This is a genomic window from Vagococcus teuberi, assembly GCF_001870205.1.
In the GTDB taxonomy this organism is placed as follows: domain Bacteria; phylum Bacillota; class Bacilli; order Lactobacillales; family Vagococcaceae; genus Vagococcus; species Vagococcus teuberi.
Genome location: NZ_CP017267.1, coordinates 631021 through 861706, shown reverse-complemented (window position 1 = coordinate 861706; position 230686 = coordinate 631021). Strand labels below are relative to the sequence as shown.

Sequence of the window (230686 nt, the reverse complement as noted above, 5' to 3'; positions counted from 1 at the left end):
ACCAATACCCAATTTCACCAATCGCTAAAATGATGACAGCTTTTTTGATGTTACTTGCATCTGCACTATCTTTTTTCTCAGACCAAACTGTCATTCTTGCACCAAGTATAATCAATACAAGTGCTAGAGCACCAATTAATTTATCTGTCATAGTTGGCCAATTTCCAAGATGTGCTACTCCCCATAATGACGCAACAATTAATTGAAATGCTGTTGTAATTGGCATAGCTCTTGAAGAACCTACTAATTCAAATGATTTAAACGTCAAAATTTGAGCGCTCGCCCAACCAATTCCCGATAAAATACTTAACGTTAAATCCATCCCACTTGGAAACGTTAATCCATTAGCAAAAAATAAAATAATTGCAAAAATCAATGTTCCAATTGTTGATCCAACGATTTGGTTAACTGGTTTGCCGCCAATTTTTGATGCGATTGTTGGGTATAATCCCCAACCTAATAATGGTCCTAACCCTATTAATAAAGCTGTCATTTTTATAAAATCCCCCTGGTAAATTTTCTAACTAAAACGTTACGCCACTTTCCAATAAAATATTCGCATACGGTGTCATTTCACCTGTACGGATAAACGCATGTGTATCATTTAATTTTTGTTTCATGTCACTATGTGGAATAAACTCTATTGGCGTGTTGGTAAAACGTTCTTCAATACTCGCCAAAATAGTAGGATTCGCTTCTTTTATTTCTTCAGCTAAATAAATCTTTTGTACTTCTAATTCTTCCAAAACGTTATCTAGCACATCTAAAAAACTTGGCACGCCATTTGTCACAGCTAAATCAATTTTTTCTGTTTCAAACGGAACTGGCATCCCCGCGTCCCCAATACTTAATAAATCAAAATGACCCATTTTTGAGATAACTCTTGAGATATCACTGTTTATAACTGCTGATTTTTTCATTAATATGTCTCCTTTATTTCATGTTCAAACGGAATACTTGGTTGAGCGCCGTATCGTTGAACTGTTAGTGATGATGCTTTATTACCATAATCAATTGCTTCTTCAATATTAGAAAAATCTTGTTTTAGTTTGCTTGCCAGTGCTCCAATAAATGTATCTCCTGCGGCAGTTGTGTCGACCGCTTTCACTTTATATGCTGAAACAAAACCTGATTGTTCTTTGTAGTCATAATAAGCACCACGACTACCAAGTGTGATAATCACCATCTCGATACCTAAATCATGTAGGGCTTCTGCTGCTTTTTTTATCGACTCATCATCAGTCAACTCAATACCTGTAATTAATTCTGTTTCTGTTTCATTTGGAATAATAACATCTGTTAAGGCTAGTAACTCACTCGAAATGTTTTTTACAGCTGGTGCTGGATTTAAAATTGTTTTAACGTTTGAATTTTTAGCCAATTTAAATGCTTCGATTGTCCCTGTGGTAGCACTTTCAAACTGTGCAATTAAAAAATCACTCGATTCAATCACAGATTGACAACTGCTTGCTAATTCATTTGTTACGTGATTATTGGCTCCAGCATAAATCATAATGCTATTTTCACCAGACTCATCAACCGTAATAAATGCTTGCCCTGTTGACTCATTATCAATCGTTTTGACATGTGCCACATCAATTTCTTCTCCTTCTAATAACTCTAGCATCACGTTTCCAGCTGCATCATTTCCCACTGCTCCAATGAATGACGTTTTTGCTCCAGAGCGTTTACTTGCGACACCTTGGTTGGCACCTTTACCGCCACCTGCAGTAAAATGTTCTATTGCATGAATCGTTTCTCCCGGTTTAGCCATTTCTTTAACTCGTAATGTCGTATCTAGATTAATACTTCCAATAATCGTTACATGATTCATCACACGTTCCTCCAATTCATTTTAATTAAAACGTTTTAGTAAAACGTTTTAATTTTCCTTTCGAAAAAAATATAGCACACTTTGAAATAGTTTTCAAGGGCGTGCTACAGATAATCGTTCAATTAATGTGACTGGTAAAATTAATTCTGTTTCGTCTTTATCCGGATGGTTGATGCGATCAATTAATAAATCAGCCGTTTTTTGTCCTAATTCAAAAATTGGCTGTGATACAGTTGTCAGTGGTGGATACACATATTCACTCATCTCTATATTATCGTACCCTACTACACTGTAATCATCTGGAACTTTTTTTCCAACTTCACTAAGACCAGCATACACGCCAAACGCTATTTCATCATTTGCTGCAAAAATAGCCGTCGCGTTTGTATTTAAAATAGTTCTGACCATCTCTTTCCCACTTTGTTTCGATAATTCAGTTGGCAATACTTCAACTTGACCATTAAAATTGTCCGTAAAACCAACCAAACGTTTTAAAATATTAGGACTCATATCTTTGGGAAATAATGCAACAGCTTGTTTATGTTTTGTATCATTCAATAAAGTTGCAACAAGTTCACCACCACGATAATCATCTGTTCTAACAGAATCAAATGTCTGAGTTGTAACTTGTTGATCTAGTTCTATGATAGGGATTTTTTGCAACAGCTCTTGATTGAGTACTTCTGTAATTGAAATACCAGAACTAGCCAAAATCACCCCATCAACGCCTCGGTGGTTAAGTGCTTCAATCGCTTTTTTTCCTTTAGTAAGATTCATGTCAACATTACAAAGAATTGTCATAAATCCAGAACTAAAAAGCACGTCTTCAATCCCCTTAACAAGGGTCGCAAAAAAAGGATTAGTAATATCTGGAACAATAATCCCTATCGTCAAACTTTTTTTCATGACCATTCGACGAGCAAAATAATCAGGTGCATAGCCTAATTCTTCTTGTGCTTGCAATACTTTTTTTACCGTATCTGGATGAAATTGATGTTTTTTACCATTTAAAATCTGGGAAACAGTGGTGATAGATACCCCCGATTGTTTCGCAACATCTTTAATCGTTACTTTTTTATTTGTCATATCGTTCTTCCTTCGTTCTTCATAGTAAAACAATTCTATTGCCTTTATAACCTCTTACATGATACCCTATATAGTATTAAGACTTAAGGAGACTATTTATGGGATGCCAATGTAAAAAGAGTTTACCATCTAAAATTCTTATTGGCCTGTCTTTAATCATCATGACACTTTTTAACGATACATCATATAGTTCGATTGCGTTTAAAATCGGTGGTACTATACAAGTTGTTGGTATCGTTTGGTTTCTTACTATTTATTTTTTTAATAGACAAAAAAGCTGTCAAATCAAGGACAAGTCATAAGCGTTTATCAATCATGTGATAACGCTTTTTTATTTTACATATCTCATAATAGCACAAGTGACACTATCTTTTAAAATAATCTTCAAATGTAATGGCATACTTCATTGTTTCAACAAGTGGTTTATCTTTAAAATTGAAATAATAATCTGTACCTATTTTCTTCATTCCAATTTTTTGCATCACTTTACCTGAATTGAGATTATCTTTATGATGAGTCGCATAAACTACTTTTAAATCGAGTTCTTCAAAAGATAGTTGAAGTAATCTCTCAGCTACTTCTGGCACAATTCCTTGGCCCCAATATTTCTTAGACAGTGCATAACCAATCGTTGCACAGTCTTTATCAATGGACATAAAATCAATCGTCCCCATTAGTTTGTTTGTCTCTTTTAATTCAATACCCCACTTGGTAAGTTGTTCTGGGATAAAAATTTGCTCAATGACAGTGTATGTTTCTTCTTTTGACTGATGTGCTCTGAATTTTGTATAACGACTTACTTCTTTCATCGAACAATAGTCATACATATCATCGACATCATCTAACGTAATCTTTCGTAATAAGCAACGTGACGTTTCCATCACACTATGTGCTTTTAATACCATCTCTTGTGATATTTCCATTTGTATCACCTCATTCTATTTTTTAGCAAGATAAGTCAAAAAATTTAGTTTCGCCTATGATACACTTTATGTGTCAAAGGAGGTTGGTTTAATGAATTATTCTAACTATGTTTCTAAAGCAATTACTTATATACAACAACATATTGACGAAGAAATAAGTCTAGATAAAATATCAGAGTACGTTGGTTATTCAAACTATCATTTTCATAGATTATTTAAGAAAGAAACTGGCTATTCACTTTACGACTATATTAAACAACAAAGATTAATAAAAGCCTCTCTTCTCTTAAAGCACTCTGAACTAAGTATATTAGATATTTCTACTCTTTCCTTTTTTAACTCTCAAGAAGCTTTCACTCGAGCATTTAAAAATAAATTTCAAATACCACCGAAAAAGTTCCGAATGTTACACAAAAATATCATGAATAAAGGAGACCACCTAATGACTAATCAAAAATCTACTATTCCCGGATGGTTTAAATCAGGATCGGCAAGTAATAAATACGGTATGGCTATTGATACTAATATTACACATATATCTAACCAATCAGCAAAACTATTTTCCATTTGTGATGACTTTCATGACGAAGAATTTGGGACAATCATGCAACAATTCAAAGCGGAAAAGTTTAAAGGAAAACGTGTGAAATTCTCAGCTTTTTTAAAAACCGAATTATCCAATGGGTCCAGTGGTTTATGGGTTCGGATTGATTCAAAATATTATGACATGCTTGCATTTGATAATATGAAAGATAGATTAATTACTGAAAATACAGATTGGAATTTTTATTCATGTATTTTAGACGTTCCATTACAAGCAGATGTGATCAACATCGGTATTCTATTACTTGGTCAAGGAACCATATGGATCAATTCATGTCAATTTCAAGAAGTACCAAATACAGAAAAAGTGACAGAGCTTTCTCCTAGTCACTTTGTTCCAGATACACCAGAACACTTAGATTTTTCCTAAGTGTTCTTCTTTGTTTTTATCAGATATTTTGATAAATCGAGTATGTTATTTTTTTGATTTTTTGATATTGTCACATCTTTTCTAACACCGTAAGTTACTGCTTCATACTCACGAGTTAACTCACTAAATGTCACACTAATTTTAGGCATTTCTCCAGAAACTTTCTCAGCAAAAGAATTCAGGGTTTCGCTATTTTCACGTGGTAATGTTCCTTCTATCTGTTTTGGTAGCAAGCATCACGTCTGTTTTGACAGTTTCCTTCTTGCTCGTTCACCAATAATTATCAAGCTTAACACTGATTGTTTCAACGTGAGCCTGTGTGAGACAATATATAGAAAGAGATACTGCAAATCATCTGATAATACAAAATTTCGCCCATTGATTAAGGTAAAAGCTTTCACACTTTTGATGAAATCTTGAACTAACACCTAACTCTATAGCTGGATATTGTCTCGTTGCTTCAACTAATCCCAACACATATGATGCAATGGAATCAGTAATGACAACATTAGAAGCCATTTCTTTTAAAATGGCAATGTCATTCAAATCAATCACATATTCTACGTCAATTAACGACCTACCTGACCCCATAATAAGTGATAGTTCATCATTAACACTTGGATACCCTATCTGTAATTTAATCATAAATCGGTCTAACTGAGCTTAGTGTTTTAACTAACATTGTTTTACCAGTACCTGGTACCTCTTCAAATAAGACATGACAACCTGATAATAAACAAGTTCCTATTAGTTTAACAACATCATCTTTTTCTAAAACAACTTTTTTACTTCATTTATCACTAAATTTATTTTTTCAACAGATTCTTGTATCAGATACTCCACTTTTGATTCGTTACTATTAATATAGTACATTTTATAGAAGAATAAGTCATTTTTACAAAGACTATATAGAGTTTTTATTGAAATAAAAAAGAGGTGATGCTTAGTTCACCTCTTGAGTCTTTAAATATATGAAATTAATTTTTCAACATTTTCTTCTGACGTCCCCCAACTTGTAACAAATCTTATAACCATATGGAGGTCATCATATTTTTCCCATGTTGCAAACGAAATATTCTCTTTTAACTCTTTAACTTGTTCGTTTGTCATAATGACAAATTGTTGATTCGTTGGTGAATCAAAGTATAACTCATAGCCTTTATCTAAGAAAGCTCGTTTAATTTTTTGTGACATGTCGACTGCATGCTTACTAATGTCAAAATAAAGGTTATCTGTAAATAACGTTAAAAACTGAACCCCTAGTAACCTTCCTTTAGCGAGTAAAGCGCCATGTTGTTTGACGATTGAAACAAATTGTCTAGGCTCATTGTTTTTAGTAAATACAACAGCTTCCCCACATAGAGCACCGATTTTTGTTCCGCCAATATAAAACACATCAGAAAAATGTGCAATATCTTTAATTGTCACATCTGCCTCATCACTAACCAAGCCATAACCAAGTCTAGCGCCATCAATAAATAATGGCAAATTATTTTCATGACAAACTCTCGATAATTCTTCTAACTCATCATATGAATAAATTGTCCCGTACTCAGTCGGAAATGAAATATAAACCATACCAGGCGTCACCATGTGTTCTTTGGTTTCATCTTGGTTAAATAAATCCAAATAATCTTTAACTGATTGAACTGAAATTTTTCCGTTTTCAGATGGTAAGGTTAATACCTTATGACCACTATACTCGATGGCTCCAGCCTCACGAACATTGATATGTCCAGTTTCTGGTGCCAGCACTCCTTCAAACTTATCTAAAACAGAATCAATCACAACTTGATTTGTTTGAGTTCCACCAACTAAAAAACGAATGGAAGCATCTGGACACTCAATTAATTCTTTTATTTTTTCGATTGCTTCTTTGGAATAGGAATCAGAGCCGTAACCAAATTCCTGCTCCATATTTGTTTCGATAAGCCGATTTAAAACTTTTTCATGAGCACCTTCAAGGTAGTCATTTGCAAATGATATCATCCAAATACCTCCATTTCTTATTTTTCAAACAATTTAATCAGTTTTATTCTTCATCGTACGTTTATATTTCTTTTTAAACAAAAAAACATGACTTTAATTAATCTTTTAGTTTTAAAAAGTAAACATTCACAAAAAAACTCATTAAATATTACTTGTATATTAATTTATTTATTGCATTAAGTCAAATGATTTTCATAAATAATTCTGAAAAATATGAACGAATTCTGAGAAAATAATATAAAATATCTATCATTTATATAAAATATGTATAATAAAAGAATATTTAAGGAGTTTTATAGTTTACTTAATTAAAAATATATGGTAAATAAATTTTAGTTCATTATAACGTTATATAATATAGTGATATTATTAAAGGAGATACACGCATGATCAATTCAAGAAAATCTTCAAAGAAAATGGCCTACCTTGCGACAGCCATTGCAACAAATATATTACTAGGTTCTATTAACACGTTCTCTGGTGTACCTTTTTTATTTTTAGATTCAATTGGTACAATTTTTATTTCATCACATTTTAAATTAAAATATGGTTTACTGACAGCTATTGGGACACACTTTTTACTATCTGTCATTCATGGCCCACTTGCACTTCCCTTTATGCTAGTCGGTCTATCAATTGCCGTTGTCTCCCATTTTTTTAAATCATTTATGCATTCATACAAAAAAGCCATTTTGGCAGGTATCATAATTGCCCTGATTGGCGCATTTTTTAGTGCACCAGTTCGAATTGTGCTTTATAGTGGATTCAAAGGAATTCAAAAATCGGCAAGTGACTTAGTTTTTATTTTATTAAATCACAAAGAATTAGGAGAAATTAATCGAAGTAAAAGAGGCTACTATCAACTAACTGAATTTAAAGAACGGTCGTACATGAATGATTATGAGTTGTTTATGATTTTCAAAATATTATTTGCTAGTAGAGGGTTCCACAAACATGACTTAGAAAAGATTTATCATAAATTATTTACAAGTGTGGATGACAAACCAATTATGGATAAATTACTGGCTAATGAGCGTTTCTACTACGATGGTGTACCAAAAACAGATATCTATCCTTCTTTAAAACGATTAGTTCAAGCCATGCTAAATCAACAAATGGTCGAATTCACCTATACAAAAAATGGTGAAACAAAAGTTTTTAAACGGCAACCTATTGATATTTATTTCTCTGATTTATACTTTTTTATGATTTCAGCAAAGCACACTGTCAAAGATGATACAGACTTTAATGAATTAAATAAGTTTCGAATTAACAACATGAAAAAAATTAAAGTACTTAATGAACGGCAATCACTTGATTATACAAATCGTTTTCAAGGTGGTGTTTTGAGAAATCAAACGGCTCTACCTTTTTTGGCGAGCCTATTACATTGATTATTGATTTTTATTATGACCCTGTTTATGTATTGGATCGTTTCCCAAATTCCATTATAAAACAGATTAATAAAGATGGCAGTCATCGCATAGAAATCCCTGCAAACAACGGATACGGTGTCAAAATGTGGTTACTAGAACAAGGGTCTCATGTCAAAGTCATCTCACCAAAATACATGCAACAATACCTTGTAGATAACATGAAAAAAACACTATCATACTATGATATTAATCTAAATGAATAAAGACGAACCTATTTTATCAATAGATTCGTCTTTTTTTTATCGGCTTAATTTATTCCAAACAGTTAGCATGTCTTTCATTCCTTTTACGTTGTGAACTCTTACAATCTCTACTCCTTTTTCCAATGAGAAAAGAGAAGCTGCTACTGTTCCAAAATCTCGTTCTTTTGGTTTATCTTCATTAATTAAGTGGGCGATTGTCCGCTTTCTAGATACCCCGTAAAGTAATGGATAATCCTCATAACGACATTTTTCTGGGTAAGATAAAATGAGTTCATTATCTTCCATTGATTTATGAAATCCAATCCCTGGATCAAAACAAATGTTTTCTTTTGGAATATCATGCGCTTGGCATTGTTCAATTTTTTCTTGATAAAACTGAGCTAAGTCATCAAAAATGGATACCCCTTCTTGTCGCGTGCGTGAATGCATGATAATGACTGGCACATTATAGAATGCCACCACTTCTGCCATACCATCCATATCCATTCCTTTAATATCATTAACAATATTTGCTCCAGCTTCGATTGCTGCTTTTGCCACTTCAGGAAAATAAGTGTCTATTGAAATAGGAATATCACTAAAATCTCGTATTGCTTCAATGACTGGTATAACTCGCGTCATCTCTTGATTTGCAGCAATTTTGACATATCCTGGTCTTGTTGATTGACCGCCGATATCAATAATATCCACGCCATCAGCAATCATCTCTTTGGCATGAGTAATGGCTAAATTGACATCACTAAAATCACCACCATCTGAAAAAGAATCTGGTGTCACATTTAATATGCCCATAATTGGTTTATCTTTAAACATGTTAACGCCTCCGTATTAATTCATTAAACGCCTGATTTCTTGGACTAAGTTCATCACGTTGCTCCATACTAAGTAACGAAAGAGTCTGAGCGTATCCGGTTGGAATTAAAATCGAATCAAACCCATATCCGCCACCTTCACAAATGGTCTTTGATACCCGTCCTGTTAATACTTTTTCGACAATGACTGGTTTATCTTCAAGGTTATATAAAACTAAACTAGCGTGCAATTTAAATCGTCTGTCACTCTCGTGTTCTAATAAATCCAATAATTGCTCGTTCATTTGCCTATCTGTTAATCCCTTTTCAAAAAAACGTGATGTATGAATCCCCAACTTATCAGGAAACGCACACAATTCTAATCCCCCATCATCTCCTATGACAGGTTTTTGAATGATCCTCGCAATCTCCTTAGCCTTAATCAACGCATTTTCTACATAGGTTTTACCATTTTCCACGACATCAATTGGTTCACTATATGTTGTATAGGATTCTATCGTTTCACTTGGAAATGCCAATTGTAATTCGCGTATTTTATTTTTATTATTACTAGCTAAAATTAACTGCATGACTAATCTAACGCTCGTAAAAAGTCGTTTTTAACATCCTTATCTTCTTTAAAAACACCTTGATAATGGAATGTTTTCGTCACACTACCGCGAGCTTTTACGCCACGCATTGCCATACACATGTGTTCTGCTTCAATCGATACGGCAACGCCTTTTGTTTTAACTTTTTCATTGATTAAATTGGCAATTTGTATTGTTAAATCTTCTTGAACATTTGGTCGTTTCGCACAAAATTCAACCATTCGAGCCACTTTACTTAGACCCAATACTTTATGATCACTTGGAATATAGGCAACGTGTGCTTTTCCAAAGAATGGCAACAAGTGATGTTCACACATTGAATAAAACTCAATATCTTTAACCAAGACCATGTCGTCTTCATTTAAACTTGGAAAGACTTTGTAGTTTGTAAATTCTTTTTCTTGAACTGAAGAAAACACCTCTGCATACATTTTCGCTACACGTTTTGGTGTTTCTTTTAATCCATCGCGATCAACATCTTCTCCAATCGCTGTCAAAATCGTCTTCACTGCTTCTTCAATCTGCAATTGCTTTTCTTGTTCCATCCTAATCCCAACTTTCATTTGTCTGTCTGACCTCATCAGCATTTCCTGATAACTCAATCCATTCATCAAGTGATTTTCCTTTAAGCATTACTTTAGTGTAAACATCTTTTAAAGGAATCAACACAAAAGAGCGTTTCGTGATTTCTTTATGTGGAATGATTAAATCAGGTGTATCAATTTCTAACTCTCCCATTAACACAATGTCAATATCTATTGTCCTTGGTCCCCATCTCACCAATCGTTCTCTATCTAAACTCGCTTCGATGTCATTCACCGTTTTTAATAACTCATGTGGAGATAATGTTGTCTCAATTTTTATCACTGCATTTAAATAATCATCCTGTGGCACATCACCATACGGATCTGTTTCATATATATCTGACTTACTTAAAACACTAATCTCACTATGTTGATTCAACTGTTCCACTGCTTGTTTTAGATAATGACGTGAATCCCCCATATTACTTCCAAGTGCCAAATAGGTTTCCATATTAATAATCTCTTTCCATTTCTATTTCGACATTATCAAAAAAACCGGCAATTGGGACATGATATTTTCTCGTTCTAACTAGAGCTTGTTCAAGCATATCACCATATTTTTCACCTAATATATCTAGCACATAATAAGTAACAGCTTCTATCAAATCAAATGATTTAGATTCCAAAGCTGTTTTGACATCTGTATACACATCAGCATAGCTAATAGTTTGATGTAAATCATCTGTTTTACCTGCTTCTTCTAGCGGTAATGTCAACTCTATATCTAATTCTAGTTTTTGTCCTAGTACTTTTTCTTCCCCCATTACACCGTTATAAGTATAAACTAGCATGTTATTAATTCTAACTTTTCCCATAATGATCTCCTTACAAATATAGTATTGGCACTCCTTAGTGCTATTATACATAAAACTGTCAAAAAAGAGTCATTTTTGGTATAAAACCATAAAAAAACCTTATCTAAAAGAATCATTCCTTCTAGATAAGGTAAAACGATTATTTCGATAAATCTAATTGCAACATGTAATCATCAATTATCGCAGACAAATCAGAAATAGATTGTTCACTATATGAACTGTCATATCCACTTGTCATGATGGTGATAAAGTACGGTTGGTTTTTATCTTTCACTAAGGCAATGTCATTACTAACTGTATACATTGGCATCCAACCTGTTTTATGTGCCACATCAACACCAGGTAAACCAACATCTACTCCATCATCAAATGTGCTATTTTGTATCCAATCGTAAAGTAGCTTCATATTTTTATTAGAATCTTTTTCTTCGTACACATATTCCATGGCTTTAGTTAGAATTCGTGGCGTTGAAAACACACGGTTATTTGGTGATTGAGGATCTAGTTTTGCTAAAAATTGAACAAAATTTGGTTCTCCTATGTCATTCAACAGCATTAAATAAGCCACGTTATCACTGTATCTGATAACTAATTCAGCCAACTGTTTAATCGTATATTGTGTGCCGATTGGTTCAAATTGAATAATCCCAGTGCCATCAATTTTAAAATTCGCTGTATAAGTTAACTTTGTATTTAAGTCCACTTTTCCTTCATCAGCTAACGTCATCAAGTAGGCAATAAATGGTAACTTAATACTGCTAGCTGTTCGTCTCACTTTATCTCCATCATAACTATAAGAATAATCATGATTGACTGTTTCAAGATATATGCTAACATCGCCACCATTTTGAGCTAAAAAATTGTCGATGGCTTGGTCAAGATGTTTAGTTAAAGCTTTTGGTTTTAACTTTTTGACTCTTTTCTTTTCACGCTTGTCAATATACTCACTACGATGCGATAAATATTTTGCTTCAATAAACCCTTTAGGTGGGTCACTTACTATTTCGACCCAATCAGCGTCACCTTTAACTGGTTTGACATTTACGACTGTCCCTTTTGGCAATTTATCTTCACTAACTTGTTGTGTGGTTAAATCTGTCAAAGGATAAATATGGTCTGATACAACCTGTTCTTCATCAAATATGCTTTTCTTTTCTTTGTTACTTGCCTCTTTTGCTTCGTTTGTTTTAATTGAAATTGTCTTTTCATCACTTGATTTGCTTACTACTACTGTTTTTTTAGATGCATTGACACCGTTAACTAACTTTACTGAAAACTCTGTAACGATCCCTAACACGACTAACATCCCCGCTAAAATAACAATCCTTTTTTTCAATCAATACTCTCCCAACTATTTATATAATAATATCCACTCAATCATGATAGCACATTCATTTTCTATTTATCTAATTTCTATTAAAAATAAATCATCTATTTATAAAGATAACGCATTCAGATGTTTTTTCTTTCAGTTTTTATGATAAAAAAACAACTACTTATCTAAATAAATAGCTGGTTTATTCTTTTATTTTTTTATGACTAAATCAATTGCTTCTTTGATTTTTTCATCACGGTCTTCTTGAGTGATTGATTCTTCTTCAATACAATCAATCAAGTTTTCAGCCACGACGACGCCAATTGCTCTATCAATACTTGAGCGGATAGCAGATAATTGGACCACAATATCACGACAACTTTTGTCCTCATCTAACATTTTAAGAACTCCCCTAATTTGTCCCTCCGAACGCTTCAAACGATTACTAACTTTTCTTTTTGTGTCTTCCATTGTGACCACTCCTTATTATTTATGAAATTCCATTAATCGCCTTATATAGTAGATATGATCCATCCAAGTTTTTCACATCATAACCCATTTGTGCAAGCATACGTTGCGCAACATAACTTCTTTGTCCACTTTGACAGCTTAAAATGATTTCTTTATCTTTTGGTAATTCATTTGCACGTTGACGAATCTCATTTAGTGGTAGATTAATAAACCCTTCAATCGTTCCTTGTTCAAACTCTTCAGGTGTTCGTACATCAACTAATACTGCTCCATTTTCGTTGGCCTGTTCTAATTCAGATAATTGGATATTTTCGGCTAAACCTTCGATAATGTTTAACGCAGCATAACCAACCATATTCACAATATCTTTTGCTGAGCCAAATGGTGGTGCATAAGTTAATTCTAATTCCGGTAAATCTTCAACAGTCAATCCACCTTTAATTGCAGTAGCTAACACATCAATCCGTTTATCAGCACCGTCTTTACCTACAGCCTGTGCACCATAGATTTTACCTGTTGTTGGGTTAAATATCAACTTTAAGAAAATCATGCTAGCTCCAGGATAGTACCCTGCGTGGTTTTTTCCATCTACATGAACCACATGATAGTCATAGCCTAAATCTTTTACTTGTTTTTCTGTTAAACCTGTTGAAGCAATCGTTTGTTCAAACACTCGAACTATCGCTGTTCCGATACTTCCTTTATTTTTACGTGGCATACCAGCAATCACGTCAGCTACTTGACGACCTTGACGATTGGCTGGAGAAGCAAGTGCGATCATGGTATCTTCATCATTTATTTGATTTTTTACAATGATGGCATCACCTACTGCATAGATATCTTTAACACTTGTTTCATAAGAATCATCAACTAAGATACCCCCACGCATACCCAATTCAATACCAGCAGATTCAGCTAGTCCATTTTCAGGACGAACCCCAACAGACATTAAAACTAAATCAGTCTCTATTTTTTCACCAGTGTTCAATACAAGTGTTTGACCGTTATTTTCCATTGCCACAACACCTTGGCTAGTCAACACGTTCACACCTTTAGCACGTAACTCGTTCGTGATAAAAGATGCCATTTCAGCATCAACTGTTGGTAAAACATGTGGTGCCATCTCGATAAGCGTCACTTCTAACCCACGATGAACTAAATTTTCTGCCATCTCTAATCCAATAAATCCTGCCCCAATAACCACAGCTTTTTTAGGTTTGTGATTGTCTAAATAGGTCATCACGTTGTCAACATCAGGAACATTTCTTAATGTAAATAAATTTGTCGCATCATTAATGCCATCTAAAGGTGGAATAAATGGTTTTGATCCTGGTGATAGAACTAATTTGTCATAGCTCATTACTTCTGTTTGACCGCTATGTGATAATGTCACTTCTTTTTTACCCGCGTCAATAGAAATCACTTCTGTTTCAACTTTTACATCCAAATTAAATCTAGCTTTTAATTTTTCAGGTGTTTGAATCAATAAGTCATCACGATTGCTGATTTCACCTGATACATAATAAGGTAACCCACAGTTCGCAAATGATACATATGGTCCTTTTTCAATAATCACGATGTCCATCTCTTCATCTAAACGTCTTAATCTTGTTGCCGCAGACATCCCACCTGCAACGCCACCTACGATAATTGTTCTCATAATTATTTATACCCCACTTTCAATGTTCCATTCCACATCATCATGCCACCTTCAATGTTATAAGCATCAACATTTTGACTAACTAAATACTGTGTTGCACGTTTACTTCTTGGTCCTGAAGCACATACAACATAAACTTCTTTTCCTTTTGGTTTATAGGATTGTATTTTATCTAGAGGAACATTTTTTGCTTTTGGTATATGACCTTGCGCAAATTCTTCCGGACTTCTCACATCTATTAATTCAATCGGTTTTTTCAACTTTTCTTGTAATTCTTGTGCTGTAATGCTCGGTACTTTTTTAAATAAAAACATAGATACCTCCTAGAGTTTTGTGTCTTACAAACCAAATATACCCCCTACCCTATAAAAAAGAAAGTACTTTGCTCATTTTTTTAATGTATTTTTTACCTATTTCGACTCTTAATGGGTTTAAAAATCACTTTTATCTGATAAAATAGAGAAAGATTAGTAAGTTTGAAAAGAGAGGTAGTTACATATGTCGACTTTCGACAAAAAAACAACAGAACAACACTACTACGAAACACAAGTTAGTGAAGAAGAATATTTAAAATGGTACAAAAAACAACATTTCCCTACACAAGATATGCCATCTGTTACCGTGGACAATGTTTTATTTTGTTATAACAAAGAACAAGATGCACTAAAAGTATTGCTAATAAAACGTAATACACATCCTTTTAAAGACTCATGGGCTTTACCTGGTGGATTTGTTACACCAGGAGAAGCAACTGCTGATAGTTGCATTAGAGAAACGAAAGAAGAAACAAACGTTGAAATAACTCGGGAACATGTAGAACAACTCCATACATTTAGCACACCTGGACGTGACCCTCGTGGTTGGGTTATTACAGTTAGTTACTTAGCGTTTATTGGAGAGGAACCGTTAGATGCAGGAGATGAAGCGGCACAAGCATCATGGTTTGATTTAACACGTGAAGGAGAGTTACTACAACTAACCAATCATTCAGATGCGACGATTTGTTTAAATCTTACAACTGGTGAGTCAATTGGTGACGATTCTCTAGCGTTTGACCACGCCAAAATTATTATTAAAGCCTTTAACCGTGTGTGCAATAAAATGTATCACGAGCCACAAGTCTTGCGTGTTTTGGGAAATGATTTTACAATAAGTGAAGCAAGAAAAGTTTATGCCAAATTTCTAGGTGTGAATTTTAAAGATATCGACCATTCAAACTACAAAAAAGCGATGCTCCCTTATTTTAATGAAATTGGTGAGCGTGCAACCGGTGTTGGCCGACCATCGAAAATTTATGAACTAAAATCTTAAGTCATGACTGGGGGAAAATCTTATGGAAAAAATTGTCTCATCAACTGATGGAAGCCATATTTTTTACAAAGTTTTAGGCAAAGGGACACCCATGTTCTTCATCCATGGAAATAGTGGCTCACACCAAGCTTTTCAAAAACAAGTTGATGTCTTTCAAAAGGATCATTTACTTATTTTGATGGATACAAGAGATCATGGCCACTCAACAAATCAAAGTGAACAACTTGATTTTCAAGCCATTTTTGATGATGTACTAGCCATTTTGGATAATGAGAAAATTGAACAAACCATTATGGTAGGATTTAGCGATGGTGCAAACATTGCCCTATCATTTGCCAATTATTACCCAGAACGTGTGTCAAAAATGGTATTAATTTCCCCTAATATTCGTTTTGACCAATTAAAAAAAAGCAAGCAACTTCTCTATAAATCATTGCATGTCGTTAGTGAACAGTTACTAAGATTAAAAAAAGGGTCTAGGGTATTACGTCTAGCCATGAAAAACCTCCCTCTCACATCAAACTATCGTGAGAAGTTAAAAATGCCGATTTTATTTATTTTTGGTGATCGAGATATCATTGACCTAAAAAAAGTCATCCCTTTTATTGATTCCTTAAAACAAGCGAAGTTAATCGTATTAAATAAAACCGGCCACTCGATTTTAAGAACTCGTCCCCTAATAGTGAACAAAGAAATTGAATCTTTTATATAGAAAAAGCGATACGCATTGACACGTATCGCTTCTTTTTATTGATTTTTATATGCTTCTTCAATTAGTTGAGCAGATTCTTCAATTGAACGATTTTCAACATCGATGACAATCGCACCTAATGATTCGTACAATTCGTGTGCAAAATTTAACTCTTCTTTGATTCTATCCAGTGCCACATAAGATGAGCTACCATTTAGTCCAAGTGAGTCTAAACGCGATTGTCTCACACGCATGATGTACTCTGGACTAGCTGTTAAACCTATCACTGGCACATTATTCAACTGGAATAATTCTTTTGGAATTGGTACTTCTGGTATCAATGGTAAGTTTGCGACTTTGACCGAACGATTGGCTAAATACATGCTTAGGGGTGTTTTTGATGTACGTGAAATACCCAAAATCACTAAGTCTGCCTTTCTAAACCCTTTTGGATCTTTTCCATCATCATATCTCACGGCAAATTCAATGGCTTCAATTCGTTTGAAATACTCCCGATCCATTAAATAAAGTGAGCCACTCTCATGAGTTGGTTCCATATGGGTTCTGTGTGACACTTTTGTCATTAATTCTGTCATGTAATCAACATATTCAAGTCCTGTACTTTTAGCAAAATCGGCACAGACTTTATTTAATTCACTATCAACTAGTGTTGTCACCACAATCGCTTTTTCATTTAGGGCATCAGCTAATATTTGCATTAACACTTCTTTTGAATCCACAAAGGGAAACTTTTTAATGTCATAGTTTTCAAGTTTTGGAAACTGTGCTAATACGGCATTTATAATACGTTGAGCTGTTTCTCCAATTGAATCTGATATAACAAATAGTTGTAGTTGTTTAAATTTACTCTCTCTAAAGTTGTTCATGTTTTAGTTCTCTCCCTAACTTAATAAAGTGCTGTACCACTTTGGTTTTTGATAATTTACCAACGACTTGATTGGTTTCTCGACTTAATACGGGTAGTGAATCAATTTCATGGGCGCTCAATAAACTACCTGCCTCTAAAATGGTCATATCCGGGTAAGTAACCACGAGATTAGGCATACGAGTCATAATAATCGCAATCGCTAAATCTAAATCTTGATTATTTAACAAGCTTCGTAATAAATCTTTTCGTGATACTAAACCGATTAAGTCCTTTGATTCTTCATCAATGACATAAAGTGACCCACAATCATACATAAATAGGGATGTGGTAGCATCTTTAATTGTTGTATGAGGATAGATAATGACAGGATTTGACATGACCTCCTCCACTTGAACATCAAATAAATGTTCCTGTAATAATGGATCAAATGGTAATCCTGAATAGATATAGCCTACTTTTGGTCTGGCATCAAGAATACCAGTCATCGTTAAAACAGCTAAATCACTTCTTAATGTTGGTTTAGTTAATCCTAATTGTTCTGCGATTTTATCTCCACTAATCGGCTCATTCGTTTTGACAATCTCGATTATCTTTTTTTGTCGCTCGCTTAGTTCCACAAAGACACCTCTTTTATTCGTTATTAGACGCACGACGGATGGTACTTTGAGCTGCTGCAATATAAGCAATCGGAATTCTGTATGGTGAACATGATACATAATCTAAGTTAATGTCATCAAAGAATTCGATTGACGTTGGGTCACCACCTAATTCCCCACAAACACCAATTTTTATATTTGGTGTTGTTGAACGACCCATTTCAACGGCTGTCTTAATTAATTCTCCCACACCATCTTTATCAATTGTTTGGAATGGATCAACTGGTAACACGCCTTTTGAAACGTATTCATTAATATATTTTGCTGCATCATCTCTTGAAAAACCAAACGTCATTTGCGTTAAGTCATTTGTTCCAAAACTAAAGAAATCCGCAGTTGTAGCAAGTTGGTCGGCAATTAAACAGGCTCTAGGTAGCTCAATCATTGTCCCAATGCGGTAAAAGACATGAATATCTTCTTCTTCCATCAAAGCATCTAGATACAATTCAATTTTTTCTTTTAGTTCACTTAACTCTTTTGTTGTTCCTACTAATGGTATCATAATTTCAGGTGTTACGTCTAAACCAGTTTCGCGTTTCATCTCAATGGCACTTCGAATAATCGCTTCACCTTGCATAATATAAAGTTCAGGATATGTCATACCCAAACGACACCCACGATGTCCAAGCATTGGGTTCACTTCATGTAGTTCTTTCAAACGACGTTCAATTTCATTTTTGCTAACATTCATCTCTTGAGCTAAATGAATGATGTCTTCTTCTTTTGTTGGCATGAATTCATGCAATGGTGGGTCTAGTAAACGAATCACACCTGGTAACTCATTTAACGTTGAAAAGATTTCTTTAAAATCTTCCATTTGATAATCTAAGATAACTTTTAATGCTTTTTCACGTTCAATATAGCTATTTGATAAAATGAAACGTCTCATTTGAATCAAACGTTCTGCACCAAAAAACATATGTTCTGTACGAATTAATCCGATACCATCTGCACCAAAGTACAGTCCTGTTTTGATATCATTTACTGTTTCAGCATTCATTCTTACATCAAGACGAGCATGTTTTTTCGCCCAAGCCATAATCGTATCAAAATAATGAGAGGTTCCTGTTACTTCAACTTCTAATTCACCTAGGTAAATAACACCATTAGATCCATCAACTGAAATCACATCACCTTCATTTAATTGACCACCTAGATACACCACGCGTTTTAAAAAGTCATCAATTTCTAACTCACTACATCCAGCGACACAACATGTTCCCATACCACGAGCGACAACTGCCGCGTGAGATGTCATACCGCCACGACTTGTTACAATCGCCTCACTCGCTACCATTCCCTCGATATCCTCAGGAGACGTTTCTTGTCGCATTAGAATAACTTTTTCACCTTGTGCTGCCCATTCTTTAGCTCTTGCTGCATCAAAACAAACTTTCCCAACAGCCGAGCCAGGACTTGCTGGTAACCCAACGTCAGATACTTTTACTGCTTCTTCTAAGGCTACTTTTGAAAACTCTGGATGAAGTAAATGACTAATCATATCAGGATTTAATATCAGTAAAGCATCTTCTTCTTGAATTAATCCTTCTTCGACCAAATCAACGGCAATTTTCACACTTGCTTGTGCTGTTCGTTTTCCATTTCGTGTTTGTAAAATATACAATTTCCCTTTTTCCACAGTAAACTCGATATCTTGCATGTCACGATAATGTTGTTCTAACAAATGTGCTAGACGAGCAAATTCCTCATAAACTTCAGGTAGATCATTTTTCAATTTTTCGATTGGTTCTGGCGTACGAATTCCTGCTACAACATCTTCACCTTGTGCATTGATTAAGTACTCACCAAATAATTTATTTTCACCAGTCGCTGGATTTCTTGTAAAGGCAACACCTGTTCCACTGGTATCTCCACTATTTCCAAAGACCATTAATTGAATATTAACAGCTGTTCCAATATCATCTGGAATATGGTTTAACTCGCGATAAATATGAGCTCTCTCATTGTTCCAAGAATGAAATACTGCTTCAATCGCTAAATGTAGTTGTTCTTTCGCAGATTGCGGAAACGGTTTCTTTTTTATTTCCAAAATAATACGTTTAAATTCAGTTACAATTTGTTTTAAATTTTCACCTGTCAACTCACTATCTAGTTTAACGCCGTGTTTTTGTTTGTAAAATGTTAAATAGTTTTCAAAATACTGCATATCAATCCCAAAGACAACGTTTCCAAACATTTGTAACAAACGTCGGTAACAATCGTAAGCAAATGCTTCGTCCTCTGTTAATGAAGCAAGTTGTTCTACTGTTTCATCATTTAACCCCAAGTTTAAAATCGTATCCATCATACCCGGCATTGAGAATTTTGCTCCACTACGAACAGAAACAAGCAATAAATCATTATCACCTTCAAATGATTTATTGGTTTTCTTTTCTAATAAACTCAAATGTTCATCTATTTCTTTTTTTAATTCATCTGATAATTCTTTTGTTGTATTTAAAAACGACATACATGCTTCGGTCGTAATAGTAAACCCTGGTGGAACTGGCAAGCCTAAGCGTGTCATCTCTGCCAAGTTTGCTCCTTTACCACCTAATAGGTTTTTCATATCTGCATTACCTTCATCAAATTGATATACTTGTTTTAACACACTAATTCCTCCAATTAACTTTAATTAGTACCTGTTAATGATTATATAATACGTCATATATAAATTCAATAGGCAATTAATAGGTTTTATTAGAATGTTCATTCACAAATTAATGCAAAACTACTTTAAAAAATTTCTGAAATAAGTTACGATATATTTTCAAGGAGGAGTCAATATGGTACAAACTTTACAAAAAAAGATGGGGACACGCTTTAGTGATACCTTATTTATTGTCATTGGAACACTTTTTGTCGCATTTGGTTTCAATGCTTTTTTATTGCCCAATCGAATCGTTTCTGGAGGAATCAATGGATTAACCATTATTTTATACGAGACACTTCATTTAACACCCAGTATTGTGTTATTTTCAGTTAACTTTGTGTTGCTGACACTATCTTTCTTTTTATTAGGGAAAGAAGTTTTTTTCAAAAGTATTTTAGGTAGTTTTCTTGTGCCATTATTTGTGTCATTACTACACGGTGTGGCTCTAAGTTCTATTGAGCCTATTTTAGCTGCTATTTTTGGTGGGATTACAGTTGGTCTTGGGGTAGGTTTAGTCTTTTTAGGAAAAGGCTCAACTGGAGGAACAGCCTTAATTGCATTGATTGTCCAAAAATACATTCCAATTAAATTAGGAATTATTTTAGGAATTTGTGATGGATTAGTTATTCTAAGTGCCCTTTTTGTGTTTGATGTGCAGGCGGTTTTGTTTGCTCTTATTGCATTGTATTTAACTAGTCGTATGGTTGATACCGTTCAAGTTGGTCCTGAATCATCTAAAAATGTCATGATTATTTCTAATAACTATAAAAAAATTCGAGAACAGATTATTTCTGATTTAGACTTAGGGGCTACTCTTATTTCTATTGAAGGTGGCTTAAATCTTGAAGAGAAGAAAATGATTATGGTCGTTATTCAGGAAAATCAATTTATCGCACTAAAACAAGCAATACTAGATATCGACGAAGAAGCATTTGTCGTGGTTACAAGTGCTCATGAGGTTGTTGGTAAAGGATTTACTGCTTATAGATAACAAAAAAGCAAGCGTTAGATTAACTCTAACACTTGCTTTTTAATTATTGTCATCTAGAATGTTTAAACGAATTCTCTTAGAATGATCCGTACGAACACTGTAAACAATTGTACGAATTGCTTTCGCCACACGACCTTGTTTTCCAATGATACGACCGATATCTTCTGAAGCTACTTTTAAATTGTACTCCATAAATTCCTCAGATTCTTCTACATCTAGGCGAACTAAATCGGGTTGACTAACTAACGGACGGACAATGGTTAATACCAAATCTTTTACATCAGTCATTCATAAGCCCACCTTATTTTTTAGTATATTTAGCTTCGTGATGTTTTTTCATGATTCCTTCACGAGATAAAATGTTACGTACTGTATCAGAAGGTTGAGCTCCTTTTGATAACCAGTCTAAGATTAAGTCTTCTTCAACTTTTACTTGAGCTGGCTCTGTTAATGGGTTGTAAGTTCCCACTACTTCGATGTAACGTCCATCACGAGGTGAACGAGAATCTGCTACTACCATACGATAAAAAGGTTTCTTTTTAGAACCCATACGTTTTAAACGAATTTTAACTGCCATTATTAAGGCACCTCCAAAAATTTTTGATTTGTTTTAATCACAAAGATTAGTTTATCAGTTTTAAAGGGTCTTGTAAAGTGTTTTTTCTTTACAGGTTAATCTTTTTTATTTAACCCAAATTTTATATCGTAGGCTTCCTTTAAAGAGAGCCTTGAAACCGTCACACTACTCATTTTTTCTAAAGGTAGATTAAGGAATAATTCTTTCTCATCACCATTATCTAATGGTAGTAAAAATAATCCTTCCGCTAATAATTGACCTCTTTCTATGATGTCTTCTGATAAAAAACGACAATCAGCTTCATTTATTTTTAGATACCTTGTTTGGTCTTTGGTTCCAATTTTCCGGTCGAAAAATAATTCTAATTGACCATTTGATAGAAAGAAAATACGATCTGCATACTGCTCCAAGTTATCCAACAGATGAGACGCTATAATGATTAATTTTCCTTCGTCTCTTTTTTTCGCCATAATGGTTGAAATAAGTGTCACGTTTGTTGGATCTAGTCCATTCATTACTTCATCCATTAGCATAATTTTCGTATCAGCTGCTATTTGCATAGCAAAACATAGTCTTTGTCTCATACCTAATGAATAGTTACCGACTAAATCATTAATATAATGTGCCATATTTAGCTCATTAATTAACTCTTTAACTGGAATTTTAGATTTCCAAATCTTTTTATACATCATTAAATGCTCTAAACCAGTTTTATGATTATACAAATCTTGCTGGTCTGGCATCATACTTATTTTTTTATACAATTTGATTTGCTTTCTAGCTGATTTGTAAGTTCCTTTTTTATCAATGATTAGTTGACCTTTTTGTGGTGTTTCATAATTCATTAACACATTTAACAAGGTACTTTTCCCTGTTCCATTAGGTGCTACTAATCCCACAATTTCGCCCGCATGAAAGTCTTCAGTAATATCCTTTAAAACTGGTTTATTTTTGTATGAAAAACTAATATTCTCTAATTTAATCATAGACTTCTCCTTATAGTTGACGTTTTTTTACGGTACTTAATTTAAGTAATAGAATCAACAACAACACTGTCACTCCAACGACAAGGTATCCTCGATTTGTCGTAAGGTACGGGGTGGACCAAAAGAAGCCTTGGTATCCTGACACTATATCACCACTATATAAGTAACTTGTTGGTGAATAGTAAAGTGCGTAGATGTCTCCTAATCCATGTCGTTGATAAAACAGACTGGAAAATGTTATTAATATTATGACGACCAGATTGATAAAATCTTGTTTTAGCCAAAAAGAAATTAAAAACGTGAACAATACAATGGCTAAACAACTTAATCCCATCAAACCTAAACTCTTCGCTAAAAACAAACCAATTGTCTCGCTAGAAAAAGTTGAATTCAAATTAGACACGGCATCAATTGGAAAGATACTGTAACTTGATGGTAAACTTAATGAACCAAATCCTTGGCGTAATCCTATCCAAATAAACCCGATACTAAGAGGAATTATCATTAAAAAGAGTCCGATAAACGTTATGATCAATTTAGCGATTAGTCGTTTAAATACACTCAAGGGGTAGCCATTTACTAAACTCTTATGCTGACGATCTTTACTAATCATATCTACCGAAAATAATATAGCTAACAAACAAAAAAGGACTGGTAAAATCCGGTGCATTAGACGAGAAATCACTTGCCAAGCTGTCTCTTCATTTAACTGATTTAACGATAACTTACTCGTTTGTTTAGCGTACTGTGCCATTTTTGGCCCCATACTTCTATTACCATAAAAATTTTCAAACTCCGCGAAATCATTACCATATGTGTAATACAATGGGTTTATAATACTACCACCTTCATACCATTCAGCAGTTGCTTTCGCATATATTTTGAAGTCTTGTTTTTTTAGAGCCTCATATCTTTTTTCTTCAATTGGCAATACCATACGAAATGATTCAACAGCACTTAAAGTGTCTGGGTGTGTCTCTCCTTCAAGATTCACTGTTTCTAAAAAATGCTTTTTATCTAGGTAGTTTGCTTCTATTTTTTTTAAATTCGTTGTTTCATAAATCTTAAAGTTGGGTTCAACTTTTATCACAAAAAATAAGGAAAGAAACCCTACAATCAAGTATAAGACGATATTTTTTTTATTATGAAAAAAATCTTGCCCTTCTTGTTTCAAATAATTAATCATTGCGTCTTCCTCCCCTACTTAATTTTAGTTGGATAAAAAAGATAACGATTAACACCACAATACTACCAAGTAAATACATCACACCTTGATTAATTGAAACGTATGAAGTGCCTTCAATAATTAAAGATGGGGAAAGAACTGTTGCTAATTTAAGTTGGGTTGGAAATAACCAAATAAAGGCATAGGTCATACACTCAATAATCACCGTGACATAACTATTTTTTGTGATATTATTTAAAACTGAACTGATTAAAAATGATAGCATAAACACTAAATAGCCAAATAAAATATAATAGCAAATTTTCTTAACCACTGTTGTGATAACAAACTTATTTTGGTAAACGACTTCAATCAAGCTTAAATCACCAAATCCACTTCCACTAATACTTTGTAAAATAGCTAAATAACCAATAGTTAAAACAAGCAATCCCCCTAGTATCAAACTCTTTTTAATAAAATTACGTACCAATCGTTGGGTTAAACTTCGAGGTTGTCCTTTCAACAGGCTCTCATGTTCTTTTTCATCTACGATTAATCTTGCATTAACTACTGATATCAATGGAAACCATGCTACACCTAGTATCGTTAATAAAGAGATAATTAACCTACCAAACGTCAATGATTCCAACGGTAAGGTCTTTCCTGATTCTTTTAGCGCCTTGTAATACGTTTCATCTCTTTGTACCTGCTCTTTAGATAACTGAAGGGAGGTAATATCGGAAAAACCATCCAACTGCCTAGCTTGTTCACGAATATCAGTCAATTCAATGGTTGTGTCGATGTAATTTTGTTCATCTTCAAATAATAATGCGTTAAACTGTCTTGCTATCACTGATGTTTGTTGTAATAAATTTTGATACAGCGTTCCCCCTTCATCACTTGGCACATTTCGATAATCTAGAAGGGCAACCGTGATTTGAAGTGTTTCAGCTTGATTTAATTCTTTCAGACGATAACTATTTTTCTGCTGAGAAATCATAAAAATTCCTGTCATCACTAGAAAAAACAGTATTGCATATACAACACGTTGTTTTTTACTCATTTTACACCTCAACTTCCTCATAATTATTTCATTTATTTTTAATTATATCACAATACTAAACAAAAAAAGCCTCACATAAAATGAGACTTTTTATCATTTTGTCGTGTTATTCAATTTTTGCTGTTTTTTTTTCTAATTCTAGCCAAGCTTCAATCACTTCTAAATCTTCTTGACTAAACGATTTTTCTTGCAATAATTCTTCTATGATATCGTCTGTTTTTTGATAAGGTGATTTTTTTGAATGGCTGATAGCACGTGTCAAACTACTTGTAAAAGCAGAAATAATACCGACACCAAGGACCATCAAAATCCCACCAATCAATCGTCCCAAACCTGTTTGAATGACAATATCACCATACCCAACCGTTGTAACAGTCTGCATTTCCCACCAAATCAAATCTTCATAATTACTTATATTAGGCTCCATCCACAATAATGGAAGGGGTAAAAAGATGAAAATAATTAAAAAGATATTAAACAGTTTTCCTGTCCCAGTTTCTCGTAACTTGAAAAAAACTGGGAGGAAATATCGTTGACCTAAAGACGTAATCTGGATACTTTGCATAATGATTGGAAAAAACTTAACCAAACGAAATCCATGATGAAACGGAATAATCGCAATAAAATCCAAAAAGTGATGTCTCAGATAGTTTTTTCTATTTTCCGTTTTCCATAGACTATAAAAACTATCTAGCGCAAATATTGCTAAAATAATCATATTAATCATCTCTTTGTATGGCATATTAATCACATTCACAACCAATGAGACGATAATTAAAATAAACATAGTAAACAAATAAGCTTTTTTTATTCGCTGTTGTGTCATCTTCTTCTCCGTGTATTCCTATCAAACTTCTACACTCGTCTGCATATTTTTCTTAGCGGTTGCTAACATCAAACGAATACGATTTAATTGATTGACTACTGATACGCCAGGGTCGTAATCAATTGCTGCGATATTAGCTCCAGGATATTGATGGCGTAATTCTTTGATTACCCCTTTACCGACCACATGATTGGGTAAACAGCCGAATGGTTGCATACACACAATATTATTGACACCTGTTTTAAGTAGATCAATCATCTCACCCGTCAAGAACCAACCTTCTCCTGTATGATTTCCAATTGATAAGACTTTACTAGCGTCTTCTGCTAATTGCTTAATAGAATGAATGCCTGTAAAACGTTGCGAATTGTTTAATGCTTTAGACATTGGTTTCTCTATTTTTTCAATCAATTTTATAGCAAATTCGGCATATGTTTTATTTTTCTTCGGCATACCAAGGTTTTCATATTTCCATATTTGATTATACAAGGAATAATTCATAAACCCAATCAAATCTGGGACAACAACTTCTGCCCCTTCTTCTTCAAGTAAGCGCACAATATCGTTATTTGCTGTTGGAGAGTATTTAACAAAAATTTCTCCAACTATTCCTACTTTAGGTTTGTTCGTTTCATGTAGTGGTATCGTATCGAAATCTGTGATAATTTGTTTCATGTTTTTATTAAACAATGTCAAAGAACCATTTCGAACATTTTTTTCTACTTTTTTAAGCCATGCTTGATGTAGGACATCTATTTCACCTTTATTCATTTCATATGGACGTGTGCGATAAACCAGTCGCTCAAACAAATCACCATATAAAACAGCCACTGCAATACGTTTTAGCATAGGTAACGTAAACTTAAATCCTGGGTTGGACTCTACTCCTTTATTGCCAAGTGACATTGAAACAACAGGGACTTGGCCAAATCCAGCTTCTTTTAAGGCTTTTCTAAGAAGTGGAATGTAGTTTGTCGCACGACACCCACCACCTGTTTGAGTCATCATAACGCTGACATTATCTAGATCGTACTCATCACTTTGCAAGGCCTCAACAAGTTGCCCAATAGAGATAATCGCTGGATAACATGCATCATTATTGACAAATTTCAATCCCACGTTAACGGCTTCTTTATCCATCATTGGTAAGCAGACAACATTGTATCCTGATGATTCGAGTGCAATATCAAACAATCCACTTTGATGAATTGGACTTAACATGGGTAATAACAGCGTATGTTTTTTGCGCATTTCTTTAGTAAAGACGATTCTTTCTGGCTCTTCAAATTGAATGTTTGGTTGATAATTGTTTTTCTCACGCTCTTTCATTGCTGCTTTCAGTGAACGAATACGGATACGAATCGCACCTAAATTTAATCCCTCATCAATCTTCAAAACAGTAAATATCTTGCCATACTTATCTAGAATTTCTTCCACTTGATCTGTTGTCACGGCGTCAATTCCACAACCAAACGAATTTAGTTGCACCATTTCTAAATGTTTATTCTTTCCAACTACTTTAGCTGCTGCATACAAACGAGAATGATACACCCACTGATTCACCACTCGTAAGTTATCCATCTCTTCCAAGTGAGAAATACTATCTTCTGTTAAGACATGGAACCCTTCTTGAGTAATAATTTGTGAGATACCATGATTGATTTCTGGATCAATATGATAAGGTCTTCCAGCTAAAACAATTCCTTTTTCACCTTCTAATGTCAACATACGTAGTGTTTCTTCACCTTTCACTCGGATATCTTCTTTGAACTTTTCTAGCTCATCATAACCGTGCATTAACGCATTTTTAACTTCTTCAGGTGTGACATAAAAGTCTTTAAAACATTCATAAAGCACAATAGCCACAGAATCAGGATCAGCTAGATTAAGAAACGGATTACGATAATCAATTTTTTCTTCTCTTATGTCATCCATATTATTACGTAAAACATCTGGATAGCTCTGTACAATTGGACAATTAAAATGATTATCCGCTGATTTTTCCTCTTGCCTTTCGAAAATGACACCAGGATAGAAGATTAATGGTACACCATCATCAATTAATGACTGAACATGACCATGTGAAATTTTAGCTGGATAACACACTGTGTCACTAGGAATCGTTTCAATTCCTTTTTCATACACCTCTTTGTTTGAACGAGGTGACAATTTCACCCTGAATCCTAATTCAGTGAAAAATGTATGCCACAACGGGTAATTTTCATACATATTTAAAACACGAGGTAATCCTACTTCACCACGAGTCACTTCTTTTTTACGTAATGGTTTGTATTTAAACAAACGTTTGTATTTATAATCAACTAAATTTTCTTTTTTATCTTCTTTTTTGACTTTAATTCTGGCACCACGTTCACAACGATTTCCCGTAATAAATTGACGGCCATCTGAAAATAAGGTCACAGTTAACATACAGTGGTTTTCACATAAACCGCAGTCCATGCGATCTTTTTTGACAGATAAGTCATCCAATTCTTCAAGTGACAAAATAGTTGATTCATCACCTAATTCATAATCTTCTAAAGCAATCAAAGATGCACCAAACGCACCCATAAGACCAGCAATAGATGGTCTCACAACTTCTCGTCCAACGAGTTGTTCAAACGCTCGTAGTACAGATTCATTGTAGAAAGTCCCACCTTGGCAGACGATTTTTTTTCCTAATTCTTCTGGTCTTCGTACTTTAATTACTTTGTATAATGCATTTTTCACGACCGAATAAGATAATCCTGCAGAGATTTCCCCTACAGAAGCTCCTTCTTTTTGAACTTGTTTCACTTTCGAATTCATAAATACGGTACATTTTGAACCTAAATCTACTGGATGACTCGCTTTTAGTGCCATGTCTGCAAAATCTTCAACACCATAACTAAGAGATTTTGCAAATGATTCAATAAAAGAACCACAGCCTGAAGAACATGCTTCATTTAGTTGGATAGATGATAATACACCGTCTTTTATTGTCATAGCCTTCATATCTTGTCCACCAATGTCTAAGATAAAATCTACACCAGGATTAAAATAGTTAGCAGACTTATAGTGAGCTACTGTTTCGACCTCACCAATATCAATTTTTAAAGCATGTTTAATTAGTTTTTCACCATAACCAGTTATCGCAGATTTAGCAATAAAGGCTTTTTCTGGCAATTGTTTATATACGTCTTTAATAATCCGAATGATTGTTTCTAAAGGCTCTCCTTCATTATTGCCATAATAGGAATAAAGTAGGTTCCCCTCATCATCAATCAATGTTAATTTTGTTGTAGTCGAACCTGCATCAATTCCTAAAAAGACTGCTCCTTCATGTGTCGCTAAATCTTTCTTCTGAACTGAGGCTTTATTATGTCGTTCTCTAAATTGGTTTAATTCTTCAGGCGTTTGAAATAATGGCTCTAAACGATCAGAAGTCGATAATTCTGACATGTCCTCTGTTTCTAACAAGTGAATTAAATCACTTAATACATTATCCTTAGCCCCTTCAGAATCAAGTGCTGCACCCATTGCCACAAATAATTGTGGATTATCCGGGAAAATGATATCCTCATCTTTAATAGCTAATGTTTCGATAAATCGTTGACGTAATTCTGACATAAAGTATAAAGGACCACCTAAAAAGGCAATTTTTCCTTTAATTTTTCGTCCAGAAGCTAACCCTGCGATTGTTTGGTTAACAACAGCTTGAAAAATACTTGCTGCAATATCTTCTTTTGCTGCCCCTTCATTAATCAATGGTTGCACATCTGTTTTGGCAAACACCCCACATCTTGAAGCTATTGGATAGATGGTATGATAGTTTTTTGCCAGCTCATTGACACCATTAGCATCAGTTTTTAAAAGAGTAGCCATCTGATCGATAAATGCCCCAGTACCCCCAGCACAACTTCCGTTCATTCGCTGTTCCATCGCACCATCAAAAAAAGTAATTTTGGCATCTTCTCCACCTAATTCAATCGCCACATCAGTTTCTGGAATCACTTCCTCTACTGTTTTGGTACAAGCAATGACTTCTTGAATGAAATCAATTTTTAATAAATCAGCAAGCCCAATCCCCCCTGAACCTGTAATATTCATTGTGAGTTCTTGGTCACCGATAGCATCTTTTGCTTCTTTTAGTATTTTAATTGCAGCAGTTTTTACATCGGAATAGTGACGCTCATACTTGGAAAATAAAACGTCATTCTCTTCATTTATCACGACTAATTTTACAGTGGTTGATCCCACATCAATTCCTGAACGTAATGTCATCCATTTTTCCTACTTTCTTTATCTGTTCGCTATAGCCATTTTCAAAACATTTTCATAGATACCAGTTTAAATCAAAAGTCGTAAAAAATCTAGCAAAGACTAGGTAATTATTAAATAATGGCTGTACACTAAATCGTGTTGATAGATTAAATTCTGTCAATGCGATTTTTTGTTTTAGGCATAGAAAAAGGGGCATTCTTATTGGTAAAATTCAGTCGTCTATAACTAACATTACAAAGGAGAATACCCCTATGGATAATAATACAAGAAAACTACTCAATTTAACCGATGATTCTCTTATTTTTAATAAGGATTGGCTGTCTCGCGAAGCGAGAAACAACCGCTCAGTTAACATGATGACAGGAAAATTAGTGAATAAAGATAAGCAATGCCAGAAATGTGGATGTTATCAATCCGTTAAAAACGGAACGTATCAAACCATTAGTCAATTGCCTGAAGTTAAACGTTGCCCAACTTATCTGAAACTTCACAGAGAACGTTACCTTTGTAGAAACTATGGCTCAACTTTCAGTGCTTCTACTTCTCTAGTAGATGACTATTGTCACATTTCTAAACAGCTTAAATACCAAATTGCTTTTGACTTAAAAGAGAATCAATCACGTAAAAGAATCACAGAATGCCACAGTGTCTCTGAAAATACTGTTAAACGTGTGTTAGTATCATTTACGAATAACCAGCAACCAACTTTTAACTTCTTGCCTAGGGCTCTTTGTATAGATGAGTTTAGCTCTACTTCTGATTGTCATGCTGGAATGAGCTTTATTTGTGCTGATGCGGCATCTAAAAAAATAATCGATATCTTACCTGATACAAGATTGCATAAATTGGTTTCTTACTTTATGAAGTATTCCAGAAAATCACGTTTAAAAGTAAGATTTTTGGTCATGGACATGAATGCAAGTTACGGTCAACTATTAAAAACAGTCTTTCCAAACGCCGAAATCGTTACAGATCGATTTCATATCATTCAACATATTAACCGCTCTTTCAACACCTTAAGAATAAAAGAAATGAATCAGCTAAAACGCCACAATCACAGTATCGAAGATTAAAGCGTTATTGGAAACTCCTTTTAAAGGACAGTTCTGAATTAAACTATAAACACTTTTATTATCATCCTTTATTCAAGAGAAATATGTCATCTACCGAATTGGTAGATGAGTTACTTTCTTATAGTTCTCTATTAACAAAAGCGTATCATTTTATCCAAAAATTGAAGTATGCTTATAGAACCAACGATTATGTCTTATTTTTAGAGTGATGTTCAAAGATACCTGTTGAATTACCAAAGTATTTTAAAGACAAATTCAAGATATTTGGTAAGTTCTCCCAAGGAGTCATGAATGCCTTTAAATACTCCTATTCAAATGGTTTCTTAGAAGGCATTAATAATAAAATTAAAGTAATTAAACGTGTTGCCTATGGCTATCGAAACTTTCTACTATTCAAATGACGTATCTTTTTGATTCAAAATCAAGTTTTTCAAGTTAAATAAAAAAGCGAGAGAATTTCTTCCCTCACTCCAATTAATTCTATTTCATTTTTAAGAATTTTTATTAATATTACTGTTCATTGACACGATTTGACATAGATCCTAAATAATTTTTCACAAATAAAAAGCATACAGTGAATTAACACTATATGCTTTGACTTCTATATTAATAGCGATCCATATGTTTATTGATAACAATCGAGTTTATCATCGATAAGAGTAGCGATATAAAAATCGCTGCTCCTAAACTAGAGAAAGCAAAATTTTGTTCACCGACTATGACTGAGGTCAACTTTAACATCATCCCATTAATCACGAAACTGAACAAGCCAAACGTGATTAAAGTAATCGGTAATGACAAAATATGAAGAATCGGCTTCACTAAAAAGTTCAATGCCGATAACACAATACTTGCCACAATTGCTATTACAAAACTATTCACGTAAAACATTGATGGAAATAACACTGATAATGATATAAACGCCAATGTATTAATAATCAGACGTTGAAAATATGTCACTAAAAGTCACTCCAGTCATCTTCTTCTACTTTTTGTGCTTCCTTACGAGGTCGTTTTGCTCTTCCTCTTTTTGATGATTCATCATATGGATAATCGTATCCTTCGTATGGTGAGCGTGTTTGACGCGGTTTATTTGATGCTGGGACGATTAAAGCTAAAATAATATACAACACGATTGGAGAACCAAATGTAAACATTGATAAAATCACATAGATGATTCTGACTAATGTTGGATCGATATTGAAATATTCTGCGATTCCAGCCAAAGTTCCGGTTAATACAATATTATTATTTGATTTAGTCAATTTTCTATTCATTCTTAATCACTCCATCTATTAGTCATTATCTTTTAAGTAAATACTTCCTGTTGTTGTATTTAAAGATAATTGAATCATTTCTTCTTCTTCACGAACAAACTCAACCATTTGATTCATTCGCTCTTTTTTCTCTTTCAAGATATCAATGTCTTCCAAACGATTTTTAATTGAGCCAAAGTTTGTTTGACAATCTGCTTGAATACCTGCTTGTTTGGCAAGGGAGACTTTAATATCACCATTTACCACAGTTGCTTTGATTTTTTTAGGTTTTAAATCAGTCGATGTCACTTTGATTGTACCATTAATTAATGACACACTTGTGTGTTCAATAGATGCTTTACTCACCACTTCACCATTAACTGTTTGAGCAATAAAATCAACAATCTCACTATTTTCTACTTTAATGTCACCATTTACACCTTCAACTTCTAACATAGTTGCTTTGACGTCAGATGCTTTAATTTTACCATTAGTTGATTTTAAGAACACATCACCTAATAACATATCTTCTATTTTAATATCACCATTTAACATTTTTACTGATACATGGTCAAATAGGTGTTTTGGTAAATAAAATTCTAATTCACAATTTAATCGTTTGTTTGGAATTTGGAATGAAATATTCTCTTCATCTACTACGATTTCACTGCGTTCGATAAATGCTTCAAATGGCGTGTTATTATTTAATTTACCATAGAACTTAACATTCGCAATAACTTTTACATCTGACTGGTCCCATGTTTTAAACTTAACTTTACCATTTGCTACTTTTACATCAATTAAGGTTGCCGTGCTATTTGGATATAAAAACTCATGTGTGAATGAATGTGAGCTAACTCCTGGTACTTTAATATTCACGTCTTTCCATTCAACATTATCTGATACGGTTGAACTAACAACATCCACTGTTTTTTTCAAGAATTCACCAAAGTATTTTCCTACTTCTTCTACTTTGCCTGTTGCCTGATTTATTTTTTCGTTTGTTTGCTCCTTCCACTCTTTTGGAATATCAAAACCTAAAATAGATTCTGTTTCTTGTGTATCATGTCGTTCTTTTTTAATAGATTTTAATTCTTCATTTAACTCAGCTTTTTCAGCAGTTAACTGAACGTCAGTTTCTTTTAAATAGGCTAAATCTTTTTTTAGTTGTTCACGTTCTGCTTCTTTTTCAGCTGTTAATGTTTCCAAATCTTCCATTGTATCAAACACCATTAATTGTTCTTCAATTTCTCGAATGTCTTGTCTTAATCCTTGAATTTTAACAGTTAACTCATCATATTCAACTGATTTTCTATTTTCTTCTTCTGCTAATCTCTCTAATATTTTTTCTAATGCTTCGCTATCGTTATAAGTCATTTCTTTTTTCTCATCAACTGTTGTGTGTTTAACTTGTTTGGCTTCAGCATCAATTAATTTTTCATCTTTTTCAGTCGCAATGTTTTCTAATAAAACAAGCCCCTCTTCTGTTGTTAAAATACCTTTTTTAACTAAGTCTAATATTCTTTCACGTTCGTTCATCGTATATCCTCCTCTTAACATCTCTATCTATACATTTCTAACCTACACTCATATTATGTCTCATTTTTATATAAATGTCATAGGACTTGAGATTGATTTATGACTGTATATGAAGACTTATTCCATTATCATCCTAAGAAAAACCACCAGTGAAAACTGGCTGTTTTTCTTATGCATCACATTTACTCTCGAAACCTAAAATGGTTACTTATTTCTTTTTATTTTTCTCTCCTGTGAACGGATTATATTTTTCAAATAATGTAAGCTGATCTGCTACATAATCTTTTTGAATTTGATTTCTTATGTATTTTTCAATTTGCTTTTTATTTCTTCCAACCGTATCTACATCATAACCTCGATACCAAAATTTTCTGTTTCCATAACGATCTTTTAGCTCTGCATGTCTATCAAAAATCATTAAACTACTTTTTCCTTTAAATAACCTATAAAACCGGAAACACTAAGTTTAGGTGGAATGCTTACTAACATATATAGATGGTCCTTACAACCATTAGCTTCTATGATTTCAACACCTTTTCTTTCGCATAAATCGCGCAATATTTCTTCAACACTTTTCTTATATTTTCCATAGATTATTTAGCGTCTATATTTCGGTGCAAAAACGATGTGATACTTACATTTCCATGTTGTGTGTGATAAACTTTAATTGTCCTTTTTCATAAGGAACCTCCTTGTGATTTGATAGTTTGTGGTCGGGAAACCAAGTCTATTTTATCATTTTAGGAGGATTTTTTAATACCACGCTGGAGGCTCTTTAGAACTACCCGCATAGCCGGTGGTTTTCAATACATATAAAAAATAAAAACCTTAAAATCAACTTTAAGGTTTTTTATCTAACGGTTATTAAAATGAAAGGATTGAAGAAGGATCAATAAATCCACTCCATAACCCTGAACTGATACCAAAATGCAAATGGGCACCAGTAGAATTACCAGTTGAGCCAACTGTTCCAATTGTTTCACCAGCTTGAACCACTGATCCAACGCTTGTTCTAATATTTGTCATATGCATGTAGTAAGTAAATAAACCATTATCATGTAAAATAATTACGTGGTTACCAGCACTTGGATGATAGCTTGCTTCAACAACTTTACCTGCTCTAGATGCTAAAATAGGTGTGCCAGCACCAATTGCTAAATCAATTCCATCATGGTGACTACCTGAATAACCAGTCGGATCAGGTCTTGATCCAAACCTACTAGTAACAGTATATCCACCAGCTAACGGTAAAGCAAAACCACCCTGACTTGGCAAAGACACCACTTCATTTGGTTTCTCATCTGACTGATTATTATTACTTTGTCCGATGGCACTAGATGGTTTTGATGGTGAAATGCTATCTTGTGCTTCTAATTGTTTTTCTTCAGCTTCTTTTTGTTCTTTTTTACGTTGCTCTTCTAGCTCTTTCTTAGCCGCTTCTTTTTTTTCAGAAAGTTCTTTTAAGCGTTTTTTATTCTCTTCGGCAATACGTTCTGCTTCTTCTTTTTGTGATTGTAATGCAGATTTATTACCAGATTCTTTTGATAATTCTTTCAGAATCGTTTCTGCTAGAGCAACCTGTGTTGCTTTATTTTGTTCTAATGTTTCTTGTTTTGTTTTTAGTTCTTCAGCTGTTTTGTTAACTTCATCAACCTTTTTACTCAAAGTTGCCTTTTTCTTATCAAGGGCTACTTGATCCTTTTTTTGTGCTTCCATTACATCCTTATTAGCAGAAACTAACTTAGTATAAGCCACAGTACGACTCAACGCATCTGATATTGATTCAGAATCTAACACAATATTCATTAAATCTTGGTCTTCCTGATTTATTTGTGCTGATCTTGCTTGATTTTCAATTTGTTTGTTACGTTTTTCGATGATTACTTTTAACTCATCAATTTCTTTTGTTAATTCATTAATCTCTTTTTCTAATAATGCTTTTTCCGATAAAATCTTATCTATATCTGAATCGATTTTACTAATTGTAGCATTCAATTCTTCTAACGATTTATCTGATTCATTTTTCTTTGATGTTAAGTCATCTATTTTTTTTTGCGCATTTTCTATTTTTTTATCAACAGTCTCAGCTTTAATAACTGCTGGGCAGACAAATCCAGATAGTGTTGTGGTTAATAAGGTTACGGCAATGGCTTTTTTAAATCTCATCTATCTTTTAACTCCGATTCTATCTTTATTTATACTATAAACTATAACATAGTTTATTCATACTTTTGTTACAAAAAAATTACATTTTTTTAGGTAACTGTCATTTTCTTGAGATTTACTGTCATATAATAAAATATCATAAAAAAACCGTTATAAAATAACGATTTTTTATGATGTTAATTGTGTTTTCGCTTGGTCAATTTGTTGTAAAACTTGCATAAACCCTGTCCCACCATAACTATTGCGTCTTTCGACTGCCGTTTTAGATTGTAATACGTCATAAATATCATCTTCTATCAAGTCAGATAATTCTTTATAACGGGACAATGGAACGTCTTGTAAAAAGTTTCCTGATTGCGTACATTCTAAGACAAGAGAGCCTACAATTTCGTGTGCTTTTCTAAAAGGAATCCCTTTAGTGGCCAGATAATCAGCTAGTTCAGTCGCATTTGAAAAATCTTTTTCTGTTGAATACAACATTCTTTCTTCGTTTACTGTCATACTTTCTAGCATGCCTGCCAAAATATCAATCGACACCGAAATTGTTTCCACCGTATCAAACATACCTTCTTTATCTTCTTGTAAATCTTTATTATATGCTAAAGGAAGTGACTTCATCACTGTTAAAAGTGAAAACAGATTACCATAAACTCTACCTGTTTTACCACGGATTAACTCTGCCATATCAGGATTTTTTTTCTGCGGCATAATAGAAGACCCTGTAGAAAAGGTATCTGATAACGTAATATATTGACATTCATTTGAACACCATGATACAAGTTCCTCACAAATTCGAGACATGTGCATCATTAGTAAGCTCGCATTCGTTAAAAACTCTACAATAAAATCACGATCAGATACAGCGTCTAACGAATTGGTATAAATTGCTTCAAAGCCCATTAACTCAGCAGTCAATTCTCTATCAATTGGGAAGGTTGTCCCTGCTAGAGCTGCAGCACCTAATGGCGAAATATCAGTATGTGAAATATTAAATTCAAAACGCTCACTGTCACGAGTAAACATACTATAATATGCCATAAAGTAGTGACCTAAAGAAATCGGTTGGGCATGTTGCAAATGCGTATAACCTGGCATGATCGTTTTAACGTGTTTCTCAGCAAGAGCCACTAAGACATGGCGTAAATGACTTAGTCTCTCAATAATATCACCTAAATGATATTTTAGGTAAAGATGCATGTCAGTTGCAACTTGATCATTTCGTGAACGAGCAGTGTGCAACTTTCCCGCAACTGCCCCTACTTTTTGAGTTAACAATACTTCGATATTCATATGAATGTCTTCATTCGTCACATCAAACACAAGTTTTCCTTCATGGTACTCTGCTAATAACTCTTCTAAACCTTTAACTAATGTTTCAGCTTCTACTAAATCAATGATGCCAGTTTGCCCAAGCATTTTAGCATGTGCAATTGACCCTTTAATATCGAACTCTGCCATTTTTTGGTCAAATGTGATAGATGCACCAAACTCTTCAACCCAACTCTCTAAACTTTGTTCAAATCTACCGCCCCATAGTTTTTCATTTTTCATTGAATTACTCCTTTGGGTCATTGACTTCGGCATTAACTTTTGTTGGTAAGCCCCATAATTTGATAAAACCAATGGCAGCATCTTGATCAAATGTATCTGCACTTGTATAAGTTGCTAAGTTTTCATCATATAATGAGTTTGGTGATTTTCTTGCGACAACTGTGGCATTGCCTTTATATAATTTCACTTTGGCTGTTCCGTTCACCACTTTTTGCGTTTCTTTAATATACGCCAAAATTGCTTGAGTGGCTGGATTAAACCATAAAGCATTGTAAATTAAGTTTGATAGTTCATTTTCTAAGATTGGTTTAAAGTGAGATACTTCGCGAACCAATGTTAAATCTTCAATTTCTTTGTGAGCAGTTAATAATGTAATAGCTCCTGGGCACTCATATATTTCACGAGATTTAATACCAACTAAACGATTTTCTACATGGTCAATTCGTCCAACACCATGTTTACCTGCCAATACATTTAATTCTTGAATTAACTCTGCTAAGCTATATTTTTTCCCATTGATACTTACTGGTACACCTTGTTCGAACGTAATGTCTACATACTCAGGTGTGTCTGGTGCATTCTCTGGAGAAACAGTTAAAGCATATGCTTCTTCTGGTGCTTCATTCCAAGGATTTTCTAATACACCACACTCATTCGCACGTCCCCATAAGTTTTGATCAACAGAATAAGGATTGTCTAAATCAGCTGGAACTGGCACACCATTTTCTTTTGCATAATTAATTTCTTCTTCACGAGACCATTTCCATTCACGAACTGGAGCAATCACTTTAAGTTTGGGATCAAGCGAGGCAATTGCGACTTCAAAACGAACCTGGTCATTTCCTTTTCCTGTACAACCATGAGCAATCACTGTTGCATCAACTTGATGAGCTAATTCAACTAATTTTTTTGAAATTAACGGACGACTTAAGGCTGAAACCAATGGGTATTTTTGTTCGTAGTAAGCATGTGCTTGTAAAGCTGGTAAAACAAACTCCGTCGCAAACTCTTCACGAACATCAATCACATATGATTCAATAGCACCAACTGTCAACGCTTTTTCTTTAATAAAATCTAAATCTTTCCCTTCACCTACATCTAAACACACTGCTACTACATCATAATCTTTTTTTAACCAACTAATCGCAACAGATGTATCTAATCCACCAGAATAGGCTAAAACTACTTTTTCTTTTGTCATATTACCTTCCTCCATTTACACTATTTAAATTATGTTCAATATTATCCGTTTTAAAACGTAAAGTCAACATATTTATTCATAAATAAATACAAAAATTAATATTTACCCGTTTAAAGCCTATTTTAATGAATATTACTTTGATTTAAATGCATAAAAAAATCCATTAAGATACTTATTAGATATCTTAATGGATTTTTTTTATTCATCTTCGTGCATCGTTGCAGCTAATTCGGAAATTTTTCCAGTTCGTAAGTAGATGATCCACTCACAAATATTACATACATAGTCACCAATTCTCTCTAAATAACCAGCAACTTGTAAATAATCAGCACCAACAATAACCGTTTCGGTATCTTGTTCCATTGCTTTAATTGAATGACGATAAATTGACTTGAAGTAATCATTCGTCACACGATCACTTTGTGCTATGGTAATAGCTTTATCACTGTCAGTATGAATATATGCATCTAAAACTGAGCTCACCATCCCCATAACGTGTGTCGCCATGTCAGAAATCTCATCTTCGATAGACAGAACACGTTTTGTTCCCTTTAGACGAATCGTTGCCTTAGCAATCGATACAGCATGGTCTCCCATTCTTTCTAGGTCAGAACTTGCTTTCATAATAGTCACAATTCGTCTTAAGTCCGTCGTAACAGGTTGTTGCAGAGCAATCATCTCAAAACTTTTCTTTTCTAATCCTAATTCTTGTGCATTAATTTCACTATCAGCTTCAATTACTTCTTTAGCTAATGATTTATCATGATCAATAAATGCACGAACAGAGTTACTGATTGCGACGTTTACATCATTACCCATTTTTTCAAATTTATCATGTAGGTTTTGTAAATCTTCTTCAAATTGACTTCTAAGCATCTCTTCATCTCCTTTATAATCTGTTTTACACGTACCTTAACCGAATTTACCGGTAATATAATCTTCTGTTTCTTTTTCGCTTGGATTTAAGAATATTTTTTTTGTTTTATCGTATTCTATTAAGTCACCATTTAAAAAGAAAGCTGTTTTATCAGAAATACGTGATGCTTGCTGCATGTTATGTGTCACCATAATCATTGTATAATCATTCTTTAATTCTAACAGCATATTTTCTATTTTACCACTAGAAACCGGATCAAGAGCACTAGTTGGCTCATCCAGTAAAATCACTTCAGGCTGAACAGCTAGTACACGTGCAATACACACTCGTTGTTGTTGTCCTCCTGATAAAGAAAGAGCACTCTTATTTAATTTATCCTTTACATCGTCCCATACAGCTGCAGCTTTTAAACTTTCTTCCACTATTCGATCTAATTCTTCTTTTGTATGCTTTCCTTCTAAACGCAATCCGTAAATAACATTTTCATAAATACTAAATGGAAATGGATTAGGTTGTTGGAATACCATTCCTATTTGTTTTCTTAATGTCACAATATCCGTTTTTGGACTATAGATATCACTATCTTTATAAGTCACTTTTCCTGTAATTGTAACAGACGGGATTAAGTCGTTCATACGGTTTAACGTTCTTAAAAATGTAGACTTTCCACAACCAGATGGACCAATTAATGCCGTAATGCCACCTTGATCAAAGTCCATTGTAATTCCCTTTAAAGCCTCATTCTTCCCATAATATAAATGCAAATCGTTTGATTCTATTATTGACATAACGTTCCTCCTTAACCAAAGTGACCTGAAACATAATCTTCAGTAGCTTGTATTTTTGGTCGCGTAAAGATTTTTTTCGTTTGATCATATTCTAATACTTTTCCCATATAAAAGAACGCAGTATAGTCACTAATACGAGATGCTTGTTGCATATTATGCGTAACAATGACAATCGTATAGTCTTCTTTTAAGTTAATCAATGTCTCTTCTACTTTACTAGTAGAAATAGGATCTAGTGCACTAGCGGGCTCATCTAATAGCAAAATATCTGGTTTCATGGCAATCGCACGTGCAATACACAATCTCTGCTGTTGTCCTCCTGATAAAGCTAACGCACTTTTATGCAAATTATCTTTTACTTGATCCCACAGTGCTGCCTGTTTCAAACTTGTCTCTACGACTTCATCCAATATTTTTTTATCTTTTTGTCCGTGTCGTTTTAAGGCAAAGGTAATATTTTCATAAATGGACTTACTGAAAGGATTAGGTCTTTGAAAAACCATCCCGATATGTTTTCTCATCTCATAAACATCTACTCTCGATGAATTGATATCGGTATTTTTATAAATAATATCACCTGTTACTTTCGTTCCATCTATTTGATCATTCATACGATTTAAAGAACGCAAATATGTTGATTTACCACAACCTGAAGGGCCAATAAGTGAGGTGATTTTATTTTTTTCGAATTGTAATGATACTCCTTTTATAGCTTCATTTGTACCATACCAAACATGTATATCTTTTGTTTCTAATGCAATATCTTGCTCATTCTCATTCAGTTTTATAATATGCGTATCATCAGTGTTATAAGTTTTCATCTAAATCCCCAATCTAAGCTGATGTAATTTTTTTGTGCAATTTTTTACCTAAGAAGCGTGCTAGAAAGTTAAATAATAAAACAGCGATAATTAAAACAGCAGAAGCTCCTGCTGATACTTGAGGCCCATCTGGCATATTTCCCTCACTATTAATCTTCCAAATATGGACCGCTAATGTTTCTGCTTGTCTAAAGATATTTAATGGACTAGAAATACTTAATGGATTCCAATTTGTAAAGTCTAATGCCGGTGCACTTTGTCCTGCTGTGTAAATTAATGCAGCGGCTTCACCAAAGATACGACCTGCTCCTAAAATGACCCCTGTTAAAATACCTGGTAATGCTTCTGGAATCACCACACGTGTAACAGTTTCCCAACGAGATAAACCAAGAGCTAATCCAGCTTCTCTTTGTGTATAGTGAACGGCTTTTAAAGACTCTTCTACGTTTCTTGTTAAAAGTGGTAAATTGAAAAATGTTAATGCTAACGCTCCTGAAATAATTGAAAAACCTAAGCCAGCTTGAATAACAAAAATCAAGAAACCAAACAAACCAACAACAACTGAAGGAAGCGAACTTAGTACCTCAATGGCTGTACGGATGGCGTTGGTAAAAAAGTTTTTCTTGGCGTACTCTGATAAATAAATACCAGCTCCTAATGAGATAGGAATACTAATTAACATTGTAATGATTAATAAATAGAACGAGTTAAACAACTGAATACCTATTCCACCACCTGCTTGAAAGCTTTTAGAAGGTGTTGTTAAAAAACTCCAGCTGATATGGGGTAAACCACGACCTAAAATGTACAAAATTAAGCTAGCTAAGATTAATGTAATAACACCAGCAATAGCGTATAACACACCTGTTGCGATTTTATCTGCTTTTTTAGCATTCATTATTTCATTTCTCCTTTTTTACCAATTAGTCGCGTTACAATATTAAAAAATAGAGACATTAATAACAATAGTAAAGCTAATGACCAAAGTGCATTATTTTCCAGTGTTCCCATAACAGTATTACCAATTCCCATAGTTAATACACTTGTAAGAGTTGATGCTGGTGTGATTAAATTATGCGGCATAAGTGACGCATTACCAATAACCATTTGAATCGCTAATGCTTCACCAAATGCTCGTGCCATACCAAATACAACTGCTGTTAAAATCCCCGGCACCGCTGCTCTTAATACAACTTTATAAATTGTTTGCCAACGCGTTGCTCCTAAGGCTAATGACGCTTCTCGATAATGTCGAGGGACTGCTCTTAGGGCATCTACTGTCATAGAGGTTACAGTTGGTAAAATCATAACAAATAAAACAAACGTACCAGCTAAAATACCAAAACCAGATCCACCAAACACACCACGAACAGCTGGTACTACAACTGATAAGCCGATAAAACCATAAACAACTGATGGAATACCAACTAATAACTCAATAACTGGTTGCAATACTTTTGTTCCAAGTTTAGGCGATATCTCCGTCATAAAAACTGCTGCTCCTATGGCAAAAGGCGTTGCAATAATCGCTGATAAAAGAGTGACGATAAATGATCCTGCAATCATTGGTAATGCTCCTACCAATGGCTTACCAGATTCACTCACTGATCCTGGATTCCATTCCTTTCCAAAAAGGAAATCAAAGACATTTACTTTGTCTTTAAAGAACGTTGCCAATCCTTTACTTGCGACAAAATAAAATATTGCGACAACGACAACAACAATAAATAAAATGGCGATAAAACTAATCGTCTTGCCAAATTGTTCCAACTTTGCTTTTTTCGATTTTTTTAGCAACTTGCTTTGAATATCTTCCAAAAATTTATCCTCCTATGAAACAACAATTTTTATTTGGAAATTTTTTGAATATTACCTTCAACATCGCGTTCCACTTGCATCTGTGAAACGGGTATATAACCTAGTTTAGGGACAATATTCTCTTGCACTTCATCTGACAACATATACTCTAGAAAATCTTTTGTTAAGCCTTCAGGTTCACCTTTTGTATACATATGTTCATAAGACCAGATAGTCCATTTATTGTCTTTAACATTGTCTTCAGTTGGTTTAACCCCATCAATATTTAATGTTGCAACATCTTTTGTTACATAAGAAAACGCCACATAACTAATTGCACCTGGTGTTGTGCTGACGATTTGACGAACCATTCCAGTTGAATCTTGTTCTTGAGATCCTTTTGGCTGTTTTCCGTCTAATACCCATTGTTCAAATGTGTGACGACTACCACTTCCTGCAGCACGATTAATCAAAACGACATCTTGATCTTTTCCGCCAACTTCCTTCCAATTTGTAATTTCACCTGTAAATATTTTTCTTAAATTTTCCATTGTAATATCTGAGACGCCAACTTCTTTATTGACAATTGGTGTTAATCCAACAATAGCAACTTTATGGTCAACTAATAGTTTACTGTCAATACCTTCTTTTTCTTCTGCAAATAAATCTGAATCTCCTATTTGTACGGCTCCGGCTTGAACTTGACTTAGCCCAGTTCCACTACCACCACCTTGTACATTAATAAATTTACCTAAATGATTACTACTATATTGTTCACCAGCAGCCTCAACAAGTGGTTGCATGGCAGATGATCCAACAGCATTTATCGATTCTCCATTATCAACTGCTCCACATCCAGTAACAGTCAGTATAAATCCAACTGATGCGATCATTTTTAACACTCTTTTCACGAATGTCCCCCCTAAATTTTTACAAAAAATTTACATATTGAAATAGTTCCTGACTTATCTCATGATAAACATATAATTTAGTAACATAAATTGCAAGTCTTTTTACATTTAATTTACAATGTAAACGCTTTAGAAAAATTATATTAAAAACAAACAAAAAACTCTCATAAAATAACGAAAAACGATAGAAAATATTCTACCGTTTTTGACATATTTATCCAAAAAATCAACATTCCATAATTTCTTTTAAATAATAGCCTGTATAGCTTTCTTCTACTTTAATAATATCCTCAGGTGTTCCAGTTGCAATGATCGTGCCACCGCCCTCTCCACCTTCTGGCCCTAAATCAATGACGTAGTCTGCTGTTTTTATGACGTCTAGATTATGTTCAATAACAAGGACTGTATTGCCACTATCTACTAAACGATTCAATACTTCTAGAAGTCGACTAATATCTTCTGTATGAAGACCTGTTGTTGGTTCATCTAATATATAGAAATTTTTACCTGACGAGCGTTTATGTAACTCACTTGCTAACTTCATACGTTGCGCTTCCCCACCAGATAGGGTAGTTGCTGATTGACCTAGTTTGACATAACCAAGTCCGACATCAACAATCGTTTGAAGTTTTCGATGAATTTTAGGAATTGCTTGGAAAAATTCCACGGCATCTTCCACTGTCATTTCTAAAATCTCAGCAATGTTTTTTCCTTTATATCGAACTTCTAGTGTTTCAGAATTATAGCGTTGTCCATGACACACTTCACATGGTACATAAACATCTGGTAAGAAATGCATTTCGATTTTGATGATTCCATCACCTCGACATGCTTCACATCTTCCGCCTTTCACATTAAAACTGAAACGACCTTTTTTATAACCACGTGTTTTAGCTTCATTTGTTTTAGCAAATAAATCACGTATATCATCAAACACACTCGTATAAGTTGCTGGATTACTTCTTGGTGTTCGTCCAATCGGACTTTGGTCAATATCAATGATTTTTTCAATCGATTCATAGCCTGTAATCTTATCAAACTTACCAGGTTTAGCTGAATTACGATTAATTTTTTGAGCCAGAGCTTTCTTTAAAATCGTATTAACCAATGTACTCTTTCCAGAACCAGACACACCAGTAACCGCGACAAATTTCCCCATTGGAAACTCAACAGATAGATTTTTCAAGTTATTTTCTTTTGCTCCAGTAATTTTTACACTTTCTCCATTACCTTTACGACGTTCTTTCGGCACGTCAATTTTTCTCCTACCCGATAAATATTGACCTGTCAATGAATTTTTATCTTTTTCCACTTCTTCAGGCGTGCCAGCTGAAATAATTTGTCCACCTTGCTCTCCTGCTCCAGGTCCGATGTCAATTAAATAATCAGCTGCCCTCATTGTATCTTCATCATGTTCCACAACAACTAATGTATTGCCTAAATCACGCATCTTTTTCAATGAATCAATCAAACGATTATTGTCTCGTTGATGTAACCCAATAGATGGCTCATCTAAAATGTATAAAACCCCTGAAAGATTTGAACCAATCTGGGTTGCTAAACGAATACGTTGTGCTTCTCCACCAGACAGTGTTCCAGCTGAACGGCTAAGAGTCAAATAGCCTAATCCAACGTTTTCTAAGAAACTCAATCTATCTCTAATTTCTTTTAAAATTGGTTGTGAAATCATTGTATCTTGTTCGCCAAAGTTTAGCTCAGACATATAGTTTAACGAATGATTCACTGATAATTCACTGATTTCTCCAATATGTTTTCCATCTATTTTCACTGATAAAGCTTCTTTATTTAAACGATAGCCCTGACACGTTTCACACGTTAATTCAGTCATATATAGCTTCATTTGTTCTCTCGTGTAATCACTATTTGTTTCGTGATAACGGCGATTTATATTAGTCAAAATCCCTTCAAATGGAATATCAACATCACGCACGCCACCAAATTCGTTTTTATAATGAAAATGGAAGGTTTTTTCTCCTGATCCTCTAAATAATAATTCCTTTTGCTCTTTAGTCAGATCTTTAAATGGTATATCAAAATCAATGCCAAATTGCTCGCAAGCTTGCTCTAACATATTGGGGTAATAATTTGAGCTGATTGGATTCCACGGTGCAATTGCCCCTTCACGTAATGTTTTCGTCTCATCTGGAACAACCAAGTCTGCATCAACCTCTAATTTAACACTCAATCCATCACACTCTGGACACGCTCCAAATGGTGTATTAAATGAGAACAATCGAGGCTCAATATCGCCAACTGTAAAGCCGCAATAAGGACATGCATAATGTTCGCTAAATAGCATCTCTTCTTGATCCATAATATCAACCAATACATAGCCATCTGCTAATCGTAATGCCAGTTCAAGTGAGTCAAATAATCTTGAGCGAACCCCATCTTTTATCACAATACGGTCAACGATAATTTCAACATCATGCTTTTTATTTTTTTCTAACTCTGGCACTTCAGAAATGTCATAGGTTTTCCCATCAACTCTTACTCGGACAAACCCATCTTTTTTGATTTTTTCAAATACTTTTTTGTGTTGTCCTTTTTTTCCACGAATGAGTGGTGCTAGAATTTGAATTTTCGTTCTTTCTTCTAACTCTAACAACTTATCTGTCATTTGTTCCGGAGACTGACTACTAATTTTCGTGCCATCATTTGGACAAATAGGCTCACCTACTCGAGCAAATAATAGTCTTAAATAATCATTTATCTCTGTGACGGTCCCAACCGTTGATCGTGGATTTTTACTGGTTGTTTTTTGGTCGATTGAAATTGCTGGACTCAACCCATCAATACTATCAACATCTGGCTTGTCCATTTGCCCTAAAAATTGTCGTGCGTATGAGGACAAACTTTCGACATAACGACGTTGCCCTTCAGCGTATAACGTGTCAAATGCTAATGAACTTTTTCCTGAGCCAGAAAGCCCCGTAATCACGACGAGTTTATCTCTTGGAATCGTTACATCTATGTTTTTTAAATTATGTGCTCTTGCACCATGTATTACTATTTTGTCATTTGCCATCTGATTTATCTCCTATTTACCTGCTTTTAATTCGAGTAATGTGTCCCTAAGTGTTGCCGCTTTTTCAAAGTCTAACGCTTTAGCCGCATCTTTCATTTGCAATTCGATATCTAATAAAACAGCTTCTTTACCTTCACTATCCATTGCATTATATTGATCTTTGATTGATACTACTTCGACTGATTCATCTTCACTCTCTTTTGTAATGCGAATCAAATCACGAATATCTTTCTTAATCGTTTTTGGTACAATACCATGTTCGGCATTATATTCTTCCTGAATGGTACGACGACGACTTGTTTCAGACATTGCTCGCTCCATTGAGTCTGTAATCTTGTCAGCATACATAATAACTTTACCATCGGCGTTTCTTGCGGCACGTCCAATCGTTTGAATAAGTGAGCGTTCACTACGTAAGAACCCTTCTTTATCAGCATCAAGTATCGCAACAAGTGATACTTCTGGGACGTCTAATCCCTCACGCAATAAGTTAATCCCAATTAAAACATCAAACTCACCTAATCGTAAATCGCGAATAATTTCTGTTCTTTCAAGTGTTTTTATGTCACTATGTAAATATTTTACTTTAATTCCTAATTCTTTAAAATAATCCGTTAAGTCTTCTGACATTTTTTTAGTCAATGTCGTTATAAACACACGTTCATTTCGTTCCACACGTTCATATATTTCCCCAACTAAATCATCAATTTGCCCCATGATTGGTCTTACTTCAATCACTGGATCGAGTAAACCAGTTGGTCTAATAATTTGTTCTACAATGTCATCTGTTTGTTCCATTTCATATGGCCCAGGAGTAGCAGACACATACATAATTTGGTCCACTTTTTCTTCAAATTCTTCTAATCTAAGTGGTCGGTTATCTAACGCACTAGGTAATCTAAACCCATAGTCCACTAACATTTGTTTTCTTGCTCTATCCCCGTTATACATGCCCCTAATTTGTGGCATCGTCACGTGGGATTCATCAACCATAATCAGAAAATCATCAGGGAAGAAGTCAATCAACGTAAACGGTGCTTCTCCTTCACTTCGACCATCCATATGTCGTGAATAATTTTCAATACCAGAACAATAGCCCATCTCACGCATCATCTCGATATCATAGTTCGTCCGTTGCTCTAATCGCTGAGCTTCTAATAATTTTTCTTCACTTCTTAATTCTTTAAGTCGGTCATCTAATTCTTTTTGGATTTTAGCGATGGCTTCTTCTAAATGCTCTTCGTTTGTCACAAAGTGTGTCGCAGGGAAAATTGCTATGTGCTCTCTATCACCAATAATTTCACCTGTTAAGGCATTAAACTCTCTAATGCGGTCAATCTCATCACCAAAAAATTCAATTCTTAAAGCAAAGTCATCTTTTGACGCTAAAAATATTTCGACCACATCACCACGTACACGAAAACGACCACGTTGAAAATCTATGTCATTACGCTCAAACTGAATATCAACTAAATTTCTAAGCAGTTGATCTCGTTCCATCTCCATTCCTTCACGTAAAGAAAGAACCTGATTTTGATACTCTCTAGGATCCCCAAGTCCATAAATACAAGACACAGAGGCCACGACAATCACGTCATTTCGCTCTAATAGGGAACTAGTCGCTGAATGACGTAATTTATCAATCTCATCATTAACGCTGGAATCTTTTTCAATATACGTATCACTTGAAGGAACATATGCTTCTGGTTGGTAGTAATCATAATAACTCACGAAATACTCTACTGCGTTATTGGGAAAAAATTCTTTAAACTCACTATATAATTGTCCGGCAAGTGTTTTGTTATGCGCAATAATCAAAGTTGGTTTATTAACCTCTTTTATTACATTAGACATGGTGAACGTTTTACCAGAACCTGTTACCCCCATTAATATTTGGGCTTTTTCATTATCTTCTATATTCTTTACTAATTGCTTAATCGCTTCCGGTTGATCCCCAGCCGGTTCGTATTTTGACACTAAATCAAAGGTATTGTTTGTTTGTCTATCAATCATGCTGAAACTCCTTTAGATTTACTTATTTTCTCAATTTTATCATACCGAACATACTTTCGCAAAACAGTTCGCACTGGAAAAATATAATCGATTTAGTGTTATTTTGAAGAATGTTGGAGTAGAATGGAAACAAAAGAAAGGTGTGGTTACATGGTTAAATCTATTTCAAATGAACAAGTCAAACATATGGAGCAAAAATATCTTGCTAATCGTGAGCATTTATTAAGCCAACGTGCAGTGATGAAAAATGGTATTTTAGCCTCATCAGAAAATCAAAAAGCAGTTGTTGAAAACAATCCCGTTTTCTCTATCGACTTAGATACAGGAAACGTGACAAATCAAAAACAAAGTGGTCGTTGTTGGATGTTTGCAGCCCTTAATACATTCAGACATGATGTCTTAAACAATCATCACATCAAAGACTTCGAATTATCTCAAAACTATACGTTTTTCTGGGATAAATTTGAAAAAGCAAATTATTTCTATGAAAATATCATCAAAACAAGTAATCAAGAATTAACTAGTCGTGAAGTGGCATTCTTACTTGCAACCCCTCAACAAGATGGTGGCCAATGGGATATGTTAGTAGCAATTATCCAAAAATATGGGATTGTGCCAAAAACAATCATGCTTGAAACAAACAGTAGTTCAAGCAGTCGTGAATTAAATACTTACTTAAATAAAAAATTAAGAAAAGATGCCTTAACATTAAGAACATTAATTACTAATGGCGCCTCTGAATCAGAAGTGGAAACACGTAAAATTGAATTGCTACAAGAAATCTATAACTTATTAAGTACCTCTCTAGGTACACCACCAACAGAATTTGATTATTCATATTATGATACAGATGGAAATTATCATTTAGAACAAGGGCTAACTCCTACTTCTTTCTATGATAAATACATTGGAACTGACTTAAATGATTATGTCAGCATTATCAATGCTCCAACAAAAGACAAACCTTACAATCAAGTCTATACAGTTGATATGTTAGGAAACGTCGTTGGCGGAAAAGAAGTTCGTCACTTAAACGTTGATATTGAAACATTTAAAAACTTAGCTATCGCGCAATTAAAAGATGGCGAAAGTGTTTGGTTTGGTTGTGATGTGGTGATTTGGTTTGGTTGTGATGTTGGACAGTCTTCCACAAGAGATACTGGTATTATGGCAACTGATATTTATAGTGTACAAGATACATTAGATATTAATTATGATATGAGTAAAGCAGAACGTTTAGATTATGGTGAAAGTTTAATGACTCATGCAATGGTCTTAACAGGCGTGAATTTAATTAATGACAAACCAACTAAATGGAAAGTTGAAAACAGTTGGGGAGATAAAGTTGGAACAAAAGGCTATTTTGTTATGAGTGATGATTGGATGAGTGAATATACTTATCAAGTCGTTGTGAATAAAAAATATCTTTCAGATGACTTAAAAGAAGTACTTAAAAAAGATGATGTGACAGTTTTAGCCCCATGGGATCCAATGGGTGCTTTAGCATAAAATAAAAGGCTTTAGCATAAAATAAAAGAGTTAACCACCTAATACGTGGTTAACTCCTTTTTCTATTTAAGTTGTGATTTAATCAAGTTTTGAACACGTACTAATTCTGTTTGAGGAATTTCTTGATACGAAATGCCATCAATCATAACGCCTTCTCCTTGAAGTGTTTCACTCTGAACATTTTTAAAACTGTCACGATACTTCATTGCTATATCAAACATTTCTTCTGGTTCTAAATCTGTCTTCATATTATTTTCAATTGCTTTTAAAATTTCTTTGTACCGTTTAACCCCTGTAAAACCTAATGCTTTATTGGCAATGGCTTCGATGACTTGTTGTTGACGTGCTTGACGACCATAATCACCATTAGGGTCTTCATATCGCATACGAGTATAGGCAAGTGCTTCTTCACCGTTTAATTTGATTGGACCTTTTTTAAATGTCATACCATCTTGCTCAAATTCAAATTTGTTTGTGACCTCTACTCCATCAACTGCATTGACCAATTCTTCAAATCCCATCATATTGATCCAAACATAATGATTTAATTTCATATCTAACAAATTGTCTACTGTATCCATCGCCATTTTGGCTTGACCATACGCATAAGCATGAGCCACTTTTTCAACCGTATCATGCCCAACAATCTCTGTTCTTGTATCACGTGGAATACTAATTAAGGTCGTTTTCTTTTCTTTAGGATTTACTGTTGCCACAAGCATTGTATCAGAACGCCCCACATCGTTACGTCCAAAATCACCTGTATCTATTCCTAACAGTAATACTGAAAATGGTTGACCTTCTTGAATATTCTTATCATCAGGTCGTCCTTTAACTGGTGCACTTACTTTGTTTGCAACATCTTTTACATCAAAATAAGTTTTAGCTAAGAAAATGCCTGTTCCTGCCAAAATCACAAGTAAAATTGTCAATAAGGCAATTACCGTTTTTTTTAATCCACTTGATTTCTTTTTTACTTTTTTGTGTCTTCTTGAATTATTGTCCATTATGCATCTCCCAAAATACTATAATTTAATAAACTAATTTTACCATACTGACTAATATAATTCTCGGTGTTTTAGGGAAACCTTAAAAAAATTTTAAAATTTACTAATTTTTTAGCGCTTTTTCTAAACCCGTAACGGCTAATTCAATATTTTTGGGATGAGTTGCAAGATTAATTCGAATAAATGTTCCAGTATTTTTCCCAAACCATTCACCGTAATCTATCGCTATTTTAGCCTTTTCTTGCATAACTTCTTTCATTTTGTCTTGTGTAATATATGCGGACAAATCAATCCAAGATAAATAAGTTCCTTGTTTTTCATAGACAATCACTTCTGGTAATAATTCATTTAACCGTGTTTTCATCAACTTGAAGTTTCCATCGATTGTCATATTAAGTTCACTTAACCACTGTTTTCCGTACTCGTAGCTTGTTTGTGTGGCAATAACACCCATCAAACTTGTTGGATTATTAATTATCGTCTTGATAAATTCATCATAACTTGCTCTTAAATCCGTTGAAGGAATAAAAATATGTGAATGAAGTAAACTAGCTAAGTTAAATGATTTTGATGCAGCATTCACCACAATCAATTTGTCAAAATCGACACCCTCTACGCCTAAATAACTAGTAAACGTATGACCTTTTGCTACAAAATCTTGATGAATCTCATCTGAAATTAATAAAACATCATATTTGTGACAAATATCAGACACAATATTTAATTCTTCAACTGTCCACACACGTCCAACTGGATTATGCGGCGAACAAAAAATTAACGCTTTGACGTTTTCTTTTTTAATTTTTTCTTCCATCTCTTCATAATTAATCTCATATCTACCTTTATTAATCACCAAATCAGATGTCACTAATTTGCGTTTATTATCATTAACCACATTATAAAACGGGTAATATACTGGTGAAAAAATCATGACAGCTTCTTGTTCTTTTGTAAAACATTGAATTAAGTAATGAAGTGAATTTACTACACCTGTCGTAAAACGTAACCAATCTTTTTCAACTTCAACATTGTGCTGATTTTTTTGCCAAGATTTCACTGCTTGGTAATATGAATCAGGTACTACAGAATAACCAAAAACACCATGATTGATTCTTTCAATCATTTTATTTTGAACCTCTTCGGGAATTTTAAAATCCATATCTGCTACCCACAAAGGAAGTAGCCCTTCACTTCCAAAACGTTCTGTAACCCCATCCCATTTTAACGAGTCTGTTTGATGACGATCAACATAATACTTATCATAAAAATTTGTCATGTCTTTTTTGCACTCCTTTTTTTAGGTAATATCTTATTTTATCATATATCACAATCAATAAAAAAGGAGTTATTTTTATACCATAACAGAAAGGGTTGATTAAACTATAAATTAGGTTTAAAATAAAGTTAAATTAGGTTGACCTAAAAAAAGGAAGTGGGATTATGAAAACTTTATTAAATTTAAACCTTAATGACCAAGCAACTATTTCTCACATCTCTCATCCAGATGCAGATATGAAACAACGACTATATGACTTAGGTTTCTATCCTGGAACACCTGTCAAAAAATCACTAATCAGTCCAAAAAGTGATCCGATTGCTTACCGTTTGAGAGGAACAACTATTGCATTAAGAAACTCTGATGCACAATATGTGGAGGTGTATAACGATGACAACTGAAGAAAAAGAAATCTTTGTTGTTGAGCGTAAAAAAGAGTCTGATGTTGTGATTACATTAGCTGGAAACCCTAACGTGGGTAAAAGCTCAGTTTTTAACGAACTAACTGGACTAAGACAACATACTGGAAATTGGCCTGGAAAAACCGTTGATTTAGCTCAAGGACGAACTGAATTTGAGGGACAAGGATTTATTTTGGTTGATTTACCTGGTACCTATTCCCTATCAGCTCACTCAGCTGAAGAAGAAGTCGCACGAGATTTCATTCAATCAAATGAATCCCAAGCAACTATCGTGGTCTGTGATGCAACAAGTCTAGAACGAAATCTAAATCTAGTATTGCAAATCATGCAACTGACACCAAATGTTATTGTGTGTGTCAATTTACTAGATGAAGCGAAAAAGAAAAAAATCCATATTAATTTAGAAAAACTACAAGAATTACTTGGTGTACCAGTCGTTGGAACATCAGCTGTAAAAAAACAAGGTCTCGATACCTTAATGAAAAAAACAAAAGGTGTGATTGATGGAGAAATTACGTCGAATCCATTTATGATGGAAGCTTTGCAACAAATCCATGCTGATAAAGAAACTGAAACACTAGCAATTGTAGATAGAGCAAGTGTCATTGCAAAAGAAGTCACGATATTTGAAGATAAAAACTTTGATTTAAAAGACCAAAAATTAGATAAGCTTCTCACACAAAAAAGCACTGGTATTCCTATTATGATTTTATTATTAATGCTTATCTTTTGGTTTACGATTGAAGGAGCGGATGGTCCTTCAGATTTTCTAGCCGATAATTTTGACAAATTTGGTAATTGGCTTATGGCTATCACAACGAGTTGGGGTGTCCCACATATTATCCGTGATGTGTTGATTAATGGCGTTTATAAAGTTCTATCAACTGTGGTTGCAGTGATGTTGCCACCTATGGCTATCTTTTTCCCATTATTCACGTTATTAGAAGATTTTGGTTACTTACCTCGTGTTGCATTTAATTTAGATAAACATTTTCAAAAAGCCGGAGCCTGTGGGAAACAAGCATTAACCATGTGTATGGGATTTGGGTGTAACGCAGCTGGGGTTGTTGGGGCTAGAATCATTGATTCTCCTAGAGAAAGACTTATTGCCATTATTACAAATAATTTTGTACCATGTAACGGTCGATTTCCTATTTTGATTACAGTTATCACCGTCTTCTTTACTGGAGGAGCAGTTGGACTTTTAGGCTCTATCCAATCAGCGGTCTTTTTAACAGGCGTCATTTTACTCGGCGTGTTTACTACGATTATGGTTTCTCGTTTATTATCAAAAACTGTCTTAAAAGGTATACCATCTTCTTTTACTTTAGAACTACCACCTTATAGAAAACCACAAGTGGGACAGGTTATTGTTCGCTCAATTTTTGACAGAACCTTATTTGTTTTATGGCGTGCTATTATTGTTGCAGCACCGGCTGGTTTAGTTATTTGGGTATTAGCCAATGTATCTATCGGAGATCAATCTATTTTACAAAGCGTGACAGAGTTTATTGATCCTTTTGCTCGGCTTATGGGATTAGATGGTACTATTTTAATGGCTTTTATATTAGGACTGCCTGCTAATGAAATTGTTATTCCTATTATGATTATGGGTTACATGGCAACTAGTACTATTACAGACTTTAGCTCTCTAGATCAATTCAGACAACTTTTATTAAGTAATGGTTGGACTTGGTTAACCGCTATGAATGTCATTTTATTTACTCTTTATCATTGGCCATGTTCTACTACTCTTCTTACAATTTATAAAGAAACAAAAAGTAAAAAATGGACGTTCGCTTCATTTATTATTCCAACTATCATCGGTGTTGGCATGACGATGTTAACAACTGCTATAGCGCATTTGTTTCATTTAATTTAATACACAAAAAATTCGACTGATACTTCAGCCGAATTTTTTATTTAGATAGTAGGCGTAAAACCTAAGTCTTCAATTTTATTAACTAAGTCATTAATCGCTACTTTGGATTCGTCAAACGCAACGTTAGCTTCTTTGTTTTCTAATGACACATCCACATTACTCACGCCATCAATTTCTGACAAGCCTTTTTCAATACGAGCAGAACAATGACCACAGTTCATGCCTTCAATTGCTATTTTCTGTTTCATGTTACTCACCTCTTCTAATTAGTTAGTGTAAGAGTATGGCTTTTTTTATCGACTGTCAAATAAAAAAGCCCCTTTAAAAGGAGGCTTGTTTTATTTTATGGGTAAATACGGTGTAATAAACGTGGGAATGGACTTGCTTCACGAACGTGTTCAATTCCACATACCCATGTTACAGTTCTTTCTAATCCTAGACCAAAGCCAGAATGAGGAACAGCACCATATTTTTGTAAATCTAAATACCATTCATAGTCTTTACGATCTAAACCATCTTTTTCGATTTCGGATAATAAATACTCATAACCAATGGCACGTTCACTACCACCAATAATTTCGCCATATCCTTCTGGAGCGATTAAGTCGGCACGAATCACAACGTCATCTCTTGTTGGATGTGGTTTCATGTAGAATGGACTCATTGATTTTGGATAGTTCAAGATGAATACTGGTTTTTCAAAATGGTTGGCGATAAATGTTTCATGTGGTGAACCAAAGTCATCACCCCAAGTAATATCTTCAAATCCATTTTGTTGTAATAATTCCACTGCTTCATCATAAGAAATACGTGGGAATGGTAATTCTGTGTATTTTCTTAATAAGTCTTTATCACGTTTTAAAACGTCTAAAGCATAGTCACAGTTTTCTAATACTTTTTCAATCATAAATGCCACATATTGCTCTTGAATTTCTAAACTTCCTTCTTGGTCAACAAAAGCCATTTCAGGTTCCATCATCCAAAACTCAGTTAAATGACGACGGGTTTTTGATTTTTCAGCACGGAATGTTGGTCCAAAAGAAAATACTTTTCCAAAAGCCATTGCTGCTGCTTCAAGATATAATTGACCTGTTTGTGACAAGTATGCTGGAGAACCAAAATAGTCTGTTTCAAATAATTCAGTTGTTCCTTCTGGCGCGCTACTTGTTAAGATTGGTGGGTCAATTTTAATAAAGTTACGATCATTGAAGAATTCGTATGTTGCACGAATTAATTCATTTCTTACTTGCATAATGGCATGTTGTTTTGATGAACGTAACCATAAATGACGGTGATCCATTAAAAAGTCTGTTCCATGTTCTTTTGGTGTGATTGGGTAATCATGACTTTCTCCGACTACTTCAATACCTTGTATACCAATTTCATACCCAAATTTTGAACGTGTATCTTCTCTAATTTCACCCGTTACAATAACTGATGTTTCTTGGTTTAAACTTTTTGCTAATTCAAAGACTTCTTCGCCTACTTCATTTTTTACCACAACACCTTGGAAGTATGCTGAACCATCTCTTAATTGTAAGAAAGCTATTTTTCCACTTGAGCGTTTATTGGCAACCCATGCACCAATTTTAACAACTTCCCCAACATGTTTTTTTGAATCAATAATGTTTATTGTCTCCACTTTTGCACCCCACTAATTTTTGTATTAAATTCGTTTACTATCAATGAATTCGTTTATTTGTCTAATGGCTTGAGTTAATGTATCCATATCTGTTGCATAACTCATTCTGACATGATGACTTGTTCCAAACGCTTCACCAGTGACAACTGCAACATGTGCTTCTTCAAGTAAGTCATTCACCCAATTCGTTACATTATCATACCCACACATATCAAGTGTTTCTTTGATATCTAAATATAGATAAAAAGCCCCTTGAGGTTTTTCTACACGAACCCCTGGTATTTCTTGAACTATTGGGAAAATGTCATTTAATCGTGTTTCAAATGTTTGTCTCATTTCCTCCACGATAGCTTGACTTCCACTTAATGCTTCAATTGCTGCATATTGACTCACAGCTGCAGGATTTCCTGTTGATTGTGACATCACTTTAGACACTTGAGACACAATCTCTGGTTGACATAGAGCGTATCCAATACGCCAACCTGTCATAGAATAGGTTTTAGATACCCCATTAACCACAATTGTTTGCTGCTTAATTTCATCAGACAAACTCACAATTGATGTAAATACATTACCATTATAAACTAGTTTCGCATAAATATCATCGGCAATTATATAAATGTTATTTGAAGCTGCCCACTCCCCGATTTTTTTCAACTCTTCTGCTGTATAAATCGATCCAGTCGGGTTTGATGGTGAATTAAGAATGATTGCTTGTGTTTTGAGTGTTCTAGCTTGTTCTAATTCTTCTACTGTCACACGGTAATGGTTATCCTGTGTTGTCTCGACAAATACTGGTGTTCCATCTGCTAATTCCACTTGGGCACTATAACTCACCCAATATGGTGTAGGAATAATCACTTCATCCCCTGGATTTAATAACGTTTGAAATAACGCATAAAGAACAAACTTTGCACCGGATCCGACAAATACTTCATTCATCTGATAAGTAACACCATAATCTTCACGTGTTCTATCTATGATAGCTTGTTTTAATTCAGGTAAACCTGTTGCTGGCGTATAAAAACTTGATGCCCCGTTATCAATTGCTTTTATCGCTGCGTTTTGTATTGATTTGGGTGTTGAAAAATCTGGTTCCCCTATCGATAAATTAAGAACTTTTACACCTTGGTCTTTTAGTGCTTTGGCCTTTGCTGCTGCTTGCAATGTTGCTGATTCTTTTAGACTGCTTACTTTTTTTGAAAACCCCATTTTTTCATCCCCTTAAATTTTTAATGCTCCTTCTTCAATCTTTCCAGAATAGAAATCAACTAAGTAATAAACCAAATGGTCATCTTTACTTTCAGCTGTAATTTCCCATACAGGTTCATCTTTAAACAATCCTAAAGATACTTTTTTTATTTTCTTTGTCTCCTTAGTATCAAGAACCGCTTGGATAGCATCATCTTGGTTAATCCCTTTATTAGCATAAACAACAAGAGCCTCCTTACCATTTTCAGGAATCATGACTATTTTTTCTTCGTTCTTGTCGTCTTTACCAACTACACTATATGTATTTTCCTGTCTAGTAAACCAATAAAACTCGTCAACTTTATTGATATGACCTAAATTTTTGGCAATCTCTACTGCTTGGCGCTTAGTTGAACGGTATGTTGCAGTTGACTGATACATTATTACACTTATAATGACAATAATCGCAATTAACGTTATCGTCAAATATTTTATGACTCTGTTTTCACGCATGCTTCTATCCCCCATTTGTTGTTTTAAGTAAAACTCTTTTTTCTAAAAACAATTTACTTTCTTTCAATAACTCTGGCAATGTTACCGTTTGAATTGATAATGCTTGCGGCAAATAAGAACAGAGAATGTCGCTGTAACGGCTATTGACCAAACGATCATCTAATAAAACTAAAATCCCTCGATCTTCTGGACTGCGCAACAATCTTCCAATTCCTTGTCTTAGTTTAATCCCTGCTTGAGGCAATGCATCCTCATAAAACGGATTTCCTCCTTGTTGTTCAATGTATTGATACCTTGCTTGAACAATCGGACGATTTGGTGGATCAAATGGCAGCTTCGTCATCACAACAATATCGATCGACTGATGACTAAAATCCATGCCTTCCCAAAAACTATTTGCCCCTAAAATAATACACTTATTTCCTTGATTAATCTTTTTCAGTATTTTTTCTTTTGTTCCTGATATCCCTTGAGCTAATACTAACACATCTCGTTGATTAAAATAATCTGTTAACTGCTTATGTACTGCTTCAAGTAATTGATGAGATGTAAATAAAACTAGCATCGTTTGTTCATGCGTTTCAAATAATTTTTTAACCGACTGACTAATTCGTATTGAGAAATCATTTGTCGATTTAATCGAATGATAGTTTACATCATTTAATAAAAACAAACAGGCTTGATTTTTATAGTCAAATACTGATGGCAATGTTTTCTTCTGCACATCTTCTAAGCCAAGTTTACGCTCTAAAAAGTTCGAGTCATTATCTAATTGAAGACTACCACTTGTGTAAATGATTTTTTTAGCTTGGGTGTACCAATTATATTGATTAATAGATAAATCCGAGAAATTAATCATAGATAATATCACATGCTTTTTTTTCGCACTAATCCATTTGACTAATGTTTCATCATAATCATAAAAGAATGATTTAAATAGTTGATACATCTCAATCACATGTTCCACTGTATGAAAGAATTCTTTTTCATTTAGTGATAACTCTTTCTTTTTCTCTAGTTTCAAGTTTTGTGATAACTCACTAAGCTCTCGTAACATCACATTAATCTGTTGGATATATCGTTTAACAACTGGAACTTGCTTAAAAAAAGCCTGTACATCAATCAGCTGCTCCTCTTTTTTATGAAACAAATCAAAATACGTCACCATGCTTTCTTCAAGCCAATCAATTGATTCCCTTAACTCCTTGCAGATGTCACTCATCATCAAGGTATTTTTTTGATGTTTATCATGTGTCTCTCCAATCATCATTGAGACTTCAATCAAGTGATTCAATTCAAATTCAAAAGAAGATAACGACAGTTGTTTAGTTGATATCGTTTCAATTAAATTAGGGAGTTGATGTGCTTCATCTATGACAACCGTCTCGAAATCTGGTAAAAAACGTTCCTTCTTCTGACTGTCAGAAAATAAAAACGAATGATTGACGATAATAAAATCAGCAAATTGACATCTATCTGTTAAGTAATGATAAAAGTCTTCTTCAAAAAAGATAGAGGATTCAACTAATTCTTTTTGCCCAGTATGTTGAACTTGTTGGTAAAACACATTGTTCTTAATGACATTGACTTCATCCAAATCTCCTGTATTTGTCTCTAACAGCCAAACTAATATAGCCATCTGACAGATTGCATAACTTTTTTGTCCTAATGGTAAATCCAATGTTTGCCTAAAGGCATGTAAACTTAAATAATGAGAGGTACTTTTTACCACGACACCTTGTTTTGAAGTCTTAACTAAATCATTTAATAAAGGAATATCCTGATATTCTATCTGATTTTGTAATAAAATCGTGGAGGTCGAGATAAGCTTTTGTTCAGGTTTCTTCTCAAATGTTAAAGGATATAAATAACCCATTGTTTTTCCAGTGCCTGTTTCAGCTTCTATAAACAAGTTTTTGCTTTTATTATCTTTAGTCAAAAACTGGTGGATATCCTCAGCCATTTCTCTTTGCGTATTCCTTAAAATATTCAGTTTACTTGAAAATGATTGCGCTACTTCTCTATCCTGATAGCGATATGCTCTATCTTTTTTCTTAATAGCAATGCCATCTAAAACAACGATTCCTTCTAAGTCATTCTGTTTAGTCTCATAAGCTTCGTTTAAGACCATACTAAAAATAGCTTGATTATTAACCCCTAAACTAACTGACAACAATTGAAGTGTCTCCTTCGTTACTAAAGGTAACGTTCTTAATTTATCAAGCATCTTAATAAAACCTTGTGCTGTGACATAAGCATCACTTAATGCTTGATGAGGATTAGTATGTTCTATAGACATTTCTGACGCCATATCGCTCACTCTAAAGCCATTAGAAGTTGGAAATAACACTTGAAACAACTCCACTGTATCAATACAGGGACTAGTAAGTGGTGAGACTCCAGCACGAACTAGCTCACTATTCAAAAAATTAAAATCGAAAAAGACATTGTGTGCCACAAATACACAGCCATCAAGTAATTGTTTAATCGTAAAGGCAACATCTTCAAAGTATGGTGAATTTGCCACATCTTTATTTGAAATACCTGTTAATTCCGTTATATGCTTAGGTATTGAGCGTAGTGGATTAATATCAATCGACAGTTGATTTACAATTTGCTGATTCTCGATAATTACACAGGCAAATTGAATAATTTTATCTGTTTGTTGATTCGTGCCAGTTGTTTCAATATCAACAATGGCAAATAAATTGGTTGATTCCATTACCCCAATTCCTTTCCTTTTTTACTTACCTATGTATTATACTATATTCTATTAATAAGTCATCAGATAAAAACACTATAAAAAATTATCGGTTTCGTCAATAATTTTTTATAAATGGAAAATCTATTCTATCATTTTAAGTTAAAGCATTGATTCTAACGTATATTGAATTTACTTAAATCCTTTATGAAATCTACCTAGAAATTTTTGGTTATATTCATTGGACTGATAAACTAGGAATCTTTTCAGAGATTCCTTATTAGGGTTTTGTTCTTTTCTCTTTTTATATTTTTTTAATTTCTTATTAAATATCTCAATTAACTTAGTTGAGTAGATAGTTTTTCTTATTGAAGAAGGAAAGTTATAAAAAATTAATATAGTAGGGTTAATGAATAATGTAATGACTCGTGGATACTGTTTTTTTCCATTTATCTGTTATAAAAGTTACTTGTTTAATTTCTTTTTCTTTTGATACAGTTTGTCTCTTCAAAGGAAGATGAGTATCGTCCATAAAGATGACTGAATATTTAGCTTCTAACGATCTTTATTCCAAGGCTAAAACATTTATTTTACTAATGTTGTAAATGGTTTGTGATGTGTAATAATGACCATACATTTTTTCAATTAGATCAGAGATTTCAGACATCGTTATTCTTTTTTGATACAGTTGAATAATAGTCGTTTTCAAGGAATCATCCATTCTTTTATAGGCTGGTAGTGTTTGTTGAGAAAATTCACCATTTCTATGTCTAGGGATGATTAAATTTAATTCCCCATACTCTGTTTTAAAAGAGCATAAGTAATTCCCATTACAGGAATTACCTGAATTAAAACCAGCACGATCATATTTTTCATAATCAAGAAAAGCAGTCAGCTCTAGACGATGAAATAAATACTCCAAATCCTCTTTATTGATTAGTGTTTCCATCATTTCTGTAGTAAAATTATTCAGGAGAAAAACCTCCTATAAAATTTCTGTGTCGTAACCTTAATTTTACAGAATGGACTTTCTTTTTTTCTACCTTAAATTTTTGTTTACACAAAATATTTTATGCTATCAAATTATCAGATAGGTTTGTTTTAAACATCAAACTATGGTTAAATATAATTATGTTAGTTTATCACTTTGTATATAGAAAGGTATCTAAGGCATATGAAGCATTTGAAAACAATTGGATTTAGTATTATTGTAATTTGGATTATTGCATTATTTATAACCTATACACCTAGCTTCTTTTGGTTTGCCTATCTTTTTATTTCAGCGCTAGCAATGCTCTTAGCGTGTACTCTTATTATCTACTTAAATCCAGATATTTATTATGACATTACAAAGTTTTTTTCAAATATATTTCGTCAATCAGTTACTGATTATATCAATGACAATGATGATGATAACGAAGATGACTATTATATTGTTCCTAGTAAAAGAAAAAAAAGAAAAAAACGTAAAAAGAAAAAACATTATGATGTTACCTCTTTAAGGCAAAGAAAAGATACGCATTCCGATTTTATGATTATTAATACATCTTCTGCCAATATCAGACACAAAGAATATTTGCATACAACTATTCCAGAGATAATAAAGCCAGAAAAGCAACAAATACTATTTGAAACAATTTTAAAATTAAAAGAAGATCGATTCTTCTCTAGCTTATATGCTGGACTAACAGAAGATGATTTAATCAATAACTATAATGAGTACCGTTATCGTAAAATTTATGAGCTTTACGATAACATTATTCCTAATACTTATGCCAAGATGCTCTATGATCCAAAATCACATACTAATAGACTGAGCATATTTATCCCGAATAAAACAAATCAAGACTCTGATTTTAATTTAGGTTTTATTTCAATTGAGGACAGCTATAAATCAGATATTTTAATCAATAAATACACAAATATTCAAGTTATTCCTACTATTTTAGGTGGAACCTACAAAGAAGTATATAAAGATGATGAGAATAATATTCGTGTAAAAACAGACTTTACACCGTACGAACTCACCGTATCACTAGCTTTCTATAATATTTAACGGTTCAAAAAACTAGAAAAGACCCATCTTACATGTTAGTATTAAGATAATCTATTAGAAAAGGATGGATGAATACTATGAAAATGGCTCATACATGTGTAAGAGTAAAAGATTTAGATGCTTCCTTGGATTTCTATAAAAAAGCATTTAACTTTGAAGAATCTCGCAGAAGGGACTTTCCAGAAAATAAATTTACATTAGTTTACTTAACATTGCCAGGAGATAGTTATGAATTAGAATTAACTTATAATTATGACTCTGAAGCATATGATTTAGGAAATGGCTATGGACATATTGCTATTTCAACCGATGACTTAGAAGGGCTACATGCTCAGCATAAATCTGAAGGATTTAATGTTACTGAATTAAAACATTTACCTAATGTTCCACCTTCTTACTACTTTATTATTGATCCAGATGGATACAAAATAGAAGTTATTCGCGAAAAATAAAAGCTCTTTGTCAACTACTGTGGGTAATGGTTAATACCTTAGAATTGAAGATTTAGAAATCATTTAGTTGTTTTGACTTTATATCAAATTGTGTCAAGGAACAATATTATTGATAAAAAAATCTCGAAAATGACATAGACTTATTGGCTATTTACCAGGACTGATGAATTAAATTGGTAAGATGATGATTGTGAGATGACTCTCACAATCATCTTTTTATTATATGTATTGAAAAACACCTGCTATGCGGGTGGTTTTCAATACATATAATAAATAAGCAACAAAAGCCAATAGACTTTCGTTGCTTAAGTAAACTTAATTTTATTCATCCACATCATTTGACGTAAAGCCTTTTTATGACTACAACAAAAATCACATTGATAGAATTTAAACTATCAACACGATTTAGTGTACAATAAAAAAAATATCTAGTATAAAAATACTAGATATTTTCAGCTCCGGCAGTAGGACTCGAACCTACGACATCATGATTAACAGTCATGCGCTACTACCAACTGAGCTATGCCGGATTATTACTATTAAATTATTTTAAGTCTATACTCCGGCAGTAGGACTCGAACCTACGACATCATGATTAACAGTCATGCGCTACTACCAACTGAGCTATGCCGGATAATAATTAATATAAGCACGGCAACGTCCTACTCTCACAAAGGGAAACCCTTCACTACCCTCGGCGCTAAGAAGCTTAACTTCTGTGTTCGGCATGGTTACAGGTGTATCCTTCTTGCCATCGTCACCGCACTTATATATTATTGAGTAATTGCTCACTCAAAACTGGATGTTAAAGTTATCTATCATCATAATTGTCCACCGCTTATTTTGGTTAAGTCCTCGACCGATTAGTACTAGTCCGCTCCATACATCACTGTACTTCCACTCCTAGCCTATCTACCTGATCATCTTTCAGGGGTCTTACTTCCTTAAAGGAATGGGAAATCTCATCTTGAGGGGGGCTTCACGCTTAGATGCTTTCAGCGTTTATCCCGTCCATACATAGCTACCCAGCAATGCCCTTGGCAGAACAACTGGTACACCAGAGGTATGTCCATCCCGGTCCTCTCGTACTAAGGACAGCTCCTCTCAAATTTCCAACGCCCGCGACGGATAGGGACCGAACTGTCTCACGACGTTCTGAACCCAGCTCGCGTGCCGCTTTAATGGGCGAACAGCCCAACCCTTGGGACCGACTACAGCCCCAGGATGCGACGAGCCGACATCGAGGTGCCAAACCTCCCCGTCGATGTGAACTCTTGGGGGAGATAAGCCTGTTATCCCCAGGGTAGCTTTTATCCGTTGAGCGATGGCCCTTCCATGCGGAACCACCGGATCACTAAGCCCGACTTTCGTCCCTGCTCGAGTTGTAGCTCTCGCAGTCAAGCTCCCTTCTGCCTTTGCACTCTACGAATGATTTCCAACCATTCTGAGGGAACCTTTGGGCGCCTCCGTTACCTTTTGGGAGGCGACCGCCCCAGTCAAACTGTCCATCTGACACTGTCTCCCACCACGATTAGTGGTGCGGGTTAGAATGGTCATAACACAAGGGTAGTATCCCACCAGCGCCTCCATCGAAACTAGCGTTCCGACTTCTACGGCTCCTACCTATCCTGTACATGTGTCACAAACATTCAATATCAAACTACAGTAAAGCTCCATGGGGTCTTTCCGTCCTGTCGCGGGTAACCTGCATCTTCACAGGTACTAAAATTTCACCGAGTCTCTCGTTGAGACAGTGCCCAAATCGTTACGCCTTTCGTGCGGGTCGGAACTTACCCGACAAGGAATTTCGCTACCTTAGGACCGTTATAGTTACGGCCGCCGTTTACTGGGGCTTCAATTTTGAGCTTCGCTATTGCTAACCCATCCTCTTAACCTTCCAGCACCGGGCAGGCGTCAGCCCCTATACGTCATCTTTCGATTTTGCAGAGACCTGTGTTTTTGATAAACAGTCGCTTGGGCCTATTCACTGCGGCTGAACTTGCGTTCAGCACCCCTTCTCCCGAAGTTACGGGGTCATTTTGCCGAGTTCCTTAACGAGAGTTCTCTCGCTCACCTTAGGATTCTCTCCTCGACTACCTGTGTCGGTTTGCGGTACGGGTCATTTGTTTCTAACTAGAAGCTTTTCTTGACAGTGTGACATTGAGACTTCGGTACTTTATTTCCCTACTCATCACAACTTGTCCTTATAGATAAAAGCATTTGACTCTTATCAAGACTTGTTGCTTGAACGTGCACTTCCAGTCGCACGATCTCATAGCCTCCTGTGTCCCTCCATTGTTCAAACAAAACAAACGAGTACAGGAATCTCAACCTGTTATCCATCGCCTACGCCTATCGGCCTCAGCTTAGGTCCCGACTAACCCTGGGAGGACGAGCCTTCCCCAGGAAACCTTAGTCATTCGGTGGACAGGATTCTCACCTGTCTTTCGCTACTCATACCGGCATTCTCACTTCTAAGCGCTCCACCAGTCCTTACGATCCAGCTTCAACGCCCTTAGAACGCTCTCCTACCATAGAACCAAAGGTTCTATCCACAGCTTCGGTAACATGTTTAGCCCCGGTACATTTTCGGCGCAAGGGCACTCGACTAGTGAGCTATTACGCACTCTTTAAATGGTGGCTGCTTCTAAGCCAACATCCTAGTTGTTTGTGCACCCTCACATCCTTTTCCACTTAACATGTATTTTGGGACCTTAGCTGGTGGTCTGGGCTGTTTCCCTTTCGACAATGGATCTTATCACTCACTGTCTGACTCCCGGATATAAATGAATGGCATTCGGAGTTTATCTGAATTCGGTAACCCAAGACGGGCCCCTAGTCCAAACAGTGCTCTACCTCCATCATTCTCAAATCCGAGGCTAGCCCTAAAGCTATTTCGGAGAGAACCAGCTATCTCCAAGTTCGTTTGGAATTTCTCCGCTACCCACACCTCATCCCCGCACTTTTCAACGTACGTGGGTTCGGTCCTCCAGTGCGTTTTACCACACCTTCAACCTGGACATGGGTAGGTCACATGGTTTCGGGTCTACGACAACATACTCATTCGCCCTATTCAGACTCGCTTTCGCTACGGCTCCGCTTCTTCAGCTTAACCTCGCATGCTATCGTAACTCGCCGGTTCATTCTGCAAAAGGCACGCTATCACCCATTAACGGGCTCTAACTTCTTGTAGGCACACGGTTTCAGGTTCTATTTCACTCCCCTTCCGGGGTGCTTTTCACCTTTCCCTCACGGTACTGGTTCACTATCGGTCACTAGAGAGTATTTAGCCTTGGGAGATGGTCCTCCCGGATTCCGACGGAATTTCTCGTGTTCCGCCGTACTCAGGATACTCATAGGTGTGTTGTCAATTTCGTCTACGGGGCTTTTACCCGCTACGGCTGACCTTTCCAAGTCGATTCGACTATCCACAACAGCTACCACAGCTGAGTCCTACAACCCCAACAAGCAAGCTTGTTGGTTTGGGCTGTTTCCGTTTCGCTCGCCGCTACTAAGGAAATCGATTTTTCTTTCTCTTCCTGCAGGTACTTAGATGTTTCAGTTCTCTGCGTCTACCTTCTAATAGCTATGTATTCACTATTAGATAATATCCTATAAAAGATATTGGGTTCCCCCATTCGGAAATCTCCGGATCATAGCATACTTACTGCTCCCCGAAGCATATCGGTGTTAGTCCCGTCCTTCATCGGCTTCTAGTGCCAAGGCATCCACCGTGCGCCCTTATTCACTTAACCTTTTCTAACCTGACGGTTAGCTTGTTTTTTATTAATGACTAACTAGCGATAGATAATCATTAATACATTTCACAGTTCTTTTTAAAGAAACTGTTCAACGCGGTGTTCTCGGTTTATGTTGATGTCTAACTTCAACTATCCAGTTTTCAATGAACAATTCGTTTGATGATTACTCATCAATGGAGCCTAGCGGGATCGAACCGCTGACCTCCTGCGTGCAAGGCAGGCGCTCTCCCAGCTGAGCTAAGGCCCCTAACTATTTTAAGAGTAGACCTCTCAAAACTGAACAAAGTAAAGACAAAATGTGTTTTCCGTAATTATCCTTAGAAAGGAGGTGATCCAGCCGCACCTTCCGATACGGCTACCTTGTTACGACTTCACCCCAATCATCTATCCCACCTTAGGCGGCTGGCTCCAAAAGGTTACCTCACCGACTTTGGGTGTTACAAACTCTCGTGGTGTGACGGGCGGTGTGTACAAGGCCCGGGAACGTATTCACCGTGGCATGCTGATCCACGATTACTAGCGATTCCGGCTTCATGTAGGCGAGTTGCAGCCTACAATCCGAACTGAGAACAGCTTTAAGAGATTAGCTAAACCTCGCGGTCTCGCAACTCATTGTACTGTCCATTGTAGCACGTGTGTAGCCCAGGTCATAAGGGGCATGATGATTTGACGTCATCCCCACCTTCCTCCGGTTTGTCACCGGCAGTCTCGCTAGAGTGCCCAACTAAATGATGGCAACTAACAATAAGGGTTGCGCTCGTTGCGGGACTTAACCCAACATCTCACGACACGAGCTGACGACAACCATGCACCACCTGTCACTTTGTCCCCGAAGGGAAAGGTCTATCTCTAGAGTGGTCAAAGGATGTCAAGACCTGGTAAGGTTCTTCGCGTTGCTTCGAATTAAACCACATGCTCCACCGCTTGTGCGGGCCCCCGTCAATTCCTTTGAGTTTCAGCCTTGCGGCCGTACTCCCCAGGCGGAGTGCTTAATGCGTTAACTGCAGCACTGAAGGGCGGAAACCCTCCAACACTTAGCACTCATCGTTTACGGCGTGGACTACCAGGGTATCTAATCCTGTTTGCTCCCCACGCTTTCGAGCCTCAGCGTCAGTTACAGACCAGAGAGTCGCCTTCGCCACTGGTGTTCCTCCATATATCTACGCATTTCACCGCTACACATGGAATTCCACTCTCCTCTTCTACACTCAAGTCCTCCAGTTTCCAATGACCTTCCTCGGTTGAGCCGAGGGCTTTCACATCAGACTTAAAAGACCGCCTGCGCTCGCTTTACGCCCAATAAATCCGGACAACGCTTGCCACCTACGTATTACCGCGGCTGCTGGCACGTAGTTAGCCGTGGCTTTCTGGTTAGATACCGTCAAGGTGATAACAGTTACTCTATCACTTATTCTTCTCTAACAACAGAGTTTTACGATCCGAAAACCTTCTTCACTCACGCGGCGTTGCTCGGTCAGACTTTCGTCCATTGCCGAAGATTCCCTACTGCTGCCTCCCGTAGGAGTCTGGGCCGTGTCTCAGTCCCAGTGTGGCCGATCACCCTCTCAGGTCGGCTATGCATCATGGTCTTGGTAGGCCATTACCCCACCAACTAACTAATGCACCGCGGGCCCATCCATCAGTGACACTTAAAGCGTCTTTTATGATTTCACCATGCGATAAAATCAATTATGCGGTATTAGCACCTGTTTCCAAGTGTTATCCCCCTCTGATGGGCAGGTTGCCCACGTGTTACTCACCCGTCCGCCACTCATTTCTTTTCGGTGGAGCAAGCTCCGGTGAAAAGAAATGCGTTCGACTTGCATGTATTAGGCACGCCGCCAGCGTTCGTCCTGAGCCAGGATCAAACTCTCAATAAAAAGTTGATAACATCTTACGATGTTTAAGCTCATTTTTTAAAACTTGCTAGCAAATTATATTCACTAAATATGGTTTGTTTCTACATAATAGAAACGCCCTACACATTTGGTTCGTCTTACTTTGTTCAGTTTTCAAAGGTCTAAATATCATTGCTGTAACAACTTTTATATATTATCAACAAAATAATATTTTGTCAATGTTTTTTTATTATTTTTTTAAGTTAAAATAACAAGTTGTTTTGACAACTTCTATATAATACAACTCCTATTTGATAATGTCAACAGTTAATTTAAAAAAGGCACTCCACTAACATTAAAATCTTGCAAAACCATTCTTAATGTCGCAGGCTCTTCCCATAAAAACTCAGAATTCAAAGAATAAAAATCAATACATTCTTCATCTAGACTAAAGACAAAGAGTGGCAATTTCTCATTTTCAATATTAATATTAGTTAACTCTACTAAATCCATAGCACCTGAATCTAACCCAGCAGACTGAGTCAATTTCTCTAAAATACATGCTAGACTTGTAAAACTATCATTAATTGTAGTTTGAATAAAACTTACAGTATCATCTGTTTTTTGTACTAAAAATTTTTTATGACCATCTTGTAGATTAAGAATGACTGTCCCAGCTACTCTAGACTGTTCCAATATTACACACCTCTTATTTAATAGTTATAATAAATCGACAAATGTAATTGTAACATATTTTCAGAAATATATCAGTTATTTTCCGTAATATCCTCTAAAAACTCATCAACCCAAATTGATAGATTCTTATCAATACTTTCAAAACCGATATTTTTATAACGATTTGTAAAATATTTTTTTTTCTTAAATAAAATAGGTGGTGCATCTTGAAATACACGTAATGATAAACTAATTTTTTTAGTGTATTCATCTACATCAATAACTTGAACTTTAACTTTTTGACCTACTCTTAAGTCATCTTCTATATTTTTTATAAAACCATGTTTAACTTCTGAAACATGAATCAATCCTTGTTGATTGTCTCCTAGCGAGACAAATGCACCATATGTTTGAATCCCTGTAATTTCCCCAATCATTATATCACCTATTTTGACATTCATTCTCTGAACCTCCTAAGTATATTACTGTTTCTCATTTTAACATAAATAAAACAAGCTATTAACTCTTCTGTGACTAAATAATAAAAAAATCACTTAATCAATAAAATTAAAACTTTATAATTTAAAATAGGCTGACCCAAAAGTGTCTAAAAAAAGATTAAACGGAACAAAATTATTTTTGATTTTGTTCCGTTTTTTGACGAAAAAATAGCACTTTCCTTTATAATTAAGGTGTCTAATCAGCTAAAAAGGAGTTTTTTATTTCTTCTCGATACTTTTTAAATGTTTTTGAAAACAGTAACAAACTATTTAAATTGTGTCGGTTGATTCATTTCTTTTATTCTTAAGGTGTTGAAAGAGCGGTTAATATGTTGAATGATATGAAATCGATCTGTGATGATTTCGCGTTTGGAAAGACTGTTTTTAATAGTTGACCGTAACTTGCATTCATGTCCATGACCAAAATCTTACTTTTAGACGTGATTTTCTGGAATACTTCATAAAGTAAGAAACCAACTTATGCAATCTTTTATCAGGTAAGATATCGATTATTTTTTTAGATGCCGCATCAGCACAAATAAAGCTCATTCCAGCATGACAATCAGAAGTAGAGCTAAACTCATCTACACAAAGAGCCGTGGGCAAGAAATTAACATTCGGTTGCTAGTTATTAGTAAATGATACTAACACACGTTTAACAGTATTTTCAGAGACACTGTGGCATTCTGCGATTTTTTTACGTGATTGATTCTCTTTTAAGTCAAAGGCAATTTGGTATTTAATCTGTTTAGAAATGTGACAATAGTCATCTACTAGAGAAGTAGAAGCACTGAAAGTTGATCCACAGTTTTTAATCTCTGTGAAGTTTCAGATAAGTTGGGCGACGTTCAACTTCAGGCAATTGACTAATAGTTTGATACGTTCCGTTTTTAACGGATTGATAACATCCACATTTCTGGCATTGCTTATCTTTATTCTCTGATCTTCCTGTCATCATGTTAACTGAGCGGTTGTTTCTCGCTTAATGAGACAATCAATCCCCATTAAAAATAAGAGAATCATCGGTTAAATTGAGTAGTTTTCTTGTATTATTATTCATAGGGGTATTATTCTTTGTAATGTTAGTTATAGTCGACTTAATTTTACCAATAAGAATGCCCCTTTTTCTATGCCTAAAACAAAAAATCGTGTTGATAGAATTTAATCTATCAACACGATTTAGTGTACAGCCAAAATTTAATCCATCAGTCCTATTTGACAAAGACCCTATTTTCATAGGGCCATCACCTGTTAACAAATGATTAACGACGGATTTCTTTAATTCTTGCTGCTTTACCATGTAATGCACGGATGTAATAAAGTTTCGCACGACGAACTTTACCATAACGGATTACTTCAATTTGAGCAACACGTGGTGTATGGATTGGAAAAGTACGTTCCACACCAACACCGTTAGAAATTTTACGTACAGTGTAAGTTTCGCTAATTCCAGCACCACGGCGTTTAATTACAACACCTTCAAATAACTGGATACGTTCACGACTACCCTCAACAACTTTAGCATGTACACGTACAGTATCACCAGGTCTAAAAGCTGGTATATCAGAGCGTAATTGTTCTTTTGTAATTTCTTCTATTAATGGATTCATGTCCACATTCTCCTTATTCTAAACACTCATATGCATATGGCACAGCGGAATGTTGTAATAGATGAGCCATTTGACTCACTAAATTATAATAGCATAATTACTCTTTTCAGTAAAGGGGCTAAATACTTTTTTCTTCCTTTTTCACTTCTTCAAGTAATTTTTCCATTTCTTTTGTCATTTCAAGTGATTCTAACATATCTGGTCGTCTTAAAAAAGTTCGTCTTAACGACTCTTTTAATTGCCATTCTGCAATTAATTTGTGGTTACCATTTGTCAGAACATGAGGGACTTCCATTCCTTCATAATTTGCCGGTCTTGTATATTGTGGGTGTTCTAAAAGTCCAGTTGAGTGGGAATCTGTTTTGGCAGACTCATCATTACCTAACACTTCAGGTAACAATCTAACTGTCGCATCAATCATCACCATCGCACCAAGCTCGCCACCTGTTAATACGTAATCACCAAGGGATACTTCATCTGTTACTAACGAACGAATTCTTTCATCGTATCCTTCATAATGACCACAAATAAACACTAAATGTTCTTCTTCGGAAAAATCTTCTGCCATCTCTTGATTAAATGGTTTTCCTGCTGGGTCTAGTAAAATGACGCGCGGCTGAGTCCGTGCATCTTCTTTAATAAATGTTAAAGCATCATGAATTGGTTGAACTTTAAGTAACATTCCTGCTCCACCACCATAAGGATAGTCGTCTACTTGTTGATGTTTGTTGGTAGAAAAATCGCGAAAATTTCTAACATGAACATCTAGCAACTCTTTGTCGATTGCTTTACCTAAAATTGACTCTGTTAGTGGACCTTCAAACATTCTTGGAAAAAGAGTTAAGACATCAATTCTCATCGTCAATCAACCCTTCTGGAATTTCAACCGTAATCTTTTTATCTGTGACATTAACGTCTAACATGACTGACTCAATGTAAGGTAAAAGTATATCTTTTTTACCGTGTTGTTTGTGTTTTACTACCCATACATCATTAGCTCCAGGAGATAGAATTTCTTTCACTGTTCCTAACAATTCACCTGTTTCATCTACCACTTCACATCCGATTATTTCGTGATAATAAAAGGCATTTTCTTCTAACTGACCTACTTCGTCTTTTTTAACTTTTAAAATACCATCTCGATACTTTTCAACATCATTAATATTAGGATGATTTTCAAAGCTCACGATATCAAAGTTTTTATGCTTTCTATGTGATTTTATCGTTAGTTCTGCTACATCTTTTCCCTCTCGAAAGAGATATAAGACGTTTCCTTTTTTATATCGTTTTTCAGGAAAATCTGTTTGAGAAATTACTCTGACTTCACCTTTAATTCCTTGCGTATTCACAATTTTCCCAACATTTAAATACTCTGTCACGTTTATTCCCTCATTTCTCATATTCATTTTACTTATTGTAACATTTTGATTTACATTACGAAACATAAAAAAAAAGCATTGACATGACTTGTCAAATGCTTTTTGATATTAATTATCTTTAATTTGTACTGATTTAATTGAGGCTCCAGGGACTTGAGGTGGTATTGAATATGTCAATGCAGGTGTTTTGGTCAACGTAAACTCTACTAATGCGCCTTGCTTAAACTTTTCTTTGTGTTTTGTTTTATCAAATATTGTTTTATCTACATTCAATACTACACCATTTGAATCTAAAACGTCATGGATGGATTCAGGATCATTCACCGCATCAACTGACTCAAATGATAGAATGACTGCATTCTTATCTATCACTGGGTCACTGATTAATCTACCTTCAAAAATAGGATTGCTTTCATAGTTTATTTCATTCGTAGTAGACGTTGATATTTCAACTGTACGTTTAGTAGTTTGACCTTCACTTGCAGACGTGCTTAATCCAGAAGAACATCCAGATATGACAAACACACTACTAAGTAACATACTACCTATGACCATTTTTTTCATTTTACCCTCCCATAATAAACTAGTTTTTATAATACAATTCCATGATACATCTAAAATACATATTTTTTAATAATAAAGTATGAATTTTATGTTAACTTACTCTCTAAATATTTTTTTAACAAGACATCGAATTGTATAGAATATAGGAATTGCTAGGAGCATTAATGGTATATACACAACAGCTAATTTTATATTATATAAATTAACTAACGAAAAAATTCTATCAAAAAATGTAAAAAGACACAAGAAGAATAATAACAAAGCACTTAAAAGTACATTAATCTTCGTAGTAAGAGGTTTTGAAATTTCTCTTAAAACAATAAAACCAATAAACCCTGCTAATAAGACTGTCACGGTTGATTTTTCTTCATAACTCCAAGCAAATACATTTCCAAACACTTCAATAAGCAATGTTGTGATAACCACAGTCAACCCACTTGCTAAAGGTGGTTCAAAGACATTCTTTAAAAACATTCCTTTAATTGGTTGTGTATTTGGTCGCAACGCTAAGAAAAACGATGGTATTCCGACTGTTAAGGCATTTATTGGACTCAATTGGATTGGCTGGAACGGATAAGGTGAACTCACAAAAATAAAAATAGCAGCTAAAAATAATGAGTACACTGTTTTAGTTAAGTAAAGAGATGACACACGTTGAATATTGTTAATAACTTGTCTTCCCTCCAACACCACGTCAATCATGGAATCGAAATTAGAGTCTAATAAAACAAAATCAGCAATTCCCTTAGCTGCATCGCTACCATTAGCCATAACAATGCTACAATCAGCTTGTTTCAATGCTAAAATATCATTCACACCGTCTCCTGTCATTCCCACAACATGATGGTCATCTTGGAGTGCTATAACTAGTTTTTTCTTTTGTTCTGGTGAAACTCGCCCAAAAATGCGGTGAGTCTTCACTACTTCTGGAATTTTATCATCAGGTATTTTACTCATATCAATTGATTCCTCACCATGTGATACACCCGATCGCTTCGCAATTTGTGCTACCGTTTCAGGATGATCGCCAGAAATGATGCAGATATCTACTTTTTCTTGTTTAAAATACTCAAGTGTTTGCGGTGCTTCTGGTCTAATCTCATCTTCCAAATAAATAAACCCTAATAACTCTAAATCATTTGGTAAGACTGTTGTTGCCTCATCAACCTGACTACGTGTAATGGCAATGATACGCAATCCATGACTAAATGCTTCAGACATTTTAACTGATTGAGCTTCAGAAAAATCACCAAATAAATATTCAGGTGCTCCCATGAAATAAGTATAATCATTTTTAAACGTAATCGCACTCCATTTTCTAGCAGAAGAAAACGGAATTTGTTTTGATGGTATTAACTGCTCATCTACTTCATTAAAGTAGTGCATCAAAGCAAGGCCCGTTGCATTATCTTCATCCAGACCTTTAACCATCGATCCTATCATTGCTGAAAATGTTTCTTTCGATAAATGATTTTCATCAACTGTATCAAATTCTACCACTTTTAATTGTCCGCTTGTCAACGTTCCCGTTTTATCAAGGCACAATACATCTACTCTAGCAAGTGTTTCTATTGCCCCCATCGTTTGAACAAGAACCTTCCTACGACTTAACTTTATGACCCCAACAGCTAATGCAACAGTGGTAAGTAAAATTAATCCTTCTGGAATCATTCCCATAATAGCAGCCGTACTACCAAGTATCGCTTCGTTTAATTGCGTTCCGCTTGTTAGACTTGTAATCATTAGAATGGCACCAATTGGAATGATTACCATAGTAAGAAGACGAATTAGACGATTCATCATCATGATCAACTCACTATATATGCCTTTTGTTTGCTTTGCTTCTATACTCAATTTATAACTGTAACTATCTTTTCCAACATGTGTAGCTTGCATCAACCCACTACCACTCACAATGAAACTTCCAGAATAGACTTCTGAACCATTGGTTTTAATGATTGGGTCTGACTCACCTGTCAATTGAGATTCGTCACACTCCATGCCTTCAGTATCCAGCACTATACCATCAACAACAATTTGTTGTCCTCGTTTTATATTTATTAAATCATCCTTAACCACTTCATTTTGCGGAATCTCTAATACCTTATAGTTTCGTATAACACTGACTTTCGATTCACTTAACAAACTTAATCGATCAATATTATTTTTTGCTTTAATTTCTTGATATACACCAACTAATGTATTTGTAATAATTACTCCAAGAAAAAGTAAATTTTTGTAACTACCTGTATATACGATAAAGCCTGCTATCACTAAGTTAATAAAATTAAATAATGTAAAACTATTTTCAAACACAATTTGTTTAAATGAACGTGTTGTCTTAGGGATTGCTTGATTTACTTCTCCTCTAGCAATCCTATTTAACACTTCTTCATCTGTCAGTCCTGGATAGGATTTTCTTTTTAACATATTATCCCACTCCTAACACTTGTTATACAATAAGAATACCATTAATTATCTTATCTGTCTGTTTACTAATTTAATTTTAAAAATCTTTACCTATATTTAAAAAAAGAGATGATTCTCTCATCCCTTTTACTTTACTTATTCATAATAATCTGTGTAATGCGTTGAATACAGAATGAGATACCATCTGTTGCCGCATCTTGTTTTGCTTCAGATAGATCAAACGCTTCACTATCAACCTTAGCGTTCTCAGCATCAATCGAATCAATCATTTCTTGACACCCTTCAACATACTCTTTAAATGCTTTTTCCAATTTTTTATGAATCCCTAAAACTCTAACAGGTGCTTTTAAGTGGCTCAAAGTGTTTTCCATTACTCTATATTCTTCTGTACCTTCAGAAAAATGGCTCTTAATATCTGTTAATTGTTCAACTGTCAAATCTGATAAATTTTCCTCATCAATTGCGTTACGAACAATTTCATATGATGGATTCATCTTTTCTCCAACGTTTTCAGATTCTGTGACAACTGCATTAATAACTTGCAAATATTGGCCAACATTTGGTTTTTTCAATGATATTCCCCTCTTTCATTAACTCTTATTTATTTTACTTTTTTTAACATTTTTTTAAAGGATTGGCTGCCATATTTTTCTTCAAATTGCAACACATTAACTCCAATATTATAGATATACTCTTATTTTGTCAACATAAATGAAAAAACTATCCAAGAAAATATGGATAGTTTAAACATCCTATTTATAAATCGTTTTTCGTTGAATCCATTTAACAATTTCTACTATTGGTAGAATAGCAAATGAACCAATTAATACTGCCAACCATTGATGACCATCTAAGTGAGCTACTTTAAACAAATCATTAAATCCTGGTACAACGATTGTTGCTGCAAGTAAAACAAATGAAAGTAAAATCGCATAGTTAAAGATTTTATTTCTAAATGCCCCAACTTTAAAGATTGATTCATGAACAGATTTCACGTTAAATGCGTGAATCAATTGAATTAATCCAAGTGTTGCATAAGCCATCGTTAACGCATCTGCATGGATAGCATCATAGCTTGAGTGGACCGGGTTATTAATGGCATACATGTACACACCAAGTGTCAATCCTGCCTCTAAAATACCCTGATAGATAATACTACTCATAACACCACCTGAAAAGAAGTCTGAATCTCGACCACGTGGTTTGTGTTTCATAATACCTTTTTCAGCAGGTTCCAATCCTAAGGCAATCGCAGGGAATGTATCAGTTACTACGTTAATCCATAATAAGTGAACTGGTAATAATGTATCCCAACCGAGCATTGTCGCAATAAATAAGGTTAAAACTTCCCCTAAGTTTGCAGCAAGTAAGTATTGAACTGTTTTTTGAATGTTTGAGAAGACCTTGCGTCCTTCTTCAACGGCAACGATAATAGTGGAGAAGTTATCATCAGCTAAGACCATATCACTTGCCCCTTTAGATACTTCCGTACCAGTAATACCCATACCTATACCAATATCAGCAGTTTTAAGAGCTGGTGCATCGTTTACTCCATCTCCAGTCATCGCCACTACTTTCCCATCTTTTTGCCATGCTTTAACAATACGTACTTTATGTTCAGGTGACACTCTAGCGTAAACGGAATATTGTTCAATAGAATTAGCTAGTTGCTCATCTGACATATTATTCAATTCGCCACCAGTAATAACAGCATCATGTTGACCTTCTTTTAAAATACCAAGACGCACAGCGATTGCTTCAGCGGTGTCTTTATGGTCACCAGTAATCATGATTGGACGAATACCGGCTTCTTTGGCAACACATACAGCTTCAGCTGCTTCTTTACGTTCTGGGTCAATCATCCCGACTAAACCTGAGAAGATTAAATCCGCCTCAACATTTTCACTTGTTAATTCACTTGGAATCTCATCTACAATTTTATAAGCCATAGCAAGTACACGTAATGCCTGTGTCGCTAATTGTTTATTAGTCTTTAAAATCAAGTCTTCTTCTGATTTATCCATTGGTTTAATGTCGCCATTGACGTCATAGTTTGTACAACGTTTCAATAATTCATCAGGCGCACCTTTTACAGCTACAAAGAAACGACCGTCAGGTAATTTATGGAATGTCGACATTAATTTTCTATCAGAATCAAATGGTACTTCGGCTAATCGTGGTTCTTCTTTTAATTTTGATGCAATATCATAACCACGATCTTCACCATATTTAATTAAAGCAGTTTCTGTTGGGTCACCAATTAACGTGCCATCATCAGAAATTTTTGTATCATTACAAAATGTCATGATTTTTAAGGTTGTGTTATCTAATGGAATATCTTTTGAATCACGAATTGATTCATTGTTTGTAAACACTTCTTCCACTGTCATTTGGTTTAATGTCAATGTACCTGTTTTATCAGAACAGATAATATCTGTACTACCTAACGTTTCAACAGCCGGCAATTTTCTTACCAAAGCATTACGTTTAGCCATTTTTTGAGTTCCTAAGGCTAAAATAATCGTTACAATCGCAGGTAATCCTTCTGGAATTGCCGCAACGGCTAATGATACAGATGTTAATAACATTTCCATCCAATTATGTCCACCACGTAACATTCCCACTCCAAACATCACAATACAGATGAAAATAATCGCAATAGATAACACCTTACCTAATTTATTTAGATTTTCTTTTAATGGTGTATTTGTTTCGTCAGCTTGAGCTAACATGTTAGCAATCTTACCAACCTCAGTATTCATTCCTGTACCTGTTACCACACCAACACCACGACCATATGTGACATTACTGTTCATATAGGCCATATTGATGCGATCACCAATACCAATATCTTCTTTTTCTAAAACCACATCTTCTTTTTCAACTGGAACGGATTCACCAGTTAAGGCTGCTTCTTCAATTTTTAACGACGCTGTTTCAATCAAACGCATATCAGCTGGAATCACGTCTCCGGCTTCTAGCAACACAATATCACCAGGTACTAGATCTGTACTTCTAACTGTTTTAGTTGTGTTATCACGACGTACATTAGCATTTGGTGTTGACATATCTTTCAATGCTTCAATTGCTTCTTCAGCTTTTGCTTCTTGCACCACTCCAAAGATTGCCATAATAAATACTACGACAATAATCATAATCGCTTCAACTTGGTCTCCCATGAAAAATGATAGCACCGCTGCCGCAAGTAAAATGATAATCATAAAATCTTTGAATTGGTCTAAAAATTTACTAAATAAACTTTTTTTCTTTCCCTCATCCAATTGATTATGACCATACTCCTTAAGACGTTTTTCCGCCTCCGCAGTACTCAACCCATTAGGAGTTGATTGCAGTTTTTCTAGCACTTGTTTCTCATCTTCAACATAAAATGCATCATTCAACTGCTTCTTTTTTTGCTCTGACATCTCTTTTCCTCCTTTTATTTGTCGCTATACATAAGTCAAATAAAAAAAGACCTACGTATGCTTAACTACATACATAAGTCTCACTATTTAAGGTAACACCAGAAATACGTAATGATTTCGATTGGTGGCATTACCGCAGTATGTAGAACTGCCAGTTACTCCCTTATGAATAATCCCACTTGATTATATCATGAAAATTTTTAACTTACAATTAATTCACTATTTTCTTAAAAAATTCATATTATGTTTCGACATCAAACATCTTCTGACCATACTTTTTACCTGAAACCAAATCATAAACCATTAACTGATAGTCCTCATAGATCTCTCTTTCTTCTTTAGTAAAAGATACTTCTTTTTCCCATTTTCCATTTACATAATACATTTGTTTTTCAAATGCTGGTAATACTTTCTGTAATTCAAGTAATAGAGCATTAAATCCTGTTTGTTCAACAGATGAAAAATGAGTAATCAAACTTGAAAAGTAAAACGGACTCATGACTTCTTCTTTATGTGATCCCTGAGACAATGTATCATAAATTAAATACTCTGTTAAATGAGTTGTAATTGGGTTGTTTTTTTCAACAATATCATCTGGATAGATAGACGGTAAGTGATCCCCCCAGAAAACCACAATTGTCTGTCTATCTAATTTATTAATGTCCTCAATAAATTGTTTCAATGCTTTTGATGTGTATGAAATATCTAACGCATAATTATCAATTGAGGAGCTAGATGCTGAGTTCGTCAATGTATAAGGTGAATCCGTGTATTTATTATTATATGGCATATGCGTTTGCATTGTCACAAGATGGACAAACGATGCTTTATCAGATTTCTCCATCACATCTAGTACTTCACTAAACGCTGAGGCATCTGAAATATAACCATTATTTGACAACCTTTCCTTATGAGTCATGGTATTTTCATCTAAAAACTGATTAAATCCAAGAACATTATAAACATCTTTGCGTTTATACATAGATGTATTGTAAGGATGGATAGCTACTGTTTGATAATCCTGTTGTTTTAAACTCGAGACAATCGATGGAAATTCCGTTTTCTTAGGTAACATCATAGTATATGGTGTCGTCATTTGAGGATTAAGTAATCCCATTGAAATTCCTGTCAATGCTTCAAATTCGATATTTGCTGTCCCACCACCATAGTTTTGCGACAACATCTCGCCAGAATAAACAGACTGGCGTGCCACACTCCTAAAATCAGTAATAGGACTTTTATTTAATTTAATGCCATCTAACTTTTCAGGATCAGAAAAACTTTCAGACATAATAAATACAACATTAGGTTTTTCTTTGTTTTTCTTTTTAGCATTATTCTCTTTTGCTTTTGTATCATATTTTTTGACGATTTTGTCGATTGTTTCTTTTGAATAGTTTTTTGGTTCATCCATGGCTTCAACTTTTAAATTATATAAAAAGCCACCCATAAAACCTGTATTATAGTAGTTCATTTTTTGACTATATGGAATCCATAGCGCAGTTTTATTGTACTCTTTTCGTAATAGATTGTTTGGTTGGTTAAATAAACTGGCATAAAATAGCCCTGTGATTGAGACAACAAAACATACTAAACGAATGATTTGTTGACGTTTACTTAAACGAATTGAGCGATATAAGGCGTAGACTAGTCCTGCTAATGCTAAAGATATCAGTACTAACGCTAAAATAAAATACGTATTTCCAATGATATCTTTCATCATCGTAAACTCAAAAATCATTTTTAAATCATCTGGGTAGATAGGTTCCATCCTCAATGCCATTTTCTGACTGTTAGCAATACCAAGTAACCCAATACTCGTGATATAAATGATATTTCCTATTAAAAACGACCCGCTTAAACTCATAAGAAACATATCTAAAAATAGCAATACTAGCGTCCCTAGTAGAAATTTCTCAACATGCCACTCCATAGCAAACTTCCACGCAAGCGAGAAGCTCCAAGTATTTTGACTTAGTTGTAAATAGAAATTACTTAAGTAAACAATAATTAAAGTTAGTAAGACTTTGGTAATTGGATTAGTAAAAATCCTTTTTAGCCATGATTTTTTTTGATTTTGCTCTACTCGTCTTTGAACCATTGATTCTATTTTACCCAAAATGTGTCTCCTAACGTAATCGGTAAATGACGTTTATGTTCTGACTTTTTATACCATCTCTCAATTGTTTCTCTATCTTTATCACTAACTTCTTTACCTTCTAAGTAATCATCAATTGCCTCATAAGTCACACCTAAAGCATCTTCATCAGCTATCATTGGTCTATTTTCTTCTAAATCAGCTGTTGGAATTTTCTCATACAATGATTTATCAGCACCCAGTTCTTTTAGCAAGGCTTTTCCTTGTCTTTTGTTTAGTCCAAATAAAGGTAAAATATCTGCTGCGCCATCACCAAATTTGGTGAAAAAACCTGTTATATTTTCAGCGGCATGATCTGTCCCAATTACCGCGCCACTTCTTTGACCGGCCACCGCATATTGCGATACCATTCTTTGACGAGCTTTAATATTTCCTTTATTAAAATCACTCACCACGATATTTGAACCTTCATTTAATTCTTTCACTAAAGCATCCACGCTAGATTTTATATTTATAACTAATGACTCATCTGGTTGAATAAAATTTAATGATTTTTGTGCGTCATCTTCATCTTTTTGAACGCCATAAGGCAAACGAACGGCAATAAATTTATAATCATTATCACCCGTTTTTTCGCGTAATTCACTGATTGCTAGCTGTGCTAGTTTACCGGCTAAAGTGGAGTCTTGTCCGCCGCTAATGCCTAAAACATATGTTTTTAAAAACGGATGTGCTAACATGTAGTCTTTTAAAAATTGCACACGTTTTATGATTTCTTCGTTTGCACTAATCTGAGGGGCTACTTGTAAGTTTTTTATAATAATTTGTTGTAATTCGCTCATTTCTATCTCTCCTTATAATTAACCTATATTTTACCACAAATTTATAAATCATATATAGTTATTCTATTTTTTTGTCATTTTAGATACCAGTTGAGATGATACAATTTCTTCTGCCTTACTAATCGGTAACCAATAAATAATTTGGCTATGTGTCAATTTTGGTAAAATCTCATCTTTTTTCAAGGAAGCTCTATATAGAAATAACGTTTCAGTTTGATTAAAATGTTCATGTGTCGTTTGTTCGATCAAATCAACAAAATTTACTACATCAAAATGTAAATCAAGAATTTCTTCCCCGTAACGTTCAATGGCTTCAAGAGTTGTTTCTGCATAATTTGGTGACACTTCTAATAACTGTTTTTCACCAGTTTTAGAAGTGGTAACTAATAGATGATTATTGTGCTCAATCCAAATAAGAATTCTGAATTGTTGATTCATTATACTCTCATTCCTTTCACAAAAAAAAGAGTCCTGATAAGATACCAGAACCCTGTTTAACACTGAGATTATTCTGCAGCGTTTTCGTCTTTGAGACCATATTTTTTGTTGAAACGATCCACACGTCCGTCTGCTTGTGTAAATTTTTGACGTCCTGTATAGAATGGATGTGAATCTGAAGTGACTTCCACACGGATGACTGGGTATGTGTTACCATCTTCCCATTCAACAGTTTCTTCAGATGTTTTAGTTGATCCAGATAAGAATTTGAACCCTGTTTGTGAGTCCATAAATACTACTGGATGATATTCTGGATGAATTCCTTGTTTCATATTTCTCTCTCCTTTGCCCTGATTCATTTGCTGAAACAGAGTTATTATTATAACGATACTATAGTAACATGTTCAAACTATTTTAGCAATTTATTTTTTTAAAAAAGAAACGTCTTTAAACGACTCAAAAAATGTCGTATTATTCTTTGTTTTCTTTAAAAAGTTTAATAGCTGGTTCGTTGAGTTAATTGAATCACCTTTCATATGACGACGTAATTTCCATACCTCTTCTAAATGTTCAGGTGACATTAATAATTCTTCACGCCTTGTACCAGATCGCTTGATATCAATCGCTGGAAATACTCGTCTTTCAGATAACTCTCTAGATAGATGAAGCTCCATATTACCAGTTCCTTTGAATTCTTCATAGATAACATCATCCATTCGACTTCCTGTATCAACTAAAGCGGTCGCCAGAATAGTTAAGCTACCGCCTTCTTCAATATTTCGTGCAGCTCCAAAGAAGCGTTTTGGTTTATAAAATGCTGCAGGATCAATCCCTCCACTTAGCGTGCGTCCACTTGGTGGGATAACTAAGTTGTATGCTCTTGCCAAACGCGTAATACTATCCATTAAAATCACAACATCACGTTTATCCTCAACTAACCTTAATGCTCTGTCAAGGACTAACTCAACGACACGTGTATGATTTTCAGGCATTTGATCAAAAGTAGAAGAAACTACTTCTCCATCAACACTTCTTTCAATGTCCGTTACTTCTTCAGGTCGTTCATCTATTAGTAGCACAATCAATTCAACATCTGGATAATTTTTAGAAATACCATTCGCAATTTCCTTAATGACACTCGTTTTCCCTGCTTTTGGTGGTGCGACAATTAGACCTCTTTGGCCAAAACCAACCGGTGCGAATAGGTCTATCATTCGTGTAGAAAGATCTGTTTTTGTGGTTTCTAAAACAATTTGACTATCCGGATAAAGAGCTGTTAATGCAGGAAAATGTGGGCGTTGTTTTGCATCTTCTGGATTTCTTCCATTAACTGTTTCAACGTGCATTAATCCATAATAACGTTCCGACTCTTTTGGTGGTCTTGCTTTTCCTGATACTTTATCCCCATTACGTAAACCAAACCGTCTAATTTGTGAAGATGAAATGTAGATATCTTCTTTACTAGGCGTATAGTTAATCGGTCTTAAAAAACCATAACCATCATTCGATACAATGTCTAAGACCCCTTCCACCACGAAAAAACCTTGTTTTTCAGCTTGTGCACGAATAACTGCTAAAGATAATTCTTTTTTATTCATTTGACTATAATAAGGTATTTTAAAATCTTTTGCATAAGCATAAATTTCTTTTAGGGTCTTATGTTCTAACTCACCCATCGTTAAATAATCGCGCATATTATCCCTCTTTATCTGTGCCTTCTTCCATTCGAATATCAGCACCTAGATTTGTTAGTTTTTCAATAATGTTATCATACCCTCTTAAAATATTATCAACATTAGATATTCGTGTTGTCCCACTTGCCATCAGTCCAGCAGTCACTAAACAAGCACCAGCTCGTAAATCGCTCGCCGTAACGTCTGCTCCAACAAGTTCTAAATCTTCCTGTCCATTCAAGACAATCATTTTACCTTCCACACTAGCATCAGCGCCCATTCGAACTAATTCAGGAATGTGGTTTACTCGTTGCTCATATATGGTATCTGTCACGATACTTTTTCCATTGGCTTTTAATAATAGAGGTGTAATTGGTTGTTGTAAATCTGTGGCAAATCCTGGATACGGTACAGTGGTTACGTTAATTGGTTTTAACTGTTTAGCAGGATGGACTTCAATACTATCTTCACGAATCGTCATCGGTACCTCCATTTCATCTAATTTGGAAATAAAGCTCTCTAGATGCTCATAAATAACATTTTGCACGACAACACCTTCACCACATGCTGCGGCCATCGCTAAATATGTTCCGGCTTCAATTCGGTCTGGAATAATTGAATGACGACAACCATTTAGTTCATCTACACCATCAATACGAATTTCATTTGTACCAGCTCCACGAATTTTTGCTCCCATATTATTAAGTAGAGTTGCCACATCAATAATTTCAGGTTCTCTAGCAGCATTTTCAATCACAGTGCGTCCTTTTGCTTTTACTGCCGCTAACATCACATTAATTGTTGCACCAATTGACACCATATCCATATAAATACGTGTGCCTTCTAAGCCATTTGGTGATTTTAAATAAGTTGCACCATGTTCAGTTGTTACAACAGCTCCCAGTGACTCAAATCCTTTGATATGTAAATCAATTGGTCTAGGACCTAAGTAACATCCTCCAGGTAATCCAACAACGCCTTCACCAAATTTCCCAAGCAAAGCACCCATAAAGTAATAAGATGCTCGCAAGCTATTGATTTTTCCACTAGGCATAGGAATTGATACCATATTTGTTGGATCAATTATCATCGTGTGATTTTCAAATGCCACTTTGACTCCCATAAGTTCTAATATTTCTTTTAATGAATGCACATCTTTAATATCAGGAACACCTTCTAAAATAACAGGTGAGTCTGCTAAAATTGCAGCTGGAATTAATGCAACAGCACTATTTTTAGCCCCACTAATTGTTACAGTTCCTTTTAATTTTTTCCCACCATTTATAATTAATTTTTTCATTTTGTATTAATGACCTCACTTTAGTCTTGAAAAAAGCCGCTTATATTAAGCAGCCATATATAGTTTCATATTCACAATGTATAGTTGTATTCTATCATACTCTATAAATGAAAAAAAGTGATTGAAAAATTTATTTAATTACAAAAAAAGAGTGCCCAACATTTAGTCAGACACTCTTATCTTTTTACATCATTAAATTACGCTTTACCGTTTGATCCAAACCATTGGATACGTTCTTTAACTAACTCAGTTACTGCAGTAGTACCTGGAGCTAATAATTTACGAGGGTCAAAGCCTTTACCTTCTAAGTCTTTACCTTCTTCAATGTATTTACGTGTTGCAGCAGCAAATACTTCTTGACATTCAGTATTAACGTTAATTTTTGATACGCCTAAAGAGATTGCTTTTTGGATTTGATCTAATGGAATACCAGAACCACCATGTAATACCATTGGTTTACCGTCGATAACGTCAGCAATTTCAGCTAAACGATCAAAACTTAATCCTGACCAGTTTTCTGGGTAAGAACCATGGATGTTACCAATACCTGCAGCTAAGAAGTCAATTCCTGTTTCAGACATTGCTTTACACTCAGCTGGGTCTGCTAATTCACCAGAACCGATAATTCCGTCTTCTTCTCCACCGATTGATCCAACTTCACACTCTACTGAAACACCTTTAGCATGAGCTTTAGCAACAACATCTTTTGCTTTTTCTAAGTTTTCTTCAAATGGTAAGTGAGAACCATCAAACATTACAGATGTGTAACCAATTTCGATACATTTTAATGCATCTTCATATTCACCATGGTCTAAGTGTAATGCTACTGGAACTGTAATTCCCATTGAGTCAATTAAGTCTTTAACTAAATCGTAACATACTTGGTAGCCACCCATATATTTTGCAGCTCCCATAGAAGTTTGAATCATTACTGGAGAATTAGATTCTTGTGCACCTTGTAAGATAGCTTTAGTCCATTCTAAGTTGTTTGTGTTGAATGCACCTACTGCATATTTACCCTCTTTAGCTTTTTTTAACATTTCTGTTGCTGATACTAATGCCATAATTAAATTCCTCCTATTATGTTATCACTCTATTTGGTATAGGTGATACTTAACTAACACCATTATTTTAACACTCTTTAGTTATTTTTGCTAGTCAAATCACAATCTTTGATACTATTTTCAGAAAATTTTATTAAAGTCCTTTTTTAATAAAGATTGAATCCTGCTTCTTTTGTGTCGATGTAAATATTTTTAAATTGACTATACGCATCAAGGATAGCTTTATGCGTCTCACGTCCTATACCAGATTTTTTATAGCCACCAAATGGCGCTCCAGCAGGAATTTGATTATAAGTATTGACCCAAATACGCCCTGTTTCAATACCACGACTCACTTTCAGTGCTGTATTGATATTCTTAGTCCAAACACCACCACCTAAACCGTATTCAGAATCATTAGCCATTTTTATCACTTCATCAATTGTTTTAAATTTAATCACTACTGCAACTGGACCAAAGATTTCTTCTTGAGCCACTTCCATATCATTAGTCACATCAGTTAATAAAGTTGGTGCCACATAACATCCTTTACCTAAATCACCATCAAGACGTTTTCCACCTGTTAAGATAGTTGCCCCCTCTTTACGTCCTACTTCAACTGCTTCTAAAATTTTGTTAACTTGGCTTTCGTTTACTTGAGCCCCCATTTGGACATTTTCATCCAATGCATCTCCAACAACAACAGCTTCAAATTTTTCTTTCAACTCAGAAACAAATTTGTCATAGATTCCCTCTTGAACAAAAATTCTAGAGCCTGCACAACATACTTGCCCTTGGTTAAATAAAATACCAAGTTGTGCTCCTTCAACTGCCTTTTCAAATGGCATATCATCAAAGAAAATATTTGCTGATTTTCCACCCAATTCAAGTGTTGCTGGAATTAATTTATCAGCTGCAGCTCGAGCAACTTTATATCCAACTTCAGTTGATCCAGTAAAGGCTAACTTGTTAAATCCTTCATGCCGTAACATGTAGTCTCCTGACTTAGAACCTTTACCTGTTATCACATTTAACACACCCTTTGGTAACATCGGACCAATCAACCTAGTTAATTCTAGTAAACTTAATGATGTTGAAGATGATGGATGAATGACAATTGTATTACCTGCAGCTAATGCTGGAGCTAATTTCCATGCTGCCATAAGAATTGGAAAATTCCATGGAATAATTTGTCCTACTACACCAATTGGTTCTCTTAAGATAAGTGTTAAGGTATCTTTATCTAACGCTTGTGCTGATCCTTCCTCACTGCGAATAACACCTGCAAAGTATCTAAAATGATCTGCACTAAGTGGCACATCAACCGTTTTAGTCTCACGAATTGGTTTGCCATTATCAATAGACTCTATATAGGCTAAATGCTCCATATTCTCATCAATAACATCTGCAATTTTTAATAATAAATTACTTCTATCCACAAGTGACCAATCGCGCCAAGCTGGCAATGCTTCTTGAGCAGCTTCTACCGCTGCATCAACATCTTCATCAGCTGCATCCACGAATGTTCCAATTTTTTCACCGTTTACCGGTGAAAAACTATCAATTGTTTCACCCTTAACACCTTTTGTCCATTCACCATTAATAAACAACCTATATTCTTTGTATATGTCATTAATAACTGTCATAACAATTCTCCTTTAACATTTTTTTATTTTGGTATAGTTAAAATTGTATAGGTTTTCATTTTAAAACTCAAGTCTTATGCTCGACAAAAAAAGAAAGGGTTAATTTACCCTTTCTCCTTTATGTGTTTGTTCAATTTCTTTCCCCAAGAAATATGATATAGCTGTGCGTATTACAACTATTCCTCCAAGAATGATAATATCTTGTGTCGATGGATTTAAAATTGTTTCAATAATATCTGAGGCTATAAGCACTTCTAAACTTAATAAAATATATGATCCTAGATAACGTTTTATGCCGTTGTTTCTAACTGAAATTTCTTCTCGAGTGCCACCACCAACTTCATTTTTAATAAAGTCAATAATTGCTTTGGCTACGCCGACTAATAAAATGATTACTGAAAAAGCATTTAGTACAAAAATAATCGCATCAACTACTTCATGTATCATGACTATTCTCCTCTTCTTTCATATATAAGTAAAAACAAGCAAAAAAGAGCATCAATCGACACTCTTTTTTTCTATAATTCTTCTTCATCGTCACTTTCGTATAAATCATCTTCTTCAACGATAGTTAAATCTTCTTCTACACCTTCTGGCACATCGTCATCAACATCATTGTCAGCACCGATTTCTGATAAATCAGTTGTGTATTCTTTGATTTCTTTTGTTTCATCTTCTTCATCTTCATACAACTCATCATCTTCTTCATCATGATCAACTAAGTCTAAGTCTTCTGGATCATCATCGTTATAATCAATCGCATCATCGTCCATTCCGATAAATGCATTAACTTTTTTACGTTTTTTACGACGTGGTGTTTCTTCTTCATCTTCATCCACACCAGAAACTTCTTCGTCAATTGAATCGATTGGATACCAACTACGTAAGCCCCAACGATTGTCTCCTAAAGAAATGAAACTTCCGTCAATGTTTAAGTCTGTATAAAATTGCGGCAAAATGTCACGAATTTCACTATCTGCTTTTTCTAAGTAGTTTTGGATTTCATTTACTAAATCACTAAAATCAATGATGTCTCCGCGTTGATTTAAAATTGCATGTGCAACTTCAATCATCGACAATTCATCTTTATTTATGCCCTCAAAAGCTTTAATTTCCAACTGACACACGTCCTTTCACAGTCTATTCTTTATCATACAATAACTAGTGTTTCTTTGCAATTGAAAATTTTTGTAAAATATCATTAAGCTGTAAAATTTATAACCAAATGATACATTCCTAATTTTTCTTCCCCAGCAAACAAATCATAATCAATCGCAATATCACCTGAAGTCGGGTTATCTTTTAAACTGACATGTAAGTGATTAGTGAGAGTAAAAATACTCATCATGCCATATGGCGTTGAATAAGTGGTTTCTCTTCTTTGTTCAAAAGAAAAGTTCAATTTCATTTTTACTTCTCCAGACCTAATCAATGTCACATCACCATCTGGTAATACTTTGATCGTGACTGGCACTGGTTTGTCAACGCCTTCCAGTAGTTCGTCATATCGTAAATAAAGGACATCGTTTATCACAACCATGTGACCATTGACATCAATTAAAAATTCTTTGAATTCACCTTCTTGGGTTACTTCTGTTTTTACTAAAATATTAACTGGTGTTTTTTCTCGTTGAGACACACATGCCACCTCTTTGCTTTTTTATTTATTTTGGTCTTTTTCACGTAGTTTGTCAAACCTTTGTGATTATTCTTAAATCCTTTTCGTTTCACAAGAGAATCGGTATAATGAAAGAAGAATATAAAGGAGTTGTACATTATGTCTTCAAAACCACCTGTTGTTTTATTTGAACAACCTCAATTAACAAACGAAAAAAAATATGATCCATTTATATTTACTGATATATTGGCTGATTATTCAGGAAAACATCAAATTCCTATTATTCATTTTTGGACCATGACAAACGAATTAATCTTAGGTATGCAAGATACTAGGGTAACACACCTATCTGATGCGATACAATCTGTGAGAAAAAATGACTATCATCCAGTTGTTAGAAATTCCGGTGGTCTAGCTGTGGTAGCTGATGAAGGAATATTAAATTTTTCGATTATTCTACCACAAGAGTTTACTAATCAAACAAGTATTAATCATGGGTATGAAACGATGAAAGACATTATTTCAAATGCCCTATCTTCATGGGATGCTACTGTAGAATCTTTTGAAGTAACTGACTCATATTGTCCAGGTGAATTTGATTTAAGTATTAATCAAAAGAAATTTGCTGGTATTGCTCAACGCCGTATAAAAAAGGGATTGGGTATCATGATTTATATCAGTATCAATGGCAATCAAGAAAAACGTGGGGAATTAGTGAGAGAATTTTATTTATCAGGACTAAAAGAGGATTTCGGAAAAGAGCCTTTCCCACCAGTAAATCCTGACTCAATGAAAAATTTATCCGACTTACTTTTAGAAGATCTATCTGTCGAACGAGTAAAATCACTTATAATAGGAGCAATCAGTCAAACCTTTGTTTTGGATAAAACGGCACAACAACAATTTGAAATGTTTTTAGACTCTGTTGAATTAAAAGAAACTTACGATAAAGGGTTTAAACGCATGGAGCAACGCAACGAAGGCATCACGACTATTTTAAAGGAGACTAATTAATTGATTGAAAAAGTATTTAGAGACCCTATTCATCATGATATAAAAGTGGAACACCCCATCATATTAGAATTAATCAATGCAAAAGAATTTCAACGTTTGAGACGAATCAAACAACTTGGAACGACTTCTTTAACATTCCATACAGCCGAACATTCTCGCTTCGGGCATTCGCTTGGTGTGTATGAAATCACTCGTCGTATCTGTAATTACTTTAAGCGAAATTATGATGTGGCAGAGTTTGGTGAAGATGGCTGGGATGACTCTGAAAGACTCATCACGTTATGTGCGGCACTTTTACATGATGTAGGACATGGGCCTTACTCCCACACATTTGAATCAATCTTTAAAACAAATCATGAACAACTTACTGTTGATATCATCACATCTAGTGACACTGAAATCAACAAAATATTACGCCAAGTATCTGATGATTTTCCAGAAAAAGTAGCAAGTGTCATTGCAAAAACTTATCCAAATAAGCAAGTCGTCCAACTCATTTCAAGTCAAATAGATGCTGATAGAATGGATTACTTACTAAGAGATGCTTATTTCACTGGAACAGAATACGGAACCTTTGATTTAACTCGTATATTACGTGTCATCAGACCGCATAAAAGTGGAATTGTTTTTAAAGTTAGCGGAATGCATGCGGTTGAAGACTATATCGTTAGTCGATACCAAATGTATATGCAAATTTACTTTCATCCTGTTTCTCGTGGTATGGAAATGGTATTAGATCGTTTACTACAACGAGCGCAAGATCTGTATCAGGACAATAAACACTACTTTGTCAAAGCATCACCTCTACTCGTTCCTTTTCTGTCACATGAATTTAACCTAGAGGATTATTTAGCTTTAGATGATGGTGTGTTAACAACAGCCTTCCATCTTTGGAGTCAATCAGATGATGCTATTTTAAATGATTTATCAAAACGATTCTTAAACCGTGTACCATTCAAGTCAGCAACATTTTCAAAGAAAACTTTTATTCTATTACCTGAGTTACAAGAACTAGTAGAAAAAGTTGGCTTTGACGAAAGATATTACACAGCGATTAACTCGAGTTTTGATTTACCTTATGATTTTTATAAACCAGAAAAGTTGCAGAATAAAACACAGATTGAACTTATCTATCCTGATGGGCAATTGATTGAATTAGCTAGTGCGAGTGAACTTGTTAGAGCAATTGCTGGTGAATCTAAAGGTGATCAACGTTTTTATTTTCCTAATGAAATGCTTGCATCCAATTCGTTAGACAATTATACTTTATTTGAAGACTCTATTAATTTATTCAGCAACTCCATTAAAAATGGAGAAATAATCAAAAAGGACGTGTAATATTTGGGTATTAAAATGGTAACTATAGATATTGACGGAACATTGGTCAATTCAGAAAGAAAGTTAACACCAAAAGTGAAAGAAACAATCAAAAAAGCATCTGATTTAGGAATCGATATTGTCTTAACAACAGGACGTCCTTCGATTGGGGTTATTGATTTAGTAAAAGAATTAGGTCTTGAAAATGACCATAGTTTTATTATTACATACAATGGCGGCATGATTCAAAATGCCGGAACAAAAGAAATCATTTTACGTCATTCATTATCATTAGAAGACTATCAAGATGTGGAGCTTTTATCTAGAAAACTCGGCGTGCATTTTCATACTCAAGATGCCGATACTATGTATACAGCTAACACTGACATTAGTCCCTATACTATTAATGAAGCAGTGATTACTGGTATTCCACTACAATATAAACCCGTAAATGACATGACAAAAGATATCAAACTTGTAAAAGCTATGATGATTGATCATGAAGATATTCTTGATGCCGCAATTAAAAAAATCCCTCAAGAGTATTATGACCGTTTTTCAATCGTTAAAAGCGCTCCTTACTACTTAGAAATACTTGACCCTAAAGCAACTAAAGGAGAATCAGTCAAAGAACTGGCTGAACATTTAAACATTAAACAAGAAGAAGTCATGGCCATTGGCGACAATGAAAATGACTTATCTATGATTGAATATGCTGGTATTGGGGTTGCAATGGGAAATGCGCTAGAGAGTGTAAAAAATATTGCAGATAAAATTACTAAAACAAATGATGAAGATGGTGTAGCACATGCAATTAACGAATGGGTGCTTAACGATAACTAAAAAAATCCAGTTACTATTTTTCTAGTAACTGGATTTTTAATATGCTTATTTATTTTCTTCACCATACCAATCATAATGGAACACGCCATCACGATCTTTACGTTCGTATGTATGAGCACCAAAGTAATCTCTTTGTGCTTGAATGATGTTAGCAGGTAAATCTTTTGTGCGATAAGAATCGTAGTAAGAAATAGCTGATGAGAATGTTGGGACAGGCACACCTGTTTCAACAGCTAAGGCAACAACATCACGAACTGATTGTTGGTATTTTGTTGTGACATCTAAGAAATAATCATCTAAAATAAGATTTTTAATTTCTGGATTTCGTTCATAGGCATCCGTAATTTTTTGTAAGAATTGGGCACGAATAATACATCCAGCTCTAAAGATTTTCGCAATATTACCATAGTTTAAATCCCAGCCGTATTCTTCACTAGCCATACGCATTTGAGCAAAACCTTGTGCGTAACTCATGATTTTACTAAAGTATAATGCTTGACGAATTTTTTCTACAAATTCTTTTTTATCTCCAGTAAATTCTTTCACTGGTGGTGCAGGAATAATCTCACTTGCCGCTACACGCTCAGTTTTTAATGCTGAGATATATCGAGCAAAAACAGATTCTGTAATAAGTGGTAGTGGTGTTCCTAAATCAAGTGCGTTTTGACTTGTCCATTTACCAGTTCCTTTGTTACCAGCAGCATCTAAGATAACATCAACAATTGGTTTACCAGTTCCTAAATCATCTTTACGCGTTAAAATATCTGACGTGATTTCGATTAAGTAGCTATCTAACTCACCTGTATTCCATTCTTTAAAGATAGCAGCAACTTCTTCAACTGATAATCCTAAAACACGAGTTAAGATATCATATGATTCAGCAATTAATTGCATGTCTCCATACTCGATTCCATTATGTACCATTTTTACATAGTGACCAGCTCCATTTGGTCCAATATACGTCACGCATGGCTCACCATCTTCTGCTTTTGCTGCAATTTGTTCAAAGATTGGGGCTACTAATTCATACGCTTCTTTTTGTCCACCCGGCATCATAGAAGGTCCTTTTAACGCTCCCTCTTCTCCACCAGATACACCAGTACCAATAAAGTTAATACCAGAAGTTGCTAGTGCTTCATTACGACGGATAGTATCTTTGAAGTAAGTATTCCCACCATCGATTAACACATCACCTTCGTCTAAAAATGGTAGTAAACTTTCGATTGTTAAATCAGTCGCTTTACCTGCTTTTACCATTAATAAAATTCGTCTTGGTGTTTCAAGAGAATTAACAAATTCTTCGATAGAATAAGTTGCAACTAAATTTTTATCAGGATGCTCTTTGATAACTTCCTCTGTTTTTGCTGATGTACGGTTAAAAATAGAAACAGTATATCCTCTACTTTCTATATTTAACGCTAAGTTTTTACCCATGACTGCCATACCGACAACACCAATTTGTTGTTTAGACATACATCTTCCTCCAATTCTGTTTTCAAAAAATGATACTTTTTTATCTATATTATATCTTTTAAATAATTATAGCCTATTTTACCTAAAATATAAATAGACATGACCTTTCAAATTAAACATCACATCTAGACAATAGAAAAACAGCAAAAATAATCAATAGCATACTGACTATCTCGATAGGTTTTAAAACCAACCCTAAAAATAAAACTGAAAATAAAGCTGAACTTAATGGTTCAAATGATGTTAATAAACTCGAAAACTGTGGTGGTATATATTCTGTACTTTTAAGTAAACAGATATATGAAAAAACGGTACCAATAATCACTATAACTAAAATTCCTAGTAACACACCAGGGGTAAAAGTAGGTACATCTTGCCAAATCGGTTGATAAACTTGAAAAGACATCCCACCTATTAACATACCCCAGCCTATAATAAGTGTTGTCCCATATTTTGCCATAAGTTTTCTTGGTTGAATAATATAAAAAGCGCCAAAAAATGCGGATAATAATCCCCAAAATAACCCATTCGGTGAAATAGCTAATTCATTTAGATTTCCTTTAGTTACTAATAAAAAAGTTCCCAATAATGATAGCACAATACTGACTACACTTAATTTATTGGGTAGCTCTTTTTTTTCGATAATAAAATAAACGACTAATAATATTGGTGATAAATATTGTAATATCGTTGCAGTCGCTGCATTACTAACTTGAATAGCCTTGAAAAAAGAATACTGTAACCCAAGTACTCCCAATACACTAAAAATAATTAATTGAATTAATTCAGTTTTATTTTTTAGAGGAGATAAGCTATCTTTATTCCCTTTTCCCATTTGATACATTAAAATTAAAAAACCTGCCACAATCATTTTAACGGCTACAAGCCAACTAGCTGATACGTGTTTTGTTGTCATCAAATATTCAGCCACTACTCCAGATACACCCCAAAAAACGCCACCTAAAATAGCTAAAATCATACCCTTTAATTTACTACTTCTTTTTTCCATTTTTTCACCTCCCCTTGTCGCTTTATTCTACAGCTTTAAGGCCCATAAAAACAATAAAAACCTAGAAATATTCTAGGTTTCCATCGTTTATTTTATGGTTAATTTTAAGTGTTCTAAATTCGTATACATAACAGACAGATAATCTTCTCCCCCATCCATCTCTTTTTTAGTTAAACTCTCTAATGGATTAAGTTCTGAAAGTGTCGCTCCAGTTGCACTAGTAATGGTTTCGGCTACTTTTGATGACGCGCTACTTTCTGTATAAATCACTTTAATATTATCTTTTTTGACTAAGTCTTCAATATTTTTTAATTCTTTAGGTGTAGGTTCTTGATCAGGAGAAATGCCAGAAATTGCCACCTGTTTTAATCCATATTGTTTAGCTAAATATGAAAAAGCAGTGTGTTGTGTGACAAATGTTTTTTGCGTGGCATCTTTTGTTGCATCCACGTAAGCTTCATTTAATTTATTTAGTTTCTGTGTAAAGTCAGTTGAATTCTTTTCATAGATATCTTTATTTGGTGTATCAACTTCAACTAAGCCTTTTGTAATCGTCTCTACTTCTTTTTTAGCCAAAACAGGATCTAACCACACATGCGGATCTAATTGATGATCATGTGAGTCTTCTCCTTCATGCTCATGTTCTTCAGTTGCTTTCATCAAATCAATACCTTGGCTTGCTTCAATCACTTTCACTTTTTTCGTATCAATAGATGCAAGGACATCTCTTACCCATGTTTCCATCTCATTTGAATTATAAATAAATACATCAGCATTTTGAATTTTAGCTAAATCTTTTGCACTTGGCTCATAATCATGAGGTTCTACACCAGCTTCTGTTAAAACCGTCACCTCTGCTTTGTCTCCTGTTACTTTTTTCGCAAAATCATACATTGGATAAAAAGAGGTTACCACTTGTAGTTTATCTGCTTCTTTTTTATCTTTTTTTGCCGTATTACCGCATGCAACAAGTAAACTAGTCAAAGCCATACCTAAAATAATTTTGGTTAATCGTTTCATTAACTCATTCCCTACTTTCTTTTAAATCGTAAACATTACTATCTAATGATATATCATAAACGTTTTTGCAATTTATTTCAAGTAAAAATAAAAAAAGTAAAACAGCTAAACAGTTTTACTTTTTTTATTTACTTTATTTTTTCTTTTTCTTATGATTTGAGGAAAAAGCATCTTTCATTTTATCAAAGAAACCTTCTTCTTGCTCAACGGCTGCTTTTTCACCATTTAGTTCAGCAAATTGACGCAATAATTTCTTTTGATCTTCGTTTAGTTTTGTCGGTGTATCGACTGTTACAGTAACTTGTTGATCGCCGTTACCATTTCCACGAAGTTTAGGTGCTCCTTTACCTTTTAATCTAAATGTTGTACCAGTTTGAGTTCCAGCTGGAATTTTTAATTTCACACGACCGTGAACTGTTGGTACCTCAATTTCATCTCCTAATGTTGCTTGAACAAAGGTAATGTGATGATCATAGTAAATTTCAGATCCATCTCTTTCAAAGATAGGGCTATCTTCCACACTGAAGACAACATATAAATCACCATAAGGTCCACCATTGTATCCTGCTTCTCCTTGTCCAGATAGACGCATTTGTTGTCCATCTTCAACACCAGCAGGAACTGTAACCTTAACAGAATGCGATTTAATCATGCGGCCTGCGCCATGACATGTTTCACATTTTTCTTTGATGATTTTTCCTGTTCCTTGACACTCATCACATGGTTGTTGACTCATCATACGACCAAGTGGCGTTTGTCTTTCAACATTGATGACACCAGAGCCATGGCATTTAGGACAATTTTCAGGATGTGTTCCTGGTTTTGCTCCAGTCCCATGACATGTCGCACACTCATCTTCACGATTGTAACGAATACTTTTTTCTAACCCGAAGATTGCTTCATTAAATGTTAAGTCTAATGTGTATTGTAAATCTGAACCTTGTCTTGGCGCATTAGGATTACTAGAACGTCCTCCACCGCCAAAGAATGATTCAAAGATATCTTCAAACCCTCCGAAACTACCACCAAAATCTTGGAAACCACCACCGCCAAAACCACCAGCACCAAAACCACCAGCACCAAAGTTTGGATCAGTACTTGCATGGCCATATTGGTCATAAGCCGCACGTTTTTGTGCATCGCTTAATACTTCAAATGCTTCAGATACTTCTTTAAACTTCTCTTCTGCATCGGCTTCTTTATTTATGTCTGGATGATATTTTTTGGATAGTTTTCGATAGGCTTTTTTAATCTCATCATCTGTTGCTGTTTTAGATACTCCTAAAACCTCATAATAATCTCTTTTGGCCATATATAACTAACCCTCCATTTTTCTAAAACGTCTAAATTCGTTTAAATCATACCACAAATCAGTCAATTTTAGAATGCTTTATCGTGATAATCAAGAGAAAAAGCCAAAAGCACAATGCTTTGGCTTTTTTCTTGGCTCATCATTATTTCTCGTCGTCGTTGATTTCTTCAAAGTCCGCATCAACAACATCATCCGCGCCACTTTGTGCTGCTTCTGGATTTTCTTGTGCTTGTTGCGCTGCTGCTTGTTCATACAATTTTACAGTTAAAGATTGTACGATTTCATTTAATGCATCGCGTTTAGATTTCATATCTTCAATGTTATTAGCTTCTACAGCTGCTTTTAATTCATCACGAGCATCTTCTGCTTTTTTCACTTCGTCCGCATCAACTTTACCTTCTAACTCGCCTAAAGTTTTGTCAACTGAGAATAATAATGCATCGATGTCGTTACGTAAATCAACTTCTTCTTTACGTTGTTTATCTGCTTCAGCATTTGCTTCAGCATCTTTTACCATACGTTCAATTTCTTCATCTGTTAAACCTGAAGATGATTTGATTGTAATAGTTTGTTCTTTTTGAGTACCTAAATCTTTTGCACTTACGTTAACAATACCGTTTTTATCGATATCAAATGATACTTCGATTTGTGGCACACCACGTGGAGCTGCAGGAATATCTGTTAATTGGAATCTTCCTAATGTTTTGTTGTCAGCTGCCATTGGACGTTCACCTTGTAAGACATGAATATCAACGGCTGGTTGGTTGTCTGCTGCTGTAGAGAAAACTTGTGATTTACTTGTTGGGATTGTTGTGTTACGGTCGATTAATTTAGTGAACACACCACCCATTGTTTCAATACCTAATGACAATGGTGTAACATCAAGTAAGACCACATCTTTCACATCACCAGTGATTACCCCACCTTGGATAGCAGCACCCATTGCGACTACTTCATCAGGGTTAACTGATTTGTTAGGTTCTTTTTTGGTTTCTTTTCTTACAGCTTCAACCACTGCAGGAATACGAGTTGATCCACCAACTAAGATAACTTCATCAATTTCTGAAGTTGAGATACCAGCATCTTTGATTGCTTGACGAACTGGAATTTTAGTTCTTTCAACCAAATCAGATGTTAATTCATCAAATTTCGCACGAGTTAAGTTTAACTCTAAGTGAAGAGGTCCAGCTTCTCCAGCAGTAATAAATGGTAAGCTAATTTGAGTACTTGTTACACCTGATAAATCTTTTTTCGCTTTTTCAGCTGCATCTTTCAAACGTTGAACTGCCATTTTATCTTTAGATAAATCAATGCCATTTTCTTTTTTGAATTCTTCTACTAAATAGTCGATGATTTTTTCGTCAAAGTCATCCCCACCTAGGTTATTATCCCCTGCAGTTGATAATACATCAAATACGCCATCACCTAATTCAAGGATAGACACGTCAAATGTACCACCACCTAAGTCAAATACTAACACTTTTTCGTCACGGTCAGTTTTATCTAAACCATAAGCTAAAGCCGCTGCAGTTGGTTCATTAACAATACGTTCAACTTCTAAACCAGCGATTTTACCAGCATCTTTTGTTGCTTGACGTTGAGCATCGTTGAAGTAAGCTGGAACAGTAATAACTGCTTTATCAACTTTTTCTCCTAAATAATCTTCAGCAAATCCTTTGATGTATTGTAAAATCATAGCTGAAACTTCTTGTGGAGTATATGTTTTCCCTTCAACTTCTACTTTATATCCAGGTTCACCCATATGACGTTTAATAGAAGAAATTGTATTTGGGTTTGTTACTGCTTGACGTTTAGCAACTTCACCTACTTGAATTTCCCCATTTTTAAATGATACAACAGATGGTGTTGTACGGTTACCTTCTGGGTTAGTAATAATTTTTGCTTCTCCGCCTTCCAATACAGCTACTGCAGAGTTTGTTGTTCCTAAGTCAATACCAATTATTTTACTCATATTAAAAATCTCCTTTATCTAATTAATTTATTTTTAAATGTTAAATTTATATTATTGTGTCACAATAACCATTGAAGGTCTTAAGACACGGTCATGTAAGATGTATCCTTTTTGTAACACTTGAACAATTACATCTGAATCTTGTCCATCTTCAGCTGGGACTGTTTGAACAGCTTGATGTAAGTTTGGATCAAATACCTCACCTTGGGCTTTTATTTCCTCAATACCTGATTCCTTGAAGGCATGTAACATGCTTTCGCGAACCATCTCAATTCCTTTTTTCATTGCCTCACCGTGCTCGTCACTTACTTCAATCGCTAAGGCACGATCTAAGTTATCTAAAGCTGGCAACAATTCTTTTGCTAATTCCTGCGCGCGATATCTTGATGCTTCTTCACGCTCTTTTTTATGACGATTACGCATATTAGCAATTTCTGCTTGCGCTCTTAAGAATTGATCTTCCATTTTGTCCAACTCTTCTTGAAGTTTTTCTTCTAAATTTTCTTCTGTTTCGACGTTTTCTTCTGCTTCAACTACTTCTTCTACAGTTTCATTTGTTTTTACTGTCGATTCGTCTTTTTTTTCTTCTTCCTCATTAACTTTATCAACTGATTTATCTTTCTTCACTTATGTCAGTCTCCTTTCACTCTCCACTATTTTCCAAATGTCGATAATATGTTTCTAGATGCCTAGAAAGCTCATCTGTTAAAACATCCATTACTCCTAACAGTTTCGAATAGGACATGTTAGCAGGTCCTAAAACTGCGACTAAACCTTTACCTCGTTGAAAAACATCGTATGATCCTGTCACTAAACTCATGTTTTGCAACAATTCGTTGTTTAGCTCCTCTCCAATCTTGATATCAATCTTTTCATCTGTGTCTGAGATAAGTAATTCTGTTAGCTTATCTGTATCACTAATTAATGAATAAACCGATTGAAATTCGTTTGGATTAGTGATGGCTTCTGAACTTAATAAATTCATCCCACCACCAACATAGATTTGCTCATCAAATGCTTGATTGAACACATCCTCAAACAAGTACAAGATATTACCAGAATTACTAAAGTAACGTTGGAGTACTAAAGGAATCTCTGTTCGAAGTTTGTGGTAAACTGTCAAAAGTGTTTCTCCCAACAATCGATCATTGATTATTCGAATCATTTTTTCGATATCTTCAGTTGACACTGAATGTGGAATTGAAAACACTTGACTCTCAACATATCCTTGATCAATCACAATAATCGCCATTAACTGACGGGCATTCAATGGAACAATTTGAAAACCTGTAAGCCGTCTTTCTTTTACTTCTGGCCCTAACGAGAAAGCTGTGTAACTCGTCAACTCCGATAAAATATTCGCCGACCATTCAATAATTTCATTTGTCGCATTAAATTTGCGATTAAATAATCGTTTGATGTGTTGAACATCGGTAGAACTAACCTTACTAGGATCCATTAAATGATCCACATAATAGCGATAACCTTGCATTGAAGGGATTCTACCAGAAGACGTGTGCATTTTTTGAATAAGACCAAAATCTTCCAATTTAGATAACTCATTTCGAATGGTTGCTGAACTGACAGTAATGCCACTATTCATCAACGTCTTCGATCCAACAGGTTGCCCCGTCTCAGTATAGAGCTGAACTAATAGTTGTAAGATGTGTTCTTGTCTACTACTCAACATGCGAATCACCTTCCTTATTAGCACTCTTTCTTATTAAGTGCTAACTACATTATCAAATATATCAAGGATTAATTTTTTTGTCAACTAAAAGCACCTCTTTTTTAGCACTCTTTTGTTAAGAGTGCTAAACCCAAACGCACAGATCTTAAAAACATTGATATATCAATGTTTTGACTCTATTATCCCATACTATTTTTTTAGCAATCACAAAAATTTGTCTGTTTATTTTGCCAAAAAAACGAGAATAACAAAAAAACAGCCTAAATTCTTCGCTTTAGACTGTTCTTTCTTATTTTTCTAATAAAAACTTCTCAAAAACATCATTCCCTAAAATCAACCCTTTATCTGTTAGAGAAATATATGAGTTTTTAATTTGTAGCATTTCTTCATCTATTAGTTGTTGTGCTATCTCACCATAGACTGAATCAAACTTTTGCCCAAACTTTTCTTCAAAGTTAGTTAATGATACACCTTGTTTTTTTCGAAGACCTAAAAACATTTCTTCTTCCATCTGATGTTTGATCGTTAAATTTTCAGTTGTGATAGTTGGCAACTTATCTTGTCGCAATGGTTCCAAATAATGTTGGATTGGCCCATGATTTTTATATCGTACATTACCTAAGTAACCACTTGCCCCTGCTCCTAAACCATAGTAGTGATCATTATTCCAATAAACCAGATTGTGCTGACTTTCTTTTCCAGGCTCACAAAAATTACTCACTTCATATTGGTGTTTACCAGCTAATGTCATACACTCAATCGCTCGTTCAAACATATCTCCTTCAACATCAATCCCCGGAAGATGCAATCTACCTTGTCTTGCCCAATTATAAAACATCGTCTTATTTTCTAAAATAAGTGAATACATTGAATAATGTGGTAAATCAAGCCCGATTGCTTTATCTAATGTATCTTCAAAACTTTCCATTGTCTGATTTGGTAAAGCATATATTAAATCTATGCTGACATTTGAAAAAGCCGCTTTTTCTAAAAGAGTCATAGTATCAAATACATCTTGAGCAGTGTGTTTACGTCCGATTTTCTTTAATAACCTGTCGTCAAACGTTTGAACTCCCATAGACAAACGGTTCACACCATGAGTTTGCATGACCTTTATTTTATCGAGTGTTAAATCACCAGGATTTGCTTCTACTGTAAATTCATCAGTTGGATTAAAAGGTAATAACTCCTTTACTCCACCAAGTAAACGATCTAGCTGTTTAGCCGATAAAGAAGTTGGTGTCCCTCCACCGATATAAATTGTTTCTGTTGTATCAGATGGATATAATTCTTTGGTTAATTTTATTTCTTTTAGTAGCGCTTCGATGTATTCATCGACAGGTTGTCCTTCAATAAATACTTTATTAAAATCACAATAAAAACAAATGTGCTCGCAAAAAGGAATATGAATATAAGCCGACGTCATACGAGCCCTCCTAAGTTATCAAAATATTCCCTTGTATCTTGTTCATCTTGTTTTAATTGCGCGATCAATCCGTCAACATTATCAAATTTTTTCTCGCCACGTAAAAAGTGTAGCCATTCCACACTGACTTGCTCTCCGTATATGTCATCAGAAAAATCTAAAATATTTACTTCAATCGTCATTGGGCGATTAGTTTCAAACGTAATATTGTAGCCAATTTGAGCCATACCCATATACCATTTGTCGGCAACTTTTATTTTTACTACATAAACACCCACTTTAGGCAATAATGAATACGATGGTGCTTTTATATTAGCCGTTGGGAAACCTAATAATCGTCCACGTTTATCGCCATGAACAACCACACCCGTTGTTTCATAAGCATAGCCTAATAATTGATTAGCTGCTCGCATGTCTCCGATTTTCATGCATTCACGTATTGCTGTCGAACTGACTTTCTCTTCTCTATCACTCAACTTTTGTACTTCGACAATTTCAAATCTGTCTTTAGCATATGTAGGTAATATGCTCATATTGGCAATATCTTTTTTACCATACGTGTAATCAAATCCTGCCACAACGACTTTTGCATGTAAGCCAACCATGTACTCATCAACAAACTCTTGCGGTGATAATCCTGCAAAAGATGAGGTGAACTCAATGACATATAAATAATCGACACCTAAACGCGTCATACGTTCTTCTTTTTGTTCAATGGTTGTGATGTATTTCATTTTTTTATGATCAATTTTTTGAAACACAACTGCTGGATGATGATTAAAGGTCATAACTGCTAATTTCAATCCTTTTTCATCCGCAATTTTTTTTGCTGTATTGATAACTTCTTGATGTCCTCTGTGAACACCATCAAAAAAACCTAATGCCAATACAACATCATCTTGTGGTAATTTTTCTGGGTCATATGGATGATGAATGTTAATAATTTGCATAACAAAATACTCCTTTAATCATTTCGTATTACTTTGATTGGTTTGAACATCCCTGGTTTACTTGGATGTTTACCATATAAACTAACTAATTGCTCATTAAAAAATAAAGCAATTGGTTGTACTGGATCATATCCGTCAAAAAACGACTCTGGCATGACCAAACCATTTTTAATTAATTGATAATCCTTTGAACTTAATGTCTTTTTTTGAAAAGATTCAACTGCTCGCTCAAGAGGATAGAAAATATCGTCTGTTAGTCCTTCTTCAACTTTTGAACGAATGTCGTCTAAAGTTATCGCTTCTTTTGAGGTAAAACCACCACTAGAAAGTCGTGTTAAATCTGACATGTGAGCGGCATAACCTAGTCTTTCTCCTGTATCGACTGCAAGAGTCCTCACATACGTTCCTTTAGCACAATCTACTTCAAATTTCCATGACTGTGTTTGAGTTTCTTCATTATACTCGGGTGTCGTAAGTCTTTTATAGTGGTGAATCGTCGTCTGTCTTACTGGACGTTCTACTGTTTCACCTTTTCTAGCATAATCATATAATCTTCTACCATTCACCTTTACAGCAGAATACATAGGAGGAATTTGTTGAATATTCCCCGTCAACAGTGACATGGTATCATCTATTTCTTTTTCAGTTAGTGGAATATTAATTGGAGTGGTGTCAACGACCTCTCCACTTGCATCTTCTGTTTCTGTCGAAAAGCCAATTGTCACTTCACCAATGTATACTTTATTTGATTCTTGTAAATACTCCACAACTTTTGTGGCTTTACCGACACAAATAGGCAACACACCATCAACATCCGGATCAAGTGTGCCACTATGACCTACTTTTTTTGTTTTTAAAATTTTTCGTAATTGGAAGACACAATCATGACTTGTCATGCCTCGTGGTTTCCATAGAGGGATAATTCCTTCCATCAATCTTCTCCTACTCTTTTCGTCATTTACCCAATATTATAGCATACTTACATACCTAATTAAGACAAAAGGCTTTTATAAGCAACAAAAAAAGGAGGAGAATCCCCCCATTTCACTTTTATTAAAGTTCCCATCCCCAAGCTTGTCTCATGGCATCCATTAACTCAACAACTCGTTGGCTAACTTCACGACAATCTGGTACATGATTTAACCCTTTTTCACTTGCTAAGTGGTTTAACATATCTAATTCATAAGTAAAGACATCGCGGTCATTTCCATCTTCAATGACTTGTGTTGTCCCATTATTATAGAAAATTTCTGCTGTTGTCGCTCTTGGGAAGTCATTAATTTTTAAAAATCCTTCATCACCTGTAATCAAAATTTGCTTTGGTAGTTTTCCTCTGAAAGATAGCATGACACTTGCTAACTCATTATTTTTAGTTTTTAATACTGTGACAGATTTCTCATCTACTCCAGTTGGTGCCATCACAACTTCTGATGAAACAAATTCGATGTCTGTTCCAAGTAAATAAACAGCCGCTGAAAGAGCATAAGGTCCAATATCAAATAAAGCTCCGCCACCTTTTTCAAGTGAGAAGAAACGATTATTCTCATCATATTCTTTACAACTTCCGAATGTGATGTTAGCTGTACTGATTTTTCCTAAAACATTTTCTTTTAATAAACGACTTACTTCGTGATACATCGGCATATAAAATAACGTGACGGCCTCTAAAATCACGACATGATGTTTTTTAGCTAACTCAAATAGCTCTTTGGCTTCTTCAGCTTTTAAAACCATGACTTTTTCACACAAGACATGTTTTCCTTTTTCAATAGCTTTTTTGGCAAATTCATAATGTGTTTGGTTAGGCGTAGCGATATACACACATTCTAACTCATCGTCATCAAGAAATTCATTGTAGTCAGTATAACCATTGTGTAGATTATGTGTCTCTCTAAATGTACGCAAAGAGCGTTCATTACGATTATAAACTGAGTGAATCGTGTACTTAGAAATATCCACCTGTGTGACAAATTCTGTTGCAATCACACCTGTTCCAACTATTCCGATATTTTTTATCAATTAAATCGCCTCCTAATTAATCTTCTTTTAGTTTATCACAATTATTTTTTTACCGTTAATGATACACAAACTCATGTTATAACATAAAAAAGCTAGAGAAAAATATTCTCTAGCTAATTGACTTAGTCTTTATTTAATCCTCTTAATAATTCATCAATATGATTTCCGTATTCTACTGACTCATCTCTAACAAATACTATTTCTGGCGTCTTGTAGATACTTAATCTATGACCTAGCTCACGTCGAACTAAACCTGTGACTTTATCTAATCCTTCTTGAGCTTTTTGTTTATCTGAGGCTTTATCGCTTAATAAACTATAATAAATTGTTGCTTCTTGTAAATCACCTGTTACTTTTACGTCCGTGATACTTACATTTTGTACACGTGGATCACGTACTTTTTTATGTAAAATATCATTCACTTCTTTTAATATTTCTTGAGCGACACGACGATCTCGGTAATTTGCCATATGCTTATCCTCCTCATATAAATGAGCTGAATTATTTTTTAACTTCTTCCATGATATATCCTTCGATTACATCATCAACTTTTACGTCGTTGTAGTTTTCTATAGTTACACCACATTCAAATCCCATTTTAACTTCTTTAGCATCGTCTTTAAAACGTTTCAAGCTTGCTAAGTTTCCTTCATGAATTACAATGCCATCACGAATCAAACGAATACCACAGTCACGACGAATAGATCCTTCCGTTACGTAACATCCTGCAATCGTACCAACTTTAGATACATTGTAAGTTTCACGAACTTGCATTTGTCCTGTAATTTTTTCAACAAATTCAGGATCAAGCATCCCTTTCATCGCTGTTTCGATTTCTTCGATAACTTTATAGATGATTCTGTGTAAACGAATATCTACTTGTTCTTGTTCTGCTTGTGTACGAGCTTGTGCTGTTGGTCGAACATTGAATCCGACGATAATCGCATTACTTGCAGAAGCTAATGTGATATCACTTTCGTTAATCGCCCCAACTGCTGAATGGACGATTTTAACACGTACGCCTTCAACATCAATTTTGGTTAAACTAGCAGCTAATGCTTCAGCTGATCCTTGAACGTCGGCTTTGATAATAACATTAACTTCTTTCATTTCGCCGTCTTTAAGACTTTCGAATAAATTGTCTAATGTCACACGTTGGCTAACTTGACGTTGTTCTAACAACGCACGTTTTGCTCTTTCTTCACCGGCTGCACGAGCTGTTTTTTCATCTTCAAAGGTCACAAATCTGTCACCAGCTTGTGGCACATCATTTAACCCTGTAATTTCAACTGGTGTTGCTGGTCCTGCTGCTTTATCACGGCGACCAATATCATTTGTCATCACACGCACACGTCCATGAGTGTTACCAACAACGATTGGGTCTTGAACATGTAGTGTTCCTTGTTGTACTAATAATGTTACAACAGGTCCCTTACTTTTATCTAAACGTGCTTCAATAACTGTTCCGATTGCACGTTGTGTTGGATCAGCTTTTAAATCTTCTACTTCAGAAACAAGTAAAATCATTTCTAATAATTCTTCAATATTATCCCCAAATTTTGCAGAGATTGGAACAAAAATTGTGTCTCCTCCCCATGATTCTGGAATCAAGCCATATTCACTTAATTCTTGCATCACACGATCTGGATTGGCACTTGGTTTATCAATTTTATTGACCGCCACAATAATTGGGACTTCTGCTGCTTTAGCATGATTAATGGCTTCAACCGTTTGAGGCATCACACCATCATCAGCTGCAACAACTAAAATAGTAATATCTGTGATACTTGCTCCACGTGCACGCATACTTGTAAATGCCGCATGTCCTGGTGTATCTAAGAATGTAATTGGTTTGCCATCAATATCAATTTGGTAGGCACCAATATGTTGCGTGATACCTCCAGCTTCACCTGAAGTTACTTTAGCATTTCTTAATGTATCTAACAGGGTTGTTTTACCGTGGTCAACGTGCCCCATAACAGTAACAACTGGCGGACGACTAACTAATTTGTCCGGATCAACGACTTCAGATTCAAAGAATTTATCAATATCTGCTACGTCTTCTTGAACTTTTTCTTCTGCTTCAATACCATAATCAGTCGCTAATAATTCAATTGTGTCTTTATCTAACGCTTGGTTTTGGTTAACCATCACACCTAATAGGAATAATTTTTTAATAATTTCTGCTGGTTCACGGTAAATTTTCTTAGCAATATCTGCTACGTTCATCCCTTCAGTGTAAACTAACACTTCTGGTAATTCTTTAAATTTACGTGGTGGTACAGCTGGTTTATTAGATGTTTGATGTTTCCCTTTTTTATTGTTGCGTCGTTTGTTATTTTTGTTATAACGGTTGTTTTGATTACCTTGATAAGGACGGTTACCATTGTTATTACGGTTTCCACCTTTATTTTGGTTGTTATTATTGTTTCCAGTCGAATTATTATTTCTGTTTGGTTGACTATTAGTATTTCCAGCTGGTTTTTTAGTTCCGTTAGCTGATGCATTTTGATTATTGTTTGATTTATTCGTTGGTTGTTGTTTGTTTTGGTTCTGATTATTCACTCGATTACCCTTACTGTTATCATTATTTTCTGATTTTTTATCAGAATGATTATTTTTTTTAACTGGTGCTTGACCAGGTTTTTTATTATCTTGTCCCTTAGCTTTTGAAGGTGCTAATAGGTGTTTGACTTTACTAATGTCTGAGTCAGTTAATGTACTCATGTGATTTTTTACATCAACACCTGCGGACTGAGCTTTTTCTACGATATCTTTACTAGGAACATTTAGTTCTTTTGCTAATTCATATACGCGTTTTTTACTCATTCTCTCACCGTCCTATTCTGTCATTAGTTCACACATCTTTCGAGAAAATCCGGTGTCACATACCCCGACAATCATACGATTTTTGCCAATAGCTGAACTCAGTTCGGCTGAGGTGCATGGCGAAATCAATTTTGTATGATAGCTATGACACTTGTCTCTCATTTTTTTTTCGGTATTTTCACTTGCGTCACTTGCTAAAATTACCAAATTTACAGTATTTTTTCTGACTGACTGTAAAGTAGTTTCTTCGCCGGTAACAAGTTTACCAGCTTTCATTGCTAAACCTAAGAGATTAAGAAATCGTTGTTTATTTTCCATTTCCGAATAATTCTCTCCTTGCCTTTTGGTGTGACACATAGTCTAGCAACTCTTGATAGAATTTATCTGTCAACGTATCGTTTAGCACTCTATCTAAAATCTTGTGATCCCAACTTTTTTGGACAACTTCTGGTTCCATAGATAGATATGCCCCTCTACCAGGCATTTTTCCAGTTGGATCAATTGAAATGTCGCCCTCTTTAGAACGAACGATACGAATCATTTCTTTTTTAGGTTTCATTTCATTCGATACAACACATTTACGCATTGGAATTTTTCTTTGTTTCATCTATTTCGCCTCCAAAAAAGTGATTTTATTTTTCATCTTCTTCTACTAGATCAACCTCTTCAGTTACTTCTTGAGAGATATCATCAATAGCATCTTCTAGAATTTCTTCCACAAATAATTCTTCGTTTGCTTCAAGAACTTCTTCTAGTAATTCCTCTTCATTTTCAGCTGCAATTTTTTCCCATTCAGACTCAGGTTTAATATCAATTTTATAACCTGTTAATTTTGCTGCTAGTCTAGCATTTTGTCCACGTTTACCAATTGCTAATGATAATTGGAAATCTGGTACAACAACTGTACAAGCACGTTGGTTTGGTTCAAAAATAACATCTATTACTTGTGCGGGATTTAATGCATTTGAAATAAAGACAGCAGGGTCTTCATTCCACTCAACAATATCCATGTTTTCGCCTTTTAATTCATTAACAATCGCTTGAACACGTTGTCCTTTAGGTCCAACACACGTTCCAACTGGATCGATGTCTTTATTAGCAGCTGTTACAGCAACTTTTGCTCTGTCTCCTGCTTCTCTTGCAATGCTAATAATCTCTACTTCTCCATCATACACTTCTGGAATCTCCTGTTCAAACAAACGTTTTAAAAGATCCGGATGGCTACGACTCACATATACTTGTGGCCCTTTTGATGTGTTTTCTACTTTTGAAATATAAACTTTGATGCGATCGTGTGGTTGATAAACTTCATTTGGGATTTGATCTTGTTTTGATAATACCGCTTCGATTTTTCCTAAATTGACATAAATGTAACGACTGTCTTGACGTTCCACAATTCCTTGCATAATTTCATTTTCATAAGCACTAAACTCATTATAGATGATTGAACGTTCAGCTTCACGCACACGTTGCAAAATAACTTGTTTTGCTGTTTGTGCTGCTATACGACCAAAATCTTTTGGTGTCACTTCAAAACGAATCATATCACCGATTTCGTATGCTCCATTAATTTTCAATGCTTCTTTTAAGCTCACTTCAAGTTGAGAATCCATTACTTCTTCTGTTACTTCTTTAACAGAAAAAATATGAACATCTCCTTTTTTATCGTCAAACTCAACCTCTACGTTTTGCGCTTGTCCATAATGACGCTTGTAAGCTGATACCATTGCTGCTTCTAGTGCTTCAATGACAATGCTTTTTGAAATACCTTTTTCGCGTTCAAGAGCGTCTAATGCTCCTAACATTTCCTTGTTCATGTATTTCCTTAACCTCCATTTTAAAATTGAATAGCCAATCTCGCTTTGGCAATATTTTTTCTATCAAATGTCATTTCTTTTTCTTGCGTTTTTATTTTTACTAATAGGGTTAGCGTCTCTGGGGTAACTTCTTTTAAGAAACCTTGATACTGCTTTTCTCCTTCAACAGCTTGATAAAAAGAGATGTTTATATAATCATCAATTGCATTTACATAATCTTCTTCTTTTTTCAAAGGTCGCTCAGCCCCAGGTGAAGACACCTCTAAAAAATAGGCTTGTGGAATTGGATCTGGCTCGATTGTGTCAAGTTTTTCACCTAATGCTTCACTGACTAGTGCACATTCATTGATATCAATGCCACCATCTTTATCAATAAATACTCTTAGGAACCAATTTTTCCCTTCTTTAACATACTCAATATCTACTAAGTCAAATTGATAGTCTTCCAAGATTGGAGTAACTAAGTCAGTGACTATTTCGACTACATTTGCCAATATTTTCGCCTCCCTATACATTTTCGAGAAATTCATCAAAAAGAGTGAGCGTCAACACGCTCACTCTTTCCACTCATATCACACAATTTTATATTAGCATATTTTTCATAACTATTCAATGTTACTAACTTTTTTTTGAAAATACGGTTAAGATTTTTCTAAGATTTTTATTTTTAATTCTTTATTAAAAAATTTTTGTTAATTTAACTAAATATATTGATTCTTTAAAAGGAGTACTAACATGACTAAAACGAAAAAAATTATTACTGGATTACTAATTGGGCTGCCTCTCTTTATCGTGACAGAAGGCATTCGTGAAAACAGACAGCTTGATGTTGAATCCATTATCATCACAAGTAATCGGGTTAATGATAATCCTGTAAAAATTGCGCATATTTCTGACCTACAGTTTCCAAGATTAAGAGTTAGTCAAACACAATTATTAAACGAATTAGAAAAAGAACAACCTGATGTCGTGTTTTTAACTGGTGACACAATTGATCGCACTGAGTCTGTAGAAACAACCGAATTTTTTCATTTTTTAACTACGTTAACCTCGCGCTACCAAACTTATGTTATCAATGGTAACCATGAAGAAACAAACCCAGATTATGCTTTATGGAGACAAACAATCAAAGCCAGTGATGCGGTTTATTTAGAAAATGACGTAACCAACTTAACAATCAAACAAACATCATTTAATCTAATCGGTTTAAGTAACCGTCAAACAGCCCTACCTATAAATCAGATGCATTCAATCGATCCAACCATTGATACACTTATACTTGCACATCATCCCGAGTTATTTAATCATTATATTGTATCTTTCAATCAGCCGCTTGCTATTTTTAGTGGGCATGCTCACGGTGGTCAGTGGAGGCTACCTGGAACAAATGGCCTTCTTGCGCCAGACCAAGGTTTCTTACCTAAATTAACAAGTGGTCTTTATATCAAAAATAATTCTCACTTAATTGTTAGTCGTGGACTTGCTAATAGCAAATTCCCTCTACGACTCAACAATTATCCTCACTTGATTTTTACGACTATTAAGCAAGCATAATAAAAAACAGACGCTTTTATCGAGCGCCTGTTTTTTATTTTTTTAATGTGTTTGTCGTTTCATGAGTAATGTCTCTACCTCGACCTTTATAGATGTCGGAATATCATCATCTAATAACATCAACAACTGATTAACTGCTATACTTCCCATAGATTCTGTTGGAACATGTATTGTCGTTAAACTTGGTGTTACATATTTAGCGACACTAATATCATTAAATGATACTAAGGCAATATCTTTTGGGATCTTTATTCCTTTTTCATTCAATGCTCTCAGTGCCCCGACAGCTATGGCATCACTTTCTGCAAAAAAGATATCGACAAATTTTTCAGGAAAAGTCCCCTCTAGGTAATCTTTCATTATTTTATAGCCAGATTCCACACTAAATGTTGTTTGTAACACAGTATCTATCGTGACATTTTGCGGTAATTGGTGAGTTAACTTATTAAGACGATAATCTTCTATTGGCTCATGCAATGTTTTAGTGTATTCCAATCCTTGTAATATCCCAACAGATTGATACCCTTTTTCTTCTATCAATCCAGCTACTAGAGACATGGCTTGATTCATATCAACTATAACAGATGAAAAACCATAGTGAGATGCATCAAAGTCGATAAAGACAATTGTCTCAACGACATCTGACATTTTTTTGATCTCTACTTCATCAAATTTACCTAGGGCTAGTAACCCATCTATCTCTTCTTTTCCCAAAGAATCCATCTCACATTTTACCAATTCAACAGAAAGTTCTTCGGCTCTTTTTTCAATCCCTAAACGAATAGCCAAATAATAGATATCTTCCAACTCTTCTTCAGGTTGATACCATTGAATAAGACCAATTCTTTTGGTTTGTTTCGGTTTCTTTTTATGATGTTTCGTATAATTTAACGCTTCTGCAACTTCAAAAATACGACGTTTGGTCTCTTCATTTATAGATAACGTTGCATCATGATTTAATACACGAGAGACGGCAGCTGGCGACACCCCTGCTTTATTTGCAATATCCTTTATTGTGGCCACCTGTGTTATCCCCCTTTCATTTTATAAAGTTGACATAAATCGCTTAAAGCCATCTTGACCTTCTTGCGTTCGTTTATATACCCCAGCATCTTCTAACACGTGTAAGAAAACTTCGCCGATAGCTTCTTCTATTTTTTCATCAACATTTTTTTCCGTAATGTCTTGTGTTGATTTTATTTTTCCAGCCCACTCTTTATGGTAATCTACCATGCTATGTTCCTGGTTTAATAAAAACTTTTTCACATCTTCCATCTCTTCTTTTAAACGTGGTGGTAAAATAGCTAAGCCCATCACTTCAATCAAACCAATATTTTCTTTTTTTATATGATGATATTCTGGATGAGGATGGAATATGCCATCTGGGTATTTGTCTGAAACATTATTATCCCGCAACACTAAGTCCATTTCATAATTTCCGTTTTTTCTTCTTGCGATTGGCGTAATAGTATGATGTGGTGTCCCATCATCACTAAACGCCTTTATTTCTAACGACAAATCTGAATAATCTCGCCATTTTTTTAATATATAATCTGCTGCATCAATAACATCCTCTTTACTATCACTAGTTACACGGATAACAGACATTGGCCATTTAACCGTACCAACTGATACATTTGGAAAATCTAGTATATCATAACTGGTTTCAATTGGTGAGCTTTCGATTGGAAAATGAAAACGTCCCCCTTGATAATGATCATGAGATAAAATAGAGCCACCAACAATCGGTAAATCAGCATTTGAGCCAACAAAATAATGTGGAAAGACATCCAATACATGAACTAATCTTGTAAAGGTTTCTTTATTGATAGACATTGGTCTATGAACAGCTGAGAAAAAGATACTATGTTCATTGTAATAAGCATAAGGCGAATACTGAAATGCCCATGGTTCATCACATAAATTAAACCGAATCACTCGATGATTAAATCGATTCGGGTAACCAATCCGTCCTGAGAATCCTTCATTTTCAATACACAGCATGCACTTTGGATAATTAGCTGTCTTCATAGTGGCTGCTTTTTTTATTTCTTCAGGATCTTTTTCCGGTTTTGATAAATTAATTGTGATATTTAATGTGCCGTACTCACTGTCATACGGAAACTCAATATTTTTTGCAATTGCTTGAGTCTTAATGTAATCATTATCTTTACAGAGTTCGTATAAGTAATCTGTCGCTTTTTCAGGTGATGTTTCATAGTTTTTATTGAACTGTTGATTCACTTCTTTTGGACTTGGTGTCACGATATCCATCAGCTGACCAATTAGCACATCTTTTTCATGAGCAGTTGATTTAATTTTTCCTGAATCAATAGCTACCTCTACAAGTTTTTCGACCATCTCTACGGGGAGTGTCCCTTCTATTTCTCGGTCATCTTCATAATCATCTAATCCAATAAGATATAGCACTTTGTTAGTTAAATACACTCTATCCAATTCATCCCAAAGACCTGTTGATATGGCATATGAAACAAATGTTTTAATCCATTGATTTGTCATACTATCTCACCTCTTTTTCATAACCATTTGGATGAGTACTATGCCACTTCCATGCAGTTGAGATAATCGTTTCAATATCAGTATGAGTTGGATTCCAGCCTAATATTTTTTTGGCCTTGTCGTTTGACGCAACTAATATGGCTGGGTCGCCAGCTCGCCTTGGCGATACATCATATTTTATATCTTGTCCGGTCACGCGGATGGCTTCATCTAATAACTCTTTCACCGAGAATCCATGACTACTTCCTAAATTGATAATTTGACTTTCTTCATTTTTATCCAGATAATCAAGTGCTAAAATATGTGCATCAACTAAATCCAATACATGTACATAATCTCTGATACATGTGCCATCTGGTGTTGGATAATCATCTCCAAAAATATGTAATTTATCACGTTGATGAAGTGCTACTTGTAAGATAATAGGTAATAAATGTGTTTCAGGCTGATGTGCTTCTCCGATTGTCGCATCAGGCATTGCGCCAGCCACATTAAAATATCTCAGTGACACATATTTCATGTCATAAGCATTGTCACACCACTTCATCATTTTTTCCATCATTAACTTACTTTCACCATACGGGTTTTTAGGATTTGTTAGTGTTGTTTCACTAATTGGTGTTTCTTCAGGCTCACCATAAGTTGCAGCAGTTGATGAAAAGACAATATCTTTCACATTATACTCATGCATCACTTCAAGTAATGTTTGCATACCATACACGTTATTATTAAAATATTTCAATGGGTTTTCTACTGACTCTCCCACCAAAGAACTTGCCGCAAAATGAACGACTTGCTCTATCTTTTCTTGTTCAAAAACATGAGATAAAAACTCTTTATCTCGAATATCCCCTTCGTAAAAAGTAGCATCTGGATGTACGGCTTCAATATGTCCCGTCAATAAATTATCTACCACTACAACATTTCGACCGCTCTCAACTAAACGTGCAACAGCATGAGAGCCAATATATCCTGCTCCTCCTAAAACGAGTACTTTTTTCATACTAACTCTCCTCTACGATAATTTTCTAGTTCCATCTCCAATGGATGCTTCATAAAAATCAGCGGCATAACCGATTTTTTCTTTGTAGCCATTTCCAACAACCTCTTCAAAAGAATCAACATTGTCCTTGTTGACTAAAGCAATCGCACAGCCACCAAAACCAGCTCCCGTCATTCTTGCACCAAGCACGCCGGGTTGCTTTTGAGCATAATCTACTAATGTATCTAGTTCAATACCTGTCACATCATAATCATTTTTTAGTGATTCATGTGATGCATTAAGTAATTTACCGAATGTTTCTAAATCACCATCTGTTAGAGCTTTTTTCGCTTCAAGTGTGCGTTCATTTTCAGTGATAGCGTGTTTAGCACGTTTTCTGACAGTCTCATTATCAATGTATTGGCTATTTTCGTTAAACTCGGCCACACTTAAATCACATAATGTTTTTATATCAACATGTTTTTGTAATTGTTTTAGTGCGCCTTCACATTCACTGCGTCGTTCATTGTATTTTGAATCTGCTAACTCACGGCGTTTATTCGTATTCATAATCATAATGACATACTCACCAAATACGGCTGGGACTAAGTCATAGTCTAGTGTATTAGTATTTAATAAAATTGCGTTGTTTTCTTCCCCCATACCAATGCCAAATTGATCCATGATACCAGAATTTACCCCGATATAATTATTTTCAACTTTTTGGCCCAGTTTTACTAAATCAAGTCTTGGAATATTTAACCCACACTCATCAGAAAGGATCAATCCTGTTAATAATTCAATCGAAGCTGATGATGATAGACCTGCCCCATTTGGAATTGTTCCATAAAATAAAATATCAAATCCATGACGAATATCATAGCCAGATTGTTTTAGTAAATAAATGACTCCCTTAGGATAATTTGTCCAGTCATCCTCTTCTTTATATTCAAGTTCTGAAAGTTTGATATCTTTCACGCCGATATCAGGGAAATTCATCGAATAAAAACGAATTAACTCATCATCACGTCTTCTAACTAATCCATAAGTTCCAATCGTAATTGCTGCTGGAAATACATTTCCACCATTATAATCTGTGTGTTCACCTATTAAATTAATTCTTCCTGGAGAAAAATATTCTGAATCATTTTTTTCTTTAAATACGTCTAAAAAAGTTTGTCTTAATTTCGTTAACATCGTTTCCGCCTCCTAGTAAATATTTACTAAATTAATTATAACGTTTACTGAATGCGGTTGCAAGAGGAAACAGAAAAAGATGATAACTTTAAGTTTTCACCTAAAATTATCATCTCTAATATTATTGATTTAATTTTTACTCTCCATAACCATGTGGGTGGCTTTGATGCCATTGCCATGCACTAGATATGATGGTTTCTACATCAGTGTATTGGGGATTCCATCCTAAAATAGTTTTCGCTTTTTCATTCGATGCCACTAACATTGATGGGTCTCCTGCACGTCTTGGTGCAACTTCAGCAGGTATATCTTTTCCAGTTACTTTGATGGCTTCAGTCAGCAATTCTTTTACTGAAAAACCATTGCTGCTACCAAGATTAATAATTTGGCTTTCTTCATGTGTGGATAAATAGTTTAAGGCTAAGATATGCGCGTCAACTAAATCTACGACATGCACATAATCACGAATGCATGTGCCATCTGGTGTTGGATAATCATCACCAAAAATCATTAATTTTTCACGTTGATTTAGTGCCACTTGTAAAATGATTGGGAGTAAATGCGTTTCAGGGGTGTGATCTTCACCAATTGACGCATCAAGCATCGCACCTGCCACATTGAAATAACGCAATGATACATATTTAATCCCATATGCGTTATCACACCATTTCATCATTTTTTCCATCATGAGTTTACTTTCACCATATGGATTCGTTGGATTCGTTGGCGTGTCTTCCGTAATGGGTGTCACGTCTGGTTCGCCATAAGTCGCAGCTGTTGAAGAAAAGACTATTTCTTTTACGCCAAACTCGTTCATCACTTCAAGCAATGTTTGCATGCCATACACATTATTATTAAAGTATTTTAGTGGATTTTCAACTGATTCTCCAACAAGTGAACTTGCGGCAAAATGAACCACTTGGGAAATGTCTTCTTTCTCAAAAACATCTGTTAAAAAATCTTTATCACGAATATCTCCTTCATAAAACGTGGCACGTTCGTCCACTGCTTTTTTATGTCCTGTCAATAAATTATCAACCACAATCACTTCTTTGCCACTATCCAATAACCGTTTTACTGCATGAGAGCCAATGTACCCTGCTCCTCCTAAAACTAACACTTTTGACATTTGTCTTCCTCCTAAATTTTTTCTTATAACATATCAAACAAGGACAATTGATTTTCATCTGGTAAGTCTTTTAACACACCATTGTCTGTCATGTATTCGATCAATGTTTTAGATACCTTTCCTCTATTAGATAAATCTTCCTTAGATAAAAAGTCTTGTTCTTCCCGAGCTGCCACAATTTGTTTCGCTACGTTCAATCCTAAACTTGGTACAGAACGAAATGGTGCAATTAACGTATCACCATCAATTACAAAATCTTCTGCATCTGATTTGTATAAATCAATCATTTGGAATTTAAAGCCACGTTCTAACATTTCATTAGCAATTTCCAAAACGGTTAATAAGTTTTTCTCTTTGGTTGATGCGTCCATTCCTTTATCCGTAATTTCTTTCATGCGTGCTTTTACCGCTTCTTTTCCTTGTGACATCGCCACAATATCAAAGTCATTGGCACGGACTGAGAAATAAGCTGCATAATAAAGGATTGGGTAATGCACTTTAAAGTAAGCCACACGTAACGCCATCAGCACATATGCTGCGGCATGGGCTTTAGGGAACATATATTTAATTTTTAAACATGATTCGATGTACCACTCCGGCACATTATTCGCACGCATCTCTGCTTGCCACTCATCTGGTATCCCTTTTCCTTTACGCACACTCTCCATTATCTTAAACGCTAAGCCATCTTCTAAACCGGCATGCATTAGGTACACCATGATATCATCACGACACCCAATCACATCAGCAAGTGTGGTGGTTCCTTGACGAATCAACTCTTCTGCATTTCCTAACCAAACATCTGTACCATGTGACAGTCCAGAAATTTGTAATAACTCGGCAAACGTTGTTGGTTTTGTTTGTTCTAACATACCACGAACAAATTTCGTTCCAAACTCTGGTATACCAAGCGTTCCAGTTTTTGAATAAATTTGTTCTGGCTTGACCCCTAACACTTCTGGTCCAGAAAAAATCTTCATGACTTCTGGATCATCAGCTGGAATAGTTTTTGGATCAATACCCGATAAATCTTGCAACATACGAATCACTGTCGGATCATCGTGTCCCAGTATATCAAGTTTTAATACATTATCATGAATCGAATGGAAATCAAAGTGAGTCGTACGCCATTCAGATTCTTGGTCATCAGCTGGGTATTGGATTGGAGTAAAGTCATACACATCCATATAATCAGGAATAACAATAATTCCCCCCGGATGCTGTCCAGTCGTACGTTTCACTCCAGTTGAGCCTTTTGCTAGGCGGTCAATCTCTGCTCCCCGGAAACTCAAATCATTGTCTCGCTCGTATCCTTTAACAAATCCATATGCTGTTTTATCAGCTACCGTACCGATTGTTCCGGCACGGAAAACATAATCTTCCCCAAACAACACTTTCGTATAATTATGTGCTTCTGGTTGGTATGTCCCTGAGAAGTTCAAATCAATATCGGGTACTTTATCTCCGTGGAATCCTAAGAACGTCTCAAATGGAATATCGTGTCCGTCTTTTGACAGTTTAGCCCCACATTTGGGACAGTCTTTTTCTGGCAAGTCAAAGCCTGACCCATAACTACCATCTTCAAAAAACTCTGAATACTGACATTCAGGACATAGATAATGTGGTGGAAGTGGATTTACTTCTGTAATACCTGTCATAGTTGCGACAAAACTTGACCCAACTGATCCACGAGACCCAACTAAGTAGCCATCTTCTAAACTCTTATGAACCAGCTTTTGAGAGATTAAGTAAATAACGGAGAACCCATTCCCATTTATACTTTTTAGCTCTTTTTCAATTCGTTTCTCAACGATTTCTGGCAACTCTTCACCATAAAGTCGATGTGCTTCATCATAACTTAATTTCGTAATCTCATCTTCTGAACCTTCAATTTTCGGCGTATATAAATCCTGTTTGACAGGCACAACGTCTTCACACATATCCATAATTTTTCGTGTGTTGTCTACCACAATTTCTTTGGCTTTTTCTTCACCAAGAAAACTAAACGCATCCAACATTTCATTCGTTGTTAAAAAGTGGACGTCCGGTAATTCATAGCGATTTAGAGGATTCGCTCCTCCCATAGAATTTATTAAAATTTTACGGTAGATTGCATCTTCTTTATTTAAGTAATGGACATTTCCTGTTGCCACCACTATCTTACCTAAATCGTCCCCAATCGACACCAGATTAGTCATGATGTCTTCTAAATCTTCATCATTTTTAACGAGTTCTGCTTCAATCAATGGAGCATAAACTTGTTTTGGCATGACTTCGATATAGTCATAAAATTTTGCACGCTTTTTGGCTTCTTCGACACCTTTTTGCATCATCGCTTCAAAAATTTCACCATTACTACATGCTGAACCCACTAACAATCCTTCTCGAAATTCAGATAACTTCGAGCGTGGAATACGTGGTACACGGTAAAAATAATTAACATTTGACATAGAGATTAATTTAAATAAATTTTTCAACCCTGCTTGTGTTTGAGCGAGAATCGTCGCATGGAACGGTCGTGCTCGCTTATACGCATCTCCCTCACCAATATGTTGATTAAACTCATCATGATAATACACACCAAATTCTTCTTGTGCTTTTTTGACAAATATCCAACACAAATGACCGGTTGCTTCCGAGTCATAAATCGCACGGTGATGTTGTTCTAAATTGATATTGTACTTTTTAGATAAACGATTCAACCGATGTGATTTCAATTCAGGATGTAATAATCTCGATAATTCTAATGTATCAATGACCGGATTAGGAGCTTCTGGCATATCATATTTTTCATAACTAGTATTCAAAAATCCCATATCAAAACTAGCATTATGTGCCACTAAAACACTACCGCGACAAAATTCTTCAAAAAGCGTTAAGACTTCTTTTTCAGATTTTGACCCCTTTACCATATCATCTGTAATTCCTGTCAGATGAATTGTTGTTTGAGATAATGGATGACCAGGATCAATAAACTGCTCAAACGTATCAATAATATTCCCTTTATGCATTTTTACAGCAGCTAACTCGATAATCGTGTCATAAACCGCTGATAGTCCAGTTGTTTCCACGTCAAATACGACATATGTCGCATCTGTTAAACTTATGTGTTCTGGATTATATGCAATCGGCACACCATCATCCACGATGTTTGCCTCTACACCAAACAACACTTTTACGCCATGCTTTTGTCCGGCAAAATAAGCATCTGGATACGCTTGTGCGCCACTATGGTCGGTAATCGCAATTCCTGGCATCCCCCATTTTCCAGCTTGAGCCACTAAATCTGTGGCACTATTGGTCGCATCCATCGTACTCATATTCGTATGGACATGCAACTCCACCCGTTTTTCATCTTCTGGTGCTGTGTCTTTTCGTAACTCTTTTTTGACCTCAACTAAATCTTGACAGTTCATTACTAAGTCACGCATAAACGTGTCTTCCTGAATGCTTCCTCGTGCTCTTAACCAGCCACCTGGTTTAATCGCTTCAAACACTGCGACATCTTTTTCGTTATTCGAAAATTTCTTTACAGCAAACGATGAAGAGTAATCTGTCATTTTTACAATTAATAGCTTTCGTCCAGAACGTAACTCACGAATTTCTTTATCAAACACATACCCTTCAATGGTAACGCGTCTTTCTTCTTCAATGATGTCTTCCATTCGTGTAATCATTTCATCACTTGGTATTGTTCTTCCAAGTTGGATTGGACCATCAAGCTCCATTGTTTCTTGTTTTTTCTTTTGTTGCTGATTTTTTTCTATTGCTGCAGCTGTTTGTTTTTGTAACTCTTCTGCTTGCTCTTGTTGTCGTTGCTCAAACGCTTTTTGAATATCTGACTCTTTTGTGTCATCAATTCGCACCACAAATTTAAAATCAGGAAATCCGAAACGTCTATATAATTCACTCAAATAACCTAAATGTTTTTGACTTAAATACTTTTCTACACCTTCATTTTCTACCAACAAAATAATTTGTTGGTCTTCAATAAATGGTGGTGTCTGTAATAATGAATTTTTTACAACATTGGTCATCTCTTCGTTGTCTTTTAAGACTTGATACCAATAATCAGCTAATAAATCATCATTTATCTCTTTGTCTTGGCTCGTTACGATTAAAGATGTATTAGCAATTTCTTTAAATGCCGTTTCTAAGTGCGTAGATAAAAGCTGATAATGTGACATTGGTAAAATATGATGAAACCCTAAATTAAACTCCCATAGTCGACTTTTTTTATGTACAGTGACTTTTTTCACTTCACCTGTTTCTAAAAGAGGATAGTTGGATAATTGGTCATCTAATGCTATTTGTTTTACTAATTGAGCATACAATTCTACTGGTGAAAGGCTCATATTCATCCCCACTTTCCTTTTTACATTATACATTAAAAAGGTTCTTAGTAAAAATAGACTAAGAACCTTAAAGGCATTGTTACTTATTCAAAATATTTAATGTTGCGTATAATTCATCACGACGAATTTCTAATTCATCTTGTGTTTTCTTAATTTTCACTTCAACAATCTCTTCTTCTGCTTTTTTGCCAACAGTGATTCTAAATGGTGCACCTACTAAGTCGGCATCTTTAAATTTCACTCCTGGACGTTCTTTACGGTCATCTAATAATACATCTAAACCATAATTTTCAAGTTCTTTTTCGATATCTAATGCAAGATTCCATTGATGCTCATCTTTTGGATTGATTGGAATGATATGAACGTCAAATGGTGCAATTTCTGCTGGCCAGTTGATACCATCTTCATCAGATAATTGTTCTGTAATAGCTGAAAGTAAACGACTCACACCAATACCATAAGAACCCATTTGAACTGGAATTGCTTTTCCATTTTCATCTAATACTTCGGCTTTCATTTTTTCTGAATAGAACGTACCTAGTTTAAAGATATGGCCTAACTCAATACCTCGCGTGAATTGTAATTTTCCACGTCCATCAGGAGAAATTTCGCCTTCTTTTACTAAACGTAAATCCACGTATTCTTTTGGTTCAAAGTCACGTCCTGGATTTACATTTGTAATATGATAGCCTGTTTCATTTGCCCCTACAACTGTGTTAGACAAATCTTCAACATAAAGGTCAGCAAGTAACTCAACTGTCTCTGGTAAGCCTACAGGTCCCAACGAACCAAATTCAGCACTTAAAACTTCTCTAACATCATCGTCTGTAGCTGGTTCTAAGTTAATCGCATTTAAATAATTTTTTAATTTCACTTCATTTAATTCATGATCACCACGTAATAAAATCATAACAGGTTTATCATCTGCCATATAAAGCAATGATTTAATAGTTTTTTCTTCTGGTATTGATAAAAATTCTGATAACTCAGCAATTGTTCCAATGCCTGGTGTTTCAATTTTTTCCATTTCAAGTGGTGTTTCATGTGATTTTTTTGACGCATAGAAACTTGTTGCCATTTCTAAGTTGGCTGCATAATCACTTTCGTTAGAGTACACAATCGTGTCTTCTCCAATTTCAGCAATCGCCATAAACTCTTTTGAATCATTACTTCCCATTGCACCACCGTCACCAATGATGACGCGGTAGTTTAAGCCACAACGATCAAAGATTTTTTTATAAGCTTCTTCGAAATCTTTAAATCCTTCATCCAAACTTTCAACTGAAGAGTGGAAAGAGTACGCATCTTTCATGATAAATTCACGACCGCGTAATAATCCGAAACGAGGGCGTTTTTCTCCACGATATTTTGATTGGATTTGGTATAAGTAAAGTGGTAATTTTTTATATGAATTAACATCTTTACTAATTAAGTCTGTAAAAGTTTCCTCATGAGTTGGTCCAAGAAGATATTCTTTGTCGCCATCTGCTGTGAATGTCATTAAAGAATCACCATATGTTTCATAACGACCACTCTCACGCCATAAGTCAGCTGGGATAACAGCTGGCAATAACATTTCATTTGCATCAATTTTTGCAAATTCTTCACGCATAATTTTTTCGATTTTTTGAATCACTTTATAAGCTAGTGGTAAATAAATATAATACCCACTTGATACCTGTCTGATATAACCACCACGAAGCAAGATTTTATGACTCATTGCTTCTGCTTCACTTGGCACTTCACGCAAGGTTGGCATAAAAAATTTCGATTGTTTCATAAATAATAAACTCCCCTAAATAAATGTATTATTGAATAAAGAAACGTTGAATATCATTCCACGTTACAGCGACCATCAACACAACTAATATAACAACCCCAGCCATTGTGATCATTACTTCTTTTTCTTGACTTAATGGTTTTCCACGCACCCCTTCAAACAGGTTTAACATTAATTTTCCACCATCAAGACCTGGTAAAGGAATCAAATTCATAATACCTAAGTTGACTGATAGCATTGCTGTAAATGATAAAATAGCAATGATTCCATTTTTGGAAACTGATTCAGACAATTTAAAAATCATCACTGGACCACCTAGTTTATTGATACTAAACCCAGTGATCAAATCGCCTAAAGCTTTAAAAATAGTTAATGAGTTAGCAGCCATCTGTGTTATTCCATATTTGATTTTACCAAAGAAAGATAACGGCGTAAACTTATTACTCATTTGAATACCAATCATTCCAATTTTTGGATTTTGTTCATTCTTTTCTGGTACCACTTCAATTGTTGATTTTTCACCAGATTCTTTTTCGACCACTAAAGATACAGTCTTATTCAAGTTCGATGAAATTTCCTGTTGAATATCTGTAAAATCAGGCGTTTCTTTACTGTTTACTTGAAGTATTCTATCACCTGGTTTAATGCCTGCTTTATCAGCTACACTATCTTGCATCACTCCACCAATAACATTAGAAGGATCTTCTGTGTATTTCCCGCCTTGCATAAACGCAACTAATATAAATAACACCGCAGCTAAAATAAAGTTGTTTAATGGACCGGCAAAGTTGGTCATAACGCGACGACCTAATGATGCTGATTGGAATTGAACATCGCGTGGTGCAATTTGTGTCTCTATTCCATCTTCTTCAAGAATAATAGCATCGTGAGAGACTGGGAACACTTTTTCCTCAGATTCGTCTCCATTCTCATATCCTTTAATAAATAATTCATCCTCTAAATCAAAAGCAATTAATTCAACTGGAATACTATTTGGTAATTGAATTTTTTTTGTGGGATTAATCTTTGTTACAATACCGTTTTCATCCACTACAAGTGATAAGTGCATCCCTGGAGATAATTCTCCTTCGTCTTCTCCCTCACCTGCCATACGTACATAACCACCAAGTGGTAACAAACGAATAGTATACGTTGTCCCATTATGACGATGATAAAACAGTTTAGGTCCCATACCAATGGAAAACTCACGTACTAGTATTCCACCACGTTTTGCGAAGATAAAATGCCCGAACTCATGAACTAACACGATTAAACCAAATACAAAAATAAATGTTAAAAATGTTTTCATCAGAACATCCTTTCTACCATAATCAATTTTCTATATGTTAAAATAATCCTACTAAATGCATAAATGGAAAAACAAATAATAAACTATCAAATCTATCTAAAATGCCACCATGCCCTGGTAAAATATTACCTGAATCTTTTACACCGTAGTATCGTTTATATGATGACTCGACTAAATCACCAAGTTGCCCTACTATTGAAAATAAAATCGTTAGTAATAACATCGCAAATATATTATAAGTCATCGGCCAAATCATAGTATAAACTAATGACACCACCATTGCAGATGCGATACCTCCAAGAGAACCTTCAATTGTTTTATTCGGCGAAATATCTGATGCAAGTTTTCTTTGACCATATTTTCTACCAACCATGTAAGCCCCAATGTCAGTTGACCAAACAATAAACAACGCATACATTAAAACATGTAATCCTGTCTCTCTAGCAGAGATGAAGTTTTGGAAACCTGTTCCAATATATAGACTAACTAATACAGGAAAACCAACATTATCAAAAGTAAATTCATTTTTTGAAAAAACTGGTAATACTAATAATGCCATCACAATTAAATAAAATAATGTATTTCCAGTTACTGTACGTGGTAAAAACTCATACCAAGTCGAACGAGGTAAAATAAGAAGTATCGTCCCAATAATCGCTAGTATCCCTTCAGGTGTCTTGATTTCAAGACCTTTCATTCTAAACAACTCATAAACCGCAATTCCACCTAACATGGCCATCACGATTTGTAGCGGCATTTGTCCAATCACAATTAATGGAATAAATAAAATCAATGCTACTACCGCAGTAATCACTCTTTGTCTCATTTACTTGCATCTCCTTTTGTTTTCAATCCTCCAAAACGACGTTGACGTTGTTGGAAGGATCCTATTGCCTCTTCTAGATTCTCCAAACTAAAATCAGGCCAATAACTATCAGTAAAGAATAGTTCACTATAAGCAATTTGCCAAAGTAAAAAGTTACTGATTCTCTCTTCCCCACTTGTTCGAATTAACAAATCTGGGTCTTGCATCTTTTTTGGTAAACTAGCTGTCATTAAGTAATTAGAAAACATTTCCTCATCGACTTCTTCAATATCTTTTCCTTGTTTGACTTCTTCTAACAACTTATTTATAGCAGTTAGTATCTCAGCTCGACTACCATAGTTTAACGCGAAATTAAGGACCATTCCAGTGTTATCTTTTGTCTGTTCAATTGCATTTTCGACTGCTTTTTGAGTGTGTTTTGGCAAATACTCTTTGTATCCCATAACCGTTACCTTAACATTCTCTTTGACAAGTTCTGGTACAAACACATCAAAAAAATCAACGGGTAACTTCATCAAAAATTCTACTTCACTTGACGGTCGTTTCCAGTTTTCTGTTGAAAAAGCATATAGTGTTAATACTTTTACGCCTAGCTTACTGGCATAGGTTGTTATTTTTTTGACAGTATTCATGCCTTCTTTGTGACCGGCAATTCGTGGTAAATGTCTAGCCTGGGCCCATCGCCCATTGCCATCCATAATAATTGCTATATGCCTTGGAATGTCTCCATCCTTAGAAAAAGATATTTTATTTTCTTCTCCTATTTTTTCCTTCGCTTGTTTTGTAAATAAATTAAACATAAAAAAAGCCCCCTCTAAAGACTTGAGCATAAACATGCACTCATCTTATTGTAGCAAATGGGACTAGAAAAACCTATAAAAAAAAGGATAATCCTACTTTTTTTAAAAGAATTTATAAAAAAACAAGGTGTGAATTTATTCGCACCTTGTTCTTACGGGCTATACGTCTAAAATTTCTTTTTCTTTATCACTAACAATGGCTTCAATATTTTTAACACTTGAGTCTGTTAATGATTGAACGTCTTTTTCTAATCCACGTAACTCATCTTCTGAAATTTCTTTATTTTTCTCTAATTTTTTTAATTCATCAATTGCGTCTCGACGGATATTACGGATAGCAATCTTAGCATTTTCACCTTGTTTACTTACTTCTTTTGCAATTTCTTTACGACGTTCTTCTGTTAATTGAGGAATCACTAAACGAATAACAGTTCCATCGTTTGTTGGTGAGATGCCGATATCACTTGCTAATAACGCTTTTTCAATGTTTTCCATTGCTGATTTATCAAACGGTGTAATCATTAACACGCGTGCTTCTGGAATTGTAATAGAAGACAATTGATTAAGTGGTGTTGGAGCACCGTAGTAATCTACAGTGATGCGTTCAAGCAAACTAGCATTAGCTCGTCCTGCTCTAATTTGGCCTAATTCGCGTCTCAAACTTTCCTCAGATTTCTTCATTTTCTCTTTTGCATCATTTAAAATCACTTGACTCATTTTTTATTTCCCCCTTACAGTTGTTCCGATTTGTTCACCTAAACAAACTCGTTTGATATTTCCCGGTTCATTCATATTAAAGACAACTAATGGTATATCATTATCCATACTTAAACTACTTGCAGTCGAATCCATTACTGATAATCCTTTTGATATAACCTCCATATGAGTTAATTCTTCAAATTTTGTAGCATTCATATCTAGTTTAGGATCCGCAGAATACACACCGTCTACATTATTTTTAGCCATTAAAATAACATCTGCACCTATTTCTACTGCTCTAAGCGCTGCTGTAGTATCTGTTGTGAAGTAAGGGTTACCCGTTCCTCCAGCAAAAATAACTACACGACGTTTTTCTAAATGACGAATTGCACGACGTCTGATATAAGGTTCTGCAATTTGTCTCATTTCGATAGATGTTTGAACACGAGTTGGTACACCTAAATTTTCTAGCGTGTCTTGAAGCGCTAAACCGTTCATCACAGTTGCAAGCATTCCCATATAATCTGCTTGAGAACGTTCCATCCCCATCTCAGCACCAATATTACCGCGCCAAATGTTTCCGCCACCAACAACTATTGCCACTTCTACTCCTAAGGCGTGAATTTCTTTGATTTCCTTAACCAAACCATTTACAACAGATGGGTTAATTCCAAATCCTTTTTCTCCGGCCAATGCCTCTCCACTGACTTTTAGCAATACTCTGCGATATTTAGGTTCTACCATTTTAATGCCTCCGATTTTATACTTATGTTTTACTAAAAATAATTATTTTCAGTAAATTTTTCAAAAAAAAGGAGCGCATATATTATACTACAATAAATGCGTTCCCCGATGATTGACTATTTACCCATTTGACTTGCAACTTCGTCAGCAAAGTTTTCTTCGCGTTTTTCCATACCTTCTCCAACTTCAAAACGCACGAATTCTTTCACTGTTCCACCTTTAGATGCAACAAATTTTTCAACAGTCATATCTGGATCTTTAACAAATGGTTGGTCAACTAAACAAATTTCAGCTAAGAATTTATTCATACGGCCAATAACCATTTTTTCAACGATATTTTCTGGTTTACCTTCATTTAAAGCTTGCTCAGTTAATACTTTTTTCTCGTGATCTAACTCTTCTTGAGATACTTGATCTTTAGATACATAGCGAGGGTTAATTGCAGCAACGTGCATAGCAACGTCTTTAGCAACAGCTTCGTCAGTAGTTCCTTCTAAAACTGTTAATACAGCAATACGTCCGCCCATATGTAAGTATCCACCAAATGCAGCGTTGTCGTCTTTTTCTAAAATTTCAAAACGACGGAAACTAATTTTTTCTCCAATAACTTGAGTTGCTTCAATCACGTCAGACTCAATTGTTCCTGCTTCTGTTTTGATTTTTAAAGCCTCTTCCATGTTAGCCGGTTTGTTTTCAGCTACCAATTTAGCAATATTTTTAACTAAATCTTGGAATTTTTCATTTTTAGCAACGAAGTCTGTTTCAGAGTTTACTTCAACAATAGCAGCTGTATTTCCATTAACGTATACATTTGCTAAACCTTCAGCAGCGATACGGTCATTTTTCTTACCAGCTTTTGCCATTCCTTTTTCTCTTAATAAGTCGATAGCTTCTTCCATTTTTCCTTCAACTTCAACTAACGCACGTTTAGCATCCATCATACCGACACCTGTACGTTCACGTAATTCTTTTACCATAGAAGCACTAATTTTACTCATTTATTGTTTCCTCCCAAGTGTTTAATCTTTTATTCTAATGAAAAAGCTATCTAAGACAAATGACAAAACCATTGGCTACTTTGTTCACCTTTGCCAGCAGCCCTAGACAGCTTCAATTTATTTATTATTCAGCGTTACTTCCTTCAACAACTTCAACGATTTCTTCGATTGAAGGAGCTTCTTCAGAAACAACTTCTTCTGTAAATACTTCTTCTACGATTTCATCTTCACCTTGACGACCTTCAATGAATGCGTCAGCCATTTTTCCAGAAATTAATTTAACCGCACGAATAGCATCATCGTTAGATGGGATAACAACATCAATCTCATCTGGATCACAGTTAGTATCAACCATAGCTACGATTGGAATATTTAATTTATGAGCTTCTTGAACCGCAATACGTTCTTTACGTGGGTCAACAATAAACATAACATCAGGAATTCTTGGCATATCAGCGATACCGCCTAAGAATTTTTCTAATCTTTCACGTTCTTTCATTAAACCAGCAACTTCTTTTTTAGGTAAGACTTCAAATACACCGTCTTCTTCCATAGTTGTGATTTGTTTCAAACGAGCGATACGTTTTTGGATTGTATCCCAGTTAGTTAATGTTCCACCCAACCAACGATGGTTAACATAGTATTGTCCTGAACGAATTGCTTCGTCTTTGATTGCTTCTTGAGCTTGTTTTTTAGTTCCTACAAATAAAGCAATTCCGCCTTCTTCAGCGACATTTCTCATGTAGTTATAAGCGTCATCTACTAAGCGAACTGTTTTTTGTAAGTCAATGATATAAATACCATTTCTTTCTGTGAAGATATATTTCTTCATTTTTGGGTTCCAGCGACGAGTTTGGTGACCGAAGTGTACACCAGCTTCTAGTAACTGTTTCATACTGATTACTGCCATTTTGTGTTTCCTCCAATGTGGTTTTTATTTTTCCCTCTTAACAGCATCACTTTCTTTGTGGACTTAAAGTAATTAAGCACCTCACAAAAAATCAACTGAAAATGTGGATTTGATACTACTTTTACTGTAGCACCTTTGTTAGTATATAACAGCTAAATAAGAAAATCAAACTTTTTTCACTGATTACTATCCTCTTTTTTACTACTTATTCATTTTATTGTATACTAAACTTAATATGATAAGGGAGGATTTTTACTTTATGACGACATTTTACTGTATGAGACATGGAAAAACAGAATTTAATCAAGCAGGTATTTTTCAAGGAGGTCTTGTTGATTCACCTTTACTAGATGAGGGAATTAAAACCGCTAAAAAAGCGGGTGAATATTTGAAAGATGTTTCGTTTGATCGCGTCATTATTTCACCGCAAAAACGAGCACAAGATACTGCTGAAGCATTTCTTTCAGTTCACCCTTCAAGCCCTGAAAAAGTCATAGAACCTAATATTCGTGAAATGGAGTTTGGTTCATGGGATGGCACACTAGAAAAAAATTATGATGGACAAACTCAATTTGAGCATCTAAAACATCGGCCTCATTTATATGACCCAAGTGAATTTGGTGGAGAGGATTTTAATACTTTATTAACTCGAACAAAAAATGTATTTAGAGACTATGCACAAAAACACCCGAATGATACTATCTTAGTTGTTTCTCATGGTTTAACACTACAAACTCTATTGAAACATTTTCAAGGCCTAGATTTAAGCAAAATTAGAGAAGGTGAATTATTAGGTAATACTAGTATTTCTATTATTGAAACTGATAATGCTGAAGATTTTTCTGTCACACGATACAATGATTTAACTCACGTTCTTTAATCTTTTTTATCTACTCAGCCACGTCATTTCGTGGTAGAATAGAAAAGTTCGATTAGATTAAAGGAGAGTCAAAAATGAGTCAGCTTAGCAGCACACTTTTACGATATGCAAAGAAAATAGAATGGCATTCATTTTTAATGGGTGGGTTGATGGTTATCTTTGGTTTTATTATGGTCTTCCATCTAGACTCACAAATCAAACAATATAGTATTATTATTGGTCTAATTGCCATTTTGAAAGGTTTTTTAAATTTCAATTACTACTCAACTAATACGCGATTAGAACCCAAAGAAAAATGGCACATTCTTTACCTTTTTTCTGGAATAGTCAGTATCATCATTGGATTGTTTATCATTTTTAACTTTTCAGCTACTAATAATGTACTATGTGTTATCTGTGGTTTTTGGTTCATTTGGGATTACATCCCCCAAATTATTCTAACAGAATTAGAATTTATCAATCATAGACAACTGCTTATAACATTTAGAATAATTCAAGGAATAGCTATTTTATGTGGGATTATACTAGTGTTCCAATCATTTATCCCCTATATTAATCCCTTGATGTTTGTTATTTGTTATTATCTTCTCTCAGGAGGCGTTCTCCTTTGGGAAAATTATCAAGTTTTTAAAAAAAGAAGCTAATCTTTTACTTAGAAAAGATTGCTTCTTTTTTTTGTCCTCTATATAAGAAAACGAGTATCACGATAAATATCAACAAGATACTGTACTTGCTCACATCTAGTACTTCTATTGCTTTAGTATCTATTTCTTTAAAACTATAGCTATGTAAAATATTATTCAATGATACCTTGTGTGACGTATTCGTCACTATAAGTAACACAGCCATCATAATTAATTGATGAACGATACTTCCGATATTTCCTAATCGGTACTTAGCAATCAATCTAAAATCACGAGGCAATACAAGATACTGATAAACAGCTTGGTTTAATTGTTGATTATAAATTGAAGTTGTGATACTTAGTGTGAACACACCGATATAAAATAATTGATGCGTTGAAAGTAGTAAAAAACTAATAACTAAACCATAAACAATGACGTGTTGCTTGTTTTTAATTTTTTTGCCAATCATTGGAGAGATAATAATAGACGTTAAGTATAGACTATACACAATCATTAACGATGATTTACCATGATTAATCATTTGATACAATGTGCAAAACACTAAAATAAAATTCGTTAGCATCCCCTTATATATCATTAAAGCACTCTCCAAAGGTCTGAATTGACGTTGTCTTGTTATTTTCTTGTAGTAAACAAAGTAAATGACCAATAATACAAGCATGATCAGCATTAAACTAATTAAAAAATTCGTAACTCCTAATTTCTTGTCTCCTTTAATAATGAAAACCGTGAAAAAGCCAACAAAGAATAATACGAGTGTTTCAATAGTTGAATAATTGGGGTATGGAATAGTCTCATCAATCGTATAATCAGGATAAGTTGATATCACACTATACAGCAGAATTAAATTTAATCCTAAAAATAAAAACGTTTCTACCATTGATACATCAATTAGTTTAAATAAAGCGGCTGAAAAGACTAGTCCATATCCAAGAGAATATAACTGACTACTCCCTTTAAACTCATTTAAACTACGCTCATGAAACATCACTGTGGTATAACTTGGAAACAACAATCCTGAACATATTCCTAACAAACTTCCTGCTATCCAACCAAATATAATTGACTGATTGATAAATAAACCAAATACACAACCGAGAATCCCTACGACAATTGAAACAGGTAATAATTTCTTCATTGGGAGTGTTTTTAACCTAATTAGAAAAAGAATGGTTGTCTTAAAACAATAAAAAAATAATAATGGCAACAAATAACTAAATTCTCTATTATGTTGCAAAAACACATGTACTAAAATAAAAATTGGAAATAAATTCATCCCATTAACTAATACAAATGGAATAAATTGTAATGATTCAAATCGTTTTTTTATATTTTCCATTATATCACCTCTTCTGTCCTCACTTAGTTTACAATATTTTTCTTTGTATCACAAAATTCTTTATATTTTGGAAATCAATCTTTTTTCGTTATAATACATATAAACTCAAAGGAGGAATGAATGTGTTAACTATTAAACAAATTCCAACAGGTACCATTCAAGAAAATTGCTACTTAATCTATAATGATAAATCGTTACTGGTGGTTGATCCGGGTGACGAAGCTAAAAAAATAGAAGCTGAAATTGATGCTTTAGATGTTAAACCTGAAGCTATTTTAATCACTCATGCTCACTATGATCATATTGGTGCAGTTGACGAAATCAGAGATAGATATAATATCCCTGTCTACATCAGTCCTATCGAGCAATCATGGTTAACTGATCCACAACTAAACTTATCTGGTTTAAGTCGTCACGATGATATGGCTGATGTAACCGCTAGGGAAGCTGAGTTTGAATTAAAAAACTATGATAACTATACAATTGGTGATATGACCTTTAAAGTTGTTCCAACTCCTGGACACTCACCTGGTAGTGTTAGTTTCATCTTTGATGACTTTATAGTTTGTGGTGACGCGTTATTTAGAGGCAGTGTTGGACGAACTGACTTACCTTTTGGTGATTCTCAAACTCTTTTATCAGGAATTAAAAAAGAATTATTTACCTTACCCGATGACACAAAAGCTTATCCAGGACACGGACCTGTCACAAGCATCGGTCGAGAAAAACAAGAAAATCCATTTTTTAATTAGATTTATATTAGTACCTATAGATACCTACTTATCTTAGGTACTTTTTAATTTCCAAAAAAAGATTTGGTTTTAAAAAAAGATAATGTATACTTAATTGTGATAAAAAGGAAAAAAGGGGAATTAATAATGGATTTTTATAACATATTAAAAGTAATCTTTTTAGGGATTGTTGAAGGGATTACAGAATGGCTACCTATTAGTAGTACAGGTCATCTTATTCTAGTGGATCAATTTATTAAACTAGATGCTTCAAGTGATTTTAAAGAAATGTTTAATGTTGTCATTCAATTAGGTGCCATCCTAGCTGTTGTGGTTTTATATTTTAATAAATTAAACCCTTTTGCTAGAAATAAATCAGGTATCGAGAAAAGAGAGACTTGGTCGTTATGGTTTAAAGTAGTCGTGGCGTGTATTCCAGCAGGTGTTTTAGGAATTTTATTTGATGATTTTCTAGAAGAACATTTTCATAAATTCGTTCCTGTGGCAATGATGTTAATTCTTTACGGCGTCTTGTTCATCATTGTCGAAAATCGCAATAAAACGATGAAGCCAACTACAACAACTCTAAATCAACTAACTTATAAAACAGCCTTTATTATTGGTTTATTCCAAGTTCTATCATTAATACCTGGGACATCTCGCTCAGGTGCTACTATTATTGGGGCAATGATTATTGGCTGTTCACGTTATGTAGCAGCTGAATTCACTTTCTTTTTAGGTATTCCTGTTATGTTTGGTGCTAGTGGTGTTAAAATTTTGAAATTCTTGTTAAAAGGAAATTCATTCGGTTCTCCTGAAATCATCTTACTATCAATCGGAACGATTGTTTCGTTTGTTGTCTCAATTTTAGCTATTAAATTTTTGATGGGTTATATCAAAAAACACGATTTCAAAGTATTCGGTTGGTACAGAATCATTCTTGGTACCATCATTCTCATTTACTGGTTAACAACATTATAATAAATAAAACCATTGAAGAAGCGATTTTCCGCTTCTTTTTTTATAATCATTCTCATTGATAACGACTATCAATCCCATATAGATTATAACTATTCTAATCTAGTTTTTTTTGTGTTACACTTGGTTCATAAGGAGGTAATACAAATGAGTTATCTTAAAGAAAACAAACAAATGCTTGCAACAATCGTCTGTGGCGTCCTTATGTTACTAGGGTTTATTGTAGACAAAAATAACATGAACTTCGCTCCCATCATCTATATCGTCGGTATGATTATTGGTGGATTTTCACAGACAAAAGAAGGTATTGAAGACACAATTGAGAATAAACATTTAAGTGTCGATTTATTAATGGCTCTAGCTGCTATCGGCGCATGTACAATTCAATTTTATTTTGAAGGTATTATGTTAACATTTATTTTTTCATTAAGTGGATCATTAGAAGAGTACACAACAAGTAAAAGTAAAAAAGAAATTGAAAATTTAATGGCGATTCAACCAGAAAATGCCTTTTTATTATTGGCAGATAATACAACAAAAGAAGTTCCTGTAGCTGAACTAAAAATTGGTGATAAACTTCTTGTTCCTAAAGGTGCTAGTGTCCCAATAGATGGTGAACTACTTAGTGAATACTCATCAATTGACGAAGCTGCCATTACTGGAGAATCAATTCCTGTTGAAAAAATTTATCATGACTCACTTTTCGCTGGAACAATAAACGTTGGTAATGCAATTTCAATGGTTGTAACAAAAGAAGCAAAAGATACTTTATTTAGTAAAATTATTCAATTAGTTGACGAAGCTCAAAATACACCATCCAAAACAGCAAGCTTTTTAGATCGATTTGAAAATGTTTATGTTAAAGCGATTTTAGTTATTGTACCTTTGATGATTTTTCTTCCCTACTTCTTTTTAGGTTGGAGTTGGAGTGAAAGTTTTTATCGTGGAATGGTGCTACTTGTTGTTGCATCACCTTGTGCTTTGGTTGCATCAGCAACACCAGCAACACTTGCTGCGATTTCTAACGGGGCAAAAAACGGGGTTCTTTTTAAAGGTGGCGTCTTTTTAGAATCACTCTCAGATTTAAAAGCTATTACGTTTGATAAAACAGGTACTTTGACTAAAGGTATTCCCGTTGTCACGGATGAATTTTTTATAGACTCACAATGTGACCATGCTGTCTCTACTTTAGTTACAATTGAAAAAAATTCAACACACCCTTTAGCAAATGCGATTGTCCGTTTTTATCAAGATTCATTTGTTACAATTAATGACTCTTTAGTTGTCGAAGAAATTGCGGGATCAGGTATGCAAGCAACAGAACAAGATACATTATGGAAAGTTGGAAATAGTGATTTTGTCACTGATTCCGAATTAGATGAAAACACAATGGAACAAACTTTACAGCTACAAAAAGAAGGAAAAACTGTTATTTATCTATCAAAAAATAATCAAGTCGTTGCGTTCTTTGGCTTATTAGACGTTCCAAAACCTGAGGCAATTGAGTGTGTTCGTTACTTTAACGAAGCGGGTATCACAACGACTATGTTGACAGGCGATCATCATCAAACAGCTAATGCCGTAGCAAAAATTGTTGGTGTGGATCATGTCATTGCAGATTGTTTACCAGAAGATAAAACAATTTTTATTAAAGAGCAAAAAGAAGAAGTTGGAACAAATGCTATGATTGGTGATGGTATCAATGATGCTCCTGCCCTTGCTAACGCAACAATCGGTGTTGCAATGGGACAAGGAACAGACATTGCAATTGACGTTGCTGATATTGTCTTGATGCAAAATGACTTGAATAAATTGGCAATGAGTCATCAACTATCTTTAAAACTCAAAAAAATTGTCACAGAAAATATGATTTTCTCTATTTCTGTTATTGTCTTACTTATTATCTCAAATTTTTTACAAGCGATTAATTTACCTTTAGGTGTAATTGGACATGAAGGAAGTACCATTTTAGTTATCTTAAATGGATTACGAATGCTTAAACCCATAACACCAAAAGAGCACCATTCACATTACCACACTCATACTAAAACAAAAACAGCTCACTAAAGTTTGGACAAATTGTCCAAACTTTTTTTATTGTCATTTCATAAACTTTATGATATAGTTTTAAAAACTAGATAAAGGAGTTTTTAATATTGAAAGAGTCTAACGAACTAAATTTAACAGACTTTTCTTTACCTTTATGGCATGAGTTACCTGACATTGATGTTTACATGGATCAACTAGTTACTATTGTTGAGAAATATTTGCATCCTTTATCAGCAAATGGGATTCCATTTAAACCACTTACACCGTCGATGGTAAATAATTACGTTAAATTAAAGTTAATTCCAAAACCAATTAAAAAAAAATATAGTAGAAAGCACCTTGCAAGAATTATTGTTATCACGATTTTAAAACAAGTCTTTGATATTCCGTCTATTCAAAGAAGCATTGATTTACAAACTGAAAATACAAATTCAGAAGATGCCTACAATCTTTTTTGTGAGTACCTACATGAATCATTGCATGCTTTTTCAACTCAAGGACAAACTATCGTCTTCAATAATCCAAAAACAGATATTGCCCCTATACGTTGGGCTTGTATCACCATTATTAGTAAACTTTTTACTGAAAGTGCACTAACTTCAACATTAAAACAGATAGATGAGAAGGAGATTGACACACAACATGACTGAAAAAATTGCATTATTAGTAGATTCCGGTATGGATACACCAACAGAAATTACTCAACTAGATGGTGTTTTTGTTGTTCCTCTAAGTGTAAATTACTCAAATGGTAGCTTTCTTGATAACATTGACATTACGGCAGACGAAATCTATGCTCGACTAGATGAAGAGATTCCCTCTACCTCTCTTCCCTCACTTGAAATCATTGAAGATACTATTAATCAAATAAAAAAAGAAGGTTATACTCATATCTTAACAGTCACCATTTCAAGTGGATTAAGTGGGACTCACAACGCATTAAGATTACTATTAGATGATCACAACGATATTCACACACATATTATTGACACAAAAAGTATTGGTATTGGTGGAGGAATTCAAGCAGCTTATCTAAAAGAGCTGATTGATAAGCAATACAGTTTTGATTCTCTTGTAGAAATCGGTGAACTTTTACCTAAAAAGGGACGAGTTTATTTTAGTATTCCAACCTTAGAATATCTAAAAAAAGGGGGAAGAATTGGATTAGTTACTTCCATTATAGGAACAGCTTTGAATTTAAACCCGGTTATTTCATGTAATAATGAAGGGATTTATTATACGGTCACTAAAGCACGTGGCAGGAAAAAAAGCTTGCAAAAAATGATTGATCAACTAGTCGAATTTGCTGGTGAAAGCAAAGACTATCGTATTGGTATTGCTTATGGAACGTGTATTGAAGAAGCTGAAACAGTCAAAAAAAACATTTTAGAGAAATTACCTCTTGCTAGCAACGTTTACTTCGATGATGTGAGTCCCGTCTTAGGTGTTCATACTGGACCAGATGTGATTGGGGTAACTATTTTAGATTTAAATTAGGAAACATTGTAATTAATTTATTGCAAACTGATTATGGTTTCTGTATAATGAGAATGTTGATTACATATGATTTATCAATGTAAACTCTATGTCGGAGGTGAAAACAAATGCCAAATATTGAATCTGCTATCAAACGTGCTCGCACTAGCCAAATTGCAAACGAGTCTAACTCTGCAAAATTAAGCAAAATGCGTACTGCTATGAAAAAATTTGAAAAAGCTGTAGAAGAAAATGCTGATAACCAACAAGAATTATTAGTAGCTGCTACACGCGAAATTGATATGGTTAGTGCAAAAGGATTAATCCATCAAAATAAAGCAAACCGTGAAAAGTCACGTTTAGCTAAAAAAATCGCTAAATAAAAAAACTTGATTGACTGAATCTTTTGATTTCCAGTCATCAAGTTTTTTTATTTAAATTCTTTCATCAAAAATAATTCAAACAATAAATTAGCATCCATGTATCCGGACTTCATCTTATAATCATTCTCCACTAGATAATCGAAAATCGCTCCCAGTGTCTTCAACTCAAATCGTTTTGCTTCCTGTAATGATAACTTAATACGATACGGATGAATCTTTAAGACATCAATCATATTACTTTGTTGATAATGTCTATCAGCCATAATCTTCACTTGAACTAATAATCTAAATTGACTAACTAAAATGGCATTAATTTTAATAGGCTCTTCACCTTGAAGGAGCAACTCTTTATATAATGTCAATGCGTTGTCTTTTTGACCAGATAAAACGTATTTCAATAAATCAAAAATACTATGCTCTAGCGTTCTTGGTATCAACTGATGTACCATCTCTTTTGAAATCTTTTTAGAATCAGTTGCTGCTAAAAACAGTTTATCTAATTCATTCATCATCTGACTTAGATTAGCATTAGTTAAATAAATAAATTCTTCAAATGCTTCCTTACTAATCTCGTACCCTTCTGCTTTAATCGTGTCAGCTACATATTTTTGGGCCAAACGATTATCCATGTCTGAAACATCAATCATTATCGCTTCTTTTTTTAATTTTTTCACGATTTTTTTGCGCTCATCTAATTTATCATATGGTGCTAGGAATACTAAAATTGTCGATGGTGATGGTTCATCTAGATACTCAAGTAATGTGTTTAAATTATGTTCGACATCTGTTTTCTTTTTTTCACCCGTCAAAAAATAAGGCTCTTGAATGAAAATAATTTTCCTATCACCAAAAAAAGGAATCGTTTGTGCCTCAATCATAACATTGTCTAGTAAATCTTGTTTCATATCGAATGTCATCAAATTAAAAGATTGTTCTTCTTCATTCATTCCAGACGCAACTAGTTGTTTTTTAAATTGTTTCGTTAAATAGCGTTCTTTTCCAAGCAATACATAAACGGAATCAAATTTTTTCTCTTTTATTTTTGCTAGTTCTGTTTGAAAACTCACTTCTACCCACTCATCCTTTTCATCTTCTCCTACTCATTTTAACAGATTTTCATTTCACTGACCGTATTTTTAACATGTCTTTTTTTAGTGGTAGCCATTTTTGATAAATCATGCCCTGTTCATCCGTTCTAAAAATCTGAATATTTTCTTGATTAAGTGTATCGAGTGTTTCAGGTGATGGATGTCGAAATCGATTCGCTTCTCCTACTGAAATAACTGCTTCTTCAGGATTTACTGCGTTAATGAATTGTAATTGACTTGATGTTTTACTCCCATGATGGCCTATTTTAACGCAATCTGCTGCTAAATCACTTTCCGAATATTTAGTTAATAATACTTGTTCTCCCTCTTTTTCCAAATCCCCCATCAGTAAAAATGTTTTTTCATGAATACTGAGTTTTAACACCATTGAATCATTATTTTGCCCATCACCCATAGTATCAGGAAAGAGTATCTTCATATCGATTCCTGGAAATTGTATATTGGTTGCTGATGTTACTTTGTTAATCTTTTCTATCTGTGTGCCCTCTATTTTTCGTCTGACATTTTCTTGTTCATGTGTTCCTAGCGTCATTATTAATTGTTTAATGTCTATCTCTTTAGCTAAACGATCTATGTCACCAAAATGATCTTCATGGGCATGTGTGATAAAAACACCATCTAACTTTGATACGCCCTTACTCTTAAGAAATGGAATCAAGGTATAGTCTGCTTGTCGTTTTGCGTTTCTTTTTTGTTTCCATTCTTCTTGTGGGAAAGACAAACTTCCTCCCGTATCTATCACATAATTTCCTCTATGAAAAGGCAACTGAATAAACATAGCATCACCTTGGCCAACATCAACAAAGGCAATCATTCCCATTGGATTTAAATATTTAAAACTAAAACACAGACAAGGACTAACAAATAAAAATAATACACGAGATTTAGAAAATTTAGGATGACTTTCCCAATACATTAAACAATACAATTGTGCAGTGATGATAGCTAACAATATATAAATAGGAAACGTGCCTGTAGTCAACTGGAAAAACGTTACTTTTTCACACCATTCCGCAAGTAAATGAATGCTTGAGATAATCTGTTCCAATAAGTTAATCAAAATAGTTGGTAATGTCATAGAAAACAACAGTGCCAAACACAATATTGGTAACAAACATTGAAATAAAATCGGCGTGAACAGCAAACTAAAGACACTAGACAATACATTAAACTCGTAAAAATAATAACTTAATAATGGAATCGAGAAAAAAGTTAAAAGTAACTGAAATAAAATGAATTGGTTAGATGCTTTTTTGTCCTTCAAAATTGGTTGAATAAACAAAATTAAGAAACTTAGGTAATAACTGAGTTGACCACCAATATTAAATAATAAAGTTGGAACAAATAAACTATGACTAATCAATGTCAGACTCCAACAATCTAACGGGCTAAGTTTCCAATGATTGCGACCATTTGCTTTTTTAATGATATGTTGCAGGCTTGCACGAACTACTCCAATACTATATCCCGTTAAGCCAATGAAAACACATAAAAATACTACTTCAATAATTGATACCTTTTCTTTTGTCAAACCAATTCGTAATAAAAGCGATTGAATCATGGTTATAAAAAATGTCACATGTAACCCTGATAATGCAAAAAGGTGCGCTAAACTTAGTTTATTCCACACTTCTCGGTTATCACCATCATTTATACCAAGTATTAAGCTAGACATATAAAAAGATGTATAGGGCCCAAATGTTTGATTTATTTTTTTAAATAACCTTGTTCGAAAAGAAGATACCATCTCAATTGGGTGTTTAATGGTTAATTTTTTTTCGGATACCTTTTCCACTTCTGTCAGTTTATAGACTCCTAGAACTTGCTTATTCTTCAAATAATCTGCGTAATCAAACCCATTTAAGTTTCGTCTTGTTTGAGTTTTGACTCTTTCTTGATAACTCGTTACAATCAGAGGATTTTTTACATCTAGCAAACGATCTTTTTCCTCTTTTGTTTTTAAATTGTACTGAAGTAAATATGTTCGATGATGATTTTTAGCCTTAGCTTTAACAAAATCTCCATCAACTTGTATAGCATCTGGTAATAGTATCCACGTTTGTTTAGTGTCACTATTTAATGTGTTTTCTCTTAAAGGTTGGGTCACAAAAAAATAACCATTTGCTAGTAAAAAAAATACTAAACAAATCGTTATGAGTCGTTTATTTTTTGAAAAACTTATCCGAAATCCTATCACTAAAAAGAACACAGCTATGCCCCATAGTGGCTTTAATAAATACAATAACCATAGCATATAAAATATAACGGGATAAAAAAAATACCCCTTGATAGAAGTATTTTTCTTATTCATTGTCTGTTCCAAAAGCTAATGTGTCAAAATACTCTTGTGATAGAGTGACTTGGTGAATCGTTGCACCAGCTTGCTCAATCAGTTTAATGGCATAATCATCATTTCGATAATCTTTTAAATAGTGAATCTTTTTAATGCCTGCTTGCAAAATCATTTTAGTGCATTGAAGACAAGGAAAATGTGTCACATATATTTCTGCACCATCTGTTTCAACACCAAATTTAGCACATTGTAAAATAGCATTCATTTCTGCATGAATCGTGCGCACGCAATGGCCATCAACTAAATAGCATCCTTCATCAATACAATGCACATCTCCTGTAACAGAACCATTATATCCACCTGCAATAATTCGTCTATCTCTCACAATCGTTGCCCCAACGGATAATCTAGTACATGTACTTCTTAAAGATAATAGCATACTTTGGGCCATAAAATATTGATCCCATGGAATTCTTTCTCTGCTCATTTTCTGACCTCTTTTTCTATGAATTAAGTTTATTGTAATGGATTTTACTTGATTTAACCAGTTTATTTATGTTAGTCCGTCCATTCCCCCAGCATGACCTCCTACTAAGTGACTCCGTTCAATCGCTGTGGCGCCTTCCAATAAACTCGACGCATGAACAATTGCGTCAAAACCAAATCGTTTGCGAATCACATCAATCGTCTGATCTAGTAATCGGTCATTAAGTGTTGTGCTTGCTTCTTCAAATAGATTAAGTTGAATTGCTTGATTTCCCACTAGTTTTGAATAACTAACTGCAGCACTACGAACAGCTTCACCATTATAATGAGTATCAAATAGTTGTAAACAATGCATTACTAACTCTTTTGATGAATCCGTCGCATCAATTTTGATTTGTCGTCTAAATCCTGTACTTTCACTGTATTTTGAATAACCAATGGATAAAGCCACACATTCGGTTTGAAACGACTTTGCACGTAGCCTTGTTGCGACTTGTTCTGCTACTTCTCGGATAACGATCTTTATCTCATTGATTTTGGTATAATCTTTTTTTAAAATTTGACTATTGCCAATACTTTTAGATACTGGTTTATAAGTTTCATTGATATTCGCTCGATCAATCCCCCAAGCGTGTGCCACTAATTGTTGCCCAATTAGTCCTAAAGGATGTCTAATATGAAAAAAATCATAATGTGCTAAATCATAAATACTATAAATACCTAATTGATTCAATCTTTTCTCCATCGCTTTATTGATACCCCAAAAATCTGTTAGCTTTGGTATACGCCACACTGTTTTAGAAACATCTTGATAACGCCATTCTGCAATCATGTCAGGATTATTTTTGGCCTCATTATCTAGCGCTAGCTTACTAAGCAACATATTATCACCAATACCAATCGTGCAATACAATCCCATCTCGTGATAAATATCTCGTTTTAACTGTTGAGCAAACTCATACGCTCCCATACGAAAAAGTTTTTTCGAGGCACTAATTCTGACAAATGTTTCATCAATTGAATACACTAAAATATCCTCATCAGCGACATATTCTTTAAACAATTCGTTTATCTTTATATTTTTTTCAATGTATAAATTCATTCTGGGTGGCACAATCAATAAATCTGGATGATGGGGTATTTCAAAACGTCTCGATACATTGCTAATCCCTAATTCTTTTTTTGCCCTTGGAGAAGCAGCTAATGCTAATCCTCCAGGTGAGTCAGCTCCACTCATCACTACAAGTAAAGTATTTAAAGGGTCTAGCCCTCTTGCCACACATTCAACAGAGGCATAAAAACTTTTCATATCAACGCATAAAATATCATCTTGCTTCTCTTTTGTGTAATCAAAAAATTGATTATTATTATAACTCATCGGCTCTAGTCTAACCCTTGGTACCATTTCATTTCAGATGCTAATTCAATGTGTCGAATTAACGATAGTTCTATTGGCAATTCATCAATATAAATTGTCGTCTCTGTATAACCTTGTATTTTTCCAACTAATTCATTTGAAAAACTACCATTATCACTATTTGCAATATTTGGTTGAATGCGAACAGGAACTTGTTTTAAAATCGATTCATTAATGACTGAAAGAATCTCATCAAAATCCATCATTGGTTTACCAACATGATAGGTTGAATGCTTCTCATCCATATGATGTAATTCTCTTGTGTGTTCGGATAGATAAAAACCTAAATATTTTTTTATCCCTCGATCATGATAATGATGATTTAACTCAATTGGTTCATTAGCCATATCATTTCATCTCACTTTTCTATTAACTCTCATTTCTTAAAATAATTATACGAACATATGTTCTAAAAGTAAAGAGGAAAATTAGACAGTAATGGATGATTTTAATTGTTCAAAGGTTTTTTCTCCTATTCCATCCACTTCTTTTAACTCCTCAATTGATTTAAAAGAGCCTTTTTCTTCACGATAACGCAAAATATTTTCAGCTTTTTTCTCACCAACACCATTTAATGTTTTTAATTCCTCAATCGTTGCTGTATTCAAATTAACTAGAGTATTTGTTGTTTCATCTTTTGATGACGCATTTTTAGAAGGAGTCACCTCAGCTAGTTCTTCTCCTTCTTTGGGTATATAAATTACCATTTGGTCACTCACTCGTTCGGATAAATTTACTTGTCGATCATCTGCCTCAGGTAAAAATCCACCTGCCATCTCGACGACTGTCAATACACGCATTGTTGCATTGACTTTGTAAATACCTGGCTTTACAACAGCTCCTTTAATATCCACATACATCTCATCACTCATCTGTTCACTTGATGACACCGTTGAGTATGTAGTCGAATTCTGTGTTGTCTCCATCACTAAATCTGGCTTAGGTTTGAATACGTTATAAAGCAGCATGATAAAGACTATTAGCCCAAAGATTCCTCCTATGACTATATAGTGCTTTTCTTTTAATTTTTCTATGATATCCATATCTTTTCTCCTTTCAAAGATAAGATACGAAAAAAACACACAACTTTTTTAAGTCGTGTGTTTTTCTAAATAGCCGATAGCATCTTGAATAGTTTTAACTGGAACAATGGTTAAACTTAGCTTATTTTTTTTAGCTGATTCTTTTGCTACTTCATAATTTGTTTTCCCATCAGTTTTATTATTAGGAGCAAAAAAGATAGTTGCTCCAGCTTTTTCTGCCGCCACCACTTTTTTCTCAATTCCACCAATGTCGCCTACTTCTCCTTTATCATTGATGGTACCTGTTCCTGCAATATTTCGTCCTTGTTTTAAATCTTTATGACTTAACATACTATATAATTCTAAACTAAACATCAAGCCTGCTGAAGGTCCACTGACACCTTTTGTATTAAATTCAATCTTTTTATCTGTATCAATAGTTGTTTGATCAACAACTGTTACCCCAATGCCTGGACGGTCTAGTTTAGGTAATTTAATAACTTTACCTTTAGCACTTCCTTCTTTTCCATCTCTTTCAAACCCAATATTAACTGAGTCATCTACTGATAATTTTTGCAATGATTGAATAAATTCATCTGATTGTAAAACTGTACGATTATCTAGTTTTTGGATCAAATCTCCCACTTCAAGTTTCTGATAAAAACTTGAATAATCAGCCACAGATAATACATAAATCCCTTTATATACACGTTTATACGGTATATCAGCTAACTCAAGTGCGATTTGAATCGCTTCGTTTTTCGAATTTTCCATATTATATGTTTGAATTCGGTTATATTCTCTTGAATCAGAGTCACCCAAAATATCTTGCTTAGGAACCAGTTCAGAATTTTTATTAAATTGACTTAGTAAAATAGTCAGGACATTGGCATTTTGAACTTGAACGGTGGTCATCATGAATGAGCCTTTCTCTGTATCTTTTTTACCATCTACCGTGATGATATCATTTAGCTTATCAGCACTACCTGGAGACTCAATATAATAAGGGAGGGGATAAACTAAAACAACAATACCTATTAATAAAACAATAAGTTTAAGATAAAATGATTTGTTTTTTAAATGCTCTTTTTTCATGACTCTAACCTTCTTATTTAAATTTTAACTGTAATTCTTCATTCACTGTTTCCGGAACAAAGTCTGACACATCCCCTTTAAATTTTGCAATTTCTTTCACCATACTTGAGCTAATATGATTATACTGCTCATCAGAAAGTAAGAAAATTGTCTCAATGTTAGAAGATAAATGTTTATTTAACACAGCGATACTTTTTTCATACTCATAATCGAGTTGATTACGAATACCACGAACTAAATAATCTGCTCCTAGCTCATTGGCTATTCTAATAGTTAAATCATTGTCGCAAACACGAACAGATACGTTTGCTAACGAATGAATCTCGTCTTCTATAAACTGTTTTCTTTCTATCGCTGTAAAAAGATTTCTTTTTGTTGTATTTGTAAACACTCCTACCACTACTTCATCAAATAATTTACTCGCTTTTTGAATGGTATTAAGATGTCCCTTCGTTACCGGATCAAAACTTCCCGGAAATAATGCCACTCGCTTTTTATTCATTTCAAACCTCCTTTAATTGATAAATCCTGACTTTCGTCATGCCATATTGTTGTTCTTTTTGTAAAACTAATTGGTCAATTATATCTGGTAATATAACATGTTTATCCATCTCACAAATGATTTTTGCGTGTTTTTTTAATAAATTTAATGATTGTAAATCCATCATATTTTTTTCTAACTCTTCTTTAGCATAAGGTGGGTCTAAAAATACATAGTCACACAGCACGCCTTGTTCAGATAAAAAATGAAGTGCTTTAGATGCATCTAATTTTTTTACAACAAAAGAATCTGGTTGTTTTGTCATTGCTACGTTTTCTTCTATAACTTTTACAGCGGGAAAAAAAACATCAAAACAATACGCTTTGTCCATACCGCGTGAAACACTTTCTACTGCTAGGTTACCACTACCACTATATAAATCTAAACACACACCACCATCAAAATAAGGCCCAATCATGTTGAAAATTGATCCTTTTATTTTATCAGATGTGGGCCTAGTATTATCCCCTTTTAATGATTGTAATTTTCTTCCCTTAAATTCACCTGCAATCACTCGCATGATATTTCTTCCTCTCTATATAAAATTGGCGATAAAAAAAGTATTTGTCTTATGTCAGACAAATACTTTAATCATCAAATTCTGCTAAGCGAATTTCTGTTTTTTGCTCTTCAAAATCTAACGGTTCATCATGACAATCTTGATTTCCTAATCTATTAGTAAAATTCATATTAATATCTGGTCTAAATGATTGCTCTACACTTCTAACAAAAAACTGTTTATTTAATTTTTCAATTGTTTCTTCAACAGACTCTTCATCTACATATAAAACCACATATTTCATTTTTTTTGATACATAATAAACATAGCCAAATCGTTTTAGATTTCTTAATTGTTTTAAACTATAAACCCAAACGACTAATCCACGTCTGGGTGTTAATTCTAACTCATTTGTTAACATGACATGTCCCTCCACAACCTTTTTTAGCAAATTCAAAAAAGGGATTTCCTGCATCAACCTTTATCGTGTCTGATATTGCTTGTGCGATATCTAGACTAATATAGTCTAACACATTTTGAACATTTGTTTCATTTACTTTGAACGTTGCAACTAAATCATTCACATCTAGTGAGCGTTTGGCTCGTCTTAAGGCTCGTCTTGTCTCTTTAAAGTCTGGTGCATATTTACCATAAGGTTCAATTTTTTCAAATGCCTCTTTTTTAGCTAGAAATTCTTCCATTAGATCTGACACATCTTTACTCTCAGCCATGCTTTTATATGACGCTATATAATCTTGAACAGTCTGACTACTAAGTACGTCTCTTGCTACTTGACTGGCTTTATCTTCTAAATCAAATAATTCATCATTATAAATCATCTCTTATCGCTACTTTCAGTGGTTAATGATGCATTAGCTGCCTTTTGATTAAATAAAACTAACACTTGATTTTTATTATAGGCTATGCCAATATACTCATCTTTTGAATCTTTAATTTCACGTTGATCAAAACGATTGACAAACCAATTGGTGACAATAAACGGGACATCTCCCATGCTTTGCACAAATAAACCATGTGTATTTTTATCTACTGGTTTCCCTAATTTTAACAAACACTCCATCTCTTCATTAACTAAAAGGAAACTATCACTTGGATTACTTGATTCAACTTTTTCTTGCCATTGTTCCAATCGGTCATCTTTTTTTATCACTAACTTAGGATCTTTATTGAATTCAGCTAACGCTTTTTTACTTTCAAGTACAAGTTCTGTATCAAGTTTATAAGGTTTACGATTAATTCGTTGGCGTACAATATTTAAAATAGTCAATAATTGTTCTGTATTAGCTTGATTGACCATTTCCCACTCATCATCTGTCAGCTCAACAGGCGGATTGGTTGTTTCCTCACTAAACTGATAAGGAATCATATCCACTAACGTGCTTTTACTAACGTATCTCACACCTAATAATTTACCTGTATCATAGTTAAAATGAAGCAAAGCATACGTGCCATTATCAAATGAAATCAATGGACGATAATTCATATCATCTTCTGTCAGTTCAATTTTATATTTTTTGTCCTTATAGTCAAATTCAAAAGCGGGATAGATTGTTGTGATTTCAGAAATATCACCTAGTGTCATTTCTAAATTAAATGGAGCAATATCAACTTGTGTTCCTAAAACAAACGCGCTTGATACTGTACCTTTTGTCAGTTCAACTTGATAATAATCGGTCGCATTATCGCCATAAACCAACCACTTTCTATCACTCCCAACTACCCATTCATTTTTAGGGTTTGGCATTTTTTCTTTCAGTTCTTTTTCTGACAAACCAATAATAGTTGCCATCCCTGTTGCATTTAATTTGTTATGTTGTGTCGATTTTATTTGAGGTTTAACTTCATTAACCACTAACTCATCTACAGGCTTAGGAGATTTTTGTGACAAGACGACTGGTTTCATATAAAAAAATGTTAGCACAATTACAAATACTACTATAAATTCTCCTACACGACGCACCTTGTCACCTCCTACTCTCTACATTAAATCGTTAATTCAACTAATAAATCTCCCGCTTGAATGGCGTCTTCGTCTGCAACTAGAACACGCTTCACAATACCATTGCGTTTAGCATAAATGGTTGTTTCCATTTTCATCGCTTCTGTAATCATAATTGGATCACCTTTTTGCAATGAATCACCCGGTGCTACTAACACTTTTAAGACAGATCCGGGCATTGTTGCTGCAACGTGTGCATCATTTGTTGGTTCAGCCTTTTCTTTTGCCATAATAGTTGATTTGATATTGCTATCTTTAATCACAATTTCACGACGTTGACCGTTTAAATTAAAGAATAAGACGCGATTTCCTTCAAGGTTAGGCTCACCGATTTCATCTAATGTGATAATCAATGTTTTTCCTTTTTCAATACGCACTTCAACTGTTTCTCCCACACGCATTCCTTGGAAGAAAGTTGGTGTATCAAGTAATTCCACATCGCCATAAGTATTATACATTGTCATATAATCTAGAAATACTTGTGGATACATGATATAGCTGATTACTTCTTTATCTGTCGGTTCACGGTCAATTTTTCCAGCTAGTTCTTCTTTCACTTGATCAAAATCTACTGGTTCAGCTAAACTACCAGGTCTTACTTCAATAGATGGACGGCCATTTAAAATAGTTTCTTTTAATTTCTTAGGAAATCCTCCAGTTGGTTGTCCTAAATCTCCTTGGAAGAAACTAATCACTGACTCTGGGAAGTTTAGCTCACTGCCTCTTTCCTCTATATCTTCTTCAGTTAAATTATTTTGAACCATAAATAGTGCCATATCCCCTACAACTTTTGAAGATGGGGTAACTTTAACAATATCACCAAACAAATAATTAACGCGTTCATACATTTTTTTAATATCATCCCAACGCTCACCAAGACCAACTGCTTTGGCTTGTTGTTGTAAGTTAGAATATTGTCCACCTGGCATTTCATGTTGATAAACTTCTGTTTGAGGAGCATTAATGCCATTACCAAATGGCGTATAGAAAGCACGAACATCTTCCCAATAATGATTGATTGTTTGAACAGACTCAATATTAACATCTAAATCACGATCGCCATTTTCTAGTGCGTAATATAAACTACTCATACTTGGTTGACTTGTTGAGCCACTCATGGCACTCATTGCCACATCAACAATATCCACTCCAGCTTTAGCAGCAGCAGAATAAGTAATAATTCCATTACCGGCTGTATCATGAGTATGTAAATGAATTGGCACATCAACTGTTGCTTTTAATTCTGAAATCAAATGATAAGCTGCTTGTGGTTGTAATAAACCAGCCATGTCTTTAATCGCAATAATATGAGCACCCATATTTTCTAAATCACGGGCCATTTGTTTGTAATAAGCCATATTATATTTTGGACGACTTGGATCAAGAACATCCCCAGTATAACAAATAGCTGCTTCTGCAATTTTATCAACATCTCTAACATATTGAATACTTTTTTCCATTTGAGGAAGCCAGTTTAAACTATCAAAAATACGGAAAACATCAATACCTTCTCTAGCGGCTACCGTAATAAATTCTTTAATGACATTATCAGGATAGTTTTGATATCCAACAGCATTAGAACCTCTAAACAACATTTGGAACAATGTATGTGGCATTAATTTACGCAATTTTTTCAGTCTAATCCATGGGTCTTCATTTAAGAAACGATATGCCACGTCAAACGTCGCACCACCCCACATTTCAAGTGAGAATAATTCTGGTACAAGCTCACTTGTTTCTTTCGCAATATGTTTTAAATCAGTTGTTCTAACGCGAGTTGCAAGTAAACTTTGATGTGCATCTCTAAACGTTGTATCTGTTACTAAAACAGATGATTGATTCTTAACCCAATCAACAACAGCATCCGGTCCTTTAGCATCCAAAATCATTTTTGGTGTTTCAATTCGTTTTTCTGTTGTTGTAATAATTTCAGGAATTCTAGGAGAAGAATGGTATTTTTTCTCATGTTTTCCAATTCCAGGGAAACCATTCACTGTGACTTCTCCAATATATTTCATTGTTTTATTTCCACGGTCTCGCATTTTAGGGAAATTAAATAATTCGTCTGTTGTATCAATAAATGTTGTTGTTGCTTCACCGCTCACAAATAAAGGATGAGACAATACATTATAAAGAAACGGAATATTTGTTTTTACGCCGCGAATTCTAAATTCTTTTAATGCACGTAACATTTTTTGGACAGTTTGTTCAAATGTAATACCATGTGTACATACTTTAACCAATAATGAATCAAAGAATGGTGTAACCATCGCACCAGCAAACGCGTTTCCTACATCTAAACGAATACCATATCCACCTGGAGAACGGTATGTATCAATTTTACCAATATCAGGTAAAAAGTTATTCAAGGGATCTTCTGTTGTAATACGACATTGGATCGCATATCCATGAATATGAATCCCATCTTGTTTAGGTAAGCCAATATCTTTATGTAAATCTTTACCCATTGCAATTTGTAATTGACTAGTCACAATATCAACGTCTGTAATTAGCTCAGTAATAGTGTGCTCTACTTGGACACGTGGGTTCACTTCAATGAAATAGAAACTGTCTTTATCAACTAAAAACTCAACTGTCCCTGCATTTATATATCCAACATGAGCCATTAATTTTACAGCGGCTTGACATATTTCTTCCCGTTTTTCTGGTGACATTGACACACAAGGTGCAACTTCAACTACTTTTTGATGACGTCGTTGAACAGAGCAGTCACGTTCAAAAAGATGGATAACATTGCCATGTTCATCCCCTAAAATCTGTACTTCAATATGTTTTGGATTCACAATGTATTTTTCAACATAAATTTCTTCACTACCAAATGCCGCTTTAGCTTCACTTTTAGCCCGTTCATATCCATCAAGTGCTTCGGCTTTATTGTGTGCAACACGCATACCGCGTCCGCCTCCACCTAAAGCGGCTTTAATCATAATTGGGTATCCAAATTCTTCCCCAAATGCGACAACATCATCTACGCCACTTACAGGTCCATCAGTTCCAGGGATAGATGAAATTCCTGCTTCTTGAGCTGCTAATTTTGCTTTAATTTTATCTCCAAAAATATCTAAATGATGTAAGCTTGGCCCAATAAATTTGATACCTTCTTCTTCACAACGTCTTGCAAAATGAATATTTTCAGATAAAAAGCCATATCCCGGATGGATGGCATCAGCACCACATTCTTTTGCGATACGAATGATATCTTCAATATCTAAATAAGCGTCAATTGGTTTTTTCCCTTTCCCAACTAAATAGGCTTCATCTGCCTTAAAACGGTGAATGGAACGATCATCCTCTGTTGCATAAACCGCCACTGTTTGTAAATTTAGCTCTGTACACGCTCGAAATACTCTGATAGCTATTTCTCCACGGTTAGCTACTAATACTTTCTTCATATTACATCCCCCACATTTTTATTACTAATTGAACATCAATAATAACTGAGATTCACTATACTTGCCATTATCAAATTTTTTACGTTTTTCATCTGCACTAATGTTTAGTGCAAATCCTACACCAATAGATAAAGTTACTAAACTAGATCCTCCTTGACTCAGAAATGGAAATGTCACACCAGTTAAAGGAATGATTCCCGTAATACCTCCAAGATTAACAAATACTTGTATCAACATCATACCTGCTATACCAATACACATCAATGAATTAAAATTATCAGTTGAACGAATGCCTATCGTCATAATTCGTAAAATTAAAAAAAATAATAACATTAATAAAATTAGTGAAATAAATAGCCCTAATTCTTCTACAACAATCGAAAACATAAAATCGGTTTGAGCATTTGTTAAAAAACCCTTTTTTTGAATACTCTTACCAAGACCTAGTCCAAACCATCCACCATTGCTTAATGCAAAATAAGAATTAATCATTTGATGACCATCACCAAGTGGATCGGCAAACGGATTAGTAAATGTTTTAAACCGTTTATATACATACATCATTCTCTGTGGAAATAAAGAACTACCCAATAAAGAAATAAACTGAATCACTAGTGTTGAAACAACAACGCCACCTCCAACGACCACTAAAGTATAGAGATACGGGATACCACTTGCCAACACCATAACTAATGCAATTAAAATTAAAATAGCCGCCCCACCAGTATCAGGCTGGATTAAGACTAACACGATTAAACTTCCAATTAAAATCATTGGTTTAAATATAGCATCTTTAAAATGCCCCAGTATCATATCTTGCCGTCGCGATAGAATATAAGCTAAATACCAAATAATAATGATTTTTAGAAACTCTACGGGTTGAAGACGTACAGGACCAATTTGTAACCATCCGTCTGCACCACCACCACTAACTCCTAAACTAGTAAATTTAGTTAACACAAGTAAGGCACCAATAGTAAGAATTGCAGTCATAATAAACTGTTTATTTTGAAATACCTTTGTTTTCATTTTATAAGTAAACAAAATGGCTAATAATCCAACTATAAAAAAGCCACCTTGTTTTATCGCTTCTAAAGCCAATCCTTGAGAATTAACAGAACTTGCACTATAAACCATTAAAATACCAACTATTGATAAAATTAAATAAGGTACTAAAATGAAATAGTCCAAAAAATACGTTTTCTCTATCTTCCTATGCACCGATTAAATAACCCCCACATCCATTTTAACTACCAGCATCCTTTTCTTCCTGATACACCATGTTATATACTTTATTTAACTCTTTCTCTAACTCAATAATCATATCAAGGCCTTCTTGCCTATTAATCAAACCAATGGATTGAGCAAATTCAACTTGTTTTGAAAAGCCAAACATTTGTGTATCAACAACTTCTTCAAAGGCTTTACATTGGGCTATGCATTGATGATTTCTTTGGTTCGTTAATAAGTGTTTAATTTTATTTGCTTCAACTGTTAGTGCACTTAAAATCGATTCTTTTGATATTTCTAGCATATTAACTGCCCTCCCTTTTATTTGGTTCATTATACCATATTCTTTTCGCTCATATGTTTAACTTTTTAAGTATGCATAAGAATTTTTATAAAAAAAAAGGAAAGCACACTCGCTCTCCTTAAAAAACTTATTTTTGAACTGCTTTATAACGGTTGTTTACTTCATCCCAGTTAATAACATTAAAGAATGCTTTCACGTAGTCAGGACGAACATTGCTATATTTTTTATAATAAGCATGTTCCCAAACATCAATACCTAATAAAGGAGTTTTTCCTTCTGTTAATGGAGAATCTTGATTTGGAGTTGACATAATTTCTAATTTTCCATCATTATCAACTAACCAAGCCCAACCTGAACCAAAACGACCAGTTGCCGCTGCTAAAAATTGATCTTTGAAATTATCGTAGTTACCAAAAGCACTTTCAATTGCTCCTTTAATAGCGCCAGTAGGTTCGCCACCACCATTAGGTCCCATAATTTCCCAGAAGAATGCATGATTTGCGTGTCCGCCACCATTGTTTCTAACAGCCATACGGATATCTTCAGGTACGTCATTTAAATTAGTAATCAATTCTTCAATTGATTGTTGTCCTAATTCTGGATGCTTTTCAATTGCCGCATTTAAATTAGTTACATATGTGTTGTGATGTTTGTCATGATGTAATTTCATTGTTAATTCATCAATATGTGGTTCCAACGCATCGTATGCATATGGTAAATCTGGTAAAGTATAAGTCATAATAATAATGCCCCCTAATTTTTTTGATAATTATGAACAATTTCAATATACCACTGAAACAATACAAAAAGCAAAAAATAAAACCCAGAAACCTTCAATTTCTCGTTTCTTGTATTCATTTGCTAAAAGCGTTACAATGAGTAGTAATTCAATTTATACTACAAAGGAGTTATTATGCGAACATTTGACTTAATAAAAGCGAGTTTTAAGCAACCTACTTTGCTATTAGAAGGTAGAAATAAAAAAGGATTTCATATTTTTTTATATTTGTTATTACTAGCTGTCATACTCTCGTTACCTGTTATTTATCAAGCAACATTAATTACTAAAACAATTCAAGATGATGGAAAAAAAATCATTCAGAAACTTCCAGAATTTTCGATTGAGGATAACACGCTAGTCACAAAGAAAAAAAATGATGGGTTTATCTATCAAACAAACTCACTTATCTTTACGTTTGACCCTAATGATAAAAGAACCAAAGAAGAGATTGAAACTGACGCAGCAAGTAATGTCCTTGTTGTCGGATTACTAAAAAAAGAAATCATCATGATTTTACCTCGAGTTGGAACGACAACAGATATTATGGAAGATAATGTATTGACGATTCCTTACTCAATGCCACAAGCAAATATTTTAAGTAAAAATGTCCTTGAACAACTTTTTGCAAGCAATACTAGTCGTTCAATGTGGTTTAGTATCATGTTCTTTGTCACTTGGTTTATGGTGTTCTTTAATTTATTGATGGATATTGTCATTCTTTCTTTCTTTGCCAATATCTTTACTAAATTTAGATTAATTGGGTTTAAGTACAAAGATGTATTTAAAATCGTCGTTTACTCTGCAACACTGCCTAGTATTTTAACGGCTATTTTACAATTTGTATGGCCTAGTATTTCATTTGGATCAGTTGGTGTTGCACTAACCTTATTGATTTATTTCAATGCTTTACCTAAACGAATTAAAAAATAAAAAACTGTAGAACGATTAATCGTTCTACAGTTTTTTATTGATATGTAAAGCTTGGTTCATTTAATTTATCATCTATATCAACAGTTAATGTATAATCGGTAAAAAACCAATCATCTGCTTGTTCTGTAAAATAAGTGATGCCGTCAATAACAGTTGTTGTACGAGCGTCTTCAGGTTCTACAAGAGAAATACCCGTTGAAAAACCAACGTGAACATTCGTACTACCACCATACTTTCCAAAAATACGGACAAAATTACCAGATTCTAGTCCTAGTTCTTCCACAAACCACTTGTGGGCGCTATCTGTTACAATAAGTTCCATTTTATCTTCCTCCAACTATTCGGATGTCGAACTTATTGTAACACAACCATTAAAATCCTTTTAATTTCATGCTCATTTGTTATTTCATTTTCGCATCTAGGTAATCTACATCATCATTATGACCAACAACTAATAAAACATCACCTTCTAAAATTACCTGTTCAGCAGGAGGGGACACAATCAAATCGTTTTTCCCACGTCTAATGGCCACAATAGTAACATTATAATGTTTTCTGAAGTTAATTTCTTGAATTGTTTTGTTGAAAAATTGTTTATAACTCACCCGAATCTCAACTAAAGAATAATCCTCTGATAGTTCAATAAAATCAATCATGTTTTTTGAAGTTAATTTATGACCCAAACGATACCCCATATCACGTTCTGGATGGACAACTAAATCTGCCCCAACTTTTTCCAATACACGACCGTGATACTCATTTTGTGCCTTAGCCGTAATATGTGGGACACCCATTTCTTTTGCCATTAATGTTACTAAAATGCTCGCTTGGATATCTTCACCAATTGTGACAATCACATGATCGAAGTTTCTTAATCCTAATGAACGTAACGTTGCTTCATCTTGTGCATTAGCTAAAACAGTATGCGTCGCTATGTTCATGTATTCATTCACACGGTCCTCGCAATTATCAATTGCTAATACCTCTTGGTTTGATTCAACTAACTCTCGACACACACTTCCGCCAAAACGTCCTAATCCAATAACTGCAAATGTCTTTCTCATGTAAATTGTCTCCTTAAAGGTTTAATTAATTATTTTACTATCCCATGCTTAAACGCATAAATCGCTGCTTGTGTTCGGTCATCTACATCTAATTTAGACAAAATATTTGACACATGGGTTTTCACAGTTTTTAACGTGATAAATAATTCATCAGCTATTTCTTGATTACTCTTTCCTTCAGAAATTAGTAACAAAATCTCTTTTTCACGATTAGTTAAATCTTCATGCAAATCATGTACTTTAGGCTTAGATAAACGCTCCATCATTTTACTGGTCACTTCAGGTTCTAACACTTTTTCTCCATTATATGCTGAGCGTATGGCATTAGCGATATCTTTAGCCGATGATGTTTTTAATAAGTACCCTGCTGCTCCTGCTTCAATTGCTGGATAAACTTTTTCATCATCTATAAAACTCGTTACAATGATAACTTTAGCTTCAGGCCACTCAGACAGTATTTTTTTTGTAGATTCAATACCATCCATAACCTCCATGACCAGATCCATCAAAATAACATCCGGTCTTTTCTCTAGTGCCTGTTCATATCCCATCAATCCATTTTCAGCCTCACCAACTACTTCAATATCCGATTGAATTGATAAATAAGATGACACACCTAAACGTACCATCTCATGATCATCTACTAATAGTACTTTAATCATCATGTTCCTCCTTTAGAATCGGCACTTTTATTTCGATACTGGTACCTTGTCCTTTAAAACTGACAATACGACAAGTTCCTCCCATTCCTTGAACACGTTCCCGAATATTTTGCAATCCATAACTACCTACCTTTTCTTCTTTTACATCAAACCCCACACCATCATCAACTAATCTTAATAAAACTGTTTGATCGATTTTTTTAAGATAGACTTCCAATAAATGGGCTTTAGCATGTCGTAAAGTATTAGACAGTAACTCCTGTGTGATTCTAAACAAATTATCTTCGATTGAACTTGGAAGGGTAACATTTTCAATTTGCCACTTTAACTCTATATTAATCTTTGTTTGTAATTCTTTCAATAACATTTCGATTCCTTGTTGAAGTGTTTTTTCTTCCAAATTAATAGGACGTAAATGAAGTAATAACGCACGCATTTCTGACTGAGACGTATTAATAATAGAAGCCACTACTTGGAGCTGTGTCTCAATAACTTCAGGCACGTCCATTTCCTCAACCATCTCATTTAAAGTAGATAACATCATTGTAGCGGCAAATAACTGTTGGCTTACTGAATCATGCAACTCTCTTGCAATGCGGTGACGCTCAGACTTTATAATATCCTCTTTTGATTCTCCATCAACGTATTTAGGGATTGAACTAAGTTCTTGTAGTTCTTTAGACATTGATAACATTTTTGAACGAACATTTTGAACATCTTGCTCTAACTCATCAACTAAACCATCTTCTTGATATTTTTTTTCTTTATTTGAAAAGATAGTATGCTCGTAGTTACCCACGCTTAAAAAATGAAGTTGTTCTTCTATTTTCCCATAAGTATATCGATTGACTAGATACAGAATAGAAAATGCTATTCCACTAACAGCAATAGCTATTACAATAATATAGACAATAATTGGAACTTTAAATAAACGCGTTGTTATTAACTCAAGCATCCATTTCCGTTGGTTATTCGCGAAAAAGTATGTATATAGTGTCAAAATTAATACAATAAAAGTTAGAAAAAATGTGTAAAAAAAGATAAGTGGTCGGCTTTTTTTAGACATCATACACGAATCACCTCAAGATCTCCGAACAATGTATTAGTAATCACTTTCAATCTTCTTGTTGAATCATCATAATCTTCACTATAAAGTTTTAACGACTCATTATTTAAATGATACACTTCTTGATCAAAATGAACCGCCCCACGCATACTGGAATGTTCTAATAAAATACCAATTCCTGTTGGCACCAAAATACGAGTTCGGCCAAATACTTTTCGAATAATCACGACATTATCTTCTTTTGGTAATAATGTATTACCTAAGTCAATAATCGTATCACCAATCATCAAAGAAAAATTAATATCATCCCACTCATATGTATCACTACCCAAACGCTGACTACCAATCCACGAACGCTTAAATCGTTTTCCAGCACGTTTACTACGACCTGTCGTTTTAATCATTTTAATTTGTTTTTTATTCCAAGGAGCAAAATTAAAAAAACGAACTTCTGAAATCTCTCTCATCACTAAACCAAAATAAATAACTGCTAAAATTAACATTAACCATACAGCCGGGCTATTAAGTAAACTTAACACCATGATGATGATGGAAGCAACTAGTTGAAACTGATTAAATGATGTTTTGTATTTTTTATTTAATACATAAAAAAGGTTTACAACGGAAAATGTCAAAAATATAATAGCGGGGATATTACCCAATAATTGATATAGAGCCCACAACAATAGTAATAACTCAATTACAATAAATACTCTCCATGAGCTGCGCATAACTAATCGGCTCCTTTTTATTTCATTTGATTTATTATAACGTTTCTTTTAACATACATAAAACTTCAAAAGATTGAAAATTATCTAAGACTTAAGACCTATACTCAAAATAAAAAGTTATGCAATTGCATAACTTAAGAAATTTTTTTAATTTTTACATTCATGCTACCACCAGGTGTTTCAATCGTTACAGTATCATTTAGTTTACAACCTAACAATGCTTTAGCAATTGGTGAATCATTTGAAATTTTCCCTTCAAATGGATCAGCTTCTGCACTACCTACGATTGTATACTCTTCTTCTTCACCATCTGGTAGTTCGACAAATGTCACCGTACGACCTAATGAAACAGTATCTTTATCTGCACTATTATTATCGATTATTTGAGCAAAACGAATCATGTTTTCTAAGGTTGTAATACGTCCCTCAACAAATGCTTGCTCGTCTTTTGCTGATTCATACTCAGAGTTTTCTGATAAATCCCCAAAACTTCTAGCAATTTTTATGCGTTCGACAATTTCTTTACGCTTAACTGTTTTTAGCATTTCTAATTCTTCTTCTAATTTTAGTTTACCTTCTAAAGTCATAGGATAGACTTTTTCCATAGTACTCTCACTTCTCCTTAACTAATCTATATCAGTTTATTTCTTATAAAGGAATAGCTTTCCTGAAATCATCAGAAAAGCTTGTCCTATTTAATATACACAACACAATACCACGTTGATTGAAAAATGTAAACTCTTTATTCTATGAAAATTTTTTATCATTTAAAATCAATTGTTTTTATCATCTATATACTCTTTTTTATTCACTAAATGTTCATCATATGTTTTTGCATAATAAACTTTTCCCGTCGACACATCGGCTAAGAAATATAATGCATCTGTCTCTTCAGGATTTAATACAGATTCAATTGCCTGTTGGCTTGGATTATTAAACGGTCCCGGTCCAGTCCCTTTATTAATATACAAATTATAGGGTGAGTCAATTTGTGTATCTTTTTCTGATAGATGAACTTTATGCTCCTCCATTGCATATAAAATTGAAATATCTGATTGTATTGGCATATCAATGGCTAGTCGATTTAAGAATACTTGAGCTATCTTACGTCGATCTTCAGGCGTTACTCCTTCTTTTTCTACTAATGAAGCAAGTGTTAAGACTTCTTGTACGGTCATTTTTTTTGCTTTGATTTGATCATAATAAGGTGCTAACACTTGATTTGTCTTATCAACCATTTGCGTGATCATATCTTTAATTGGCACATCTTTATAGTAGTAATAAGTGGCAGGATATAGATAGCCTTCTAAACGGTACCGTGTATCCTTAGCATTTTTTGCACTCTCAAGCAAGTCTGGGTATTTCGTTACTAATTCATTAAAGAATTCTTCATCCTTCACTACATCTAAGAAATCATCTTTAGATAGTTTTGTTTCTTTACTAAATAATTCAGCAATCTGATCTACGGAATACCCTTCAGGAATGGTAATTTTAGCATCTGCTAATGAGACTGGTTCATCTGTTCCACCCTCTTGTAAACTATCTGTAATTGCCTCAAGTGTCATACTAGGTGACATTTGATAATATCCAGCTTGAAAATCAGCTTTATTGTTCATTTTTACATAATAAGAAAACACTAAACCACTTTTGATAATTTTATTTTTTTCTAAGATTTGTCCAATTTGTTTACTACTACTTCCTTGCGGGATTTCAACTTGAATTAATTTTTCATTTTTACTATCTAATGGCTTCAAACTAGAAGTAAAGTACTGATACGCAAAAAATCCAGCAATAGACAATGTCATAATCAATACAGCAACAATAATTAGCACAATTTTTTTCACCATATTATTTTCTTTCTTACGTCCTTTGTAACTTGTTTGTTGCCTTCTATTTTGCGTTCTATCTCTATTTCTTTTTTGTAATTCTTGCTCATCAGGTATATGTTTAGACTGCTCTTCTTCTTGGCTTATAGTGTCATCCGACTTCATCGAATCTAACACATAGCCTCTTAGCTCTTTACCCGTTTTATGTTCTTGTTCACGATTAAGGTCATCATTTCTATCAGTCAAAAAAGGGCCTCCTTTTATTTAAATTTGCTCTTACTATTATACATGATTATTATGAAATTCCAAATACCTTAAACAAATTATAGATATATTTTTACGTTTTCTTCCTCTTTATTTTTCATACTAAATAAGATACAATAAACTAAATCGTCGAAAGGAGGGTATGACAGTGGAAACATTGCCAAATTGCCCAGAATGTAACTCATCATACACTTATGAAGATGGACTAATGTATATTTGTCCAGAATGTGCTCATGAGTGGTCAACACAAGACTCAGAAACCGTCGAAACGGTCAAAACAGATGCTTTTGGTAACCCGTTAGCTGATGGTGATTCTGTCACAGTCATCAAAGACTTAAAAGTAAAAGGTGCCAGTCAACCAATCAAACAAGGAACTAAAGTTAAAAATATCCGTTTAGTTGAAGGCGATCATGACATCGATTGTAAAGTTGATGGATTCGGTCCAATGAAATTAAAATCTGAATTTGTTAAAAAACTATAAAAAAATGTAACTGGGAATCTTCCCAGTTACATTTTTTTATTTTAAGCCACCTGTCGGACTTGAACCGACGACCCCCACCTTACCATGGTGGTGCTCTACCGACTGAGCTAAGGCGGCATATTTAAAATACAAATTATATAATACTTAGTTTATCAACGTTTGTCAATAATGGAATACAACAATAAATTATCATATAATAAAATACGAGTAGTAAATAGTATTTTATTGAAAAAACTCACTAATTATTATACGATATGTATAGAACAATTGACTGGAGAATAGATACAGGATGAAAATACGAATTATCGGTTATGCGGGTAGTGGTAAGACGTCACTTACTATAAGGCTACAAGAAAAATATCGAATTCAAGGAATTGCCTTAGACGACTATTTAAAAATTAAAGATAAAAATCAACGTTATAACCAACTTAGTGAACGTTTACAAAATCTATCTAACTGGATTGTGGAAGGCGTTCAAGTCAGTCGATGGACCGATCAAAGCATGAATGATGCTGATTTAATCATCATTTTGGATTATCCTTTATCTCTTTGTCAATATCGCGTTACCAAAAGAGCTATGACACAATGCTTTCAAAAACAGAAATCTTTTGCTCAACGAAAAAAAATAATAAAACGTATGTTTAAACTCTATAAATGGAATCGTAGATTTAAAAAAAGATTACCTGACATCAAGCAGAATTTATACATGAATCACGGAAAGCTTCTCATTCTTGAATCTCCGAACGATGAGAAGCGTATCCATCGAGAAATAAAATCTGATCGTAGTAAACTAAGTAATAATAATAGAAAAAAAAACAGCAAGAAATGATAAATTTCTCGCTGTTTTTTATTTAAAAGTCCATTAAAGCTAGCATATCATAGCCTTTAATTTTTTCACGACCGTTTAATTCATTTAACTCAACTAAAAAGGCACAACCAACAACTTCGCCACCTAATTGTTCAACCAATTCGATTGTTGCAGCTATTGTTCCTCCAGTTGCTAATAAATCATCACAGATAATCACTTTTTGTCCTGGTTTAATCGCATCTTTATGTAGAGTTAATGTTGCTTTACCATACTCTAATCCATAATCAACTTCGATTGTTTCACGAGGTAATTTTCCTTTTTTACGAGCTGGAGCAAAGCCAATTCCTAATTCATAAGCCACTGGACAGCCAATAATAAATCCACGAGCTTCAGGTCCTACAACCATTTCAGCACCACGTTTTTTTGCATATTCAACAATTTGATTAGTTGCTTCTTGATAAGCAGCCCCATCTCCCATTAACGGTGAAATATCTCTAAAAATAACTCCTTCTTTAGGGTAATTAGGGATACTAGCAATATAATCTTTTAAATTCATCTGTCTTCCTCCTGTTGCGATATCCATTGACGAATATCTGCTACATTACTATATAAAAATAGTCTTTCCATGTCAATTTTATGTAAGTAAGCTTGATAAACGTCGCTTTCTTCTAAAGCTTTTTCACTCGGATTAGCAACCTTGCTCATCAAACCATCTTCTATTGTAACAAATCCTAAATCAAAAAACACTTTTATGATAAAAATTAAATGATTTTTAGATATTTGTAAATAATTAGATAAATCATCTAATTTATATCTCACATCAAGGTTTCCCTGAGCATGCAACAATTTAAATACTTTTCCAAATTGTTCCCTTGTCGGAATGCCTGATAGATAATGTTCCGTTGTAATATTCAACCACAAATATAAGCGTTCAATGTCACAGCTAGAGACCAGTTTAGATACAACTTCTAAGTCATATGGGCAATCAACAAAAACCAATTCCTTAAAGCCGACTAACTTATCAACATCTTGTAATTCATGAATATAGTAAACTTTATCTTGCGGCAATGAATCCACTTTTGTTTCCTTATTAAACACAACGAAAATAGGATGAATCGCTAAACTATCAAATTCATCTAACTTGCCACCACGCATATCAAATATTTGAACCCCTGACACACGGTAATCTTCAAGCATTAATTGTGCTTTTCTAAACCCATTCCACTCATTTATGGATAATTTTCCAACAACATCGAGTAAGCCTCCTGTTGTCATTTCACCAATTTCAGCCCCCTTGCCAAAAGCAATACAATCTAGCTGATGACTTTCTTGTACGAGCTGACCTTTCAAATGATTACCATCTGCTCCGATTTTTTTCATTCCTTCAGCCTTAACATCAGACACCATCACAACAGGCGAAGGATTATCTGTTCCAAAAGGCGCCAGTTTTTTCATCTCTTCTATCACATCTACTGAAACGTCTTCAATCAAAATATCTGCTTCAATGTCTAAACTGTCTTTTGAACCACCATCTATCAAGGGATCCACAATTGTTATAAGAGACTGTCTTACTTCATCTAAATTATCACGTTCAAATGATAATCCTGCTGCCATATGATGACCACCAAATGAAGTAAATTTTTCTTTCATTTCAGACAGAACATGGAACAAATCAATATCCGCGATACTTCTACCTGAACCTTTCAATAGTTCGCCATCACTTGCCGTAGTCATAATAATCGCAGGACGTTGCGTTTGTCTTACAATGTGACTGGCAACAATTCCTAAAACACCTTCATGCCAATCATCTTTTTCTAAAAGATATATAGGTTGTTCTCCCATCTCCTCAACCATCTGAAGAGCTTCTTTAGTAATTTTTTTTACTAATTGTTGTCTTTGGCTATTGGTTTCTTGAATGTCCTTTGCGATAACCATTGCTTCTTCTTCATCAAACGTTGATAGCAACTCAACGGCTGGCATAGCATTTTTTAATCGACCCATCGCATTAATACGTGGTCCAATACCAAATCCGACCGTTTCTTCATCCGCTGTTGCTAAGTCAATGCTTCCAACCTCTGCTAACGCATGTAAACCAACACGTTCTGATTGATTTAAAATCTTTAGTCCTAAACTAACAAGCGCACGATTTTCTCCAGTCAAAGAAACCAAATCAGCAATTGTGCCAATCGCAACTAAATCTAAACTTTCCATCGGCAACTCACCTAAAAGAGCTGTCGCAACTTTAAACGCAACGCCAACACCTGCCAAATCTTTAAATGGGTAGTCTCCTAAAGGGTGTCTGGGATGAATAATGGCGTAAGCTTCCGGTAATTCATCGGGTAATTCATGATGATCTGTTACAATGACGTCAGTCCCTTGTTCTTTAGCATACGCTAATGCCTCATGACCACTCACGCCATTATCAACTGTAATGATTAATTGAATTCCTTGCTCAATAAAGTACTTATATACATCTAAATTTGGACCATAACCATCAGTAAAACGATCAGGCAAATAATACTCTACCTCACCACCAATTAATTCGATGGCTTCTTTTAACACTGTCGTACTCGTCACACCATCAGCATCATAATCTCCATAAATTAACATCCTCTCACCTGATGCAACCGCCTCTTGTATTCGTGTCACCGCTTTTTCCATGTCATACATTAAAAAAGGATCGTAACAATCTTCTAAAGAAGGGTTTAAAAATGCATTAACCTCATCTATTGTCGTTAGTCCTCTGTTAACTAAAAGGTGACTCATTAGAGGAGATAGGTTTTGTTGTTTAAACTCTTCAACTGTGGTTTGTTGTTCGTCAGTTAGTAATTTTTTTTTCCATTTAAATTGAGATTGTTTCACTCAAACACTTCCATTCTATTTCATTCATTTTATTTTAAATTTCTGAAATCTCACCTTTCACAGTTTAACATAGCTCAATTCTTTCAACAAATACTTGCCAATATAAATAACCCTTTGATACTATAGAAAAGACAAGGAGGCTCTCTTATGAAGAAAAAAGCACTATGGACTATCGTTATTTTATTATTAATTGAATTGATACTAGTTGGTGTTTACTTTACTAAAAACACTAGCCAAAACAAAAAACTAAAAACGGAAGAATCATCTATTCTAGCCAAATCATCTAGTCGTGAAATTAAAGAAACAACGACTACCTCTGAAACAAAACCTGGTGAAATTGATACAACGGATTGGCTAACAAGTGACACTGACATTTCATTTCCAATACTAATGTATCATAGTTTAACTGTCAGTAATGACGGAAACACACTGAAACTACCACCTGAAGAATTTAAAGAACAAATGGAATGGCTGAAAGAAAATGATTACTATACATTAACACCTGAAGAGGCATATATTGTCCTAACTGAAAATAAAAAGCCAAAAGAAAAAATCGTTTGGATAACATTAGATGATGGTTATCTTAATAACTACACAGACGGCTTTCCTATTTTAAAACAATTAAAACTAAATGCGACAATTAACTACATTACCTCAAAACAAGACAATCAATATTACTTCCACCAAGCAGACATGGAAAAAATGAAACACAGTGGGCTTATTTCAATTGAAAGTCATACTGTTAGTCATCTTGATTTGAATACATTAAGTGATGAACAAATTCATACAGAATTACTTGATTCAAAAAAATGGCTTGATGACACACTTAAACAGCAAACAAGTGTTATATGCTATCCAGCTGGTAGATATGATGATCGTGTTGAAAAAGAAGCTGAGTTGACAGGCTATAAACTCGGTCTAACCACTGAACCTGGGTATGCAAGTAAAAATGATGGCTTATTTGCATTAAAAAGAATTAGAGTGTCTCCAGGTTTTGATAAAGAATCTTTTGGAAACTATCTTACTTCAAGTAATCAATATGCTAATAACTAATAAAAACGTATTAACTTAGGCAATTAAACTCTAAGTTAATACGTTTTTATTTTTTTCATTACTATTACTTTCTTTAAGCCATAGCTTTTCGTTGAACTAATGGGCGTAACTTTTGAGAAATCAATACAATCAAAATCACTTTAATGATAGTTGTTGGAATAAAAGGTAGCACCGTTGCTGTAAAGGCTACAGATAGACTACTTCCTGCAACAAAATGAAACATCACAAATCCAACTACGAAATTTATAATAGCACTTAAACTTAGTCCAAGATAAAGAGAAAATGGATTATCTCTTTCTGCAAAAGCTCCTGAAATATAAGCCATTATTGGGAAACTTAAAATAAATCCTCCTGTTGGTCCAAACACAACAGCAGCTCCTCCAGAAAATCCTGCAAAAACAGGTAGACCAATTAATCCCAATAATACATATAACAATGTAGCTACTGTCCCTGATTTTTTCCCAAGTAATACCCCTGTTAATGGAATAATAAATGTTTGTAGTGTCATCGGTACGCCGTAAGGCATTGGAATGCTTATTTGTGATAGAACCACAATCACTGCCGCAAATAATGCAATTTTTGTTAAATCTGATGTTTTAAATTTTGTCATAGTCTCTCCCCTTTTCTTTTTTATTATAGCAAAAAAAAAAGGTTAGTCAACCTTTTTTTCAAAAAAGTTGACTAACGTATTTTTAAGGAAACTTCTCCAAAACGCAGTTCTCGCGTTTGCCCATCAGAGCGTTTTACAACAAGTGAGCCATTATCTAAGATATCTTCTGCGATTGCATCATAATTTGTGGTACCTGATACAACAGAAACAGGATGTCCAATCACGATTGATTTTTGTCGATATATGTCCATCATTTTTTGCTGTGTCATACTATTAGCTTGTAAAAAGAACTGATTAATAATCTCAGCAGCAATATGATTTCTAACCACGTTTTTATCATCAAACAATGCAGTTGCAACTGATTGCACTTGATCTGAAAATAGTCGAGAATCTGTCGAAACGTTTATCCCTATCCCTACTACAATCCAGTCTAGTTTACCTGTTTCAAGATTGGTTACAGCTTCAGTCAAAATACCACAAACTTTTTTTCCTTTAAGAAACAAATCATTTACCCATTTAATCCCAATATTTTCACCTGTGAAATGTGATAATACGTCTGCTACTATCACTGCCGAATAAGCTGTCATAAGTGAAGGTTCGATATTTGGTAACTCATCTGGTCGAATAATCAAACTCATATAAATCCCTGTGTCCTTTGGTGATTCAAATACTTTCCCGTATCTTCCTCTACCTTTAGTTTGTTCATTGGCAATAATGACTGTTCCATGTTCTGCCCCAGCAACAGCTAATTCTTTTGCTCGATTATTGGTCGAATCAATGGAATCATAAACATTAATCTGAGTTGCATCAATTGATTGGTCGAGGTAAGGTTTCATGCCTTGTAAAGATAGTTTATCACTAGACTCCTCTAACGAGTAACCTTTGCTTTTTACAGCTTTAATTGGATAGCCTTCACTTTCTAATTGTTTGATGGCTTTCCATACAGCGTTTCTAGATACACCAATTGTCTCTGCCAGTTTTTCACCGGAGAAAAATTCTCCCCGATGATTTTCTAGCATTTCTAATGTTTTACTCTTTACTGTCATTTTATTTCCTCATTATTTAAATACTTGTCGAACCAATTTGCAATATCCGTTAAGCGAGCGACCCTTAGATTTGGTATACCAGCTCTTGATAACCCATGACTTGATTTAGGGTAGACGATCATTTCTGTTGGCACATTAAATCGTTTCATTGCTGTAAACATTTGCTCTCCTTGTTCTTTTGGACAACGTAAATCTTCTTCTCCATGTAAAACTAATAAAGGTGTCTTAGCATTTTCAACATAAGCTAGCGGAGATAATCGCCACATCTCTGAAATGTTTGGTAAATCTGTTAATAATTGATACTTAACAAAGAATGCCCCAATATCACTTGTTCCATAAAAACTAATCCAATTTGAAATAGAGCGTTGTGTCACTGCCGCTTTAAATCGTTTTGAGTGACCAACAATCCAGTTTGTCATAAATCCACCATAACTACCACCAGCTACAACCAATTTTTTTTCGTCAATTTCGGGGTGTTCTGTTAATACAACATCTAATCCTGTCATCAAATCTGTATAATCTTTATTGCCATAGTCACCTAATATCGCACTAACAAATTCCTGGCCGTAACCTTGTCCGCCTCTTGGGTTTAACATTATCACGCCATAACCATTTGCTGCATGATACTGCATCTCATGGAAGAATGTTTCACCATAACAAACTTGTGGTCCGCCATGAATATATAAAACAGCTGGATGATTTTTTTGTGTCGTTACAGGAGGCACATACCATCCTTGAACAGACACATCTTTTTCTGATTCATACCAAAATTCATGTGGTGTTGATAATTCAAGTTCAGTTAAAACCGATTTATTTGGATTATAAACAGTTTTTAACTCTGATGTACTTAAAGACAATACACCTAGAGCTGATGGTTCTACTAAAGTGGAATACGTCACAGCAAACTCATTTCCATCAAGATAGGCATCTGTTAAATGATTTTTTTCATCATAAATTTTTTCTAAATGACCTTCTAAGTTTCCTTGATAAAGGAGTATTTTCCCATGATGTGTGACTGGAAAAATAAATTCTTTAGTAGATAGCCACTCAATGTCGACTCCTCTAACTTGTTGTTGGAAATCACCAACAATCGCATCTCCCACTTCCTCATCTAAGTGTTCAGTTAAACAAGCTAACTGTCCTGTTTTCATATTGTAGTGATACAATTTATTTTGTGAAACAAAACCAAAATCAAAAGTATTCCCTGTAAGGAGTAACTCTTCTTCTGTTGCATTCATTTTCCCATAGTAAAAACTTCCTGTAGGTAATGAATTGGTTAAGCAAGTGAGTGAGTGAGTTGAAAATTCAAGTTTATAAACAGTAATTCCATAATCCCACTCATCTTTTGGGTCTTTTTCTCTTCCAATAATGGCATAACTTTCGTCTTTTGACACATAGTCTAAACTAAACTCATCTTTTGTTTCATAAAGAATCGTTTCCTCTTTTGTTGCTACCATCACTTTACTCAATTGATAAGTCGCATCTAAATCTAATAGACCAGATCCATCTAGTTTATAAGTTAGTTTGTCCCATTTTTTAGGTTGTTCAAATGATGTTTCTGTCGTTTCGTTTTTTGATTTGGTCTGAATAAAATAAATCGCACTGCTTGAAGTATTCCAAGTATAGTTTGAAAAGGACTCTTTTTTCATTATGCTAAAGCTACTACCACCATCAAGAGCCTGAATATTCAAGTGTAATTCTTTTTCTTTTTTACTTACAAAACTTAGCCATTTTTTATTAGGAGATAGTTTTAACTGACTAATTGAAACGTCTTCTCCACTCCATAATCGTCGTTCGTTGGTTGTTTTATTCACACTATAAATTCTTGATTCGTATTTGTTTGTTTCTTTATTGATTGAGTGCTCCATAAAGAAAATCAACTCACCAGAAGTTACAGGTTGAGATAAACTATTTAATTCAAATAAACTATCGGTTGTCACTTTTTTCATCTAATCAGTCCTTTCATATTACTATCATTGTAAAACAAAGAATTATAATATATACTAGCCAAGACACAAAAAAGATGACCTCATCTCTTGATAAAGTCATCTTTCTCTTATCCCCTATTTTTTAATGCTAATTTTACCGTTTCTTCAGCTAATACATTTTGTGGATCTATGACATGCTCATTCATTTGGTTTTCAGCATCTTCCATCATAGATAATTCTGTACAACCTAACACAATCACGTCACAATTTAACGTGTTAAACATGTCATCAAGCACTTCATGATACAAATCATGGTCTAATTGATTTAAATGTTTTATTTTTTCAAAAATAAGTTTGCTCACCTTATCTTGAATGTCTTGTGTTGGATGAACAACCTCAAATCCAGCTGATTCAATAAATGGATCATAAATTTTATTTTTAATCGTTCCTTCTGTTCCGATGATACCCACACGTGCATTTTTTTCATAAGCATCACTCACACGATTAATCGCAAGTTTTGGCATATGAAGTAATGGCTTGTCCGTCGCTTGTTCCAACTCATCAAAAAAATAATGTGCTGTGTTACAAGTTAGGACGAAAAAATCAGGTGATAATTTATCATATGTTTCAATCACATCAAGTAAATATGGTAATGGATTCTCATTGTTTTCTTTATCTAATATATAAGAACTTCTATCGGGAATTGTTGCATAATTTACTAAAACATAATTTAAATAATCTTGGTCTTTTTTGGCAGGTGTTTTATCATTTACCATTTTGACATATAATTCTGTCGCTTTTGTTCCCATACCACCAATGACGGTAAAGAAATGTTTCATGTCATCCCACCTTACTTACCATATTTTTTAAAGGCTTTTCGATAATATCTAAACATGCGTTGAAGTAGCATATAACGTTTAATGCTACGGTCACCATCATAATAGAATGTGTAGCCATAGCGTTTATCAGCAATCATGTCTCGGGCAATATCTTTATAATGCGTTTCAGGCACGTATTTGTCAAAAATATCGATTGGGACATTTAGCCATAACTTACCTTGTTCTTCCGGAATATTCGCAAAAACAGGTTCGCTATCCTTTAAGTCATCATAGATATAATCTCTTACTACCCACTCAGCTAAATTCAAGCCGTTTAACGTGACAAAGAAACTACTTCTACCTTGTCTTAAATTAATTTCAAAGAATTTATATGTATTATCTTTGATGTCATATTTCAAGTCAAAGTTTGCAAATCCAGTGTATTCAATATCTTCTAAAAAGTCTTTTACTTGCTTGTAAATAGCTTCATTGTAATCAGGCATAATGGCTAAATAATTTCCGATACCAAGTGGTGTTGGGTCTTCAAGTAACGGATGACCTAAGCACATCATTTTTACTTGATGATTTTTATCAACATAACAATTTAACACACGCATCGGGCTTTCGTTGCCTTCAACAAATTCTTGTAAAATTAAGTTATCTTTATAACCTGCACCATATATACCATGGATGACACGGTTATATTCTGTCATATTGTCAATGATATAAACTTTTTCTTTAATTGGGTCAGTAAAATCGTTCCAAGACACACTGTTTGCTGGTTTTAACGCAATCGGAAAATCAAAAGGTTGTGTTGCCTCTGAATTTTCTACCATACGGCGAGTGATAATTTTTGTTTTAGGATACGGCAAATTGTATCTCTCACAAACCTCGTAAAAATCTTGTTTATTAACTAATTGTTTTTCCAACTCTTTGTTGATGTAGGGACAAACAAACGTTTCAGATAATTCTTCAAGATGTTTTGAGATAAGTTCAGTATACCAATCTCCCATCCCCATCAAAATGACTGGGACATCAGAATTTTTATATTCTTTTGCAACTTCTCTCATTGTTTCGATAAATGTTGGGTCTGTGTCAAAATTCGGCACTACTTCAATAGCCAGTATTTTTGTGTGTTTGGTTGGCGCAATCGATGCACTGGCGATTGTCCGGACAGGTTTATTGGTAATGTCATAAAATGAGCGGGCCATGCCATATAGATTCAAGTCTCCACCGAGTAATACGGGGATAAACTCTTTTTTCTGAGTCAATACAATCGGTTCCCTTCTTTTAATTAATTTTCAATAAAATAAACTTGATACCAAACAATAAACGTGTAAATAGTAAATATTTTTTGCATATTTGCTATTCCTTGTTTTTGTTCTTCCAATAAACGATTTAGGTAGTCCACATTAAAGAATTTTTCAGCTATATCAGAGTTAAATGCCTCTTTTAACATCTCTTGGTATTTATCTTCTTTTAACCAAGAAGCTAGAGGTGATGGGAATCCTAGTTTTTCACGATTGACAATACGATCTGGTAATTTTGCTTCTGAGGCTTCACGCCAAGCAATTTTTGTGACACCGTTTTTCATATCTACACGTGTATCTGTAGGCATTCTTTTCGCAATTTCAGCCACTTCTTTATCAACTAAAGGTGTTCTAACTTCTAAAGAATTTGCCATACTCATACGGTCTGCTTTATGTAAAATATCATAAGCTAACCACCCATGAATATCAAAATGTTGCATTTTAGTCACATCATCTTTACTTTTTGCTTCATCAAATAAATCTTTAACATAAAGAGATGAAGATTTATTGTAACGCGTATTTTTCAATAAATCATTTCTTTCAGCTTCGTTAAACACATAATTCACACGATAATAACGTTCGCTAATATCTTGAGCACCACGAATTAAGAATCGACGACCATGGAAATGTGGCAAACGTTTCGCTGTTTGAGCAAACAATTGACGCATATTACGTGTCGTAAATTTCTCATATTTTCTAAATGTTCCTGCTTCTAAGTAAGTATTATACCCACCAAAGAATTCATCTGCACCTTCACCTGATAAAGCAACTTTTACATGCTTACTTGTTTCTTTTGATAAGAAATACAATTGAATCGCAGAAGGATTAGATAAAGGCTCATCCATGTGATACATTGCTTTAGGAATAATTCCAAAGAAATCTTCATCATTAATCATGATAGCTGTATTTTTTTGGTCAATTTCTTTTGCAAATTCTTGTGCCCATTCTAATTCGCTGATGTTTTTATCTTCAAATCCTAATGAAAATGATTGGATATCTCTATCTTGTGATGCTTCATTTAAAATGTAGCTTGAATCAATCCCACTTGATAAGAAACTTCCCACTTCAACGTCAGCAATCATATGTTTTTTCACTGATTCATCAACTGTTTCAATGATGTCACGTTTTGCTTCATCCATTGTCATTTTTTTCTCTTCTTCAAATGTGAAGTGATAGTATTCATTCACTTCTAAATCGTTATCTTTAAATTTGAAATAATGACCTGGATTGACTTTATAAACATTTTTGAATAATGTTTCGTCACTTGGAATGTATTCAAAACTTAAATGAAGTGGTAATAACTCTTCATTTAATTCTTTAACGAATGATGGGTGATCTAAAAAGGCTTTAATTTCTGATCCCCACATAAAGGTGTCTTCATTTTTAAAGTAATAAAGTGGTTTGATACCAAAGTGATCACGAGCACCAAATACTTCACCCGTTTCAGAATCATAAATAACAAACGCGTACATCCCACGAATACGGTCTAATAATCCTTCTTGCCAAGCATCATAGCCATGAATCAATACCTCAGAATCCACTTCTGTTTTAAATTCATACCCTAATTCTTGTAACTCTTCTCTTAATTCTACATAATTATATATTTCACCATTAAACGTTAATACTTTTGTGTTTGTTTGGTTAGTCATAGGTTGTTGTCCATGATTTAAATCGATAATTGATAGGCGTCTAAATCCCATTGAGATAGCGTCATCTTGGTAAAATCCTTCATCATCTGGTCCTCTATGTACAATTCGATCCGCCATTTTTTTGATGACTGTTGGATCAATACCTGGTTGGTTCATATATCCGACAAATCCACACATGTTTTCGTCCTCCAATTTTATAAATAAAACTTCTAATCATAAGTAACGCATGATTCCTCAACTATCAAGTATACTGCAAATTACTTGTAAATTAAAGTATATAATAGATACTTCCAAATTAAAATAAAATAACCCTATAATTCTGTTAATATTTTATTAAGAATTTACCCAAAAAAACATACTTCAAGAAATAAAAATCCCCTAAAGTATGGTTGCCTCACTTTTTTCTTGGGCTAGATACTGTAACTTTTTACCAATATCTATTAAATCTCTTTCTTTTATAGGATAGTCAAATAACTGAACATGAGATGAATAGCGATTCATCTCTTCCAATGTATTGGGAATATTCGTTAACATCAAGTCAATTTTATGTGTGTCAGTCAATTTCTTGAATACAATATGATAATCATACTTATAACGATATAAAATCCGTTCTTCAATATCTTTAGCAATAAAATAAGGTAAGTCAGTATCCAAATAAATTACAATTTCTGGTTCATAATATGTTAAAGGTAAAACCGATGAAAATAATAAAATATACTTTTGTAGTAAAAAGTCTTCCATTAAAAATAAATCATTACCTGTTTGATCATACAACTGTCTTATGGTAGATAATACCTTATGTTTTAATACAGGGTATCTATCATTCACCTCACTCATAACGTAATAACCATCAACATCTACATGAACACGCTTAAATAAGCGACAAAACATATGAGCACAAAAACTCGTAATAAAAAAACGTTCCTTTAAATCTTTTGGTATCTGTACGAAAGTCTCTTGAAACACTCTCATGAATTCCATCGTTGCTTGATATACATCAGACTGTTTCATTTTATGATAGCCTAATATTTCTTGTTTAAAGACACTTGATTCATAGAATTTTGTTTTTATTTGAGCTACAACAGCATAAAAATAAATTTCAGATTCACAATAAATATGAAACTCCTGCATCACATTTTTTAAAAATGATAACTTTTCGATTAAAGTACTAATGTCAACATAATTCTTCCAAGATTCCTCCATCATCACAAAATGCTTTTTTCGTAAACGGATTAAGTTAGTTGATAACACATACGCCAATTGTTTACGCTGAATAACTGAAAATTGGAGATGATTCGTTTCGGAAAATAAATCTACTGTTTGATAAATAATGGTTTTATTAATTGTTTTAAATGGCCATTTAATTCCTTTATAAAGCGTCCACATCATAATATAAATAATTAATCGAATCTGTTTTTCATTTCCTACTATAGAATATGTTTGCCTTGATAAGCTTAAATCATATAATTCAAACATTAATTTAATTTTTTTTAAAGATGCCTTCACAGCATGGACGCTAGTGTAATTATCCAATGCATATCGTTCAATATTTATCCCATCTTCTACTATAAGATGTTTCAACAACTGGATGGTTTCATCTTTTTCAAAAATATAATTTTTTAAATCAATATAACCTGATTCACTATCTAAACAAATCCCCCGATATTTTTCATATTTAATACTAACTTTGACTTTAGATGTCTGATTAAATATATCCGTTATATCACGAATTTGCTGGATATACCTTTGTACCGTTCTTTCAACCATATTAATGTGAAGTCCTATTTCTTTAGTTGTGTACCATCGCTTGTTTTCCGAAATAAAAGATAATATTTCTAATAATTGTTGATTTGTCGGATTTAATAATCGAAACATTTGCTTTTCCATCATCTCACCACTTTATTGTATACTATTTTTTCATCATATCATGATTATATATTATTTTTGATACATTTTTGTAAATAATATGTCTATTTAATTAAATATGTTAAGAGATAGTTCCTCTACAACATCTTTTAATAACTTCATCCCTGCCAAACTATTACCTGATTTATCAAGAGGTGGACTAAATACACCAATGCCATATTTATTAGGAGCAACACCCATCAAGCCGCCACCAACACCACTTTTTCCCGGTATTCCAACATGAGCTGAAAATTCTCCCGACTCATCATACAAACCAGCAGTTGTCATAACAGACTTTACTAAAGTAGCTGATTCTTCAGATATTAGTCGTTTGTTGTCCCAAGGCTTTACCCCTTTATTTCCTAAAACACTCGCCATCATCGCAATATTTACTGTCGTTACATTTAAAGAACACTGTTTAAAATAAACCTCTAAAATACTATCTACATCACCTGATAACATGTGATTACCTTTTAAATAATAAGCAAGCGAGCGATTAATATCACCCGTTTTTGACTCCGACTCATAGATTTCCTCATTCAAACTAATACTTTCATCATGACAAATTTCTTTTACAAATGTCAACAAACGACTAAAACGTGTGTCAGGTGAATTGCCTTTAATCAAAGAGGTTGTTTCAATCGCCCCAATATTAACAAATGGATTTAGCGGATGTTTGTCGTGATTGATTTCCATATTAAGTGGTGAATTAAACGCAAAACCAGTTGCTTCCGTATTGATATGCTCTAATACAGTAGTTAAGCCATTATCTTCAATAGCTAATAAAAGTGCTGGGACTTTTGACATGCTTTCAATCGCAAATTTTACTAAAGCATCCCCAGCTGAAATAAGTTCTTTACTTTCTATATGATAAAGAGATATCCCTAGTTGATTAGGGTTTACACTGGCTAGTGCTGGAATATAACTAGCATTGGCCCCCATAGAACAATATACTTTATTCTTTGCAATCAATTCATCTAATGTTTCCACGTTCATCTTATTCATCTTCTTTCGTAGTTTCCTTTATTGTGACGAAAAGAAACGAAAAAAAAACGTTATTTTTACAAACCTTCTAGGTATTTTTCATAAATCATCTATAGCTTGGCTTAAATAAAAAAGATAGTCTATTAATTTTGATAATAAAACACTGATATTTTCATTTGTTTTTCAATAAATCAGCGTAATCTATATACTATATTTATTTTAAGGAGGACTCATTATGGAAAACCCCATCGTCAAAATAAAACATCGTAATTTACTCGTGGTGACGATTATTATCGGTAGCTTTTGTACTGTTTTAAATCAAATGCTCCTAACCACTGCTTATCCAGATTTAATGAGACAATTCTCAGTTTCAACTTCTACCATTCAATGGTTAACAACTGGTTTCCTACTAGTTAATGGTATTATGATTCCACTCAGTGCATATTTGATGAATAACATTCGTACTAAAATTTTATATATTGGCGCTATTTCTCTTTTTCTAGTCGGTACCATCATTTGTTTAATAGCAAATTCATTTGATATGCTTCTATTTGGACGAATTATTCAAGCTATGGGTGTTGGAATTTCACTTCCCTTACTACAAACCATTATGTTGAGCATCTATCCAGAAAACGAACGGGGAAAAGCACTTGGTATAGCAGGTATTGTTATCGGGCTCGCTCCTGCAATTGGGCCAACTTTATCCGGTTGGGTCATTGATACTTTTAACTGGCGATATCTTTTTGGGTTACTCATCCCGATTGTCGTATTAGTCATTATCTTGTCCTTTATTTTTATGCAAGACGTATTACCTCTACATCCATCAAAAATTGATATTCTCTCGCCCGTCTTATCAACTTTAGGATTTGGTAGTTTACTTTATGGTTTTTCATTAGTTGGCGATCACGGATGGACAGATCCATTAGTTCTAATTCTTCTATTAGCTGGAGCGGCACTTGTTGTTCTTTTTAGTCGAAGACAAAAGAACATCAAAAACCCTTTTTTAAGTATGGCAGTATTCAAATCAAAACTGTTTACCAACACCACCATATTAAGTGGGATTGTAAACATGGCTATGGTTGGAGCAGAAATGGTGTTACCTCTTTATATCCAAAATGTCCGTGGGTATGATCCCTTTCACTCTGGTTTAGTTTTACTTCCTGGTGCACTTATTTTAGGTATCATGATGCCCATTACTGGAAAGATGTTTGACAAATACGGCGCTAAACATTTAGCGATTATTGGCATGAGTTTACTAACATTTGGGACAGCTTGTTTATGTACTCTAAATGAAAAAACTCCCATGCACTTTATTACCATTATTTACGGTATTAGAATGCTCGGGGTTGGGATGGTCATGATGCCAGTTACTACTGCCGGTATGAACTCTCTTCCTGATAATCTAATCAGTCATGGTTCTGCGACAAATAACACAGCAAAACAACTATTCAGCTCAATTGGAACAGCGATTCTCATTAGTTTTCTCTCGCAAGCAACACTTAGAGATATGCCACACAAATCTCTTTTGTTAACTTCTCCACTCACTTATAAATCCGACGTGTTATCTGCCACTCTGCATGGATATAACATCGCCTTTATTGTAGCAACACTATTTTGCGCGATGGGCTTAACACAAGCAATTTTGATGGGTGTCAATAAATCATTCAACAAAACAAAAAAACCCCAACAATCATAAAAATTGTTGGGGGTATTTCAATTATGTATATAATTTTTGGAAGCATTCAAAACAACATAGCTCTAAAACCTTACCACAAATCCTTTAAATAGCGTCTCCGTTTTGGAAGCATTCAAAACAACATAGCTCTAAAACTATTCGCATGGAAAATGAATACCATAAACTGTTTTGGAAGCATTCAAAACAACATAACTCTAAAACAATGAAATTGATCATAAGCTTCATTGATTTGTTTTGGAAGCATTCAAAACAACATAGCTCTAAAACCCCCTACCGTTTTTATTACTGGCTAAATGGGTTTTGGAAGCATTCAAAACAACATAGCTCTAAAACGATAGTATGAGAAGTCATGCGAAAGTATATGTTTTGGAAGCATTCAAAACAACATAGCTCTAAAACTCGTGGATTGAATAGCGCAATCGCTAGAGCGTTTTGGAAGCATTCAAAACAACATAGCTCTAAAACGTTTATGTTCGTGTAATAACAAAATTCAGCGTTTTGGAAGCATTCAAAACAACATAGCTCTAAAACAAGGTAAAGTTATTACAGAACTAGATGGTGGTTTTGGAAGCATTCAAAACAACATAGCTCTAAAACTAAAAATTAACGTATTTTCGTGGATTTATAGTTTTGGAAGCATTCAAAACAACATAGCTCTAAAACACAGTACCAGCATACTCATTCCATCCAGATGTTTTGGAAGCATTCAAAACAACATAGCTCTAAAACACAAGAAATGGCAAAAAGAACAGTAATCAAGTTTTGGAAGCATTCAAAACAACATAGCTCTAAAACGCTCTAAGCTATTTTCCATTCTATCTAACAGTTTTGGAAGCATTCAAAACAACATAGCTCTAAAACTAAACTAATACAGTAATTGCACCCGAATAAGTTTTGGAAGCATTCAAAACAACATAGCTCTAAAACTTCGTTTAGCGTGACATTCCATTGTCGAATGTTTTGGAAGCATTCAAAACAACATAGCTCTAAAACAACAGCTCACTATAATCGCCATATAACCCAGTTTTGGAAGCATTCAAAACAACATAGCTCTAAAACGCTCTAAGCTATTTTCCATTCTATCTAACAGTTTTGGAAGCATTCAAAACAACATAGCTCTAAAACGTATCTAGTCGATTGTTTCGCTCCTTGAATGTTTTGGAAGCATTCAAAACAACATAGCTCTAAAACCTCGTAGAAAAAGATTTCGTAATCGCACTATAGAGACTCATAGCAGGTCTTTTGTTTTAAATGCTTCATTTTTAATTTTTCAAAGAGCTCTATTTGTATTTATTATACCATTAATTCTTATAAAAATAAAAATCCTCATCCAATATATAATTTGAGAAGCCTTTCATCTCATATCTTTCAATAAATAACACATCAACTTGATTTAAGCTAATAAATTCTAATAAAGACTTCATTTCATTGATTGATAAATACACACTAACATTTATAAAAACTAAACATTTTTTCTTATTTAAATATTTATAAACCTCAATAATCGTCAATATTTTTTGAAAAATAGATCCTTGCTCCACATCTATTTTTATGCCTAATGATTTAAATAGCTCTAGTATAGTTATCTCATCCATAATTAAATCTAGATTGTGGTCTACCAACTCATCTGAAATTATTGTTGTTATCTGATTTGTTAAAAACTCTATCTTTGTTTTCGTTTCAATATCGATATTTAATTGATTTTCTAAATCAGTATATATTAGCTTAATTATTTATGACGAATTAACATCAAATCTTAAAATATCTGTAATTAAAATCATGTCATTTGATTTCAAGTTATTATACTTAGAATCAAATAGTTTAATATCATTTGTTTCATCTATCCGATACAATTCTTGGACTACTTTAGTAAAATACGGTTGATTCTTGATAACAAAATATAATGGGCCATCAATCACAATAGGCGTATCTAATAAAGAAATATTCAATTTAATCATAATCATCACCTAAAAAAACAACTCTACTATCAGAATTACCGATACTCATATCTTTTTCTCCTGATAAATAAACCATACGTGCAAACTGTTTCTCTGTAATATTCAATACAGTTATAAGACCATCTTCAGGATTATTCTTTTGTAGTCTGGCTAGCATCGCTTTTGAAGATGTATCATTAAGTAATAGCTTGCTATAAACAGAAAATTGATGCATTAAGAATCCCTCATTAATCAAGAACTTTCTGAATTTACGATAAGCTTTTCTGTTTTCTGCTGTTTCTGTTGGCAAATCAAACATTACTAACATTCTCATATATCTATAACTCATATCCTGAAACTAGGAATACCTTCCATCTCTCCGTTTAATTTTTTTACCACTTTTTTGGTATAGTCACTTACAATATTAGTTAAATACATATTTTTATTATCATATTTATATGTATTACTAAATAATTCAAATAAATGTCGTTTTATTTGAATGAAATCTTTGCCTTGATGCTCATAGACTAGTTCATCAACAAGACAACGAAAAGGTTCCATCACATCACTTGCTAAATTATAGCTATTAAACTGATTACTATGCTTTAATCCCAATTGCGTAATACAACCATTTTTCACAATCTCTCTAGCAAATAAGCTCATAATTAAAGTATATCCATAATTCAGAGCACTGTTAATATCAGAATCATCACTCCTAGAAAAATCGGAACCAAACAATGTATTGAAATAAACTCTTGCAGCATGACCTTCACGGTTAGATGGATCAAGTGGTTGCAACTCATCATGTAAATATAAAAGGGAATCTGATTTTTCATGATAACTCTGATACTTTAAAAAAGTACTTTGGTTCAAAATTTTCTGCGAAATAATATCTGTCCATACTTCAATCTTAATTTCTTCTCCCCAATTAACTTGCTTAGATACTTGTAAACTACTATCATGTCTTCCATAGAAAGGAAGTAACTTACCAATTGGCAAACGATGGTCGTCACAAAATAGTATCAGAATATTTTCATCAACTAAACGCTTAACCAACATAGTAGTCAATGTAATATCTGTTGTTTCAAGTAATAGTATATCTATTTCAGATAGATGTATCATTTCACTTTGTTCGGGTGAGCGATATATTAAATGATTGTTTTTATAACTTATTTTTGAATGCGTGTTTATTACTATAACCCGCCAACCCATTATAATTTCTCCAAATCTATGCGAGTTTCATATAATCCGGTAATTGATTGGTAAATCAGTACACTTTCAAAAAGCTCTTTGATATCTGAAACTCTAGTATATCGGTATCTATTAATTTTCACTCCAAAATAATCAAAATCCATTGCTACCCCAAAACTAGTAAATTTCATTAAATTCAGACTGGATTTCGCTACGTCTAATATATTTACTTCCTTATTTTCACTATACTGTTTGTTAATTTTATTTAGGTTATTATCTGCTCCTATTAATTCTTTGGAGTAAGTATTTACTTCGTCCATCAATTTATCATAGTTTTGTCTATGCTCATTGATATATGTTAGGCTTTCTTTATTGCCATCGATTGCTTTTTGAGAATGATACAATAGTTCTACTAAAAAGCTAGGTAAAACAAATTGATTTCCTTTTTGTAACTCAGTTGCACTAGCTAACATCCGTCTCTTACCAGTCTTTGTTTCAAATAAACTGTATTTGGATAATTCTAGTAAAATCCTCGGATTCGTATACCCTGTTTTTTCTAAATAGCTTTCTTTATCTTTTTGATACTCTATTATTTTAATCAACGGAATACCTACTACTTCATTTGTTAAAATTTGTTTTTTACCTTTTTTATATCGAATAAATAAACTAAGTGCAATCATGGGTTCTTTATAGCCACCATATTTTTTTGTATCTAGATTATTTTTAATCGGTATCAGTTTATTAGAATTACTGTGCGGATGAATCGTTTCTTTATAAAAACGCCCTTTTTGTTGTTCCACTTTTTTTACTATGTTCATTTGTCTATATTCTAATACTTTTTTAACCATCGAAATATCTTTATGTGACCATATTATTTCGCCGTTCTCATCTACTGATGGGGTTTCAGCATCAAAAAAATTCATAATATTTGTATACATATTTAATTTATCAGTTGCTGATAATCGTTTTTTTAATCCTTGCTTAGAAAATTCACCGTAGACAAATTCCCCCCTTAAATTTGGATACTTTTTCAGTAGTGTTGTCCCAACTACAGCATTTAGATAGGCATCATGAGCATGATGATAATCATTTAAATCTCGTAATTTATATAACCTGAACTTACTTCGAAATTGACTAGTTAGTGACGATTTTAATGTCAATACATTCACTGTTCGTTTTATATTTCCTTTTTCATCTTTTTCAACATTAAACTTTTCATCTAATAAACGTGCAACGTGCTTTGTAATCTGTCTTGTTTCAACTAATTGCCGATGAATAAATCCGGCTTTGTCTGCTTCTGTTAACCCACCTCTTTCAACTTTTGTTAGATTATCAAATTTTCTTTTCGACATAGCTCCACTTTTTAATAATTTTTCCCAATAAGGCTTATTTCTCTTAACAACCTCTTTACTAGGAACTTTATCTTTTTTTCCACGATTTTCTTTTGACGATACCAACACTAAGTTATCCAATGAATTATCGGTAATAAAACTTTGTGGAATAATATGATCAAGATCATAAGAAGATAATTTAGTAATATCCAAAGTTTGTCCCGTATATAAATCAATTCCATTTTGTAAGTAGTACAATAATAATCGATTACTTTTTAGTTCTTCATTTGACGGTAGTTTATTTTTCAATAAATCACTTTCAAGTTCCTTTAAACTTTTTTCTATCTGAGATTGTCGTGTATTACTTCTGTTAGTTCGTTGATTTTCTCGTGCCATCTCAACCACAATGTTACTTGGGTGTGCACCCATAATATCAACAATTTCATCGACTATTTTTAAACTCTGTAATATCCCTTTTTTTAACGCTGGACTCCCTGGTAAACTATTAACTAAATCTTCTTGTGATTTAAACTCTTTCTCACGTTGTTCTTCTGCAATAATATCGTTAAATGACAATAATGGGTCATTAATTAATTGCATAAAGTTCCTATTATTATTGGTTGGAAAACCATCATCATTTATTAAAAAATCAAGAATTGTCTTTTGACTTTCTTTGTCTTTTATACCTACTAATAATTTTTTTGATAACCTTCCCCAACCTGTATAATGACGTTTCTCTAATTTTTTTAACGTTTTATCAGATAATATTCCTTTGTACTGTGTTAATTGTTCCCGTATCATTTTTCTATCTTCAAAGAGGGTTAATATTTTAATGATATCTTCAATTATCTCTTCATTAGATGATTCATCTAAAAATTCCTTTGGTACACCTTGCTTAATCAAATCATGGTATGTGCTATAAACAGCATTAAAAGATTCTTCTATCCCTTCAACTGTTGTAACAGTAATTAAGTACTGATTTTCTAAGTAATTAATTAAATCTTTCTTAGTTACTTTTCTCTTTGATTTAAATAACTCTTCAAATATAGATATTTTTTCATCACTTGAAGAATTTAAAATTTTGCCTCTATCATCTTTATACTTAACTTTTGTCAATTCGTTAAAAATAATATATTTTTGATAAATTAGACTATTCTTTGGTAGCACTTTTTCATTTGGTAAATACAAATCGTAATTAGTCATTTTCTCAATAAACTTTGTGGCTGATTGAGATAAATCTACCTTTTTTTCCAAGTTCCAAGGAGTAATACTCCCTTTTTCTTTTCGAACAACCCATGAAAATCTACTGTTTCCATAAGCTAATGGGCCAACATAGTAAGGTATTCTAAACGTTAAAATCTGTTCAATCTTTTCTATATTTTCTTTTAAAAATGGGTAATGTTCACTTTGATTATTTAAAATTGCACTTAATTCTTCTAAATGAATTTGATATGGAATAACTCCATTATCATATGTCCTTTGTTTCCTTAAAAAGTCCTCATTTTCTATGCTATTTAAAAAAGATTCAGCATCAGATGTTTTAGAAAGTAACTTTTTCATATATTTATAAAAATCTTCTTCTCCTACTCCACCATCAATATAACCAGCATATCCATGTTTACTAGAATCTTTAAATACCTCATAATACCTATCAGGTAAATAAGATTTAATATAGTTTTTTAATTCTGCTAATTCCTTATGATGTTTCTTATATCTACTAATCATGCTAGATGATAATTTTGCATGACTTGATTCGTCAGTATTAGATAAAATATTAGACAATTCTATCGCGTCATAAACTGCCTTTGCAGATTCAAACAAATCTGCATAATCATCACCAATCAACCCCAAGAGTATTTCAATATCTTGCTCATATTCTTCAGATGAATACTGTAGTTTTATTTCTTCCTCTAAATTGAATATTTTAGTAAAGTTTCCTTGGTTTCCAACAATCATTTTTACTAATTGTCCAAATAATGAATTAGATTTTTCTTTGGGAAAGTTATTTAATATACTCTCAGATTTCTTACTTCTTGACCCTTGTTCATTGATAATTTGATTTATTCTAATTTCACTATTTAAAGTTTGATAGTTTTCTTCGTCAATAAAGTCACTTTGATTATATACATTAATAAATTTTTCAAAACTATCATTAATAGAAACATTATTTGTCGAAAAGTTTCCTTCTATCAAAAAGTGTCCTCTATATTTTATAATATGAGAACAAGCTAAATAAACTAATCGTAAATCTGCTTTTTCAGATGAATCTGCTAATTTTTTACGTAAATGGTAAATAGTAGGATAGATTTCATGGTACTCCTTATCTAACTTTTCCGTACCAAAAATTGGATAATGTTGGTATTTTTTATCTTCTAATCTTAAAAATGTTTCTCCTAACCTATCAAAAAAGTGTTTATCAATTTCAGACATAGGGACAGAAAAGATTTCTTGCAAGTAGTTTATTCTATTTCTTCTTCGAATGTATCTTCGGCGAGTTACTCTTTTTATACGTGTATCCTCTGCTGTATGTCCTTCTTCAAATAAACGAACTCCCCAGAAATTCTTCTTAATATATTTCTTAGTAGTATTGCCTTTTATTAACATTTTCTTTTTTATTAAGTCATTATTACTACCAATCACACTCCACCCCACACTACTTGTTCCTATATCTAATCCAATAGAATACTCCTTCACCATTTAATCTCCTCCGATTTTCCATTTGCTTTTTTATCAAAAAGACCCTATAATAAACTTGTTGGTAGCATTCAACACAACATAGCAAGTTAAAATAAGGCTTAGTCCGTAATCAACTTCTGTGGCGCTGTTTCGGCGCTTTTTTTATTTTATCTAGTAATCTAATTATACATCACTCTGTATAACTAATATACCTTTCTTTAACAAAACTGTTTTTTAAAACAAAAGAACCCCAACAATCATAAAAATTGTCGGGGTTTTATTTATATTATAATGAGTTAAATGTCTTCACTACATTTTCTACTGTAAAACCATATTCTTCAATCACTCTATTACCTGGTGCACTTGCTCCAAATTTATCGATACCAATTGATTTACCTGATAAGCCAACATAACGGCCCCATCCAAATGTTGTTCCCATCTCGATTGACACGCGTTTACTTACAGATGATGGTAACACACTTTCTTTATAAGCTACATCTTGTGCGTCAAATAAAGTAGTTGATGGCATTGAAACGACTGACACATCCACGCCTTCTTTTTCATATAGTTCTGCTTGTGCATCCATCGCTAATTTCACTTCTGATCCAGTCGCGATTAAAATACCATCTGGTGTGTCACGTCTTGATGGTGACAATACGTATGCACCACGTGCCACGCCTTCATATGCTTTTTCTTTTGTGCCTTCAAGAACTGGTAAGTTTTGTCTTGATAAAGCTAAAACAGTTGGTGTTTCTGTTGATGTTGCAGCCAATTTCCATGCTGCTGATACTTCATTCCCATCAGCCGGACGAATTAAATTCACATTTGGCATACCACGTAAACTTGATAATTGTTCGATTGGCTCATGCGTTGGTCCATCTTCACCAACTGCAATTGAATCATGTGTTAACACAAATGTTACTGGTGCTTTTTGAATCGATGATAAACGTAATGCTGGACGTAAGTAATCAACGAATACAAAGAATGTTCCACCATACACGCGTGTTCCACCATGCAATGCAATACCATTCATCGCTGCCGCCATTCCAAATTCACGAACACCAAACCAAATATTACGGCCTTCGTATTGTCCAGGTTCAAAATCTTTCTCAGCTGCTACCATGGTATTATTCGATGATGATAAATCTGCAGATCCTCCCCAGAATGATGGGATTTCTTTAGATAATACTTGAATGGCTTCTTTACTTGTCACACGACTTGCTGCACTTTCACCAAGTTCGTATGTAGGTAAAACAGATTCCAAATCAACTGTCACGTCACCTTTGAATGCTTCTTCAAATTGTTTCGCTAGTTCTGGATAAGCAGCTTTGTAATCAGCAAATAGTTTTTGCCACTCTGCTTCTGCTTTTCCACCTTTTTCTACCATATCAGCGTGGAAACGTGTTGCCACTTCTTCTGGTACAGTAAATGCTGGGTAATCCCAACCGTAAGATTTTTTAGCAAACGCCACACCTTCAGCTCCAAGTGGCGCACCATGCACTTTGTTTGTTCCTTCATTTTCAGCACCAAAACCAATCACAGTTTTGACTTCAATCATGGTTGGTTTCGTTGTCTCTTTTTGCGCTGCTTCAATAGCATTTGCGATTTCTTCTAAATCATTGCCATCTTTTACTAAAATATGTTGCCATCCTGATGACTCAACACGACCCCTTACATCTTCAGTAAATGATTTATCTAAAGGTCCATCTAAAGAAATATCATTTGAATCATATAAGACGATTAATTTACCAAGTTTCAAATGACCAGCTAAACTGATTGCTTCTTGAGAAATACCTTCCATTAAATCGCCATCACCACATAAAGCATACGTGTAATGGTCAACAATATTAAATTTATCTTTGTTATATGTTGCAGCGAGGTGCGCTTCTGCCATCGCAAACCCAACACTCATTGCAATCCCTTGACCTAATGGACCAGTTGTTGCTTCAACACCATCAGTATGATGTACCTCTGGATGTCCTGGTGTTAAACTATCCCATTGACGGAATTTTTTTAATTCCTCCATTGGTAATTTATACCCTGACAAATGAAGTAAACTATAAAGCATTGCTGAACCATGTCCTGCAGATAAAACAAAACGGTCACGGTCTGCCCATTGTCTTGATGTCTTAGGATTTACCTTTAAGAATTTTGTCCAAAGAGTGTAAGCCATTGGTGCAGCTCCCATTGGTAATCCTGGATGTCCTGAATTTGCTTGTTGAATCATGTCTAGACTAAGTGTACGAATTGTGTTAACACCTAGTTGATCAGTTTGATCAAATAACATATAACGCCCTCCTATTTAGGTTTTATTTACCTTTATTACATTCTACATCGGATATTTTATTTTTACAAGCGTTTTTACATAAATAAAAACATAAGGTTATCTATCATGTAACCCTTTTTCTTTTTGAATTTGTTTTAATTTTTCAGGCGTAACATCTGTTCCTTCTTCATCAACGACTTTCATTCCTTCAATATGATTTCTCATACCTTTTCTAAAACTATTTAAATACTCTTCTCGAAGTAATTGTTGCTCTTTTTTTTCAACGTCAGTTAATCCTTCCGTTGTTTTTGATTTGTTTGCTAATTCGTTTATTCTTGCTAATTTTTTTTCGCTTAACATGAGTGTAAACCTCCTTAAAGTTCTAATTAAATAGTATCTTAAAAGGAATAAAAAAACAATTAATTGCAATAAAAAAGTACGAACATGCGTTTGATTTTAATGAAAATTTATGTTACACTCAAAAAAAAGGAAATGAGGTATCATTATGTCAACTAAACGTTCCTCTAGACAATTAGACGTTTTAAAATACATACACGAACAAGTTGAAGAAAAAGGGTATCCTCCAACTGTTAGAGAAATCGGAACAGCTGTCAACCTTTCATCAACGTCAACCGTTCATGGACATCTTTCTCGTTTAGAAAAAAAAGGCTTAATTAGTCGTGACCCTACTAAACCAAGAGCTATTGAATTAACAAGCGAAGGATTAAAAATGATTGGTATCAACTCACCTTTCATTCCAATGTTAGGTGTAGTAACTGCTGGTGAACCAATTTTAGCTGTTGAAGAAGCATCAGACTTTTTCCCACTACCACCTGACTTAAAATATGAAGAAAACAGTTTATTCATGCTTACGATTCGTGGTGATAGTATGATAAACGCTGGCATATTCGATGGTGATCATGTTATTGTCAGAAAACAATCGTCAGCTATTAACGGTGAAATCGTCATTGCCATGACAGATGAAAACGAAGCAACATGTAAGAGGTTTTTTAAAGAAAAAAATCATATTCGTTTGCAACCAGAAAATGACATAATGGAACCTATCATATTAAGCAATGTCTCAATTTTAGGCAAAGTTGTCGGCCTTTATAGAAACCATATTTAATAAAGCATGATGTTATGCTTTATTTTTTTCTTTACAAAGAGAACATATGTTTGTATAATATTTTCATAAACAAGAACGCACGTTCGTAAAAATTTAAGGAGTGTTTATATGTTTGCTATTAGACGATATGCTTTAATCTTAATTGTTTTAATTATTGGGATTATTTTAGGTACTTTAGGACTAGATGTGGCTCTGATTATTTTGACCCCTCTTGTATTACTCTGGTTAATGCTTTGGGATGAGAAAAGTTATAAACGTTCACAACAAAAAAATCACCATCTATCTTATAAAAAATAGTCATTGCTTTTTATACACGATTCATCTAACCTTAACTTAAAAGAAAGGATGATACGTTTGTCAAAAGAAACAATTGAACTAACCCGTGAATTAACCAATATACCTTCTCCAACTGGAGATACATCAACCATTATTGATTTTATTTATAATGAAATGACATCTCATGGTTATGAACCAACTATTAATAATAAAGGCAGCCTAATTATCACTGTTCCAGGTAAAACTTTAGATAAAGAAAGATTTATTACGGCTCACATTGATACATTAGGTGCAATGGTTCGTGCCATAAAACCAGATGGTCGATTGAAACTTGATTTAATTGGTGGATTTAACTTTAATGCCATTGAGGGTGAATATTGTACGATTCACACGCAAGACAATAAAACTTACACCGGAACCATCTTAATGCATCAAACGAGTGTCCACGTTTATAAAGATTCAGGAACAGCAAAACGCGACAAACAAAACATGGAAGTAAGAATTGATGAAAAAGTTTCTTCTAAAGAAGATACAGAAAATTTAGGTATTCAGGTAGGTGACTTTATTAGTTTCGATCCACGAACAGTGGTCACACCTTCTGGATACATAAAATCTAGACATTTGGACGATAAAGTTAGTGCGGCTATTCTAATGAATTTTTTAATTAATCTAAAAGAAACTAATCAAACGCTGCCATACACAACTCACTTTTTCTTCTCAAACAATGAAGAAATTGGTTATGGTGGTAACTCCAATATTTCTCCAAATGTTGTTGAATATGTCGCTGTTGATATGGGAGCTATGGGTGACGATCAACAAACAGACGAATACACTGTATCCATCTGTGTAAAAGATGCTAGTGGACCTTATCATCTTGGTTTAAGAAATCATTTTGTTTCTATTTGTAAAGAAAAAAGTATTCCTTATCAACTTGATATCTATCCATATTATGGAAGTGATGCCTCTGCAGCTATGAGGGCTGGAGCAGATGTAAAGCATGGATTAATTGGAGCAGGCATTGAATCTAGTCATGCTTATGAAAGAACACATAAGGAATCAATCCAATCTACTGAACACCTAGTATCAGAATACTTATTTAGTTCTTTGTCATAATAAAAAAACAAACTCTATGATGTTGTTTTTTATATAAAACTATTTCACTTGACCTTTTCTTGTTTTCGTCGTATGGTTAGTCCATAAGCTTATATTATAGTGTGGTTTTTTAGCCATGATGAGCAGGCAATATATGGGTTGCTTAAGTCCTTAGTCTCCATATTTAACTTAGTAATTAGTATTTAATTGTTAAGATTGCCTCAAAAGGTATAATATAGTCTTATCGTTCGTTATTGATATGTTTAACACGCTTATCAATATCACTAGATTAATCGACTAGCTCATCACAACGATTACGTCTACATGAACTAAATAACGAACTAATTAAGATGTTATATTCTAAAGGAGGAAATTATTTATGTCAGTAGTGTTAAAAGTAGAAGAAAGAGCGACTAGACCAAGATCTATCCGCAGAAAATTAAGAGAAGAAGGTCGTGTACCAGCTGCTGTAAACGGCAATGGTATCCAAAACTTATCTATCTCTGTAAATGCTCGTCAATTGGAAAAAGATATCCGAGAAAACGGTATGAACGCGGTATACGTACTAGATTTAGACGGTAAAAAAATTAGTACATTATTACATACTTATGAATTAGATACATTTACTAAATCTTGGGTTCATGTTGAATTCTTAGCTGTAGACATGTCTCAAGAAACTGAAGTTGAAGCAGAATTGGTACTTGTTGGCACTCCTAAGGGGGTTAAAGCTGGTGGTGTTCTTGAACAAAACTTATACACTGTAGTTGTTTCTGCAACTCCTGATAAATTACCAGAACGTGTTGAAGTTGATATTACTAACTTAGAAATTGGTGATTCTTTAGTAATTGCTGATATTCCAAAACACGAAGAATTCTCTATCGTAACAGATGCTGAAGAACAAATCTGTTCTGTATCTGAAATGTCAGCTGCTGTTGAAGAAGATGCTGAAACAGCTGAAGCTGCTGAACCAGAATTAGTTAACGCTAAAACTGAAGAAGACTAATTTTATCATAATGCAAACTGGACTTTTATAAGTCCAGTTTTTTTATACCTTAAGAGATTCCTAAAATTGACAAATATCTCCTACTCTTTTGTTCTTTGTATGATAAAATACTTAGTGAATTACTCTTATTTAAAAGAAAGTAGGTTAATTGTATGGTTGGTATAGATAAAATAAATTTTTACACTCCAAATACGTATATCGATTTAGAAGAATTGGCGAAACATCGAGGCGTTGATCCTGCAAAATTTACAATAGGTATTGGTCAATCTAAAATGTCAGTCCCACCTATTAGTCAGGATACTGTCAGTATGGCAGCTAATGCAGCCTACCCTCTACTTACGGAAAATGATTTAAATAACATAGATTTAATTGTCGTAGGTACAGAAACAGGTGTTGATGAGTCTAAGTCTGTTGCCTCATTTATTCATGATTTGTTGGACATCCATCCTTTCGCTAAATCCGTTGACTTGAAACAAGCATGTTTTGGTGCAACTGCTGGACTTATGATGGCTGTTGATTTTGTAAGATTACATCCTGATAAAAAAGCCCTAGTTATTGGGTCTGATATTTCAAGATACGGTCTTAATAGTTCTGGAGAAGTAACACAAGGTGCTGGATCAGTTGCCATGATAGTGAGTTCTAATCCAAAAATTATTGAAATCGAAGAAACTTCTGTATCAATGACAAAAAGTATTTTTGATTTTTGGCGTCCAAACTATTCTAAAACTGCCATTGTAGATGGAAAATTCTCAAATGAAGCGTATATTTCTTTTTTCAGTGAGTTATGGGTAGAATATTCTAAACGGACTAATCTATCACTAGAAGATTTTTCTGCTTTTTGTTTCCATTTACCTTATACCAAAATGGGGAAAAAAGCTTTACTACCAATTTTGGAGAAAGAGGCACCAAAAAACAAAGACTTATTACTAGAAAACTACCAATATAGTACAAACTACTCTCGTGATATCGGAAATATTTACACTGGTTCATTGTATTTAAGTTTTATGTCCTTGATTGAACATGCGTCATCTTCTCTTACCGCAACTGATCGCATTGGTTTCTTTAGTTACGGTAGTGGTGCTGTAGCAGAAATATTTACCGGAAAATTAGTTGATGGTTTTAAAGATTCTTTATTATCAGCTGAACATGAAAAACTATTAACCAATAGAATAGATTTATCTATCGAAGACTATACGACGATGTTTACCAAAGAATTAAGCATCGATTCAGATGGTAATCATTTGTTTAATCAAGATAAAACAGACAATAGCATCTTTTTCTTTAAAGGTACTGAAAATCATCAACGTCTGTACGGTAAAAACTAAATTTCAAGGAGAGTATTTTAGTGACGAATTTATTTAATAAGTTTTATAAGAAAACACGAGATGAAAGACTCTCTATCTTACTTAGTGAGCATTATCTAGACGACAAAGACTATTGCTTGTTTAAAAACAATTCACCTTTAGATAATGACGTGGCTAATTCTCTGATTGAAAATCAATTAACTCAATTTCCACTTCCTTTAGGTGTTGCACTGAATTTTCTGATTGATGGTGAAGAAAAAATCATTCCAATGGTTGTTGAAGAGCCTTCTGTTATAGCTGCTTGTAGCAATGCTGCTAAATTAGCTAGACCCAATGGTTTTAAAACATCTATCGAAACTTATTTGAAACGCGGGCAAATTATCTTAACAGGCGTAACGAATCCAAATGACGCTAAAAAGCTAATTTTGTCACAGGTTGATAAAATTAAAGAAGTCGCAGATAACGCTCACCCATCAATCGTAAAACGTGGTGGCGGGTTAAAAGAGATTACTTGCGACATTTTTGAATCGGAAAACGGTGATGATACATTTTTAACTGTGTATTTATTAGTAGATGTCCAAAAAGCTATGGGAGCGAATATTATTAATACGATTCTTGAAGGGGTCACCCCACTTATTGTTGATTTAGTCGGTGGTGAAGCACTGATGTCTATTTTGAGTAACTATAACACCGAATCCCTTGTCACTTCGACTTGCTCGATTCCTTTTGATAAACTTGGAAATCAATCAACTAGTGGGAAAAACATTGCTCAAAGAATTGAAAAAGCCACTCAATATGCCAACCTCGATACATATCGTGCTGTCACTCATAATAAAGGCATCATGAATGGTATTGATTCTGTTGTTATTGCAACAGGAAACGATCCGCGAGCTGTCTCGGCTGCTGCTCATGCATATGCTAGCAAGAACGGTACGTATCAAAGTATGACAGAATGGCACGTGCAAGATGAGTACTTAGTTGGGAAACTGACTTTACCGATGTCAATTGGTAGCGTGGGAGGAGCTATTTCGGTTCTTCCTATGGCACAAGCAAATTTAAATATGATGTCTATATCAACGTCTGAAGAACTTGCTAGAATAATTGTTTCAGTAGGTCTTGCTCAAAACCTTGCCGCACTAAAAGCACTGGTTAGTGATGGTATTCAAAAAGGGCATATGAAATTACATGCAAGCTCTTTAGCTATACAAGTTGGCGCCACTGGGGATGAAATAGAACAAGTCACAGAAAAACTAAGACAGTCTCCCCATATGAATACCCAAACAGCCACAGATATTTTAAACCAATTAAGACAAAAATAAAAAGAGGCTGACCCAAAAGTCACTTTTTAAATAAAAATCACTAAACTAATAAAATAGAAATCCCATGAAATCAAGATTTTAATAAACTTATTTCATGGGATTTTTTCTATTTTTAGACTTTTGGGTCAGCCTCTTTTTCAATTATAATAAATGATTATCTTTTAATAACTCTTCAACAAATGTGCCTTGAATTTTTTTCAGTTCATGTTTTTCAACCTTACTCATTAACCAAGGTACTTTTATTTCAGGGAGAGTTTTCTTATCTGTTAAATAATAAGTTGCACGAAGTAATGTTCGAATATCAAATGCTGATGCGAATACTTCAGGTACGCCTCTATCAACGTCCATTAATTCATACACAGCTTCCATCGCTGTTCTAACAGAATACTCTGTTGTAAACACTGTGTCTCGTTTCGTTTCAGCAAAATTTCCAATGAATGCTAGATTTTTAGAACCATTTGGGACAACTAATGGTCTATCACCATTTGCTCTTGGCATAAAGTAAGACGTAATAAATGGCATATAAGTTGGGATAACATTAACAGAATTTTTAGCTAAATCATCAATCTTATCAACGGGTACCCCAATATGATACAACCATTCTTTCGCTATTTCTTCACCAGTACATGAGGTAATTGGTTTCTTCACATAATTTCCATCTTTGTTTGAACACAATGCGTAAAACCAGATAACTAATTCATCTTTAGGTTGTTTTTTAAAGTGCGGTTGACGATTAATAGTGTAACTTTGACGCCAATTTGAATCTTCAGAATAGACAATCCCACCTGTCACAACACGACCAGAATAAGGATCTCTTTTACTGATATTTTCAAGATATGGTGCTATTTTTTTATCTAATGTTGTAATTGTAGCTGATATAACCCAGCTTTCACTTGGTAAGTTTTCACAGAATTTTTCTGGGTGACCAAATTCATCACATTGTTCAGCTAATTTTTTCCATAGATTCCAACTACCACCAAGATCTTCTGTACTTGGAATTGGCGCTGGTGTTGTTTGTGTACCATAAGTTGAACTTTCAGTGATTGAACCATTTGTTACAAACACTAAATCGTCTTCTTTTAACTCGATTGTTTGTTCTTTACCGTCTACTATTAATTCTAATTTTTCAGCTATTTTTTGATTGTTAGAACAATTCACGATGATATTATCAACTTTTGTATTGTATTGGACTGTCACACCTTGCTCAGTTAAATAGTCAACTAATGGCATCACCAGAGATTCATACTGATTGTATTTTGTGAATTTCAATGCACTAAAATCTGCTAATCCATCAATATGATGAACAAAACGCATTAAGTAGCGACGCATTTCCATTGCTGAGTGCCAGTTTTCAAAGGCAAACATTGTACACCAATATTTCCAAAAATTAGAGTCAAAAAATTCTTGTGAAAAGACTTCATCAATCCTCTTATCTTGTAAGTCATCCTCTTTAGTTAAACACAATGAGATAATTTCTTTTAATCCTTTTTCAGTCAATGTAAATTTTCCATCAGTATCTGATTGAATACCTTGGCTATGAATCAAGCGACATTCTGATGAGTTTGGGTCTTCTTTATTTAACCAATAAAATTCATCTAATACTGAGGCATTTTCTACCTCTAATGATGGAATTGAACGATATAAATCCCATAAGCATTCAAAGTGATTTTCCATCTCACGTCCACCACGTATAACAAAACCATAATGATCTTTATCAATCCCATCAAGAGACCCACCTGGAAGTGGTAATTCTTCTAAAATCGTAATTTTGTTACCCGGTAATTGAGCATCTCTGATTAAAAAAGCTGCTGCAGATAATGAAGCTAATCCTGATCCTACTAAATAGACAGCTGAAATTTTATCTGTTCTTTCTGGTTTCTTTGGTCGAGCAAATGCTTCATAATTTCCATTACTTGTATACATTATCATAACCTCCAGTATTTGTTTCTACCCTTACTAAAGACTATTTTAACGCACATAATCTAAATAAACATTTTATTTAATGCGTTTAAAATGACGAAAAAGACTATTTATTCAACAAAAGTTAAAATTCTTATAAGAACAATTTGTACGCATTATAAAAATTGACAAGAAGGACACCAATTATCACAAATTGATAAATTGTCGTCACTTTTTCTGATGATACTATTTTACTTAAATAAGCTCCTAAAAAACCACCAATAATACCAGCTGGAATGATATACATAAGTAAACTTAAATCGAATTGAGAAAATCCGGTACTTACTGAAATCGTGATAACCTTTGATAATTGTGAAAAAAGAATCGTAATAATAGAATATACTGTGGCATCTTTAATGGGTACTTGAAACAGCATCATCAATAGAGCCACATTTAAAGGTCCTCCCCCTATTCCTAGAAAACTAGCAATCGCTCCTAAAAATAACCCACATCCTAGAATAGAAATCGTACTGTTTAACTGGTACCCTCTCCAGTGCTTTTTACTGTATGCATATGAAAAGAGTAACGTTGCAACAATCAAGACGATTTGAACCAATGAGACGATCTTTTCAGAAGGCATGATGCCAACTAATTTGTCCAATCCAAGACTGCCAAATATACCACCTAAGACAGAACCAAAAGATAGCCACAATGCAAATGACCAATTTATTTTAACCCCATTTTGTGCTTGCCTAATTGTTGAGACGATCGACATACTTAAAACAGCTACAGTTGAGTAAAATGAAATACTTAATACGTCATGAAATCCTAATGTATCAAATAATGGTTTGATGATCACTCCTCCACCCATACCTGATACGGCACCTATACTATTTGCAAAAATAATAATGAAAAAATAAATCCAACCAACCATGTTTTCCCTCCTAAAAAAGACTACTTACCTCCTAGTTTATCGGGTGATAAGTAGTCTGTCTATTAATATTAAAGTAAATAAGATAGAAGTGGCGAGATGTTTTTATCGTACGCAATATACAGTCGATTCATAGCACGAGAAAAGGCTGTATATAGTATTTTTTGATCTCTAATGTCATAGTAATGCTCACTTGACGCACCCCAGAGTAGCACATTATCAAATTCAAGACCTTTAGCTAAGTTAATACTTGTCACCTGCACATTCAATGACTCGTCAAACCAATGTTCAAGTAATTCTTTTTCGTCCTCTGTTTTAACAATAATGGTTAATATTTCGCCGTCCAATTCTGTTAAAATATCCGTTACGATTGTGTTGATATCAGATAACTCGTTATACTGAATCAGCACAGGTTCGTCTCCTTGTGGTCTGATTGGCACAATTGTTGCATTTTTTGATAAAGATAATTCATTAAATGCTTTCGTAATAGCCCCTGTCGAACGATAACTCGTCAATAGTTGATAGGTCGTTAATTCTTTACCATCAGAGGTAAACAATGCTTCAATTGCTTTAAATGGTGTGTTTGTATTAAAAATAGCCTGATTCTCATCCCCCACCATAGTAAAATCACTTTTTGGAAACAACAACAGTAAGAATTGTAACTGTGCTGGAGTGTAGTCTTGCACTTCATCCACTAAGACAAATCGCATATTTGGCATAGTAAGTCGTTCTACGTAATAGTGCGTAATTGTCAGAATCGCAATGGCCTCATCTAACGTAATAGGAGCCATTTGTCTTTGATACGTGACACCTGAAAATCCTTTAAATAATTCATTAAATAAAATCTCCTGATTTAGCCAACGATAACGATTGATTTGCTGCGTTACTTTTTTATATTTCTTCCTTAAAAGCTGTTCAGCATAGCGTGTTAAACTTTTTTCAGAATCATCTTGGATTAAATGACCAAAGTATTTTTCTTGTTGTTCTTCTGTTAAAGATGTGACTTGGTCATGGATTTTTTTAGTTCTAGATTGTTGGATTAAGCGTTGATTCCAACTGCTTAACAAGCGTTGTTTTACTCCTTGTACTCGGTCAACATGCGGACTATTGTTTGGTGTTTCATCAAATAGTTTTTTGATATGCTCTTTTGGAATAATCGTTTTATCACGTAATGTAATATCATCAAACAATTTACTGCTATCAAACTCACGATAAACATTATCTTTTATGTAATGAATAAACTGACCATCTCTTAAATACTCTGTTTCTTTTGACACGCTTTCTTTGGAGATTCGTTTGAAATAATTTTCTTCTGACTCAATATGTCGACGCATATAACTTTGAGCAAATTGTAACAGTGTCATGTTGCGTGGATTTTTTTCTCCTAATGATGGCAATACGTCTGACACGTATTGAATAAATGCTTTGTTTGGAGACAGTATCAACACATCATCAGAGGTAATGTCATCTTGCATATTATATAGTAAATACGCGATTCGTTGCATGATAGCAGATGTTTTCCCACTACCTGCGACTCCATTGACTAGCATATAAGGCGTACTTGTGTCACGAATAATCACATTTTGCTCTTTTTGAATTGTCGCTGTGATGTCCCGCATTTTTTTAGTATCATCTTTTGCTAAAGCATCGAGCAATACATCGTCTTGAATCGACACCATCGTATCGAAATAAGTAATCAGCTTGTCTTTTTCAATGACAAATTGACGTCGTTCTTCAATGGATGTTTCAATGGTATTTCCTCTCACGTCATATGATGAAGGGCCTATTTCATTATTATAGAATAATTCAGCTATTGGAGAGCGCCAATCATAAATCAAGTTATCATTATTAGCATCTGAAAAACCATGCATCCCAATATAAAAAGACTCTGGCTCTTCTTCATCTAAAAAGTCGACTTTAATTTTTCCAAAATATGGATTTTCTAATAATCGATTAACTTTATCTAAAGTGACTTCACCATTTCTAATTTTGATATTATACTGATCAATTTCACGATTTTTCATTTCTATTTGCGAAAAACTATCTAACTTATCAGATATGCCATCTACATTTAGTTTAATGTCTTCTGTAATTTTGCTCATCATCGTTTGACCAGATTGCTTTGTTTCATTTAACCACTCACCAAGTGTTTTTTGTGTTTTCTGCAACTGATGATACGTTGATTTCAAATAATCTTCTTCTTGTTGTCGAATTTTTTCAGACATTGATGTTCATTCCTTTCAACATGGAACTGCATTATTAAAGAATAACCATATCATCATTTTTTTTCTAAGACAAGATAAGAACACTCGTTTAGCCAAATAATCTAAAAGACTGCGGTAAATACTTAAAAAGTATCCCCGCAGTTTACCCTATTTTTATTTATACATATGTAATGGATAATTAGTAAATTCTACTTCGTTTAATTTTTCTGCTGTGATAAATCCTGCTGGTGCTTGTAATAATGATGGAATACGATTCACAACAGTCGCACATGTATGAGCCAAGGATACATGAAACATTGGCGTTAAATCTTAACGCATTAAAAGAACAACAAAAAAGATTCAGCAACAAATCAATATCACTGAAACGTTTTTAAATAATAACATGATTTACCAAAAAAATAGAGAAATTCAATCTTTTGAATACCAATCATTCCCAACTCGTTACCTATATACGTACACAATTGATATCAATATCTATGATTTATCGAGTATGGAGTACGAAAGTTATCTGAGACAGTTCAAACAGTCACTTGCAACACATCATTTACCTAATCTACAGTTCAGTCATGTTGGCACTATCATCAAACAGACTGATTTACTTCAAGATAATCTTTACTCCAATACTTTTTTCGTTTTTTGTTCGGCTGATTTGAAACATTTGCCAAATGTTGTGACTTTAAAATCTAGTGAATTTGCGATTGATTACGGTCAGTCTTTCGATGAAGAAAAAAAGATGTTTCATACCTTTAAAGACAAAGTGACTACCTCACACAGACAAATTAATGGGGACTATTCATGTGAGGTTGTTAGAGAAATGCCTCATGCTTCAAAACTAGAGAGAAATATGTTTATTAGAATCCAAATACCAGTTAGTCAATAAAAAACCTCTTTGCATTTCGTTTATTTTTTTAGTACGATAGCGATAATAAGTAACATAGAAAGGATCGAGCAATATGGTCAAACATAAAAAAATCATATTACCTAAGTACCAACAAGTAGCGATTGAAATTGCTGAACGAATTGATACCAATTACTATAAAGTTGGAGACAAAATTCATGCCAGATCAACTTTGGCTAATACTTTTAGTGTATCACCCGAAACAGCAAGAAAAGCTGTCAATATTTTAGTTGATGTTGGTATTATGGAAGTGAAGCATGGCAGTGGTGTCATTGTAGCATCAAAAGAAAAAGCAACCTCTTTTTTATCACAATATAAAGATGTCCAAAACATTGAAGAAATCAAACAAGACTTACTAATGAATATTCAACAACAAAAAAAAGAATTGGATGACTTAACTGATTTAGCGAATTTACTTGTTTCACAAACAAAAAAAATTAATCATGCTAATCCTTTACTACCTTCAGAACTGATTTTAACTGACAATGCAAAATACTTAGAGAAAACCATCAAAGACTTAAATCTATGGCAAGAAACATCGGCTACAGTTGTGGCGATTCTACATGAACAACAATTACTCATCTCTCCTGGTCCTTACGCAAAAATCTCTGCAGGTGATACATTATATTTCATTGGAGATGAGTTTTCCAAACAACGCCTGTCAAACTTTTTTTATCCATCAGAATCCTAGTTATATCAAGCCTTATTATCATTTTATTTTCAGAAAATATGATAATAAGGCTTTTTTATCTTTGACAAAGTGACCATTTCGTTATAACATAGTGTGGTCACTTCGAGTAAAAAAGAATTTATATAAAGGAGTTTTGTAATGACTAAAGTAAAAGTTGAAAATTTGACCAAAATTTTTGGTAAAAAACAACAACAACAGGTTGCTTTACAAATGGTAAAAGAAAAAAAATCCAAAACAGACATTGTCAAAGAAACTGGGGCAACTGTTGGTGTATATGATGTTAACTTTGATGTCAAAGAAGGTGAAATATTTGTTATCATGGGGCTTTCTGGTAGTGGAAAGTCAACATTAATTCGTCTAATCAATCGAATTATTGAGCCAACTTCTGGTGATATTTATATTGACGGACAAGATATTGCCAAACTTGATAAAGATGAATTGAGAGAAGTAAGACGTCATAAAATGAGTATGGTATTCCAAAATTTCGGCTTATTTCCACATCGTACAATTTTAGAAAATACAGAATATGGTTTAGAAGTTCGTGGTGTTGAAAAAGAAGAACGACAACAACGTGCCGAAAAAGCATTAGAAAATTCTGGTTTACTTACTTTTAAAGATCAATACCCTGATCAATTATCAGGTGGGATGCAACAACGTGTAGGATTAGCACGTGCCTTAGCAAATGATCCAGAAATCTTATTAATGGACGAAGCCTTTTCAGCACTTGACCCATTAATTCGTCGTGAAATGCAAGATGAGTTAATTGAATTGCAAGATAAAGTGAAAAAAACCATTATCTTTATCACCCATGATTTAAATGAAGCTTTGAGAATTGGGGATAGAATTGCTTTAATGAAAGATGGCCAAATCATGCAAATTGGTACTGGTGAAGAAATCCTAACAAATCCAGCCAATGATTACGTCCGTGAATTCGTTGAAGATGTTGACCGTTCAAAAGTCTTAACGGCGCAAAATATCATGGTGCCCGCAATAACAACTAATCTTGATATTGACGGACCAAACGTTGCCCTACAACGTATGAGAAGTGAAGAAGTCAGTATGTTAGTTGCTGTAAATAAAAAACGTGAATTACTAGGTACTATTACAGCAGATGCTGCGGCACAGGCTAGAAAAAATAAACAAACATTACATGATGTTTTAGATAAAAATATCATTACAGTAGAAAAAGATATGCTAATTAGTGATATTTTCCCTCTCATCTATGATTCTCCAACACCACTAGCTGTTGTTGACAATGAAGATAACGATCGCTTGTTAGGTGTTGTGATTCGAGGAAGCGTGATTGAAGCACTGGCTGAAACAACTGATGAAAATGAGGTGATGGATAATGAATAGTATACTAATGAATGCTTTACCAGTTGCAGACTGGGTAGAAAATATAACTGATTGGTTTACAAATACCTTTTCTGGATTATTCTCTTTAATTGAAACTTTAGGGAAACAAATAATGGGTGGTATGACAAATTTATTAATGGCCATTCCACCACTGATTTTTATTATTTTAATGACTGCTCTAGCTTTCTATATTTCAGATAAGAAAAAAGGGCTAACTGTTTTTACATTCCTTGGTCTATTGTTTATTTTAAACCAAGGTCTCTGGGCTGATTTAATGAATACAGTGACACTAGTTTTAATTTCAAGTGTTTTCTCTATTATTATCGGTGTGCCGCTTGGAATTTTAATGGCTAAAAGTGATAAAGCTCAAGCTATTTTAACTCCTATCTTAGACTTTATGCAGACAATGCCTGGTTTTGTTTACTTAATTCCAGCTGTTGCGTTCTTTGGTATTGGGATGGTTCCAGGGGTTTTCGCGTCCGTTATTTTCGCATTACCACCTACTGTTCGTTTTACCAATTTAGGAATTCGCCAAGTCCCAGAAGAATTAGTTGAAGCGGCCGATTCATTTGGTAGTACAGGAAAGCAAAAATTATTTAAATTGGAATTACCTTTAGCAAAAAGTACTATCTTAGCTGGTATTAACCAAACAACAATGCTTGCCCTATCAATGGTGGTTATTGCATCAATGATTGGTGCTCCTGGTTTAGGTCGAGGTGTATTATCAGCCCTACAACGTGCACAAGTTGGTAATGGATTCGTTAATGGATTAGCTTTAGTTATTTTAGCGATTATCATCGATCGATTCACACAGTATGTCAATAAACCACGTGCTAAAAAAACAAAAGCCACAAATCCTAAGCAGAAAAAAGTAACAATTATTGCAGCTGTTGCAGTTTTAGTTGCTGCCATTGGGTCATCTATGTTCCTATCTTCAAATAAATCAAGTGATAAAAAAATTAACTTGGCTTATGTTGAATGGGATTCAGAAGTTGCCTCAACACATGTATTAGCAGAAGTATTAAAACGTCAAGGTTTTGACGTTGAAACAACACCACTAGATAATGCTATTATGTGGGAATCTGTTGCAACAGGAAAAGCTGATGCTAGTGTGTCCGCTTGGTTACCAAGTACTCATAAAGCTCAAGCTGATCAATATAAAGATAAAGTTGATATTCTTGGCCCAAACTTAGATGGAGCAAAAGTTGGTTTAGTTGTTCCTAGTTATATGGATGTTTCTTCTATTGAAGATTTATCAAACCAGGCTGATAAAACTATTACGGGTATTGAACCTGGCGCTGGAGTCGTAACAGCTGCTAATAATACAATTAAAGCTTATCCAAACTTAAATGATTGGAAAGTTGAAACATCTTCTTCTGGAGCAATGGTAGTTGCTCTTGATCAAGCGATCAAAAATAAAGAACCAATTATTATTACAGGTTGGACTCCTCATTGGATGTTTAGTAAATATGATTTAAAATATTTAGAAGATCCTAAAGAAGCGATGGGCGCTCCTGAACAAATTAACACATTTACTCGTTTAGGGTTGAAAGATGATTCACCAGAAGCTTATAAAATCTTAAAAAACTTCAACTGGTCAACCGAAGATATGGGAACAGTTATGTTAGCTATTAATGAAGGAGAAAGTCCTGAAGTAGCTGCAAAAGAATGGGTCGACAACAACCAAGATAAAGTTGAAAGTTGGTTAAAATAGAACCAAACAAAGAAACTCGTAAATTTACGAGTTTCTTTGTTATTTGTCTTCTTCTAAAATAGATTTTTGAGAAAATCTTGCAGTTAAAAAACTACCTAATAATATCACTATAATACTTCCTATCATGACAGGCTCTGATTCAAACCATTTTTGTGTCTGTGGCAATCTACTTATTGTAGTAAAAAAAGTAATTCCCCATCCAAAGACTAAGTAACTATAATAGGGTTTATTTTTTCTTCTGATAATAACACACGAAACAACTATCATTGCAATAACTATAACAAAAATTGACAGGTATAAAGGAAGCGGAATAGATAAAAACCTATTTCCTATCATAACCGAACCAATGTAGCCCACTGTTAACAATCCGCCAATAACGAAAGCACCTATATATTCTAGAATTTTTGATTGCTTACTGACTTTAAACGTCATTTTTTCTAAATATTTAAACACACTAAATACTAACAACATGCTGAGTAGTCCATTTAATAAAATAGTCAAAATATTTATTGAGGGATTTCTTTGTGTGAGTGTACTAAATAAAGAAAATCCTGAACTAATTCCAAACACCATATAAAATATGGATATTTTTTTTCTTAAAGGAACTTGTGGCATCTCTTTAAATAACTCATCTAAATAACTTTTCGGTTCTTTACCGAAATAATCTTCAGCTGAAATACCTGATTCTTGTGCATCAAGTAAATCATATAAGATATTTAATAATGCCGTTTCAATCATCTCATCATCGCCAAATAATCCTTTAAATCGTGTATATAGTAATATTTTCTCATAATATTTTTTATTCTCTGGTGTTAATTTATCTCTTAACTCATTATTTTTTTCAATCATTTCCTCTATCATTACTTTATCCCCTTTTTAATATGACATTCACAATGTCACTGAGTTTTTCCCATTGATCATTAAACTCTTCCAAACGGTCTATTCCCTCTTCTGTGAGCGAGTAATACTTACGATTTGGGCCATCTGGCGAGGCTCTTAGTTCACCAGAAATCATATGTTGCTTTTCCAATTTTTGTAATAAAGGATACACTGTCCCAGCACTTAAATCGGCGAACCCAAACTGAATTAATTTTTGAACTAATTCATAACCATATGTTGTCTCATCTTTTAAGATAGATAGTACACACCCTTCGAGAATCCCTTTTAATAATTGAGTTTGTTTCATGTTTTCCTCCACTACTATGTCATACCAACTACTGAATACAATATATCACAATAAAACTACTATGTAAAACATAATAGCGTGCAAAAAAACTGACCCCATAATCGGAATCAGTTTTTTTAGTTATTGACGAATTAAATAATCAAACGCTCCTAAAGCAGCTGTTGCGCCACTTCCCATAGAGATAATAATTTGTTTGTACGCACTATTTGTACAATCTCCTGCAGCAAAAACGCCTGGAACATTAGTCATACCATGGCTATCAACTAAGATTTCACCACGATCTGTTGTGTCAATGGTGTCTGGCAACCATTCTGTATTGGGGACTAACCCAATCAAAATGAACACACCACTGACATTTAATTCATGTTGTTCTTTCGTATTAACATCTTCATAAACTAATTTTTCAACACTATCACTACCCTCAATTGATTTAGTGGCTGCATTTGTTATCACAGTAACATTTGGTAGTGAATATAATTTATCTTGCAACACTTTATCGGCTTTTAATTCAGGTAAAAATTCTAGTACATAAACATGTTTTCCCATACCAGCTAAATCAATAGCAGCCTCAATACCAGAATTTCCTCCACCAATAACTGCAATATCTTTGCCTGCAAATAATGGGCCGTCACAGTGAGGACAATAGGCAATCCCTTTATTTTTAAATTCTTTTTCACCAGGTACATTGATGTTTCGCCATCTGGCACCCGTTGAAATAACTAATGATTTCGTTTTTACCACTGCTCCGCTTTCTAGAGACACTTCAACAAAATCATTTTTCTGAATATCTTTTGCTCGTTGATTTTTCATAATATCAACATTGTATTGGTTCACATGCTCTTCGACTTGATTCATCAACTGTGGGCCTTCTATATAAGGTGTGCCAATAACATTTTCAATACCTAATGTATCCATCACTTGGCCACCGAATGTATCAACTACCATTCCAGTACGGATTCCTTTTCTTGCTGCATAAATTGCGGCAGCTCCACCAGCAGGTCCTCCACCAATCACAAGCACATCATATGGATTTTCTTGATCGATATCACTGATATCAACACTACCAAGAATTTTTTCTAAAATAGTACTCAATTCCATACGACCACTTGAAAATTCCTCTCCATTTAGAAAAACGGTAGGCACTGCCATGACTTTTTTCTCATTAACTTCGTCTTGATACATACCACCTTCAATCATCGTGTGAGAAATGTTTGGATTAACAACACTCATGATATTTAGTGCTTGAACCACATCCGGGCAATTATGGCATGTTAAACTAACAAATGTTTCAAAACTCATCGGCTCATCAATTTTTTTAATCACATTAATTACAGAGTCTTCAACTTTAGGTGCACGTCCACTCACTTGTAATAACGCTAAAATAAATGATGAAAATTCATGTCCTAAAGGCAGTCCTGCAAACATCACACCACTTGTTTGACCTGGTTGATTAATCTCAAAACTAGGTGTTCTTTTTAATGTTTCTTCAACCAGTGTTAATCGTGGAGACAACTCACAAACTCCTGTTAGGAATTCTCTTACTTTATTTGAAGAGTCACTCTCATCCAAACTCGCTTTAAACTCTATGTCGGATTCAAGTAATTCTAAATACTGCTTTAATTGAGCTTTTGTTTCGTTATCTAACATATTTTTCTCCTTATATTTTTCCGACTAAATCAAAACTTGGTTTTAATGTTTCACCATTTTCTTTCCATTTAGCTGGACAAACTTCACCTGGATTTTCACGTACATATTGTGCTGCACGAATTTTATCAACTAAAACACTTGCTTCACGTCCAATACCATCAGCATTGATTTCAATTGTTTGAACAACACTATCTGGATCAATAATAAATGTTCCACGTTGTGCTGCACCTGCTTCTTCATCTAAAACGTCAAATTGACGTGAAATGGTATGTGATGGGTCTGCTAACATGATGTATTCAATTTTACCAATCGCATCAGATGTATCATGCCACGCTTTGTGTGTAAAGTGTGTATCTGTTGAACAAGAATAAACTTCCACACCTAACTCTTTCAATGTTGCATATTGCTCTTGTAGGTCTTCTAACTCAGTTGGACAAACAAACGTAAAATCAGCAGGATAAAAACAAATAATACTCCATTTACCTTTTAAATCTTCATTAGAAACAGAAATAAATTCTCCTTTGTGGTAAGCTTGTGCGTTAAATTCTTCTACTTCTTTTCCAATTAATGACATAATAATAACCCTCCATATATTTATTCGCTCTAATTTAAATGAGCCTTATTTATAATCATTATAAACAAATAATCTTTTTAAGTCAAACATTAACTTATATAACTGACAACATTCATTAAAATAACACGTATTATCCATTTATATACTTTTAGCCTATTCTTATTATCACCTAATAACCAGTGACAAACGTTTATTATTTCGTTAAAATGAACTTAGTAAACTCTTTCATTACAGATATAGAGAGGTGTCTTGTGTTTTCAACAATTGTACTACCCTTAGATGGTTTAATAACGGATACAACTTATCTCCACTATGAATGTTTCCTAGATGCTTGTCGTTCTTTTAATATAACTATTCCAAACGAGTTGTCTTTTGAGGAACAAAAAGTATTTCGAAGTCATCAATGGTTAGAAGAGATAGATAACTTGTCACATCAACAAAAGGAGGAACTCATTTTAGAAAAAAATAGATTATATGATGACGAATTAGACGATATTGATGACGACGATATTTATCCTGGAATTCTCGCTTTAATAACTGACGCTCATAAACAAAATGTATTGATTTATGCGATATCTGACGATGACTTGGCAAATAAATTAATCGAGCAATTAGAACTGCCGTCGTATATTAAGCTAATCACATCAAATGACTTAAAAAAAGTGACATATGATATTCTTGTTATAGATGATTTAGTAACTCTTAATGCTATGGATAATAAACCAATAATATCCATATTGTTATCACAGAATGACCTATCATATTCAACTGATTTCACCATTCAAAATACCGAAGAGTTAACATTATGTTTTTTTAAAAAAAATTTGGGAGGAAACCAATGACTTACAATATTATTCACGATAAACAAACAGATATCCATTATATTACCGTTACAAAATCAAATCACAGTGTCACGTTCGTTGATTTTGGGGCTAGAATTCAAGAGTGGATCACCCCAGATAGAGTTGGTAATAAAGATAACATTTTACTTTCACCAGATACTCCGGAAGAAATTATCAATGATAATGCTCAATTTGGTGCACTAGTTGGACCTGTAGCTGGACGTATTAAAGAAGGAAAATGGAATGGGGCTCAATTTGAAAAAAATAATGGGAACCATCACTTGCATGGAGGCAGTAATGGCTGGTGGCATCAATTTTGGGCATTTGACATTGAAGAACATGACGAAAATACGATTGTTCATTTTATGTTAAAAGACACATTAACAGATTATCCCGGACCAATTTATGTCAAAAATTCTTATAAAGTAACAGATGACGCAATTGAAATGACAACGAGTTGCCACTCTGACAGTGATACAATTGTCAATCCTACTAACCATATTTACTTTAATCTAAATGGTAAGGATAAAAAAGACATCACCAATCATCTATTAACCATCCACGCAGATAGTATTTTAGAAACAGATGACGAAACGATTCCTACTGGAGAATTACTTGACGTAGCAAACACTGGTTATGATTTTAGACAACCTCGCTTACTAAAAAAAGCCCTAAATTCTTTACCTAACGGTATTGATGATGCTTTTTTACTGACATCTGAACAGCCTCAAATTATATTAAGTCAACCAGACAATGGAAGAAATATTCAGCTATTTTCTGATAGACAAGCTGCTGTTGTGTTTTCTACAACAGGGTTTGCTACTGATCAATCAGTATCGGGAGAAAAAATGCATTCTCAATTAGGTATCGCAATTGAGACTCAGGAATTACCTGATGTGGTAAATCATCCTCACTTAGGAAATATCGATCTCAAAGAACAACAAATTAAAACATGGCATACTACCTATCAATTCTTTGTTTCATGACGCTAAAAAGACAGACACCAAGTCATTATTGATGTCTGCTTTTTTATATTGTTTCGATAAAATTAATTGCTGCCCCGATTAAATTGGCATCATTTTTAAATTGGCATGCTGATACAACTGGTGTGATATGTTGTAATCGAACACTTGCTAACTTTTCATATAACCATTTTTGTAACTCATCAATCACTTCTGGTCTTTCTGAAATAGCTCCACCAACGATAATCATCTCTGGATCCAAAGCCACTTGTAAATCATATAGTATTTGAGAGATGTTTTCATACATCGTATCCAATAATTTATTGGCTAATGGATCTCGTAAACCGGCTAATCTAAACAATTGTTTTCCATCAATTGCTTCGCCAGTAACTTTTTCGTATGCCTTAGTCGCCTTAACAATTGTACCAGTTTCACTCAATATTCTATTTGTATGATTTTTCATCAAACCAAATTCTCCACCAAATAAGTGAGCTCCTTTATAAAGGGAACCATTTATAAATACTGCTCCACCAACACCCGTTCCTAAAACAAGAAATAATGCGTGATTGACATTTGTCCCCACTCCACAATTCATCTCAGCAATCCCTGCACAATTCGCATCATTTTCAATTCGAATGGGCAACTTAAAAGCTTTTTCAAATATATCAAATATAGGGCAATTATGAAGATATGGTACTGCACTAATGCCATCAATTACCCGAGCTTTATCATCAACCACACCTGGAGCACTAATAGCTACTCCTTCTATATCAACTGGATAATGACTTATTACTTTTTTCATTTGTTCAATTATTGAATCTAAATTTTTTGGAGTAAAAAACTGTGTATTAAACGATAACCTGCCATCTTCCCATAAACCGCATTTTACTGCCGTTCCTCCTATATCAAATACAGCAAGATTTGCCATTGTATCACCTCATCAACTTATTTATCGACTGCCTTTATTTAATAATTAGTATATTTAACTCATTATCTAACAATACTACGATTAGTTCAACTAAGTCTTTCACTTAAAACAAAATGTGACACGCATTTTTTTATAAGGTATTTTTTTTAATAAAATTTCACTTTTATTTTTAGATTGTGAAATTTTTTTATGAAAAATATTACACAATATAAAATAGATTTATCTATTCTTTCTATTTTTGGATGACATAACAAACAAAAAAATTGAAAAATTGGTCACATATTATTTAAAAAACTTACTTTTTATTTCATTAAATTCACAAGCATAAACATATACTAAGGTTTTACTTTCTGTTATATTTTGAACATATCACATATAGATATATTTGTGATAAAAAATACATGTAAGGGTGGATACAATGAAAGTTGTTGTTATAGGATGTACTCATGCAGGGACATCTGCGGTAAAAAGTATTTTAAAAGAATCACCAGAAGCTGAAGTGATTGTCTATGAAAGAAACGATAATGTGTCGTTCCTATCATGTGGAATCGCGCTCTACGTTGGTGGCGTTGTCAAAAACGCGCAAGACTTATTCTACTCAAATCCTGAGGAGCTAGCTTCTCTAGGTGCTACAGTAAACATGGAGCATAATGTGACATCCATCGATACTGAACTTAAACAAGTGACAGCTGTCAACTTGAAAACAAATGAAACAAGCATTACGTCATATGATAAATTAGTGATGACAACAGGATCATGGCCTATTGTTCCTCCTATTCCAGGAATTGAAGCCAATAACATTTTATTATGTAAAAATTATAATCAAGCAAATAAAATTATAGATTCTGCTAAAGATGCCAAAAGAATCGTTGTGGTTGGTGGTGGATATATTGGGATTGAGTTAGTTGAAGCGTTTGTCGAGTCAGGTAAAAACGTAACCTTAATCGATGGTCTTGACCGTATATTAAATAAATATTTAGACAAACCATTTACAGATAAACTAGAACAAGAGTTACTGAACCAAGGAGTCACACTAGCTTTAGGAGAAAATGTGGCACACTTTGAATCCGATGAGCACTCTAATGTGAAAAAAGTACATACGGCTTCTAAATCATTTGAAGCTGACATGGTGATTCTGTGTGTTGGATTTAAACCTTCGACAGAATTATTAGGTGACAAAGTGGATAAATTACCTAATGGTGCGATTAAAGTGAATGAGTATATGCAAACAAGTCAACCTGATATTTTTGCTGCAGGCGATAGTGCAATTGTTCACTATAACCCAACACAATCAGATAACTATATTCCTTTAGCAACAAACGCCGTTAGACAAGGCTTATTAGTTGGAAAAAATATTAAAAAACCAACTCTAGCTTATCGTGGGACTCAAGGAACGTCTGGATTATACTTATTTGGTTGGAAAATAGGATCAACCGGTTTAACCATAGAAAATGCATTAGCTCAAGGAATTAATGCTGATATGGCATATTTAGAAGATAACTACCGTCCAGAATTTATGCCTACAACGGAAAAAGTTATGATGCAATTGGTTTTTGACAAGGATACAAAACGCATATTAGGCGGTCAATTAATGTCGAAATATGATATCACTCAGTCAGCAAATACATTGTCTTTAGCCATTCAAAATAAAATGACTGTTGAAGATTTAGCTCTATCCGACTTCTTCTTCCAACCTCATTTTGATCGTCCATGGAACTATTTAAACTTATTAGCACAAGCAGCTATGAACTAGTTTCTACTATTATATGGGATAAAAAATCCTTAAAGCCGTTTAATCGACTTTAAGGATTTTTTATATTTCATCTGTAAAAGAAATCCGATCATGAACTTTCATGAAATTAGGTCTTGAAAAAAATAAATCATCATATACGGCAACTTTTTCACTTGCTTCTAACATCAAGATAGCAATTTTATTTGTAAATACTTCTATTTCCTTAATATCAAAAGGTGTATAAGATAATATGAATTCTTTTTCTAAATGAGACAATCGAGATTTTTCACCTTCATAGTTTCGCCAATCGTCATCTATATTTGGCTCAGTACCTTTTGATAAGTACCACATTGATACCAGATGTTGTTTAATAGACAAAACAATTGACTCGATATGATTACTTTCATTTCTTCTCCATGCACGATATAAATTAAAATAATCTGCATAGTATTGATTTAATATATGATCAAAGACTTCTTGCGTCACAACATATTGCATATCCTTTGATAGATTATGTAGCTCAGTTAAAGTCCCATCATCTTTAATAATCTCAATATGTTTATATAAAATACTAGGCTCTAACATTTCTAATGTATATACCATCAAATCAAGTTTGATAAATGTTGCATAATGAATAATCGAATGATTATAATCAAATAATTCGATAAATAGATAATCGCCAATTGAGCGAATAATCTCACGTTGCTTTTGCTCTATTTGAATACCTGGTTTTAGAATAATACGTGCATTAATATCAGAATAAAAATCTTCCGTTTTATTACCAATTGAGCCACTGAAATAGGCTCCAATGATATCATTGTCTTCCTTTACTAGTCTAGCAAATCTATTTTGTAATTTATCTCTTTCAATGGGTAAATTTGAATCCACTAACATACTAACCAATCCCCCTTCAATATCTACTACATACAGTATATTCAAAAATAACTGGTTTTACAAAAGATTTTATAAATAAATCAACAATTTTATCATTTTTTCACTTATTCGATGGTTTTATAAAAAGACAACAATGTAACAAAACAAATTAACTTAGTAACATCTGTAATAATTATCAGTTTATTATAATAACTTATAATGAAAAACAATTAACAATTTCACTCAAAAATTATCATATTAGATTATTTTTATTACATAAAAAAGAATATTTTAGTCATTTTATGTTAAATAAGTAGCAAAAAATCATTTTCTAGTTCATTACATATTATGAACAAATAAATATTTCTATATGTCAAAAATTGTAATATTAAACTATATCTTGTTACCAAATTTCACTCATTCTTTCACCTAAGAAATATGATTCGATGGTAAAGTATATCTTGTCGTTGGATATCAACGAAATAAATTAAAACAATTTTAAAAGGAGATTTTTAAATTTATGAAATCACTAAAAACATTAATATTTGGTAGCACATTTGCATTAGGACTATTATTCAGTACAACTGTACTTGCTGACTCTGTATACACTGTAAAAGCTGGAGATACTCTTTCTTCTATCTCATTAGAATTTTTTGGCTCAAACAACAACATCGAACAAATCGCTAAAGACAATAATATTAAAAATATGAATATGATCTTCCCAGGTCAAGAACTAACCATTAAAACAGATGAAAAAACAGAAACACCTGTTGAAGCATCAGCTGTTTCTTCTGAACCTGTACAAGAAGAAAACACTTATGTTGCACCACAACAAGAAACTCAAGCGGCTGTATCTTCAGCTCCTGCTACGACTTCTAATGCAAAAGAATGGATTGCTCAAAAAGAATCAGGTGGTGACTATAACGCAACTAATGGATACCATATCGGACGTTACCAATTAGACCCAAGTTATTTAAATGGTGACTACTCTCCAGCAAACCAAGAACGTGTTGCAGATCAATATGTTGCTGGTCGTTATGGTTCATGGGAAAACGCTCAAGCATTTTGGATGAATAACGGTTGGTACTAAAAAAAACCTCATTTGAGGTTTTTTTTATTGTTTTGGTTTAAATCTTTTTAAACGAAGTGCATTCAATAAAACAGAAACGGAACTAAAACTCATCGCAGCTCCTGCAATCATAGGGTTAAGTAGTGGGCCGCCAAATAAATGTAACACACCCATTGCTACAGGAATACCTAATATATTGTATCCAAATGCCCAGAAAAGATTTTCTTTAATATTTCTCATTGTCGCATCAGATAGCTCTATTGCTGTTGCGACACTTTTTAAATCATCATTCATTAGCACAACATCGGCAGATTCAATCGCCACATCTGTTCCATTACCAATTGCTAACCCGATGTCTGCTTGAGCCAATGCTGGTGCATCATTAATCCCATCACCAACCATACCAACTTTCTTACCTTGTTTTTGCAATCGTGCCACTTGATTTGCTTTATCTTCTGGCAATACCTCACTGACAACTGTATCAATACCTACTTGACTAGCGATTGCTTCGGCTGTCAACTCATTATCTCCCGTTAACATCACCACTTGTTTTCCTAATTTTTTTAATGTTGTAATAGCTTTAATGCTACTTGGTTTAATCGGATCAGCTACTGCAACAATCCCAATTACTTTTTGTTTAGTTGCCACATACATCGGTGTTTTACCCTCTTGTGCTAATCTATTAACTGTTTCTTTTTTGTCATCTAAATTGATTTTTTGCTCAGTCATTAAACGTTTATTTCCAATAAAATACGAAATGCCCTCAACTGAAACAGTAAGTCCTTGACCTGGTATCGCTAAGAAATCAGAAATTGATAATAAATCAATTGCCATCTCTTTTGCTTTTTCAACAATCGCTTGTCCTAATGGGTGTTCAGAATGAACTTCTGCTGAAGCAGTTAACTGAAGAATATCATGTTCACTTAACTCATCAAATACTAAAACGTCTGTTACAACAGGCTTGCCTTCTGTGATTGTTCCAGTTTTATCAAATACTATAGTATCGAGTTGGTGAGCTATTTCTAGTGCTTCACCACTTTTTATCAAAATACCATTTTCAGCACCCTTACCTGTTCCAACCATAATAGCTGTTGGTGTTGCGAGACCTAACGCACATGGACAAGCGATAACTAAAACAGAAATGGTTATAGTTAGAGCAAAAATCCATGATTCTTGTCCTAAAAAATACCATAACAAGCCTGATACAATCGCTAAGACAATAACAATCGGAACAAATACTCCAGATACTTTATCAGCTAATTGCGCAATCGGTGCTTTAGATCCTTGTGCTTCTTCAACTAATTTGATAATTTGTGATAATGTTGTATCTTGTCCAACTCTAGTCGCTCTAAATTTAAAACTTCCTGTTTTATTCAAACTAGCACTAACCACATTATCTCCGACTTTTTTCTCAACTGGAATACTCTCACCAGTAATCATTGATTCATCTACTGCACTATTTCCTGAAATAATCTCGCCATCAACAGGGATTTTTTCACCCGGACGCACGATTAATACATCCCCTAAGACCACTTCTTCAACTGGAATACTAACTTCTACATCATCACGAATTACGGATGCTGTTTTTGGTGCGAGATTTATTAGAGTTTTAATCGCCTCAGATGTTTTCCCTTTTGACACAGCTTCAAAATATTTTCCAAGTGTAATTAAAGTCAGAATAGTTGCGGCCGATTCATAATACAGATTCATTGCAAAGCTACTATCTCCTAAAATCACTTGAATTGTCCCATAGATACTATAAAGTGTGGCAGCACTTGTTCCTAATGCTACAAGGGAATCCATATTAGGATGTCTTTTGACTAATGCTTTAAAACCTACCGTAAAAAATGACCATCCTATTGCGATAACGGGAATTGTTAAAACCAATTGGATTAACGCAAATGCTACTGGTGAATGAATCGGATCAATAACTGTTAGTAAAGGTAGACCAACCATATGCCCCATTGAGATATAAAGTAGTGGCACAGTGAAAATTGCTGAAGAAATAAATCTCTTCCACATAACTTTAATGTGTTTTTCTTTATTATCTTCTTTTGTCTCTGTACTGCCTTTCTCTACTTCTCTATCAGTTGCTGAGTATCCAGCATCAGATACAACGTTAATAATATCTTCTTTTGATGTGACGGCTGAATTAAATAAAAGTGTCATACTTTCTGTTGCTAAATTAACAGATACTTCTTTTACTCCATCCATCTTACTGACAGCTTTTTCAACTGTACTTGAACAGGATGCACAACTCATTCCTTCAATATCAAATGTCGCCGACACGTATTGTTCAACAATACCATACCCTGCATCTTTCACCGCTTTAGCGATATCTTCTTCTTTTAAAAAATCTGTATCATAGGTTACATCTAATTTTTCAGTAGCCAAATTAACACTGGCTTTTTTTACACCTGAGAGTTTTGATACAACTTTTTCTACTGTACTCGAACAAGATGCACAGCTCATTCCTTCTACTGGCAAAATAATTCTTTTTTCCATTTGTATACACCTCACTTATGACAATTACACTGACCAACGACACAATTACACGCTAATTTTTTTGGTGCATTTCTTTTTTTTACCGTTAACAAATCAACTAAATTATCAATATCTTGTTCTGATAACTCTTGTTCTTCTATTAATTGATAAATCATTCGGCCTTTTTTCTTTTGACAAATTTTGTCTAAATCTTGCTCTAATAAAGTATTGACTGCAACTTCTTCATTCACTAATGCTTCATAAATAAATTGCTTACCATTTTTTTGAGTAGTTAAATATTCTTTATCTACAAGTCTTGCCAATAATGTTTTGACTGTCGACATACTCCATTCCATCTTATCTCCTAATATATCTAAAACAAATCGACTAGTGACTGAATCATTTGCCCAAACAACTTTCATTATTTCCCACTCTGCTTGAGTAATGGAAACATGTTTCTCTTTGGTTACCATGAATTCACTCCCTTAATTATTTTATGAGTACACTATAAACCTATCGTCTACATTTGTCAACGATAAGGAAATAAAAAAAGAAATAGCTACTAACTATTTCTTTAATTGCTTTTCTTCGTATTTAGATTTTAACACGTCTAAATTCATTTTCACAATCACCGTTGTTCCTTCACCCAACTCACTAACAAGTTTCACACGACCACCTAAAATAGTAGCATAGTGTTGCACTAGAGATAGCCCTAAACCAGAGCCACCGCTATTACGTTGTCTTGAGTGACTAACACGATAAAATCTTTCAAAAATACGTTTTTGATCTTTTTCAGAAATACCTATTCCTGTGTCTTCAACTTTTAGAATTAATTCATTATTCGTTTGTGTTAAATAAACAAATATTTTACTATTATCCTCAGAATACTCAATCGCATTTTCTAATAAATTCTTGACAATAATTTGAAATGAATCATTTGGTATAACTAAATCATCTGAAACATGACAATCAAAAATCACTGTGATATTTTTATCATAGGCTTTGAATCGGTAACGATCAATTTCATCTTCTACAACAAGTTTAGGATGAACGACAAATGAGTCCATTATATAAATATCTTTTTCTGTTTTCAACAACATCATAATGGCTTGAATTAAATTCATTAATCGCTGTGCTTCACGTTCAATGATTGTTAAAAACTCTTTGCTTGCTTCAGGATCATCTTTAGCACCAGCTAACAATGTTTCAGAAAAACCAATGATAGATGTCGTTGGTGTTTTTAATTCATGAGAAATATTGCTAATAAAATCTTCATGAAACCGCTCAACTTGTCTTACTTCCGTGACATCATAAATAATCCCAACATACTCATTATTTTCAATCGATAATTGTCGAATAACTATCTTTAAGTCTTGTGTCAGTGGTTTTTCAATACGAATCTCGCCTTGAATGGGCTCTCCAGTTTCATATGCTTGTAGAATCAATTCATTCAAAGTCGGTTCATTAAACCATTTATCATATGGAGAAACGGTCCATTTTTTATGAAACATCTCTTCAATCACTCGATTAGCAAGAGTCAATTCTAAACTGTCATTTAAAATAAAAATACCGATATCTAAGTTTTCAAATAAAAAATGCAGTGTCTCTTCATTTTTTAACTGCTTATAATACAGTAAATTCGTTTCTTCCATTAATTCATACACCGTTTGATAGAGTTCACGCCATTCTCCTGGTGCGTCTAGAACCTTTTGTTTTTTCTCTGGATTCTGAATTGCTTGTCTTAAAATGGGCAGCATAAATTGAATTGGTTTGTTCGTTTGACGACGAATGTAATATCCCATAACAAGGATGGCAACAAACAACAGAATCATAATAGAAACAACAATTCGTTGGAAATTTTCGACATATTGAGAAATCCCCTGATATGTTTCAGATAATCTTACAATTCCGATTAATTTATTATCCTTCTCAATTCGTCTAGATACATAAATTAATTTTTCATTAACTGTATCACTATTTCGAATAGCAACAGCTTCCGATTTCCCTTCTTCGAGTATTTCTTTTATTTCTGGACGATTCTTTCTTGTTGTTTTTACCAAATTATTTTTTGAAGAATCATACAAAATATCGCCATGCTCATCCATAATCGTTAATCGTTCATGATTTCCAATACTTTTTTCTAACTTCACTTCATCGATAATTATCCTTGTACCATCTGATATGAATGGTTCTAGCATTTGTATTTCTCTAGATAATTGCTTAGTTTGTTGCTCAATTACGTCTTTCTTAAAAAAGTAGGTGGTATAATAACCACCTACTAAAACGAGTATAATTGTTACAACGATAATCCAAACTGGCTTAATGACTTTTTGTAATTGTTTCATTATTCTGGCTCCTGGAATTTATACCCAAATCCTCTCACTGTCTTAATATATTTAGGACTTTTCGCATCATCCTCTATTTTTTCTCGTAAGTGACTAACATGAATATCAACTGTTCGTGATAGATGATACATATCGTCTTTCCAAACGGATAACATCAACTCATCTCTGCCGATAATTCGATTTTGACGTTCCATAAAATAGATCAACAATTCAAACTCTTTTTTAGTCAGATTAACTTCAATATTTCGTTTTAAGACTTTGTAATCTCTCGGATAAGCGATTAATTCTCCTATAATTAGTTGATTATTATCAAGACTAGATGTTTCTAGATCATCAGATTTATTTTCTAAACGCCTTTCTACAGCACGGAGTCTGGCAATCAACTCTCTTGGACTAAACGGCTTTGTTATATAGTCATCTGCACCTATTTCAAGTCCAATAATCTTATCGATTGTTTCATCTTTTGCCGTTAACATAATAATCGGTGTACTTACTTTTTCTTTTCGTAATTTTTTTGTCACATCAAATCCATTAATTTTAGGTAACATCAGATCTAATATAATAAAACTATACTTATTTGACATGGCATAATCTATTGCTGCTTCACCATCGTGAACAACATCAACTTCAAAGTTTTCTTTTTCTAAATTATACTTTAATAGTGTTGTAATTGATTGTTCATCATCAACTACTAAAATTCGTTTCATTCCTTGTATACGTCCCTTCCTTATCCTATTTAATTTGTTCCATTATATCATAAGTTAATATAAATAGAGGGAATTAGGAGTATACGGAAGGAAGATGACTCATGATTCACTTATTTAATATTTCCATCCAAATCACGTTCTACCTTCATATCTGATATAGCAATATAACCTAATTCATTAACCACATTTTTTTGTACATCATCTGATTTCATGTAATCAAGGAAAGCTAGTACATCTTTACTTGCATCTTTTTGTGTATACATATGCTCATAAGCCCAAATTTTCCATGAATTGTCTAAAACTTTTTCATCTTTAGGTTCAACGTCATCAATTGAAAGTCCTAAAATACTGTCATCAATATAAGAAAACGCTAAATAGCTAATTGCTCCTGGTGTTTCAGAAACGATTTTTCTAACTGTACCTGAAGAGTCTTGTTCTTGTCCCTTAGCTGCTTTAGCTCCACCAATCCCCCACTTTTCAAAAGTTGCACGAGTACCACTTCCAGCTGCACGATTAATTAATTCAATCTTTTGATCTTTTCCACCAACTTCTTTCCAATTAGTCACTTTACCAGTAAAGATATCTTTTAATTGTTCTGATGTAATATTTTTAACACCGACGTCTTTGTTAACCACTGGTGCAACACCAACTACTGCAATTTTGTGATCTTCAATTTTAGACGCATCGATTCCATCTTTTTCTTCTGCATAGACATCTGAGTTACCAATGTCTACCGCACCTGTTGATACTTGAGTTAAGCCAGTACCACTGCCCCCACCTTGAACAGTGATTGTATAATTTGGATTATCAGTCATATAGATTTCAGCTACTTTTTCTACTAATGGTTGTAAAGCTGTTGATCCAACTGATGTAATGTCAACTTTTTTTGATGAGGATGATTTATCAGAACTATTTCCAGATAAACTACTATCAGCGTTATCTCCACTGCCACATCCCACCAATGTAAATAAAGCTCCTACTGTAATGACTGATAATAATTTTTTCTTCATTTTTTCAAAACTCCTTAAAAGTTATTTGTTTGTATTATTTGTACAAACAGAGTGTAACAATCTTTTGTAAAGTTTATAGTCTTGAAATTGTAAAATAAAGGTAAACTAATTGAAAATGACTAAAATTTTCAATTTTCTTCAAAAGAACGTAAATTTTATAACAATATTTACGTCAATCTAAACAATTATGACAAAAAAAAAGAAAGCAATTTTACTTGCTCTCTTTTTTTGAAGCTTTTAATTTCAATTCAGGTTCTAAATCACTTTCAACAGCTTCTTTAGTAATAATGACTTTCTCAACATCTTCACGAGTTGGAATTTCATACATAATTCCCATCATCACATGCTCAATGATTGAACGAAGCCCACGAGCTCCAGTATCACGTTCAATTGCCTGATTTGCAATTGCTTCTAACGCACCTGGTGTAAATTCCAATTCAACATCATCTAATGATAATAATTTTTTATATTGTTTCACTAATGCGTTTTTAGGTTCAGTTAAAATTCTAACCAAATCTTCACGTGTTAATTTTTCAAGAGATGCTGTGACAGGTAATCGACCAATAAATTCAGGAATCAAACCAAATTTTAGTAAATCTTCTGGAATGATTTGTGACATAATACTTTTTTCTTCATCTCGTTTGTTTTTATTAGTTGAGCCAAATCCAATCACTTTCTCACCTAAGCGTTCTTTTACGATCGTTTCGATACCATCAAATGCTCCACCAACAATGAATAAAATTTCAGATGTATCAATCTGAATTAATTCTTGTTGAGGATGTTTACGTCCTCCTTGAGGCGGCACACTAGCAACGGTTCCTTCTAATATTTTAAGTAAGGCTTGTTGTACACCTTCACCAGAAACATCACGTGTAATGGATACATTTTCACTTTTTCTAGCAATTTTATCAATTTCATCAATGTAGATAATTCCGCGTTGTGCTTTTTCAACATTAAAGTCAGCTGCTTGCAATAACTTTAAAAGAATGTTTTCAACATCTTCCCCAACATATCCAGCTTCAGTTAAACTAGTTGCGTCTGCAATAGCAAAGGGGACATTTAATGTTTTAGCAAGCGTTTGTGCTAAAAATGTTTTCCCAGATCCAGTTGGTCCAATCAAACAAATATTACTTTTTTGAAGTTCTACTTCATCAACTTCTTCATTATCTTCATCGATTGCCATTTGTTGCACTCGCTTGTAGTGGTTGTATACAGCAACTGATAGTACAATTTTTGCTCTTTCTTGACCCACAACATATTCATTTAACACATCTAATATTTCTTTTGGTTTTAAAACATTGATTAAATCAGATACTATCTCATCTTGCATCTCTTCATCAATAATTTCTTTGCATAAGTCAATACACTCGTTACATATATATACTCCAGGTCCTGCGACTAATTTCTTCACTTCATCTTGAGATTTTCCGCAAAACGAACAGCGTACTTCGTTATTTTCACCTGTATTGTCGTACATGTTTTCCCTCCTAATTGAAAAAAGACCTCATTTAAGGTCTATTTAACCAAAAGTCTCATCATCTTGTTTATAATAACATACTCTACTAGACAATGCATTAAAAAAGAAAAAACAAAGACAAGGCACATACACCTTGTCTTTTGGGTCTTTCCTAAGCTTCTTCTTTTACTGTTTTGACGATAGCATCAACAGCACGTTTCATCTTAATATCATGAGTTAACATTTCATCTGATAAAGCATTTCTTACAGCTGAAGCCTCCATGTTGTATTGAGATGCTAAATCATCAATCTCAGCTTGAATATCTTCGTCAGTTACGTCAAATTTTTCAGCTTCAACGATTGCTTCAATCACTAAGTTAGTTTTAACACGTGTTTCAGCTTCACCCTCAAATTGTTTATGCAAGTCTGCTTCAGTTGTTCCACTGATTTGGTAATATAATTCAGGTGAAATTCCTTGATTTTGCATGTTTGATAAAAATTCATTCATACCACGGTGAACTTCATCGTGAACCATTACTTCTGGTAATTCAACGATTTCAGCATTTTCAACTGCTTGAGAAATTGCTGCTTCTTCGATTGCTGCTTCAGCTGCAGCTTCTTTAGATGCCACTAATTCAGCTTTGATTTTTTCTTTTAATTCTGCTAGTGTTTCAACTTCGTCATCAACATCTTTAGCAAATTCATCATCTAATTCTGGTAATTCTTTTGCTTTTACTTCATGAACTGTTACTTTGAATACAGCTTCTTGTCCAGCTAAATCTTCAGCTTGGTATTCTTCTGGGAAAGTTACTTTAACTTCCACTTCATCTCCAGCTTTAGTCCCAACTAATTGTTCTTCAAAGCCTGGGATGAATGAGTTAGAACCTAATTCTAATGAATAGTTCTCACCTTTTCCACCTTCAAATGCCACATCATCTTTGAATCCTTCAAAGTCAATAACCACTGTGTCGCCATTTTCAGCAGCAGCTTCTTTAATCACTAATTCTGCTTGTGATTGTTGTTTTTGAGCTAAGTTTTCTTCAACTTCTTCATCAGTTACTGAGCGGTCTTGTTTGGGAACTGTTAAGTTTTTGTAGTCACCTAATTTAACTTCAGGTTTTACAACAACTTCTGCTGTGATAACCCATGGTTGACCTTTTTCCATTGATTCAACATTGATTTTTGGTTGAGCAACTGGCTCAATTCCCGCTTCTTCAATTGCTGCTTCATAAAGTTCAGGTAGAACAAAGTTTAATGCATCTTCATAAAGTGCTTCTTCACCATACATTTGGTTAAACATTTGGCGAGGTACTTTCCCTTTACGGAATCCTGGCACGTTTAAATCTTTCTTCACACGATCAAACGCTGCTTTTAACCCTTTTTCAATATGTTCTGTAGAAACTTCAAACGTTAAAACGCCATCGTTTGTTCCTTTTTTTTCCCATTTTGTAGACATATAATGTACCTCCAAGTTATCTATTCGTTAATAGTTTTTACACTATTTCATACCATACAATCTTACACTAAAGACCTTTAATTGTAAACATTTTTCACTAACAACTCACTATTTTGTCATCGTATTCATCATGATAGTATCTAAGTGTTGAATGCTAGATAAAATATGCATAGCTCGTTCTTCTACTCTGTTATCTAATGTTAGATCAAAACCGAAATAGATTAAATAAGCTTGTAACCAATCATCTACATTAACAATACACCGTTCTAAACATGGATACATCATACCTAAGTGAGCTTTTAAAACACCCAATACCATTTGCTCTTGGCTTGTATAGTTATCTTCCATATAGTGAGATAACTTTTGATACAAAGGATGTGTCAAAATTGTAGGCATCAATCGATCCGTATCATCTAGATTAACCGTCACTAACTGATTAAATACCGTAAGTACTTCAACTGTTGATTTCTCTTTTAATTGAACGAGTTCATCAATAAATTGATTTCTAATAAAAATAGAAACCTGGTCATCACACAAAATACGTTTAGTGACTATTTCGATAAAATCTGCTTTTGTTAAGTAATCACATTCTTTTGCCAACTTAATTTGTTGAACCATCTCTTCATTAACCAAGTTTTGACAACGAGAAACATGATGTCGATACTCGTTATTATCTACCATTGTCCAATAGTCTTGTGTTTTATCTAGTGTATCTTTAAACGCATCTTTTAATTGATGACTCTCATTTAGTTGAACGAACCATTTTTCAACTTGTAAAAATAATCGTTTCTTTAACAAAACATCCAAATAGATTGGTTGAAGCCTTTCGTGGTTTCGATAGTCTTGTTCGAACTCTTTGACATAATCTAATGCTTCATCAATCTGCCCTAGTTTTAATGATATTTTTACAAGATAAGTATTTACTTCTAGTGTTAACTCTTCTTGATAATGCCCTTTAAAACACTCTAAAGATTTTAAATAGTCCTGTTGGTCATAATATTTTTTTCCTAAATACAAAAGACGTTCTAATTCGTTAGGAAATTCAATTGTATCACCCATCTTATCTAACCTCCTTTTTTATTCTAAATAATCATAAAAAAAAAGTGCAACACATCCGTGCACACTTTTTAATCGTTAGTCTTGTAATAATTCAAAAATTTCTAAAGTGACTAAATCAATGTCATCAAATTGATAGACTTCTTGAGAACCTGCTTCTGTTAATTCAAACATCTCGCTATTCCCATCAAACGTCACGATGCATCGCTCTTGTCCTTCTCTTTCAAATCGACGAACTTGTACCTCATTGTCGCTAGATTCCACCATTGCATTCAATCGTTTAATAATTGCTGCTAACTGTGAACTTTTCATAGAGCTAGCCTCCTTCGCATTTCTTCTGTTTTATTGTAACAGAAACATACCTAACATGCATTGAAAAAATGCCTCATTTTATAACTTTTTTAAATATCCCACCAAAGTTTAATCAACGCTTGTGTTCCATCGTTTTCAAAACCTTGGTCAACTAATGCCTGATAAAGGTTTCTAGCTTCTTTTGTCGCTGGTAACTCAATTGACATTTTCTCAGCTTCTTCTAATGCAATATTTAAATCTTTTAAAAAGTGTTTCGCAAAAAATCCTGGCGTAAAATCTTCTTTTAAAATTCTTGGTGCATAGTTTGCTAAAGACCAGTTAGCTGCACTTCCCCCACCAACTGTATCCAATACTTTTGCTAGGTCTAAACCTGCTGACTTAGCATAAACCAATAATTCTGTCATACCTGTCATAGTCCCTGCAATCATAATTTGGTTTGCCATTTTAGTATGTTGACCACTTCCAGCTTTACCTTGTAAATTCACTTTACTACTGAAAACATTCAGTATCGGCTCAACTTTGTCATAAACTTCCTTCTTACCACCAACCATAGTAGTTAGAGTACCATTTTTAGCTCCTAAGTCTCCACCTGATACTGGCGCATCCAAACTTTCAGCTCCAAGTTCCAACGCAGTTTCTTCAATTTTTTTAGCTAAAGATGGTGTACTTGTCGTCATATCTATTACAATTTTTCCATCTACTTTTCCTGAGAACACACCATTTTCTCCATAATAAATCTCTTCAACGTCTTTTGGATAACCAACCATTGAAAAAATAACGTCACTTTTATTTGTCACGTCTTTTGGTGTATCTTGCCAAATAGCACCTTCTTTAAGCAATTCATCTGTTTTTGATTTTGTGCGATTGTATACGTTGACTGAATAGCCTGCTTTTAGTAAATGCTTAACGATTGATGCTCCCATGACACCTGTTCCGATAAATCCGATTGTTTCCATATCCTCACCCCATCTAATAAGTTTGTCTCTCTCCATTATAAGAAAACTAATTTATTTAATAAAGTCATATCACTTGTTTTTTACGGAATAAAAAAAACATCCAAGATGTTACTCGGATGCATCTAGATTGGCACGTTTCTTAACTTTAGGCTGTCCATTCTGATGGAAGGTTAATGCTACCAATCCTAGAATAATTCCTAAATAATATGTGACCCCTCGCCAAAGAAAAATTGCTAACACTAACTTACTTTGGGATAAGGTAAAGGTTCCAAATAATAAACTAAAACTATATTCAGCCCCACCAGTTCCTCCTGGGACAGGAAATAACGATATTAGCATGGTAATAAACGCATGAAGCACAACCACATGGAAAATACTCATTTCCTTAATACCTAACCCATATAAAATGAAGTATGGGATAATATAGTAAGATACTAACTGTAAAATAGTCAGTACGCTTACTTTAAACATCAATACCGGTTGCTCTCGCATATAACGACTTTCTTCATAAAATGTATCCATTTTTTCAACGGTTTTCTGATAGAGTGCATCAATTTTTTCACCCTTAGCAAACAGTCGAATACCTTTAAATATGATATCTACTAATTTTCTAGTAAATGAATACCAGTACATAATCATTAATAAACCGATCACAATCACAAAATGAATAATGAAACTTAATAAAATAAGTATCTTTAATTTTGATAAACTACTGGATAAAAAGCTATAGCCACCGATTAAACAAATGAGAAAATTGATAACTACCCAAACTTGATACACAACAAATTTCATTAAACTAACTGATGTTGCAACTCCTGTATCAACACCAAATTTAGCCATTGCTATTATTTGTGCTGGTTGTCCGCCGGTAGAAAACGGGGTAATCGCATTGAATAAATGTTCAATCAATGGGATTCGATAGCTTGTTGAAAAGCTAAATGACGGATTGCTTCTTTTTAACAACACTTGAACTATTTTAGCTTCTATCCCCCAATAAACAAGGACACATAAGATAGAAACAACTATCCACCACCAATTTATACTAGAAAACTCTGCTGCCATATCTTCTAAGCTGACCTTTTTCATTTCGTTTCCAATTACTATTAGACCTAAAATGACCGCTAATATTAGGTACCACCTATTTTTTTTGGTCATAGAGTTCCTCCTATCACACTACTTTTTAAATAATTTTAATGAATAGATGCTACTATCTTCTTCATAACCTTGATGTCTTTCTTCAAAATATATAAGTGCTTTCTGATAAAAGTCTTCAACTTTTTTACCGAATGCCTCGCTTGAAATATCGTATAATTTATCTTTTAATACTTCTTGATCTGATACAATGTCTTCTCTTATATAATCAATTAGTGTATCAGCAAAATCGACATTATCGGCATAAGTGACACCTAAACTTTTATCATTAAGTAAATCATCTAAATATTCATTTCCTTTTGCTACAACTTTTGTTTTTGCCGCCATAGCTTCTGTATACGTCAATCCTTGTGTTTCAGAGTCTGAAGCACTGACAAAATAATCAGCAGCCTGATAAAATGGTGCAATATCTTTATTAGGAATCTCGCCTGCAAAAATGACATAGTCTGTGAGTGATAACTCTTCCACTTGTTTTTCTAGTTTACTCTTAAATGGTCCATCACCAACAACTAAAAGTTTTACATGCGGTAATTCTTCCACAACCTTCGATAAGCCACTTATAATAGTTTGAATATTCTTCTCATAAGATATACGGCTCACAGAAAGTAATAAACAATCGTTAGAATTTATCTGATACTGCTCCTTTACTTCGTTAATTAATTTTTCCTCTACCGGTTTAAATTGTGACACGTTTATTCCTGTCGGGATAACAGACATCGGACGTTCTATTCCATACTCTTTTAATTTAGTTACCACACGTTGACTAGGGCAAATAATACCTGACATATGATTAGTATATAATTTCGATAATTGCTTAACATGTACGGGTTTCAATACTTTTCCCTTCGCTATATAATGTAGATAATCTTCATACATAGTATGATATGTGTGAACGACAGGAATATTTAACGCTTTAGCTGTTTGTTTACCTAAGACTCCCACTCCAAATTCTGTATGCGTGTGTACAATATCTAAGTCGATTTCTTTAGCAATATGATAGGCATACAACATTCCCCTTATCACAACACGCCTATCTTTAAATGAAACAAACGGAATACTAGGCATTCGTATGATTCTTGATTCTACTTCTTTTGCATCGGGATCTGTTGTGGTGAAAATATACACGTCATGCCCTAATTTCTCAAGTTCATCTTTAAGTGTTTTTATTGAAGTCGATACTCCACTAACTTGAGGAAAATATGTATCCGTAAAAAAACCTATTTTCACTTATTTCTCCTCCTTAGCATTCTTTTTATAGTAGTCATACCAGATTTTCGCAACATTTTCTTCACTATAATATAAAGCTGATTTTTTTGATTTCTGTTGATAGTCTTCTAATATTTCTGGGTTTTTTCTTATCATTTTAATGGCATCGTTCATGTCATCAATATCTTGTGTCGAAATATATTGGTTATCAATAATAGCATGGTATAATTCTAAATCTCGTAACATGACAGGTGTACCACAATTAAAAGCTTCTAAAATACTCATTGGAAATAATTCATTATAGGAAGGTAGTAAGAAAATATCAGCTAAATTATATAATCGCATAATTTCTTCTCTATCTACAATTCCAGTAAATAATAAGTTATCAGGCGGATTATCATATATTTTTTTATACCGATCATATCCATCTGTTATTTTTCCAAAAGAAAAGCCTCCTGCCCAAATAAATTGAACATCTGGATTATCAATAGCTAATTGAACAAAATCATCAATTCCTTTTCTTTGTTGGATTTGACCTGTTCCTAAAATAACTAGACGATCCTCAGCTATCTTATATTTTTCTCGCCATGATTTTTTTTCTTCAGACGTTGCTTCATAAAATTTCTTATTTGAAACAAAATTTGGAATATAAGTAATTCGCTCTTCTTTTAAACCAGCTGCTACTAACTTAGGAATAAAGGTTGGATTAACAACAACTAATTGATCCATTCTCCCATAAAAGCTGATTAAATACCAATCAAATATTTTTTTAAATGGTGAGAAAAGATTTAAACTACCTTCCAATGTTTCTGGTAAAAAATGAACATATCCAATCGTTATTCCACGTTTCTTTTTATGAAAAGTAGACAGATAAAATTGTGGATCTACAGTATGATAGTGTGAAATATCTGCTTGACTATATTTATTAATTGAAATATCAAATTCAGTTGAAAAATGTTTATTGAGCATATTAACTAACTCGGTATAAGCACTACCAACTCCCTGTCCCTTCACTTTATCAGCTGATGAAAACATATTTATCCTTAACAAAAAATCCACTCCTAATATCTACTATAATACGTAAAATAATACCACAATTCATCATCCTACAGACTCATTTTATATCGAAATTTATACATCATTATACATCTTAACACGTAATAATAAAAAAAAACTATAATTTACTGTTTAAAAACAGTAAATTATAGTTTTCAGATTACATTACTTAGTATATTCTTCAACTAAGGCAACAACTTCATCAGCCGTATCACATTCTGTGATCGCTTTTTCAGCTAATTCTGCCATTTTCTTAGAATCAAGACG

Annotated in this window: 210 protein-coding genes, 4 tRNA genes, 3 rRNA genes, 5 pseudogenes and 1 CRISPR repeat array (2 of these 223 running past the window's edge); of the genes and pseudogenes, 43 read left to right on the top strand and 179 right to left on the bottom strand. The window is 34.0% G+C overall.

Annotation, left to right across the window (positions count from 1 at the left end):
• From rbsU to BHY08_RS04115, 5 genes are all read right to left on the bottom strand, one after another.
• On the bottom strand, positions 1–499 hold the 5' portion of the coding sequence (rbsU, locus tag BHY08_RS04140; protein WP_157093628.1) for a ribose/proton symporter RbsU. The gene continues 386 nt to the left of window position 1, outside the view; 499 of the gene's 885 nt are visible here — the first part of the coding sequence; it begins with the start codon at positions 497–499; the stop codon falls past the left edge of the window.
• Between the two features lie 25 nt (positions 500–524).
• Entirely contained in the window at positions 525–920 is a 396-nt protein-coding gene (rbsD, locus tag BHY08_RS04135; RefSeq protein WP_071456672.1) for a D-ribose pyranase, read from the bottom strand.
• Positions 920–1834, bottom strand: coding sequence for a ribokinase (gene rbsK / locus BHY08_RS04130; RefSeq protein WP_071456671.1), 915 nt, complete (start codon positions 1832–1834; stop codon positions 920–922). Before rbsK ends, rbsD begins: the two co-directional genes overlap by 1 nt.
• A 93-nt stretch (positions 1835–1927) precedes the next feature.
• Positions 1928–2920 (bottom strand): ribose utilization transcriptional repressor RbsR, encoded by a 993-nt coding sequence (gene rbsR, locus BHY08_RS04125; protein ID WP_071456670.1) that lies wholly within the window; start codon positions 2918–2920, stop codon positions 1928–1930.
• A gap of 365 nt (positions 2921–3285) precedes the next feature.
• The gene (locus BHY08_RS04115) at positions 3286–3843 is read right to left on the bottom strand and encodes a GNAT family N-acetyltransferase (protein WP_084657167.1); all 558 of its coding nucleotides are present in this window, start codon (positions 3841–3843) and stop codon (positions 3286–3288) included.
• 91 nt (positions 3844–3934) lie between these two features.
• Between BHY08_RS04115 and BHY08_RS04110 the strand changes: the two genes are divergently transcribed.
• The gene (locus tag BHY08_RS04110) at positions 3935–4816 is read left to right on the top strand and encodes a helix-turn-helix transcriptional regulator (protein ID WP_071456668.1); all 882 of its coding nucleotides are present in this window, start codon (positions 3935–3937) and stop codon (positions 4814–4816) included.
• Here the strand turns inward: BHY08_RS04110 and BHY08_RS04105 are convergent.
• The 4 genes from BHY08_RS04105 to BHY08_RS04095 all read right to left on the bottom strand — a co-directional run bounded on the left by BHY08_RS04105 (position 4813) and on the right by BHY08_RS04095 (position 6805).
• Complete coding sequence (locus tag BHY08_RS04105) at positions 4813–5049, bottom strand: DUF4129 domain-containing protein (protein WP_071456667.1); 237 nt, start codon at positions 5047–5049, stop codon at positions 4813–4815. The two genes, BHY08_RS04110 and BHY08_RS04105, sit on opposite strands and share 4 nt — an antisense overlap.
• Before the next feature lie 3 nt (positions 5050–5052).
• Positions 5053–5217, bottom strand: a complete 165-nt coding sequence (locus tag BHY08_RS11430) for a hypothetical protein (protein ID WP_169817660.1) — start codon at positions 5215–5217, stop codon at positions 5053–5055.
• Complete coding sequence (locus BHY08_RS04100; RefSeq protein ID WP_071456666.1) at positions 5168–5461, bottom strand: MoxR family ATPase; 294 nt, start codon at positions 5459–5461, stop codon at positions 5168–5170. The genes BHY08_RS11430 and BHY08_RS04100 overlap by 50 nt, the downstream gene beginning before the upstream one ends.
• Positions 5462–5779: 318 nt before the next feature.
• Positions 5780–6805 (bottom strand): threonine aldolase family protein, encoded by a 1026-nt coding sequence (locus tag BHY08_RS04095; RefSeq protein ID WP_071456665.1) that lies wholly within the window; start codon positions 6803–6805, stop codon positions 5780–5782.
• Between the two features lie 386 nt (positions 6806–7191).
• On the opposite strand from BHY08_RS04095, the gene BHY08_RS11335 reads away from it, so the two are divergent.
• Positions 7192–8199, top strand: a complete 1008-nt coding sequence (locus BHY08_RS11335; RefSeq protein ID WP_071456664.1) for a WYL domain-containing protein — start codon at positions 7192–7194, stop codon at positions 8197–8199.
• Positions 8196–8444, top strand: a complete 249-nt coding sequence (locus tag BHY08_RS11330; protein ID WP_071456663.1) for a WCX domain-containing protein — start codon at positions 8196–8198, stop codon at positions 8442–8444. Before BHY08_RS11335 ends, BHY08_RS11330 begins: the two co-directional genes overlap by 4 nt.
• 36 nt (positions 8445–8480) lie before the next feature.
• On the opposite strand, the gene folP is transcribed toward BHY08_RS11330, so the two are convergent.
• The 9 genes from folP to BHY08_RS04040 all read right to left on the bottom strand — a co-directional run bounded on the left by folP (position 8481) and on the right by BHY08_RS04040 (position 15005).
• The gene (gene folP, locus BHY08_RS04080) at positions 8481–9257 is read right to left on the bottom strand and encodes a dihydropteroate synthase (protein WP_071456662.1); all 777 of its coding nucleotides are present in this window, start codon (positions 9255–9257) and stop codon (positions 8481–8483) included.
• A 1-nt stretch (position 9258) separates the two neighbouring features.
• Complete coding sequence (locus BHY08_RS04075) at positions 9259–9825, bottom strand: non-canonical purine NTP pyrophosphatase (protein WP_071456661.1); 567 nt, start codon at positions 9823–9825, stop codon at positions 9259–9261.
• Between the two features lie 2 nt (positions 9826–9827).
• Positions 9828–10391, bottom strand: a complete 564-nt coding sequence (gene folE / locus BHY08_RS04070) for a GTP cyclohydrolase I FolE (protein ID WP_071457821.1) — start codon at positions 10389–10391, stop codon at positions 9828–9830.
• 1 nt (position 10392) lies between these two features.
• A complete protein-coding gene (gene folK, locus BHY08_RS04065; protein WP_071456660.1) occupies positions 10393–10881 on the bottom strand; it encodes a 2-amino-4-hydroxy-6-hydroxymethyldihydropteridine diphosphokinase in 489 nt (162 codons plus the stop codon).
• Position 10882: 1 nt separating this feature from the next.
• On the bottom strand, positions 10883–11245 hold the full coding sequence (gene folB, locus BHY08_RS04060; RefSeq protein WP_071456659.1) for a dihydroneopterin aldolase: 363 nt from the start codon (positions 11243–11245) through the stop codon (positions 10883–10885).
• A 139-nt stretch (positions 11246–11384) separates the two neighbouring features.
• Positions 11385–12581 (bottom strand): serine hydrolase, encoded by a 1197-nt coding sequence (locus BHY08_RS04055; protein ID WP_071456658.1) that lies wholly within the window; start codon positions 12579–12581, stop codon positions 11385–11387.
• A gap of 189 nt (positions 12582–12770) precedes the next feature.
• Positions 12771–13031 carry a metal-sensitive transcriptional regulator gene (locus BHY08_RS04050; RefSeq protein WP_071456657.1) on the bottom strand — a complete coding sequence of 87 codons (261 nt, stop codon included), beginning with the start codon at positions 13029–13031 and terminating at the stop codon, positions 12771–12773.
• A gap of 19 nt (positions 13032–13050) precedes the next feature.
• Positions 13051–14691, bottom strand: coding sequence for an FAD-dependent oxidoreductase (locus tag BHY08_RS04045; RefSeq protein ID WP_071456656.1), 1641 nt, complete (start codon positions 14689–14691; stop codon positions 13051–13053).
• Positions 14692–14693: 2 nt separating this feature from the next.
• On the bottom strand, positions 14694–15005 hold the full coding sequence (locus tag BHY08_RS04040) for a rhodanese-like domain-containing protein (protein ID WP_071456655.1): 312 nt from the start codon (positions 15003–15005) through the stop codon (positions 14694–14696).
• Between the two features lie 184 nt (positions 15006–15189).
• Here BHY08_RS04040 and BHY08_RS04035 point away from each other — a divergent pair, with 184 nt between their 5' ends.
• Positions 15190–16002 (top strand): NUDIX domain-containing protein, encoded by an 813-nt coding sequence (locus tag BHY08_RS04035; protein WP_071456654.1) that lies wholly within the window; start codon positions 15190–15192, stop codon positions 16000–16002.
• Between the two features lie 22 nt (positions 16003–16024).
• On the top strand, positions 16025–16714 hold the full coding sequence (locus BHY08_RS04030) for an alpha/beta fold hydrolase (protein ID WP_071456653.1): 690 nt from the start codon (positions 16025–16027) through the stop codon (positions 16712–16714).
• A 35-nt stretch (positions 16715–16749) separates the two neighbouring features.
• Here the strand turns inward: BHY08_RS04030 and BHY08_RS04025 are convergent, their stop codons facing one another.
• Genes BHY08_RS04025 through ppdK form a run of 3 tightly spaced genes read right to left on the bottom strand, consistent with a single transcriptional unit; the run spans position 16750 to position 20849 of the window.
• A complete protein-coding gene (locus BHY08_RS04025; RefSeq protein WP_071456652.1) occupies positions 16750–17580 on the bottom strand; it encodes a pyruvate, water dikinase regulatory protein in 831 nt (276 codons plus the stop codon).
• Entirely contained in the window at positions 17567–18199 is a 633-nt protein-coding gene (locus BHY08_RS04020) for a helix-turn-helix transcriptional regulator (RefSeq protein ID WP_071456651.1), read from the bottom strand. The genes BHY08_RS04025 and BHY08_RS04020 overlap by 14 nt, the downstream gene beginning before the upstream one ends.
• A 13-nt stretch (positions 18200–18212) precedes the next feature.
• Positions 18213–20849: a pyruvate, phosphate dikinase gene (gene ppdK, locus BHY08_RS04015; RefSeq protein ID WP_071456650.1), complete on the bottom strand. Its 2637-nt coding sequence runs from the start codon at positions 20847–20849 to the stop codon at positions 18213–18215.
• Between the two features lie 175 nt (positions 20850–21024).
• On the opposite strand from ppdK, the gene BHY08_RS04010 reads away from it, so the two are divergent.
• The gene (locus BHY08_RS04010) at positions 21025–21882 is read left to right on the top strand and encodes a YitT family protein (protein ID WP_071456649.1); all 858 of its coding nucleotides are present in this window, start codon (positions 21025–21027) and stop codon (positions 21880–21882) included.
• Positions 21883–21921: 39 nt separating this feature from the next.
• Here BHY08_RS04010 and BHY08_RS04005 read toward each other — a convergent pair whose 3' ends face one another.
• From BHY08_RS04005 to BHY08_RS03975, 7 genes are all read right to left on the bottom strand, one after another.
• Positions 21922–22170: a KH domain-containing protein gene (locus BHY08_RS04005; protein WP_071456648.1), complete on the bottom strand. Its 249-nt coding sequence runs from the start codon at positions 22168–22170 to the stop codon at positions 21922–21924.
• 13 nt (positions 22171–22183) lie between these two features.
• Positions 22184–22459, bottom strand: coding sequence for a 30S ribosomal protein S16 (rpsP, locus tag BHY08_RS04000; RefSeq protein WP_071456647.1), 276 nt, complete (start codon positions 22457–22459; stop codon positions 22184–22186).
• Between the two features lie 95 nt (positions 22460–22554).
• Positions 22555–23445 (bottom strand): ABC transporter ATP-binding protein, encoded by an 891-nt coding sequence (locus BHY08_RS03995; RefSeq protein WP_071456646.1) that lies wholly within the window; start codon positions 23443–23445, stop codon positions 22555–22557.
• Between the two features lie 10 nt (positions 23446–23455).
• Positions 23456–24631 (bottom strand): ABC-2 transporter permease, encoded by a 1176-nt coding sequence (locus tag BHY08_RS03990; RefSeq protein ID WP_071456645.1) that lies wholly within the window; start codon positions 24629–24631, stop codon positions 23456–23458.
• A complete protein-coding gene (locus BHY08_RS03985) occupies positions 24624–25673 on the bottom strand; it encodes a hypothetical protein (protein WP_071456644.1) in 1050 nt (349 codons plus the stop codon). Before BHY08_RS03985 ends, BHY08_RS03990 begins: the two co-directional genes overlap by 8 nt.
• Before the next feature lie 106 nt (positions 25674–25779).
• A complete protein-coding gene (locus BHY08_RS03980; protein WP_071456643.1) occupies positions 25780–26499 on the bottom strand; it encodes a potassium channel family protein in 720 nt (239 codons plus the stop codon).
• 21 nt (positions 26500–26520) lie between these two features.
• Complete coding sequence (locus BHY08_RS03975; RefSeq protein ID WP_071456642.1) at positions 26521–30762, bottom strand: 2-hydroxyacyl-CoA dehydratase; 4242 nt, start codon at positions 30760–30762, stop codon at positions 26521–26523.
• Positions 30763–31013: 251 nt separating this feature from the next.
• Between BHY08_RS03975 and BHY08_RS03970 the strand changes: the two are divergent.
• Positions 31014–32236: pseudogene (locus BHY08_RS03970) on the top strand (ISL3 family transposase).
• 205 nt (positions 32237–32441) lie between these two features.
• Here the strand turns inward: BHY08_RS03970 and BHY08_RS03965 are convergent.
• The 15 genes and pseudogenes from BHY08_RS03965 to uvrB all read right to left on the bottom strand — a co-directional run bounded on the left by BHY08_RS03965 (position 32442) and on the right by uvrB (position 49804).
• Positions 32442–32795 carry a phage holin family protein gene (locus BHY08_RS03965; protein ID WP_071456640.1) on the bottom strand — a complete coding sequence of 118 codons (354 nt, stop codon included), beginning with the start codon at positions 32793–32795 and terminating at the stop codon, positions 32442–32444.
• On the bottom strand, positions 32795–33112 hold the full coding sequence (locus BHY08_RS03960) for a PspC domain-containing protein (RefSeq protein ID WP_071456639.1): 318 nt from the start codon (positions 33110–33112) through the stop codon (positions 32795–32797). The genes BHY08_RS03965 and BHY08_RS03960 overlap by 1 nt, the downstream gene beginning before the upstream one ends.
• Before the next feature lie 18 nt (positions 33113–33130).
• Positions 33131–34630 (bottom strand): daptomycin-sensing surface protein LiaX, encoded by a 1500-nt coding sequence (gene liaX / locus BHY08_RS03955; protein ID WP_071456638.1) that lies wholly within the window; start codon positions 34628–34630, stop codon positions 33131–33133.
• A gap of 208 nt (positions 34631–34838) precedes the next feature.
• Positions 34839–35257: pseudogene (gene tnpA, locus BHY08_RS03950) on the bottom strand (IS200/IS605 family transposase).
• Between the two features lie 237 nt (positions 35258–35494).
• Positions 35495–36796 carry a murein hydrolase activator EnvC family protein gene (locus BHY08_RS03945; protein ID WP_071456637.1) on the bottom strand — a complete coding sequence of 434 codons (1302 nt, stop codon included), beginning with the start codon at positions 36794–36796 and terminating at the stop codon, positions 35495–35497.
• Positions 36797–36964: 168 nt separating this feature from the next.
• The gene (argH, locus tag BHY08_RS03940) at positions 36965–38347 is read right to left on the bottom strand and encodes an argininosuccinate lyase (protein WP_071456636.1); all 1383 of its coding nucleotides are present in this window, start codon (positions 38345–38347) and stop codon (positions 36965–36967) included.
• A gap of 4 nt (positions 38348–38351) precedes the next feature.
• Positions 38352–39548: an argininosuccinate synthase gene (locus tag BHY08_RS03935; protein WP_071456635.1), complete on the bottom strand. Its 1197-nt coding sequence runs from the start codon at positions 39546–39548 to the stop codon at positions 38352–38354.
• A 198-nt stretch (positions 39549–39746) separates the two neighbouring features.
• Entirely contained in the window at positions 39747–40424 is a 678-nt protein-coding gene (gene phoU / locus BHY08_RS03930) for a phosphate signaling complex protein PhoU (protein ID WP_071456634.1), read from the bottom strand.
• 36 nt (positions 40425–40460) lie between these two features.
• Positions 40461–41213: a phosphate ABC transporter ATP-binding protein PstB gene (gene pstB, locus BHY08_RS03925; protein ID WP_071456633.1), complete on the bottom strand. Its 753-nt coding sequence runs from the start codon at positions 41211–41213 to the stop codon at positions 40461–40463.
• Between the two features lie 11 nt (positions 41214–41224).
• Entirely contained in the window at positions 41225–42034 is an 810-nt protein-coding gene (pstB, locus tag BHY08_RS03920) for a phosphate ABC transporter ATP-binding protein PstB (RefSeq protein ID WP_071456632.1), read from the bottom strand.
• A gap of 13 nt (positions 42035–42047) precedes the next feature.
• On the bottom strand, positions 42048–42932 hold the full coding sequence (gene pstA / locus BHY08_RS03915) for a phosphate ABC transporter permease PstA (protein ID WP_071456631.1): 885 nt from the start codon (positions 42930–42932) through the stop codon (positions 42048–42050).
• Positions 42932–43852: a phosphate ABC transporter permease subunit PstC gene (gene pstC, locus BHY08_RS03910; RefSeq protein ID WP_071456630.1), complete on the bottom strand. Its 921-nt coding sequence runs from the start codon at positions 43850–43852 to the stop codon at positions 42932–42934. Before pstC ends, pstA begins: the two co-directional genes overlap by 1 nt.
• Before the next feature lie 29 nt (positions 43853–43881).
• The gene (locus BHY08_RS03905; protein ID WP_187363596.1) at positions 43882–44724 is read right to left on the bottom strand and encodes a phosphate ABC transporter substrate-binding protein PstS family protein; all 843 of its coding nucleotides are present in this window, start codon (positions 44722–44724) and stop codon (positions 43882–43884) included.
• A gap of 244 nt (positions 44725–44968) precedes the next feature.
• Positions 44969–47791, bottom strand: coding sequence for an excinuclease ABC subunit UvrA (uvrA, locus tag BHY08_RS03900; RefSeq protein ID WP_071456628.1), 2823 nt, complete (start codon positions 47789–47791; stop codon positions 44969–44971).
• 12 nt (positions 47792–47803) lie between these two features.
• A complete protein-coding gene (gene uvrB, locus BHY08_RS03895) occupies positions 47804–49804 on the bottom strand; it encodes an excinuclease ABC subunit UvrB (protein ID WP_071456627.1) in 2001 nt (666 codons plus the stop codon).
• 150 nt (positions 49805–49954) lie between these two features.
• Here uvrB and BHY08_RS03890 point away from each other — a divergent pair, with 150 nt between their 5' ends.
• A complete protein-coding gene (locus BHY08_RS03890; protein ID WP_071457820.1) occupies positions 49955–51313 on the top strand; it encodes a C1 family peptidase in 1359 nt (452 codons plus the stop codon).
• Positions 51314–51375: 62 nt separating this feature from the next.
• Here BHY08_RS03890 and BHY08_RS03885 read toward each other — a convergent pair whose 3' ends face one another.
• Both BHY08_RS03885 and BHY08_RS03880 read right to left on the bottom strand, forming a co-directional pair.
• Complete coding sequence (locus BHY08_RS03885; RefSeq protein ID WP_071456626.1) at positions 51376–52320, bottom strand: LCP family glycopolymer transferase; 945 nt, start codon at positions 52318–52320, stop codon at positions 51376–51378.
• A 103-nt stretch (positions 52321–52423) separates the two neighbouring features.
• Positions 52424–53596: a MalY/PatB family protein gene (locus BHY08_RS03880; RefSeq protein WP_071456625.1), complete on the bottom strand. Its 1173-nt coding sequence runs from the start codon at positions 53594–53596 to the stop codon at positions 52424–52426.
• Positions 53597–53760: 164 nt separating this feature from the next.
• Between BHY08_RS03880 and BHY08_RS03875 the strand changes: the two genes are divergently transcribed.
• Complete coding sequence (locus BHY08_RS03875; RefSeq protein WP_071456624.1) at positions 53761–53997, top strand: FeoA family protein; 237 nt, start codon at positions 53761–53763, stop codon at positions 53995–53997.
• Positions 53987–55900, top strand: a complete 1914-nt coding sequence (gene feoB / locus BHY08_RS03870) for a ferrous iron transport protein B (protein WP_211267916.1) — start codon at positions 53987–53989, stop codon at positions 55898–55900. The genes BHY08_RS03875 and feoB overlap by 11 nt, the downstream gene beginning before the upstream one ends.
• A gap of 41 nt (positions 55901–55941) precedes the next feature.
• Here the strand turns inward: feoB and BHY08_RS03865 are convergent, their stop codons facing one another.
• The 6 genes and pseudogenes from BHY08_RS03865 to BHY08_RS03840 all read right to left on the bottom strand — a co-directional run bounded on the left by BHY08_RS03865 (position 55942) and on the right by BHY08_RS03840 (position 62920).
• The gene (locus BHY08_RS03865) at positions 55942–56148 is read right to left on the bottom strand and encodes a heavy-metal-associated domain-containing protein (RefSeq protein WP_071456622.1); all 207 of its coding nucleotides are present in this window, start codon (positions 56146–56148) and stop codon (positions 55942–55944) included.
• Between the two features lie 95 nt (positions 56149–56243).
• Positions 56244–57542 (bottom strand): asparagine--tRNA ligase, encoded by a 1299-nt coding sequence (gene asnS, locus BHY08_RS03860; RefSeq protein ID WP_071456621.1) that lies wholly within the window; start codon positions 57540–57542, stop codon positions 56244–56246.
• 24 nt (positions 57543–57566) lie between these two features.
• Entirely contained in the window at positions 57567–58754 is a 1188-nt protein-coding gene (locus BHY08_RS03855; RefSeq protein ID WP_071456620.1) for a pyridoxal phosphate-dependent aminotransferase, read from the bottom strand.
• 12 nt (positions 58755–58766) lie between these two features.
• On the bottom strand, positions 58767–59246 hold the full coding sequence (locus BHY08_RS03850; protein ID WP_169817659.1) for a cell wall elongation regulator TseB-like domain-containing protein: 480 nt from the start codon (positions 59244–59246) through the stop codon (positions 58767–58769).
• A 4-nt stretch (positions 59247–59250) separates the two neighbouring features.
• Positions 59251–61968 carry a helicase C-terminal domain-containing protein gene (locus BHY08_RS03845; protein ID WP_071456618.1) on the bottom strand — a complete coding sequence of 906 codons (2718 nt, stop codon included), beginning with the start codon at positions 61966–61968 and terminating at the stop codon, positions 59251–59253.
• 171 nt (positions 61969–62139) lie between these two features.
• A pseudogene (locus BHY08_RS03840) lies at positions 62140–62920 on the bottom strand (transposase).
• A 201-nt stretch (positions 62921–63121) separates the two neighbouring features.
• Between BHY08_RS03840 and BHY08_RS03835 the strand changes: the two are divergent.
• Together BHY08_RS03835 and gloA are read left to right on the top strand one after the other, a co-directional pair.
• On the top strand, positions 63122–64003 hold the full coding sequence (locus BHY08_RS03835; protein WP_071456617.1) for a hypothetical protein: 882 nt from the start codon (positions 63122–63124) through the stop codon (positions 64001–64003).
• A 77-nt stretch (positions 64004–64080) separates the two neighbouring features.
• The gene (gene gloA, locus BHY08_RS03830) at positions 64081–64455 is read left to right on the top strand and encodes a lactoylglutathione lyase (protein WP_071456616.1); all 375 of its coding nucleotides are present in this window, start codon (positions 64081–64083) and stop codon (positions 64453–64455) included.
• A gap of 456 nt (positions 64456–64911) precedes the next feature.
• Here the strand turns inward: gloA and BHY08_RS03825 are convergent.
• From BHY08_RS03825 to BHY08_RS03695, 30 genes are all read right to left on the bottom strand, one after another.
• Positions 64912–64985: transfer RNA gene (locus BHY08_RS03825), tRNA-Asn, on the bottom strand.
• 30 nt (positions 64986–65015) lie between these two features.
• Positions 65016–65089, bottom strand: a tRNA-Asn gene (locus BHY08_RS03820).
• 15 nt (positions 65090–65104) lie between these two features.
• Positions 65105–65220, bottom strand: a 5S ribosomal RNA gene (gene rrf, locus BHY08_RS03815).
• 78 nt (positions 65221–65298) lie between these two features.
• Positions 65299–68210: ribosomal RNA gene (locus BHY08_RS03810) — 23S ribosomal RNA — on the bottom strand.
• Positions 68211–68390: 180 nt separating this feature from the next.
• A tRNA-Ala gene (locus BHY08_RS03805) sits at positions 68391–68463 on the bottom strand.
• 74 nt (positions 68464–68537) lie between these two features.
• A 16S ribosomal RNA gene (locus BHY08_RS03800) occupies positions 68538–70096 on the bottom strand.
• Together the 16S, 23S and 5S rRNA genes with 3 tRNA genes alongside form the textbook arrangement of a ribosomal RNA operon.
• A 285-nt stretch (positions 70097–70381) precedes the next feature.
• Positions 70382–70750, bottom strand: a complete 369-nt coding sequence (locus BHY08_RS03795; protein ID WP_084657163.1) for a hypothetical protein — start codon at positions 70748–70750, stop codon at positions 70382–70384.
• A gap of 71 nt (positions 70751–70821) precedes the next feature.
• The gene (locus tag BHY08_RS03790) at positions 70822–71190 is read right to left on the bottom strand and encodes a CvfD/Ygs/GSP13 family RNA-binding post-transcriptional regulator (protein WP_071456614.1); all 369 of its coding nucleotides are present in this window, start codon (positions 71188–71190) and stop codon (positions 70822–70824) included.
• A 305-nt stretch (positions 71191–71495) separates the two neighbouring features.
• Positions 71496–71618, bottom strand: a complete 123-nt coding sequence (locus BHY08_RS11425; RefSeq protein ID WP_157093676.1) for a transposase — start codon at positions 71616–71618, stop codon at positions 71496–71498.
• A gap of 19 nt (positions 71619–71637) precedes the next feature.
• A complete protein-coding gene (locus BHY08_RS11420) occupies positions 71638–71835 on the bottom strand; it encodes a transposase (protein ID WP_157093627.1) in 198 nt (65 codons plus the stop codon).
• Between the two features lie 18 nt (positions 71836–71853).
• Positions 71854–72045, bottom strand: a complete 192-nt coding sequence (locus tag BHY08_RS11415; protein WP_084657295.1) for a helix-turn-helix domain-containing protein — start codon at positions 72043–72045, stop codon at positions 71854–71856.
• On the bottom strand, positions 72041–72184 hold the full coding sequence (locus tag BHY08_RS10925) for a hypothetical protein (RefSeq protein WP_157093626.1): 144 nt from the start codon (positions 72182–72184) through the stop codon (positions 72041–72043). The genes BHY08_RS11415 and BHY08_RS10925 overlap by 5 nt, the downstream gene beginning before the upstream one ends.
• Before the next feature lie 307 nt (positions 72185–72491).
• Positions 72492–72839 (bottom strand): 50S ribosomal protein L19, encoded by a 348-nt coding sequence (gene rplS / locus BHY08_RS03780; RefSeq protein ID WP_071456612.1) that lies wholly within the window; start codon positions 72837–72839, stop codon positions 72492–72494.
• A gap of 118 nt (positions 72840–72957) precedes the next feature.
• On the bottom strand, positions 72958–73698 hold the full coding sequence (gene trmD, locus BHY08_RS03775) for a tRNA (guanosine(37)-N1)-methyltransferase TrmD (protein WP_071456611.1): 741 nt from the start codon (positions 73696–73698) through the stop codon (positions 72958–72960).
• The gene (gene rimM / locus BHY08_RS03770; RefSeq protein ID WP_071456610.1) at positions 73688–74218 is read right to left on the bottom strand and encodes a ribosome maturation factor RimM; all 531 of its coding nucleotides are present in this window, start codon (positions 74216–74218) and stop codon (positions 73688–73690) included. Before rimM ends, trmD begins: the two co-directional genes overlap by 11 nt.
• A 108-nt stretch (positions 74219–74326) precedes the next feature.
• On the bottom strand, positions 74327–74782 hold the full coding sequence (locus tag BHY08_RS03765) for a hypothetical protein (protein ID WP_071456609.1): 456 nt from the start codon (positions 74780–74782) through the stop codon (positions 74327–74329).
• A gap of 96 nt (positions 74783–74878) precedes the next feature.
• Positions 74879–77212: an HAD-IC family P-type ATPase gene (locus BHY08_RS03760; protein ID WP_071456608.1), complete on the bottom strand. Its 2334-nt coding sequence runs from the start codon at positions 77210–77212 to the stop codon at positions 74879–74881.
• A gap of 131 nt (positions 77213–77343) precedes the next feature.
• Positions 77344–77784, bottom strand: coding sequence for a hypothetical protein (locus BHY08_RS03755; RefSeq protein ID WP_071456607.1), 441 nt, complete (start codon positions 77782–77784; stop codon positions 77344–77346).
• A 180-nt stretch (positions 77785–77964) separates the two neighbouring features.
• On the bottom strand, positions 77965–80637 hold the full coding sequence (locus BHY08_RS03750) for a calcium-translocating P-type ATPase, PMCA-type (protein WP_071456606.1): 2673 nt from the start codon (positions 80635–80637) through the stop codon (positions 77965–77967).
• 241 nt (positions 80638–80878) lie between these two features.
• Complete coding sequence (locus BHY08_RS03745) at positions 80879–82738, bottom strand: LTA synthase family protein (protein WP_071457819.1); 1860 nt, start codon at positions 82736–82738, stop codon at positions 80879–80881.
• A gap of 5 nt (positions 82739–82743) precedes the next feature.
• Positions 82744–83577, bottom strand: a complete 834-nt coding sequence (gene nadE / locus BHY08_RS03740; RefSeq protein WP_071456605.1) for an ammonia-dependent NAD(+) synthetase — start codon at positions 83575–83577, stop codon at positions 82744–82746.
• Positions 83578–83640: 63 nt separating this feature from the next.
• A complete protein-coding gene (locus BHY08_RS03735; RefSeq protein ID WP_071456604.1) occupies positions 83641–84015 on the bottom strand; it encodes an NUDIX hydrolase in 375 nt (124 codons plus the stop codon).
• 68 nt (positions 84016–84083) lie between these two features.
• Positions 84084–84347, bottom strand: coding sequence for a type B 50S ribosomal protein L31 (locus BHY08_RS03730; protein WP_071456603.1), 264 nt, complete (start codon positions 84345–84347; stop codon positions 84084–84086).
• A 90-nt stretch (positions 84348–84437) separates the two neighbouring features.
• On the bottom strand, positions 84438–85709 hold the full coding sequence (rho, locus tag BHY08_RS03725; RefSeq protein WP_071456602.1) for a transcription termination factor Rho: 1272 nt from the start codon (positions 85707–85709) through the stop codon (positions 84438–84440).
• A 1-nt stretch (position 85710) separates the two neighbouring features.
• Entirely contained in the window at positions 85711–86988 is a 1278-nt protein-coding gene (locus BHY08_RS03720) for a UDP-N-acetylglucosamine 1-carboxyvinyltransferase (protein ID WP_071456601.1), read from the bottom strand.
• 197 nt (positions 86989–87185) lie between these two features.
• On the bottom strand, positions 87186–88052 hold the full coding sequence (locus tag BHY08_RS03715; protein WP_071456600.1) for a class II fructose-bisphosphate aldolase: 867 nt from the start codon (positions 88050–88052) through the stop codon (positions 87186–87188).
• Positions 88053–88198: 146 nt separating this feature from the next.
• On the bottom strand, positions 88199–89677 hold the full coding sequence (locus BHY08_RS03710) for an aldehyde dehydrogenase family protein (protein WP_071456599.1): 1479 nt from the start codon (positions 89675–89677) through the stop codon (positions 88199–88201).
• 99 nt (positions 89678–89776) lie between these two features.
• Positions 89777–90124 carry a DUF1622 domain-containing protein gene (locus BHY08_RS03705; protein WP_071456598.1) on the bottom strand — a complete coding sequence of 116 codons (348 nt, stop codon included), beginning with the start codon at positions 90122–90124 and terminating at the stop codon, positions 89777–89779.
• Positions 90125–90195: 71 nt separating this feature from the next.
• Positions 90196–90795 (bottom strand): DNA-directed RNA polymerase subunit delta, encoded by a 600-nt coding sequence (rpoE, locus tag BHY08_RS03700; RefSeq protein ID WP_071456597.1) that lies wholly within the window; start codon positions 90793–90795, stop codon positions 90196–90198.
• An 83-nt stretch (positions 90796–90878) separates the two neighbouring features.
• Positions 90879–91316, bottom strand: a complete 438-nt coding sequence (locus BHY08_RS03695; RefSeq protein WP_071456596.1) for a YwiB family protein — start codon at positions 91314–91316, stop codon at positions 90879–90881.
• Positions 91317–91454: 138 nt separating this feature from the next.
• On the opposite strand from BHY08_RS03695, the gene BHY08_RS03690 reads away from it, so the two are divergent.
• Genes BHY08_RS03690 through yidA form a run of 3 tightly spaced genes read left to right on the top strand, consistent with a single transcriptional unit; the run spans position 91455 to position 94469 of the window.
• Entirely contained in the window at positions 91455–92309 is an 855-nt protein-coding gene (locus tag BHY08_RS03690; RefSeq protein WP_071456595.1) for a lipoate--protein ligase family protein, read from the top strand.
• Positions 92310–93647, top strand: coding sequence for an HD domain-containing protein (locus tag BHY08_RS03685; RefSeq protein ID WP_071456594.1), 1338 nt, complete (start codon positions 92310–92312; stop codon positions 93645–93647). It begins immediately after the preceding gene.
• 3 nt (positions 93648–93650) lie between these two features.
• Positions 93651–94469: a sugar-phosphatase gene (gene yidA, locus BHY08_RS03680; RefSeq protein WP_071456593.1), complete on the top strand. Its 819-nt coding sequence runs from the start codon at positions 93651–93653 to the stop codon at positions 94467–94469.
• A gap of 45 nt (positions 94470–94514) precedes the next feature.
• Here yidA and gndA read toward each other — a convergent pair whose 3' ends face one another.
• From gndA to rimP, 18 genes and pseudogenes are all read right to left on the bottom strand, one after another.
• A complete protein-coding gene (gene gndA, locus BHY08_RS03675; RefSeq protein WP_071456592.1) occupies positions 94515–95942 on the bottom strand; it encodes an NADP-dependent phosphogluconate dehydrogenase in 1428 nt (475 codons plus the stop codon).
• Between the two features lie 112 nt (positions 95943–96054).
• Positions 96055–96951, bottom strand: a complete 897-nt coding sequence (locus BHY08_RS03670) for a DMT family transporter (RefSeq protein ID WP_071456591.1) — start codon at positions 96949–96951, stop codon at positions 96055–96057.
• Between the two features lie 87 nt (positions 96952–97038).
• Positions 97039–97971, bottom strand: coding sequence for a metal ABC transporter substrate-binding protein (locus BHY08_RS03665; protein ID WP_071456590.1), 933 nt, complete (start codon positions 97969–97971; stop codon positions 97039–97041).
• Positions 97972–98104: 133 nt separating this feature from the next.
• On the bottom strand, positions 98105–99283 hold the full coding sequence (gene dnaJ, locus BHY08_RS03660) for a molecular chaperone DnaJ (protein ID WP_071456589.1): 1179 nt from the start codon (positions 99281–99283) through the stop codon (positions 98105–98107).
• 142 nt (positions 99284–99425) lie between these two features.
• Entirely contained in the window at positions 99426–101255 is a 1830-nt protein-coding gene (gene dnaK / locus BHY08_RS03655; RefSeq protein ID WP_071456588.1) for a molecular chaperone DnaK, read from the bottom strand.
• Between the two features lie 51 nt (positions 101256–101306).
• Positions 101307–101882, bottom strand: coding sequence for a nucleotide exchange factor GrpE (grpE, locus tag BHY08_RS03650; RefSeq protein ID WP_071456587.1), 576 nt, complete (start codon positions 101880–101882; stop codon positions 101307–101309).
• A gap of 16 nt (positions 101883–101898) precedes the next feature.
• A complete protein-coding gene (hrcA, locus tag BHY08_RS03645; RefSeq protein ID WP_071456586.1) occupies positions 101899–102945 on the bottom strand; it encodes a heat-inducible transcriptional repressor HrcA in 1047 nt (348 codons plus the stop codon).
• A gap of 289 nt (positions 102946–103234) precedes the next feature.
• Positions 103235–104371, bottom strand: coding sequence for a radical SAM family heme chaperone HemW (gene hemW / locus BHY08_RS03640; RefSeq protein WP_071456585.1), 1137 nt, complete (start codon positions 104369–104371; stop codon positions 103235–103237).
• Positions 104368–105321, bottom strand: a complete 954-nt coding sequence (locus tag BHY08_RS03635) for a bifunctional riboflavin kinase/FAD synthetase (protein ID WP_071456584.1) — start codon at positions 105319–105321, stop codon at positions 104368–104370. The genes hemW and BHY08_RS03635 overlap by 4 nt, the downstream gene beginning before the upstream one ends.
• Before the next feature lie 14 nt (positions 105322–105335).
• Entirely contained in the window at positions 105336–106253 is a 918-nt protein-coding gene (gene truB, locus BHY08_RS03630; protein ID WP_071456583.1) for a tRNA pseudouridine(55) synthase TruB, read from the bottom strand.
• 121 nt (positions 106254–106374) lie between these two features.
• The gene (locus BHY08_RS03625; RefSeq protein ID WP_084657162.1) at positions 106375–107340 is read right to left on the bottom strand and encodes a Gfo/Idh/MocA family protein; all 966 of its coding nucleotides are present in this window, start codon (positions 107338–107340) and stop codon (positions 106375–106377) included.
• A gap of 122 nt (positions 107341–107462) precedes the next feature.
• Positions 107463–107810 carry a 30S ribosome-binding factor RbfA gene (gene rbfA, locus BHY08_RS03620; RefSeq protein WP_071456582.1) on the bottom strand — a complete coding sequence of 116 codons (348 nt, stop codon included), beginning with the start codon at positions 107808–107810 and terminating at the stop codon, positions 107463–107465.
• Between the two features lie 31 nt (positions 107811–107841).
• Positions 107842–109818: pseudogene (gene infB, locus BHY08_RS03615) on the bottom strand (translation initiation factor IF-2); the annotation flags it as partial.
• Between the two features lie 239 nt (positions 109819–110057).
• Positions 110058–110169: pseudogene (locus tag BHY08_RS11410) on the bottom strand (translation initiation factor IF-2 N-terminal domain-containing protein); the annotation flags it as partial.
• Positions 110170–110181: 12 nt separating this feature from the next.
• Positions 110182–110487 carry a L7Ae/L30e/S12e/Gadd45 family ribosomal protein gene (locus BHY08_RS03610; protein WP_071456580.1) on the bottom strand — a complete coding sequence of 102 codons (306 nt, stop codon included), beginning with the start codon at positions 110485–110487 and terminating at the stop codon, positions 110182–110184.
• A complete protein-coding gene (rnpM, locus tag BHY08_RS03605; protein WP_071456579.1) occupies positions 110477–110776 on the bottom strand; it encodes an RNase P modulator RnpM in 300 nt (99 codons plus the stop codon). Before rnpM ends, BHY08_RS03610 begins: the two co-directional genes overlap by 11 nt.
• Positions 110777–110801: 25 nt before the next feature.
• Positions 110802–111986 (bottom strand): transcription termination factor NusA, encoded by a 1185-nt coding sequence (nusA, locus tag BHY08_RS03600; RefSeq protein WP_071456578.1) that lies wholly within the window; start codon positions 111984–111986, stop codon positions 110802–110804.
• A gap of 20 nt (positions 111987–112006) precedes the next feature.
• Complete coding sequence (gene rimP / locus BHY08_RS03595; protein ID WP_071456577.1) at positions 112007–112480, bottom strand: ribosome maturation factor RimP; 474 nt, start codon at positions 112478–112480, stop codon at positions 112007–112009.
• Positions 112481–112721: 241 nt separating this feature from the next.
• On the opposite strand from rimP, the gene BHY08_RS03590 reads away from it, so the two are divergent.
• Complete coding sequence (locus BHY08_RS03590; protein ID WP_071456576.1) at positions 112722–113540, top strand: metallophosphoesterase; 819 nt, start codon at positions 112722–112724, stop codon at positions 113538–113540.
• 42 nt (positions 113541–113582) lie between these two features.
• On the opposite strand, the gene BHY08_RS03585 is transcribed toward BHY08_RS03590, so the two are convergent.
• The 14 genes from BHY08_RS03585 to rpsB form a co-directional block, all read right to left on the bottom strand.
• Positions 113583–114563: a LacI family DNA-binding transcriptional regulator gene (locus tag BHY08_RS03585; RefSeq protein WP_071456575.1), complete on the bottom strand. Its 981-nt coding sequence runs from the start codon at positions 114561–114563 to the stop codon at positions 113583–113585.
• A gap of 21 nt (positions 114564–114584) precedes the next feature.
• A complete protein-coding gene (gene galT / locus BHY08_RS03580) occupies positions 114585–116060 on the bottom strand; it encodes a UDP-glucose--hexose-1-phosphate uridylyltransferase (RefSeq protein WP_071456574.1) in 1476 nt (491 codons plus the stop codon).
• A 1-nt stretch (position 116061) separates the two neighbouring features.
• On the bottom strand, positions 116062–117063 hold the full coding sequence (gene galE, locus BHY08_RS03575) for a UDP-glucose 4-epimerase GalE (RefSeq protein WP_071456573.1): 1002 nt from the start codon (positions 117061–117063) through the stop codon (positions 116062–116064).
• 12 nt (positions 117064–117075) lie between these two features.
• Complete coding sequence (locus tag BHY08_RS03570; protein ID WP_071456572.1) at positions 117076–118239, bottom strand: galactokinase; 1164 nt, start codon at positions 118237–118239, stop codon at positions 117076–117078.
• Between the two features lie 136 nt (positions 118240–118375).
• Complete coding sequence (galE, locus tag BHY08_RS03565) at positions 118376–119368, bottom strand: UDP-glucose 4-epimerase GalE (RefSeq protein WP_071456571.1); 993 nt, start codon at positions 119366–119368, stop codon at positions 118376–118378.
• A 23-nt stretch (positions 119369–119391) separates the two neighbouring features.
• Positions 119392–123723, bottom strand: a complete 4332-nt coding sequence (locus tag BHY08_RS03560) for a PolC-type DNA polymerase III (RefSeq protein ID WP_071457817.1) — start codon at positions 123721–123723, stop codon at positions 119392–119394.
• 79 nt (positions 123724–123802) lie between these two features.
• The gene (locus BHY08_RS03555; protein WP_071456570.1) at positions 123803–125503 is read right to left on the bottom strand and encodes a proline--tRNA ligase; all 1701 of its coding nucleotides are present in this window, start codon (positions 125501–125503) and stop codon (positions 123803–123805) included.
• Between the two features lie 28 nt (positions 125504–125531).
• A complete protein-coding gene (rseP, locus tag BHY08_RS03550; RefSeq protein WP_071456569.1) occupies positions 125532–126812 on the bottom strand; it encodes an RIP metalloprotease RseP in 1281 nt (426 codons plus the stop codon).
• Positions 126813–126849: 37 nt separating this feature from the next.
• Entirely contained in the window at positions 126850–127638 is a 789-nt protein-coding gene (locus BHY08_RS03545; RefSeq protein ID WP_071456568.1) for a phosphatidate cytidylyltransferase, read from the bottom strand.
• Complete coding sequence (locus BHY08_RS03540) at positions 127635–128438, bottom strand: isoprenyl transferase (protein ID WP_071456567.1); 804 nt, start codon at positions 128436–128438, stop codon at positions 127635–127637. The genes BHY08_RS03545 and BHY08_RS03540 overlap by 4 nt, the downstream gene beginning before the upstream one ends.
• 159 nt (positions 128439–128597) lie before the next feature.
• Positions 128598–129155, bottom strand: a complete 558-nt coding sequence (gene frr / locus BHY08_RS03535; RefSeq protein WP_071456566.1) for a ribosome recycling factor — start codon at positions 129153–129155, stop codon at positions 128598–128600.
• 3 nt (positions 129156–129158) lie between these two features.
• On the bottom strand, positions 129159–129881 hold the full coding sequence (gene pyrH, locus BHY08_RS03530; RefSeq protein ID WP_071456565.1) for a UMP kinase: 723 nt from the start codon (positions 129879–129881) through the stop codon (positions 129159–129161).
• A 116-nt stretch (positions 129882–129997) separates the two neighbouring features.
• A complete protein-coding gene (tsf, locus tag BHY08_RS03525) occupies positions 129998–130879 on the bottom strand; it encodes a translation elongation factor Ts (protein ID WP_071456564.1) in 882 nt (293 codons plus the stop codon).
• Between the two features lie 124 nt (positions 130880–131003).
• Positions 131004–131789 (bottom strand): 30S ribosomal protein S2, encoded by a 786-nt coding sequence (rpsB, locus tag BHY08_RS03520; protein ID WP_071456563.1) that lies wholly within the window; start codon positions 131787–131789, stop codon positions 131004–131006.
• 259 nt (positions 131790–132048) lie between these two features.
• Between rpsB and BHY08_RS03515 the strand changes: the two genes are divergently transcribed.
• On the top strand, positions 132049–132669 hold the full coding sequence (locus BHY08_RS03515) for a histidine phosphatase family protein (RefSeq protein WP_071456562.1): 621 nt from the start codon (positions 132049–132051) through the stop codon (positions 132667–132669).
• Between the two features lie 74 nt (positions 132670–132743).
• The gene (locus tag BHY08_RS03510) at positions 132744–133313 is read left to right on the top strand and encodes a DUF308 domain-containing protein (RefSeq protein ID WP_071456561.1); all 570 of its coding nucleotides are present in this window, start codon (positions 132744–132746) and stop codon (positions 133311–133313) included.
• A gap of 4 nt (positions 133314–133317) precedes the next feature.
• Here BHY08_RS03510 and BHY08_RS03505 read toward each other — a convergent pair whose 3' ends face one another.
• Positions 133318–134655: a hypothetical protein gene (locus BHY08_RS03505; RefSeq protein WP_071456560.1), complete on the bottom strand. Its 1338-nt coding sequence runs from the start codon at positions 134653–134655 to the stop codon at positions 133318–133320.
• A gap of 122 nt (positions 134656–134777) precedes the next feature.
• Between BHY08_RS03505 and BHY08_RS03500 the strand changes: the two genes are divergently transcribed.
• The 6 genes from BHY08_RS03500 (at position 134778) to rpsT (ending at position 140272) form a co-directional block, all read left to right on the top strand.
• Complete coding sequence (locus BHY08_RS03500; RefSeq protein ID WP_071456559.1) at positions 134778–135407, top strand: MBL fold metallo-hydrolase; 630 nt, start codon at positions 134778–134780, stop codon at positions 135405–135407.
• 126 nt (positions 135408–135533) lie between these two features.
• Positions 135534–136367 (top strand): undecaprenyl-diphosphate phosphatase, encoded by an 834-nt coding sequence (locus tag BHY08_RS03495; RefSeq protein ID WP_071456558.1) that lies wholly within the window; start codon positions 135534–135536, stop codon positions 136365–136367.
• Between the two features lie 144 nt (positions 136368–136511).
• The gene (locus BHY08_RS03490; protein WP_071456557.1) at positions 136512–138431 is read left to right on the top strand and encodes a heavy metal translocating P-type ATPase; all 1920 of its coding nucleotides are present in this window, start codon (positions 136512–136514) and stop codon (positions 138429–138431) included.
• Positions 138432–138520: 89 nt separating this feature from the next.
• Complete coding sequence (locus BHY08_RS03485; protein ID WP_084657160.1) at positions 138521–139063, top strand: DUF1836 domain-containing protein; 543 nt, start codon at positions 138521–138523, stop codon at positions 139061–139063.
• A complete protein-coding gene (locus BHY08_RS03480; protein WP_071456555.1) occupies positions 139056–139910 on the top strand; it encodes a DegV family protein in 855 nt (284 codons plus the stop codon). Before BHY08_RS03485 ends, BHY08_RS03480 begins: the two co-directional genes overlap by 8 nt.
• Before the next feature lie 107 nt (positions 139911–140017).
• Complete coding sequence (rpsT, locus tag BHY08_RS03475) at positions 140018–140272, top strand: 30S ribosomal protein S20 (protein WP_071456554.1); 255 nt, start codon at positions 140018–140020, stop codon at positions 140270–140272.
• 47 nt (positions 140273–140319) lie between these two features.
• Here the strand turns inward: rpsT and holA are convergent, their stop codons facing one another.
• The 16 genes from holA to BHY08_RS03395 all read right to left on the bottom strand — a co-directional run bounded on the left by holA (position 140320) and on the right by BHY08_RS03395 (position 156440).
• On the bottom strand, positions 140320–141339 hold the full coding sequence (holA, locus tag BHY08_RS03470) for a DNA polymerase III subunit delta (RefSeq protein WP_071456553.1): 1020 nt from the start codon (positions 141337–141339) through the stop codon (positions 140320–140322).
• 49 nt (positions 141340–141388) lie between these two features.
• On the bottom strand, positions 141389–143488 hold the full coding sequence (locus tag BHY08_RS03465) for a DNA internalization-related competence protein ComEC/Rec2 (RefSeq protein WP_169817658.1): 2100 nt from the start codon (positions 143486–143488) through the stop codon (positions 141389–141391).
• Positions 143489–143684: 196 nt separating this feature from the next.
• Positions 143685–144161, bottom strand: a complete 477-nt coding sequence (locus tag BHY08_RS03460) for a ComE operon protein 2 (protein WP_071456551.1) — start codon at positions 144159–144161, stop codon at positions 143685–143687.
• A 66-nt stretch (positions 144162–144227) separates the two neighbouring features.
• Positions 144228–145538: a Y-family DNA polymerase gene (locus tag BHY08_RS03455; protein ID WP_071456550.1), complete on the bottom strand. Its 1311-nt coding sequence runs from the start codon at positions 145536–145538 to the stop codon at positions 144228–144230.
• Between the two features lie 5 nt (positions 145539–145543).
• The gene (locus BHY08_RS03450) at positions 145544–145924 is read right to left on the bottom strand and encodes a hypothetical protein (protein WP_071456549.1); all 381 of its coding nucleotides are present in this window, start codon (positions 145922–145924) and stop codon (positions 145544–145546) included.
• An 81-nt stretch (positions 145925–146005) separates the two neighbouring features.
• Positions 146006–146620: a helix-hairpin-helix domain-containing protein gene (locus BHY08_RS03445; RefSeq protein ID WP_071456548.1), complete on the bottom strand. Its 615-nt coding sequence runs from the start codon at positions 146618–146620 to the stop codon at positions 146006–146008.
• Positions 146621–146668: 48 nt separating this feature from the next.
• Positions 146669–147694, bottom strand: coding sequence for a SepM family pheromone-processing serine protease (locus BHY08_RS03440; protein ID WP_071456547.1), 1026 nt, complete (start codon positions 147692–147694; stop codon positions 146669–146671).
• Between the two features lie 13 nt (positions 147695–147707).
• Positions 147708–148196 (bottom strand): pantetheine-phosphate adenylyltransferase, encoded by a 489-nt coding sequence (gene coaD, locus BHY08_RS03435; protein WP_071456546.1) that lies wholly within the window; start codon positions 148194–148196, stop codon positions 147708–147710.
• Between the two features lies 1 nt (position 148197).
• Entirely contained in the window at positions 148198–148755 is a 558-nt protein-coding gene (gene rsmD / locus BHY08_RS03430; RefSeq protein ID WP_071456545.1) for a 16S rRNA (guanine(966)-N(2))-methyltransferase RsmD, read from the bottom strand.
• 67 nt (positions 148756–148822) lie between these two features.
• Positions 148823–149155 (bottom strand): YlbG family protein, encoded by a 333-nt coding sequence (locus BHY08_RS03425; protein ID WP_071456544.1) that lies wholly within the window; start codon positions 149153–149155, stop codon positions 148823–148825.
• Complete coding sequence (locus BHY08_RS03420; RefSeq protein ID WP_071456543.1) at positions 149142–149573, bottom strand: YlbF/YmcA family competence regulator; 432 nt, start codon at positions 149571–149573, stop codon at positions 149142–149144. Before BHY08_RS03420 ends, BHY08_RS03425 begins: the two co-directional genes overlap by 14 nt.
• Positions 149570–150715 carry a CAP-associated domain-containing protein gene (locus tag BHY08_RS03415; protein WP_071456542.1) on the bottom strand — a complete coding sequence of 382 codons (1146 nt, stop codon included), beginning with the start codon at positions 150713–150715 and terminating at the stop codon, positions 149570–149572. Before BHY08_RS03415 ends, BHY08_RS03420 begins: the two co-directional genes overlap by 4 nt.
• Before the next feature lie 23 nt (positions 150716–150738).
• The gene (locus BHY08_RS03410) at positions 150739–154167 is read right to left on the bottom strand and encodes a pyruvate carboxylase (RefSeq protein WP_071456541.1); all 3429 of its coding nucleotides are present in this window, start codon (positions 154165–154167) and stop codon (positions 150739–150741) included.
• A gap of 24 nt (positions 154168–154191) precedes the next feature.
• Positions 154192–155388 (bottom strand): FtsW/RodA/SpoVE family cell cycle protein, encoded by a 1197-nt coding sequence (locus tag BHY08_RS03405; RefSeq protein WP_071456540.1) that lies wholly within the window; start codon positions 155386–155388, stop codon positions 154192–154194.
• A gap of 25 nt (positions 155389–155413) precedes the next feature.
• Positions 155414–155701 (bottom strand): DUF1507 family protein, encoded by a 288-nt coding sequence (locus BHY08_RS03400; protein ID WP_071456539.1) that lies wholly within the window; start codon positions 155699–155701, stop codon positions 155414–155416.
• Between the two features lie 127 nt (positions 155702–155828).
• A complete protein-coding gene (locus BHY08_RS03395) occupies positions 155829–156440 on the bottom strand; it encodes a superoxide dismutase (protein ID WP_071456538.1) in 612 nt (203 codons plus the stop codon).
• A 174-nt stretch (positions 156441–156614) separates the two neighbouring features.
• Between BHY08_RS03395 and BHY08_RS03390 the strand changes: the two genes are divergently transcribed.
• On the top strand, positions 156615–157412 hold the full coding sequence (locus BHY08_RS03390; protein ID WP_071456537.1) for a DUF1189 family protein: 798 nt from the start codon (positions 156615–156617) through the stop codon (positions 157410–157412).
• A 34-nt stretch (positions 157413–157446) separates the two neighbouring features.
• Here BHY08_RS03390 and BHY08_RS03385 read toward each other — a convergent pair whose 3' ends face one another.
• The 7 genes from BHY08_RS03385 to mltG all read right to left on the bottom strand — a co-directional run bounded on the left by BHY08_RS03385 (position 157447) and on the right by mltG (position 163007).
• Positions 157447–157734: a HesB/YadR/YfhF family protein gene (locus BHY08_RS03385; protein ID WP_071456536.1), complete on the bottom strand. Its 288-nt coding sequence runs from the start codon at positions 157732–157734 to the stop codon at positions 157447–157449.
• Positions 157735–157813: 79 nt separating this feature from the next.
• A complete protein-coding gene (locus tag BHY08_RS03380; RefSeq protein ID WP_071456535.1) occupies positions 157814–158476 on the bottom strand; it encodes a potassium channel family protein in 663 nt (220 codons plus the stop codon).
• Positions 158477–158505: 29 nt separating this feature from the next.
• A complete protein-coding gene (locus BHY08_RS03375) occupies positions 158506–159138 on the bottom strand; it encodes a response regulator transcription factor (RefSeq protein ID WP_071456534.1) in 633 nt (210 codons plus the stop codon).
• Complete coding sequence (locus BHY08_RS03370; protein ID WP_071456533.1) at positions 159131–160207, bottom strand: sensor histidine kinase; 1077 nt, start codon at positions 160205–160207, stop codon at positions 159131–159133. The genes BHY08_RS03375 and BHY08_RS03370 overlap by 8 nt, the downstream gene beginning before the upstream one ends.
• Positions 160204–160935 carry a cell wall-active antibiotics response protein LiaF gene (gene liaF, locus BHY08_RS03365; protein WP_071456532.1) on the bottom strand — a complete coding sequence of 244 codons (732 nt, stop codon included), beginning with the start codon at positions 160933–160935 and terminating at the stop codon, positions 160204–160206. The genes BHY08_RS03370 and liaF overlap by 4 nt, the downstream gene beginning before the upstream one ends.
• 134 nt (positions 160936–161069) lie before the next feature.
• A complete protein-coding gene (greA, locus tag BHY08_RS03360) occupies positions 161070–161540 on the bottom strand; it encodes a transcription elongation factor GreA (protein ID WP_071456531.1) in 471 nt (156 codons plus the stop codon).
• Positions 161541–161708: 168 nt separating this feature from the next.
• A complete protein-coding gene (gene mltG, locus BHY08_RS03355) occupies positions 161709–163007 on the bottom strand; it encodes an endolytic transglycosylase MltG (RefSeq protein ID WP_233541931.1) in 1299 nt (432 codons plus the stop codon).
• Positions 163008–163182: 175 nt separating this feature from the next.
• Here mltG and BHY08_RS03350 point away from each other — a divergent pair, with 175 nt between their 5' ends.
• Positions 163183–163506, top strand: a complete 324-nt coding sequence (locus BHY08_RS03350; protein ID WP_276325588.1) for a zinc ribbon domain-containing protein YjdM — start codon at positions 163183–163185, stop codon at positions 163504–163506.
• Between the two features lie 44 nt (positions 163507–163550).
• Here BHY08_RS03350 and BHY08_RS03345 read toward each other — a convergent pair.
• Positions 163551–163623, bottom strand: a tRNA-Thr gene (locus BHY08_RS03345).
• A gap of 172 nt (positions 163624–163795) precedes the next feature.
• Between BHY08_RS03345 and BHY08_RS03340 the strand changes: the two genes are divergently transcribed.
• On the top strand, positions 163796–164335 hold the full coding sequence (locus tag BHY08_RS03340; protein WP_071456529.1) for a P-loop NTPase family protein: 540 nt from the start codon (positions 163796–163798) through the stop codon (positions 164333–164335).
• Between the two features lie 22 nt (positions 164336–164357).
• On the opposite strand, the gene BHY08_RS03335 is transcribed toward BHY08_RS03340, so the two are convergent.
• Together BHY08_RS03335 and recJ are read right to left on the bottom strand one after the other, a co-directional pair.
• The gene (locus BHY08_RS03335; RefSeq protein WP_071456528.1) at positions 164358–164870 is read right to left on the bottom strand and encodes an adenine phosphoribosyltransferase; all 513 of its coding nucleotides are present in this window, start codon (positions 164868–164870) and stop codon (positions 164358–164360) included.
• Positions 164867–167176: a single-stranded-DNA-specific exonuclease RecJ gene (gene recJ, locus BHY08_RS03330; protein WP_071456527.1), complete on the bottom strand. Its 2310-nt coding sequence runs from the start codon at positions 167174–167176 to the stop codon at positions 164867–164869. Before recJ ends, BHY08_RS03335 begins: the two co-directional genes overlap by 4 nt.
• A 147-nt stretch (positions 167177–167323) precedes the next feature.
• Here recJ and BHY08_RS03325 point away from each other — a divergent pair, with 147 nt between their 5' ends.
• Positions 167324–168229, top strand: a complete 906-nt coding sequence (locus BHY08_RS03325) for a polysaccharide deacetylase family protein (protein WP_071456526.1) — start codon at positions 167324–167326, stop codon at positions 168227–168229.
• Positions 168230–168302: 73 nt separating this feature from the next.
• Here the strand turns inward: BHY08_RS03325 and BHY08_RS03320 are convergent, their stop codons facing one another.
• From BHY08_RS03320 to glsA, 8 genes are all read right to left on the bottom strand, one after another.
• Positions 168303–168839 carry a biotin transporter BioY gene (locus tag BHY08_RS03320; RefSeq protein WP_071456525.1) on the bottom strand — a complete coding sequence of 179 codons (537 nt, stop codon included), beginning with the start codon at positions 168837–168839 and terminating at the stop codon, positions 168303–168305.
• Positions 168840–168910: 71 nt separating this feature from the next.
• On the bottom strand, positions 168911–169885 hold the full coding sequence (locus BHY08_RS03315; protein WP_071456524.1) for a biotin--[acetyl-CoA-carboxylase] ligase: 975 nt from the start codon (positions 169883–169885) through the stop codon (positions 168911–168913).
• The gene (locus BHY08_RS03310; protein ID WP_071456523.1) at positions 169882–171834 is read right to left on the bottom strand and encodes an alpha/beta hydrolase family protein; all 1953 of its coding nucleotides are present in this window, start codon (positions 171832–171834) and stop codon (positions 169882–169884) included. Before BHY08_RS03310 ends, BHY08_RS03315 begins: the two co-directional genes overlap by 4 nt.
• A 107-nt stretch (positions 171835–171941) precedes the next feature.
• Complete coding sequence (locus BHY08_RS03305) at positions 171942–172652, bottom strand: aspartate/glutamate racemase family protein (RefSeq protein WP_071456522.1); 711 nt, start codon at positions 172650–172652, stop codon at positions 171942–171944.
• A gap of 11 nt (positions 172653–172663) precedes the next feature.
• Positions 172664–173842, bottom strand: coding sequence for a carboxylate--amine ligase (locus BHY08_RS03300; protein ID WP_245730000.1), 1179 nt, complete (start codon positions 173840–173842; stop codon positions 172664–172666).
• A gap of 83 nt (positions 173843–173925) precedes the next feature.
• The gene (asnB, locus tag BHY08_RS03295; RefSeq protein WP_071456520.1) at positions 173926–175767 is read right to left on the bottom strand and encodes an asparagine synthase (glutamine-hydrolyzing); all 1842 of its coding nucleotides are present in this window, start codon (positions 175765–175767) and stop codon (positions 173926–173928) included.
• Positions 175768–175968: 201 nt separating this feature from the next.
• A complete protein-coding gene (locus BHY08_RS03290) occupies positions 175969–177477 on the bottom strand; it encodes a helix-turn-helix domain-containing protein (protein ID WP_071456519.1) in 1509 nt (502 codons plus the stop codon).
• A gap of 87 nt (positions 177478–177564) precedes the next feature.
• The gene (glsA, locus tag BHY08_RS03285) at positions 177565–178491 is read right to left on the bottom strand and encodes a glutaminase A (protein WP_071456518.1); all 927 of its coding nucleotides are present in this window, start codon (positions 178489–178491) and stop codon (positions 177565–177567) included.
• A gap of 223 nt (positions 178492–178714) precedes the next feature.
• Between glsA and BHY08_RS03280 the strand changes: the two genes are divergently transcribed.
• The gene (locus tag BHY08_RS03280; RefSeq protein WP_071456517.1) at positions 178715–180175 is read left to right on the top strand and encodes an MDR family MFS transporter; all 1461 of its coding nucleotides are present in this window, start codon (positions 178715–178717) and stop codon (positions 180173–180175) included.
• Between the two features lie 33 nt (positions 180176–180208).
• A CRISPR array of direct repeats spans positions 180209–181366; the repeat unit is 36 nt; unit sequence GTTTTGGAAGCATTCAAAACAACATAGCTCTAAAAC.
• 110 nt (positions 181367–181476) lie between these two features.
• On the opposite strand, the gene csn2 is transcribed toward BHY08_RS03280, so the two are convergent.
• The 7 genes from csn2 to BHY08_RS03250 all read right to left on the bottom strand — a co-directional run bounded on the left by csn2 (position 181477) and on the right by BHY08_RS03250 (position 189936).
• Positions 181477–181896: a type II-A CRISPR-associated protein Csn2 gene (gene csn2, locus BHY08_RS03275; RefSeq protein WP_276325587.1), complete on the bottom strand. Its 420-nt coding sequence runs from the start codon at positions 181894–181896 to the stop codon at positions 181477–181479.
• Between the two features lie 12 nt (positions 181897–181908).
• Positions 181909–182133 (bottom strand): P-loop NTPase family protein, encoded by a 225-nt coding sequence (locus BHY08_RS11150; protein ID WP_211267915.1) that lies wholly within the window; start codon positions 182131–182133, stop codon positions 181909–181911.
• Complete coding sequence (cas2, locus tag BHY08_RS03270; protein ID WP_071456516.1) at positions 182126–182461, bottom strand: CRISPR-associated endonuclease Cas2; 336 nt, start codon at positions 182459–182461, stop codon at positions 182126–182128. Before cas2 ends, BHY08_RS11150 begins: the two co-directional genes overlap by 8 nt.
• Positions 182458–183327: a type II CRISPR-associated endonuclease Cas1 gene (cas1, locus tag BHY08_RS03265; RefSeq protein WP_199566562.1), complete on the bottom strand. Its 870-nt coding sequence runs from the start codon at positions 183325–183327 to the stop codon at positions 182458–182460. The genes cas2 and cas1 overlap by 4 nt, the downstream gene beginning before the upstream one ends.
• Entirely contained in the window at positions 183324–187331 is a 4008-nt protein-coding gene (gene cas9, locus BHY08_RS03260; protein ID WP_071456514.1) for a type II CRISPR RNA-guided endonuclease Cas9, read from the bottom strand. The genes cas1 and cas9 overlap by 4 nt, the downstream gene beginning before the upstream one ends.
• Positions 187332–187596: 265 nt before the next feature.
• Positions 187597–189597: a transketolase gene (gene tkt, locus BHY08_RS03255; RefSeq protein ID WP_071456513.1), complete on the bottom strand. Its 2001-nt coding sequence runs from the start codon at positions 189595–189597 to the stop codon at positions 187597–187599.
• A 96-nt stretch (positions 189598–189693) separates the two neighbouring features.
• Positions 189694–189936 (bottom strand): DUF896 family protein, encoded by a 243-nt coding sequence (locus tag BHY08_RS03250; protein WP_071456512.1) that lies wholly within the window; start codon positions 189934–189936, stop codon positions 189694–189696.
• Positions 189937–190081: 145 nt separating this feature from the next.
• Here BHY08_RS03250 and lexA point away from each other — a divergent pair, with 145 nt between their 5' ends.
• From lexA to BHY08_RS03220, 6 genes are all read left to right on the top strand, one after another.
• Entirely contained in the window at positions 190082–190702 is a 621-nt protein-coding gene (gene lexA / locus BHY08_RS03245) for a transcriptional repressor LexA (RefSeq protein WP_071456511.1), read from the top strand.
• Between the two features lie 108 nt (positions 190703–190810).
• On the top strand, positions 190811–190999 hold the full coding sequence (locus BHY08_RS03240) for a hypothetical protein (protein WP_071456510.1): 189 nt from the start codon (positions 190811–190813) through the stop codon (positions 190997–190999).
• 48 nt (positions 191000–191047) lie between these two features.
• Positions 191048–192091, top strand: coding sequence for a M42 family metallopeptidase (locus tag BHY08_RS03235; RefSeq protein WP_211267914.1), 1044 nt, complete (start codon positions 191048–191050; stop codon positions 192089–192091).
• Positions 192092–192449: 358 nt separating this feature from the next.
• Positions 192450–193073 carry a 50S ribosomal protein L25/general stress protein Ctc gene (locus tag BHY08_RS03230; protein WP_071456508.1) on the top strand — a complete coding sequence of 208 codons (624 nt, stop codon included), beginning with the start codon at positions 192450–192452 and terminating at the stop codon, positions 193071–193073.
• Positions 193074–193225: 152 nt separating this feature from the next.
• Positions 193226–194398 carry a hydroxymethylglutaryl-CoA synthase gene (locus BHY08_RS03225; protein WP_071456507.1) on the top strand — a complete coding sequence of 391 codons (1173 nt, stop codon included), beginning with the start codon at positions 193226–193228 and terminating at the stop codon, positions 194396–194398.
• A gap of 20 nt (positions 194399–194418) precedes the next feature.
• Positions 194419–195696: a hydroxymethylglutaryl-CoA reductase, degradative gene (locus BHY08_RS03220; RefSeq protein ID WP_071456506.1), complete on the top strand. Its 1278-nt coding sequence runs from the start codon at positions 194419–194421 to the stop codon at positions 195694–195696.
• 141 nt (positions 195697–195837) lie between these two features.
• Here the strand turns inward: BHY08_RS03220 and BHY08_RS03215 are convergent, their stop codons facing one another.
• The 4 genes from BHY08_RS03215 to BHY08_RS10920 form a co-directional block, all read right to left on the bottom strand.
• Positions 195838–197619 carry an oleate hydratase gene (locus tag BHY08_RS03215; protein ID WP_071456505.1) on the bottom strand — a complete coding sequence of 594 codons (1782 nt, stop codon included), beginning with the start codon at positions 197617–197619 and terminating at the stop codon, positions 195838–195840.
• Positions 197620–197749: 130 nt separating this feature from the next.
• Positions 197750–198529: a sulfite exporter TauE/SafE family protein gene (locus tag BHY08_RS03210; RefSeq protein WP_071456504.1), complete on the bottom strand. Its 780-nt coding sequence runs from the start codon at positions 198527–198529 to the stop codon at positions 197750–197752.
• 68 nt (positions 198530–198597) lie between these two features.
• Entirely contained in the window at positions 198598–200751 is a 2154-nt protein-coding gene (locus tag BHY08_RS03205; protein ID WP_071456503.1) for a HelD family protein, read from the bottom strand.
• Positions 200752–200904: 153 nt separating this feature from the next.
• Positions 200905–201048 (bottom strand): hypothetical protein, encoded by a 144-nt coding sequence (locus BHY08_RS10920; RefSeq protein ID WP_211267913.1) that lies wholly within the window; start codon positions 201046–201048, stop codon positions 200905–200907.
• Positions 201049–201133: 85 nt separating this feature from the next.
• Between BHY08_RS10920 and BHY08_RS03200 the strand changes: the two genes are divergently transcribed.
• The 4 genes from BHY08_RS03200 to BHY08_RS03185 all read left to right on the top strand — a co-directional run bounded on the left by BHY08_RS03200 (position 201134) and on the right by BHY08_RS03185 (position 205410).
• A complete protein-coding gene (locus BHY08_RS03200) occupies positions 201134–201631 on the top strand; it encodes a hypothetical protein (RefSeq protein WP_157093625.1) in 498 nt (165 codons plus the stop codon).
• A 73-nt stretch (positions 201632–201704) separates the two neighbouring features.
• Positions 201705–202340 (top strand): GntR family transcriptional regulator, encoded by a 636-nt coding sequence (locus BHY08_RS03195; RefSeq protein WP_071456501.1) that lies wholly within the window; start codon positions 201705–201707, stop codon positions 202338–202340.
• Between the two features lie 138 nt (positions 202341–202478).
• Complete coding sequence (locus BHY08_RS03190) at positions 202479–203696, top strand: quaternary amine ABC transporter ATP-binding protein (RefSeq protein ID WP_071456500.1); 1218 nt, start codon at positions 202479–202481, stop codon at positions 203694–203696.
• On the top strand, positions 203689–205410 hold the full coding sequence (locus BHY08_RS03185; protein WP_071456499.1) for an ABC transporter permease/substrate binding protein: 1722 nt from the start codon (positions 203689–203691) through the stop codon (positions 205408–205410). The genes BHY08_RS03190 and BHY08_RS03185 overlap by 8 nt, the downstream gene beginning before the upstream one ends.
• A gap of 39 nt (positions 205411–205449) precedes the next feature.
• Here the strand turns inward: BHY08_RS03185 and BHY08_RS03180 are convergent, their stop codons facing one another.
• The 4 genes from BHY08_RS03180 to ahpC all read right to left on the bottom strand — a co-directional run bounded on the left by BHY08_RS03180 (position 205450) and on the right by ahpC (position 208817).
• Positions 205450–206271 carry a DUF1129 domain-containing protein gene (locus BHY08_RS03180; protein ID WP_071456498.1) on the bottom strand — a complete coding sequence of 274 codons (822 nt, stop codon included), beginning with the start codon at positions 206269–206271 and terminating at the stop codon, positions 205450–205452.
• A gap of 4 nt (positions 206272–206275) precedes the next feature.
• Positions 206276–206596 carry a PadR family transcriptional regulator gene (locus tag BHY08_RS03175; RefSeq protein WP_071456497.1) on the bottom strand — a complete coding sequence of 107 codons (321 nt, stop codon included), beginning with the start codon at positions 206594–206596 and terminating at the stop codon, positions 206276–206278.
• A gap of 120 nt (positions 206597–206716) precedes the next feature.
• Positions 206717–208243 carry an alkyl hydroperoxide reductase subunit F gene (ahpF, locus tag BHY08_RS03170; protein WP_071456496.1) on the bottom strand — a complete coding sequence of 509 codons (1527 nt, stop codon included), beginning with the start codon at positions 208241–208243 and terminating at the stop codon, positions 206717–206719.
• 10 nt (positions 208244–208253) lie between these two features.
• Positions 208254–208817, bottom strand: a complete 564-nt coding sequence (ahpC, locus tag BHY08_RS03165; protein ID WP_071456495.1) for an alkyl hydroperoxide reductase subunit C — start codon at positions 208815–208817, stop codon at positions 208254–208256.
• Positions 208818–209068: 251 nt separating this feature from the next.
• On the opposite strand from ahpC, the gene BHY08_RS03160 reads away from it, so the two are divergent.
• Both BHY08_RS03160 and BHY08_RS03155 read left to right on the top strand, forming a co-directional pair.
• The gene (locus BHY08_RS03160) at positions 209069–209659 is read left to right on the top strand and encodes an HAD hydrolase-like protein (protein ID WP_071456494.1); all 591 of its coding nucleotides are present in this window, start codon (positions 209069–209071) and stop codon (positions 209657–209659) included.
• Positions 209656–210645 (top strand): aldose epimerase family protein, encoded by a 990-nt coding sequence (locus tag BHY08_RS03155; RefSeq protein WP_071456493.1) that lies wholly within the window; start codon positions 209656–209658, stop codon positions 210643–210645. The genes BHY08_RS03160 and BHY08_RS03155 overlap by 4 nt, the downstream gene beginning before the upstream one ends.
• A 43-nt stretch (positions 210646–210688) precedes the next feature.
• Here the strand turns inward: BHY08_RS03155 and BHY08_RS03150 are convergent, their stop codons facing one another.
• Positions 210689–211549 carry an ROK family protein gene (locus BHY08_RS03150; protein ID WP_071456492.1) on the bottom strand — a complete coding sequence of 287 codons (861 nt, stop codon included), beginning with the start codon at positions 211547–211549 and terminating at the stop codon, positions 210689–210691.
• A gap of 418 nt (positions 211550–211967) precedes the next feature.
• Here BHY08_RS03150 and BHY08_RS03145 point away from each other — a divergent pair, with 418 nt between their 5' ends.
• Positions 211968–213302 (top strand): FAD-dependent oxidoreductase, encoded by a 1335-nt coding sequence (locus tag BHY08_RS03145; RefSeq protein WP_071456491.1) that lies wholly within the window; start codon positions 211968–211970, stop codon positions 213300–213302.
• A 60-nt stretch (positions 213303–213362) separates the two neighbouring features.
• Here the strand turns inward: BHY08_RS03145 and BHY08_RS03140 are convergent, their stop codons facing one another.
• Entirely contained in the window at positions 213363–214175 is an 813-nt protein-coding gene (locus BHY08_RS03140) for a hypothetical protein (protein WP_071456490.1), read from the bottom strand.
• A 499-nt stretch (positions 214176–214674) separates the two neighbouring features.
• Between BHY08_RS03140 and apf the strand changes: the two genes are divergently transcribed.
• Positions 214675–215244 (top strand): aggregation-promoting factor, encoded by a 570-nt coding sequence (gene apf, locus BHY08_RS03135; RefSeq protein WP_071456489.1) that lies wholly within the window; start codon positions 214675–214677, stop codon positions 215242–215244.
• Between the two features lie 24 nt (positions 215245–215268).
• Here the strand turns inward: apf and BHY08_RS03130 are convergent, their stop codons facing one another.
• The 14 genes from BHY08_RS03130 to ptsP form a co-directional block, all read right to left on the bottom strand.
• Complete coding sequence (locus tag BHY08_RS03130) at positions 215269–217728, bottom strand: heavy metal translocating P-type ATPase (RefSeq protein ID WP_071456488.1); 2460 nt, start codon at positions 217726–217728, stop codon at positions 215269–215271.
• Between the two features lie 11 nt (positions 217729–217739).
• On the bottom strand, positions 217740–218180 hold the full coding sequence (locus BHY08_RS03125) for a CopY/TcrY family copper transport repressor (RefSeq protein ID WP_071456487.1): 441 nt from the start codon (positions 218178–218180) through the stop codon (positions 217740–217742).
• Positions 218181–218273: 93 nt separating this feature from the next.
• Positions 218274–220052 carry a sensor histidine kinase gene (locus BHY08_RS03120; protein WP_071456486.1) on the bottom strand — a complete coding sequence of 593 codons (1779 nt, stop codon included), beginning with the start codon at positions 220050–220052 and terminating at the stop codon, positions 218274–218276.
• Positions 220052–220759: a response regulator transcription factor gene (locus BHY08_RS03115; protein ID WP_071456485.1), complete on the bottom strand. Its 708-nt coding sequence runs from the start codon at positions 220757–220759 to the stop codon at positions 220052–220054. Before BHY08_RS03115 ends, BHY08_RS03120 begins: the two co-directional genes overlap by 1 nt.
• A 110-nt stretch (positions 220760–220869) precedes the next feature.
• Positions 220870–221769 carry a phosphate ABC transporter substrate-binding protein PstS family protein gene (locus BHY08_RS03110; RefSeq protein ID WP_071456484.1) on the bottom strand — a complete coding sequence of 300 codons (900 nt, stop codon included), beginning with the start codon at positions 221767–221769 and terminating at the stop codon, positions 220870–220872.
• A gap of 211 nt (positions 221770–221980) precedes the next feature.
• Positions 221981–223246 (bottom strand): ATP-dependent Clp protease ATP-binding subunit ClpX, encoded by a 1266-nt coding sequence (gene clpX, locus BHY08_RS03105; protein WP_071456483.1) that lies wholly within the window; start codon positions 223244–223246, stop codon positions 221981–221983.
• Between the two features lie 151 nt (positions 223247–223397).
• Complete coding sequence (gene tig, locus BHY08_RS03100; protein ID WP_071456482.1) at positions 223398–224681, bottom strand: trigger factor; 1284 nt, start codon at positions 224679–224681, stop codon at positions 223398–223400.
• Positions 224682–224789: 108 nt separating this feature from the next.
• Positions 224790–225740: a hypothetical protein gene (locus tag BHY08_RS03095; RefSeq protein ID WP_071456481.1), complete on the bottom strand. Its 951-nt coding sequence runs from the start codon at positions 225738–225740 to the stop codon at positions 224790–224792.
• 75 nt (positions 225741–225815) lie between these two features.
• Positions 225816–226049 carry a YkuJ family protein gene (locus BHY08_RS03090; RefSeq protein WP_071456480.1) on the bottom strand — a complete coding sequence of 78 codons (234 nt, stop codon included), beginning with the start codon at positions 226047–226049 and terminating at the stop codon, positions 225816–225818.
• An 89-nt stretch (positions 226050–226138) separates the two neighbouring features.
• Positions 226139–227005, bottom strand: coding sequence for an NAD(P)-dependent oxidoreductase (locus BHY08_RS03085; RefSeq protein ID WP_071456479.1), 867 nt, complete (start codon positions 227003–227005; stop codon positions 226139–226141).
• Between the two features lie 108 nt (positions 227006–227113).
• Positions 227114–228160, bottom strand: coding sequence for a lysylphosphatidylglycerol synthase transmembrane domain-containing protein (locus BHY08_RS03080; RefSeq protein WP_071456478.1), 1047 nt, complete (start codon positions 228158–228160; stop codon positions 227114–227116).
• 18 nt (positions 228161–228178) lie between these two features.
• On the bottom strand, positions 228179–229384 hold the full coding sequence (locus tag BHY08_RS03075) for a glycosyltransferase family 4 protein (RefSeq protein WP_071456477.1): 1206 nt from the start codon (positions 229382–229384) through the stop codon (positions 228179–228181).
• Positions 229385–230413, bottom strand: coding sequence for a glycosyltransferase family 4 protein (locus BHY08_RS03070; RefSeq protein ID WP_071456476.1), 1029 nt, complete (start codon positions 230411–230413; stop codon positions 229385–229387).
• 171 nt (positions 230414–230584) lie between these two features.
• Positions 230585–230686, bottom strand: the end of a protein-coding gene (gene ptsP, locus BHY08_RS03065; RefSeq protein ID WP_071456475.1) for a phosphoenolpyruvate--protein phosphotransferase. The gene runs 1620 nt beyond the window's last position; 102 of the gene's 1722 nt are visible here — the last part of the coding sequence; its start codon lies beyond the right edge, outside the window — the gene reads right to left on this strand; the stop codon is at positions 230585–230587.

Coding starts and splice junctions, on each gene's coding strand:
- BHY08_RS03400 (WP_071456539.1), bottom strand. CDS start 155,701: ATGCTAGAAATATCAAAAGAATCGATTTTAAGTGCACTAACAGTTGAA.
- galE (WP_071456573.1), bottom strand. CDS start 117,063: ATGAAAAAAGTACTCGTTTTAGGAGGAGCAGGATATATTGGCTCTCAT.
- BHY08_RS03985 (WP_071456644.1), bottom strand. CDS start 25,673: ATGAGTAAAAAACAACGTGTTGTATATGCAATACTGTTTTTTCTAGTG.
- BHY08_RS04030 (WP_071456653.1), top strand. CDS start 16,025: ATGGAAAAAATTGTCTCATCAACTGATGGAAGCCATATTTTTTACAAA.
- folP (WP_071456662.1), bottom strand. CDS start 9,257: ATGTTTAAAGATAAACCAATTATGGGCATATTAAATGTGACACCAGAT.
- BHY08_RS03085 (WP_071456479.1), bottom strand. CDS start 227,005: ATGGAAACAATCGGATTTATCGGAACAGGTGTCATGGGAGCATCAATC.
- dnaJ (WP_071456589.1), bottom strand. CDS start 99,283: ATGGCCAAAAGAGATTATTATGAGGTTTTAGGAGTATCTAAAACAGCA.
- tsf (WP_071456564.1), bottom strand. CDS start 130,879: ATGAGTAAAATTAGTGCTTCTATGGTAAAAGAATTACGTGAACGTACA.
- BHY08_RS03760 (WP_071456608.1), bottom strand. CDS start 77,212: ATGTTAAAAAGAAAATCCTATCCAGGACTGACAGATGAAGAAGTGTTA.
- BHY08_RS03540 (WP_071456567.1), bottom strand. CDS start 128,438: ATGTTTAATTTATTTACAAAACAAGCGAAGGAAAAAATAGGAGAAGAA.
- BHY08_RS03370 (WP_071456533.1), bottom strand. CDS start 160,207: ATGATGTCTAAAAAAAGCCGACCACTTATCTTTTTTTACACATTTTTT.
- BHY08_RS10925 (WP_157093626.1), bottom strand. CDS start 72,184: ATGACAGGAAGATCAGAGAATAAAGATAAGCAATGCCAGAAATGTGGA.
- BHY08_RS03905 (WP_187363596.1), bottom strand. CDS start 44,724: ATGATCGCATCAGTTGGATTTATACTGACTGTTACTGGATGTGGAGCA.
- BHY08_RS03665 (WP_071456590.1), bottom strand. CDS start 97,971: ATGAAACGATTAACCAAAATTATTTTAGGTATGGCTTTGACTAGTTTA.
- BHY08_RS03335 (WP_071456528.1), bottom strand. CDS start 164,870: ATGAATTTAAAAGATTATATTGCTAGTATCCCTAATTACCCTAAAGAA.
- BHY08_RS03450 (WP_071456549.1), bottom strand. CDS start 145,924: ATGGCTAATGAACCAATTGAGTTAAATCATCATTATCATGATCGAGGG.
- BHY08_RS03995 (WP_071456646.1), bottom strand. CDS start 23,445: ATGATTAAATTAGAGAATATTAGTTTTTCATACAAAAATAAACCAGTT.
- nusA (WP_071456578.1), bottom strand. CDS start 111,986: ATGAACAAGGAAATGTTAGGAGCATTAGACGCTCTTGAACGCGAAAAA.
- BHY08_RS03545 (WP_071456568.1), bottom strand. CDS start 127,638: ATGAGACAAAGAGTGATTACTGCGGTAGTAGCATTGATTTTATTTATT.
- BHY08_RS03980 (WP_071456643.1), bottom strand. CDS start 26,499: ATGACACAACAGCGAATAAAAAAAGCTTATTTGTTTACTATGTTTATT.
- BHY08_RS03935 (WP_071456635.1), bottom strand. CDS start 39,548: ATGACAAAAGAAAAAGTAGTTTTAGCCTATTCTGGTGGATTAGATACA.
- BHY08_RS03420 (WP_071456543.1), bottom strand. CDS start 149,573: ATGATTTATAATGATGAATTATTTGATTTAGAAGATAAAGCCAGTCAA.
- BHY08_RS03880 (WP_071456625.1), bottom strand. CDS start 53,596: ATGACAAATTTTTATGATAAGTATTATGTTGATCGTCATCAAACAGAC.
- BHY08_RS04025 (WP_071456652.1), bottom strand. CDS start 17,580: ATGAACAACTTTAGAGAGAGTAAATTTAAACAACTACAACTATTTGTT.
- BHY08_RS03410 (WP_071456541.1), bottom strand. CDS start 154,167: ATGAAGAAAGTATTAGTAGCTAACCGTGGAGAAATAGCTATCAGAGTA.
- trmD (WP_071456611.1), bottom strand. CDS start 73,698: ATGAGAATTGATGTCTTAACTCTTTTTCCAAGAATGTTTGAAGGTCCA.
- BHY08_RS03710 (WP_071456599.1), bottom strand. CDS start 89,677: ATGACAGTTATTAATGACATATACAAAGAATATAGGTTGTTTATTAAT.
- pstA (WP_071456631.1), bottom strand. CDS start 42,932: ATGAATGCTAAAAAAGCAGATAAAATCGCAACAGGTGTGTTATACGCT.
- dnaK (WP_071456588.1), bottom strand. CDS start 101,255: ATGAGTAAAATAATTGGTATTGACTTAGGAACAACAAACTCTGCAGTA.
- uvrB (WP_071456627.1), bottom strand. CDS start 49,804: ATGATTGATAGACAAACAAACAATACCTTTGATTTAGTGTCAAAATAC.
- BHY08_RS03635 (WP_071456584.1), bottom strand. CDS start 105,321: ATGCAAATTATTAACATTCATCATCCATATGACCCAGAAAAATTACCA.
- BHY08_RS03380 (WP_071456535.1), bottom strand. CDS start 158,476: ATGAGAAAGACATTTGCAGTTATTGGATTAGGACGTTTTGGCGGAAGT.
- truB (WP_071456583.1), bottom strand. CDS start 106,253: ATGGAAGGAATTATCCCTCTATGGAAACCACGAGGCATGACAAGTCAT.
- BHY08_RS03195 (WP_071456501.1), top strand. CDS start 201,705: ATGGTCAAACATAAAAAAATCATATTACCTAAGTACCAACAAGTAGCG.
- BHY08_RS03975 (WP_071456642.1), bottom strand. CDS start 30,762: ATGACATTACGTTCAGGAATTGATGTGGGATCAACCACTGTAAAATTA.
- BHY08_RS03175 (WP_071456497.1), bottom strand. CDS start 206,596: ATGAAACAAACTCAATTATTAAAAGGGATTCTCGAAGGGTGTGTACTA.
- tkt (WP_071456513.1), bottom strand. CDS start 189,597: ATGTTATTTGATCAAACTGATCAACTAGGTGTTAACACAATTCGTACA.
- BHY08_RS03690 (WP_071456595.1), top strand. CDS start 91,455: ATGTCTTCAAAACCACCTGTTGTTTTATTTGAACAACCTCAATTAACA.
- BHY08_RS03280 (WP_071456517.1), top strand. CDS start 178,715: ATGGAAAACCCCATCGTCAAAATAAAACATCGTAATTTACTCGTGGTG.
- frr (WP_071456566.1), bottom strand. CDS start 129,155: ATGAGTCAAGTGATTTTAAATGATGCAAAAGAGAAAATGAAGAAATCT.
- BHY08_RS03875 (WP_071456624.1), top strand. CDS start 53,761: ATGAAAACTTTATTAAATTTAAACCTTAATGACCAAGCAACTATTTCT.
- tig (WP_071456482.1), bottom strand. CDS start 224,681: ATGTCTACAAAATGGGAAAAAAAAGGAACAAACGATGGCGTTTTAACG.
- BHY08_RS03290 (WP_071456519.1), bottom strand. CDS start 177,477: ATGGAAAAGCAAATGTTTCGATTATTAAATCCGACAAATCAACAATTA.
- pstB (WP_071456632.1), bottom strand. CDS start 42,034: ATGAAAACTTATAACACTGATGATACGCATATTATAAAACTGAATGAG.
- liaX (WP_071456638.1), bottom strand. CDS start 34,630: ATGAACGAACGTGAAAGAATATTAGACTTAGTTAAAAAAGGTATTTTA.
- BHY08_RS03385 (WP_071456536.1), bottom strand. CDS start 157,734: ATGGAACTTATTGTAACAGATAGCGCCCACAAGTGGTTTGTGGAAGAA.
- BHY08_RS03790 (WP_071456614.1), bottom strand. CDS start 71,190: ATGAATGTCAAAATAGGTGATATAATGATTGGGGAAATTACAGGGATT.
- BHY08_RS11150 (WP_211267915.1), bottom strand. CDS start 182,133: ATGATTAAATTGAATATTTCTTTATTAGATACGCCTATTGTGATTGAT.
- clpX (WP_071456483.1), bottom strand. CDS start 223,246: ATGTACGACAATACAGGTGAAAATAACGAAGTACGCTGTTCGTTTTGC.
- gndA (WP_071456592.1), bottom strand. CDS start 95,942: ATGTCTAAACAACAAATTGGTGTTGTCGGTATGGCAGTCATGGGTAAA.
- BHY08_RS03730 (WP_071456603.1), bottom strand. CDS start 84,347: ATGAAACAAGGAATTCATCCAGAATATCATCCAGTAGTATTTATGGAC.
- BHY08_RS03460 (WP_071456551.1), bottom strand. CDS start 144,161: ATGAGCAGAGAAAGAATTCCATGGGATCAATATTTTATGGCCCAAAGT.
- BHY08_RS04100 (WP_071456666.1), bottom strand. CDS start 5,461: ATGATTAAATTACAGATAGGGTATCCAAGTGTTAATGATGAACTATCA.
- BHY08_RS03320 (WP_071456525.1), bottom strand. CDS start 168,839: ATGACAAAATTTAAAACATCAGATTTAACAAAAATTGCATTATTTGCG.
- BHY08_RS03455 (WP_071456550.1), bottom strand. CDS start 145,538: ATGAGTTATAATAATAATCAATTTTTTGATTACACAAAAGAGAAGCAA.
- cas2 (WP_071456516.1), bottom strand. CDS start 182,461: ATGAGTTATAGATATATGAGAATGTTAGTAATGTTTGATTTGCCAACA.
- BHY08_RS03120 (WP_071456486.1), bottom strand. CDS start 220,052: ATGAAACAATTACAAAAAGTCATTAAGCCAGTTTGGATTATCGTTGTA.
- BHY08_RS03080 (WP_071456478.1), bottom strand. CDS start 228,160: ATGACCAAAAAAAATAGGTGGTACCTAATATTAGCGGTCATTTTAGGT.
- phoU (WP_071456634.1), bottom strand. CDS start 40,424: ATGCTTAGAAGTCAATTTGAAGAAGATTTACAAAACCTACATGATAAA.
- rnpM (WP_071456579.1), bottom strand. CDS start 110,776: ATGAAACAAAGAAAAATTCCAATGCGTAAATGTGTTGTATCGAATGAA.
- BHY08_RS03960 (WP_071456639.1), bottom strand. CDS start 33,112: ATGAATAGAAAATTGACTAAATCAAATAATAATATTGTATTAACCGGA.
- BHY08_RS04095 (WP_071456665.1), bottom strand. CDS start 6,805: ATGATATCATTTGCAAATGACTACCTTGAAGGTGCTCATGAAAAAGTT.
- greA (WP_071456531.1), bottom strand. CDS start 161,540: ATGGAAAAAGTCTATCCTATGACTTTAGAAGGTAAACTAAAATTAGAA.
- feoB (WP_211267916.1), top strand. CDS start 53,987: ATGACAACTGAAGAAAAAGAAATCTTTGTTGTTGAGCGTAAAAAAGAG.
- BHY08_RS03480 (WP_071456555.1), top strand. CDS start 139,056: ATGACTGAAAAAATTGCATTATTAGTAGATTCCGGTATGGATACACCA.
- BHY08_RS03310 (WP_071456523.1), bottom strand. CDS start 171,834: ATGAAAAAAGTGACAACCGATAGTTTATTTGAATTAAATAGTTTATCT.
- lexA (WP_071456511.1), top strand. CDS start 190,082: ATGTCAACTAAACGTTCCTCTAGACAATTAGACGTTTTAAAATACATA.
- folE (WP_071457821.1), bottom strand. CDS start 10,391: ATGGAACAAGAAAAGCAATTGCAGATTGAAGAAGCAGTGAAGACGATT.
- glsA (WP_071456518.1), bottom strand. CDS start 178,491: ATGAACGTGGAAACATTAGATGAATTGATTGCAAAGAATAAAGTATAT.
- BHY08_RS03300 (WP_245730000.1), bottom strand. CDS start 173,842: ATGGCCCGCTCATTTTATGACATTACCAATAAACCTGTCCGGACAATC.
- BHY08_RS03200 (WP_157093625.1), top strand. CDS start 201,134: ATGATTTACCAAAAAAATAGAGAAATTCAATCTTTTGAATACCAATCA.
- BHY08_RS03340 (WP_071456529.1), top strand. CDS start 163,796: ATGAAAATACGAATTATCGGTTATGCGGGTAGTGGTAAGACGTCACTT.
- BHY08_RS03445 (WP_071456548.1), bottom strand. CDS start 146,620: ATGGATATCATAGAAAAATTAAAAGAAAAGCACTATATAGTCATAGGA.
- BHY08_RS04115 (WP_084657167.1), bottom strand. CDS start 3,843: ATGGAAATATCACAAGAGATGGTATTAAAAGCACATAGTGTGATGGAA.
- rplS (WP_071456612.1), bottom strand. CDS start 72,839: ATGAATCCATTAATAGAAGAAATTACAAAAGAACAATTACGCTCTGAT.
- BHY08_RS04040 (WP_071456655.1), bottom strand. CDS start 15,005: ATGTTTTTATTTAAAAAAGTACCGAGCATTACAGCACAAGAATTACAA.
- BHY08_RS03750 (WP_071456606.1), bottom strand. CDS start 80,637: ATGTCAGAGCAAAAAAAGAAGCAGTTGAATGATGCATTTTATGTTGAA.
- BHY08_RS04035 (WP_071456654.1), top strand. CDS start 15,190: ATGTCGACTTTCGACAAAAAAACAACAGAACAACACTACTACGAAACA.
- BHY08_RS03305 (WP_071456522.1), bottom strand. CDS start 172,652: ATGAAACATTTCTTTACCGTCATTGGTGGTATGGGAACAAAAGCGACA.
- BHY08_RS03505 (WP_071456560.1), bottom strand. CDS start 134,655: ATGGAAAATATAAAAAAACGATTTGAATCATTACAATTTATTCCATTT.
- gloA (WP_071456616.1), top strand. CDS start 64,081: ATGAAAATGGCTCATACATGTGTAAGAGTAAAAGATTTAGATGCTTCC.
- BHY08_RS03190 (WP_071456500.1), top strand. CDS start 202,479: ATGACTAAAGTAAAAGTTGAAAATTTGACCAAAATTTTTGGTAAAAAA.
- ahpC (WP_071456495.1), bottom strand. CDS start 208,817: ATGTCATTAATTGGAAAAGAAGTAGAAGAATTTAACGCACAAGCTTAC.
- BHY08_RS03150 (WP_071456492.1), bottom strand. CDS start 211,549: ATGGCAAATCTTGCTGTATTTGATATAGGAGGAACGGCAGTAAAATGC.
- rho (WP_071456602.1), bottom strand. CDS start 85,709: ATGCGCGATTATTTAACGATGGGTGAGTTAGAACATAAGACCCTAAAA.
- hrcA (WP_071456586.1), bottom strand. CDS start 102,945: ATGTTGAGTAGTAGACAAGAACACATCTTACAACTATTAGTTCAGCTC.
- BHY08_RS04005 (WP_071456648.1), bottom strand. CDS start 22,170: ATGACTGATGTAAAAGATTTGGTATTAACCATTGTCCGTCCGTTAGTT.
- BHY08_RS03250 (WP_071456512.1), bottom strand. CDS start 189,936: ATGTTAAGCGAAAAAAAATTAGCAAGAATAAACGAATTAGCAAACAAA.
- BHY08_RS03180 (WP_071456498.1), bottom strand. CDS start 206,271: ATGATAGAGGAAATGATTGAAAAAAATAATGAGTTAAGAGATAAATTA.
- hemW (WP_071456585.1), bottom strand. CDS start 104,371: ATGACGTCGGCTTATATTCATATTCCTTTTTGCGAGCACATTTGTTTT.
- rpsP (WP_071456647.1), bottom strand. CDS start 22,459: ATGGCAGTTAAAATTCGTTTAAAACGTATGGGTTCTAAAAAGAAACCT.
- BHY08_RS03850 (WP_169817659.1), bottom strand. CDS start 59,246: ATGCGTGAAAACAGAGTCATAAAATATTTGACGATAACGTTAATTGCG.
- BHY08_RS03560 (WP_071457817.1), bottom strand. CDS start 123,723: ATGAGCCTTTCACCAGTAGAATTGTATGCTCAATTAGTAAAACAAATA.
- BHY08_RS03375 (WP_071456534.1), bottom strand. CDS start 159,138: ATGATTAAAGTACTATTAGTAGATGATCATGAGATGGTACGTTTAGGT.
- BHY08_RS03215 (WP_071456505.1), bottom strand. CDS start 197,619: ATGTATACAAGTAATGGAAATTATGAAGCATTTGCTCGACCAAAGAAA.
- BHY08_RS03515 (WP_071456562.1), top strand. CDS start 132,049: ATGACGACATTTTACTGTATGAGACATGGAAAAACAGAATTTAATCAA.
- BHY08_RS10920 (WP_211267913.1), bottom strand. CDS start 201,048: ATGTTTCATGTATCCTTGGCTCATACATGTGCGACTGTTGTGAATCGT.
- BHY08_RS03765 (WP_071456609.1), bottom strand. CDS start 74,782: ATGAAAAAAATGGTCATAGGTAGTATGTTACTTAGTAGTGTGTTTGTC.
- galE (WP_071456571.1), bottom strand. CDS start 119,368: ATGTCAAAAGTGTTAGTTTTAGGAGGAGCAGGGTACATTGGCTCTCAT.
- BHY08_RS03315 (WP_071456524.1), bottom strand. CDS start 169,885: ATGACAGTAAAGAGTAAAACATTAGAAATGCTAGAAAATCATCGGGGA.
- BHY08_RS03225 (WP_071456507.1), top strand. CDS start 193,226: ATGGTTGGTATAGATAAAATAAATTTTTACACTCCAAATACGTATATC.
- BHY08_RS03425 (WP_071456544.1), bottom strand. CDS start 149,155: ATGTTAACAAATGAGTTAGAATTAACACCCAGACGTGGATTAGTCGTT.
- ahpF (WP_071456496.1), bottom strand. CDS start 208,243: ATGTTAGATAACGAAACAAAAGCTCAATTAAAGCAGTATTTAGAATTA.
- BHY08_RS03235 (WP_211267914.1), top strand. CDS start 191,048: ATGATACGTTTGTCAAAAGAAACAATTGAACTAACCCGTGAATTAACC.
- pstB (WP_071456633.1), bottom strand. CDS start 41,213: ATGTCAATAATAGAATCAAACGATTTGCATTTATATTATGGGAAGAAT.
- argH (WP_071456636.1), bottom strand. CDS start 38,347: ATGAAAAATGAAAAACTATGGGGCGGTAGATTTGAACAAAGTTTAGAG.
- BHY08_RS03390 (WP_071456537.1), top strand. CDS start 156,615: ATGCGAACATTTGACTTAATAAAAGCGAGTTTTAAGCAACCTACTTTG.
- rpsT (WP_071456554.1), top strand. CDS start 140,018: ATGCCAAATATTGAATCTGCTATCAAACGTGCTCGCACTAGCCAAATT.
- folK (WP_071456660.1), bottom strand. CDS start 10,881: ATGGAAACCTATTTGGCACTTGGAAGTAATATGGGGGATTCACGTCAT.
- BHY08_RS03140 (WP_071456490.1), bottom strand. CDS start 214,175: ATGTTAGTGGATTCAAATTTACCCATTGAAAGAGATAAATTACAAAAT.
- BHY08_RS03890 (WP_071457820.1), top strand. CDS start 49,955: ATGGTTAAATCTATTTCAAATGAACAAGTCAAACATATGGAGCAAAAA.
- BHY08_RS03205 (WP_071456503.1), bottom strand. CDS start 200,751: ATGTCTGAAAAAATTCGACAACAAGAAGAAGATTATTTGAAATCAACG.
- BHY08_RS03325 (WP_071456526.1), top strand. CDS start 167,324: ATGAAGAAAAAAGCACTATGGACTATCGTTATTTTATTATTAATTGAA.
- BHY08_RS03145 (WP_071456491.1), top strand. CDS start 211,968: ATGAAAGTTGTTGTTATAGGATGTACTCATGCAGGGACATCTGCGGTA.
- BHY08_RS03845 (WP_071456618.1), bottom strand. CDS start 61,968: ATGGAATCAACCAATTTATTTGCCATTGTTGATATTGAAACAACTGGC.
- uvrA (WP_071456628.1), bottom strand. CDS start 47,791: ATGGCAAATGACAAAATAGTAATACATGGTGCAAGAGCACATAATTTA.
- BHY08_RS03115 (WP_071456485.1), bottom strand. CDS start 220,759: ATGAAACGAATTTTAGTAGTTGATGATGAACAATCAATTACAACACTA.
- nadE (WP_071456605.1), bottom strand. CDS start 83,577: ATGAGCGAATTACAACAAATTATTATAAAAAACTTACAAGTAGCCCCT.
- BHY08_RS03610 (WP_071456580.1), bottom strand. CDS start 110,487: ATGGAAAATAAACAACGATTTCTTAATCTCTTAGGTTTAGCAATGAAA.
- asnB (WP_071456520.1), bottom strand. CDS start 175,767: ATGTGTGGATTTGTCGGATATATGAACCAACCAGGTATTGATCCAACA.
- galT (WP_071456574.1), bottom strand. CDS start 116,060: ATGACAAATCAATGGATTAAAACATTTGTTTCATATGCCATATCAACA.
- BHY08_RS03590 (WP_071456576.1), top strand. CDS start 112,722: ATGACTAAAACGAAAAAAATTATTACTGGATTACTAATTGGGCTGCCT.
- BHY08_RS03230 (WP_071456508.1), top strand. CDS start 192,450: ATGTCAGTAGTGTTAAAAGTAGAAGAAAGAGCGACTAGACCAAGATCT.
- rbfA (WP_071456582.1), bottom strand. CDS start 107,810: ATGGCAAATTACCGAGATCGTCGTGTCGCTCAAGAAATATTAAAAGAA.
- BHY08_RS03705 (WP_071456598.1), bottom strand. CDS start 90,124: ATGATACATGAAGTAGTTGATGCGATTATTTTTGTACTAAATGCTTTT.
- BHY08_RS03185 (WP_071456499.1), top strand. CDS start 203,689: ATGAATAGTATACTAATGAATGCTTTACCAGTTGCAGACTGGGTAGAA.
- BHY08_RS03095 (WP_071456481.1), bottom strand. CDS start 225,740: ATGGGTGATACAATTGAATTTCCTAACGAATTAGAACGTCTTTTGTAT.
- rpsB (WP_071456563.1), bottom strand. CDS start 131,789: ATGGCAGTAATCAGTATGAAACAGTTACTAGAAGCTGGTGTACACTTC.
- BHY08_RS03835 (WP_071456617.1), top strand. CDS start 63,122: ATGAAGCATTTGAAAACAATTGGATTTAGTATTATTGTAATTTGGATT.
- BHY08_RS04010 (WP_071456649.1), top strand. CDS start 21,025: ATGGTACAAACTTTACAAAAAAAGATGGGGACACGCTTTAGTGATACC.
- pyrH (WP_071456565.1), bottom strand. CDS start 129,881: ATGGTAGAACCTAAATATCGCAGAGTATTGCTAAAAGTCAGTGGAGAG.
- BHY08_RS03720 (WP_071456601.1), bottom strand. CDS start 86,988: ATGAAAAAATTAATTATAAATGGTGGGAAAAAATTAAAAGGAACTGTA.
- BHY08_RS03090 (WP_071456480.1), bottom strand. CDS start 226,049: ATGAAAAGTTCACAGTTAGCAGCAATTATTAAACGATTGAATGCAATG.
- rsmD (WP_071456545.1), bottom strand. CDS start 148,755: ATGCGAGTGATTGCAGGTGAATTTAAGGGAAGAAAATTACAATCATTA.
- BHY08_RS03510 (WP_071456561.1), top strand. CDS start 132,744: ATGAGTCAGCTTAGCAGCACACTTTTACGATATGCAAAGAAAATAGAA.
- BHY08_RS03990 (WP_071456645.1), bottom strand. CDS start 24,631: ATGATTAATTATTTGAAACAAGAAGGGCAAGATTTTTTTCATAATAAA.
- BHY08_RS03735 (WP_071456604.1), bottom strand. CDS start 84,015: ATGAATCAACAATTCAGAATTCTTATTTGGATTGAGCACAATAATCAT.
- BHY08_RS03395 (WP_071456538.1), bottom strand. CDS start 156,440: ATGACTTATACTTTACCAGATTTACCATATGCATACGATGCGTTGGAA.
- coaD (WP_071456546.1), bottom strand. CDS start 148,196: ATGAATAAAAAGCGAGTGGCATTATTTCCGGGAAGTTTTGATCCGGTA.
- BHY08_RS03885 (WP_071456626.1), bottom strand. CDS start 52,320: ATGGACAATAATTCAAGAAGACACAAAAAAGTAAAAAAGAAATCAAGT.
- BHY08_RS03240 (WP_071456510.1), top strand. CDS start 190,811: ATGTTTGCTATTAGACGATATGCTTTAATCTTAATTGTTTTAATTATT.
- liaF (WP_071456532.1), bottom strand. CDS start 160,935: ATGCGCAGCTCATGGAGAGTATTTATTGTAATTGAGTTATTACTATTG.
- BHY08_RS03865 (WP_071456622.1), bottom strand. CDS start 56,148: ATGAAACAGAAAATAGCAATTGAAGGCATGAACTGTGGTCATTGTTCT.
- BHY08_RS03745 (WP_071457819.1), bottom strand. CDS start 82,738: ATGGTTCAAAGACGAGTAGAGCAAAATCAAAAAAAATCATGGCTAAAA.
- BHY08_RS11335 (WP_071456664.1), top strand. CDS start 7,192: ATGATCAATTCAAGAAAATCTTCAAAGAAAATGGCCTACCTTGCGACA.
- BHY08_RS03210 (WP_071456504.1), bottom strand. CDS start 198,529: ATGGTTGGTTGGATTTATTTTTTCATTATTATTTTTGCAAATAGTATA.
- BHY08_RS03555 (WP_071456570.1), bottom strand. CDS start 125,503: ATGAAACAATCGAAATTTTTTATGCCAACCTTGCGTGAAGTGCCAAGT.
- BHY08_RS03855 (WP_071456620.1), bottom strand. CDS start 58,754: ATGGGGTTTTCAAAAAAAGTAAGCAGTCTAAAAGAATCAGCAACATTG.
- BHY08_RS03440 (WP_071456547.1), bottom strand. CDS start 147,694: ATGAAAAAAGAGCATTTAAAAAACAAATCATTTTATCTTAAACTTATT.
- cas9 (WP_071456514.1), bottom strand. CDS start 187,331: ATGGTGAAGGAGTATTCTATTGGATTAGATATAGGAACAAGTAGTGTG.
- BHY08_RS04050 (WP_071456657.1), bottom strand. CDS start 13,031: ATGGAAGACACAAAAAGAAAAGTTAGTAATCGTTTGAAGCGTTCGGAG.
- BHY08_RS03570 (WP_071456572.1), bottom strand. CDS start 118,239: ATGTTAACGAAATTAAGACAAACTTTTTTAGACGTATTTAAAGAAAAA.
- BHY08_RS03945 (WP_071456637.1), bottom strand. CDS start 36,796: ATGAGATTTAAAAAAGCCATTGCCGTAACCTTATTAACCACAACACTA.
- BHY08_RS03130 (WP_071456488.1), bottom strand. CDS start 217,728: ATGGAAAAAAGAATTATTTTGCCAGTAGAAGGAATGAGCTGTGCATCT.
- BHY08_RS03155 (WP_071456493.1), top strand. CDS start 209,656: ATGACTTACAATATTATTCACGATAAACAAACAGATATCCATTATATT.
- rbsD (WP_071456672.1), bottom strand. CDS start 920: ATGAAAAAATCAGCAGTTATAAACAGTGATATCTCAAGAGTTATCTCA.
- BHY08_RS03670 (WP_071456591.1), bottom strand. CDS start 96,951: ATGGAAAAAAGAAGTAGTAAATTAAAGGGTATGATTTTAGCTATTTTA.
- BHY08_RS03715 (WP_071456600.1), bottom strand. CDS start 88,052: ATGGCATTAGTATCAGCAACAGAAATGTTAAAAAAAGCTAAAGAGGGT.
- folB (WP_071456659.1), bottom strand. CDS start 11,245: ATGGGAAAAGTTAGAATTAATAACATGCTAGTTTATACTTATAACGGT.
- BHY08_RS03490 (WP_071456557.1), top strand. CDS start 136,512: ATGAGTTATCTTAAAGAAAACAAACAAATGCTTGCAACAATCGTCTGT.
- BHY08_RS03125 (WP_071456487.1), bottom strand. CDS start 218,180: ATGGTAACCAAAGAGAAACATGTTTCCATTACTCAAGCAGAGTGGGAA.
- BHY08_RS04110 (WP_071456668.1), top strand. CDS start 3,935: ATGAATTATTCTAACTATGTTTCTAAAGCAATTACTTATATACAACAA.
- BHY08_RS03495 (WP_071456558.1), top strand. CDS start 135,534: ATGGATTTTTATAACATATTAAAAGTAATCTTTTTAGGGATTGTTGAA.
- rseP (WP_071456569.1), bottom strand. CDS start 126,812: ATGAAAACATTTTTAACATTTATTTTTGTATTTGGTTTAATCGTGTTA.
- BHY08_RS04045 (WP_071456656.1), bottom strand. CDS start 14,691: ATGAGAACAATTATCGTAGGTGGCGTTGCAGGTGGGATGTCTGCGGCA.
- BHY08_RS04075 (WP_071456661.1), bottom strand. CDS start 9,825: ATGCAGTTAATTTTAGCTAGTAATAATAAAAATAAAATACGCGAATTA.
- rbsK (WP_071456671.1), bottom strand. CDS start 1,834: ATGAATCATGTAACGATTATTGGAAGTATTAATCTAGATACGACATTA.
- rbsR (WP_071456670.1), bottom strand. CDS start 2,920: ATGACAAATAAAAAAGTAACGATTAAAGATGTTGCGAAACAATCGGGG.
- BHY08_RS03110 (WP_071456484.1), bottom strand. CDS start 221,769: ATGAAGAAAAAATTATTATCAGTCATTACAGTAGGAGCTTTATTTACA.
- apf (WP_071456489.1), top strand. CDS start 214,675: ATGAAATCACTAAAAACATTAATATTTGGTAGCACATTTGCATTAGGA.